Origin of the sequence: Streptomyces achromogenes (assembly GCF_030816715.1) — a bacterium.
GTDB classification, from domain to species: domain Bacteria; phylum Actinomycetota; class Actinomycetes; order Streptomycetales; family Streptomycetaceae; genus Streptomyces; species Streptomyces achromogenes_A.
Genome location: NZ_JAUSYH010000001.1, coordinates 4,006,750 through 4,234,203, shown reverse-complemented (window position 1 = coordinate 4,234,203; position 227,454 = coordinate 4,006,750). Strand labels below are relative to the sequence as shown.

Genomic DNA, 227,454 nt, shown 5'->3' with positions numbered 1-227,454 from the left:
TCGACCCCGCCGACCCCCGGCTGGCCGCCGCCACCGTCTACAGCAGCCTCGAGCCCTGCGCCCGCCGCTCCTCCCGTCCCGCGCCGTGCGCCCGGCTCATCCTGGACGCCGGCGTGCGCCGGGTCGTCACGGCGTGGCGCGAGCCGGACACCTTCGTGACGGCGGCGGACGGGACCGGCCTGCTGGCCGCCGCGGGCGTCGACGTCCTCGTGCTGCCGGAGTACGAGGAGCGGGCGAAGGCCCCAAACCGGCACCTGGTGTGAGGCCGCGGCCGGGGCCCGGGCCGGGGTCGTGGCGGGGGCGCGACAAAGCCTGGTGCTGGGCGTCCCCCGGATGACGTACACTGGAGTCACAACGACGCGGGGTGGAGCAGCTCGGTAGCTCGCTGGGCTCATAACCCAGAGGTCGCAGGTTCAAATCCTGTCCCCGCTACTGAAGGCCGAGGGCCGGAATCCGAAAGGGTTCCGGCCCTCGGTGCGTTCGCCCCCGGTGGCGCGCCCCACCCCTTCGTGACGCTTCGTGACCGTGTGGACGCCCTGTGCGCCGGGTCTGGGCCGCCGTGTCTACGCGTGTGACGGGTGAGGCACCCTGAACGAGGGTCAACTCGCCCGTTTTTCACCGCTGCTGGCCAGAAAGTCCAGGCCAGAAATGTTGTTGATCAAGCAGAACGGCTTGGAAACGCACCCCCGGGTCTATTAACGTTCGATAACACAGCGCGGCCGTCCCAGCCGGCACAAGAGCCGGCTCCGTGCGCACGCGCCGAATCCCGCAAGGGAACCGGGGAACCACCACCTTGGGGTGAATCACGCGGAAGCCTCCGTGAACTCGCAGAGTCCACGGCCGGTATACGCGCGTAGGAGACCTTCCGACTCCGAACCCGTCAGCTAACCCGGTAGGCGACGGAAGGAAAGGAGTGCGCCCGCGTGGCGTCCAACCCGCCTGCCCCCGAGGCCCCGTACGCGCCGGCCCAGCCCTCCACCGAGACCTTCGGCTACGGCGGTTACCGCACCGACGAGGGCCCCTGGGAGGAGTGGAATCCCACCGCGGAGTCCATTCGCCCGGTACGCGGCAAGCACCGCGTCGCCAAGCAGCGCGGCGGCGGATTCGCCCGCAGCTCCACCGTTCTCGGCGTCGGCGTCATCGCCGCCGTCAGCGCGGGCGGGATGGCCAGCGCCAACACCGGCAAGGCCCCGGTCTCCATCTCCATGCCGGACCTGCCGGGCGTGGGCTCGCTGATCTCCGAGGACGAGCCCGCCCCGGAAGCCGCGCCCGCCCTGGCGAGCTTCGGCTCCGAGGCCGCCGTCGACACCGACACCGACGCAGACCAGAGCGTCGCCGACGCCGGCGAGGCCCTGCGCAGCCGGATCATGGCCCAGGCCGAGTCGCAGAAGACCCAGGTCGAGGTCAAGGCCGCCGCCGCGGCTGCCAAGGCGAAGGCCGACGCCGTCGTCAAGGCGGAGAAGGAGGCGGAGGCCAAGGCCGCCGCCGCGAAGAAGAAGGCCGCCGAGGAAGCCGCCGCCAAGGTCGAGGCCGCGCGCCTGGCCGAGCTGGCCAAGCAGTACACGCTGCCGACCTCCTCGTACACCATCACCTCGACGTTCGGCCAGGCCGGCTCCCTGTGGTCCTCCGGCTACCACACCGGACTCGACTTCGCCGCGCCCACCGGCACGCTCATCAAGGCCGTCCACACCGGCACCATCACCGAGGCGGGCTGGGCCGGCGCCTACGGCTACCGCACCATCCTCACCCTGGACGACGGCACCGAAATCTGGTTCTGCCACCAGTCGTCGATCAGCGTCAGCGTCGGCCAGAAGGTCGCCACCGGTGACGTGATCGGCCGCGTGGGCGCCACCGGCAACGTCACAGGGGCGCACCTCCACCTCGAGGTCCACGCGAACGGCAGCGCCGACGGCATCGACCCGGCGGCCTGGCTGCGCAGCAAGGGCCTCAACCCCTGAGCCGTCCCTCGAGGAGGCCTGAGCCGTCCCTCGAGGAGCTCTGAGGACCATCGAGCAACGGCAGCCCTGACGGCCACCCCCGACGTCAGGGCTGCCGCTTGTTCACACGTTCTTCGTGTCCGCGCGGAATGGCGTGCCCGCCGCGCCCGTTGGTCGAAGCATGACTTCTCTGCGCACCCTCGGCTCCTCCGACCTCGAGGTCTTCCCGCTCGCCCTCGGCGGCAACGTCTTCGGCTGGACCGCGGACGAGGCCGCCTCCTTCGCGGTCCTCGACGCCTACACCGCCGCCGGCGGCAACTTCGTCGACACCGCCGACTCCTACTCCGCGTGGGTCGAGGGCAACAGCGGCGGCGAGTCCGAGACCGTCATCGGCAGGTGGCTGAAGGCCCGCGGCAACCGCGACGACGTCGTGATCGCCACCAAGGTCAGCCAGCACCCCGACTTCCCCGGTCTGTCCGCCGACAACATCAAGGCCGCCGCCGACGCCTCCCTGCGCCGCCTCGGCACCGACCACATCGACCTCTACTACACGCACTTCGACAAGACCGAGGTGCCCGTCGAGGAGATCGTCGGCGCGCTCGACGAGCTGGTGCAGGCGGGCAAGGTGCGGCACATCGCCGCCTCCAACATCTCGCCCGAACGCCTCCAGGAGTCCCTGGAGTTCTCCGACCGTGAAGGCCTCGCCCGGTACGTCGCCCTCCAGCCGCACTACAACCTGGTGTCCCGCGACACCTACGAGGGCGGCCTCCAGGACCTCGCCGCCCGCTTCGGCCTCGCCGCCGTCCCGTACTTCGCGCTGGCCTCCGGCTTCCTCACCGGCAAGTACCGGCCCGGCACGACGGTCGAGAGCGCCCGCGCCGGCGGCGCCGCCAAGCACCTCGACACGGCGCGGGGCCGCAGCGTCCTCGCCGCGCTGGACGAGATCGCCCGCGCCCACGACGCCCAGGTCGCCACGGTCGCCCTCGCGTGGCTCGCCGCGCAGCCGACGGTGGCCGCTCCGATCGCCTCCGCCCGCACGGTCGAGCAGCTCCCGGCCCTGCTGGCGGTGGCCGACCTGGAACTGACGGAGGCGGAGGTCACCCGCCTGACCCAGGCGTCGGCGTGACCTGACCGACGTGGCCGGGCCGGCGGCGTGACCTACCGACGTGGCCGGGCCGGCGGCCTGACCTGGCGACGCGTCCGGGCTTTCGCCCTGACCGTCTCGATGCGTCCGGGCCGTCGGCCTGACCGGCTCGACGCATGCGGCCTTGCGGCCCGCGTGGTGCGCCGCCCGGTTACTGGTGGGGGTCGGCCGAGGGGTGGGGGCCGGGCGGATATCCGTATCCGGGCAGGTGGCCGGGCTCGTACGCGTACGCGTACCCGTACCCGTACCCGGGCGTGTGGCCGTTCCTGTGGCCGTGTCCGGGGGCGTGCGGCCGGCCGCCGTATGTCGGGCTCGGGCCGTAGGCCGGGCTCAAGCCGTACGCCGGCCCCTGCCCGTATCCCTGGCCCGGGCCGTACGCCTGACCCTGGGGGCCGTACGTCTGGCCCTGGCCGTACCCGTACGCCCCGTACGCCGGCCAGGGGGGCGGGGGCATCCGGACCGGAGGGGCCGTCATGCGGGCCGCGTGGTCCAGGGCGGGGCGGGCGACGTCCTTCCGCCGCCACAGCTCGTTCAGCAACTCGCCTTCGCGGACCAGGAAATCGGCGCCGGCCCGCCCCTGCCGGCCGCGGTGGCGCAGGAAGGCGAGGGATGTCGCGTACGCCTCGTACTGCGCCACCACACGGGCCGCGGGCCTGCCGAGGTGACGCCCGGCGTGCACCCGGGCCAGCCGCCGGGCCCGCATCGAGCCGAGCGCGAACGGCTCGGCCGGGGTGATCCAGCCGGCGGCCGCGTAGGCGGGCAGTTCCTCGCGCACCGTGCGCAACTCGCGCTGGCGCGTCCACACCACCAGCCAGGTCAGCAGCCCGAACGCGGGCACCATGATCGCCGCGTACACCGCGAGGAACCCGAGCTCGCCGAACGACGAGGAGCCGTTCCACAGGGCGTGCATGCCCATCGCGAGGAGCAACCCGGACAGCGGAAGCAGCACGCGCCGCGTGTGCTGACGCTCCCCGGAGAGCGCGGCGACGCCGAAGCCGATGCCGGTCAGGACGGTGAACAGGGGGTGCGCGAACGGCGACATGACGACGCGCACGAAGAAGGTCGCGGCGGTGACGGAGGCGATGCCGCTGTCGCCCGTGAGCTGGTCGGTGCCGAAGGCGGTGCCGAGGTAGAGGATGTTCTCGGTGAAGGCGAAGCCGGTGGCGGTGATGCCGGCTATGACCACGCCGTCGACGATCCCGGTGAAGTCCCGCCTGCGGAAGAGGAAGACGAGCAGGACGGCCGCGGCCTTGGCGGACTCCTCGACGACCGGCGCTATGACGGTCGCGCCCAGGGTGTCCGCGCCGGACGGGTCCGCGGTCGCGGTGGCTATCCATCTGGTCGCGAAACTGTTGGCGATGATGGCTATGAGCGCCGCCGCGCACGCGCCCCAGGCGAAGGCGAAGAGCAGGTTGCGCCACGGGCCGGGTTCGACCCGGTCGAGCCACCCGAAGGCGGCGACGAGCAGCGGCACGGGCAGCACGGCGAGCCCCAGCCCCACGAGGAGACCCTCGGTGCCGGTCTGTTCGCGGACCAGGGCGAGGATGACCAGCCCGGACAGGGCGAGCAGGGTGATCAGTGCGCCGTACCGGACCCACCTGTGCTGCCACCAGTGAGCGTGCCGGAGCACACCGCCCTCGGGCCCGCCGCCGGGGTGCGGCGGCTGGGGCGGACTGGGCGGGAACGGGGAACTGATGGCCACGGCATCGACCCTAACGAGGGAGAGGACTGTGGTGGAGGGAATTGTTCGGTCAGTGATCCCCGGGCTGGACGCGATGCTGTACGCGCCGGAACAGCAGATCGTTCACCACGTGACCCTTGTCCAGCCCCTGGCCCTCGAAACGGGTCAGCGGCCGGAAGCCGGGCCGGGGCGCGAAGCCGCCGTCGGCCCGGGTGTTCTCGAATTCGGGGTGCGCGGTCAGCACCTCGAGCATCTGCTCCGCGTACGGCTCCCAGTCGGTCGCGCAGTGCACGAGCGCGCCCGGCTTCAGCCGTGTCGCGGCCAGGTCGAGGAACTCCGGCTGGATCAGCCGCCGCTTGTGGTGGCGCTTCTTGGGCCAGGGGTCGGGGAAGTAGACGCGCAGCCCGTCGAGCGAGTCCGCCGGCAGCATCTCGCGCAGCAGGATGATCGCGTCGCCGTTGGCGACCCGGACGTTGGTCAGCGCGTTGCGGTCGGCGAGGCTGAGCAGGTTGCCCTGACCGGGCGTGTGCACGTCCACCGCGAGGATGTCGGTGCCGGGGTCGGCCGCGGCCATCTGCGCGGTCGCCTCGCCCATGCCGAAACCGATCTCCAGTACGACGGGACGGCCTCCTGCGCCGAACAGTTCGGCGAGGTCCACCGGATGTCCGTCGATGTCCAGCCCCCACTTGGCCCACAGCCGCTGCAGCGCGTCCGCCTGCCCGGCCGTCACCCGGCTGCGCCGGGGCTGGAAGCTGCGGATCCGCCGCTCGAAGTGGGAACCGGCGGGATCGGCCCGCGGTCCGTCGGGGAACCGCGGCTCCCCCTTGGCGCGGGTATGCCGAACAGCGTCCCCCGGGTGGTGCTCACCACTCGGGGAGGACGGGGGGACATCGGGAACGCTCACGGAATCAGACACAGTGCGGTCGATTTTACGGGGCCCGCGCGAGCGCCCGGGGTCCCCGTGATCCACCCCGCTCCTCACGGGCGGCCCGCCGGTTTGCGGACCGGTCGCTCCTGACCGGGATCAGCCGCCCGCCGCGTTCCGCGCGAGGGGCGGCTCCCTCACGCGTCGGCCAGGGCGCCCAAGGCTCTGCGGGCCACCTCGCGGCCGATCGGCAGGGAGGCCGTCGCCGCAGGTGAGGGGGCGTTCAGGACGTGGACCGTCCGCGGGCCCTCCCGGATCAGGAAGTCGTCCACCAGACCGCCGTCCCGCAGGACCGCCTGCGCACGGACGCCGGCCGCCGTCGGCACCAGGTCGGTCTCCTCCACCGCCGGAAGCATTCTGCGCACGGCGTCCACGAAGGCGCCCTTCGAGACCGACCGCCGCAGCTCGCCGAGGCCGTACCGCCAGTGCCGGCGGCCCATCCGCCACACGCCGGGCCACGCCGCCGTCGCCGCCGCCTCCCGGGGATTCACGACGCCCCAGCCATATCCCTCCCGGGCCAGCGCCGGCACCGCGTTGGGCCCGACGTGCACACCCCCGTCGATGCCCCTGGTCAGATGCACGCCGAGGAAGGGGAAGGCCGGATCGGGCACGGGATAGACCAGCCCGCGCACCAGCTCCGGCCGCGCCAGCTCGTAGTACTCGCCCCGGAACGGGACGATCCGCACCTCCGGCTCGTCGCCGGCCAGCCGGGCGATCTCGTCGCAGTACAGCCCGGCGCAGTTCACCAGCACCCGCGCCCGTACGACGTCACCGCGGGCGGTGAGCACGGCCACCCCGCGCTCCGGCCGCCGGTCGATCCGCACCACGCGCGCGCCGTACCGGATCTCCGCCCCGGACGCCTCGCCCAGGTGCTGGGCGACGGCCGTGTAGTCGCAGACGCCGGTCGTCCCCACGTGTATGGCGGCGAGCCCCCGCACCTCTGGCTCGTACTCCGCGATCTGGGCGGCGCCCAGTTCCCGCACGGTGATGCCGTTCTCCCGGCCGCGCTGGACGAGCCCGTGCAACCGGGGCAGCTCGGACCGCTCGGTGGCGACGATCAGCTTGCCGGTGACGGCGTGGGCGATGCCGTACTCCGCGCAGAACTTCGTCATCTCGGCGGCGCCGCGCACCGCGTACCGCGCCTTCAGGGTGCCCGGCCGGTAGTAGATCCCGCTGTGGATGACCCCGCTGTTGCGGCCGGTCTGGTGGCGGGCCACCCCCGGCTCCTTCTCCAGCACGGTGACCCGCGTGCCCGGCGCGGCCCGCGTGATCGCATACGCCGTGGCCAGCCCCACGATGCCGCCGCCGACCACGAGCACGTCACAGTCGTAAGCGATCTTCGGCACGTGCACCACCTCCCGGCTTCGATAGTGCACTGCGCCACTGACAATCTCTTCAAACCCGACGCGGGCCGGCACTCCTCGGCAGATCGAGAACCGGCACGGCCGGCCCTACGCGCCCACGACCTTAAAGCATATGAAAGTAGATGGAAGTGGAGGGAAGTGGAGGGAAGTGGAGGGAAGTGATGGAATCAGGTGAAAGAGGAACTGAGGGGTGGTGGCTCAGGCGACGGCCAGGCGTGGCCGACCGGGACCCCCGCTCCGCGCGAAGCGCTCACGCGGGGGTCATGAGTAACGGCCGCGCCCTCTCCCGCAGCTCCACCACCCGCGGCTCGTCGCCGTAGGGCTCCAGCCGGTGCAGCAGGTCCTTGACGTATTCCGTGGTCCGGGCGGACGAGATCCGGCCGGCCACCTCCACCGCCCGCACGCCCTGCTCGCAGGCCGCGTCGAGATTGCCCGACTCCAGTTCGGCGACCGCCGAGACGACGAGCCGCAGTCCGTGCGAGCGCACGAACTCCTCCGTCGGCTGCGAGAGCGCCTGCTCGGTGAATCGGCGCACCTGGCGCGGTGCCTTCAGGTCGCGGTAGCACTCGGCGGCGTCGGCGGCGAACCGGTCGTAGGAATAGAAACCCAGCCAGGACGGATCGTGGTCGCCGTCGCGGGACCGCTCCAGCCAGCCCTCGGACGCCTTCAGCGCCGCGCCTGCGGCATGCGCGTCCCCCGCCCGTGCGTGTGCGCGCGCCTCCACCAGCCGGAAGAAGCTCATGGTGCGGGCCGTGGCCAGCCCCCGGTTGCGCTCCAGAGCCGCCTGCGCGAGGTCGACGCCCTCGTCGCCGAAACCGCGGTAGGTCGCCTGGAGGGACATGGAGGCCAGGACGTAACCCCCGAGGGGCACGTCGGCCGCAGCTCGGGCCAGCCGCAGCGCCTGGATGTAGTACCGCTGCGCGGCCTCCTGCTGGCCGGTGTCGAAGGCCATCCAGCCCGCCAGCCGGGTCAGTTCGGCGCTCGCGCCGAACAGCGCCCGGCCGACCTCGTCGGAGTACGAGCCCAGCAGCAGCGGCGCCGCCTCCACCCGCAGGCACTCCGGGACCATCGACGAACGCCAGTCGCCGCCGCCGTACTTGGAGTCCCAGCGTCTGGCGTCCTCGGCGGCCTCCCGCAGCTTCTGCACGTCGCTGTGGCCGACTTTGAGCGGTGCGCCGGACCCTTCCAACAGGTGTACGTCGCGGGCGACCGAACTGTCGGCCGGGGTTATCAGCCAGCGTGAGGCGGGCGTTGCGTACGCGCTTACTGCGAACGATCCGGCCAGCGACTGCCAGATGCCTCCCGAGCCGGCCCGGCGGCCCGCGAGATCGAGGCGGTAGAGGTCGGTGGCCGAGCGCACGGCCTGGCCGACGTCCCTGGGGAAGGCGAGGCCCACCTCGGGAGCGGGATCCGCGTCCGCCAGGCCGATCTCGTGGAGGGGCACCGGACGGCCGAGCTTCTGACCGATGGCGGCCGCGATGAGGTGGGGCGCGGCACCTTGCGGCACCATGCCCTTCGACACCCAGCGCGCCACGGACGTCTTGTCGTAGCGAAGAGTCAACCCGCGTTGAGCGCCGAGGTCGTTGACGCGTCGCGCGAGTCCTGCGTTGCTGATTCCCGCGAGGGCGAGAACGGCGCCGAGTTTTTCGTTCGGCCCGCGTTGCTCCCTGGACATTGCGCCACCCCTCGACACAGACGGCTGCCGCGCTGGCATAACCATGCGGCATTCGTAAACCCAGCGTAGTTCGCCGCATCCCAAGCGTTAAGGGGCATTCTTCCGGTTGGCGGGATTGTGGTCCGTACGGAAGTGCGGGGGCAGGTACGGACCGTCGCGGCGTGCTCCCGCCCGTGTGGCCGTGCGCCCGGCCGTGCGCTCTTCTCCGGCCATCGGGGGAGCGGTTCCATGGGTCGTGCGTGGGTCGGCCCGCTGTACTGGATCCAGTGGGCTGGGGGACACCGCCGCCTACATCCCCGCGGGTGGCGGAAGCGGCCCGGGAGGCGCCTTCCGTCTCCCGGGCCGGCGCGGCCTCGCAAGGGCACGCGCGTGCACGGAGCGTTGCGTGAGCCTGCGCGGAACGCCTTCAACGCCGGGCGCGGCCGTGGGATTTGGCCGAAAATCGACCCCGTGTTCCGTGCGGGACAACGCCTCTCACCACGGAAATCGAGGGCGCGCGGGGCGTTTTGGGGGAGCGTACCGGGGGCGCATTCACGTCGCAGACACCGGGGTGCACACCACCGCACCCGTCGGCGCCGACGTCTTCACACAGGCGCATTCCACCGATCGCGAGCGGCGTCGCCCCCGTCCGCGACGCGTTCTTCGTGGCAGCATGGTGAACCGTTCTTGCGGTGCACTCGGTTGTCCACAGCCTGTGGAGGCGTCGATGCGGTGGTTGGTGGGATGGAGCAGCACCGCCGCGGGCATGTCGGGCGGGTCCGTCGGCTACGACGGCCGGCGCGACGCCGACGCGGCGTACGGGGGTCAAGTCGGCTACGAGGGCGAGACGTTGCAGCCGGTCGGCTCCCATCTCCTGTGGGGTGACCCCGATCCGCTGTGGGCGGTCGGAGACTGGCGCCCCGACGAGGTGCGGGTGGTGTCGGCCGACGCGCAGAACCGGATCGCGGTGCTCGGCACGTGCGGTGCGACCGACGAGCAGTTGCGCGTCGGGCTGTCCGCCGCGCGCGGAGGGGCACTTCGGCATCTGACGGCCTGGCCGGGCAGCTACACGGCGATCGTGCGGGTCGGCCGGCGCCTCACCGTCTGCGGCGATCTGGCGGGCGTACGCCCGGTGTTCCACACCCCGTGGGAGGGCGGCACCGCGTACGCCACGGCCGCGCTGCCGCTGGCCGACCTCATCGAGGCCAACCTCGACTTCGGCCACCTGGCGGCCCTGCTCGCCGCTCCCGACGTGCCGGCGGCCCTGCACGACTCCACTCCGTACGACGGCGTGCGACGTGTGCCGCCGGGGCACGCGCTGATCCTGCGCGCCGGGGCGCGCGAGATCGTCGGGTATGAGCCGGTGGCCTCGCTCGCCGTGGCGGCACCGCCGGCCGACCCCGACAGCGCGGTCGACGCCGTGCGCGACGCGCTCGTCGAAGCGGTGCGCGCGCGTCTGTCCGCACCCCGGCACGTTCCCGACATCGACCCCGGTCCGGTGCCCGGCATGGGCCCCGCCGAACGGCGTGCCGCGCGCGGGATGCCGATGCCCGGCATCGGCGCCGATCTCTCCGGCGGACCGGCCTCCGGCACGCTGGCACTCCTCGCGGCGGGCCTGCCGGGCATGCCGGGCACGCTGCTCGGTCACGGCACCGGCGCGGGCGAGCGGCTGCTGGCCGTCACCTTCAACGACCTGGCCGTCGGCGGGGGCGAGGACGAACTGCAGCGGGCCGGCGCCCTCGCGGCAAGCCCACGCCTGCACCACGTCGTCGCGGCGGGCGCCGAGGAGACCCTGCCGTACGCCGACATGGACGGCCCTCTGACCGACGAACCCGGCCCGAGCCTGGTCACGGTCGCCCGGCACCGCGCACGGCTCGCGGCGGGCAGCGCGGACCACTTCACGGGCTACGGCGCCCGCCAGGTCCTGGACGCCCACCCGGCCCGCCTGGCCGACCTGTTGATGGACCGCAAACGCCGGCACCTCGTGCGGCCCGTGGCCGCGCTCACCAAGGCCGACGGCTCCGTGCTCGTCCCCGCGCGCGTGTACGGCGCGGCCCGCCGGCTGGCCCGTACGCCGTACCGCGCGGGCGTGGAGGGTCTCGCCGAACGGCTGCTGCACCGCAGATTCGGCTCCGACGACTCCGGAGGCGCGCTCGGAGCGTCCCTGGCGGCCCTGACGTGGGGCGGAGCAGGCCCCGCCGCACGCTGGCTGACAGGCGAGGCGCTCGCTGAAGTATCGGTTCGCCTGCAGAGTGCCGCGCACCGCACCGGCGTGGGACCCGGTCAGCGTCCGGGCGACTACCGCGCGCGTGCCGCCCTCACCCGGCACTCCATGGACCTGCGGGTGCTGGAACAGGCCGCGGAGATCCGCTCCCAGCGACTGCACGCGCCGTTCCTCGACAACCAGGTCGTGCGGGCATGCCGGGCGCTCCCCGAGACCCTGCGCGTGCAACCCGGGGCGCGCGCCGCGATCCTGCGCACCGTCCTCAAGGGCGCGGGCGGTCACCGACCTGCCGCCCGGCTGGGGCGCCCCGTCGCAGGCGTCCGCGTCCGCCGCCGCCCGGGCGGGCCTGCGCATGGCCATCGACCCGCTCCTCGGCCTCTTCGAGGCCCCCCTGCTCGCGGAAGCGGGGCTGATCGAGGCCCGGGTGGTCCGCAGGGCCCTGCGCGCGGCGGCGGCGGGCGAGCTCCTCCCCCTGGACGGCCTCGCCGACCTGATCTCCCTGGAGATCTGGCTCCGCCGCCTGCTCTCCCGCCGGGGCACCTGCTGGACCGGCACCCCGGCACGCGCGCGTGCGGTGCCCGCGGGCATCGCTCCCCAGAGACGCGCGGTCTCCTCCGGGGGGTGACGGGCCGGTCTCCTCCGGGCCGGTCTCCTCCGGGGCGGGCGGCCTCCCGGGGCGGGTGCTCTCCCTCGGGTAGGTGGAGGGCGGTCTCCTGCGATCAGGGACGGGCCGGTCTCCTCCGGAGGCGACGGGCGGTTCTGCCCGGGGGTCGACGATCGCCGTCGCCGGGCGTGGAGCCGCGCCGCGCGGGCCGCCGTGGCCCTCGCGTCGCGAAATCGCGTGCCCCATGCCTCGCCCCGGACGACAATGACCCGGTGCGGTACAGAATCCTGGGCGTCACCCAGACCGAGGACGACCAGGGAGTCGCCGTACCCCTGCCCGGGGCCCGCCTCCGCGCCCTTCTCACCGCCCTGGCCCTCCGTCCCGGCCGCCTCACCGCCCCGGAGACCCTCATCGACGAGGTCTGGCCGCAGGCGCCGCCCCAGGACGCGCCCGCCGCTCTCCAAGCCCTGATCGGCCGGCTGCGCCGCGCCGTAGGCAGGGACGCCGTGACCTCCGCGCCGGGCGGCTACCGGCTCGCCGCCACGGAGGACGACGTCGACCTCTTCGTTTTCGAGCGGCTGGTCGGCCGGGGCGTCGAAGCCCTGCGGCAGGGCGACGCCTCCGCCGCCGCCCGCTCCCTCGACGACGCCCTCGCCCTGTGGCGCGGCCGGGCGCTCGCCGACCTGCCCGACCGCACGCCCGCCGCCCGTCCGGAAGCCCTCCACCGGGAAGCGGCCCGCGCCCGCCTCGAGGCCGACCTGCTCCTCGGCCGCGCCCGCGAGGCGGTGCCCCGCCTGACGGAACTGACCGCCGCGCACCCTTACGACGAGCCGCTGCACGCGCTCCTCATCCGGGCCCTGCGCGACTCCGGCCGCGCCGCCGACGCCCTCGCCGCCTACGGGACCGCCCGCCGCACCCTCGCCGACGGCCTCGGCGCCGACCCCGGCCCCCATCTGCGCGCCCTGCACGCCGAACTCCTGAACCCGGACGACCGGGAGCCCGCCCACGGCGCGAAGCCGAGCGGTGATGCCGAGCCCGGTCGTGGTCCGGAGCCCGGTCGCGCTCCGGAGCCGAGCGGCGGTCCGGAGCCGAGCGGCGGTCCGGAGTGGAGCCATGACCTGCAACCGGCTCTCCACCCGGACCATCCCCATCTCGAGCAGCCCCGCCGCTCGGGGCACGCCCTCCGCGCGGAGTCGGCCTCCCGCCTGGGACCGGCGCCCTCCTTCCCGCCTCATGGCTCCCCCCTTCCCGAGCGTCCCGGGGGAGCCCTCGGAACCGGTCCGGGGCGAGGCCGGCCGCGCGCGCCCCACTCCGCGCTCCCATCCGGGGTTCCCGAACGCACCGGCAACCTCCGTCCGCGGCTTACCTCCTTCGTGGGCCGGGAACCCGAGATCGCCGCCATCCGTTCCGATCTGCACAGGGCCCGTCTCGTCACGCTCACCGGACCGGGCGGCTCCGGAAAGACCCGTCTCGCCGAAGAAGCCGCCGCCGGGCTTCCGCAGGCGTGGCTGGCCGAGCTGGCGCCGCTCGACCGGCCGGAGGCGGTGCCCGGCGCGGTGGTCAGCGCCCTCGGCCTGCGCGAGACCGTGTTGATGACCACCGAACTGGCACCCGCGCAGGACGACCCGGTCGCCCTGCTCGTCGAGTACTGCGCCCCGCGCAGCCATCTCCTGATCCTTGACAACTGCGAACATGTCATCGGCGCCGCCGCCGACCTCGCCGAGACCCTCCTCACCCGCTGCCCCGGGCTCACGATCCTCGCCACCAGCCGTGAACCCCTGGGAGTGCCTGGCGAGTCGGTCCGCCCGGTCGAGCCCCTCCTCCCCGACCACGCGCACCGCCTCTTCACCGAGCGCGCGGCCGCCGTCCGCCCGGACGCGGCGGCCGCCCTGCGGGACGAGGAGGCGATCGCGGAGATCTGCCGACGGCTGGACGGTCTGCCCCTCGCCATCGAACTGGCGGCCGCGCGCCTGCGGTTGCTCACCCCGCGACAGATCGCGGACCGCCTCGACGACCGCTTTCGGCTGCTCACCTCCGGCAGCCGCACGGTCCTGCCCCGCCAGCAGACCCTGAGGGCTGTCGTCGACTGGTCCTGGGACCTGCTCGACGAACCCGAGCGCACCCTGCTGCGCGAACTGTCCGTGTTCGCGGGCGGCTGGGATCTGGAGGCCGCCGAGGCCATATGCACCGGCCCGGTCGCGGAGCTCGTCGGAGCGCTCGTCGACAAGTCCCTGGTCGTGGCCGCCCCGCACGCCGTGCAGGCCGGCGACGGCATGCGCTACCGGATGCTGGAGACGATCCACGAGTACGCGCAGGAACGCGCCGCCGAGCAGCCGTGGTCCCGCGCGGCCACGGAGCGCCGGCACCGCGCGTGGGTGCGTGCGCTGGTCGAGCGCGCCGACCCGTTGCTCCGCTCCGCCGAACAGCTCTCCTGGATCGCCCGTCTGGAGACCGAGCTCGACAACATCCGCGTGGGCCTGCACCGTTCACTCACGGCGGGCGACGAGGAGGAGGCCACCGCCCTCTGCCTCGCCGCGGGCTGGTTCTGGTGGCTGCGCAACTACCGCCAGGAGGGCGCGGAGTGGACCGACCGCACCCTGCGCCTCGGCGCGGTCCTGGACTCCCTCCAGCCGCCACGGCCTGCGGCCTCCGCCGCCCCGCACCACACCGCCCCGGACGCCCCGCACCACACCGCCCCCGTCGGCCCGGCCCCGGCCCTCCCCGCCGACCTGACGGCCCGGATGGCCGCCGTCGACCCCATCGAGGTCTTCCTCGCCGCGCCGGCGCCGGCGCCCGTAGCCGCGCCCGAGGCGGTGCCGGACGTCGTGCCCGAGGCTGCGTCCGACGTCGTACCGGATGCCGCGCCGGACGGCGCGTCCGAGGCGGTGCCGGACGTCGCGCCGAGCGCCGTGCCCGAGCCACCGTCCGGCGGCGAGGCCGATGTCCACCCCCGGTCCGCGCAGCGGACGAACCTGCGGATGCTGCATCTGTTCCTGCTGTCCGAGTCCGAGCCGAGCGCCACCTCGAAGGACCCGCGCTATCCGGAGTACCTGGCTCGCCTGCGCGCCCGCTACGAGCCGGGCGGTCCGCAGGCGGCGCGGATGCCCGGCCTCATCTGGCCGGTCACCGCCTTCCAGATGCGGGACACGGTGGACGTCCGCGGAATCCTCGACCGGGCGGTCGAGAACTGCCGCCTGTACGGCGGCGACTGGGAACTCGGCTGCGCCCTGATGTTCCGCACGCACGTGGTCGTCGACTCCCCCGGCGGGCTGCACGGCGTCGACGACGACCTGGCGGAGCTGCGCGTGCTGAGCCTGCGCGTCGGCGACCGCTGGATGCGGGCCCAGGTGTGCGGCGCGGCCGCCGAGACGGAGATGGCGCGCAGCCGTTTCACGGAGGCGGAGCAGGAGTACCGCGAGGCGCTTCGGCTCGCCTACGAGGTCGGGGCGTACGCCGAGACGCCGTTCCTCATCGCCCGGCTCGCGGAGATCGCCTACCGGTCGGGGGACGTGGACGGCGCCCTGGCCACCCTGGACGAGGCGAGCAGCGCCGCCGACCGCTACGGGGTGCCGGACGTCCGTGCGTTCGTCCTGCTGCTGCGCGCCCACATCGCGCTGTCCGTCGACGACGACCCGGCCCGCGCGCGCGTCCTGTGCGACCAGGGCCGGGCGGCGGCCGGCGCGGGGACGCCGCCACCCCAGTTCGCGGCGGCGCTGAACATGCTCGACGCGGACCTCACGGCCGTCGAGGCCGGGCCGCGGCACGCCCTGCCGATGGTCGCCGACACGCTGCGACAGGCGATGGCCGACCAGTGCGCCGAGGCGGTCACGTCGTCGATCGTGGACGGCGCGGCGGACCTGCTGGCCCGGCTCGGCGATTTCCCGCGTGCGGCGCGGCTCCTCGCGGCCGGCGACCGGTTGCGAGGCCCTCACCCGCGGCCCACCCCGCAGATCACCCGCGCCGAACGCACCGAGGCCGCGATCCGGGAGGCCTTGGGCGCCGAGGGCCATGCGGCCGAGCGCGCCCGCGCGTCGCGCATGACGGCCGACGACGCGCTGCACGAGATCACCGCGGCCGTCCACGACCACCCGATCCCGTCCGCCGGCCTGCCCGACAGCTTGCCCGACAACCCACCCGTCAACCAGTCCGGCAGCTCGCCCGGCAACCCGGCGGACGCCGCGGACGCCCATGCGCCTACGAGCAGGTGAACCTGGAATCCGCCCAGTCCGCGAGGGCCACCGAGCCCAGCGCGTCGCGCGGCTCGACGACCAGTCGCACGATCGTCCGGCCGACGAGGTCCACATGGACGGGGACGGCCGGTTCGCCGCCCCTGACCACCCCGGACGACCAGAGCCGGGTCCCGTCGCCGTAGACGGAGAACGCGACCCCGCCGAGTCTGAGCGTCAGGTCGTCGAGGCCGACGAACGCGTCGTACGCGGTGCACGCGCGGTGGAGGTCGACGGTGACGGAGGAGCCGCCGTGCACGGTCACCCCGCCCGCGTACCGCCGGTCCGCGACGGACAGCGCGGACCGCCGCCACACCCAGTTGCTGCCGCGGAGCCGGATCTCGGGCCCGTCACCGTCGCCGACGACGTCGAAGGGCAGCTCGCCCAGCGGATAGACGACCGGGGCGGGCGGAGGAACGGGCGTGGGCGTCCGGGTGGGCGTCGGAGCGGGCGTGGGCGTCGGCTCCGGGGCGGTCGGCGGAGACGGGCTGGGCGTGGGTGCGGGGGCCGGGGAGAGCGGCGGCTCGGAGGCGGCCGTCGCTGTCGGGGCGGCGGCCGGCACGATCACCCGCGGTTCCGGCTCGGGCCGCCGCGCGGGCGTCGGTGCGGGCGGCGGCTGCTCGGGCTGCGCGACCGGCGCGGGGGCGGAGGCCGCAGGCCGTGCCGCGGGCTGCCGAACGGGGGCGTCGTGGCCGACGAGCGCGAGGGCCACCGCGGCGGCCGCCACCGCGACGACGCCGGCCGCGATACCCGCCTTCACGGGGGCGCCGAGCCCCTCCGCTGCCGACGCACCGCCCCCGGCGCCCGCCCCGCCCGAGGAACCGCCTGCGATGGCCGCACCCGCGGCGCCCGCCGCCCCCGCTCCGGCACCGCCGGCAAGGAGCGCGAGGGCCTTGGCGTAGCCGGCCGCGCCGAACCAGCCGATGACCGCGACCGGCACCACGGCGGGGATGCTGCCGGCCACTTCCTCGATCTGCAACGCCGCCAGCCTGCACCGGGAGCACTCCTCCAGGTGCTTGCGCAGCCCCCGTTCGGCGCGGGTGCGCAGCCGGCGACGGGCGTAACTGCCGAGCTGGTCGGCGTAGCCGGCGCACTCCTCGTCGCTGGTGAGCGTGGCGCTGACATGGGCCTGGAGATAGGCCTGCTTGAGGCCCTCGCGGGCGCGGCTGGCGAGCACCCGGGTGCCGTTGGCGTCGAGGCCGAAGAGCATGGCGACCTCGCTCGGCGACTCGTCCTCGACCTCGGTGTGCCACAGCACGGCCTGCCAGCGCTCGGGAAGGGAGCGGAAGGCCCGCATGGCCATGGACTGCTCGGCCTCGTGCATCGCGCGGACGTCGGCGCCCAGGTCGAGTGTGCCGTCGTCGGACACCTCCGAGGCACGAGCGGACCGTGCGGCGAACACCGCGAAGTCGTCGACGAGTTGTTCCCGCTTCGCGGACCGCGTCCAGCCGGCGGCCACCCGCCGCACGGAGGTGAGGAGGTAGGCACGGACGGCGTACTCGGGTCCGGAGCCGCCGCGCACCGCCTGGAGCATGCGGGCGAACACCTCGGCGGTGAGGTCGTCGGCGGTGTGCGCGTCCCGGCAGCAGGTACGGGCGTAGCGGCGCACGGCGTCGGCGTGGCGCCGGTAGAGCTCCTCGTAGGCCGTGTCGTCGCCCGAGCGCATCCGGGCGATCAGGCCGGCGTCGGCGGGCGGCAGATCCCGCGGCGGCGGCAGGACGCCCCCGTCGGCCCGCCACTCCCGCTGGGCCGGGACCGTGCCCTCGAACGCGTGACCGGGCGGGGACGCCGCGGGCCCGCCCGCCGGGCCGCTCGCGCGTCCGCCCTGGCTCGGCACCTGTTCGCCCCGACCGTCAACGCTCATCGCGGAAGACTCCCGCCGCCTGCCCCGCCCGTCCCGACCACCGGGTCAGAGTGCCATATTGGCTTTCGGTCAGGACCCCGTCGGACGGGCCGACCACTCGGCCGTGGGGATTCGTCCGCAGTCCGGTAACGGGCCTCGCCCCTCAAGGGGGAGGTACAACCTCCCTGCGGTGCAGGGAAGTTCAGGCCGACTGTCGTGGACCCTGGTCCGCCGGCCGTGGTGAACGGGGTGCGGGGGCCGCTCGGGACCCCCGCCCACCGTCACCCTCACGAGTCAGGAAGGCCGCGAGCGCAGACCCTCCAGCAGGATGTCCAGCAGCCGCGCCGAGGCCGCCGCCTGCTGCGCCGGATCCGGCAGCGAGGGCGCCGCCGTCGCGATCACCAGCAGCACGTCCGACACGGACACGTCGGCGCGCAGTTCGCCCGCCTCCCGCGCCCGCTCCACGAGCCGGCCCACGACCTCGAGCAGCGCCGTCGCCCCGTGGTCGCCGGCAGCAGCCGTCGCGCCGTCCTCCGGGACGAGCCGCAGCTCACCGGAGCCCGGCTGGGTCCGCTGCTGCGGCACCCGCGCCGACTCGACCGCCAGGCCCTCCACGTCGTCCTCCGCGACGCCGACCCGCAGCACCTGCGGCGGCAGCAGCCGCCCGGCGCCCGAGGCCACGGACGTCCGCAGGAAGCGCGACAGCGCCGACCACGGCTCGTCCTCCTGCCCGAGCGCCGAGCGCGCCTGGTCCGTCAGCCGGGCGGTCTCCTCCTCGGCTATCCGCCGGACCAGCACGTCCTTGCTGGGGAAGCGCCGGTACACCGTGCCGACGCCGACCCGCGCGCGGCGCGCCACGTCCTCCATCGGCGCGCCGTAGCCCAGCTCGCCGAACACCTCGCGTGCCGCCCGTAGTACGTGTTCCAGGTTGCGCTGTGCGTCCACGCGCAGCGGCGCTGTCCGCGCGCCCTCTCCGCGTCCGCCGCCCAGTGCCGTGCCGACCGCGCCACCGGGCGCGAGGGCCGACGTGGGCGTCGACGACCAATGCGAATTCTGCATGTGCATGAATAATCCCCCGGTAATGACGTCTCCCCCCGGAGACTTTCCCCGCCATCGAAAAGCCGGGGCGTGGAACACAGGGGACGGCCGCCCCGGGCCCGCCCGTCGCAGACCCGCAGAGCGCTTCCCCCTGACACCCCGTCGTCCCACGAACATAGTTGAGAGAGAGTCAATTCAGAAGGGGCACGTTCCGCACGGAGCGACCCCCGATCGGAGTACGGGCGGCATACGTCCCGATTGCGCCCCCTCCCGCACCCCGGTACACACCACCTGACCTGCACCTCTGTCCCGCAGCCCGGTGTTTCGGCCAACCCCTCGGCCACCCGACTCGCGGTCACACAAATTGTCGAGGCTGTGGACAAACGCAAGCGCCGGGTGCGTCATGGGATGGTGAAGGAACGTGCGCGCATTCTCGTTGTCGGCGGCGGCTACGTCGGGATGTACACGGCCCTGCGGCTCCAGCGGAGGCTGAAACAGGAACTGGGACGCGGCGAGGCCGAGATCACGGTCGTCACCCCCGACCCCTACATGACCTACCAACCCTTCCTCCCCGAGGCGGCCGCGGGGTCCATCTCCCCCCGGCACGTCGTCGTGCCGCTGCGCCGCGTCCTGCCCCACTGCCGGGTCGTGGTCGGCGAGGTCACCGCCGTCGACCACGCCAAACGCACCGCCACCCTCACCACCCTCGCCACCGAGGAGGAGGGCGCCGGCCCCCAGCAGCTGACGTACGACGAACTCGTCCTCGCGCCCGGCTCCGTCTCCCGCACCCTGCCCATCCCCGGGCTCGCCGACTACGCCATCGGCTTCAAGACCGTCGAAGAGGCGATCGGGCTGCGCAACCACGTGATCGAACAGATGGACATCGCCTCCTCCACCCGCGACCCCGCCATCCGCGACGCGGCCCTCACCTTCGTCTTCGTCGGCGGCGGCTACGCGGGCGTGGAGGCGCTCGGCGAGCTGGAGGACATGGCCCGCTACACCACGCGCTACTACCACAACGTCCAGCCCGACGACATGAAGTGGATCCTGGTCGAGGCCTCCGACCGCATCCTGCCCGAGGTCGGCGCCGACCTGGGCCGCTACACGGTCAGCGAACTGCGCCGTCGCAACATCGACGTCCGCCTGAACACCCGCCTGGACTCGTGTGCCGACCGTGTCGCCGTCCTCAGCGACGGCGCCCGCTTCCCCACCCGCACGGTCGTGTGGACCGCCGGCGTCAAACCCCACCCGCTCCTCGCCGCCACCGACCTCCCGCTGAGCGAACGAGGCCGGCTGAAATGCACCCCCGAGCTGACCGTCGACGGCGTCACGCACGCGTGGGCCGCCGGAGACGCCGCGGCCGTCCCCGACGTCACCGTCGACGAGCCCGGCCGGGAGACCGCGCCCAACGCCCAGCACGCCGTCCGCCAGGCCAAGGTCCTCGCCGACAACATCGTGCGCTCCCTGCGCGGCGAACCCCTGCAGACGTACTCCCACACATACGTCGGCTCGGTCGCCTCACTCGGGCTCCACAAGGGCGTCGCCCACGTCTACGGACGCAAGCTCAAGGGCTACCCGGCCTGGTTCATGCACCGCGCGTACCACCTCAGCCGCGTGCCCACCGTCAACCGCAAGATGCGCGTCCTCGCCGAGTGGACCCTCTCCGGACTCTTCAAACGGGAGATCGTCTCGCTCGGATCACTCGAACATCCTCGCGCGGAGTTCGAACTCGCTGCCGGTGGAAAGCCTTCTGACGAGTCTTCCGGCAACCCGAAAGGGTCGTCCTGACCGAAACAGGAACTCCACCGGCCGCCCCCACGTCTGACGAATGTCGGCCCGGACGGCGGCCACACTGCCAGACTGCTCCCTGCTCATAGCCCGACCTCGAGCGCCCGAGCCCATCCCGGGCCGCTCCCGAACCGTCCCGACCCCTCTTCCGCGTCCCCTCCGAGTCCCTTCACCGCCCCTTCCAGAGCCCCGGCGGGCCGGCGCATGCTCCCGCCGAACCCACCAGGCCGTCCCCACCAGCTCCACACCCCGGGTGCTGCAACAATGTGCGGCCCCCGGAGCAGGCCGGGCCCGGAGCCGGCCGACGACGACTACACGAGGCAAGGATTCGTGAACTTCACGCGCTGGAGCGCCCGGCTCCCCGGAACACAGCGCCGCGCCGCCGCGCGGGCCGAGCACCCGGTCACCACCACGGACCGGCGCAGCGAGGGCTCCGTGCCCGCGGCCCGCGCCGAACAACTCGCCGACGCGCCCCCCGTGCCCGCGGTCGACGAACTCCCGGTGCGTGAGGTCCTCGACCGCGTCCCCGCCCTCGTGGCCCTCGTCCACGGCCCCGGCCACCGCCTCGCCTACGTCAACGACGCCTACACGGCGGCCTTCGGCGCACGCCCCTGCGGCGAACCCGCCGCCGAGACCCTGCCCGAACTCCGCGACCTCGGCCTCCTGCCGCTGCTGGACCAGGCCCTGCGCAGCGGCAAGCCCCGCACCCTGAAATCGCGCAAGGCCCCCGACGGCCGCCACTACACCTTCACCTGCACCCCCGCCGCCGAGGACAACGGTGAAGGCGCGGTCCTGATCTTCGCCACCGACGTCACCGACCACGCGGAGGCCGCCGAACGCCTCAGGGCCAGCGAACGCCGCCAGCGCGAGACCGCCGTCACGCTCCAGCGCTCCCTCCTGCCCCAGGAGCTCGAAGAGCCCGACGACCTGCGCATCGCCGCCACCTACCAGCCCGGCGGCACCGAAGCCGCGGTCGGCGGCGACTGGTACGACGTCATCACCCTCGGCGGCGGCCGCACCGCCCTCGTCATCGGCGACGTCATGGGCCGCGGCGTCCGCGCCGCCGCCGTCATGGGCCAGCTCCGGACGGCCGTCCGGGCGTACGCCCGCCTCGACCTCCCCCCGCACGAGGTGCTCCAGCTCCTCGACGGCCTCGCCATGGAGATCGACGCCAACCAGATCGCCACCTGCGTGTACGCCATCCACGACCCCAACGAGGGCCGGCTGGTGTACGCCTCCGCCGGCCACCTGCCCATCCTCGTCCGCGACGACAACGGCACCGTCCTGCGCGCCGACGAGCCCACCGGCCCGCCCCTCGGCACCGGCGGCTGGATGCACGCCTCCGGCTCGATCCCGCTCGGCCCCGGCTCGACGGCCGTCCTCTACACCGACGGCCTGGTGGAGCGCCGCAACGAAGACCTGGACGAAGGCATCGCCGCCCTGGAGCGCGCCCTGGCCGGCGCCACCGGCACGCCCCAGGTCGTCTGCGACCGCCTCGTCCGCTCGGCCGGCGTCACCGCCGACCACGACGACGACGTCGCCGTCCTCGTCCTCCAGCATCCGGCCCGCACCGGCCCCGACAGCGAGCTGTTCCGCAACGCGGCCCTGGAACTCCTCGGCGGAGTCGAAGCGGCCCCACGCGCGCGTGCCTTCGCCTCGGGCGTCCTCACCAGCTGGCGCTTCCCCGCCGACCTGCACGACCTGGGCGTCCTCGCCGCCAGCGAACTGGTCGCCAACTCCCTCCAGCACGGCATCCCGCCCATGCGACTACGCCTGCGCCGCACCGACCGCCGCCTGATCATCGAGGTCACCGACGGCGACGACCACCTGCCGCGCCGCCGCCGCGCGGAACCGGGCGACGAGTCCGGCCGCGGCATCGCGATCGTCGCCACCATCGCCTCCCACTGGGGCAGCAGACGCACCCCGGGCTGCGGAAAAGCGGTCTGGTGCGAGTTCGTCCTGCCGAAACCGACGGAATGACCAGTCAGGGACGACGGGATGACAGGGAGCGGAAAACGACCGAACACGCATTCCCCCGCGCGCGGCACCTAGGCGGACACGCCCCCCGGTGCTACTAGCTCTGCATGGCAGACGCAACGGGCTTTCACCTCAAGGGAAGCGCCCCCGAGCGCTACGAACACTACGTCGCGCCCCTCATGGCGCCCTTCGTCACCGCACTCGTGGACGCCGCGGACCTCTTCCCCGGCGCCACCGTCCTCGACCTCGCCTGCGGAACCGGCTTCGCGGCCCGCGCCGCCGCCGCCCAGGCGGGACCCACCGGCCGGGTCGCCGGCGCGGACCTCAACGAGGCCATGCTCAAGATCGCCCAGGCGTGCCACCCGCGCCTCTACCCGGACATCGAGTTCACCGCCGCCCCCGCCGACGACCTGCCCTACCCCGACGCGACCTTCGACGCCGTCCTCTGCCAGCAGGGAGCCCAGTTCTTCCCCGACCTCGACGCCGCCCTGACGGAGACGGCCCGGGTCACCCGCCCCGGAGGCCGGTTCGCCGCCACGCTCTGGGCCCGACTGGACGACTCCCCGTACTTCATGGCGCAGTACCGGACGCTCGAGCAGTACGACGGCCCGGAAGCCGCGGCGGGCTTCCGGGCCGCCTTCCACGCCGCGGACCGCGTGACCGCCGCCCTCGACCGCGCCGGCTTCCGCTCCACGGCCCGCCGCGACCTCACCTTCGCCATCGACCTCCCCCCACTGGACGACTACATCGCCGGCCACCTCTCCTCGATCCCCTGGGGCCAGACGCTCGTCGACACCGCGGGCGACGAGGCCCTCACCCGGGCCGCCGAGACGATCCGCGCCCGGCTTCCCGCATCGACGACCACCTTCCCCTTCACGGCGACCCTCGTGACCGCGGTCCGCTGAGCGCACGGAAAAAGGAGAGGCGGCCGTCGTTCTCGTGACGACGGCCGCCTCTCCTGTGCGGTGCGCGCGACCCGCGCTAAGCGCGTCAGGCCTCCGCGGCCACGGGCCGCACGGCCGCCCCACCCCGGGCCACCACCCGCTTGCGCACCAGCCACGGCTGGTCCTGGACGGCGGTCAGCTGCCGCCCCAACCGCAGCGCGAGGTAGGTGATCCCCAGCGAGAACAGCAGGAACGTCACGATGTACGGCGCGTGCAGCGAAGCCCCCATCGGCCCGCCCACCGCCGGCCCCACGGCCAGCGCGAGCTGCTTCACCAGGGCGAACGCCGAGTTGTACTGCCCGGCCAGACCGGCCGGAGCCAGATCGGCCACCAGCGGCGCGATCGTCGGCGACAGCATCGCCTCACCCAGCCCGAACAGCGCGTACGTCGACACGAACGCGGCCGTCGCCATCTCCTGACTGCCGTGCCCGAGCCCCGCGTACCCCGCCACGACCCACGCCACGGCCCAGAGCAGCCCCACCGCCGCGATCACCCGCGAGCGCTTCTGCCGCTCCACGAACTTCAGCACGGCGAACTGCGCCACCACGATCATCGCCGTGTTGGCGGCCAGAGCGGTCCCGAGCGCCGACGTCGAGATGCCCGCGGCCTCCACCCCGTACGCGCTCAGCCCGGACTCGAACTGCCCGTAGCAGGCGAAGAACAGTACGAAGCCCAGCACACACAGCTGCACCATGGCCCGGTTGCCGAGCAGCTGCTTCCAGCTCCCCCGCGCGGACTGCGGCGCGTCTCCCACGCGCGGGGCGCGCGGCAGCCGCACCGTCGACATCACCGCGGCCAGCAGCAGGAACATCGCCGCCTCGATGCCGAACAGCAGAGTGAAGGAAGCGACCCGCGTCGTGTCGACGAGGTGCCCGCCGATCAGACCGCCCACGCCGAGCCCGAGGTTCTGCAGGAAGAACTGCGTCGCGAAGGCCCGCGAGCGCGTCTCCGCGGTCGAGCAGTCCACGATCATCGTCGCCAGCGCGGGCTGCATCACGGCCTGCCCGGCCCCGAGCGCGGCCGCGGCGGCCAGTACGGCGGCGGCGGTGCCGGCCAGCCCCAGGCTCAGCGCGCCCAGCGCGGCGGTGACCAGGGCGGCGAGGAGGACCGGCAGTGGACCGCGTCGCACGATCGCCCGGCCGGCGAACGGCAGCACGATCAGCGCGGCGACGGCGAAGACGGCGAGCACCAACCCCGCCGTCATGGCCCCCAGCCCCCGTACCTGCGCCACATAGACGTACAGGTAGGGGACGGTGAAACCGAGCCCGAACGCGCTGAGTGCGTTGCCCACGTGGATCCGGCGCATCGCTGCGCCCATCGCCCTGGTCACGTTCACCTCAATCAGGTAGGAGCCCTCAGCACTTAGGGCCGAAGACTTAGAAGCTAAAGTTCGAAGCTAAACTGTACACCTCGAAGGACTTCAAGCCGAACGCGCCTCGTGCGATACTTGTTCCCATGGGCGACAACCCCGGCACGGTCGGCACCGGCCTCGGCAGCGAGCCGACTCTCGAAGAGCAGATCGCCGCGTACCAGCGCGAGTTCCAGGATCTCGATCCGCAGGTCGAGAAGATCGTCTCGGCACTCTCCCGCCTCAACCGCCGGATGAACGTCGCGTACGGCCGCCAGACCGCCGACCTCGGCATCAGCAACGCCGAGTGGGAGGTCCTCAAGGCCCTCGTCCTCTCCGGCGTTCCTTATCGCCTGGGACCGAGCGACCTGGCCAAGCGGCTCGGCCTGACGCCGGCCGCGATGACCCACCGGATCGACCGCATGGTCACCGAGGGCCTGGTGACCCGTGAGCGGGACGAGACCAACCGGGTCCGGGTGATCGTGGAGCTGACGCCCGAGGGCCGGGAGAAGTGGTTGAGGGCCATGCGCATGGCGACCGTCTTCGAGGAGGATCTCCTCCAGGACCTCTCCGCGGCGGAACGCACCACTCTCGGTGAGGTCCTGACCAGGCTCCTTCGTCGCGTGGAGCACGCCCAGCCGGATGCCGGCGGCCGGCTCAGCGACCTCGACTGAACGGGCCGCGCCCGTTCGGCCTAAAAGATCTTGACAGGGGCGGTTGACAGCCCCACCCCGGATCCGTAGAGTTCTTCGGGTTGCCGCGGAGCCGTAACGGTTCTCCGGTAGCACCTCCGCCGCAGTAGCGGCACCACAAACCACAGCACGATCTCCCCCGGGGTTGAATTCGGCGTGCCCGAATTCAATTCGATGGAGGGCCGGCAGCTCGATTAGCAACTGCCGAACGGATCCGCTAAGGTTTGGGACGTCGGAACGGCCCAACAGCCGCGAAGACGACTCCCGCTGACCGGGAATCAGAACCGAAAGGGTCTGGTAGAGTCGGAACCGCCGGAAAGGAAAACCGCGAGATAAGCGGGGAGCCTGGAAAGCACCGAGGAAATCGGATCGGGAAACGGTCTGATAGAGTCGGAAACGCAAGACCGAAGGGAAACTGCCCGGAGGAAAGCCCGAGAGGGTGAGTACGAAGGAAGCGTCCGTTCCTTGAGAACTCAACAGCGTGCCAAAAATCAACGCCAGATATGTTGATACCCCGTCCCCGGCAGTGATAGCCGAGGATGAGGTTCCTTTGAAACAAACACAGCGAGGACGTTGTGAACGCCGAGCTTATTCCGCTCGACGTTCCGCTCTCGTGTGTGCGATCCCGATCACGGGAAAACATTCACGGAGAGTTTGATCCTGGCTCAGGACGAACGCTGGCGGCGTGCTTAACACATGCAAGTCGAACGATGAACCACTTCGGTGGGGATTAGTGGCGAACGGGTGAGTAACACGTGGGCAATCTGCCCTTCACTCTGGGACAAGCCCTGGAAACGGGGTCTAATACCGGATATCACTTCTGCAGGCATCTGTAGGGGTTGAAAGCTCCGGCGGTGAAGGATGAGCCCGCGGCCTATCAGCTTGTTGGTGAGGTAATGGCTCACCAAGGCGACGACGGGTAGCCGGCCTGAGAGGGCGACCGGCCACACTGGGACTGAGACACGGCCCAGACTCCTACGGGAGGCAGCAGTGGGGAATATTGCACAATGGGCGAAAGCCTGATGCAGCGACGCCGCGTGAGGGATGACGGCCTTCGGGTTGTAAACCTCTTTCAGCAGGGAAGAAGCGAAAGTGACGGTACCTGCAGAAGAAGCGCCGGCTAACTACGTGCCAGCAGCCGCGGTAATACGTAGGGCGCAAGCGTTGTCCGGAATTATTGGGCGTAAAGAGCTCGTAGGCGGTCTGTCGCGTCGGATGTGAAAGCCCGGGGCTTAACCCCGGGTCTGCATTCGATACGGGCAGACTAGAGTGTGGTAGGGGAGATCGGAATTCCTGGTGTAGCGGTGAAATGCGCAGATATCAGGAGGAACACCGGTGGCGAAGGCGGATCTCTGGGCCATTACTGACGCTGAGGAGCGAAAGCGTGGGGAGCGAACAGGATTAGATACCCTGGTAGTCCACGCCGTAAACGGTGGGAACTAGGTGTTGGCGACATTCCACGTCGTCGGTGCCGCAGCTAACGCATTAAGTTCCCCGCCTGGGGAGTACGGCCGCAAGGCTAAAACTCAAAGGAATTGACGGGGGCCCGCACAAGCAGCGGAGCATGTGGCTTAATTCGACGCAACGCGAAGAACCTTACCAAGGCTTGACATACACCGGAAACGGCCAGAGATGGTCGCCCCCTTGTGGTCGGTGTACAGGTGGTGCATGGCTGTCGTCAGCTCGTGTCGTGAGATGTTGGGTTAAGTCCCGCAACGAGCGCAACCCTTGTTCTGTGTTGCCAGCATGCCCTTCGGGGTGATGGGGACTCACAGGAGACTGCCGGGGTCAACTCGGAGGAAGGTGGGGACGACGTCAAGTCATCATGCCCCTTATGTCTTGGGCTGCACACGTGCTACAATGGCCGGTACAAAGAGCTGCGAAACCGTGAGGTGGAGCGAATCTCAAAAAGCCGGTCTCAGTTCGGATTGGGGTCTGCAACTCGACCCCATGAAGTCGGAGTTGCTAGTAATCGCAGATCAGCATTGCTGCGGTGAATACGTTCCCGGGCCTTGTACACACCGCCCGTCACGTCACGAAAGTCGGTAACACCCGAAGCCGGTGGCCCAACCCCTTGTGGGAGGGAGCTGTCGAAGGTGGGACTGGCGATTGGGACGAAGTCGTAACAAGGTAGCCGTACCGGAAGGTGCGGCTGGATCACCTCCTTTCTAAGGAGCACTTCTAGGCGACCGCAAGGTTGTCCAGAGGCCAGTTCATCGGCGAACGTCCGGTGCTGGTTGCTCATGGGTGGAACGTTGATTATTCGGCATTCTCAGTCATCTCGGGCTGCAAGTACTGCTCTTCGGAGCGTGGAAAGCTGATCACGAGTGGCGGGGGTGCCGGGCACGCTGTTGGGTGTCTGAGGGTGCGAGCGTTATGCGCTTGCCCTTCTGATGCCGGCCCCAGTGAACTCCAGCTCAGGTTGGGGGTGATGGGTGGCTGGTCGTTGTTTGAGAACTGCACAGTGGACGCGAGCATCTGTGGCCAAGTTTTTAAGGGCGCACGGTGGATGCCTTGGCACCAGGAACCGATGAAGGACGTGGGAGGCCACGATAGTCCCCGGGGAGCCGTCAACCAGGCTTTGATCCGGGGGTTTCCGAATGGGGAAACCCGGCAGTCGTCATGGGCTGTCACCCATACCTGAACACATAGGGTATGTGGAGGGAACGCGGGGAAGTGAAACATCTCAGTACCCGCAGGAAGAGAAAACAACCGTGATTCCGGGAGTAGTGGCGAGCGAAACCGGATGAGGCCAAACCGTATGCGTGTGAGACCCGGCAGGGGTTGCGCATTCGGGGTTGTGGGATCTCTCTTTCACAGTCTGCCGGCTGTGAGGCGAGTCAGAAACCGTTGATGTAGGCGAAGGACATGCGAAAGGTCCGGCGTAGAGGGTAAGACCCCCGTAGTCGAAACATCAACGGCTCGTTTGAGAGACACCCAAGTAGCACGGGGCCCGAGAAATCCCGTGTGAATCTGGCGGGACCACCCGCTAAGCCTAAATATTCCCTGGTGACCGATAGCGGATAGTACCGTGAGGGAATGGTGAAAAGTACCGCGGGAGCGGAGTGAAATAGTACCTGAAACCGTGTGCCTACAAGCCGTGGGAGCGTCGGGCAAGCACTTGTGCTTGCCTCGTGACTGCGTGCCTTTTGAAGAATGAGCCTGCGAGTTTGCGGTGTGTTGCGAGGTTAACCCGAGTGGGGTAGCCGTAGCGAAAGCGAGTCCGAACAGGGCGTTTCAGTAGCACGCTCAAGACCCGAAGCGGAGTGATCTAGCCATGGGCAGGTTGAAGCGGAGGTAAGACTTCGTGGAGGACCGAACCCACCAGGGTTGAAAACCTGGGGGATGACCTGTGGTTAGGGGTGAAAGGCCAATCAAACTCCGTGATAGCTGGTTCTCCCCGAAATGCATTTAGGTGCAGCGTCGTGTGTTTCTTGCCGGAGGTAGAGCACTGGATAGGCGATGGGCCCTACCGGGTTACTGACCTTAGCCAAACTCCGAATGCCGGTAAGTGAGAGCGCGGCAGTGAGACTGTGGGGGATAAGCTCCATGGTCGAGAGGGAAACAGCCCAGAGCATCGACTAAGGCCCCTAAGCGTACGCTAAGTGGGAAAGGATGTGGAGTCGCAGAGACAACCAGGAGGTTGGCTTAGAAGCAGCCACCCTTGAAAGAGTGCGTAATAGCTCACTGGTCTAGTGATTCCGCGCCGACAATGTAGCGGGGCTCAAGCGTACCGCCGAAGTCGTGTCATTGCGATATATACCCCCAACGGGGATCGTGATGGGTAGGGGAGCGTCGTGTGCCGGGTGAAGCAGCACCGGAAGGTAGTTGTGGACGGTTCACGAGTGAGAATGCAGGCATGAGTAGCGATTCACACGTGAGAAACGTGTGCGCCGATTGACTAAGGGTTCCTGGGTCAAGCTGATCTGCCCAGGGTAAGTCGGGACCTAAGGCGAGGCCGACAGGCGTAGTCGATGGATAACCGGTTGATATTCCGGTACCCGCTGTGAAGCGTCAAACATCGAACCAGGCGATGCTAAGTCCGTGAAGCCGTTCCGGACCCTTCGGGGAATGGAAAGTGGTGGAGCCGACGGACCAGACTTGTAGTAGGTGAGTGATGGGGTGACGCAGGAAGGTAGTCCATCCCGGGCGGTGGTTGTCCCGGGGTAAGGGTGTAGGCCGTGTGATAGGCAAATCCGTCACACATTAAGGCTGAGACCTGATGCCGAGCCGATTGTGGCGAAGTGGATGATCCTATGCTGTCGAGAAAAGCCTCTAGCGAGTTTCATGGCGGCCCGTACCCTAAACCGACTCAGGTGGTCAGGTAGAGAATACCGAGGCGTTCGGGTGAACTATGGTTAAGGAACTCGGCAAAATGCCCCCGTAACTTCGGGAGAAGGGGGGCCACGCTTGGTGAGAGGACTTGCTCCTCGAGCTGGGGGTGGCCGCAGAGACCAGCGAGAAGCGACTGTTTACTAAAAACACAGGTCCGTGCGAAGCCGTAAGGCGATGTATACGGACTGACGCCTGCCCGGTGCTGGAACGTTAAGGGGACCGGTTAGTCACTCTTCGGGGTGGCGAAGCTGAGAACTTAAGCGCCAGTAAACGGCGGTGGTAACTATAACCATCCTAAGGTAGCGAAATTCCTTGTCGGGTAAGTTCCGACCTGCACGAATGGCGTAACGACTTCTCGACTGTCTCAACCATAGGCCCGGTGAAATTGCACTACGAGTAAAGATGCTCGTTTCGCGCAGCAGGACGGAAAGACCCCGGGACCTTTACTACAGTTTGATATTGGTGTTCGGTTCGGCTTGTGTAGGATAGCTGGGAGACTGTGAAGCTTGGACGCCAGTTCGAGTGGAGTCGTCGTTGAAATACCAGTCTGGTCGTGCTGGATGTCTAACCTGGGTCCGTGATCCGGATCAGGGACAGTGTCTGATGGGTAGTTTAACTGGGGCGGTTGCCTCCTAAAGAGTAACGGAGGCGCCCAAAGGTTCCCTCAGCCTGGTTGGCAATCAGGTGTTGAGTGTAAGTGCACAAGGGAGCTTGACTGTGAGACCGACGGGTCGAGCAGGGACGAAAGTCGGGACTAGTGATCCGGCGGTGGCTTGTGGAAGCGCCGTCGCTCAACGGATAAAAGGTACCCCGGGGATAACAGGCTGATCTTCCCCAAGAGTCCATATCGACGGGATGGTTTGGCACCTCGATGTCGGCTCGTCGCATCCTGGGGCTGGAGTCGGTCCCAAGGGTTGGGCTGTTCGCCCATTAAAGCGGTACGCGAGCTGGGTTTAGAACGTCGTGAGACAGTTCGGTCCCTATCCGCTGCGCGCGCAGGAATATTGAGAAGGGCTGTCCCTAGTACGAGAGGACCGGGACGGACGAACCTCTGGTGTGCCAGTTGTTCTGCCAAGGGCATGGCTGGTTGGCTACGTTCGGGAGGGATAACCGCTGAAAGCATCTAAGCGGGAAGCCTGCTTCGAGATGAGTATTCCCACCCACTTGATGGGGTAAGGCTCCCAGTAGACGACTGGGTTGATAGGCCGGATGTGGAAGCCCAGTAATGGGTGAAGCTGACTGGTACTAATAGGCCGAGGGCTTGTCCTCAGTTGCTCGCGTCCACTGTGTTGGTTCTGAAACCACGAACAGCCCCATGCCATGGTCACGGTGTGGTGCGGCTGGACAGTTTCATAGTGTTTCGGTGGTCATAGCGTGAGGGAAACGCCCGGTTACATTCCGAACCCGGAAGCTAAGCCTTACAGCGCCGATGGTACTGCAGGGGGGACCCTGTGGGAGAGTAGGACACCGCCGAACAATCATTGCGAAAACCCCCGTGCCATTCGGCACGGGGGTTTTCTGCGTTAAAAACGCATTTCGGAGGCGGAGCTCAGGGGCTACTGTGCTTTGCATGTACACGTATGTGGTTCGGGTGGTACGCCCCGAGGAGTGGGCCTCGGTCAAAGCGCTGAGGTTGCTCGCGCTCGAGGATCCGGCGGCGCCGCTCGCTTTTCTGGAGACGTATGAGACGGCTGCGGCTCGGCCGGACTCCTTCTGGCAGGAGCGGGCCACCGGGGCGGCCGAAGGGTCCGTCGGAGCTCGGCAGTACATCGCCGAGGCGGAGGACGGGCAGTGGGCGGGCACGGTCACCGTGCTCGTGGAGGAGGCGGGCAGCGTGGACTGGGCCGGCGAGCCCGTCGAGCGACGACAGGGGCATGTCGTCGGCGTCTTCGTGCGGAAGGAGTGGCGGGGAAGCGGGATGACGCGGGCGCTTCTCGACGCCGCCGCGGGCTGGGCCTGGGAGCTGGGGCTGGAACGGGTGCGGCTCCTCGTGCACGAGCGGAACCTGCGGGCGCAGGGGGCGTACCGCAAGGCGGGGTTCGTGCCGACCGGGCGGACCGTGCTGTTGGGCGAGGGGCCCGAGGAGAACGAGTACGAGTACGCCCTCGAGCGTCCCGGGGCGTCAGACCGGTAGTTCGTGGTGCGGCCAGCGGGCCCTGCCCTGTTCGCGGGAGCGGAGCAGGGCCAGGGTGGGCAGGCCCCGGTCGGTTCCCGCGGCCAGGAGGTCGGGAAGCTGGGGGATCGGGGCCACGGCCGCCACATCGTCGAGGACGAGAGTCAGTGGTGGGTCGAGGCGACCGGAGGATGACCGTTCGGCCATGCGCCGGCCGCGCTCGACCACGCTGGAGACGAGGGCCGTCAGGAGTGGCATCGCGCCGGGGCTGCTCCTGGGGTCCTCGAGAGATTCACCGAGCACATAAAGAGTGCCCCCTTCGTCCACGAAGGAATCCAAGGCAAGGGCATCAGTTCGGTTGGGAGTGCACGCCTCGCGGATGTTGACCGTGGAGAGGGCGGAGAGGGCACGGGCCGTCAGTTCCTGGGCGATGTCCCGGCGTTCGGGGTGGGCGGTCAGGGCGGCCTCGAGCTCGCCGGCCGCACCCGGGGCTGCCTTGGGGTTGGTGCGCAGGGCGCGGACCGCTTCCTGGACGCCGGTGCCCTGGGACCAGCGGTGGACGTGGCGGACCGTACGTCCGTCGATGGCCGCGGCGTGGAGATAGCTGCGGAGCAGGGTCTCGGCGGTCTCGGCCACCGCCTGGTCCAGGCGGGCCGTGGGGCGCACGGGCGTGAGGAGCGCCGCGGCGCGGGAGGCCGCGGTCGGTCTGTCCTCGCAGCCGGCGATGGGGGACCAGTGGAGGCGGGCCGGGGTGTCGCAGCGGTGCGCCGGGTCGTAGAGGTGGACCGGGCCCAGCTTGGCGCGGCCGTCCTTGGTGTCCTGCCAGAGGGCGGGGTCGGACGTGAGGACGAGGGCCGGGCCCTCGGCGTCCCGGACGGCCTGGGCGGCGAGGGCGTACCGGGCCGCGGGGGGCGCGTAGTGGAGCGTCCCGCCGTCGGTGCGGGAGGCCTCCCATCCGTGGGAGGGCGCGAGGACGGCCTCGGGCCGCGGCGGCCCGGCCGGAGACGACGGGGAAGGCGACGGGGGCGGGGAGGACGGGGTTGCCGTCACGGGCTGCCGGTCCGTCGGCGGGACGGCCGGCGCGCCGGGGTGCGCGACGGGCTGGGTGTGCGGGGCCGGCTCGGTGCGGGCGCCCGGGCCCGTCGGCGTCGCCTCGGTCCTCGGGGTGGGCACCTCGTGGTGCGGGGGCTGCACGGCCGGCTCGGGGGACGTCCGGTTCGCCCTTCGGTGGGCGCGTACCGCCCGCCAGCGGGCCAACGTGCCCATCACGAACACCGTGAGCACGAGCAGGACCATCAGCTGGCCGATGAGCAGACCCCAGAAGAGGCCGTAGCCGGAGAACTGCGCGGCGTCCGCCTCGGGCCACGCGCCGGGGACGTCGTGGGGCGCGGCGACGAGGTGGCGCATGGCCAGGGGGGTGCGTGTGAAGGTGACCCCGGACGGCCAGGAACCGTGGGCGAGGAGGGCCGACAGTCCGGTGGCCGTCCAGACGAGGAGTGTCATGCCGAGCAGGAAGGCCAGTATGCCGACGAGCAGGCCGTCGGGGATGCCTCCCTGCCCGGGGCCCGGGCCGGAGCCGTGGCTGTCGTGGCGATGCCCGTCACCCGGTCTCATGACCACCCCGCCCGCTACGCCACGGTCGACTCGGACGAGCCGTCCAGGTCGGTGATGTGCTGTTCCATGAAGGCCGCCGCCCGGCGTTCCTGCTCCAGCTCGGCGGCGAGCAGAGCGTCGTCGTCTGCGATGCGGTCGGCGGAGGACTCCGTCATGGCGCGGTCAGTGAAGACCAGCGGGCGTTCCGTCTCGGTGACCAGGTGCTTGACGACCTGGACGTTGCCGTTGACGTCCCACACGGCGATGCCCGGGGTGAGGGTCGGGATGATCTCCACGGCCCAGCGGGGCAGGCCCAGCACCCGGCCGGTCGCTCTCGCCTCGTCCGTCTTCTGGGCGTAGATCGTCCTGGTGGAGGCCATCTTCAGGATGGCGGCGGCCTCCTTCGCCGCCGCTCCGTCCACCACGTCGGACAGGTGGTGGACGACGGCCACGAAGGACAGGCCGAGACGCCGGCCGAACTTCAGCAGCCGCTGGAAGAGCTGGGCCACGAACGGGCTGCTGATGATGTGCCAGGCCTCCTCGACCAGGAAGATGCGCTTCTTCCGGTCGGGGCGGATCCAGGTGTGCTCCAGCCAGACCCCGACGATCGCCATCAGGATCGGCATGGCGATCGAGTTGCGGTCGATGTGGGACAGGTCGAACACGATCAGCGGCGCGTCCAGGTCGATGCCGACCGTCGTCGGGCCGTCGAACATACCGCGCAGGTCGCCGTCGACCAGGCGGTCCAGGACCAGGGCGACGTCCAGGCCCCAGGCCCGCACGTCGTCTATGGCGACGTTCATCGCCTCCGCCGACTCCGGTTCGGGGTGGCGCAGTTGCTCGACGATGTCGGTGAGGACCGGCTGGCGATCGACGATCGTCTCGTTGACGTAGGCGTGGGCGACCTTGAGCGCGAAACCGGAACGCTCGTCGAGGCCGTGGCCCATCGCCACCTCGATGATCGTGCGCAGCAGCGCGAGCTGGCCCGTCGTGGTGATCGACGGGTCCAGGGGGTTGAGGCGGATCCCCATGTCCAGGGCGGCCATCGGGTCCAGACGGATGGGGGTTATTCCCAGCGCCTGCGCGATGAGGTTCCATTCGCCGACGCCGTCCTCGCCCTGGGCGTCCAGGACGACGACCTGGCGGTCGCGGAAGCGGAGCTGGCGCAGGACGTAGGTCTTCTCCAGGGCCGACTTGCCGTTGCCGGACTCGCCGAGGACGAGCCAGTGCGGAGCGGGCAGCTGCTGGCCGTACAGCTGGAAGGGGTCGTAGATGTAGCCCTTCCCGGAGTAGACCTCGCGGCCGATGATGACGCCGGAGTCGCCGAGGCCGGGGGCGGCCGTGGGGAGGTAGACCGCCTGGGCCTGGCCGGTGGAGGTGCGGACCGGAAGGCGGGTCGTCTCCACCTTGCCGAACAGGAAGGACGTGAAGGCGTCGGTGAGGACGGACATCGGGTCCCGCATGTGAAGCCCCTACCTTCGGATTCCGGTGGCGAACGGGAGGGTGTTCACGAACGCACGGTGGTGCTCCCGGTCGCACCACTCCAGCTTCAGGTACGACTTGCCGGCCGACGCCCTGATCGTCCGCTTGTCGCGGGCGAGGGCCTCGGGGTTGCGGGAGGAGACCGTGATGTAGCCGACCAGGTTCACGCCGGCCGCGCCGGACGCCAGGTCCTCGCCGCGCTGGTCGAGACGGGAGTGGGCGGCGACGTCGCGCGGGTCGACGGTCCGGTTCATCTTGGCGGCGCGGCTGGCCTCCGCGTCGTCGTTCGTCTTCTCCGTGAGCATGCGCTCGATGGCGACCTCGGTGGGTTCGAGGTCCATCGTGACGGCGACCGTGCGGATGACGTCCGGGGTGTGGACCAGCAGGGGAGCCAGGAAGTTGACGCCGACCGGGGTCATCGGCCACTCCTTCACCCAGGCCGTGGCGTGGCACCAGGGGGCGCGGGTGGACGATTCGCGGGTCTTGGCCTGGAGGTACGTCGGCTCCATGGCGTCCAGCTCGGCCGGCCAGGCGTTGCGCCTGGTCATGGCCTGGATGTGGTCGATGGGGTGGTCCGGGTCGTACATGGAGTGGACGAGGGAGGACAGCCGGCCCTGGCCCAGCGGCTGGCGGACGCGGATGTCCGCCTCCTGGAGGCGGGAACAGATGTCCGTGAGCTCGCGGGCCATGACGACGGCGAGGCCGGCGTCGCGGTCCAGCTTGCGGCCCGACCGGGGGTGGGCGGCGCGGGCCATCGCGTGTGCCTCGGCGGCCAGTTCGCGGGTGTAGTGCATACAGGCGACGAGGTAGGCGCGGTGCTGCTCGCTGCTGGTGGACACCATGGACTGGAGCTGGTCGTAGGAGCGTGCCAGCCAGTCGGGCGACCTCTCGTCCCCGCGGACGGCGACGTCCTTGGCGTGAGCGTCGGGGTCGGCGGGGAGGGTGCGGGCGAGTATCTGCAGCCGGGTGACGAAGCCGTCGCCGTTGGCCACGTGCTTGAGGAGGGTGCCGAAGCGGTCGACGAGGGCTTCCTGGTCCTCGCTGTCGCGCAGGCCGACGCCCGGGCCCTCGATCTCGATGGCGGCGGTCACCGTGCGCCGGTCCGCGTGCAGGAGGACGGCGATCTCGTCGGGGCCGAAGGGGGCGGCCAGCCAGTTGATGCGGCCGATGCCCGGCGGGGGGCCGACCTCGATCTCCTGGCCGTCCAGGCGGGTGCCGGCCTCCGAGGCCGTCGAGCGGTAGGTGGTGCCCCGGCGCAGGGTGCGCTTGTAGCTGCGGTTGATCTCGAACCACTTGTAGAACGTGCGGTGCTTGTACGGCACGTACACCGCGGCCAGCGCGAGCATGGGGAAGCCGCTCAGCAGGACGATGCGCAGGGCGAGGACGGGGACGAGGAGGCCGCACATCATGCCGAGGAACGCGCCGATGACGATGAGCGCGATCTCGCCGGACTCGCGGTTGCGGCCGACGATCGCGTTCGGCCGGGCGCGGCCGATCAGATATGTACGGCGGGGCGTGATCGCGTGGGACACGTGGGAATCAGTCGTCAACGCCCTTCACCTCCCGTGCGGTTGTTGCTGCTGTTTCGGGTGTTGCCGGCGTGCGGGGTGTTGACGGGGCTGCTCGCGCGGGGTGCGGGCGCGGCGGAGGGGACAGATCCGCCGCCCCCGTTCGAGGTGCGTGAGCTGTGCGCGGCGACCCCGCCGGACACCGGGTTGGCGGGGCGGCCGCCGGCGGATCCGGACGAGCCGCTGTTCTCCGCGCGGGTGCTGTGCGTCTTGATGCCCTGGGCGACCAGGTTCGCCGGGGAGCTGATGACGGCGGCGGCCTTGCCCTCGGCTCCCTGCATGATGCGGTTGTTGCGGCCGTTGGCGATCTCGTCGCCGAAGCCGGGGACGAAACGGTAGATCATCGCGCTGGCGAAGATGGCGAGCAGGATGATGGAGAGGCCGGAGACGACGGCGGAGAAGGAGTCCGGGCCGTCGGCGGAGGACAGCGCTCCGGCCAGGCCGAGCACTATCACGATGACCGGCTTGACGAGGATGACGGCGATCATGATGCCGGCCCAGCGGCGGACGTGGCTCCACAGGTTCTTGTCGACCAGTCCCGCGTAGACGACCGTGCCGAGCAGCGCGCCGACGTAGAGCAGGGCGGCCCGGATGACGAGCTCCAGCCACAGCACTCCGGCGGCGAGGATCGACACCAGGGACACGACGATCAGCATGATCGGGCCGCCGCCGATGTTCTCGCCCTTGGCGAGGGCCTGCGAGAAGGTGCCGAAGAACGTGTCGGTCTGGTTGCCGGTCGTCTTGGCGAGGACGTCCGTGATGCCGTCCGTGGCGGAGACGACGGTGTAGAGGACGAGGGGGGTGAAGGCGGAGGCCAGGACGGTCAGCCAGAGGAACCCGACGGCTTCGCCGATGGCGGTGGTCAGGGGCACTCCGCGTACCGCCCGCTTGGCGACGGCCAGCAGCCACAACAGGAGCGTCAGGACGGTCGAGGCGGCGAAGACGACGGCGTACTGCTTGAGGAACCGCTCGTTGGTGAAGTCGACGTTCGCCGTGTCCTTCACCGCGTCGCTGAGCTTGTCGACGGTCCAGGAGGCGGCGTCGGCGCAGCCCTTGGCGAGTGAGGAGAGGGGGTCGAGGGTGTCGGAGACGCCGGGGTTGGTGGTGGTGCCCGAGCCCGCGTTGCCCCTCTCGCAGTACTTCTTGGCCTCTCCGGGGATGAGGCTGCAGTCCAGGCTGGCGGATGGGGACGGCGTCGGCGAGGGGGTGGGGTCCGCGACGGCGCGGGTGGCCAGCAGCACGGCCGAGGTCTGGACGGCTGTCACGACTCCGGCGAGCCGGAGCAGACGGCGCGGCTTACCGGGCATACGTGAACCCTCCGTACTCCTCGATGGCCTTGCTGATCTCGTCGGACGTGGCGGCGGTGTCGTCGCCCGGGACCGGCGCGGGGCCGTCCTGTTGTGCGTCGTCGACGATCTTCCAGTCGCCGTCGGTCCACTGGAGGTCGAAGGTCCAGGTCTTCCACGACGAGGTGACCGGGTCGGTCGAGGTCGTCCCGGACATGCCGATGAGGCCCAGGTACCAGACAGCGACCTTGGCCTTGGCGGCGGAGTAGGACTGGGCGGTGGTGCCCACCGGCACCACGCGGGAGACGAAGGTGTCGCCCTTCGGCGCGTTGCCGTCGGCGTCGAGGCCCATCCTCGCGAGGAAGTCGGACGAATACGCCTGGTCCATGGCGGCCTGCAGTTTGGCCGCAGCGGCGGTGGTGTAGACGGTGTCGAGGAGGTCGTGCCGACTGTCCTTGTGGAACATGCCGGTCGAGCCCAGGGCGACCGCGAAGTTGGCGGCGGCCGACTCGGCTCCCTGCCGGGTGTGGGCGAATCCCGAGGGGATGCCGCCCGTCGTCGTCCGGACCGGCTTGGTGCCGGTGGGTGTCGTGCTGGTGGCGTTCGGCTTGTCGCCGCCGGTCGAAGCGGACGGCCCGGAAGAGGAATCGTCTCCTCCACGGTTCGCGAAGGCGATCGCCGCGATCAGCACGACGACGACGCCGACCACCGTCACCATGCTGCGCGAGGGGCCGCGGGCGGTTCTGCGGGCTCCGCCGTAGGGGTCGTCCTCGGGCAGCCGGAGGCGTGTTCCGCCGTAGCGATGGCCCTCGTCGGTGCGGGTGGGTTCGCCGTAGTCGTTTTCGTCGCCGGGAGTCATGCCGGGTACGCCCCCTCGTTGCCGTACCGGAACGCGTAGAAGTACGACGGTAGCCGTGCTGGTTCCCGCGCGGGCGCGGTGTGGTGACTCGACATCAGGGACATCAGGGAAACGCAACCTCAGCCGGTGGGCACGACAGGTGGGTGGGGACGGGGGGCCGGGCGTGCCCGGACGGGACTGGGGGTGGTGCGGTGGCCGCAGCTACACGGCCATGCCGTACACGATCGTGAACAGCGTCCCCAGGGAGCCGATGATGAAGACGCCTGTCAGCCCGGCGATGATGAGGCCCTTGCCCTGTTCCGCGCTGAAGGTGTCCCGCAGGGCCGTCGCGCCGATGCGCTGTTTGGCCGCACCCCAGATGGCGATGCCGAGGCAGAGGAGGATGGCGACCGCCATCACGACCTCGATCATCACCTTGGCCTCGTTGCCCAGGCTGCCGAAGGGCCCCCAGTCGGGAGCGATCCCGCCGATGATGGTGTTGATGTCGCCCTTGTCGGCCGCGAACAGCATGTAAGTCACCGCCCCTGGTGGGTAGTTCCGTCGCCCTCTGCCGGTGTGCAGAGGTCACGTCTCATTCTCGCCGACAAAGTCGCCTTCGTATGTCGACTTGGCGTCATTGACGGGCGGGATTCGTACGAATAGCTCGTATGGTCACTCTGTGTATCACGGCAGGTCACGCCGGGCAACGAGGCCGGAGCGGAACCTGTGGTGTGGTTCCGTCGTTAGCCCACTTCACGGCCCCGTGCGGTTTCTGACGGCCGGTCGGGTGAGCGTACGTTTCGATGTTCTCACGAGGAAGGGCGAACGGGCCGCGGCTGGGTGCCGCGGCCCGTTCGCCCTTTCGCCACGGGTGGCCCCCACGGCCCCCTGTGGCTGTTCGGTGTGACGGGAGGTCAGGTCATCCGGTGAAGGCGTCCGTCCCCTCGGGAGTGCCGAGGCCGGTGGGGCCGTCGTAGCCGGAGCGGGCGGTGCAGAGGTAGGAGGCGCTGGAGGAGCAGGTGCCGTTGCTGCCGCTGGTGACGTCGTTCAGGGCGGAGGTGCCGGCGGCCGCGTAGGGGTACGAGGCCGGGTAGTCGCTGCTGCCGGGGGTGCCGGCGAGGGCGTAGACGGCGGCGATGATGGGCGAGGAGGCGCTGGTGCCGCCGAAGGTGTACCAGCCGGCGGTGACGCCGTAGGAGTCGTAGACGGAGACGCCGGTCGCCGGGTCGGCCACGGCCGAGACGTCGGAGACGGTGCGCTTGGCGCAGCCGGTGTCGGTCTGCCAGGTCGGCTTGGCGTCGTAGGCGGAGCAGCCCGAGCCGGTGCCCTCGGTGGAACTGGTGTTCCAGACCTTCTCGGTCCAGCCGCGGGAGTTCGAGGACGTGGACAGGGCGGTGCCGCCGACGGACGTCACGTACTTGGAGGAGGCGGGGTACTCGGCCCCGTAGCCCTCGTCGCCCGCGCTGACCGTGATGGCGACGCCGGCGTGCTTGAAGTACGAGGTGTCGTAGGAGGTGTCCGAGGAGGACTCGGAGCCGCCGTAGCTGTTGGAGACGAATTTCGCGCCCAGCGTCACGGCCTCGTTCACGGCCTTGCCGAGGTTGGCCATGGACGCGGAGGCGGCCTCGACGAGCAGGATCTTGCAGTTCGGGCAGACGGCGCTGGCCATGTCGAGGTCGAGGGACTCCTCCTCGGCCCAGCCGCTGTCGGCGGAGGGCAGCGAGGTCGTCGAGCCGGTCTGGCTCACCTTCTTGAAGCAGCCGTTGGCCACCGTGCAGGCGGGGAGACCGTAGTAGGAGCGGTACTTGGCGAGGTCGGCGGCGGCGTTCGGGTCGTCGTACGCGTCGACGATCGCGATGGTCTCGCCGGAGCCGTTGCTCGATGCGGCGCCGGTCAGGCCGTAGGCGTCCTGGAGGTCGGACGGGCCGTAGCCGGTGGGGCCGGCGGCGGCCGCCTTCGGGGTGACGGCGGCGGCCTTGCCGGTGTCGGCGGCGCGTTCCTTCTGGAAGGCGGTGGTGCCGCCGGTGACGCGGAAGGAGTTGCAGGTCAGGTCACCCTTGTGCTTGGGGGTGGCACAAGGGGTGGCCGCCCAGGTGACCTTCGAGGAGGCCGTATGGGCGGCGGGGGTGGCGGGTGCCGCGTTCGCCTGGGCCGCGGTGCCGAGTCCGGCGAGCACGAGGGCGGCGGCACCGAGGATCGACGCACCGGTGCGGCGGCGCCGGCCGGATCTGGCGGAGGAGGCGGGGGAAGTCGTCGTACGCAACGGACAGCTCCTGATGACGGGGTGACAGGGGCGGTGCGGGTGGGGGGTGATGCGTGCCACCGGTACGTGGTCCCCGGCGGCGGGCGGCGGCCCACGACGACTGTTCCTTTGTTGAGTACGCGACAACAAGATGCCTGGTGGAATCCTGACCTCCGCAATACCGGAGGGGGTCGGGTGATTGCTGATCAATGGCGGGCGGATGGTGCGGCGATGGCCGCCACTTGACCTACGGGGGGTCGGGTGGGCCAAGTGGCCGCGGCGCGGCGGGACTTCACCTCGCCGGTGTCACCCCCGGCCCCAGGCCCCAGGCCCCCGGCCCCAGGCCCCAGGCCCCAGGCCCGCCGTACCGCCGGGCCGCTGGCCCGCGTAGGCGCGAAGTCGGGAAGCCGGGGAGCCGGGGAGCCGGGGAGTCGGGGGTGAGGCCGGGCGCGGGCGAGGGCTGGGGGCCGGCGGGTCTGTGGTGCCCGATGGGGGGCATACGTACTGGGGAGCGAAAGGGGAACGATTGTGCGAGCCGCGTGCGGGTAGCGTCGGAAGTGCTATCTGTCGCTTCTCTCACCTTCGTGGGACACAGTGGATCCGATGAACCGAAAAGCACTGCTCGGTGCGGTCGTGCTGCTGGCCGTCACCTCCGCCTCCGAGGCGGCCGCCGACGGGGGGCCCGGGCCCCTGGGGGTGACGGCCGTCGCCGTGTCGACGCCGCAGTCCGCGAAGGTCGGCGCGCTGTTCGCGACGGACGACGCGGACGCCGGCAGCCTGGCCGGCGAGCACGTGTGCACGGCGTCCGTGGTGCACAGCCCGCACCGCGATCTCGTCGTCACGGCGGCGCACTGTCTGATCGACGGCGGTGACCTGGCGTTCGTCCCCGGCTACCGGGACGGTGAGGCCCCCTACGGGGTCTGGAAGGTCGCGAGGGTCCTCCTGCCCGACGGCTGGGCGCAGGGGCAGGACGAGGACAGCGACGTGGCGTTCGCCGCGCTCGAGGAGCAGGACGGCGAGGGTGTCGAGGACGTGGTCGGCGGCAACCGGTTCGCCCCGGGGACGGCGACGGGGGCCACGCCCGTGACCGTCACGGGGTACCCCAACGCCGGTGAGGACCCGATCCGGTGCGTGAACAGGCCCACCGTCCACACCGCCACCCAGCAGCGCATAGCCTGCCCCGGCTTTTCCGGCGGCACCAGCGGGAGCCCGTGGGTGAACGGTTACGGGGAGGTCGTCGGCATACTGGGCGGCCACGAGCAGGGCGGATCCACGGACGACGTCTCGTACAGCGTGGTCCTGGGACCCGAGGCCGCGCAGCTGTACCGGCAGGCGGCCTCCGATTCCCAGGAGCCCTAGGCGATGGGGTGCACGAGCTGGGTGGTGAGCTCGTAGCGGGCGCCGACGACGGCCAGCTCGCCGGCGGAGATCTTCGCGGCGAGGTCGGGCTCGGCGGCTAGACGTGAGCGGACGGCCCTGATGTTGGCGTCGACGGTCGAGTCGACGCGGGCGTCGCCGTCCTTCGTGCGGTCGATGGCCGGGGATATCTGGTCCGCCAGGTACTGGATGTGGGCGGGCAGCCGCTCACCGGACCGGTCCGCCTGCACCGCGGCCTTCACCGCGCCGCACGACTGGTGCCCGAGCACCATGACCAGCGGTATCCCCAGTTCCAGCACTCCGTAGGCCACGCTGCCCAGAACGGCCTCGTCGAGGACCTCGCCCGCGCTGCGGACGGTCATCAGGTCGCCGAGGCCTTGGTCGAACACCAGCTCGGGCGGCACGCGCGAGTCGATGCAGCCGAGGACCACGGCGAAGGGATGCTGACCCGCCGTCAGGCTCGTCCGGACCGTGGGCGTCTCGTCCGGATGACGCTCGCAGTAGGTGCGCCAGCGCCGGTTGCCCGCGGCGAGTTCCCGCAGCGCCTGGTCGGCGGTGGCGGGCCGGGGCGCGGCACCGCGCGGGGAAGTGTGGCGCGAGGCGGTCGCGCGGGGGGCGGCGGAGGCGGGGGCCGCCGCGAGGGCGAGGCCGCCCAGGGTCGCCGTGCCGGCGAGGCCGCGCAGCAGCGCGCGACGGGCGGTGGCGGAGGCCGGGGGGTGCTGTACGGATCTGTGGGGGGCGTCTTCAGGATTCACGGGGTGGAACGTATGTCCGAGCCCGAACCCGGTCGCACAGGTTGCCGAATCATGGCTCCGCATGACGATCTGAGGATCGAACGTTGGGCGATGCTTGGCGTCGGCCCGGCCCGTCCTTTACCCGACCGGCTCGCCGGGGGTGGGAGCGGCCGCACGGAGACATGCGGCATGGCTCGCCTCCATGGCCAACTGGTCGATGTGGCAAGGTCGGTGCGGTGGACGTACTGAAGGCTCAGGACCCCGCGCGGATAGGCGCGCACACGCTTCTCGCGCGGCTCGGCGCAGGTGGCATGGGGCAGGTCTACCTCGGGCGCTCGCCCGGTGGACGGCTCGTGGCGATCAAGGTCATCCGGGACGAGATCGTCGACCATCCGGAAGCGCTGGCACGGTTCCGGCGCGAGGTGGAGACGGTGCGGGCGGTCCGCAGCGCGTACACGGCCAACCTCATCGACGCCTCGCTGGAAACGGCCCCGTACTGGCTGGCGACGGAGTATGTGCCGGGGCCGACGCTGAGCCGGGCGGTGGCGGCCAGGGGGCCGCTGCCGGTCGAGACGTGCCGGGGTCTGCTCGCGGCGCTGGCCGAGGGGCTCGCAGCCGTGCACGCGCAGCGGGTCACCCACCGGGACCTCAAGCCGCAGAACGTCATCCTGGCCGCTCAGGGTCCGCAGCTCATCGACTTCGGCATCGCACGGAGCGCGGCGCAGACGGCTCTCACCGAGGCGGGGTTCGCCCCGGGGACGCCGGGCTACACCGCTCCCGAGGTGCTGTTGCGCAACGAGGCGGGACCGGCTGCGGACGTCTTCGCGCTCGGTGCGACGCTCGCCTACGCGGCCACCGGCCGGCCTCCGTTCGGCTCGGGAGAGCCCGCCGGGGTGAGCTACCGCGCCGTCCACGAGCCCATGGATCTCGAGGGTGTGGAACCGGGTTTGGCCGCGCTCATCGGTTCGTGTGCGGCCAAGGAGCCTGCGGACCGGCCCGGCCTCGGGGAGCTGATCGCGTGGTGCGGCGTGCGGTCGGCGCTCGTGGAGGACGTGTTCTACGCGGGGCTCGCGGAACTGGCGGAGGCGGTCCCGTCCACCCCTGCCGCCTCGTTCCGGACTCCCGCCGCATCGCCCGGGCCGTCGGCAGCTCCGGCGTACCCGCCCCTCGGTCCGCACGACCTGCCGACAGCGCCGCCTGCGTACGGCTACGGGTACACCCCCACGCAGACGGTCCGTTCTGCTGCGGCCGGGCGTAGGAAGCCGTGGTTGATCGCGGGAGCGACGGGGCTGGCCGTCGGGTTGGGGGCGGTCGCGGCGTTCACCCTGCTTCCCGGCATGAAGGACGAAGGAGACAAGGGTGCGGACGGCGCGTCAGGCGCCGGAGCGACTTCGGCGGCGCCCACGACGGCCGGCGGCGACGAGTCGAAGCTCCAGCCGCCGGCCTACGTCGAGGAGACGAACCCCTCCCGCGACTTCTGGACGGCTGACCCGCAGTCACAGCACGGGGAGGGAACGTGCAATCTGCCCATGGAGGAGCGCAGCGAGCAGTTCCTGGGGTCGGTCGCCGAGGAGGGCTCCGACGCTCCCTACACCTCGGGTAAGGGGCGGATCGGGTTGCGGCTCAAGGCCGCCGCCACGACGCCCTACTACGTGGCGGTGGCCGTGAAGTCCCCCCACGCCATAGACGCGGACACCGGCAAGCCCTTCGAGGGGGGCCTGCAGGCCAACGTGGACCTCGGATACACGAGCAAGCCCGTCGCGCTGGGCACCGAATGGGTGTACCTGACCTACCCGGACGACTTCCGGCAGATCGTGCGGGGCAAGAAGGCGGGCGACGCGATTCCCGTCGCGAACGACCCCGGTGACTGGACCGTGCTCTTCCTCCATGTCCAGGCACCGCAGAAGTACGTCACCATTGACTGCCGCGGGTTCGTCTCGAAGTAGCGCACACGACACGGACAGGTTGGGAAAAGACCCGTAAACAGGGTTGTGGTGGGGGAGGGTTGAAGCGTGCGAAAAGTCTGGGTGGTGGGCGGAGCCGCGGTCGGGCTCGGGGTGAGCTTTGTGATGCTCCTCGTCGTCGGTGTGTACGTCGTCGCCGGGAACCTCGTCAACGGCGTCGGGGCCGGGAGCGTGGGGCTCGCCAAGGGAGCCGTGCCCTCGGCCTACCAGGCGCTCGTGCAGAAGTGGGGCAACCTCTGCCCCACCATCAACCCGGCGCTGCTGGCAGCCCAGCTGTACCAGGAGAGCGGGTGGGATCCGGACATCGTCAGCCATGCCGACGCCCGCGGCATCGCACAGTTCATCCCCAGCACCTGGGCCACGCACGGCGTCGACGGTGACGGTGACGGTGACCGCGACATCTGGGATCCGAATGACGCGATTCCATCGGCCGCCTCCTATGACTGCGACCTCGCGAAGTACGTCAGAAGCGTACCCGGAGACACCACGAACAACATGCTCGCCGCCTACAACGCGGGCCCCGACCGCGTCATCCGGGCGGGCGGCGTTCCCTCCATCCGTGAGACGCAGAACTACGTCAAGACGATCCGCACGCTCGAGAAGTCCTTCGCCGCTCCCGTTGCTCGGGTGGATCCCTCCAAGCAGGCCGCCGGGGCCATCTACTTCGCGCAGAAGAAGCTCGGCACGCCCTATCTGTGGGGTGGGAACGGCACCGCTGACCAGGGGGGACGGTTCGACTGCTCCGGGCTGACGAAGGCCGCCTACGAGAGCGTCGGGATCACCCTGCCCCGGGTCGCCAACGACCAGTACAACGCCGGGCCGCATCCGAAGCGGAGCGAGTTGCTGCCGGGGGACCTGGTGTTCTTCTCCACCGATCTCAACAATTCGCGGGCCATCCACCACGTCGGGATGTACGTGGGGGGCGGGTACATGATCGACGCGCCCTACACGGGGGCCGTCATCCGGTTCGACCCCATCGACACGGCCGAGTACTTCGGAGCCACCCGGGTCACCGAAGATGGCGCGAAAGCGCTCCCGACGACCGTCTGAGGCGGGCCGGAACCCCAGCTCTGAGCTGCGCGGATCTGTCTCTCTTCGATAACGTCTGAGTGATCATTCAGTGGAGAGTGGAACGTATCAACCGGGGCCGTGCGTTCCTGTTGAAGCGGGCGCATGCGAGGCGCGCCGAGCAGAACACGACGAAGGGGCCGCAGCACCATGGCTGGACTCGCCGAATCCGGGTCGAACCCCGACGTCGACCTGCTCTACGACATCAACGGGCTGGCCAAGGACGCCCCGCACTGGTTCGACCGCATCGTCGAATTCGTCGGTGAGTACGGGCTGTTGCTCGCCATGATCCTGCTGATCGTGTGGTGCTGGTGGGGAGTGCGCCGCCGGCCGGGCGGGGCCGAGGAGGCCGCCTCCTCCGTGGCCGCCCTGGTCTGGGCGCCGCTCGCCGCCGCCGTCGCCGTGCTGGTGAACGTGCCGATAAGAGGCTTCGTCGAGCGGCCGCGGCCCTTCCGCGATCACCAGGGTCTCGAGGTGCTCGTCTCCGGCAAGACCGACTACTCGTTCGTGAGCGACCACGCCACGCTCACCATGGCCATGGCCGTGGGACTGTTCGTCGCCAACCGGAAGTTCGGGCTCGTCGGCATAGGGGTCGCCCTGCTCGAGGGGTTCTGCCGGGTCTACATGGGCGTGCATTATCCGACCGACGTGATCGGCGGGTTCGCGCTCGGCACCGCCGTGGCGCTGCTGCTCTCGCCGGTCGCCTCCATGCTGCTCACCCCGGTGCTGAGGGCCGTCGACCGGTCGCCCCGGATGGGGTGGCTGGTGCGCAGCCGCTCGGCTCGGGCCGGGGACCGGGAGGGGTTCGCCCGCGGCGTCCGGCCCGAGGTCGCCGCCGAGGAACGGGACCTCGCCGCCTGACGTCGCCCCCCAGGGCGTCGAAGGGCGTCAGAGGGCCTGGGGGTAGGTGAAGAAGCCGTTGGGGTCGTAGTGCTGCTTCAGCCGGGTCAGGCGGGGGAGCGCGTCGCCGTAGTAGGCCTTGCGCCAGTTCGTCAGGGTCGGGTCCGCGTAGTTCTGGTAGGCCGCGCCCGAGGCGTACGGGACCATCGCGCGGTGGGCGGTGTTCAGCCAGGACTGCGCCGCCGTCCCCGCCGTGCCGGCCCGCCAGGACGCGATGTACTGGGCCAGCATGCGTGAGCGGCGGTGGACGAACGCGGTGGCCAGCGGCGAGACCCGGTTCACCGCGCCGCCCAGCGCCGTCAGCGCGATGCTGCCCGTGCCGCCCCGCACGGACGTGATCTGCTGGAGCAGGGTCTGGATGCCCGCCGCCGAGAGCGAGACGTCGAAGAAGTCCGAGCGGGCCGCGTAGGTCTCCCGGCCCAGCGCGCCCCGCGGGGAGCGGCCCGGCGTGGAGCCCGGCAGGTGGCACTGGGCGTCCGAGGTGAAGCTCGAGCAGCCGGCGTAGACCTCCATCGCCGCTTCGTAGGTGCGCCGGCGCAGGGACACGTTCGTCGCGGGGGCGCCCACCCGGTCCGTGAGGCGGTCGACGGCGTTCTCGAGCTGGCCGTACGTGCCGATGCAGAACGCGGCGACGGAGATCGTGGGGGTGCCGCCGGGGGCGTTCGCCACGTGCAGGGAGGACCAGATCTCGTCGGGCTGGGCCGGGCCCCACTCCTGCCACGCCTTCACCACCGCGGCCGCCTTCGACCAGGGCCAGGTGAGGTAGCCCGTCACCGCCTGGGGCGCGGGGTGGGTCTTGAACTCCAGCTCCGTGACGACGCCGAAGTTGCCGTTGCCGGCTCCGCGCAGGGCCCAGAAGAGGGCCGTGTTCCTCGTCGCGTCGGCGGTGAGCTGCTTGCCGTCCGCGGTGATGATCGTGGCGCGGGTGAGGCTGTCGCAGGTCAGGCCGTAGGCGCGGGAGACCACGCCGTGGCCGCCGCCCAGGACGAGGCCGGAGACGCCGACCGTGGGGCAGGAGCCCGCGGGGATCGTCATGCCCTTCGCCGCGAGCGCCCGGTAGACGTCGATCAGCTTGGAGCCCGCGCCGACCACGGCCGAGCCGCCGCTCGCCCGGACCCGGTTCAGCCTGGAGACGTCGATGATCAGCCGGCCGTCGCCGGAGGACCAGCCGCCGTAGGAGTGGCCGCCGTTGCGGATCGCGGCCTTGATCCGGTGGGCGCGGGCGTACGCCATGACCGTACGGATGTCGTCGGCGTGGGCGACGTAGGCCACCGCCGCGGGCTTGAGGCTGTCGAAGCGGGTGTTGTAGAGCTGACGGGCCGCCGCCCAGGAGGTTTCGCCGGGGCGGACCAGCGTTCCGTCCAGGCCGCGGGCCAGGGCGGTCCAGTTGGCGGGCGCGGAGACGCTGGTCGTGGTGAGGGGGGTCGTGCCGTCGGAACGGACGCCGGCGGTTTCGGCGCCGGAGGCGGCGCCGCTCACGCCGCCGCTCACGCCGCCGCTCACGCCGCCGCCGTTCGCCCTGCACGCGGTCACTGCCGCCGCGACCGCCGCCGTGCCGCCTGCGATGAACGTACGCCGTTCCATGTTCGTGCCTTCCCTCGGCCGCTGTCGGCTTCACGGAGCGAGACGGGGCCATGAGACCACAGGTTCCGACGGCCGCCGGCGGTGACGGAACGGTGACGTCCGTGGGGCCGGCGGCCCGCCCTGCGGGGCCTGCTGGAGGGATCGGGCGGGGCGGGATCGGCGGGGCCGGCGGGCCGGTCAGCCGTGGGCGTGGGTCTCCGCGTCCGATCTGGCCGTGCTTCTCGCTCTGCGGGCCGGGCCGCGCCAGCCGCAGGTGCAGCGGGCGAGACAGAAGCGGCCCTGTTCGACGGTCGAGGTGCGGTGTTCCCCGTCGATGCGGGGGGAGGGCGAGCCGTCCTGCTGCGTCACATGGACAACGTTACCCAGCTGTGGCGCTCCGGCTCGGCCCGGTCCCGCGTGACGGGGGCACCCAGTCGTCGTTAAGCGGAGCGACGGGGGGTCTGTGACGGACGTACCGGCTGGGGGTTGGCAGGCCATGGCGGAGCGAGGTCGGAGGAAGGCGGGCGCGGCGGTCCTGTCCGGGATCGTGGCCGGGATCTGCGTGTGCGCCGCGGGGTGTTCCGCCGACGGGGCCGCCGTCGAGGACGGGCGGGCGGCCGACCCCGTGCGGACGCTGCACCGGGCCGCGGACGTCCTCGTCGCGGCGGGCACGTCGAAGGCGCGGACCTCGATGGAGATGGCCACCGGCGGGACCCTGGTGACCATCCGAGGGCAGGGCGTCTACGACTACCGCAGGCAGCTCGGGCAGCTGAGGGTGCTGCTGCCGCAGGACCCCGCCGGGACCAGTGAGCACCGTCCGATCACCGAACTCCTCGCGCCGGGGGCCCTGTTCATGAAGAACCGGGGAGCCGGCGTGCCGGACGACAAGTGGGTGCGGGTGGAGACGGCGAGCCTGTCCGACGGGAACCTGGTGACCGGTGGGGCCACCGACCCGTTCGCCGCCGCCGAGGTGCTGCGCGGGACGCGCACGGCGACCTACGTGGGGCGGACCGAGGTGGCCGGGACCGCGGTGCGGCACTACCGGGGCACCGCCGACCTGACGGCGGCCGCCGAGGACGCGTCGGCGGCCGGACGGGACGCGTTGCGGGCGGCGGCGAAGGGGTTCGCCACGGCGCGGGTGCCGTTCGACGTCTACCTCGACGACGAGGGGCGGATCCGCAAGATCCGGCACCGGTTCAGCTTTGTGAACGGGCAGCGGAAGGAGGCCGTCGCCGTCGCCTCGACGACCCTGCTGTACGACTTCGGCGCGCCCGTCCAGGTGCGGCTGCCGGCCGCGGACGACATCTACGCCGGACGGATCGCGGAGTAGCGGGCTCCGCCCGGGCGGAGTGTTTTCGGCCACAGGGCGGTCGTAAGGACTAGCCCGTCCGTGCCATGCGCGCCGTGTGGACCGCTCCCTACTCTAGGAAGCCGGTGACGGCAGAGACGAGGTGATGCGCGTGGCTCCGGGCGGCGGTACGGCAGTTCAGGACCACGTGGCCCTCGCCGAGATCGAGCTGTGCGGAGAGCTGATCATCGCGGCCTCGGCCGCCGGGGAGGAGCGGCTCAGCATGGAGAGCATCGACCAGGTGCTGCGGGTGGGCGAGGAGCAGGCCGGGCGGGAAGGGGCCGCGGGCTCAGGTGCGCAGTAGGCGGGCGATCGCCTTCGTCGCCTCTTCCACCTTCTCGTCGATCTCGTCGCCGCCCTTGAGGGCCGCGTCGGCGACGCAGTGCCGCAGGTGTTCCTCCAGCAGTTGCAGGGCGAAGGACTGCAGGGCCTTGGTGGAGGCGGACACCTGGGTGAGTATGTCGATGCAGTAGGTGTCCTCGTCCACCATGCGCTGCAGACCGCGGATCTGGCCCTCGATACGGCGCAGGCGCTTGAGGTGTTCGGCCTTCTGCTCGTGGTAGCCGTGCACTGCTCCGGCCGGGTGCTCCGGGTGCTCCGGGGCGGCAGGGGTGTGCGGGTCGGGGGCCGAGAGGGCTTCCGCGTCGGCCTCGGTGGTCGTCATCGTCTCCTCCAGCGTTCCGGCTCCGGACATATACCCCTACCGGGTATATCGTACCGAACTTCGACGGGAGCCCGGGCGTCGGACCGGACAGTCCGGTCGCCCCCCTGCCGGCCGCTCCGGCCGATGGGCGACACTGGGGGGCGGCCCCATTAGCCGTGGCCGGATGATGCGCCTAGCATCAGCCTGACCGAAACCGATGCATCTTGAGGACCCCAACGTGCGCTTTCGTCTGACCCCCAGGGAGACGAGCTTCTACGACATGTTCGCCGCATCCGCGGACAACATCGTCACGGGCTCGAAACTCCTGATGGAACTGCTCGGGGCGGACCCCGCCGGCCGGGCCGAGATCGCAGAGCGCATGCGGGCCGCGGAACACGCAGGCGACGACGCGACGCACGCGATCTTCCACCAGCTGAACTCCTCGTTCATCACGCCGTTCGACCGCGAGGACATCTACAACCTCGCGTCCTCCCTCGACGACATCATGGACTTCATGGAGGAGGCCGTCGACCTGGTCGTCCTCTACAACGTCGAGGAACTGCCCAAGGGCGTCGAGCAGCAGATCGAGGTGCTGGCCCGGGCGGCCGAGCTGACGGCCGAGGCCATGCCGAACCTGCGGACCATGGAGAACCTCACCGAGTACTGGATCGAGGTCAACCGGCTCGAGAACCAGGCCGACCAGATCCACCGGAAGCTGCTCGCGCATCTCTTCAACGGCAAGTACGAGGCCATCGAGGTGCTCAAGCTGAAGCAGATCGTGGATGTGCTGGAGGAGGCCGCCGACGCCTTCGAGCACGTGGCCAACACGGTGGAGACCATCGCGGTCAAGGAGTCCTGAGCCCTTCATGGACACCTTTGCCCTGATCGTGACCATCGGCGTCGCGCTCGGATTCACCTACACCAACGGTTTTCACGACTCCGCGAACGCGATCGCCACGTCGGTCTCCACCCGGGCGCTGACGCCGCGCGCCGCGCTGGCCATGGCCGCGGTGATGAACCTCGCCGGCGCGTTCCTGGGGAGCGGCGTCGCGCACACCGTCAGCAAGGGGCTGATCGAGACCCCCGACGGTTCCAAGGGTATGGCGATCCTGTTCGCCGCGCTGGTCGGCGCGATCGTGTGGAACCTCGTCACCTGGTACTTCGGGCTGCCGTCGTCCTCGTCCCACGCGCTGTTCGGCGGGATGGTGGGCGCCGCGCTCGCGGGCGGGACGGAGGTCATCTGGTCCGGGGTGCTCGAGAAGGTCGTCATTCCGATGTTCCTCTCGCCGGTGGTGGGACTCGTCGCCGGATATCTGGTGATGACCGCCATCCTGTGGATGTTCCGGCGGGCCAATCCGCACAAGGCCAAGCGGGGTTTCCGCATAGCCCAGACGGTGTCGGCGGCCGGTATGGCGCTGGGGCACGGTCTGCAGGACGCGCAGAAGACGATGGGCATCGTGGTGATGGCGCTCGTCATCGGCGACGTCCAGAGCGCCGACGCTCCGATTCCGGTGTGGGTGAAGATCGCCTGCGCCGTGATGCTGTCGCTCGGCACGTACGCGGGCGGCTGGCGCATCATGCGCACGCTCGGGCGGAAGATCATCGAGCTGGACCCGCCGCAGGGCTTCGCGGCGGAGACGACCGGCGCGTCGATCATGTTCACCACGGCCTTCCTGTTCAAGGCGCCGATCTCCACCACACACGTGATCACCTCGGCGATCATGGGCGTGGGGGCCACGAAGCGGATCAACGCCGTGCGGTGGGGAGTCGCCAAGAACATCGTGCTGGGCTGGTTCATCACCATGCCCGCGGCCGCGATCGTCGCCGCGTGCGCCTTCTGGATCGTGGATCTGGCCTTCCTGTAGATCGTCCTGAGTTGAGGAAAGGGCCCGCCCCCGGGAGCAGGGGCGGGCCCTTTCGCGTGCCTCGCGGTGGCACCGCCATGCAGCACCGCGAGGGGTCCGGTCAGCCGAAGCGGCCTGAGATGTAGTCCTCGGTGGCCTGCACCGACGGGTTGGAGAAGATGCGCGCGGTGTCGTCCAGCTCGATCAGCTTGCCGGGCCGGCCGACCGCGGCCAGGTTGAAGAAGGCCGTGCGGTCCGAGACGCGCGCCGCCTGCTGCATGTTGTGCGTCACGATGACGATCGTGAAGCGTTCCTTCAGCTCGCCGATCAGGTCCTCGATGGCGAGCGTCGAGATGGGGTCGAGGGCCGAGCAGGGCTCGTCCATCAGCAGGACCTTCGGTTCCACCGCGATGGCGCGGGCGATGCACAGACGCTGCTGCTGGCCGCCCGAGAGCCCCGAGCCCGGCTTGTTGAGGCGGTCCTTGACCTCGTTCCAGAGGTTGGCGCCCTGGAGGGACTTCTCCACCACGTCCGCGAGCTCGGACTTCTTGTAGCTGCCGTTGAGGCGGAGTCCCGCGGCCACGTTGTCGAAGATCGACATGGTGGGGAAGGGGTTCGGGCGCTGGAAGACCATGCCGACCTCGCGGCGGACGGACACCGGGTCGACGCCCGCGCCGTAGAGGTCCTCGTCGTCCAGGAGCACCTTGCCCTCGACCCGGCCGCCCGAGGTCACCTCGTGCATACGGTTCAGGGTGCGCAGGAACGTGGACTTGCCGCAGCCGGAGGGGCCGATGAACGCCGTCACCGAGCGCGGCTCCACCGTCATCGAGATGTCGTCGATCGCCTTGTGGGATCCGTAGTACGCGGTCAGTCCGCTGACGTCGATTCGCTTGGCCATGTCTTCCACTTCACTTCCCGGTCGTATGGATCAGTCGCTGCATGGCCGCTTCAGCGACCCGGCCGCGCGGCGGCAGCCGCACGGAGTCAACGCGGGGCCTTCCAGCGGGCGAGGCCGCGGGCCACCAGGTTCAGGATCATCACGAAGGCGATCAGCGTGAGCGACGCCGCCCAGGCGCGGTCGTAGGCCGCCGTCGAACCCGCGCTCTGCGCGTACTGCTGGTAGATGTACAGCGGCAGCGACGCCTGCGCGCCCTCGAAGGGGTTGGCGTTGATGAACGGGTTGCCGAAGACCAGGAGCAGGACCGGGGCCGTCTCGCCCGCGATACGGGCGACCGCCAGCATCACGCCCGTGATGATGCCTCCGATGGACGTCGGGACGACCACCTTCAGGATCGTGCGCCACTTGGGGACGCCCAGGGCGAGCGAGGCCTCGCGCAGCTCGTTGGGGACGAGCTTCAGCATCTCCTCCGTCGAGCGCACGACCACCGGCATCATCAGGATCGCCAGGGCGAGGGAGCCCGCGAAGCCGAACGGCTGCAGGTCGAGCATCAGCATCAGGCTGAGGATGAACAGGCCCGCCACGATGGAGGGGATGCCGGTCATGACGTCGACGAAGAACGTGACCGCCTTCGCCAGGCCGCCCCGGCCGTACTCGACCAGGTAGATCGCCGTCAGGATGCCTACGGGCGCGCCGATCGCCGTGGCGAGCCCCACCTGCTCCAGGCTGCCGAGGATCGCGTGGTAGATGCCGCCGCCGGGCTCGCTGTCCGCGACCACGCCCATGGAGTGGGTCAGGAAGTAGACGTCCAGGACCTTCACGCCGCGCGTGATCGTCGTCCACAGGAGCGAGACCAGCGGGACCACGGCCAGCATGAACGCCACCCAGACCAGGCTCGTCGCGATCCTGTCCTTGGCCTGGCGGCGGCCCTCCACCTTCGCGGCGACGCCGTAGGTGCCGAGGACGAACAGGATGCCGGCGATCAGGCCCCACTGGACCTTGCTGTCCAGCCCGCCGGCGAGGCCGATGACGACCGCGAGGGCGAGGGAGCCGGCCGCGATGGCCCACGGGGACCACTTCGGCAGGCTCGCGCCGCGGAGCGTGCTGGGGCTCTGGTCGGCAACTGCGCTTGCGTGGCTCATGCGTTGGCCCCCGAGTACTCCTTGCGGCGGGCGATGATCATGCGCGCCGCGCCGTTGACCAGCAGGGTGATGACGAACAGGACCAGACCGGAGGCGATGAGCGCGTCACGGCCGAACTCCGTCGCCTCGTTGAACTTGCTGGCGATGTTCTGGGCGAAGGTGCCGCCGCCGGGGTTCAGCAGGCTGGCGTGGATGTCGAAGTCGGGGGAGAGGACCGTGGCCACGGCCATCGTCTCGCCGAGCGCGCGGCCGAGGCCGAGCATCGAGGCCGAGATGACGCCGGAGCGGCCGAAGGGGATCACCGCCATGCGGATGACCTCCCAGCGGGTGGCGCCCAGCGCCAGGGCCGCCTCCTCGTGCATCTGCGGGACCTGGCGGAAGACCTCGCGGCTGACGTTGGTGATCACCGGGAGGATCATCACGGCCAGCAGGATGCCCACCGTGAGCATCGAGCGCGGCGCGCCCCGGTCCCAGGAGAAGACGCCGGTCCAGCCCAGGTAGTCGTCCAGCCAGCCGAACAGGCCGTCCATGTGCGGCACCAGGACCAGGGCGCCCCAGAGGCCGTACACGATGGACGGGACGGCGGCGAGCAGGTCGATCACGTACGCGACGGGGCCGCTCATGCGGCGTGGGGCGTAGTGGGTGATGAAGAGGGCGATCGCGACGGCGATCGGGACCGCGATGACCATCGCGATGACCGACGAGACCACCGTGCCGAAGGCCAGGACCGCGATGCCGAACTTCGGCGGCACAAGGCTGGTGTTCCACTCGAAGGCCGTCAGGAAGTCGGCGTCGTCCTTGCTGATGGCGAGGCTCGCGCGATAGGCGAGGAAGACCGCGATCGCGGCCATGATCACCAGCAGGAAGATGCCCGAGCCGCGCGAGAGGGCGAGGAAGACCCGGTCGCCGGGCCGGGTGGCGCCGCGTGCCGCGCGCTTCTCCTCGGCCGTCACGGGGGGCGGGGCCGGGGAGGCCGCGGAGGGAGTCGACGGGCCTTGCGGAGTCGTGGGGCGTGGGGTGTCGTCGGTGTCCGACTTCTGCGTCTCTATGTCCATGGGGGTCTCCGGTCTGCGGAGCCGCCTGTGGGTGTGGGCGGCTCGGGTGGGGCCGGATCGCGGGCGGCGGCCCCTGGCGGCGGTGCACCGGACGGGTGCGGTCCGGACCGGGTCGTCCCCGGCGCCGGACCGCACCGCTCAGATCAGCTCAGGCCCTCGATGGTGGTGCGGACCTTGGCGATGATGGCGTCGGGGATCGGGGCGTAGTCGATGCCCGCGAGGACGCCCTGGCCGTCCTCGCCGGCGATGTAGCGCAGGAACGCCTTGGTGGCCGGCAGCGTGGCGGCCTTGTTGCCCTTGTCGCAGGCGATCTCGTACGTGACCAGGGTGAGCGGGTAGGCCCCGTCGGCCTTGGTGTTGTAGTCCAGCTTCAGCGACAGGTCACTGCCGGTGCCGACGATCTGGGCGGCGGCGACGGCCTTGGTGGCGCCGTCGGAGGAGGCCTTGACGGGGGCCGCGGCGCCGGTGTTGACGGCGACGGTGCCGAGACCGTCCTTGGCGTACGACAGCTCCATGTAGCCGATCGCGCCGTTGGTCTGCTTGACGCCCTGGGCGACACCGGAGGAGCCGGCCGCGGCCTGGCCGCCCTTGGCCTGCCAGGCCTTGCCGCCGCTGTAGGGCCAGTCGGCCTTGGCGGTGGCGATCAGGTACTTGGTGAAGTTGTCGGTGGTGCCGGACTCGTCCGAGCGGTGGTACGGCTGGATCTTCAGGTCGGGCAGCTTCGCGCCGGGGTTCAGCTTGGCGATCGCGGCGTCGTTCCAGTTGGTGATCTTGCCGTCGAAGATCTTGGCGATCGTCGCGGCGTCGAGGACGAGGTTGTCCACGCCGGAGACGTTGTAGGCGATGGCGATGGGGCCGGCCACCATCGGCAGGTTGATGCCCTGGCCGCCCTTGCAGACCGACTTGGAGGCGGCGACGTCCTCGGGCTTCAGCGCGGAGTCCGAGCCGGCGAAGGCGACCTGGCCCTGCGTGAAGGCGGTGACGCCCGCGCCGGAGCCGGAGCCCTTGTAGTTGACCTGGACGCCGGAACAGGCCTGCGTGAAGTTCTTGACCCAGGCGTCGATCGCGTTCTTCTGCGCGGAGGAGCCGTCGGCGAGCAGCTGGCCCTTGGCGTCGTCGCACTTGATCGCCCCGGCGGCGGCGGTGGCGGAGGACTTGCCGCCGCTGCCGGTGCCGGTGTCGTCCGAGCCGCACGCCGTGAGGGCCAGGGCGCCGGAGACGGCGAGAGCACCGAGGGAGAGAGCCCGCCGGTTCATGCGCTGAAGCTTCACTGAGGAAGGTCCTTCCAGGAGCCGCCGTCCTGAATCCGGCGGCGTGCGGTGGGTGCGAAGTCTGTTTGGTGTGGACGCGTCCCCTTGGTCGCGTGCCGCACCGGGTAAGGCTGAAATTAGGCAGATGAGGTGAAGGCGTTCACGGACGGGAGTGAACGGGGGGTGAACCCCTGGGGACGGTGCGGTGAGGTCACGGAAAGCTCACGCCGAGGACACGGAGCGGTACCGGCGCGGGGTGGGGCGGGGGGACGCCTGGGCCTCGGGCCCGGTTCGGCGTCCGCGCCCTTATGCCAGGTGCAGGACGTGCAGCAGGGCGTCCACGAGGGTGCGGTCCCTCGGCTGGGTGAGCCGCTCGCGGGCGGCGGGCGGCGGCAGCCAGAGGAGGCGGTCGACCTCGTCGTTCGGGGTGAAGACCCCGGAGACGGCCTCGGCCGCCCAGTAACGGACCTGCTTAGGGCGGCCGTTCGCCTCGTAGCCCACGGTCGGCAGCGGAGCGCCGGGGGCGGCCCGGTGCCCGGTCTCCTCCTCGACCTCGCGCAGGGCCCCCGCGAGCGGGTCCTCGTCGCGCTTCAGCTTGCCTTTCGGATGCGACCAATCGCCGTACTTGGGCCGGTGGACGAGACACACCTCCAGTCCGCCGTCCGTCGGGGAGCGACGCCACAGCACGCAGCCGGCCGCCTGGACGGGGGTGGGGTCGGAGGCGTCGTCGTGGTTCCTCGCTGTGCTCACCGGTGCTCACCGCCTGTCTTGTAGGGGCGTGTGGTCTGTCGGTCCGGTCGTCCGGTTGGTCCGGTTGGTCCGGTCGGTCCGGTGATCTGGTCGGTTCGGTCGGTCAGGTGGTCTCGGTCAGGTGGTCGGGACGGGTTGCTTCTGCCAGGTGCGCTGGAACGCGTACCGCGCGGCCTCCACCTCGTGCCGCTGGTCCGCGTGCAGCACGCCGAGCGCGTACGCCGTCGCGGGCGCGATCCGGGGTGTCCGGGCCGCCTGCGCCGCCGCGGCGGCCGCCTCCGAGGCGTCCCGGTGCCGGTCGAGGGCGGCGCCGGCGGTCAGCAGACGGACGTCGTCCGGTGGAGCGTCCGGGCCGTCCAGGATCTCGCACGCGTACCGGTGCAGACGCAGCAGGAGCCGGACGTGGTGCCAGGGCGCGTCCTGCGGGTGCGGCGCGGCGTCCGCGGAGAGGCCGTACATCAGGGCCTCCGCGTTGTAGGGGCTGCCCGCGGTGACGAGCGGCAGCGCGGCGACGGCGTCGGCGAGGCGTTCCTCGGCGGCTGCGGCGTAGGGGCGCAGATCGGTGGCGGACGCGGCCGGCGTGAGGGGGACCTCGCTGGCGAGGACGGCGGCCCGGTCCGCGACGGCGTGGAAGCGGGAGGAGCCGAGGGCCTGGAGCGCGGTCGAGTGGGCCCGGGTGCGGGCGAGGGTGAGCTGACGGTCCAGAAGGGCGCCGGCCTTCGCCGCACCGACGGTGAGGTTGCCGCGGTCGGCGGGCGCGGAGGCGGTCGACGGGGCCGCTGGGGCCGTGGGGGGCGTGGGGGGCGCGGTGGCGGTACGGGCGCCGGGGGCGCGCCGGGCGGTCCCGGCGCGGGTGGCGGTGGTGGGGGAGGCTGTCGTGGTGCGGGCGCCGGCGCCGGTCGGGGCGGCGGTGAGGGTCGCGCCCTGCGGGCCGCCCGCGCCCCCCGCGACAGGGGCGCCGTTCGCGGTACGGGCGTCGGTCGCGCCGACCGTGGGAGGAGGCGCGTCGGGCAGGGCAGGAGTGCCCGGTGTGGACGTGGACGCTGCGACGGGAGTGCCCGGCGTGGTGTCCGGGCTGCCGGTGACCGCGCCGCCGGAACCGGCCGCGTCCGCCGGCCGGTAGGGCGTCCGCACCGGTGCGGACGCGGGCGTCGGCACCCGTACCGCCGGCAGTGGCGGGGCCGCGCCGGACAGGCGGTTCAGGGCGAGCAGCAGGCGCTCGAGGCGGGCGCCGTAGGCGTGCTCCAGGGCCAACGTGGCGGACAGCCAGGACAGTTCGGACCGGAGCGCCTGCGACCACTCGGCGTCGAGGAGGGGGCGGAAGGTGCGCAGAGTGCCGCTGATGCGGCGGGCCGAGCGGCGCAGGGCGCGCGCCGCGTCGTCCCGTTCCTCCGCGCCGCTCGCCGAGGCGTGCGACGTGCCGTGCGACGCCGCGCTCCCCGCCTCGCGGTGCTGGCGCAGCGCCCGGAGGAACTCCGTGGCCTGGGCCCGCAGGTAGCCCTCGAGGGCGTCCCCCGTGGTGACGGGCCCGGCCGCGGAGGCCGTCAGGTCATGGTGTCGCTGTGCCACGCCGGCGCCTCCGGGCGTCTATGAGCATCTCCTGGACGTTGCGCAGGGGGCCGCCTTCCGCGTCGGTCGCGTGCCGGGTCCACTCGCCGTCGGGGCCGAGGTGCCAGGAGGCGGTGGCGTCGGACATGCCCGTCTCCAGGAACCGGTTCAGCGTCGCCCGGTGCGCCGGGTCGGTGACCCTGACCAGGGCCTCGATACGGCGGTCGAGGTTGCGGTGCATCATGTCGGCGCTGCCGATCCACACCTCGGGCTCCCCGCCGTTGCCGAAGCCGAAGACGCGGGAGTGCTCGAGGAAGCGGCCGAGGATGGACCGGACCCGGATGTTCTCCGACAGGCCCGGCACGCCCGGGCGCACCGCGCAGATGCCGCGCACCCAGACGTCGACCGGCACGCCCGCCTGCGACGCCCGGTAGAGGGAGTCGATGAGCGCTTCGTCCACGATGGAGTTGACCTTGATGCGGACGTGCGCGGGCCGTCCGGCGCGGTGGTGCTGGATCTCCTTGTCGACGCGGGAGATCAGTCCGTCGCGCAGCGACTTGGGGGCGACGAGCAGGCGTCGGTAGGTCTCGCGGCGGGAGTAGCCGGAGAGCCGGTTGAAGAGGTCGGAGAGGTCCGCGCCGACCTGCGGGTCGGCGGTGAGCAGGCCGAGGTCCTCGTAGAGGCGGGCCGTCTTCGGGTGGTAGTTGCCGGTGCCGACGTGGCAGTAGCGCCGCAGCGTTTCGCCTTCCTGGCGGACCACCAGCGACAGCTTGCAGTGGGTCTTCAGACCGACGAGGCCGTAGACGACGTGGCAGCCGGACTCTTCCAGCTTGCGCGCCCACTTGATGTTGGCGTGCTCGTCGAAGCGGGCCTTGATCTCGACCAGGACGAGGACCTGCTTGCCGGACTCGGCGGCCTCGATGAGCGCGTCCACTATCGGGGAGTCGCCCGAGGTGCGGTACAGGGTCTGCTTGATGGCGAGGACGTCCGGGTCCGCCGCCGCCTGCTCCAGGAAGGCCTGCACGGACGTCGAGAAGGAGTCGTACGGGTGGTGCAGCAGGACGTCCCGGCTGCGCAGGGCGGCGAAGATGTCCGGCGGGGACGCCGACTCGACCTCCGCGAGGTCGCGGTGGGTGCCGGCGATGAACTTCTTGTACTTCAGCTCGGACCGGTCGAGGCCGCTGATGCGGAAGAGACCGGTGAGGTCGAGCGGGCCCGGCAGCGGGTAGACCTCGGCCTCGCTGATCTTCAGTTCGCGCACCAGCAGGTCGAGGACCTCGCGGTCGATGGACTCCTCGACCTCCAGGCGGACCGGCGGCCCGAAGCGGCGTCGCATGAGCTCCTTCTCCAGGGCCTGGAGCAGGTTCTCGGCGTCGTCCTCCTCGACCTCGAGGTCCTCGTTGCGGGTGAGCCGGAAGGCGTGGTGCTCCAGCACCTCCATGCCCGGGAACAGCTCCTCCAGGTGGGCGCCGATGACGTCCTCGACGGGGACGTACCGGCCGGGGGAGCTCTCCAGGAAGCGGGACAGCAGGGGGGGCACCTTGACGCGCGCGAAGTGCTTGTGGCCGCTGACGGGGTTGCGCACGACGACCGCGAGGTTGAGCGAGAGACCCGAGATGTACGGGAAGGGGTGCGCGGGGTCGACGGCGAGGGGCGTGAGGACCGGGAAGATCTGGTGCCGGAACAGGGTGAAGAGGCGGGCTTGCTCCTTCTCCGTCAGCTCGTTCCAGCGGACCAGGTGGATGCCCTCCTCCGCGAGGGCGGGGGCGATGTCCTCGTGGTACGTCGCGGCGTGCCGGGCCATGAGCTCGCGCGAGCGGGCCCAGATCATCTCCAGCACTTCGCGGGGCTGGAGACCGGAGGCGGAGCGGGTGGCGACGCCGGTGGCGATGCGGCGCTTCAGCCCGGCCACCCGGACCATGAAGAACTCGTCCAGGTTGCTGGCGAAGATGGCCAGGAAGTTCGCCCGCTCGAGCAGGGGCGTGTCGGGGTCCTCGGCGAGTTCCAGGACCCGCTCGTTGAACGCGAGCCAGCTGCGTTCCCGGTCGAGGAAACGACCCTGCGGCAGTTGTGGGCCGTCGTACGGCGCCTCCTCGTAGGTGTCGAGGTCGGCGTCGATGTCGGGCTCCAGATCGGAGACGACGGCAGCCACGGTGTGCGGGCGGTGCGCGGCTATGGAGCCCACGGAGGGCTGCGCGTGCTGGACCTCGGCCTGGGTGTCTGACTGGCTCATGGACCCATTGTTCCGCGCGAACAGCGGGACAGGCGCGTCGGAACGTGCGGGCGGGGTCGCGGCGGAGCCTCCGTGGGGCTGATATCCCTCGGGAGGCGGCGAAGGCTCGGGCACGGCGGGCTTCATTCACCGAGCGTCGCAAGGTCGTCTTAACCGACGGTTACGGAGACATGGCGTGCGGGATATCGGGGGGCGGCCCGCGAGGGTCGGAGGTGTTCGAATGCCGTTCGAATGGGTGGATGGGTGGGTGGATGGGTGGGTGGGTGGTGAGCGTGTGTGCGTGCGAACGGGGCGGGGCGGGGTGCGCGGAGAATTCGTGCGGCGGATCGTGAACCGATCGGCGGGGCCGATCCGATGAGGTGATGTGAGCGAGAGCGAGACGAGAAGCGACGGGGAGCTGCTGCGGGCCATCGCGGCGGACCGGGACCGTCCTGCCTTCGAGGAGCTGTACCGGCGGTACGCGCCCTGGCTGACCGCGCGCATGCGCGGCCGCTGCGCCGACGCGGGGATAGTCGACGACGTCATCCAGGAGACGTTCCTCGCCGTGTGGCGCGGCACCGCCCGCCATCGCGAGGAGGGCTTCTCCGACGACGCCGCCGGCTGGCTGTGGCGCATCGCCGCACGCCGGCTGGTCGACGCGGTGCGCGGCGACGGGGCGCGCGGCAGGCTGCGCCAGGCCCTGTCCCGGCTGCGTCACCGGGACGAGGCATCGGCGGAGGAACGCGTGCTCGCGGGGGTGGAGCACGGGGACCTCGCCGGGGCCCTCACCCGCCTCTCGCCGGAGCTGAGGGCCGTCCTGCAGGCGACCGTCATCGACGGGCTCACCACCCGGGAGGCGGCCGTTCTGCTCGGCATCCCGCCCGGCACCGTCAAGACGCGGGCCCTGCGTGCCCGCAAGCACCTGCGGGAGGCGCTGGCATGAGGCGGTACGTCCGCGGAAGAGACCCGCGCGGCCGCGTGGGCGACGAACGGCCGAGGGAGGCACGGGCATGACGTGGCACGTGGCAGAAGAGGATCTGCGCGCCTACGCGCAGGGCGAGCTGTCGCCGCCGCTGCTGTGGTCGGCCGACGCCCATCTGACCGGATGCGCGCAGTGCCGTGCCCGGCTGGCGGAGGCCGCCGACCCGGTCGCGCTGGACGCCGGGTGGGCACGGCTGGACGCCGAGCTGGACGCGCCACAGCCCAGCCTGCTCGAGCGGATGCTGGTGCGGCTCGGGGTGGCCGACCACACCGCGCGGCTGCTCGCCGCGACCCCGGTGCTCCGCCGGTCCTGGCTGCTGTCGGTGCTGTTCCTGCTCGTCATGACGGTGCTGGCGGTGCGCCTCGCGGACCAGCCCGCGCTGTTCCTGGCACTGGCCCCGCTCCTCCCGCTCGCCGGGGTCGCGCTGTCGTACGGCCCGTCCCTGGACCCGACGTACGAGATGGCCGTCGTCTCCCCGACGCACGGCTTCCGGCTGCTCATGATCCGTACGGTCGCGGTGCTCACGGCGGGCCTTGCGTTCAACGGCCTGGCCACGCTCGCCCTGCCGGCATACGGGCTGCTGGCCCTGGCGTGGCTGCTGCCCGCGCTCGCCCTCACGGGGACCGGCCTCGCGCTGACCGCCCGGCTGGGGCCGGTCGTGGGGCCCTCCCTGGTCGGCGTCGCCTGGGTGACGGTGCTGGCGGTGGCCAGAGCCCAGCGGCACGCGCACGACACGCTCGCCCCGTTCACGGCGGAAGGCCAGTTCGCCGCGGCCGCGTTGGCCATCCTCGCCGCCCTGCTGCTCCACCGGACCCGCGACCGCTTCGACACCCGCCCCCTGGGCGGCTTCCCGGCCGGCGGCGTCGGATGACCCGGCCCCCCGTCCCGTCCAGCCCGCCCCCGACCGACCACCGGATCTCCAGGAGCCCCGCATGACCACCACGCCCACCCCGGGCCCCGCCTCCGGTTCCGCCCAGGGCTCCGCCTCCGTGACGGCCGTCGATCTGTCCCTGCGCTTCGGGGGGACCCGCGCCCTGGACGGCGTCTCGCTGCGGCTGGACCGTGGCGTCACCGGGCTGCTCGGGCCCAACGGGGCCGGGAAGACGACGCTGTTGCGGGTGCTGGCCACGGCCGTGCCGCCGGACGGCGGGCGGTTCACCGCCCTGGGCCATGATCCCGGCACCGCGTCCGGCCGCCTCGCCCTGCGCCGCACCCTCGGCTATCTGCCCCAGACCCCCGGCTTCCACCCGGACTTCACGGCCTTCGAGTTCGTCGACTACGTGGCGATCCTGAAGGAGCTGACCGACCGGGGCGCCCGGCTCCGCGAGGTGCGGCGCGTGCTGGACGCCGTCGATCTCTCCGACGTGCGCGGCAAGCGCCTCAAGCGGCTCTCCGGAGGCATGCGGCAGCGCGTCGCCCTGGCCGCCGCGCTCGTCGGCGAACCCGGCTTCCTCGTGCTCGACGAACCGACCGTCGGGCTCGACCCCGAACAGCGCATGCGCTTTCGCGAGCTGATCGCCCAGGCCGGCGAGGGCCGCACCGTCCTGCTGTCCACCCACCAGACCGAGGACGTGGCGATGCTCTGCCACCGGGTGATCGTCCTGGCCGGCGGGCGCGTCCGTTTCGAGGGCACCCCGGCCGAGCTGACCGCCCGTGCCGCCGGCCGGGTCTGGAGCGGCCCGCGCCGCGACCCGGCCGCCCTGGCCGGCTGGCGCACCGGCGCCGGCACGTTCCGCAACGTCGGCGAGCCGCCCGAGGGCGCCGACCTCGTCGAACCCACCCTGGAGGACGGCTACCTGCTCGTCCTCGACGGCGAGAGCGCGGAGGCGACGGCATGAGCGCGACGACCGCGACGCTCGCGAACCCCGCCCGCACGCTCGCCGAGCCGCCGCGCGAGGCCCGCCGCGCCCGAGCCGTCCTCGACCTCGCCCGCTTCGAGGCCCGCGAGCTCCTGTACCAGACCCCGATGCTGGTCTTCTTCGCCCTGTACGCCGGCTTCATCGTCCTGCGGCTGATGAGCAGGGACGGCATGGACTCCTACCCCGTCCTCAACACGGTCGACCGGCGCACCCAGATGACACCGCTGCTGTTCGCCGTCGCCCTGCTCGTCTGCGTCAACGCGGCGGCGCTGCGCTCGCGCAAGCACGGCACCGTGCAGCAGTTCGGCGTCCTGGCCATGGAACCGTGGCGGCGCGCCCTCGCGCATCTGCTGTCCGTGGTGCCGTACGCGGCGCTCACCGCGGTCGCCGTCGCGGTCGAGTTCGGCTGGGAGGCGCTGAAGCCCGGCGCCATCGGGCACGGTTCGTTCGGCGAGCTGGCCGTCGGCCCTCTGACCGTGCTGTTCGCCGGCGTCGTGGGAGTGCTGCTGGCCTGTCTGCTGCCCTCGTCGTTCGTCCCGCTGCTCTTCGTCATCCCCTTCTATGCCGTCGCGGTCCTCGCCTCGGCGGTCGCCGACGCGGGCAGCCGGGCAGGCTGGCTCTCGCCGGTCGTCTTCGGGGCCGACACGGGCGGGGACCCGGTGCCCTCCGATCTGCTCGGCCGCCCCGCCGGCTGGCACGCGCTGTACGTGACGGCGCTGTGCGTCGCGCTGGCCTGCGCCGCGCTGCTGGTGGCCGGCGGCCGCACCCGAGCCGTCAAGGCGGCGACGGCCCTCGCTCTGGCGGGTGTCGCGGCCGGCGCGATCGGCCAGTCCGCGCAGGACACGGCGGGCCTGGCGGCGGCGCGTACGACGGCGTCCGACTCCCCGCAGAAGGTCCAGTCGTGCGCGACCCACGACGGCTCGCGGTACTGCGCGTTCCCCGAGTGGAGCGGGGTGCGGTCCGAGTGGGCCGGGGTCGTCGGACGGGTCCGCTCGCTGGCGGGAGGCGACGCGGCGAACGCCTCCCTGACGGTCCGCCAGCGCATCGACGCCCGGAGCGGAGTGGAGGCCGACGCCGCCCTCACGCCCTCCACCGTCCCCGGCCGGGTGACGGTCGGCACCCGCTGGGGCGGCAACCGCGTCCCGGAGTTCGCCGTCGGCGTCGCCACCGTCCTGGTGGCCGGCACCGAGGCGGCGACGGAGGAGGAGATGTGCCGCGACGCCCGTCCGGTCACGATCATGTGGCTGGTTCTGGGCGCCGACCCGACGCCGTCGGACACCTTCCGGCACGTGCGTCTGAGCGACAGCACGGAGGGCTCGGGCTCGGTCCTGGCACCGACGAACGGACTGAGCATGACGGCGGCGCAGACGACGGTGGTCCGCGAACTCCTGGCCCGCCCGCATGCGGAGGTGGCCGCCCGGGTGAAAGCCCACTGGGCGGAACTGACGTCCACCGCGACGTCCCCGGCCGAGGCGGCGAAGCTGCTGGGCGTCGCGGCGCCGCAGGAGACGGAGGCGCAGTCGTGCACGCAATGACCGTCCGAGCCCTGGCCGCGCCGGTGTGGCGCAGCCTCCCCTGGCGGGCGCTGATCGCGGCAGGCGGGCTGAGCCTGCTGCTGGCGAGCACCGCACGGCTGCCGGACCGGGCGCCGGATCCCGAACTGGGCCGGCTGGTGCTGCGCCTCACGGCGCTCGCCGGCGCCCTCGGCCTCGCCTTCCTGCTGGACGACCCGGCCCGCCGCACGACCGCGGCTACCCCGGTGGGCCGGGCCTTCCGGGCCGCCCTGCGCATGGCTCTCGCCGCCCCCCTCGTGGCTCTCTGGTGGACGGCGGCCCTGCTCCTCGTGCCCGCCCCGAGCCGTCCGGAGCTGACCCCGGCCACCGTCGAGGCCGCGGCGACGGCCTGCGCGGCCCTCGCCCTGGCCACCCTCGCCGTCCGCTTCACGGAGACGGCGGAGGTGGGCAGGGGGGCGGCCGTCCGGTTGGGAGTGGCGGCGGGGGTGACGCTCCTGGTCCCCGACCGCTGGGGTCTGCTGGGCACACCGGCCGACCCCTGGTGGCAGGCGACGCAGCTCCGATGGGTGGCCGTGCTGGCACTGACACTGGCGCTGTGCGCGACGGGGACCCGGGAGCCGCTCCGGCGACGGTCCCGAAGACCCGCCCGGCGACCCACGCCGTCCGGCGACTGACGCCAGGACCGGGCCGGGGGCGAGGCCGGGGCGAGGCGGGGCCTACGTCTCGGTGCGGTACATCAGGTCGGTCTCATGGGTGAGGAAGCCCAGCCGTTCGTAGACCGACACCGCGGCCTTGTTGTCGGCGTCGACGTACAGCATCGCGGTGGGCAGCCCCTGGGCCGCGAGATGCCGCAGGCCGATCGTGGTGAGGGCCTTGCCGAGGCCGCCGCCCTGCGCGCCGGGGGCGACGCCGAGGACGTACACCTCGCCCAGCCGCTCCTGGCCGTGGACCTTCGTCCAGTGGAACCCGACGAGCGTGTCGCCGCGGAAGGCGAGGAAGAAGCCGGCCGGGTCGAACCAGGGCTCGGACCGCCGGTCGTCGAGGTCGCGCTGGGTGAGGGAGCCCTGCTCGGGATGGTGGGCGAAGGAGGCGGCGTTGACGGCGAGCCAGGCGGAGTCGTCCTGTCCGGGCACGAACGCACGGACCGTCACGCCGGCGGGCAGCACCGGGTCGGGCAGCTCCAGGTCGGTCAACGAGCGCCGCATCTGGCGCAGTTCGCGGAACAGCGTGAGTCCGAGCACCTGGGCGAGGTGGCGGGCCGCGGAGTGGCCGCCGTGGGCCCACACCCGGAGCCGCTTGCCGGAGGCGGCGAGCAGGGCGGAGCCGAGCGCGCGCCCGTGGCCGTGGCCGCGGTGCGAGGGGTGCACGACCAGTTCGGCGGCGGGGGCCTCGACGGGGTCGGTGTCCTCGAGCTGGGCGTAGCCGACGAGTTCGTCCCCGACGGTGAGGACGAGGTGGGAGACGCCCTCGCGGGATCCTCCGCGCAGCTGCAGCCGTCCTTGTTCGGACACCGCCTGCTGGCCGTCCGCCCGGGCGGCCTCGGCGAGCAGGGCGAGGACGGCCTCGGTCCGTCCGGGGGAGAGCGCGGAGTGGGTCTCGATGGATCGGGAGCCGGGAAGCCGTGCGGTGTCGTCGCTGGTCATGCGTCGAGGGTAAAGGGCGGTTGCCGCAAAACGGGGGCAAAGGACAGGGCAAGGGGAAACCAGGTTGTGACCACGAACCCCCTGTCGCGCTACGCGCGTTGACCTTAGGCTGCGCCGGGACGGGAGCCACCGCATTCCAGCCGATCCACAGGGGGGCGCATGCCAGCCACTTCCCAGCCGCAGCCGAGCGACAGACGCGGCCGCCGCCGTACGTACCGTCTTGTCGCGGCCTCCGCCGTTCTCGCCACCGCCGGCGCCCTCGCCGCCGCGCTTCCGGCGGACGCGCACGAGGCCAAGCACTCCAAGCCGCGGCCCAGCCGCTACCAGGACGTGCAGTTGCTGTCCTTCAACGACCTGCACGGCAACCTCGAGCCCCCGTCCGGTTCGTCCGGCCGTGTCACCGAGCTGCAGGCGGACGGCACGACGAAGACGATCGACGCGGGCGGTGTGGAGTACCTGGCCACGCATCTGCGCGAGGCCCGCAAGGGCAACGCGTACTCGGTCACCGCGGCCGGCGGCGACATGGTCGGCGCCTCCCCGCTGATCTCGGGCCTCTTCCACGACGAGCCCACGATCGAGGCGCTGAACAAGCTCGACCTGGACGTCACGTCCGTCGGCAACCACGAGTTCGACGAGGGCGCCAGGGAACTGGGCCGGCTGCAGAACGGCGGCTGTCACCCGACGGACGGCTGCTACAACGGCAAGAAGTTCCGGGGCGCCGACTTCCCGTACCTCGCGGCGAACGTCCTGAACGAGAAGTCCGGCAAGCCGATCCTGAAGCCGTACTGGGTGTGGAAGAAGAAGGACGTCAAGATCGGCTTCATCGGCGTGACGCTGGAGGACACCCCCGGCGTGGTGTCCGCCGAGGGCGTCAAGGGCCTGAAGTTCAAGGACGAGGTCGAGACGATCAACAAGTACGCCAAGGTGCTGCAGAAGCAGGGCGTGAAGTCGATCGTGGCGCTGATCCACGAGGGCGGTCTGCCGGCCTCGGGCGCCTACAACTACAACTGTGACTCGCCGGGCACCGGTGCCGGCATCTCCGGCCCGATCGTCGACATCGCGAAGAACGTCACGCCGGCGGTGGACGCGCTGGTGACGGGCCACACGCACGCGGCCTACGCCTGCACGATCCCGGACCCGTCGGGCAAGCCGCGCACGGTCACCTCGGCCGCGTCCTTCGGCCGTCTGTACACGGACACCACGCTGACGTACGACCGCTACACCGGCGACATCGCGCGCACGGCGGTCAAGTCGGCGAACCACGTGGTCACCCGGACCGTCGCCAAGGCGCCCGACATGACCGAGCTGATCAGCAGGTGGAACACGCTGGCGGCGCCGATCGGCAACCGCGCGATCGGTCACATCACCGCGGACGTCCCGAGCACGGGCACCGAGTCGCCGATGGGCGACCTGATCGCGGACGCCCAGCTCTGGTACGGCAAGAAGCTCGACGCGGACACGGACCTCGCCCTGATGAACCCGGGCGGCGTGCGGGCCGGCCTCACCTACGCGGCAAAGGGCGCGGAGGGCGACGGCGTGGTCACCTACGCCGAGGGCTTCACCGTGCAGCCGTTCTCCAACACCGTGAACCTGCAGAACTTCACCGGCGCCCAGCTGATCCAGGTGCTCAAGGAGCAGGTCAGCGGCACGAACGCGAGCGCGCCGAAGATCCTCCAGCCGTCCGCCAACCTGACGTACACGCTGGACCTGACGAAGGCCGGCGCGGACCGTGTCGTCACGGACTCCATCAAGCTGAACGGCGCGGCGATCGACCCGGCCGCCACCTACCGCGTCTCCACGAACAGCTTCCTCGCGGGCGGCGGCGACGGCTTCCCGACGCTGGGTCAGGGCACGAACGACCTGGTCGGCGCCGACGACCTGTCGGCCCTCGAGCAGTACATGCTCGCCAACTCCTCGGCGGCGGGCCCGCTCGCGCCGCCGGCGACGAACCGCATCACGATCGTGCAGTAGCACCCGGCTTTTCCCCGCACCCAGCTCGCCGTGACAAGAGGCGGCCGCGTCACCGACGCGGCCGCCTCTCGGCGTATGGGCTGGTTCGCCGGCCCCTCGGCAAGGGGTCAGGACGCGGTGGGCGTCCAGCCGGCGAGCCAGTCCGCGACCTCCTGGCCGGCGGCCTGGGCGTCGGACAGGTGCGGGCGTTCGCTGCTCGCGGCGCCGGCGCCCGCGCCCTTGTTCTGGTACTCCGCGAAGCGGTCGTCCTTCCAGTGGAAGCCGCTCATGTCGGTCCAGGGCGCGGTCCTGATCGCGGCGCTCAGGGTGCTGTTGCGAATGGTGGTCTGCGGGTCGAGGCTCGCGTCGCCGCCGGCGTGCCAGGGGCGGCCGAGGTAGAAGCTGCGGTCGGAGACGTCCCCGCCGATCGTGGTGTCGGCGATCAGGATGCCCTTGCGCCCGGCGACGGTGCTGGGCGCGGTGACGTAGCCGGCGGAGGTGCCGTTGAAGCGCTTCTTCAGCGTGATGACGGACTTGTCGATCACGGCGGTGGCGCGGCCGAAGATGAAGTCGACGTTGCCGACGACGTAGGAGTTCGTCATGTAGACGCGGCCGCAGCTTGTCCTTGGACGCGGTGTCCACGAGCAGGGTGTCCTGGTCGCCGGTGACGATGACGCCGTCCAGGAACACCTTGTCGGCGGCGGTGCGCAGGGCGACCGCCTGGCCGGCGATGTCCTGGTGGGCGCCCTCGTCGAAGTCGTTGGAGATGGTCAGGTTGCGGGCCTGGAAGTCGTCCGCCTCGACGGCGACGGTCGCGCTGCCGCCGGTGCCGTACGTGCCGCCGCCGGGCTTGGGGGTGCCCGACGCGTTGTTGTAGACGATCGTGGTGTCCTTGCGGCTGCCGCCGGTGCCCTGGATGGTGACATGCGGCTTGTTGCTCGGCACCTTCACCAGCTCGCGGTACGTGCCCGGCCTGACGGCGATCACCACGCGCGAGGGGTTGTTGGCCGGTACGGCGTTCACGGCGGCCTGCACGGTCGTGTACTGCCCGCTGCCGTCCTTGGCGACGGTGAGCGTCGTGGCGGCCGCGGCCGCCTTCGTCGTCGAGCCGGTCGAGCCCTTCGAGCCCTTCGCGGAGGCGGTCGACGCGACCGTGCCGATGGAACCGCGCGGGCCCGTGCCCGACTTGAGGAGCGCAGGGACGTCCGCGGTCTTGTCCAGCGTGTACGGGTAGTACGTCTTCGGGTTCCAGGCCGCGCCCGACCCGCCGCTCTCGTTCTTGCCGCTCGTGCCGGAGAACAGGTTGCCGCGCTGGACCAGGGTGGCCGTCGCGTCCCGGACCACGGGATTGGTCATGCCCTGGAAGTACGAGTTCTCCAGCACCATGTTCGTCTTGCCGCGGGAGTAGTTGCCGTACGACGACTTGATGTCCGTCCCCGCCACGTCCTCCAGGAAGTTGTTGTACAGGTGCGCGTGGGCGACGTTGTCCGTGGACGGGTTGCGCTGCTCGGTCTCGCGGACCCAGTTGTGGTGGATCGTGATGTCGGCGGTGACGTTGGCGGTCCAGCCGATGCCGAACGCCTTGTTCTCCTGGCTCAGTTTGTTCCAGGAGACGGTCAGGTAGGTCGTGTCCTTGCGGCTGTCGATGAGTCCGTCGGCCATGTGCCGGATGTCGTTGTGATCGATCCAGACGTGGTGGGCGCCGTCCATCTGGATGCCGTCGAAATCGTGTTCCTTGTCGTTCCAGACGCCCTGGTAGGCGTCCCGGATCGTCAGGTTCCGGATGATCACGTTGTGGACGCCCTGGCCGAGGAAGAAGCCGCCGCCGACGATCTGTCCGGAGGTCCCGGACCCGACGATCGTCTTGTCCGACTGGACCTTGATCTCCTTGCCGACCGGATTCATGGTGATCGTGGCTGCCACGACGATGACGTACGGCTCACTGGAGGTCGCGTACTTCTCCAGGTCGGCGAGGCTCTTCACGGTGACGGTCTTGCCGTTCCGGCCGCCGTAGGTGCCGTTCTGCCCCAGGGCGTTGACCGAGGCGAAGCCGTCGGCGGAGGCGGTCGCCCAGGCGGGGGCGGCGGTCGCGGCCGACGCCGTGTGCTGCGCGCCGCTGCCGAAGGCGCCCAGATCCGTGCCGTAGGCGAGGGCGCCGGCCGCGGTCAGGGTGAGGGGGACGCCCAGCGCGAGGGCCTTGCCGCGCCTGCGGTGCCGACGCCTGGGCGTGCCGCTGATATCGCTCATGTGCGGGATTCCGTTCCGTGGAGGGGACCACCCGTGGGGGGTTCGGGTCGTGGCATGGTCGCCGCCCGGAACGAAAAGGTTGCCGATGATCCCTAAGACGCCTGCGGCACGTCTCCCGGCGTCTCCGGCGGAGGGGTCGGCGCCCCCGGCAGCCGGACCGTCGCCACCGTGCCACCGCCGTCCGCCCGCTCCAACGTGACCTGGCCGCCCGCCTCTTCCACGGTGCGGGCGACGATCGACAGACCGAGGCCGGAGCCGGGGAGGGCCCGCGCGCCGGGGGAGCGCCAGAAGCGGTCGAAGACGTGCGGGAGTTCGTCCGCCGGGATGCCGGGGCCGTGATCGCGGACGGTCAGCGTCCCGTCGACGAGACGGACCTCGACCGTGCCGCCCTCGGGGCTGAACTTCACCGCGTTGTCCAGGATGTTGACCACCGCGCGCTCCAGCGCGGCCGGCTCCGCCCGGGCGTACCAGGACTCCAGCGACGCCGTGATGGTCAGCTCCGGACCGCGCAACCGGGCCCGGCGCAGCGCCGACTCCACGGTGTCCTCGAAGGACACCACCTGCACACGCTCACCGCGCTGCCCTTCCGAACGGGACAGCTCCTGGAGGTCGCCGATGAGTGCCGCCAGCTCGGTCATCTGCGCCTTCACGGAGGCGAGCAGCGCCTTCCGGTCCGCTTCGGGGATCGGACGGCCCGTCTCCTCGCTGCGGGTCAGGAGCTCGATGTTCGTACGGAGAGAGGTGAGGGGGGTGCGGAGCTCGTGCCCGGCGTCCGCGATCAACTGCTGCTGCAGCTCCCGGGAGTCGGCGAGGGAGGCGGTCATCGAGTTGAAGGACCGGGAGAGCCGGGCGATCTCGTCGTCGGTCTCGTCCTCGACGGGGATCCGGATGCTCAGGTCCTCCGTCCTGGCCACGTGTTCGACGGCCTCGGTGAGCTTGTCGACGGGTCGCAGCCCGGCCCGGGCCACCGCCAGACCGGCGGCCCCGGCGCCGACGACTCCGATGCCGGAGACGAGGAGGAGCAGGAGGGCGAGGTCGTTGAGGGTGGACTGGGTGTTCTTCAGAGGGAGCGCGATGAGGAGGGCGGCGTTGGAGGCGCTCTGCGTGGACGGGTCGGCGACCGTGAGTCCCGGCAGGGTGAGGACGCGTACGTCGTTGCCCTCCGAGTCGGTGCCGTTGCGGAACTTCCCGCGGGTGTCGCTTCCCTGCTTGATGAGGTTTCGGTCGGCCTCGGTCACCCTGACCGAGCCGACGGAGTACGGTGCCACGCAGGACTTTCCGTCCTCCGTGACCACCTGGTAGTAGGTGCTGCGCGGCGGCCCGTTGCCGGTGTCCAGCGATGTCTTCGTGGTGCAGTTGTTGACCGCGGCCTCGGCCTGGTCCTGAAGCCGTGGCATGCCCAGCGACTTCTCAAGATCGTGGTCGACCTGGTCGTACAGCTTCCCCTGCACGATGAACCAGCAGGTCACCGAGACCGCCGCCACCGCGAAGGCCACCGCGGCGGCGACCAGCATCGACAGCCGGGCCCGGATGGGCAGGGTCCGGAACCGCCGGACGATCCTGTTCACTCGGCGCCGCCCTGTCGCAGCACATAACCGACCCCTCGTACGGTGTGCACGAGGCGCGGCTCACCGCCCCCTTCCGTCTTGCGGCGCAGGTACATCACGTACACGTCCAGCGAGTTGGACGACGGCTCGAAGTCGAATCCCCAGACCGCCTTCAGGATCTGCTCGCGGGTGAGGACCTGGCGCGGGTGCGCCATGAACATCTCGAGGAGGGTGAACTCCGTGCGGGTCAGTTCGACCGGCCGCCCGCCCCGCGTCACCTCCCGCGTCGCGAGGTCCATGCGCAGGTCGGCGAAGGTGAGGGCGTCGTCCTCCTGCGCCGCGCCCGCGCCGGCCGCCGGCGCGTAGGAGCTGCGCCGCAGCAGGGCCCGGACCCGGGCGAAGAGCTCGTCGAGTTCGAAGGGCTTGACCAGGTAGTCGTCGGCGCCCGCGTCGAGCCCGGTGACGCGGTCGCCGACCGTGTCACGGGCCGTCAGCATCAGGATGGGGGTGGTGTCGCCCGCGCCCCGGATGCGGCGGGCCGCCGTCAGACCGTCCATACGCGGCATCTGGATGTCCAGGACCACCAGGTCGGGCCGGTAGACCGTCGCCTTCTCCAGCGCGTCCGCACCGTCCACGGCGACCTGCGTGTCGTAGCCCTCGAACGCGAGGCTGCGCTGAAGTGCTTCGCGTACCGCCGGCTCGTCGTCGACGATCAGGATGCGCTGGGTGTCACGGTCGCCTTCGGCGGGGCTCATGGGCGTGGATTCCTCGGGTGCGGTGGGACGACGGGAGGCGGGTCGTGCTGAACGTGGTGAGCGTCCTCAGCCTCGCACGGTTCCCTACGGGCGCGTACGGATCGTACGGAGTGGGCCGTACGGAGCGGCGGAGCGGGCGGAGCGGGCCGTACGGAGCGGCGGAGCGGGCTGGGCGGGTTCAGCCGCGCAGCGTCGCGAGCCGGTTCAGCGGGACCTTGCGCACGTGCGGCCGGCCGGCCGGGGCGCGCAGGCCGGTCAGCTGCGGGGCCACCTCCGGCGCGCGGGTCGACGCGGTCGGCGCGTGCAGCTCGTACGCCACGTCGAGGGCCAGGCCGAGGTCGGCCGCACCGCAACCGGTCACCGTGTGCGAAACCTGCTTGATCATGACGTACTCCCTGGCTCGGTCGGTGGGGGTGGTCAGCTGTCGGAGCCGCCGGCCCGCAGCGTGGCGAGGTCGGACTTGACGGTGTTGATCGGGATGGCGAATCCGAGGCCGACGCTGCCGGCGTCGGAGGAGGAGGAGTCGGCCGCGGCGGAGTACATCGCGGAGTTGATGCCGATGATGTCGCCCGCGGCGTCGATGAGCGCGCCGCCGGAGTTGCCGGGGTTGAGGGAGGCGTCCGTCTGGAGCGCCTTGTACGTCGTGGTGGACTCGCCGGTGTCGCCGTTGAACTGCCGGCCGCCGAACTGGAAGGGCCAGTTGCCCTCCCCGCCGCCCTGCTGTTGCTGCTGGCCCTGGCTCTCGTCGGTGGAGACGGTCACGTCCCGGTCCAGGGCGGAGACGATGCCGCTGGTGACGGTCCCGGTCAGGCCCTCGGGGGAGCCGATCGCCACGACCGTGTCCCCGACCTTGACGCCGTCGGAGTCGCCGAGAGTCGCCGCCTTGAGGCCGGAGGCGTTCTCCAGCTTGATGAGCGCGAGGTCCTTCTTGCTGTCCGTGCCGACGACCTTGGCGGTGTACGACTTGCCGTCGCTGGTCGTCACCTTGATCGAGTTCGCGCCGGAGATGACGTGGTTGTTGGTGACGACCTCGCCGCCGCTGGTGATGATCACGCCGGACCCGGTGGACGTCCCGTTGCTGAGCGTGGCGCTGACCTCGACGACGCTCGGGCTGACCGCTGCCGCGATGGTGGCCACGTCGCCCGTCTTGCTGGAGGGCACCACGCTGGTGGTGGTGGACGTGGCGACCACCTCGTCCTTGCCGGTCAGCTCCTGGATGCCGTAGGCGGTGCCGCCCCCGATGGCGGCCGCGACGATCGCCACGGCGGCGAGCAGCGCGAGCGGACCGCGGGTGCGCTTCTTCCGGGCGTGGGGGGCGGGCTCGGCGGCCGGGGGAGCGAACAGAGCGGTTCCGCCGCCGTGACCGCCGTGACCGCCGAATGCGTCGCCGCCCGGGGCCGCCGGGGCCTGCCATCCGGTGGCGGGGTCGACCGCCGGCTGCCGCGCGGTCTGCTGCTGCGGGATCGGCTGCCGCGCGGTCTGCTGCGGCTCGTGGGCGGCAGCGGGCCGGTAGGCGGGCGGGGGCGGCCACTCCGCGTTCACCGGGGAGGCAGCCGCCGGGGAGGGGGTCGCCGGCGACGGGGCTGCCGGCGAGGGGGCCGCCGGGGAGGAGGCGTGCTGCCGGGCGCCCTCGTACGGGGCCTGGTACGGGTTCTCGTACTCGCCGCTGCGGCGGATGCTCTCGGTCATGGAAGGAAGCTTGTCGCTCGACCATGAGAGCTCCCTGAGTGCTCCCTGAGAAGCCCGGCAGAACCTCGTATGCCCGATATGAAGCCTGACGCGGCGGCTGCGCGAGGTCTCTCAGACAGGTCTCATGAAGGCTGCGCGGGCACGGCCCAGGCGCTGTTCACGCAGGCTGTTCGCAGCCGCAGGACCTCCGCGCCACCAGGCGCGAGGGGAACACCTTCAGGCGCTCGCGCCGGGACCCCGCCACCCGCAGACCGTCGTCGAGGACGAGGTCGACGGCGGCCCGGGCCATCGCCGAGCGGTCCGACGCGATCGTCGTCATGGGCGGGTCGGCCAGGGCCGCTTCCTTGATGTCGTCGAAGCCGATGACCGCCAGCTCGCCGGGGACGTCGATGCGCAGCTCGCGCGCGGCGCGCAGCAGGCCGATCGCCTGGTCGTCGGTGGAGCAGAAGACGGCCGGCGGGCGGTCCGGGCCCGCCAGCAGCTCGAGGGAGACGCGGTAGGCGTCGTAGCGGTTGTAGGGGGCCTCGAAGAGCCGGCCCTCCGTGCTGATGCCGGCCTCGTCCATCGCGCGCCGCCAGCCCTCGACGTGGTCGGAGACCGGGTCGCCGACGGAGGGGGTCTCCGCGGTGCCGCCGACGCAGGCGACGTACTCGTGGCCGTGTTCCAGGAGGTGGCGGACGGCGAGCTGGGCACCGCCGAGGTCGTCGGTGACGACGGCGACGTCGTCGATGGCCTCGGGGCGTTCGTGCAGCAGCACCACGCGCGCGTCCCAGGCGTCGATCTCGGCGGCGGCCTGGTCGTTCAGCGCGTGGCTGACGAGGATGAGGCCGGAGACCCGCATCCCGAGGAACGCCCGCAGATAGTGGACCTCGCGCTCGGCGACGTAGTCGGTGTTGCCGACCAGCACCATTTTCCCGCGCTCGGAGGCGGCCTGCTCGACCGCGTGCGCCATCTCGCCGAAGAAGGGCTGACGGGCGTCCGGGATGATCAGGCCTATGAGGTCGGTGCGTCGGGACGCCATGGCCTGAGCGACCCGGTCGGGCCGGTACCCCAGCTCCTTGATGGCGGCGAGGACACGCTCGCGCGTGGCCGGGGCGACCGGCCGGGGTCCGTTGTTGATGACGTAACTGACGACGGCGGTCGAAGTCCCCGCCAGCCGCGCCACATCATCCCGAGTCACCTTTGCCACGCGCGGAGTCTACGCGGATGGACCGGCTCTGGGCAGGGCGTGAAGAACCTTCTGCTTGCGGAAGCAACGCCCTGTCCGAGCAGGTGCGGGGCCTACTGGCGGGTACTACGCCTCCGCCGGGACCTCGCTGGCGTCCAGGGCGGACGCGTTGTCCGCCTCGTCCGTCTTTGCCCGGTCCGACCGGTCCGTCTTCTCCTTGGACTCGTCCGTGGAGCGTTCCCCCTTCTCGGGGGTAACGAATCGATAACCGACGTTCCGGACGGTTCCGATCAGCGACTCGTGCTCCGGACCCAGCTTGGCCCGCAGCCGCCGTACGTGGACGTCGACCGTGCGGGTGCCGCCGAAGTAGTCGTAGCCCCAGACCTCCTGGAGCAGCTGTGCGCGCGTGAACACCCGGCCCGGGTGCTGGGCCAGGTACTTCAGGAGCTCGAACTCCTTGAAGGTGAGGTCCAGGACCCGCCCCTTCAGCTTCGCGCTGTAGGTCGCCTCGTCGACCGACAGGTCGCCGTTGCGGATCTCCATGGGGGAGTCGTCGTTGACGATCTGCTGGCGGCCCATGGCCAGCCGCAGCCGGGCCTCGACCTCGGCCGGTCCGGCGGTGTCCAGGAGCACGTCGTCGATGCCCCAGTCGGCGGTGACGGCGGCGAGGCCGCCCTCGGTCACGACGAGGACGAGCGGACAGCCGGGCCCGGTGGAACGCAGCAGCTGGCACAGGCTGCGGACCTGGGGCAGGTCGCGACGCCCGTCCACGAGGATGACGTCGGCGCCGGGGGTGTCGACGAGAGCGGGCCCTTCCGCCGGGGCCACGCGCACGTTGTGCAGCAGCAGGCCGAGGGCCGGCAGCACTTCCGTCGAGGGCTGGAGAGCGTTGGTCAGGAGCAGCAGAGAACTCATATGTCTGGTTCCTCCTCGGTCCCTGCGTGGGGCCCCTCCCACGCTCGGGGCGGTGGGGGAGTTCTTGCGGCACTGCGGTCGTCACGGCACTGCTCTGCGTTCCCGGGGCCCGTACACCGGTGGTCACCTGGCGTTTCCCGCTCGGTTCCCACTTCGTATACAGCGCGTCCGAAAGCACAAAAGGACCCGGGGGCTGCGCTGCCCGAGTCCTCTGTCCAGCAGAATAGCCCACATGAGCAGCGGTCCGGCAGGTCATGTGGCGCGTTCCACCGTTCGTCCGAATTGCGAGACGGGCACCGGCGCACCATTGCGGACGTTTCTCCCCACCGCCGACGGGGTTTCCATCGATTTCGTATACGAACCGGGTGCGGCCGTATACGACGCCGACGGGTCATCCGCCCGTCACCCGGTGTTCGTCGTCGCACACGGGTTCACCGGGGACGTGGACCGGCCGCACGTACGGCGGGTGGCGTCCGTCCTCGCCCGGTACGGCGCCGTCGTCACCTTCTCCTTCCGGGGGCACGGCCGCTCCGGCGGGCACTCCACCGTGGGCGACCGCGAGGTCCTCGACCTGGCCGCCGCGGTGGACCGGGCCCGCTCGCTCGGGCACGCGCGCGTGGTCACCGTCGGCTTCTCCATGGGGGGCTCGGTCGTCCTGCGGCACGCCGCGCTGCACCCGGGGACGGTCGACGCCGTGGTCTCGGTGAGCGCCCCCGCCCGCTGGTACTACCGCGGCACGGCCCCCATGCGCCGCCTGCACTGGATGGTCACCCGCCCCGAGGGCCGCCTCGTCGGCCGCTACGGCTTCCGCACCCGCATCCACCGCCGCGAATGGGACCCGGTCCCGCTGTCCCCGGTGCAGGCGGTCCCGAGGATCGCCCCCACACCGCTGCTGATCGTGCACGGAGACCGGGACGGCTACTTCCCGCTGGACCACCCCCGGATGCTGGCGGAGGCCGCCGCCGGGCACGGCGAACTCTGGCTGGAGCACGGCATGGGCCACGCCGAGCACGCGGCCGGCGACGGCCTGCTGACCCGCATCGGGGACTGGGCGGTCGCCCGGGCGGGCTAGCCTGACCGTGTACACAGCCGATCGATTGAGGAACCCATGCCCCAGGTCACGGTGCGCTACTGGGCCGCCGCGAAGGCCGCGGCCGGCATCGCCGAGGAGCCGCACGAAGCGGTCACGCTCGCCGAGGCGCTCGACGCCGTACGCGAGCGACACCCCGGCGAACTCGTGCGTGTCCTGCAGCGATGCTCGTTCCTCGTCGACGGTGACCCCGTGGGCACCCGCGAACATGAGACGGTACGGCTGGCCGACGGCGGCACGGTCGAGGTGCTCCCGCCGTTCGCAGGAGGGTGAGATGACCGACCAGCCGTACGACCATCAGGGTTACCCGGGCCACCAGAACTATCAGGGCCAAGAGGGTTACCAGGGCCAAGAGGGCTACCAGGGGCACGACGCTCACCTGAGCCACCTGGGCCACCAGGGGCAGGCGGACCACGATCCGTACGTCCAGCAGCCTCACCCGGCCCACCAGGACCAGCAGCCTCACCCGGCCCACCAGGCCCAGCAGGCGTGGCCGGGGCAGCAGCAGGGGTACGACGACCCGCAGGCGCACCTCCAGGACACCCAGCAGTGGCAGGGGCAGACCTGGGAGACGAGCGTCCAGCCGCCGGTCACCGCCGCCGACCCGGCCATGGCCGCCGACCCGGCCGCAACCGCCTACCTGCCGCCCCAGTCGGGCGGGTCTCCCGCGTACGGGAACCCGCAGGCCGCCTACGGAGACCCGGCGGCGGCCGCCGCGCCCCGTCCGCCGGAGCACCGCGCCCCGGCGGACGGGACGGACGGCCGACACGCTGCCGCCGCCCGGCCGGCGCCTCACGCGTCTCATGGATCCCACGCGTCTCAGGCGTCTCACGCGCCTGGCGCCGAGCCGCCGCCCGCCGCCGCGGTCTCCCAGCCCGCGGGTGGCACCGGCTCGGGCTACGGCCCCGCCACGGTGGCCGGCAACGCCCGGGTCACCGACGCCCAGCGGGCCCGTCTGGAAGGACGCTCGCCGATCATCGAGCCGGGCATGCAGCCCGCCGCGCTCACCGCCCTGCTCGGTCTGCTGCTCTCCGGCACGGCGGCGATCGGTTCGTACGCCCTGCTCGTCCCGCTCGTCGCCCTCCAGGCGGTGACGGCCGCGGGCTGGTTCCGGCTGAACGGCATGTGGCCGGCCCGGCAGGGCATCGCCCTCGCCTTCCTGGGCGCGCTGGTCGCGGACGCGGTGCTCCTCGCCGCCGGCCGGGAGCACGCGCCGGCCGCCATCCTCGGCACCCTGGGCGTCTGGGTCCTGCTCTGCCTCATCCTCCAGCTGCGCTCGCACGCCGATCCCGACGAGCGCATGTACGGGCTGATGGCGACCGTCACCTCCAGTGCGCTGGCCGTCCTCGCCGCCGGCCACCTGGGCGCCGACCCGGACGCGGTGTCGGTCGGCGCGGCCGCGGTGGCGGTGGCCGTCCTCGCCCGGGCGCTGCCGCTGCCCACCCCGGCCTCCGTCGTGGTCGCCCTGCTCGCCGCGGCGGGCGCGGGCATCGCGGTCGGCGGAATGACCGGTCTGGGCGCGAAGGGCGCGCTGCTCGGCGCGGGCGCGGCGGTCTGCGCGCTCATCGGCCACCGGGTCGCGAGCTACGACTATCCCTCCCGCTTCGTGCACTTCACGGCGGGCGTGGCCCTGCCGCTGGCCGCGGCGGCGCCCGCGGTGTACGTGCTGGGGCGGGCGCTGGCGTAAGGAGGGCGGCGTAAGGAGGTAAGAGCGGTAAGGGTCTGTCACAGGTGATCGACAATCCGGCGGCGGGCCTTTCCCCAAGGGTTACCTTGAACCGTTGTCAGTGAACTGTTCAGGCCGTCCGGTGGGGGAATATCCGTCATGCGCGCACTCCGCATACTTCTGGTCGTCGTCGTGGTCCTGGGCGGCCTGTTCGTGCTCGCGGACCGCCTCGCCGTGAACTTCGCCGAGGGCGAGGTGGCCGACAAGCTGAAGGCCAACGAGGGCCTCGCCGCCACCCCGGACGTGTCCATCAAGGGCTTCCCGTTCCTCACCCAGGTCGTCGGCGGCTCGCTGGACGACGTCGAGGTGGGCATCAAGGACTACCAGGCGGCGACCGGTACCAGCGGTCGGACCATCCGCATCGACGACCTCCAGGCGGACATGCAGGGCGTCGAGTTCTCCGGCGACTACAGCTCCGCGACCGCCGCCAGCGCCACCGGCACCGCCTCCATCACCTACGCCGAGCTGCTGAAGACGGCCAAGGCCGAGCCCACCGAGGTGGTGCGGGGAGTCACCGCCAACGTCGTCGGACTCTCGGACGGCGGCAACGGCAAGATCAAGGTCGCCGTCGAGGCCACCGTCCTCGGCACCAAGCTGCCGCAGCCCGTGTACGTCCTGAGCACGGTCACCGTCCAGGGCGACACCGTCCGCGTGCACGCCGACTCGCTGCCCAGCTTCGGCGGGGTCCGGGCCGCCGAGAACGAGGTGCGCTCGATCACCGACTTCCAGCAGAAGATCGACGACCTGCCCGGCGGCATCAAGCTCGACAAGGTCCAGGCGGGCAAGGACGGCGTCGAGATCTCGGTGAAGGGTTCGAACGTCAAGCTGGCGGGGTAGGGCTGGTTGGGCCCCGACGGACGACCGCCGGTCCACGAACCGTCGGCCCACGAACCGTCGGCCCATGGACAGTCGGCCCCCGAACCGCCGGTCCAGGGGCCGGCCGACGGACGACCGGCGACGGACGCGTGAGCCGTCGATGGACGGCAGACGTCCGACAGGCGAGACGTGATCATCCGTACGGCCCATGTGACGACGGATACAAGCGCCCGGAAGCCGTGCCCCCACGGCCCGGGCGCTTCTGTGTTCCCAGTATGCGGACGATCGCGTCTCACTATGCGGAGCGCTGATGACATGGCCGCCTGTCCGTCCCTACGATCGACGGCATGATGCAGCGACAGGCGGATCTCACGAAGCGGCGGGCAGTAGACCTGTGCCGCGTCGCCGCCATGCTCTGTCGCCCCTTCTGAGCGGAAGCGCCGCCGGCCCTCCGCGTCTCCCCCGCCCTCTTCCGAGGGCATCCGTGCGCCGGCCGCCGGCGAGTCCCGGTCGCGCACCCCTCATTTTCTTGCACACCCCCGCCGTAACTGCCCCGGAGGAGAACGAGCATGAGCCGCAGCGACGTACTGGTCGACGCCGACTGGGTCGAGGCCAACCTCGACAACCCCGACATCGCCATCGTCGAGGTCGACGAGGACACGTCCGCGTACGAGAAGAACCACATCAGGAACGCGATCCGGATCGACTGGACCCAGGACCTGCAGGACCCGGTCCGCCGTGACTTCGTCGACCAGGAGGGCTTCGAGAAGCTCCTGTCCGCGAAGGGCATCGCCAACGACACGCTGGTGATCCTCTACGGCGGCAACAACAACTGGTTCGCCTCGTACGCCTACTGGTACTTCAAGCTGTACGGCCACGAGAACGTCAAGCTCCTCGACGGCGGCCGCAAGAAGTGGGAGCTGGACGCCCGCGAGCTGGTCGAAGAGGTGCCCGAGCGCGCGACGACCGACTACAAGGCCAAGCCGCAGAACACGGCCATCCGCGCCTACCGCGACGACGTCGTGGCGGCCATCGGCGTCCAGAACCTGGTCGACGTCCGCTCGCCCGACGAGTTCAGCGGCAAGCTGCTCGCCCCCGCCCACCTGCCGCAGGAGCAGTCGCAGCGTCCGGGCCACGTCCCGTCCGCCCGCAACATCCCGTGGTCGAAGAACGCCAACGACGACGGCACCTTCAAGTCGGACGACGAGCTCAAGGAGCTCTACGCCGACGAGCAGGTCGACCTGGCCAAGGACACCATCGCGTACTGCCGCATCGGTGAGCGCTCGGCCCTGACCTGGTTCGTGCTGCACGAGCTGCTGGGCGTGGAGAACGTCAAGAACTACGACGGCTCCTGGACCGAGTACGGCTCCCTCGTCGGCGTCCCGATCGAGCTCGGCGCCAACAAGTAATCCCACCCGACCGACCTTCTGGTCAGACCCCTCTGGAGAAACACATGTGTGGAGCGAAGGCCGGCGGCCCGGACGCCTCGACGATCAAGCCCGGTGAGACCACGATCCAGGGTCAGGTGACCCGGGACGGCGAGCCGGTGGTCGGATACGTCCGTCTGCTGGACTCGACCGGCGAGTTCACCGCGGAGGTCCCGACCTCCGCCACCGGACAGTTCCGCTTCTACGCGGCCGAAGGCACCTGGACCGTCCGCGCCCTCGTGCCCGGCGGCACCGCCGACCGCACCGTGGTCGCCCAGCAGGGCGGTCTCGCCGAGGTCGCGATCGCGGTCTGAGCACGACGCGGGGGCCGTGTCCCACGGGTTGGACGCCCGGGACACGGCCCTTCGCCATGCCCCGGCCTACCCTGGACCTATGCTGGCCCGCCGACGGCACGTCTACTTCGCGATGATGGGCACCTGCATCGCGCTGTTCGTCCTGGCCTGGGCGGTCGTGCGCATCTGGTCGACGCCCGCGGCCGTCGCGATGTGCCTGGTGGCGATGGTCATTCCGCCGGTCGCGGCCATGGTCGCCAACCGGCGCGGCCCCGATGACCGCTGGTGGGACGACCCCTCGGGCGACCCCGAGTCCGACGAGTGGTGGGACGAACTCGACGGCAAGAAACGCCGCCCGTAGACGGAGCGCCCCGGACGGCCCGGCCCCCGGCACCCCCGGTACGCGCCCGCCTCGTGTCTCTCGGTCACTCGCCCTAGTACACGAGCGCCTGCGTGTCCTCGCCCAGCGCCTCCTGGACGAACACCTGCGCCCCCGCGATCCGGACGCCGTCGATGACGTCCTTCTCCGTGATGTCCCGGCGGGCGGCGCACTGGGTGCACAGCGTGAGACGGCCCCCGGCCAGCACGGATTCGAGGAGACCGGGCAGCGGCGCCGCGTGCGGGAGCTCGAACTCCGCGGCCCGGCCCGGCAGCGCGAACCAGGCGGACTCCCCGGTGAGCCACAGGGAGACCTCGACGCCGCTGGCCACGGCCACCGCGGCGACCGTGAACGCCTGAGAGCACCGCTCGGGCGCGTCGGCCCCTGCCGTCACCTTGATCACGAGCTTCTTCGCCATACCCGAATCGTAATCAGGTTCACTACAACCGCCGATGTTGACCACGGGTCTGCTGTGAAGCGTGTTGCCGAAAGCGCTTCACACAGATGAGGGGGATGTTGTGGAAGATCCGGAAAGGCCGGATGAGGCCGACTCGTCCCGCGGAAGCCCCGGAAACCGGCCCCGGGGCCGTACGACACTGATGATCGCCGGAGCGGCCCTCCTCGGGGTGGCCGCCGGGACCTGCACCGGGTACGTGATCCAGGCCGGCCGTGCGCCCACCGCCCTGCCGCCGCTCTCCCAGCCCGTCGTGGGACAGGCCGGCGGCGAGGCCGAACCCCTGTCGGCGGCCCAGGACCGTCGCGTCAAGACCGACGGCGACCTGCGCAGACTGCTGATCACACGGCCCAAGGGGGCGAAGGACAGCCGCTTCCCGGTGGGCCGCGACGGCTGGGCGGACCTGGCCTCGTACGCGGGGGAGTACAAGAGCCCGGCCGACGCGTTCGACAGCCTCGCCGGCAGTGAGTTCCGCCGTGCGGCCACGACGTCGTGGCGGATGGGCGAGAACGACAACGTCGAGATCAACCTCGTGCAGTTCCGTCAGGAGAACGATCCCTCGGCGGCCGAATGGGCCGATTCCGGCCGCTCCTGGGCCGAGAAGGAGGAGGACACCCGCGACTGGCCCATTCCGGGTACCGGCGACGGGACGGTGTACGTGCACGACGCACCCGCGCGGAAGCCGGGTTACCTCCCGCTGTACGCGGCCGAGGCGCTCGCCTGGCGGGGAGACGTCTACATGGAGATCCGCGTCAACGACAGCAAGCCGATATCCAAGGCGAAGATCATGGACCTGGCCGTCCGGCAGATGGGGAAGCTGTGAGCGAGAGTCCGCAGACCACCGAGGCCGCAACTCCCGAGGCCACCGCCGCCGAGACTCCCGAGGCCACCGCGGCCGGGACCGCCGTCGTCGGGGCGCCCGTCGCCCCCAGGGCGCGCCGGGCCGGCCGGATCGTCGCCGTGGCCGGGTCCGTGCTGCTGGCCTGCGCGCTCGTCGGCGGCGTCGGCTACACCGTCGTGACCGTCCAGAACGCCGACCGCGAGACCGGCAGCCCCACCTGGGAGTTCCCGCGCGTGCCCGCCGTTGCCGACGACAAGGCCGGCGGCAACGGGAAGAAGGAGGGCGCCGCAGGGTCGGGGCTGAGCGCGCTGCTGCTGCCGTACGGCACCGACGGCTACCAACCCGGTCCGGACCTGGCCGAGTTCGGTCCGGACGCCGAGTTCAGCGGCGCACAGGCCACCGCCCTGCGCAAGGAGTCGCTCAAGGATCTGCCGAACGCCTCCCGCCGGAAGCTGGAGAAGCTGATCGACAAGGAGCGCATCAAGGGCGTGGCGATGCGCAGTTACGCGGTCGACTGGTCTGACTACAACATCAAGGACACGATCACCCTGGACGTCACGTTGTCGAGGCAGGAGAACCCGACCGCCGTGCGCCGGTCGGCGACGGCCTTCAACGGCTTCGTCACCGCCATGGACGTCTTCCGCAAGGGCCCGAAGATCGAGGGCCACCCGGACGCGCGGTGCTTCCTGAGCCCCAAGGGCGAGAGCACGGACCTGGGCACGGCGCTCTGCACCGCCGCCGTGGGAGACGTGCTGGTCAGCGTCACATCGGCGGCGCCCGAGCCGATCGACGGCACATTCGTCGCCAAGTTCTTCGCCAAGCAACTCGACCGCATCGACGACCCGGGACAGGCCGTATGACCACCGAGCACCCCCGCCTGCAGCCGCCGCCGGCCCCGGAGCCGCAGCCGGAGTCAAGGCCGGAGGAGCCGGAGCCGACAGGAACCCCCGGGACCACCCCCGAAACCGTTTCCGACGCTGCTCCCGACCCCCTCCCGGACGCTGCCCCCGACCCGCAGGGCAAGGTCGCCGTCCCCAAGGACCGCCGGGTGCTGCGGGCCGTCCTGCGCTGGACCGCCGTCCTCACGGTCTTCGCCTCGCTCGGGGCGGGGACGGCGTACGGGATCGCGCGCATGGAGCGCACCGAACTGCCCGGGCTCGCCACCGCGTCGGACGGCCGCTGGGTCTACCCGGACATCGTCGAACCGCCGCTGCCCTCCGGCAGCCCGAGCCCGTTCGACAGCAGCAACCGGGGCTCCGCCCACTACGCGGACCTGCGGGCGCTGCTGCTTCCCGCGCCCGAGGGCTCGACGCAGGACAAGGCGCTGCACGGCGCCGACGGCTGGCTCGCCGCCAAGGACTTCCTGACGGTGTTCGAGGCGAAGGAGGACCGCACCACCCTCGGACAGCTGCTCACCGACAACGGCCTGCGGCACATCGCGGCCCGTGGCTGGACCACCCCGGACGGCACCCGCACCGGTGTCTACCTGCTGCAGTTCGACACGGGCGCGGTCGCCGAGAGCTTGTACACCGCGCTCACCACGTTCACCGGGCCCGTGCACGCGGCCCGCGGCGCGACCGAGACGGAGTTCGACGAGGGATACCCCATCGCCGCCGAGGTCCCGAACGTCAAGCGTCACGCCTACGACGAGGTGAAGCCGTACGGCGCGGAGCAGCTGCGGCAGGCCTACCTGCACGCCGGCGACGTCATCGCCCTGGTGCTGCAGTCCCGCAAGGGCGCCGCGGCGGCCGTTCCGTTCCAGCAGACCGTGACCCTGCAGAGCCAGCTGCTGAGCTGACGCCCGTGGAGGGCGTACCTCACAAGGAGGGCGGGGTCCCGGCCGCGTAAGCTGGGGCCCGGCCCTGTCGTACGTGTCGCGAGCCGTCCGTACCCGAAGCACGCTCATCCGAGGAGCACCCGTGGAGATCTTCTTCGAAGCCCTGCTGGTCCTGGTCTGCGTCGGCGTTCTCGCCTTCGCCGGTCTGACCGTGAAGAAGCTGTACCAGGGCCAGCGCTGAGACCGACCACCTCCAGGAACTGTCACTCATGATCGAGATTCCGTCCGACCTCCACAAGGACCTCGTCCCCCTCGCCTTCCTGCTCGGCAGCTGGGCGGGCGCGGGCGTGCACGACTTCCCGGGGTCGCAGAAGTGCAACTTCGGGCAGGAGGTCACCTTCGCCCACGACGGCCGTGACTTCCTGGAGTACCACTCCCACACGTGGGTCCTGGACAACGACGGCGACAAGGTCCGTCCCCTGGAGTCCGAGTCCGGCTTCTGGCGCATCGACGCCGACCGCAAGGTCGAGGTGACGATGGTCCGTGACGACGGCGTGGTCGAGATCTGGTACGGCGAGCTCGCCGACAAGAAGCCGCAGATCGACCTCGTCACCGACGCGGTGGCCCGCACCGCCGCCTCCGGCCCGTACACCGGCGGCAAGCGCCTGTACGGGTACGTCAAGAGCGACCTCATGTGGGTCGGCGAGAAGCAGACCCCCGAGGTCGAGCTGCGCCCCTACATGTCGGCCCACCTGAAGAAGGTCGTCACCCCGGAGGACGTCGAACGCTGGGCGAAGGCCCTCCCCGACGACATGCCGGACGACGGGATCGCCTTCTTCAAGTAGTCCCGGACGGACCTAGACTCTTCTGTGTGGTGAGCACTGAAAGCACTGACTGGAAGAGCGACCTGCGGCAGCGCGGATACCGCCTGACGCCGCAGCGCCAGCTTGTCCTGGAGGCCGTGGACACCCTGGAGCACGCGACCCCCGACGCCATCCTCGTGGAAGTGAGGAAGACGGCGTCGGGGGTCAACATTTCCACGGTGTACCGGACCCTGGAGCTCCTGGAGGAGCTGGGGCTGGTCAGCCACGCGCACCTGGGGCACGGGGCGCCGACGTACCACCTGGCCGAGCGGCACCACCACATCCACCTGGTGTGCCGGGACTGCGACAACGTCATCGAGGCGGATGTGCAGGTCGCCGCGGAGTTCACGGCCAAGCTGCGCCGGAGCTTCGGCTTCGAGACGGACATGAAGCACTTCGCGATCTTCGGCCGCTGCGAGGACTGCGCGCTCAAGGGTTCGACCGTCAAGGGTTCTACCGTCAAGGGTTCCCCCGCCGGGTCGTAGGCTTGGCGCCATGAAGAGCCCTCTGCTGTCCCTGCCCGGCGCCGTCCCCGCCGAGGGTGTGGACGAAGGTGTCGCCGGTCACTACGGCGACCTGTTCCGCGAGCAGCGCGCCCTCGCCGACGGCGCCGGTTTCGTCGACCTCTCGCACCGTGGAGTCGTCGCCGTCACCGGCGAGGACCGGCTGAGCTGGCTGCACCTCCTGCTCACCCAGCACGTCGCCGACCTGCCCGTCGGCCAGGCCGCAGAGGCGCTGATCCTCTCCGCGCACGGTCACATCGAGCACGCGCTGTACCTGGTCGACGACGGCATGACGGTCTGGGCGCACGTGGAGCCCGGCACCGAGGAGGCGTTGATCGCGTACCTGGAGTCGATGAAGTTCTTCTACCGGGTCGAGGTCGCCGACCGCACCGCGGACACCGCGGTCGTCCACCTGCCCGCGGGGTCGATCGCACCCGTCCCGCCGGGCGTCGTGGTCCGCGAGACCGCGCACGGCCGCGACCTCTTCCTGCCCCGCGCCGACCTGGAGTCGTACGCCGGACAGGCCGGTCCGCCCGCCGGGATCCTGGCCCACGAGGCGCTCCGCGTCGAGCAGCACCGCCCGCGCCTCGGCTTCGAGACCGACCACCGCACCATCCCGCACGAGCTCGGCTGGATCGGCACCGCCGTGCATCTGCAGAAGGGCTGCTACCGGGGCCAGGAGACGGTCGCCCGGGTACAGAACCTCGGCAAGCCGCCCCGCCGTCTGGTCTTCCTCCACCTCGACGGCAGCGAGGTCCACCTGCCCGCCGCGGGCACCGAACTCCGCGTCGCCGACGAGGCGCCCGACGGTCGCAAGATCGGCTTCATCACCACGTCCGCGCGCCACCACGAACTCGGCCCGGTCGCCCTCGCGTTGGTGAAGCGCAACGTCCCGGTGGACGCCCCGCTGCTGGCGGGCACGACGGCGGCGGCCCAGGAGGTCGTGGTCGAGCCGTAGGGAGCCCGCCGCCCGCGCCTCAGACCTCGATCAGCACCGTGAACGGGCCGTCGTTCGTCAGCGACACCCGCATCCGCGCGCCGAACCGGCCCGTCGCCACGGTCGCCCCGAGGGCGCGCAGCTGCGCCACCACCTCGTCGACGAGCGGTTCGGCGACGGGGCCCGGTGCGGCCGCGTTCCAGGTGGGCCGGCGGCCCTTGCGCGCGTCGCCGTACAGCGTGAACTGGCTGATCACCAGCAGCGGGGCGGCGATGTCGCTGCAGGACTTCTCGTCGTGCAGCATGCGCACCGACCAGAGCTTGCGGGCGAGCTGGGCCGCCTTCTCCTTCGTGTCCTCGTGGGTGACGCCGACCAGGACGCACAGCCCCTCGCCGCTGATCTCGCCGACCGTCTCGCCGTCCACGACGACGCTCGCGCCGTCCACCCTCTGCACCACCGCTCGCATGCCGACCATGATGCCGGGTCGCGGACGCGGACCGACGACTGGCCCATTTTTGATCCTTAAGCCCCTGTCTGGGGCCGTTCGGGGGGACTCGGTCACATAGTGGCCACTTGGGGTGGCACGATGCTTTCCACACGCCGGTCGAGAGACGGTTGAGGCACATGAGCACACCGAGTACCGAGCGGTCGGCGACACACCGGCCGCCCGCACAGCGCAGCGAGAGCCCGATGCTGCCCGTCGAACCCGCCGAGCAGGAGCTGGCCGGGCTGAGTCTGCCCGAGCTGCGCACCCTGCGCCGGGACGCCCAGCGCGACGAGGCGGACCTCAGTTACGTACGACGGCTGTTGCAGGGCCGGATCGACATTCTGCGTGCCGAGCTGGCCCGGCGTTCACCGACGGGTGCGGCCTCCGTGGTGGACCGGCTGCCGGAGATCCTCACGGACGGCCCGGCCCGGCACCGTTCCTCCGCACGTCACGTCACCCTGGGCACCCCGCACAGTGAGGAGGGCCGGCGGCTGGCCGCCGACATGCTGGCCGACGTCGAGCTGTCCGACCTCGACGCCCGCACGGACCTCGAGCTGCACGAGGCGATGGCCCGGCTGGTGCGCTACGAACAGCAGGTCTCCAGCCGCCGTCAGCACCTCCAGCGGACGGCCGACGAGTCCGGCGCGGAGATCACCCGGCGGTATCGGGAGGGGGAGGCGCAGGTGGAGGACCTGCTGGTGTGAGCCCGGCGGAAGCGCCATGCCGGCACGGGCGGCCGACCCCGGCGACCGACCCCGGCGATCGGCGGCTCCCGGCGGGAACCGGGGGCCGGTGGCCGGGGGACGGGTGCCGGGAGGCGACGGCTCGGGGACGGGTGACCGCCGGCCGGAGGCCCGGGGCCCGGGGCCCGATGGTCCGGGTGCCGGGGGACGGGTGCCCGGTAGTCGCGGCGGCGGGGTGGCCGGGTGGCGGGGCGGTGGAGAAAAATGCCCGCGGTGGCCGGCCGTGCCTGCCTACGGTGATGCCATGACCAGCCGAGCCAGCCTCCCCGTCGACACCCGTCTGATCACCGACTCCGAACTCCCCGACTGGATACGGGCCCTGGACACGGGCTTCCTGCGCCCACCGGTCCTCACCGAGCAGTTGTTGGCGGAACGCCGCGCGGCCATCTCGCAGTCCCGCACCTCGGGCGCCTTCGACGCCGGCCGCTGCGTCGCAACGTTCCGCTCGTTCCCGCAGGAGCTCACCGCCGTCGGCGGCGCCGCCGTCCCGGCCGACGCGATCTCCAACGTCACCGTCTCGCCCACGCACCGCCGCCGCGGTCTGCTCACCCGGCTGATGACCGACGACCTCACGGCCGCGAAGGAGCGCGGGGACGTCGTGGCCACGCTCATCGCGGCCGAGTACCGGATCTACGGCCGTTACGGCTTCGGCCCGGCCACCACGACGACCCAGTGGTCGATCGACGTGCCGCGCGCCGGTCTCGACCCGCGCCGGTCGGGTCAGCCGCAGGAGGGCCGGATCGACCTCGTCGACGGCGACGAGGTCCGCAAGACGGGCCCCGCGCTGCACGAGCGGCTGCGGCGCGCGCAGCCCGGCGCCGTCAGCAGGAGCGACAAGTGGTGGGACATCCAGACCGGGGTGGCGAACCCGACCGGCGACCCCTGGACCGAACCCTTCTACGCGGTGTACCGCTCGCCGGACGGCGAGGTGGACGGGATGGTCGCCTACCGGGCCGACGAGAAGTGGAGCGACGCCAAGCAGCCGCTGAACACGGCGTCGGTGCGGTGGCTGATCGCGGTGACCCCGGCCGCGGAGCGCGCCCTGTGGCATTACCTGTGCTCCATCGACTGGATCACCCGGGTGAAGTCGGGCTGGCGCTCCCCGGGCGACCTGCTGCCGCATTACCTGCCGGACCCGCGCGCGGCGACCATCACCACGCAGGCGGACTGGCTGTGGGTGCGGATCCTGGACGTCGTACGGGCCCTTCAGGCGCGTACCTACGACGCGGCGGGCTCGCTGGTGCTGGAGGTCGTCGACGGGGCCGGCCTGGCCGGCGGCCGTTTCCTGCTGGACGCGACCCCCGACGGCGCCTCCTGCGAGCCGACCACCCGCAGCGCCGACCTCACGCTCGACGTCGGCGAGCTGGCGACGCTGTGGCTGGGTGACGAGTCCGCGGTCCGGCTGGCGGCGCTCGGCCGGCTCCGGGAAGAACGAGCGGGCGCCGCCCGGGGGGCCGACGCCCTGCTGCGTACGTCCGGACGGCCGTGGTGCCCGGACGTGTTCTGACGGCTCCTCTCGTGAGCGGGCGGTGCGGTGTGGCAGCGGATCCATGGACCTGAACCCCTGGATCCGCCCATCCGTAGCTGTTCGGTCGTGCCTGTTCAGTTGTGGCTGTGCGGCGTTCTGAAGTTGTGGCTGAGCGGGTGCTGTTCAGTTGTGGCTGTACGTCGGCGCCGGCCGCGCGGGCTCCCGGCTCCCCTCCGGAAGGGGGCCCACCGGCCAACCGTCTAGAAGCTTGACCATGTCGTTGAAGTTGGCTGCCAACTTCACTGTACTTATGTCCGCTTGGAAGCGTCCTATAACCATCTCTCTTTGAACTGCCTAAAGATGGCGAGAAGTTGTACTGTGCGCACGTGGAGCGGGAACATGCCTCCGTCAAGGGGCGGAGGGAGGCGGGGCGGCCGTTGCCGTCACACCGTGAGGTGGCCGACGAGTTGCGCACCCGGATCAGAACCGGAGTGCTGCGGCCGGGTCAGCGCATGCCCACGCAGGCCAAGCTGGCGAAGGAGTTCGGCGTCGAGCGGGGCGCCGTACGGCAGGCCCTGCGCATTCTGCAGTCGGAACGGCTTCTGACCAACGTCTCCAAGGGCAGTCCGGCGACGGTCGCGGGGCGGCCGGGGGCGGCCGGTCTGCCGGTCGGGCCCGCCGCGGCGCCGCAGCCCTCGATGGTGGGCCTGCCGCCCCGTGTCACCGCGGCCTTCGCGGCGGAGCATGTCGAGGTCGACGCCCTCTGCCTGACCGCGGTGTCGCTGACGGCCGCGATGGGCGAACCGCTGCGGCAGATCCACGCGGGGGAGCTGAAACCGGCCAAGATCGACGTCCGGGTCCTGCTGCCGTCCCGGGACATCGACCTCGCCTTCCCCACGCCGGTGGACGGCTCGCCCGGCGGGCCGTTGCAGCGCCGCTGGCTCGCCCACCGCAACGCCCAGGGGCAGGTGCTGCGGCACAACCTGCTCACCTTGCGTTCCACGCACGGCATCGACGTGCACGTGACCTTTCGCGCGCTGCCGTTCACCCCGCCCGTCAAGCTGTATCTGCTCAACGGGGCGGAGGCGTTGTTCGCGTACTACACGGTCACCCGGGGCGAGCAGACGATCGACCAGGAGCACCTGGAGCTGTACGACGCCGAGGGCACCCGGTCGCTGCTGTTCGCCTTCGAGGAGGGCGCCGGCCCGCGGGACACGACCTTGGTGGAACAGTCCCGGAGGTGGTTCGACGCCCTGTGGGACACCATCAGCTCGGAGCTGGTGCTCACGAGCTGACGGCGGGTCCGGTGGCGAGGAGGGCGAGGATCACCGCGCCGAGGGAACTGATGGCAGGGCTCTTGGCCTTGACGCCGACGCTGAGCAGGAGCAGGCCGACGGCGCCGGTGCTGCCGTACTTCCACTGGATGGTCTGTTCGACGCCGACGACGAAGGCGGCGCAGAGGAGGACGAGGGCGGGCATGGGCGGTTCCCCCCTTCGGAGGCTGGGAGACGAAGTCCCGGATCGGGGCCGGGATCGAGGTCCGGGACCGAAGTCCGTGATCGTGGTCCGGGACCGAAGTCCGGGAGTGGGAGGCAAACCTTCCGCCAACTCACTCAAGTTGGCAACCAACTATGACTATGTTGTCCCCACTTGGTGGCAACTTCTAAACAACTTTCAAACAACTCCCGTCAGATGGATGGAAGTTGTAGCGTTTGGTCGTGACCCAGGAGAACGTGGCAGTGAACGGCAGCGGACGGCTCTCGCCGCAGGAGATCGCCGATGTCCTGCGCGAACGCATCCGCGCCGGGGAGCTCAAGGCCGGCGACCGGCTGCCCACGCAGGCCGAACTCGCCGACGAGTTCGGCGTGGAGCGCGGCGCCGTCCGCCAGGCCCTGCGGTCACTGCAGGACGACGGGTTGCTCACCGACGTGAGCAAGGGCAGCCCGCCCCGGATCGCCCAGCCGGCGGCGCCGGGCCGCGACGAGCCCCAGCCCACGATGGTCGGCCTGGCCCCCCGGATCACAGCCGCCTTCTCCGCGCCCCATGTGCGCATCGACGCCGCCTGCCTCACCGCCGAGAGCCTCATCCCGGCCCTGAGCGAACCGCTGCGGCTGATCCACGGGGGGCAGCTGAAGCCCGCCAGGATCGACGTGCGCATCCTGCTGCCGTCCCGGGACATCAGCCTCGCCTTCCCGGTGCCGGTCGACGGCCGCGGCGACGACGACCCGGTCCACCAACGCTGGCTGGCCATGCGCAACGCCCAGGGTCACGTGCTGCGCCACAACCTGCAGACCCTGCGCTCACACGGCATCGACGTCAACATCACCTTCCGCGCGCTGCCCTTCACCCCGCCGGTCAAGCTGTACCTCCTCAACGGCCGGGAGGCGCTGATGGCGTACTACATGGTCACCCGCCGCGAGGAGGCCACCGACAGCGGAACCCTGGACATGTACGACGTGCTGGGCACCGAGTCGCTGCTCTTCTCCTTCGAGAAGGCGGCCGGTCAGCGCGATGCCGCGTTCGTGGAGGAATCCCAGAAGTGGTTCGACGCCCTCTGGGAAACCATCACGACGGACCTGACACTCTCCTAGTGACCTCTGATACGCAGCAGACTCAACAGGTGACCCCCGACACCGACACCGAGACCGCTGACCTGCGGGAAGTGATCGGCCGTGCGCGCGTCGTCCTCTGGGACTTCGACGGGCCCATCTGCCGTCTCTTCGCCGGTCATTCGGCGGACGTGGTGGCCGACGGCCTGGTGGAGTGGCTCGAAGGGCGGGGCCTGCACCACCTGCTGACGGAGTCCGAGCGGGACTCGCTCGACCCGCACGTCGTGCTGCGCGCAGTGGACCGCCGGCACCCGGGCAGCGACCTGGTCACCGAGCTGGAGGAACGCCTCACCCAGGAAGAGCTGAGAGCCACGGCCACGGCGATGCCCACGCCCTACGCCGACCCGCTGATACGCACCCTGACCGCCCTCGGCCTGCGGCTGGCGATCACCACCAACAACTCCCCCCGGGTGGTCGCCACCTACCTCGCGTCCCGGGGGCTCGCCTCGTGCTTCACGCCTCACGTCTACGGTCGCACCCAGGAGCTGCGCCACCTCAAACCGCACCCGCACTGCCTGAACCTCGCCCTGCGCGCCATGGGCTCGGCGCCCGGCACAGCGCTGATGATCGGCGACACCCCCTCCGACTTCCTGGCCGCCCGCGAGGCGGGCGTCCCCTTCCTCGGCTACGCGCGTAACGAGCGCAAGGAGAAACTGCTCACGGGTGCGGGCGCGACCCTCGTGGTGCCGTCCCTGGAACCGGTACTGGACGCGGTCAGAACCTGAGCATCAGAGCCACGAGCACGACGGCCGTCCCGACGGCGAGCACGTCGTGCCGGGCTCGCACGCCCACGGCCAGGGTGAACAGCAGCAGCACCCCCGCCACCCCCAGTTTGGCCCGCACCGTGAACCCCGCGCAGAACGCGAGGAGTTCCCAGAGCGCCGATAACAGGAGCATGGCCTTCCACCTCCTTGCCAGTCTCGGAGAAGCTTGCCATTACCGGTCCAATTGGACTGGTTGCCTTGAAATGGATTTCCCCTGGCCGGCTGATCCTTAACCGGCCTGCCTTGCATGAGACTTGACCGAGGTCTGCCCCGGGTCTGACACAGGACTTGACCGATACTGGTTTGCCATTGGCCGGATGGCGGTACGGTCGCCGTGTGGACGCGCAGCAGAGCGGTGACGGCGGAGGCAGGGAGTTCCATCGGGTCGCCGAGGACCTGCGGGCCCGGATGACGGACGGCACCTATTCGCTGCGCTCCTTCCTGCCCTCCCAGCGGGACCTGGCCGAGGAGTACGGGGTCTCCCGCGACACCGTGCAGCGCGTGCTGCGGGAACTGGCCAACGAGGGCTGGATCGAGTCCCGCCAGGGCAGCGGCTCCCGGGTGATCAAGATTCAGCGGATTCACTCGTCGACGCCCAGAGCCACCCGGCTGCGCCACGGCGCGACGCTGGGTCCGCTGCTCAGCGAGGCGTTCGAACAGCCCGACGTCACCGTGGACGTCTACACGCTGACGTCCGAATCGCTGGACGCGCACATCAGGCTGCAGGCCGAGCGGATCCGCGGCGGCTCGATAGCCCCCAGGCGCATCGGCCTGCGCATGATCCTCCCCTCCCGGGACCTCGACCTGCCCTATCCACGGGTCAAGGACGACAGGAACGACGACCGTCTGCGCAACCGGCTGCACGACATCACCGACCGTCACACGGACTCGCTGCGCGGAGTGCTGAAGGACCTGAAGACGGAGAAGTACGTGTCCGCGGTCGACGTCCGGATCCGGCACGCGCCGCTGACGCCGGCCTTCAAGCTGTACCTGCTGAACGGCACGGAGGCCCTGCACGGCCCCTACGAGGTGATCCAGCGGCAGATCGAACTGGATTCCGGCGAAGAGATCACCGCCCTGGACGTGCTGGGCCTCGGCGCCACCCTCACCCACCATGTGAAGGACACGGACCCGAACTCGCCGGGCACGGTCTTCGTCGACACCTGGCAGGCATGGTTCGACTCCGTGTGGAACTTTCTCGCCGAATAGCCACGGTGGCTGCGCTAACATGCCTCAATCGCGCGAGCAATCGCTCCCGTCCATACGTATGAGACGGCGAACCAGCCAGTCTCGGACGGCCTGACGTGGATGAGTGGCGCACCACCCATTGGCTCACTTGCATCGCTTCGGTCGTGCGGCACCTTTACGTTTGCCCTAAACATGCCCAGCGCGAATCTCCGGAGCGGCCAGTGGTCGACCACCTTGTTCCCCCTCGTCAGCTCGGGGAACGAGCCGCTCAGGGAGCACTGCGGGCTTTCTTCAAGGCCGCCGTGTCGACCCGGGAGTCCAGCGGCCACCACAATCGCAACTACGTGCTGCCGCTGACGGATGACGTCGCCCCGCTCGTGGGCCGCGCCCCCGGCACCTCGGTGGTCGTGCGCACCCGGCGCTCCGACGCGCTGCCGGTGGTGATCAGGACCTGGCAGGACGAGGCGGCCATCCTGAAAGCCGTCCAGGGCGTCCTGCCGCACGCGCCGGAATGCCTGGTCAAAGCGCACGGCTACGCCCTTCACAGCTATGTGGAGGGCGTTCCGCTCTCCACCGTCTGCGGAAACGGTAAGCCTGTCGACACCCTGCTGCTCAGGGCGCTCGCCGGTCTCCTGGGACAGATGACCCAGGTGCGGCGGCAGGCCCTGCCGCCGCTGCCGGGTTCCTGGCCTGCCAACCACACTGACGGCCAGGGCTTCCTGAAGACCTTGGCCCACTGCGCCGACGAACAGATCCGCAAGCCCAACTGGGCCGAGTTCGGCGGTCTGTTCAAGGCGCTGGGCATCTCCGACGACGCCCTGCTCCGCTTCGCCGAGCGAGTGCCCGCGATGACCCGGCGGCCGTACAGCCTGCTCCACGCGGATCTGCACCGGGACAACGTGATCGTGTCGTACGACGGCGCACCGCCCCTGGTCTGCGTCGACTGGGAGCTGGCGACCTGGGGAGACCCGCTGCACGACCTCGCCACACATCTGGTGCGCATGCACTACCCGGATCACCAGTGGGAGGAGGTGATCGACGCGTGGGCGGAGGCCATCTGCCGTTTCCGGCCCGGCGCCGCCAAGGGTTACGGCAAGGATCTGCGCCACTATCTGGCCTTCGAGCGGGCCCAGTCGGTCTATCCGGACGTGATGCGTGCCGCGCGGTCGCTGCAGGAGTCGTGCACCGGCAAGAGCCTCGACGAGGCGACGGTGGAGGTGCGCCGGGCGCTGATCGCGGCGGAGGAGCCACTGCGACTGCGGAACGTCCCGGCGGAGGGCGAGATCGGACGTGCGCTGTTCCGGTGGCGGGTGTCGCGGCGCGACAGGGTGGTGAGCGACCAGGACTGGAGCAGGAAGGCCTTCGGCTGGACGCCGGATCCGCGCCTTCCCGAGAACCCCCGCTTCCCGGGGTCCGCTGTGCTGGAGGCACTGGCCGTGGAGGGAGCAGCTCCGGCGCACCGGGTCTTCAAGGGAACCGCGCACCTCAACTCGGTGGTCCTGGTGCAGGGCATGCGGACTCCTGTGGTCGTGCGGCGCAAACTGCCGGACGTCTCGCGCCGGGAGCCCAGATACCTGAGTGAGCATGTCGTCCTGCAGGCGATCCAGAAGTCGCGCGTCCGGGTGGCGGCGCCCGAGGTCCTTGCGCTGGGGACGAGCTACCCGGACGACCAGCTCAGCATCCACACCTACGAGGGCACCCATATCGACCGGCCCCCCGTCCACCCGGTGGACGGCCTGCGGCCGCACGAGGCGGACGCGCTGGTCGACCAGTTGTGCGAACTGGCCCGGGTGGACCATGTGTTGATCGACCCGCAGGCCGGGCACGTCGACTTCTGCGAGTGGCTGAAGGAACAGCTGGTCGGTCTGGTCCGGGACCTGCCGAAGAAGTCGCTGCAACTGGCCCGCACGCTGGGGCTGCCCGACGAGCAGCGCCTTCGGGAAATCCTTTTCCGCCACCGGGTGAGCCGTCGCGCGCCGGCGCTGCTGCACGGCGACCTCAACCCCTGGAACCTGGTGCGCCGCGACGACGCCTTGGCGCTGACGATCATCGACTGGGAGATGGCCCTGGTCGGCGATCCGCTCTACGACCTGGTCCGGCACATGCACCTGACCCCCACGAGACCGGAGATCAGGGAACGGATGTTCCTGCGGTGGCAACGGCAGCTGGCACCGGAGTACACCAGGGACTCGGAGAAGGACTGGACCGTATACCGCCGGATCGAGGTCATCCGTTCTGCGTACATCGATCTCGACCGTCTCGCGACAGGGTCGGGCCTGGACGCCCCCAACGTCCGCCGGGCCGTCAACTCCTACGCCGACACCCTCGCGACCGCCATCGCTTCCCTCGGCCTCTCTCTCCCGGCGGCCGCGAACCCCTATCTTGCCCGGGCCCTGGCCTAGGGCGACCATGGTCTGTTCGTGCGTCGAACACGGTTCGGGCCAGGGTCAGTTGACGCCCGGCGTCGCCGCGTCCCCGCGTCCCGGCCGGTGCTGCTGCGCGGCGCCGGAAAGGTGATCCCGGCGGACGGCTCGGCGCCGCCCCGTACGCTCCTCCCATGAGTGCGACCGGGCTGCGTGAGCGCAAGAGGCAGCGGATGTACAGGGCCGTGTCGGAGGTCGCCGTCCGGCTCTTTCTCGAGCGCGGCTTCGACGCGGTGTCCGTCGCCGAGGTGGCCGCCGCGGCCGAGATCTCCAAGCCGACCCTGTTCCGGTACTTCCCGACCAAGGAGGATCTGGTCCTGCACCAGATCGCCGATCACGAGGGGGAGGCGGCACGCGTCGTCGCCGGGGCGCGCGCCGAGGGGGTCGCGCCGCTCGTCGCCCTGCGCCGGCACTTCCTCGACGGGCTGGCCGCCGAGGACCCCGTCACCGGCCTCAACGACCACCCGCACGTGCGGGCCTTCTACGACCTCCTCTACGGCACCCCCTCCCTCGTCGCCCGGCTGCACGGCTATCTGGAGCGTTCGGAGGCGGCCCTCGCCGAGGCCCTCGCGGACGACCTGCCCACCGCCCTCGACGCCCGGCTGGCGGCCGGCCAGATCATCGCCGTCCGACGGATCCTCGCCGAGTACACCTGGCGCCGGGTCGCGGCGGGCGAGCGGCTGGAGGATGTGCGGGGGGACGCGGTGGCCGCGGCCGAGCGGGCCTTCGGCATGTTGGAAACGGGGCTGCCGCAACTCGCCCGTACCTCCCTTGCCGAATAGATAACGTGACCACATAAAAAATGTAACCGGGTAACGCTTTTCGGTATCCTCGCCGTATGACGGCACCCGACCTCGACACCGCCCTTCACGCCGAACGTGCCCACCACGACGCCTGCCGGGCCGCCTTCGCCGCCATGGTCGCGGGCGCCGACCTCCAGGTGGCCACCGGCGAGGACGTCTCCGCCTCCGGCGCCGACGCCGAAGTCCTCGGCTACCAGCTGCGCAGCCATGCCAAAGCCCTGCACGAACTGCCGGAAGGCCCGCTGTTCTTCGGTCGGCTCGACTTCGCGCACGGCACGGGCGGCGCGCACGAGGGCCTCGCCCACCACATCGGACGGCTCCGCGTCAGCGAGCACCCGGCCGCCCCGCCGCTCGTCGTCGACTGGCGCGCCCCCGTCTCCCGCGCCTTCTACCAGGCGAGCGTCCGCGACCCGCAGGGCGTGGCCGTACGGCGACGGTTCGGCTGGGCCCTGGGCAGCCGGGGCGACTCCGCCGACCTGACGGGCCTGGAGGACGAACGGCTGGACGGGGGCAGCGGGAACGCGAGCGGGGGCGGCGTGAACCCGAGCGCCGGCGTCGGCGGGCCGGGCGGCGGCATCGTCGCGCGCGAGATCGAACGCCCCCGGGTGGGCCCCATGCGGGACATCGCCGCGACCATCCAGCCCGAGCAGGACGACCTCGTGCGCGGGGACCTCGCCGTATCGGTGTGCGTGCAGGGCGCCCCCGGCACCGGCAAGACCGCGGTCGGCCTGCACCGGGCGGCCTATCTCCTCTACACCCACCCGCGCCGCATCCGGCGCGGCGGTCTGCTGATCCTGGGCCCCCACCGCGCCTTCCTCTCCTACATCGCCGAGGTGCTCCCCTCCCTCGGTGAGACCGGCGTCCGCCAGTCGACGCTCCAGGACGAGATCGCCGCCGGCCACCGGCTGACCGGCACCGACCCCGAGCGGACCGCCGCCGTCAAGCACGACCCGCGGATGGCCGAGGTGCTGCGGCGGGCCGTGTACGGACGGGTGGCGGCCGACCGCGCCGAGGACCTGCACATCCCGGAGGGCTCCGGTCACCGGCGCATCGCCGGCCGGGTGCTGACGGAGATCGTCGCCACCGTGCTGGCCGAGGAGCCGCCCTACGACACCGGCCGTGAGCGGGTACGGGCCCGGATCGTGCGCCGGATCCAGGAACAGGTGGAACGCCGCAGCGGGCCCCGTCCGGCCTCCTGGACGCGCCGGATCGAACGGGCCGCGCCGGTGAGCGCCTGCGTGGAGAGGGTGTGGCCGAAGGCGCGGCCGGCGGAGGTGCTGGCCCGGCTCCTCACCGACCCGCAGGAACTGGCCCGGGCCGCGGACGGCCTCCTGGACCCCGACGAACAGCGGGCCCTGCACTGGCCGCGCCCGCCCCGCACCCCGAAGTCGGCACGCTGGTCGGCCGCCGACCTCGTCCTCCTCGACGAGATCGCCGGCCTGCTGGACCATCCACGGGGATACGGTCATGTCGTCGTCGACGAGGCCCAGGACCTCTCGCCGATGGAGTGCCGGGCCGTCGCCCGCCGGGTCCGCTTCGGCTCGCTCACGGTCCTCGGCGACCTGGCCCAGGGCACCACGGACTGGGCGGCGTCCTCCTGGCAGGTCCAGCTGACCCACCTGGGCAAGCCGGACGCCACGATCGTGCCGCTGACCACGGGCTTCCGCGTCCCGGCCGCCGTGCTCGCCCTCGCGGACCGCCTCCTGGACCGCCTCGACGCCGAGGTGCCCCGGGCCCGCTCCCTGCGCCGGGACGGCGCACTGCGCGTGCGGCGGGCCGACGGCGACCTCCCGTCCGCGGTCGCCGCCGCCGTCCGCGACGCGCTCACCCACGAGGGCTCGGTCGGCGTCATCGCCGCGGACTCCCAGGCCGACGCGATCCGTGAGGCCCTCACCGCGTCCGGCGTCCCGGCCGCCGGCCCGCAGGACCCGCCCGCCCGGGTGACGGTGGTCCCCGCGACCCTCGTCAAGGGCCTGGAGTACGACCACGTCGTCGCCGTCGAACCGGCGGCCGTCGCGGAGTCGGAGCACCGCGGCCTGAACCGCCTCTACGTGGTCCTCACCCGCGCGGTCTCCCGCCTGGACGTGGTGCACGAACGGGCCCTGCCGTGGGAGGCGGAGGGCTGACGGGCCCTGCCGTGGGAGGGGCGGTGAGGCGGGCGGGGCGGGCCGTCAGGTGGCGGGCAGCCGCGGTGGGCTTCACGAGCAGAGCCGCCTCTCCGTCGGTCTGTCGATCCGTCAGGCCGTCACGGTTTGCCTCAGCCGCAGCAGCGTGGTGCGCATGCCAGCCCGGTTGGCCGCCGCACGGGCCTCGGGGCGGGTGCCGGTGAACAGGAGTCCGAGCAGCTCCGTGACGCGCGAACCGGCCCCGCTCCGCAGGTCCTGCCAGTACTCGGTGACGAGGGTCCCGTCACCCTCCGGCTCGAGCCGGTAGCCCCACAGGGCCACGGGCAGGCCGAAGGTGCTGACCCGGAACGCGAACTCGTGGGGCGCGTCGGCCACGGTGACCCGGCAGGTCGTGAACCACACGAGAAGGCCCTTGCGGTTGAACCCCACGAATCCGGTTCCTTCGCGTGCCGTCGTGCCGCGATGCCACACGTAGAAGCATTCCGGGCTCCATCTGCCCATGTTCCGCAGATGGGACAGCGCCGCGTACACCTCTGCGCGGGGAGCGTCGACGACGATGCTTTCCTGCAGTTCCCACAGGCGTGCCACAGGGTTACTCCCGATAGGTCTCTGGATGTGCGGTGCGGGGAAAGGGGTTCCGGTCCAAGACCGCGCGGCCTGTGGTGGCATGGACCGCGCGGCCTGTGGTGGCACTACCGTCCGAAACCCGAGCCCCGCGCGGATTCGGCCGGAGCCGGGCGTCACGCCGGCGGCCGGGCGAGTTTGGCGGCCACGGCGTCGAGAACCCAGTCCAGGCCGGTCGCGAACGTTGCCTCGGCGTCCATGTCCGTGCCGTCGTGCACGGCCTTGGCCAGCGCCGGGAAGCGGCCTGTGGCCAGCATTCTCGTGACATGCGGCCCGGAGGCGCGCTGCCAGTCGCGCTTGGACAGGCCCGTGGCACGCTCGGCCCGCAGGTTCGCGATCTCGCGCCTGATCGCGCCGGTGAAGTAGGCGCTGACGGTCTCCACCGCCCGCATGACGGTGTCGACGTCGGCGAGGCCGTCGAGGGCGGCCAGCGTGGCCTCGGTCACGGCGAGGCCGTTCGGGCCCAGGGCCGGGCGGCCGCCGAGCAGGTCGGCCAGCCATTCGTGACGGAGAGCGGCCCGCCTGGTGCGGTGAGCGAGGACGCGCAGTGTCTCCCGCCAGTCGCCGGGCTTCTCCTCGGGGAGGATCTCGGCCTGGACCTCGTCCACCATGAGGTCGAACAACTCCTCCTTGGTGGAGATGTATCCGTACAGCCGCATCGGGCCGGCGTTCAGCCGGGCGGCGACCTTGCGGAGGGACACCGCCTCCAGGCCGCCCGCGTCGGCCAGCGCGACGGCGGCGGCGACGATCCGCTCCCGGTCGAGCGGCACGGGTCGAGTCGGCGGCTCCGGCCGGTCCCACACAGTCATGGTCACACCGTACTCTTGCGATACATCGTCATGTGTCAATACAGTGTATCGGCATGAGACATCGCATCGCAGTGGTCGGCGGGGGTCCCGGCGGCCTCACCCTCGCCCGCGTCCTGCACCGCCATGGTCACCCGGTCACCGTCCTCGAACGCGACCCCGCCCCCGACGCCCGCCCCCCGGGCGGCACGCTGGACCTGCACGCAGGGCTGGGCCAGCTCGCATTGGACAAGGCGGGGCTGATGGCGGAGTTCCAGGAGCTGTCCCGTTCCGAGGGGCAGGCCATGCGCATCCTGGACACGACCGGGACCGTCCTGCGCGACTGGCGACCCCGTCCGGACGACCGGGCCAACCCCGAGATCGACCGCGGGCAACTCCGTGACCTGCTGCTCGGCCCGCTCGACGTCCAGTGGGGGCGGGGCGTGACGCAGGTGGTGCCAGGGACCGGGGACGGCGTACGGGTCCATTTCACGGACGGGCGACAGGAGACGTTCGACCTCGTGGTCGGCGCTGACGGCGCCTGGTCCCGAGTCCGCCCGGCGGTCTCGCCGGTGACGCCGCACTACACCGGCGTCACCACGGTCGAGACCTCCCTCGACGACGTCGACACCCGGCATCCCGACCTCGCCCGGCTGATCGGCGACGGTTCCGTGGCCGTGTACGGCGTGAACCGCTCCCTCGTCGCCCAGCGCAACAGCGGCGGCCACGTCAAGGTGTACGCCAAGTTCCGCGCGTCGCTGGACTGGCACACGAACCTGGACACGGCCGACGCCGTGGCCGTGCGCTCGAGCCTGCTGGCCCTGTTCGACGGCTGGGCCGCTCCCGTCCTCGACCTCCTCCACCGCGGCACCGTGTTCGTCCACCGCCCCCTTCACATCCTGCCCGTGTCCCACACCTGGACCCATGTCCCCGGGGTGACGCTGCTGGGCGACGCCGCCCACCTGATGCCGCCGTTGGGGGCGGGCGCGAACCTCGCGATGCTGGAAGGCGCCGAACTCGCGGAGTCCATCGCCGCCGGCCCCGAGGATCTGGACGACGCCGTCCGCGCCTTCGAGGAACGGATGTGGGAGCGGGCCGGAAGGTGGGCGAAGATCACGACGGCAGGCCTGGAGCGCCTCGTGAGCCCGGACCCCGCCGAAGCCCTCGCCTTCTTCGACCAGGTCCAGCCATCCTGACCGCCCAACGCGAGAGCGCTGTCCGTTCCCAGAAAAGCTGAGCGATCACGGTTCCCTGCCTGGCCGGGTCACCGTCTCCGCGGACAGCCGGGCAGCGAGTGGGTCGTCGTTGGCGCGGAGTGACACGGCGCACTTTTGCAAGCAGGTGCTTGCAATAGTTAGCGGGGGTGGTGCAAGGTGGAGGCATGGCATCGCTCAACGTCGGCAATCTCGGTGACTACCTGCGCGAGCAGCGGCGCAACGCGCAGCTGTCGCTCCGGCAGCTCGCCGACGCCGCCGGGGTGTCCAATCCGTATCTGAGCCAGATCGAGCGCGGGCTGCGCAAGCCGAGCGCGGAGGTGCTGCAGCAGGTCGCCAAGGCCCTGCGGATCTCCGCCGAGACGCTGTACGTGCGGGCCGGCATCCTCGACGCGGAGCGGGACCGGGACGAGGTCGAGACCCGGGCGGTCATCCTCGCCGATCCCACCCTGACCGAGGGCCAGAAGCAGGCGCTGCTCCAGATCTACGAGTCCTTCCGCAGGGAGAACGGGATCGGGAGCGACGACGGCCGCGCGGACGGAACGGGCCTCGGGGCCCACGGAGGCGACGTCGACCCGCAGCAGTCGGCCGGCTGACCGGACCAGGGGACCGGCCGCACCGCTGCGGAACCGCACGATCCTCAGCCGAGGACGACGTACTCGGGCGTACTCGGCGCGCACGACCCACAGACGAACACAGACGAATGTGAATCCGGGAGGACCCTCACCATGGCCATCACCGACGACCTGCGCAAGACCTTCAGCGACCCGACTCCGCTCTACTTCGCCGCGGGCACCGCCGACCTGGCTCTCCAGCAGGCGAAGAAGGTGCCGGGTCTGGTGGAGCAGCTGCGCACCGAGGCCCCGGCGCGTTTCGAGGCCGTCCGCAACACCGACCCGAAGTCCGTGCAGGAGAAGGCCAACGCCCGCGCCAAGGAGGCGACGGCCCGCGCCAAGGAGGCGACCGCCCGCGCCAAGGAGGCGCAGGAGTCCCTCCAGGCCAAGGTCACCGACTTCATCAGCACCCTCGACGGTGACATCAAGAAGATCGGCAGCACCCTCGACGCCGACCTGAAGAAGCTCGGCGAGTCCGCCCAGGACCTCGCCCTGCGCGGTGTCGGCGTCGCCGCCGAGTACGCCGTCAAGGCCCGTGAGACCTACGAGAAGGTCGCCGAGCACGGCGAGCAGGCCGTGAAGACCTGGCGTGGCGAGGCCGCCGAGGAGATCGAGGAGCTCGCCATCGCGGTCGAGCCGAACGCCGAGCCGAAGACGGCGCCGAAGCCCGAGCCGGTCCAGCTCCGGACCGACGAGCCGAAGACCGCTCCCGCCGAGGCCCGGTCCGAGACCGCCGCGGCGAAGAAGCCCGTCGCCCGGAAGGCCCCGGTGCGCAAGCCCGCCGCGAAGAAGACGACGCCTCCCGCCAAGTGAGACCGACGGCCGGGACGGACACGGCGGAAGACGACATACGGACACGGGCCGGGCACTGACGAGGTGCCCGGCCCGTTGTGCAGGTAGCGGAAGCGCGGTTGCGGGTACGGTGACCGCGTAGGACACGAGCAGGTCGAGTCCGGGACGAGACGCGTCGAATCAGGTGGTGGGCGTTGTGCTGATGGCAGGCTTCGCGGGGCTGATGTGGCTGCTCTACCTCGCCATGTTGGCTTTCGCCGTGGTGGCACTGGTGATGGCCGCGCTGTTCCGTGACGACGCGTACCGCGCCGCCGACAAGCAGAACAAGGGCTTCTGGCTGATCATCCTCGGCATCGCGGTCGCGGTGAACCTTCTGGTGCCGATGCTCTTCCTGCAGCTCGCGGGCCTCGTCGCCTCGATCGTCTTCTTCGTGGACGTCCGTCCGGCCCTCCGGCAGGTCTCGGGCGGCGGCTGGGGCCGCCGGCGCGGCGGAAGCAGCAGCGACGGCCCGTACGGCCCGTACAACGGCGGACGCTAGGGCGGTCCCGCGCCGGGCACCACGCACCACGCGCGGCAGCAGCCGCGGTAGTGGGCGCGCGGCGCGCAGGGTGCCGCGCGGCGGCGCGGCGTGTCCCGCGTCTTCCTACGGCACCCGGTCCAGCAGGACCACCGCGACGTCGTCCGTCAGCTCGCCCCCGTTGAGCTCGCGCACCTCGCTCACCGCGGCGCGCAGCAGCGCCTCCCCGCTGAGCCCCTCGGCGAGCTGGCGGCGGATCATCTCCACCATGCCGTCCTGGCCGAGCCGTTCCCTGCCCTCGCCGATCCGCCCCTCGATGAGGCCGTCGGTGTACAGCATCAGGCTCCACTCCGCGCCCAGCTCGACCTGCATCCGCGGCCAGCGGGCACCCGGCAGCAGGCCGAGCGCGGGGCCGTTGTTGTCGTACGGCAGCAGGCGCGCGGGCCGGTCCGGGCGGGCGATCAGCGGCGCCGGGTGGCCGGCCAGGCACAGGCCCGCCCGGCGGCCGTCGGGCGCGATGTCCACCGTGCACAGCGTCGCGAAGATCTCGTCGTCGTCGCGCTCGTGCTCCAGCACCTGCTGCAGCGTGTTCAGCAGCTGGTCCCCGCACAGGCCCGCCAGGGTCAGCGCCCGCCATGCGATGCGCAGCTCCACGCCGAGCGCGGCCTCGTCCGGGCCGTGCCCGCAGACGTCGCCGATCATGGCGTGCACGGTGCCGTCGGGTGTGCGGACGGTGTCGTAGAAGTCGCCGCCGAGCAGGGCGCGCGAGCGGCCGGGGCGGTAGCGGGCGGCGAACCGCAGCGGGGAGCCCTCCAGCAGCGGCGTGGGCAGCAGGCCGCGCTCCAGGCGGGCGTTCTCCTGCGCGCGCAGTTTGCCCTCGGCGAGCCGCCGCTCGGCCGTGTCGGAACGTTTCCGCTCCACCGCGTACCGGATCGCGCGGCTCAGCAGACGGCCGTCCAGCTCGTCCTTGAAGAGGTAGTCCTGTGCGCCCACGCGCACGGCCTCGGCGCCGCGCTCGGCGTCGCCGGAGGCGGTGAGCGCGAGCACGGCGTGCCGAGGAGCGAGCCGCAGCACGTGCCGCAGCACGGCGAGCTCGTCGTCACCGGCGGCCGCGGCCGTGCGGCCCGGCACGGGCAGCGCGATGTCGAGCAGGATGCAGTGCACGTCGTCGGTGAGCAGCCGCTCGGCCTCGGTGAGGTTGCGGGCGGTGCGGACCCGGATCGGCCTGCCGTCCGAGTCGGGCAGGTCGCGGAAGATCGGCGCGGCCGTGGGGTCGTCCTCGATCAGCAGCAGCGTGAGGGGAGTGTGCGCGGCGCCCGCCGTGGTCGCGGCCGCACCCGGAGCGGTGACGCCGGTCACGGCGACGCCGGGCGCGCTGACGCCTGCGGTGTTCACGCCAGGGTGGACGCCGTCCGCGGGCGCAACGTTGAGCGCTCCGTCACGCGTGTTCCGGTGCGCGCCGGCCTGCGGGTGCGGGTGTGCTCCGTCGCGCGCGGCGTGGTGCGCGCCGGAGGGGACGGTGTCGTTCGCCACCGTCGTCTCGTGGCGGCAGGCTTGCTCTTCCCCGCGACCGGCTTCTTCCTCGGAGGGGCCGCCGACTGCGGGCACGGCCTGCGCCTGACCACTTTCCACGGCCGGGATCGCTCTCTGCCGCGGTACGGGTACGGGCATCGTCTTGGATTCCTTCCCTCCCCCCGAGGGCATGGCGGGGGCGAGGGACCTCGACCCACCGACGGGGACCATAGCGGCAGAAGGCGTCGCAGCGGAATGGCGTACGGCACGCCGCTTGATCTCTGGCCCCTGTCATATGCCGCGATCCCTACCGCAGTTGGACAGGCCGGCCCCCGGGAGGGGATGACGAACGTCACGTCGCCCCCGGCTCGACACACCTGAGCGGCCACAGAAGTGCCCTGGGTCACACCAATGAGGTCGCGCGCGGTCGGACGGACGAGGCCACGCACGGCTCAGGCGGGCGAGGTCACGCGTCCGGCCGGACCACCCCGAGGATCGGCATCGTGCCCGCGCCCGCGAGCGTGACCGTGCGGCCCGGGCGCGGGGCGTGGATGATCGCGCCGTCGCCCACGTACATCGCGACGTGGCTGGCGTCGCCGAAGTAGATGATCAGGTCGCCGGGGCGCATGTCCTGGACGGCGACGTGCGGCAACTGCTTCCACTGCTCCTGCGAGGTGCGGGGTATCGGCCGTCCGGCGCTCTTCCAGGCCTCGGAGGTCAGGCCTGAGCAGTCGAAGCTCCTCGGTCCCTCGGCGCCCCACACGTACGGCTTGCCCATCTGCGCGGTGGCGAACCGCACGGCCGCCTTGCCCTGTACGGACGCCGCGCTGTCGATCTCCTTGAGGATGCCGGTGTCCAGCCAGGCGGTCTGCGCCTTCTGTGCGACCTGCGCCTCCAGTTGCTCGAGGCGCTCCTTCTCCTTCTTCTCCAGCCGGGACTCGAGCTTCTCCGCCGCGGCGATCTGCTTCTCGATCTTCTTCTGGGCCGCCGCCTTGGTCTTGCGGCCCGCCTCCAGCTTCTGCCACTGGGCGGAGGCGTCCTTGGAGTACTGCTCCAAGTCCTGCTGGACCTGCGTCAGCTGGCCGATCAGACCCTTGGTCGCGCGCTGGCCCTGGCGGACCCGGCCCGCGCCGTCGAGGAACTCCGACGGGTCGTCGCTCAGCACCAGCTGTGCCTCGTCGGGCAGGCCGCCCGTGCGGTACTGGGCGCGGGCGGCGGCGCCCGCGCGGTCCTTGAGGTCGTCCAGCTTCTTCTGGCCCGCGACGATCTTCTTGGCCAGCTCGACGATCTCCGCGGACTGCTTCTGCGCCGCCTCCTCGGCCGCGTTGTAGGCGTCGGTCGCCACCGCGGCGTCGTGGTACAGCGCTTCGAGCTGGGTGCGGACGGCCTCGAGGTCCTTGTTGGTGGCGGTCGAGGGAAGCGCGGGGGTCGACGAACCCGCCGACGGCGCAGGCGTCGGCGGGGGGTTCGGGCTGGCGAACGCCGCGCCGGGCGCCCCCAGCACGGAGACCGCGCAGACCACGGTCACAGCTGCGGCGAGCAGGCCGCGCTTCCCCGTTCCCATACCGCGTCCCCCATGTGTGATTAACCGTCAGTAACTTAGGCGCTCGGGGGATCGTGCCACGTCACGGCCGAAAACGACAGAGGTGATGACGGAACCGGCATCGGCAGTCCTTCCCCTCCCGCCCGCCCCGACATTCGCTCTCCCCGCCTGTGTGACGAACGACTCACGGAGATCGTTCCCGGGTGGTCGCCGGGTGGTCGCCGGGTGGTCGCCGGGTGGTCGCCGGGTGGTTCGCCCGGAGGCAAGGGCTGTCAGTCCCGCGGCGCCAACGCCGCCCAGCGCACCGTCACTTCGCCCTGTCGCCAGCGCGTCGGCCCGTCCGTCACCGGCCAGTCGGCCGTCAGGTCCCGTACCGCGCGCATCCACCGCTGCCGGGCGCCGTACGACGCGAACGGCGCGGCGGCCGCCCAGGCGCGGTCGAAGTCGCGCAGGAAGGCGTGCACGGGCTCGCCCGGGACGTTGCGGTGGATCAGGGCCTTGGGCAGCCGCTCCGCGAGATCCGAGGGCCGTTGCAGGGAGCCCAGCCGGGTCGCGAAGGTGACCGTGCGGGGGCCTTCCGGTCCCAGCGCCACCCACACGTGCCGGCGCCCGATCTCGTCACAGGTCCCCTCGACGAGCAGGCCGCCGCGGAACCCGGTCGCCGCCTCGGCCGGCGCGAGCCGCGCGCACAGCCGCCGCCAGACCGCGGCGACCTCGCCCTCGTCGTACTGGCGCAGCACGTTGGCGGCGCGCACCAGGTGCGGCCGCCGGGAGACCGGGATCTCGAACCCTCCGTGCCGGAAGGCCAGCCCCTCGCGCTCGTACGGCCGCGCGGCCGCCACTCGGGCCGGTTCGATCTCGACGCCCACGACACGCGCGCGTGGCGCGACTGAGCGCAGTCGCCCCAGCAGTTCGACGGCGGTCCAGGGCGCGGCCCCGTAACCGAGGTCGACGGCGACGGGATCGGCGGCCCGGCGCAGGTCGGGGCCGTGCGTCGCGGCGATCCAGCGGTCCATGCGGCGCAGCCGGTTGGGGTTCGTCGTGCCGCGCGTGACCGTGCCCACGGGGCGGTTCGGGGCGCGGGACGTCATGCGTATGAGGGTATGCGGTGCGGCCGTGCGGGATTCCCGCACGCAGAACGTCGTCGAACGGTTGAGCGATCTATGGTAATGGCTGGGCAAAAAACGCCGCGGTCGCGGAACACGCCGGAATGGGAATGTGCCCGTCCGGGTTGCAGCTCCGTGGAGGGCGCCCCACACCCTCCCTCAGGCATGCCCGCAGCGAGGAGGACCGCCACGTGAGCTACGTCAACAAGCTCGGGCGTCGCTCTCAGACCGCGCCGCAGCGGCTCAGGCTCCACCGCCGCCCCCGTCGCGTCGCGATGCTCTCCGTGCACACCTCCCCGCTCCACCAGCCCGGCACCGGCGACGCCGGCGGCATGAACGTCTACATCGTCGAGCTCGCGCAGCGCCTCGCCGCCATCAACATCGAGGTCGAGATCTTCACGCGCGCGACGACCGGCGGCCTGCCGCCCGTCGTCGAGCTGGCCCCCGGGGTCCTCGTCCGGCACGTCGACGCGGGCCCCTACGAAGGCCTCGCCAAGGAGGACCTGCCGGCCCAGCTGTGCGCCTTCACGCACGGTGTGATGCAGGCCTGGGCCGGCCACCGCCCCGGCTACTACGACCTCGTGCACTCGCACTACTGGCTCTCCGGCCATGTGGGCTGGCTGGCCGCCCAGCGCTGGGGCGCCCCGCTCGTGCACGCCATGCACACCATGGCGAAGGTCAAGAACGCCAACCTGGCCGACGGCGACACGCCCGAGCCCGCCGCCCGTGTCATCGGCGAGACCCAGATCGTCGTCGCCGCGGATCGCCTCATCGCCAACACGACGGAGGAGGCCGAGGAGCTCGTCCGCCACTACCACGCCGACCCCGGCAAGGTCGCCGTCGTGCATCCCGGCGTCAACCTCGACCGGTTCCGCCCCGCGGACGGCCGCGCCGCCGCCCGTGCCCGCCTCGGCCTGCCCCAGGACGCCCTGATACCCCTCTTCGCCGGCCGCATCCAGCCGCTGAAGGCTCCGGACGTCCTGCTGCGCGCCGTCGCCGTGCTGCTCGACGAGCGCCCCGAGCTCCGCTCCCGCATCGTCGTGCCGATCGTCGGCGGCCCCAGCGGCAGCGGCCTCGCCAAGCCGGAGGGGTTGCAGAAGCTGGCCGCGCGGCTCGGCGTCGCCGACGTCGTGCGGTTCCGGCCGCCGGTCGGCCAGGACCAGCTCGCGGACTGGTTCCGGGCGGCGTCGCTGCTGGTCGTCCCCTCCTACAGCGAGTCCTTCGGACTGGTCGCCATAGAGGCGCAGGCGGCCGGGACCCCCGTCCTCGCGGCCGCGGTCGGCGGCCTGCCGGTGGCCGTCCGCGACGGCGAGACGGGCTTCCTGGTGCGGGGCCACGACCCGGCCCGCTACGCGCGCGTGCTCGAGCGTTTCGCCGACGGCCCCGAACTCCCCGCCCGCATGGGCGCGGCCGCCGCCGCGCACGCCCAGTCCTTCGGCTGGGACACCGCCGCCGCCGCCACCGCGGACGTCTACGCGGCCGCGGCCCAGGCCCACCGCCGTGGCGTACGCTCCGAGCATGGGTGACGTGGAGAAGACGGCCGCGCAGGTCATCGAGGACTTCCTGAAGGACGCGGAGCTGGAGTGGGAGACCCCGTCGCCCGGGTCCTACGTGGTCCAACTCCCCGGCGCCCGCAAGCTCAAGACGACCGTCTCCCTCATCGTGGGCCGTCACTCCCTCTCCCTGAACGCCTTCGTCGTCCGCCACCCCGACGAGAACGAGTCCGGCGTCCACCGCTGGCTGCTGGAGCGCAACCTCAAGCTGTACGGGATGAGTTACGCCGTCGACCAGCTCGGCGACGTCTACGTCACCGCCCGGCTGCCCCTCGCCGCCGTCACCGCCGACGAGATCGACCGCCTCATGGGTCAGGTCCTCGAGGCGGCCGACGGAGCGTTCAACACGCTGCTGGAGCTCGGGTTCGCGAGCGCCATCCGCCGGGAGTACGAGTGGCGGGTCTCCCGGGGCGAGTCGACACGCAACCTGGACGCCTTCGCCCACCTGACCCGGCGCCCGACCGACCCGGAGGACGCGGCGACCGGCTGACCCCGACCACGCGGGCGGCTGAGCCGGGTGGCCGGCCCGGGTGGGATGAGCCGGGTGGGGGCGAGGCGACGCGGGGCCGCCGTCAGCGGGCGGAGGACTTCCGTCTCTCTCCGCCTCCGTACCGACCCGGCGTGACCCCCACCAACTTGCGGAAGTGCCGGGTGAGATGGGCCTGGTCGTAGAACCCGGCCGCCGCGGCGACCTCGCCCGGCGGCCGCCCGTCCAGCAGGAGCCGACGGGCCAGGTCCACGCGGCGGGCGGTGAGGTACTGGTGCGGGGCGATGCCGTACGCGCCGCTGAACGCCCGCACCAGATGCGCCGGATGCGCCCGCACCAGCCCCGCCGCCTCCTCCAGTGCCAGCCCCTCGACGACCCGCTCGTCGAGCAGTTCGCGCAGGCGGCGGGCCAGGGCGGGATCGCGGCGCGGCGGACCGGCACGCCGCCGGTCCCGCAGATGGACCCGCAGCCGCTCCCCGATCAGCGCCAGCCTGCTGTCGGCCTCCAGCTCGTCCCCGGGCCGCGCGAGCGTGGAGTGCAGCTGCCCCACCCGCCGCCGCAGCACGGGATCACGCAGGTCGGGCGCGTCCACGGCGGCCCCGATGAGGTGCTCGCCGAGCACGCCGCCGTCCAGGTACAGGACCCGCTTGCGGAAGCCGTCCGAGGTGACCGGCGACCCGTTGTGCGGCACGTGCGGCGGCAGCAACGAGACGGTGTCGTGCGGCGTCCCGTGCTCGTGCCGGTCCAGGTCGTAGCGGACGGCGCCGTCATCGACGATGAGCAGCGTCCAGGCCTCGTGGACGTGCATGGGGTAGGCGTATCCGGTGAAGTGGGCGTGGAAGACCTCCACGACGCCCCGTACGGCCGGACGCCAGGCGGAGACCTCCTGCCGGGCTGCCATGCAAAGAACGTACAAGACGGGGACGTCCGCCGATCGGCAGTCTCACCGCATGAACAGTGAACCCATCCGATTCGACACGAAGATCGCCGTCCTGCTGCGCGAGGACCTGGAGACCTGGCAGCGGCTGAACGTCACCGCGTTCCTGGTCAGCGGACTCGGCACAAAGCTCCCCGAGGTGATCGGGGAGCCTTACGAGGACGCGGACGGCGTCCCGTGCCTGCCGATGTTCCGGCAGCCGGTGCTGGTCTTCGAGGGCGCCGAGGAGACCCTGAAGACCGCGCACGCGCGCGTGCTCTCCCGGTCCCTCCCGCGCGCGGTGTTCACGAGCGACCTCTTCACCACCGGCAACGACCGCGACAACCGCGCCGCCGTGCGCGCCGTCCCCACCGGCGAGCTGGACCTGGTCGGGCTGGCCGTGTACGGCCCGAAGAACGCGGTGGACAAGGCCCTGAAGGGGGCGCGGATGCACTCCTGACGGCCGCGAGGGCGCTGCGACCCCACTCGTCAGACGGCGCCGACCTCGGGCTTCGCGGCGCCGACGGGGCTGTCGGTGACCGGGCTGTCGGTGACGGGGGAGGAGGTCCCCGTCGCGTGGCCTGCGTCGGCGGCGACGGACTCCTCGTCCGGCAGCCGCCGCATCAGCACGGCGTACCCGGCGCCCGCCGCCGTCCCGACGACCGCGCACAGCCCCCACAGCCACTCCGCGCCGAACCGGTCGATCACGACACCGGACATCACCGGGGCGATCAGGGACGCCACCGCCCACGACAGCGTGTACATGCCCTGGTAGCGCCCGCGGCCGTGGGTGGGGGAGAGCCGGACGACGATCCCCGTCTGCGTCGGGGCGTTGACGATCTCGGCCAGCGTCCACACGCAGACGGTGAGCGCGAAGACGCCGACCGACCCGGCGAAGGCGGTGAGCCCGAAGCCGTACCCCGCGAGGACCGAGGAGATCACCAGGAGCCGGCGCGGATCGCGGTGCTCGATGAACCGCGTCACGGGGATCTGCAGCACGACGATGAGCACGCCGTTCACGGCGATCGCCATGCCGTAGTCGGCCGGCGTGAACCCGGCCGCGCCCATCGCCACGGGCAGGCCGACGCCGCCCTGCTGGAAGACGAGCGCCACGAGGAACGACAACCCGACGACGCTCATGAACCGTCCGTCGCGCAGGACCGTCCCCAGCCCGACCGAGTCGCCGTCGCGGACGCCCTTGTCCGTCCGCACGGGCCGCGACTCGGGCAGCTTGAGGAAGACGACGACCGCGCAGACCAGCGTCATCCCCGCCTCGAGGAGGAAGCCGGCCCGGTAGCTGACCTCGGCGATGAACCCGGCGGCCATGGACGAGACGGCGAACCCGAGGTTGATGGCCCAGTAGTTCAGCGAGAACGCGCGGACCCGGTCCTCGGGCCGCACGATGTCGGCCATCATCGCCTGCACGGCCGGACGGGAGGCGTTGGAGGCCATCCCGACGAGGAAGGCGACCCCGGCGATGGCGACCGGATGCTCCACGAACCCGAGCAGCGCCACGGAGGCGGCGGTGCAGGTCTGCGCGACGAGCAGCGTGGGCCGCCGTCCGAGCCGGTCCGCCATGACCCCGCCGCCGAGCGACGAGACGACCCCGCCGAGCCCGTGCAGCGAGGCGACGAGCCCGGCGTAGGAGGCGGAGTAGCCGCGGTCGAGGGTCAGGTACAGCGCCATGAAGGTCGCGACGAACGCGCCGAGCCGGTTGACGAGGGTGCTGGTCCACAGCCACCAGAACTCGCGGGGCAGTCCGGAGAGCGTCTCTCGGACGGCACGGTTCAGGACGGCGACAGGCATGGCGGATCCCCCGGATGTAAGCGGCGCAGGCGGCACTCAGAACTTACGAGGGAAGCGGGGGTGAGGCCACTCGATTAACGGAAACCGTCAATCGTCGTCGTCCGCGGCGGCGGTGTGCCCCCGGTATGTCCGCTGTATGAGCGGATGTACGACCGACCGGAGCCGTCGATTACGCTCGGACGCATGGCCGACGCACCGTACAAGCTGATCCTCCTCCGCCACGGCGAGAGCGAGTGGAACGCGAAGAACCTGTTCACCGGCTGGGTGGACGTCAACCTCAACGAGAAGGGCGAGAAGGAGGCGGTCCGCGGTGGCGAACTCCTGAAGGACGCCGACCTCCTGCCCGACGTGGTCCACACGTCCCTCCAGAAGCGCGCGATCCGCACGGCGCAGCTGGCCCTCGAATCCGCCGACCGCCACTGGATCCCGGTCCACCGCTCCTGGCGCCTGAACGAGCGCCACTACGGCGCCCTCCAGGGCAAGGACAAGGCCCAGACCCTCGCGGAGTTCGGCGAGGAGCAGTTCATGCTGTGGCGCCGCTCCTACGACACCCCGCCCCCGGCCCTCGAGGACGGCACGGAGTTCTCCCAGTCGGACGACCCGCGCTACGCGTCGATCCCGCCGGAGCTGCGCCCCCGCACGGAGTGCCTGAAGGACGTCGTCGTCCGCATGCTCCCCTACTGGTACGACGGCATCGTCCCCGACCTCCTCGCCGGCCGCACGGTCCTGGTCGCCGCCCACGGCAACTCCCTGCGCGCCCTGGTCAAGCACCTCGACGGCGTCTCGGACGCCGACATCGCGGGCCTGAACATCCCGACGGGCATCCCCCTCTCCTACGAACTCGACGCCGCCTTCAAGCCCCTCAACCCCGGCGGCACCTACCTCGACCCCGAGGCAGCCGCAGCAGCGATCGAAGCAGTGAAGAACCAGGGCAAGAAGAAGTAACGAGACACCGGCAAGCCCCCGACCTGCGGTTTCCTGGCAGGTCGGGGGCTTTTTGGTGGGCCTGGGCCCTCTGTGGGACCTCAGCGCGGCGGGCCCGGCGGCGGCCGGAGTGCTTGACCGAGAGCCTTGGCGCAAGCCGAAGCCGCCACCCAGGTCGACCATGGCCCGGAACCGCTCGGGCATGCCGGCCCGGACGGCGAAGACCCGTCCCGGTGTCCAGGGAGCAACGCGCCTGTCATCGACGGGTCCGCGGGCTCGGCGGGTGGTGAGGGCGTCAACACCAAGACCAAACGGATCGCGCGCCAAATGCACGGACGAGCAGGTTTCACCCTGCTCCGGCACCGCATCCTCCTCGGACAGCAGCACTCTCCGTCACCACCGAATGTGAGACAGGGCCAGTCGCTGGACCCACTCGCACTCGGCGTGCACAGCATCGACGAACCCTGGGCGGTTTGCCGAGCCTGCGTTGCCTGAAGTGCTGTGGCCGTGACGGCGTCTGCGCCGCGGACGCCTCGGTTGACCGGCCAGGCCGTGAGCCGGGCTCTGCCGCGGCGGCGGATCGACGTCAGCTGTAGGAGAGCGAGGCAAGATCAAGTGCTTGGCGTCACTGGCTGTTCTATTGGTCCCCAAGGCAGGCTGCGCGCCATATCTCGGCGGTGAGGTCGAGCATGCCGTGGGCCTGTGCCTCGGCTGCCAGGGCGTAGAGGCGCGCGCGGGCCGTCGGGTCGGACTGTTTGACGCGGATCTGCGCCTTGAGCATCTCCAAGCGGATCCGGTCCCGGAAGTTGAGCCGAACCTTCTCGGTGGCGGCCTGTTCGCAGTGGCGGTCGGCCTCCTCGTACTCACCTCGCACGTAGGCGAGTTGGGCGTGCAGGAAGGCGCACTCCTGCTGGTGCTGCGCCGTGCCGACGAGTTCCAGGGCGGGGTGTGCCTCGTCCAGGTAGCGCTGCGCCTTGTCGGGGGCGGGCGGCAGTGCCTGCAGGGCCAGCGCCGCGGCGGCGTGGCGCAGGCGCATCCACAGGAGCAGGTCATCGCGGCTGGACAGTGCGGTCATCGCCCGTTCCAGGAAGGAGGCAGACAGCTCGTAGTTGCCCTTGCGGGTCGAGACTGTCGCGGCGGTCCATAGGGCCTGGGCCGCCAGCGCGCCGGTCTGCCCGCCGACTCGGGCGCAGGCCTCCTCGCTGAGGCGGAAGGCCTCGGCGAGGTCCCCGAGTTCGGCTGTCACCGAGGCGAGCAACAGGCGACATCGGAGCATGTCGTGGTTGTCGAGGGAGTCCTCGCTGCCGATTCGAAGCGCTTCGAGCGCGGTGATCCGGGCCGAGTCGGCCTCGCCCAGGTCGCGCTGGACGCGGGCGAGGTGCAGGCGCGAGTAGACACGCAGCACGGCGTGGCCGAGCTCGTCCGAGAGCGCCGCCAACTTGGTCAGCGTGGTGCGCGCCTCGGACCGCTCGCCGTCGGCCGTGAGGAGTCTGGCCAGGTGGGCATGGGCCTGCCACTGCAAGCCCACGTCCACGTGCTCGGCGCCGGAGAGCGCCGACTCCAGCATCCGCCGGGCGTGGCCCGACTCGTCGCCCACCACGAGCACCGCGGCGAGGACGTCCACCAGGCCTGAGGGATCCGTCGTCTCGAAGGCGCCGGCCGGGACGCCGAGGCGTTCCGCGAGGATGGCGACGGCGCGCTCAGTGGGGGGGCGTGCGCCCGATTCGAGGCGCGACAGGTAGGCGGAGGACATGCCGGGGCCGGTGAGGTCCGACTGGGTCTTTCCGCGCTGCTGCCGGAGTTGCTTCAGTCGGCGGCCGAATGAGGGTTGCGTCAGCATGTTTCGTCCCCAGGCTCGTGTCCGTGTCCCCCTCCCTGACTGGCAATGTTGTCAATCAGGTACTTGGCAAGTCAAACAGTGAGTGAATTCGCGGTGGGCGAGTGTTATCACGGCCATTCGATGGACGCCTGCTGCGCCGTGTTCCGCATGGGTTGGCCGCCCTGAGCGACGACGGCCGCGGGGGCGCCCAGGGTGAGTACGGCGAGGGCGGCCAGAAGTATACGGCTGATGCGTTTCATGGGGTTCTCCTTCTCTTCGCCGCCTTGGACCAGGGTCGGGCCGGGCGGCGGCGACGATCGGTCCGGGCGGTGGCCCGAAGCGTCTGATCAGGGGTTACCTCCTGAAGGTAGCGAGCTGCCTCGGGTTAGGCAATGGATTGACAAGATCTGGCAAGTGATCTTATGTTCTCGCCATCAGTACGGTTCCGCCGATCACTCGGTCGAGTGCGGACGTACGTCGCACCCTTCTCGGAATCGGGGGATCTGAGCATGCCGAGCAGTGCTGCCAACCATTCGACCGAAGCGACTCTGGTGAGTGCCTTCCTGGCGACCGCCGAGCGCCATCCGGAACGCGTCGCAGTCAAGTGCGGTACGGACAGGCTGACTTACGAGGAACTCGAAGCCGCGTCGACGGACCTCGCGGCACGGATCCAGGCGCGGACCGACCAGCCCGCCCGGCCGCTCGCGATCCTCCTGGAGCGCTCCTGCGACATGGTGGTGGCCGCCCTCGCGGCCCTGAAGACCGGCTCGTCCTACGTGCCGCTCGACCCGGGAGCCCCGGCAGCCCGCCTGGCCACCATCCTGGAGGACGCGGCGCCCGCGCTCGTCCTCACCACCGCCCGGCTGGCATCCGCGCTCCCCGCCGGGCAGGACGTCCTCGTCCTCGACGGCCCCCCGCAGGAGACGCCGGCCGCGCCCCTGCGGCCCATGACGATCACCCCGGACACCCGGGCGTACATCATCTTCACCTCGGGAACCACCGGCCGCCCCAAGGGCGTCGAGGTCACCCACGGCAACGTCGTGCGGCTGTTCTCCGAGACCGAGTCGCTCTTCGGCTTCGGGCCCGACGACGTCTGGTCGATGTTCCACTCCTTCGCCTTCGACTTCTCCGTCTGGGAAATCTGGGGCGCCGTCCTGTACGGCGGCACCGTCGTGATCGTCCCCGGGGACATCGCCAAGGACCCCGCCCGCTTCCGCGCCCTGCTGCGCGACGAGCGGGTCACCATGCTCAGCCAGACCCCCACCGCCTTCGGCCAGCTGATCGCCGAGGAGCGCGGCCACGAGGACCGGCTGTCCGTACGCTCCGTGGTCTTCGGCGGCGAGGCCCTCAGGTTCTCCGACCTCGCGCCCTGGATCGACAAGTACGGCGACGCCACGCCCGAACTCGTCAACATGTACGGCATCACCGAGATCACCGTGCACGCTACCCACCGCCGTGTGAAGGCCACCGACCTGGAGCAGGACCGCAGCCTCATCGGCCGCCCGCTGCCGGACCTCGGCATCGAGCTCCTGAACGAGGACCTCACCCCCGTCGCCGACGGGGAGACCGGCGAGATCGTCGTCACCGGACCCGGCGTCGCCCTCGGCTACCTCGGCCGCCCCGACCTGACCGCCGAGCGGTTCGTCACCCTCACCGCAGCGGACGGCTCGCCGCTGCGCGGCTACCGCTCCGGCGACCTCGCTCGCCAGCTGCCCGACGGCGACCTCGAATACCGCGGCCGCCGCGACGCCCAGGTCAAGATCCGCGGCTTCCGCATCGAGCTCGGCGACATCGAGACCGCGCTGGCCGCCCACCCGGACGTGCGCCAGGCGGCCGTCGCCGTCAAGGAGTTCGACGGGGAGCGCGAGCTGGCCGGATATGTCGTGCTCGCCGACGGCGCCGCCCTGGACGTGGCGCGGCTGCGCGACCACCTGCTCGCGCTGCTGCCCTCGTACATGGTGCCCGTCGCCTTCCGGGCGATGAGCGAGTTCCCGATGACGGTCAACGGCAAGCTGGACCGCGACAAACTGCCCGCGCCGGCCGCCACCGCCGCCGGCGCCGGGGCGGCGTCCGCCCGCTCGCTGCGCGAGGAACTGCTGTGCGAGCTGTTCGCGCAGGTCCTCGGCCGCACCTCGGTCACCCCCGACTACGACTTCTTCGCCCTCGGCGGCCACTCCCTCATGGCGATCCGCCTCGTCAACCGCATCCGCGCCGTCCTGGGCCTGGAGGTCGCCGTCAAGGACCTCTTCGACGCCCGCACCCCGGGCGCGCTCGCGGCCCGGGCGCACGCAGGACGCACCCGCCCGGCCGTACGGGCCCGCACCCGCGAGGGCGACGCCCCGCTCTCGTACGCCCAGCAGCGGCTCTGGTTCCTGCAGCAGGTCCACGAAGGCACGGCCGCCTACCACATCCCGCACGCCCTGCACCTCACCGGCAGCATCGACGTCGCCGCGCTGGAGGCGGCCGTGCGCGACGTGGTGGCCCGTCACGAGGTGCTGCGCACCGTCTATCCGCAGCGCGACGGCGTCGCCCACCAGCGCGTCCTCGCCGCCGCCGACGCGCGGCCGGAACTGAAGGTCGTCGAGACCACGCCCGAGCTGGTCGACGAGCAGGTGACGGCCGCCGCCCGCGCCCCCTTCGACCTGACCCGCGACCTGCCGCTGCGCGCCCGGCTGCTGCGCACCGGCGAAGAACAGTGGGTCCTGCTCCTCGTCCTGCACCACATCGCGGGCGACGGCTGGTCGCTCGAACCCCTGATCCGCGACCTGGCCCAGGCCTACACGGCGCGTCTGGCCGGGGCGGCCCCCGACTGGGAGCCGCTGCCCGTCCAGTACGCCGACTACGCGGCCTGGCAGCACGAGCTGCTCGCGGGCGAGGACGACCCGGACAGCCTCGTCTCGCGCCAGCTGGACTTCTGGACGAAGACGCTCGCGGAGCTGCCCGACGAGCTAGACCTGCCCGCCGACCGGCCGCGGCCCGCCGGCGGCGACTTCGCCGGCGACATGGTCGTCGGCGACCTCGACCAGGAGCTGCACACCGCGGTGGCGGCCCTGGCCCGGACCACCGGCACCACCGTCAACATGGTGCTCCAGGCCGCCGTCGCCGCCCTGCTCACCCGGCTCGGCGCGGGCACCGACATCCCGCTCGGCAACGCCGTGGCCGGCCGCACCGACGATGCGCTGACCCCGCTCGTGGGCTTCTTCGTCAACAGCCTGGTCCTGCGCGCCGACACCTCCGGCGACCCCAGCTTCGTCGAGCTGCTCGGGCGCCTGCGCGCGGTGAACCTGTCCGCGTTCGACCACGAGGACCTGCCGTTCGAGCGGCTCGTGGAGGCGCTCAACCCGGTGCGCTCGGCCGCCCGCCACCCGCTGTTCCAGGTGATGGTGGTCGCCCAGAACAGCATGCCGGACGACTTCGGCCTGCCCGGCGTCACCGGCACCGCCTACCCCGTCCTCAGCGGCACCGCCAAGTTCGACCTGTCCTTCAAGTTCGAGGAGCGGCGCGGCGCCGACGGCGAGGCCCTCGGCATCCGGTCCGCCCTGGAGTACAGCACCGCGCTGTTCGACCGCGACACCGCCGAGTCGATCGCCGGCCGCCTCGCCCGGCTGCTGCGCGCCGTCGCCACCGCCCCCGCCACCCGGCTCAGCCAGGTCGAGCTGCTGACCGAGGCGGAGCGGGCGTCGCTGGTGCGCTGGAACGACACCTCGACGCGGCCCGCCACCACCGAGCTGACCGCCGAACTGGTCGAACGCCAGGCGGACGCGACGCCGGACGCCGTCGCCCTCACCCAGTCCGGCGCCACCTGGACCTACCGCGCACTCGACGAGCGCGCCAACCAGTACGCCCACCGGCTGCGCGCCCTCGGCGTCGGCCCGGACAGCCGTGTCGCGCTGTGCCTGCGGCGCGGCCCCGAAGCCGTCGCGGCGATCCTCGGCGTGTGGAAGGCCGGCGGCGCCTACGTCCCCCTGGACGCCGAACACCCAGCGGAGCGGCGTGAGTTCATGCTCGCCGACTGCGGCGCCACCGTCCTGCTCACCGAGGCCGACCTCGGCGACGACCTCAGCCTGCCCGAGCGGGTACGGCTGCTGCGGGCGGACCGCGACGAGGAGCTCGCCGCCGCCCCCGTGCACCGCCCCGCCCCCGTCGCGGGCGCCGGCGACCTGGCGTACATCATCTACACCTCGGGCTCCACCGGCCGGCCCAAGAGCGTCCTGATCGAGCACCACGGTGTCGCCACCCGCCTCACCGACGTGATCGAGCGCTTCCGGCTCACCCCCGCCGACACGAGCCTGCAGATCACCGCCCTGGGCTTCGACCCCTCCGTCCGTGAGCTGTTCGCGCCGCTCGCGGTCGGCGCCACGGTGGCGCTGCTGCCCGTCGACGGCGCCCGCGACCCGCGCGTCGTCGTCGACGAACTGCGCGCCGTCCGCCCCACGGTGATCCTGTTCATCGTCCCGTCCCTGCTGGAAGCCGTGCTCTCCTACGACCTCCGGCCCGCCGACGTCGCCGCGCTGCGCCTGGTCGGCACCGGCGGCGAGGCGCTGCGCGCCCCGGAGGCGGGCACGCTCCTGAACGAGTGGGGCTGCGAGGTCGTCAACCAGTACGGCCCCACCGAGAACACGATGATGTCGTGCGTCCACCCGGTCACCGCGGCGGACCTCGACGGGCGCATCCCGGTCGGCGGCCCCCTTTCCCACACCCGCGTCCACGTCCTCGACGCGCACCTGAACCCGGTGCCCGTCGGCGTCGTCGGCGAGGTGTACCTGGCCGGCATCGGGGTCGGCCGCGGCTATCTGGGCCGCGCGGGTCTCACCGCCACCCGCTTCGTCGCCGACCCCTTCGGCGGGCCCGGCGAGCGCATGTACCGCAGCGGCGACCTCGCCCGCCGGCGCAAGGACGGCACGCTGGACTTCGTCAGCCGCGTCGACGGCCAGGTCAAGCTGCGCGGCTTCCGCATCGAGCTCGGCGAGATCGACGAGGTGCTGGCCGAACACCCGGCCGTCGCCCGGGCCGCGGTCGTGGTGCGCGAGGACCAGCCGGGCGACCGGCGCCTGGCCGCCTACGTCGTGCCCGTCGAAGGCGCCGAGGCGCCGACCCCGGACGAGCTGCGCGGCCAGGTCGCCGCCCGGCTGCCCGACTACATGGTCCCGGCCGCCTACGTCCTGCTCGACGCGCTGCCGCTGCGCGGCAACGGCAAGCTCAACCGCGACCTGCTGCCGCGCCCCGAGATCGGCGCCACCACCTCCGGCCGGGCCCCGCGCAGCCCGCGCGAAGAGGTCATGTGCCAGCTGTTCGCCGAGGTCCTCGGCCTGCCGCACGTCAGCATCGACGACGACTTCTTCCAGCTCGGCGGGCACTCGCTGCTGGCCGCTCGGCTCATCGCCCGGGTCCGCACCGCCCTCGGGCTCGAACTGTCGATGGTCTCCTTCTTCGAGGCGCCCACCGTCGCCGGCCTCGCCGAGCGGGCCGGCGTCGACAACGGCGCCGCCGCCCTGGAGACGGTCCTGCCGCTGCGCACCGGCGGCGACCTGGAGCCGCTGTTCTGCATCCACCCCGGCGGCGGCCTCGCCTGGAGCTACTCCAGCTTCCTCAAGTACGTACCGGAGAACATGCCCGTCTACGGCATCCAGGCCCGAGGCCTGCTGCACCCCGGCGACATGCCCGCGACCGTACGGGAGATGGCGGCCACGTACGTCCAGGAGGTCCGGCGCATCCAGCCCCAGGGGCCCTACCACTTCCTGGGCTGGTCCTTCGGCGGCGTCGTCGCCTTCGAGATGGCCACCCAGCTGCAGGCCGAGGGCGACGAGACGGCGCTGCTCACGATGCTCGACTGCTACCCGGGCGTGCCCGACCACTACCGCGTCAACGAGCAGAACATGGTCGCCGCCCTCCTCGACCCCGAGCGGCCCGGCGTGGTGCCGCAGGCCGGTTCCAAGGAGATCACCGACGTCCTGGAGGTGCTCAAGCAGGACACCGGTGCGCTGGCGAGCCTCACCGAGGACCAGCTCGTCGCGCTGCTGACGGCGATGTCCCACAACCGCCACATCGTCAAGGACCACGAGCCGGAGAAGTTCCTCGGGGACGTGCTCTTCTTCCTGGCCACCGAGGGCCGTAACGACGGCGCGCCCATGCCCGACGTCTGGGAGCAGTACGTCGCCGGCCGGGTCACCTGGCACTCCGTCAAGACCACCCACACCGCCATGAACCAGCCGGAGTCGCTGGCCCAGATGGGGCCGGTTCTCGCAGAGGCGCTGGCCGAGATCACCGCTGCCCGGCGCAGCGAGAAGCAGGGGAATGACCGATGACCAATCCGTTCGACGACGAGACCGGTCGCTTCCAGGTGATCGTCAACGCCCGGGGACAGCACTCGCTGTGGCCCGAGTTCGCCGAGGTGCCGGCCGGCTGGTCGGTGGTCCTGCCGACCGACAGCCGTGAGGCGTGCCTCGCCTACGTGGAGGCGAACTGGACCGACCTGCGTCCCGCCCCCGTCGAGGAGGGCGCACCGGTATGACCAGCGACTTCGCGGTCCTGAAGGACCGCTCCGTGCTCGCGCTGTTCGCCGCCAGGTCCACCTCCCTGCTCGGCAACGCGATCGCCCCGATCGCGCTCGCGTTCACCGTGCTGCACCTGCCCGGCGGTTCCCCGACGATGCTCGGCGTCGTCCTGGCCGCGCGGCTGCTCAGCCAGGTCACGTTCGTCCTGCTCGGCGGGGCGATCGCCGACCGGCTGCCGAAACTGCGCGTCATGGTCGGCGCCGACCTGGCCGCCGGCCTCACCCAGGGGCTCGCCGCCGTCCTGGTCATCACCGGACACGCCACCCCGTGGATGCTGGCCGGCTTCGCGGCCCTCGCCGGAGCGGCGACCGCGCTCTTCGAGCCCGCCTCGCGCTCCGCGATGCCGCTGCTCGTCTCGGGCGGCGACCTGCAGTCCGCCAACTCCCTGCTCAAGCTCTCGATGCGGGGCGGCGGCATCCTCGGCGCCGCCCTGGGCGGTGTGCTGGTCTCCACCATCGGGGCCGGGAACACCATGGTCGTGCCCGCCGCGACCTTCACGCTCTCCGCGCTGCTGCTGCTCGGCGTCAAGGTCGCCCACCAGCCGCCGCCGTCCGACGCGCCCACGCTGATCCGGCAGATCCGCGAGGGCTGGCAGGAGTTCACGGCCAAGCAGTGGGTCTGGGTGATGGTCTCCCAACTCGCCTACGTCAACGTCCTGCTCGCCGGCAGCTTCTACGTCCTCGGGCCGGTCATGGCCGACCGGTCGCTGGGCGGGGCCGGCGCCTGGAGCGTGGTGCTCATCGCGCAGGCCCTCGGCTTCATCGTGGGCAGCGTGGTGGCCATCAAGATCCGGCCGCGCCGCCCGGTGCGCGCGGCCGCCCTCCTCACCATGGGCTTCCCGCTGTCGGTGCTGCTCATGGCCGCCGAGGCACCGCTCGCCGCGATCGCCGTCGCCACCTTCCTGGCCGGCATCGTCATCGACGTCTACGAGGTCCTGCTCGACACGGCGCTGCAGAAGAACGTGCCGCCGCACGCCCTGTCGCGCGTCATGTCCTACGAGTCCCTGGGCTCCTTCGCCCTGGTGCCGCTGGGCATGGCGGGCGCCGGTCCGGTGGCAGACGCCGTGGGCGTGCAGACCGCGCTGTACGGAGCCGCCGCGCTGATCACGCTCGCGGGACCGGCCGTCCTGCTGCTGCGCTCGGTGCGCACCGTGACCGACGTACCCGAATCGGAGGCCGGGCACGAGGCCGGGGCCGAGGCCGCAGAGAAGAGCAAGGCATGACCGCATCCGCCCACGCCGCCCCGACCGCCCCCGCGAAGTTCCCGCGCTCCCTGCTGCGCAAGCCGTCGGACGACGCGGCCGCCCGCGTCTTCTGCTTCCCGTACTCGGGCGTCGGCGCCTCGATGTTCAACCGGTGGCCGCGGATGATCGGGGACGTCGAGATCTGCCCCGTGCAGCTGCCGGCACGCGAGAACCGCTTCCGCGAGGCCCACTACGGCACCTACCAGGACCTCGCGAAGAACCTCGCCGACGAGCTGCTGCCCTACCTCGACCGGCCGGCCGTGTTCTTCGGGCACTGCGCGGGCTCCCTGCCCGCCTTCGAGACCGCGCTGCGCCTCGCGGAGCTGGGCGGACCGGTGCCGCGCGAGGTCGTCGTCTCCGCGCAAGTGGCCCCGCAGGACTGCCCCAAGGACCGGTTCCTGGACATGACCGACGAGGCACTCGGCGCCGAGCTGTCGGAACTCGTCGTCGCCCGCGGCGGCGAGGCGCACCCCATGCTGATCGAACTGACCCTGCACGTGCTGCACCAGGACCTCGACGCCAACCGCGTCTACCACCGGCCGGAGCCGGTCCGGCTGCCCTTCGCCGTCACCGCCCTCACCTGGAGCGAGGACCCGGAGATCGAGCCCGCCGAGCTGACCGGCTGGCAGGAGTGGTCCGAGCAGGTCACCTTCACCGAACTGCCCGGCGCGCACTACGCGTTCCTGAACGCCCCGGCCGAACTGACCCGGCTGCTGCACTCGCTGGCCCTGCCCGGCGCCCCGCTGCCCGCCGTGGCCGTCTCCTCGCCCGCCGAAGGACACCACTGATGACCGACACCATCGACTCCCTGTTCGCCCGCCTCGCGGCCGAACACCCGCACCGCACCGCGGTCACCGGCGACGACGCCACGCTGACGTACGCCGAACTCGACGCCCGCGCGAACCGGCTGGCCCACCGTCTGCGCGCCGAGGGCGTACGCCCCGGCGAGGTCGTCGCCCTCGCCGCCGGCCGCGGCGCCGCGACCGCCGTCCACCTGCTCGCCGTCCTCAAGGCGGGCGCGGCCTACCTCGGCCTCGACCGCCGCCAGCCGGCCGCACGCCGCGACCTGATCCTGCGCGACGCCGCGGTCCGCGTGGTGCTCGCCGACAAGGGCGCCGCCGACGACCTCGGGGACGCGTACACCGTGCTCGTCCCCCTGGACGAGCCGTCGGAGGAGACGGAGCCCGGGACGGCCCCGCCGGCGCCCGTCGCCGGCGGTGACCGCGTCGCCTACGTCGCCTACACCTCCGGCTCCACCGGCACTCCGAAGGGCGTGTGCGTCCCGCACCGCGCGGTGCTGCGCCTGGTGCGCGGCGCGGACTTCCTGACCGCCACGCCCGACGACGTGTTCCTGCACTTCGCGCCGCTCGCCTTCGACGCCTCCACGCTGGAGATCTGGGGCGCCCTGCTGAACGGCGCCCGCCTCGCCGTCGCGCCCGACGGCGACCTCTCCCTGGAAGGACTGCTCTCCTTCGTACGGGAGGAGCGGGTCAGCGTCATGTGGCTGACCGCGGGCCTCTTCCACCAGGCCGTGGACCTCGGGCTGCGCGACCTGCCCGCGCTGCGCCATCTGCTGGCCGGCGGCGACACCCTCTCGGCCGCACACGTCGACCGGGCGCTCGCCGCGCTCCCGCACACGGTCGTCGCCAACGGCTACGGGCCCACCGAGAACACCACGTTCACCACCGTGCACGCCATGACCGAGCCGACCGGGGCGACGGCCGTCCCCGTCGGCCGGCCCGTCTCCGGCACCGGCGTCCTGCTCCTCGACGAGCGGCTGCGCCCCGTCGCCGACGGCGAGACCGGCGAGATCTACGCGACCGGCACCGGCCTCGCCCACGGCTACCTCGGCAACCCGGGCCTGACCGCCGCCCGCTTCGTCGCCGCCCCCACCGGCGCCCCCGGCGAGCGCATGTACCGCACCGGCGACCTGGCACGCCGCACCGCCGACGGCACCCTGGAGTTCCTCGGCCGCGCCGACGGCCAGGTCAAGGTACGCGGCTTCCGCATCGAGACCGGCGAGGTCGGGGCCGCGCTGACCGCCCTGCCTGCGGTCGCCCGCGCCGAGGTCGTCGCCCCGCGCGACGGCTCCGGCACCCGCCGGCTGATCGCCTACGTCGTCCCCGCCGACACCGCGGCCCGGCCCTCCGCGCTCGAGATGCGCACCCGGCTCGCCGAGACCCTGCCCGCCTACGCCGTCCCCTCCCTGGTGCGCGTGGTCGACGAGCTCCCGCTCACCCCGAACGGCAAGGTCGACCGCACCGCGCTGGAACAGCGCTCCGTCCAGGAGCGCCCCGAGGTCAACGCCTCCCACCGCGCGCCCGAAGGCGTCCTGGAGCAGGCCGTCACCGGCATGTGGTGCGACCACCTGGGACTGGAGGGCATCGGCGCCGACGACGACTTCTTCGAGCTCGGCGGGCACTCGCTGCTCGCGGTGGCGCTCATCGCCGAACTGCACCGCGAGTTCGGCGTGGAGATCTCCCCGATCTCCTTCTACCTCGACCCGACCCCGGCCGGACTGGCCCGGTCCCTGACGCAGGCGGGAGTGACCAGGTGAAGCTGACCGACGTCACGGCCGCCGACCGGGCCGCGGTCGACCTGTCCCGCGTCGACCTGTTCGACGCGGCCTACCACGCCGAGGGGGACCCCCACGCCGCCTGGGCCGTGATGCGCGAGCAGGCCCCGCTGCACCGCAGCGAACTGCCCGACACACGCGCCTTCTTCAACGTCACCCGCTACCACGACGCCTGCCGGGTCCTGGGCAGCCACCGCGAGTTCACCTCCGAGCGCGGCAGCCTGCTCAGCCAGCTCGGACACGACGACGCCGCCTCCGGCCGGATGCTCGTCGCCACCGACCCGCCCCGCCACAGCGAACTGCGCCGCCCCCTGAACAAGATGTTCACCGGCCGCGGCCTGGCCCGCAGCGAGGACCGCATCCGCGACGCCGTGCGCTCCCTGGTCGCCGGCGCCCTCGACGGGCCGGTCTGGGACCTGGCCCAGCAGGCCACCATGCTGCCGATGGCGATCGCCGGCGCCTTGATGGACCTGCCCGAGCCGGACTGGAAGGACCTGGTCCAGTGGACGGGCATGGCCGCCGCCCCGCAGGACCCGGTGTTCACCATCCGCAACCCGCACGCCACCCTCGCCATCGCGCACCACCAGCTCTTCGAGTACTTCGCCACGCAGTACGAGGCCCGCAAGGGCACCGACGGCGACGATGCCTTCCGGCTGCTGATGACCATGCGGGACGGCGAACTGACCCGCGAGGAGGTGGTCGTCAACTGCTACAGCCTGCTCCTGGGCGCCAACGCGACCACCCCGCACACCGTGGCCGGCACCGTCCTCGCCCTGATGGAGCGCCCCGACCAGCTCCGCGCCGTGCGCGAGAACCCCGGGCTGATCCCCTCGCTCGTCGAGGAGGGGCTGCGCTGGACCTCCCCGGCCAGCAGCTTCCTGCGCTATGCCGTGGACGATGTGGAGATCGCCGGGGGAGTGGTGCCCCGGGGCGAGGCCGTCGCCGTGTGGGTCGGCTCCGCCAACCGTGACGCCGACGTCTTCCCGGAGCCGTACCGCTTCGACGTCCGCCGCTCCGACAACCGTCACATCGCCTTCGGCTACGGCACCCACTACTGCCTGGGGGCGACCGTGGCACGCCTCACCCTGCGCCTGTTCTTCGAGGAAGTCCTCGACCGGTTCGAGGAGTTCGTGCCGGCCGGCGAACCGCAGCACCTTGTGTCCAACTTCGTCGCGGGCTTCACCAGCCTTCCGGTCCGCGCCGTACCGCGCCGCGTCGAAGCGGTGGCGGGCCGATGAACGAGAGGAACCCCCACACCATGGAGCAGTCCGCGACGGACCTGACCGCCGTACTGACCGGCATCGTCGGCGGGCAGCTCGGGGGCCAGGAGGTCGACCCCGACGACGACTTCTACGCCCTGGGCGGCGACTCGCTCATCGCCCTGCGCGTCGTCTCGGCCGTGCAGGAGCGGGGCATCGCGATGACCCTCAAGGACCTTCTCTTCCACCCGACCGTCCGCGAGCTGGCCGCCCACCTCGCGACACAGGCCCCCGCGCCCGCCGCCGCCCCGGCGCCAGCCGCGGAGCGGGAAGCGCTCCTCGACCCCAGCGACCGCATCCTCGTGCCGGTCGGCGTCGCGGCGGCTCTGCCCGCCTCCGCCCTCCAGGTCGGCATCATCTACCTGTGCGAGACCAGCGGTGACCCGGAGCTCTACCACTCCATCATCGGCTGGGAGACCGTCGCCGCCTTCGACGAGCGGCTGTTCCGCGAGGCCCTGGCCGAACTGTGCGACCGCCACGCCGCGCTGCGCACCTCCTTCGATCTCGGCACGTACTCCGAGTCGGTGCAGCTGCAGTGGGAGAAGGTCGAACCCCCGCTGACCGTCGAGCGGATCGGCGACGAAAACCCGGCCAAGGGCCACGACAGCATCCGCGACTGGAGCCGCGAGGGCCTGGCCCTGCCCATCGACTGGAGCCGGGCGCCCCTGTTCCGCTGCCACGTCGTGGCCCAGCCCGACTCCTTCCACGTCGCGATCGCCAGCCACCACGCGATCGTCGACGGCTGGAGCTACGGCCGGCTCATCGTCGACCTGCTGGAGCTGTACGCCGCCAAGCTGCGCGGCGAGAACGCCGAACTGCCGCGGCCGCCCGCCACCGGCGAGCACGACTTCATCGTCGCCGAGCGCGAGCTGCTCGCCTCCGGCGAGGCCGCCGACTTCTGGCACGGGCAGGCCGACAGCGAGCCGCTGCTGTTCTCCCACGGGCAGTTCCACGGCGCGGCCAACGCGGTCGCCGGCGTCGAGTTCACCGTGCCCGGTGTGGTGCTCGACGGCATGCGCGCCACCGCCCGCGACGCCGGCGTCTCGCTGAAGTCGCTGGCGCTCGCCGCCCACGCGCGTGCCCTGTCCGCCTGGACCGGCCGCGACGAGGTGGTCAGCGGTGTCGTCGTCAACACCCGCCCGGAGCGGCCGGGCGCCGACCTGATGGTCGGCCTCTACCTCAACACGGTGCCGCTGCGACTGACGGACCTCGGCGCGCCCCTGCCCGAGCTGGCCCGCAGGGCCCACGCGTCGGAGCGCGACGGAGCGCCCTACCGTGCCTTCCCGCTCGCGCAGATCGAGAGCCGCCTGGGCCGGCCGCCCTTCGACGTGACCTTCAACTTCATGAACTTCCACGTCTACGAGGACCTGGACGGCACCCAGGGCCTGCGGACCCGCGACTGGTGGGTGAAGGGCAAGCCGAGCTTCCCCTTCCGCGTCGACTTCGAGGTCGACGGCGCCGAGGTCGGCAGCCGCGTCTCGGTCGCCTACGACCCCGCGCTGCTCGACGAGGCCCGCGTGCGCGAGTACGCCCGCCACTTCGAGGCCGCCCTCACGGCCGCCGGAGGCACCGCATGAGCGAGCGGCGCCGCACCCTTGCGGTGCTCTACGACGACGGCGCGGCCTCCGCGGGCGAGATCGGGGTCGGCCTGGCCGACCTCGGGGACATCGTGTTCCTGCTCCCGCCCACCGGCCACGCCGAACGGCTGCGGCCCGTCCTGGAGAACTTCGGCACCGTCGTGCCGCTCACGGGCACCACGAAGGGCGACATCGCCCTGGCGCGGGACCTGGCGCCGGACGCGGTGGTGACCTACAGCGAGCGCATGGTCGGCAGGACGGCGGAGATCGCCGAGGCGCTGGGCCTGCCGTCCCACACCCCGGAGGTGGCCGCGACGGTCACCGACAAGATCCGCCAGCGCCAGGTGATGCGCGACGCCGGCGTCGACAAGGTCCGCTCCCACCCGCTGAGCTCACCCGACGAGTGGCCGCGGGTGTACGACGCCGTGGGCCTGCCCGCCATCGTCAAGCCGGTGCGCGGCGGCGGCAGTCGCGACACCTACGCCGTCACGACCACCGCCGAGATGGAAGAGCTGCTGCCGCGGCTGTTCCCCGAGGGCACGGAGGCCGCGTACACGGTCGAGGAGCTCCTACAGGGCGTGCCGAGCGCGCCGTACGGGGACTACGTGTCCGTGGAGAGCGTCTGCACGCCGCAGGGCGTGCGGCACCTGGCGGTGACCGGCAAGTTCCCGCTGCTCAAGCCGTTCCGCGAGCTGGGCAGCTACTGGCCCTCGCACCTGCCGGCCGACGTCCTGGCGGAGGTCACCGACCTCACCACCCGCGCCCTGGACGCCCTCGGAGTGCGCTACGGCATCACCCACACCGAGCTGAAGCTTACGGCCGACGGCCCGCGCGTCATCGAGGTCAACGGCCGGCTCTCGGGCCATCTCAACCTGATGAGCCGCCGGGTCTGCGGCGTCGACATGGTGCGCCTCGGCGGCCTCCTCGCCCTCGGGGACACCTCGCAGATCCCGGAGTTCGACTACGGCGGCCGCGTCCACTTCCTGTTCAACACCATGGCCCCGGTTGAGCCGTGCCGGCTGGAGGCGATCCACGGGGCCACGGACGTGCGCAAGGTCGAGGGCATCGACGGCATCCGCCCCTACGTCCGCCCGGGCACCGACCTGGCCGGCGGGGTGATGACCACGCCGCTGGACGTCATCTGGGGCTCCTGCGCCGACCACACGGCGATGCTCGACGCCCTGGAGGAGGCGCTGCCGAAGCTGACGTACGTCTTCACCCGACCTGACGGCACCGTGCGCGAGGCGACCGCCGCGGCGCTCACCGACGTGAGCGAGGCCGGCGCATGACGGCCGCGGTGGGCCCCAGGACCTGGCTGCGCAGGTTCCACACCACGCCCGACCCGGCGACCCGCCCGGTCCAGCTGGTGTGCCTGCCGCACGCGGGCGGCGCGGCGGGCTACTTCGTCCCCCTCTCCGCGGAACTGTGCGAGGTGGCCGACGTGCTGGCCGTCCAGTACCCCGGCCGCCAGGACCGCTGGCACGAACCCGCCGTCGACGACCTCCACGAGCTGGCCCGGCAGGTCGTCGCCGCGCTCGAACCGGCCCTGGACGACCGCCCGGTGGTGCTGTTCGGACACAGCATGGGTGCCCTGGTGGCGTACGAGGCGGCCCGCCTCCTGAACCCCGCGCGGCTGTACGTCTCCGGATGCCCCGCCCCCTCGCGTGGCGTCGAGAGCGAGCAGGAGATCACCGACGACCAGGGCATCCTCGACGACCTGCGGGCGCTCGACGGCACGGACGCCGAGCTGCTCTCCGACCCGGCGCTCCTGGAGCTGATCCTGCCCGCGCTGCGGGCGGACTACCGGGCCGTACGCACCTACAGTTGGCGGACGGGCCCCGAACCGTCCTGTCCGCTGACGGTGCTCACAGGCGACCGTGACCCCCGCACCCCGGCGGACGCGGTCATGGAATGGAAGCGGCACGGCACGAAGGACATCCGCTTCCACGCCTATGAGGGCGGCCACTTCTACCTCACCGAGCACACCCGACAGGTGGCGGAACTGATTGCCGCCGACCTCGCCTGAATCCCGAGATGTGATCGGCGAGGCACCCCCAGCTGGAATCTGTCGGGGGAGTGTCTGGCTGTCAACGGTGCGGGAAACGATCTTTGCCGGCTTGGGGAGCGATCTTCAACCGCCTCCGTACCACCTGGTCAGCGCTACTCGTGAACACCCGCGCGACACGAGGTCGCACTGAGCAAGCAGGGAGAGCAGATGAAGGAGAGATAGAACAATCTAGCGGTCCCAACGGCGTGGGCGGGGATCTGGACAACGGGCGTGGCGCGGATCTGCCCACGACGACTCCACCGGACTGCTCCTCACGCTCAAGAGGGAACTGACCAGCCATGGCCAAGGACGCCGCCGCATCTCAGGCGATGATCTCTAGGGGCGGGTGCTCGAGCACGCGGGGCTTGTACTCGACCAGCTGGATGCGGCCGTCGAAGGTGCGGTGCTCGATCATCTCGAGGGCGACGTCCGGATAGCCGTCGTAGATGCGTTCCTCGCCCGTGGCCCCGGTGATCACCGGGAACATCACGACCCGGAAGCGGTCGACGAGTCCGGCTCGTAGCAGGGACCGGCACAGGCTGAGGCTGCCGATCGTGCTGAGGAGTCCCGCGCCACTCGACTTCATGGCGCGGACCGCCTCGACGGCGTCGTCGCGGACGAGCGTGGAGTTGGCCCACCTCAGTGGCTCCTCGAGTGAGGAGGAGAACACCACTTTGGACGCTTGCGTGAGCTCGTCGACGGACGCCTCTTCTTCGGGCCTGAACTCGTCTTGGCCATCGGGGACCTTGCCTGCGGCGAAGCCCGACATCAGGCGGTAGGTGTTCGCTCCCATCAGGTAGGTGGCCTTGGGCTGCTCGCCGAGCCACGCGAGGTACTCCGGGCCCTCGAGGCCCCAGAACCCGGGCCAGCCCTCTCCCGACGCGTGGCCGTCGAGTGAGGTGATGAAGTCGACGAGAAGCTCCGACATGGCGGTGTCCTTTCCTGGGGTGTCATGAGCTTGGACCGGCCGGGAGCCACAAACTCACCGGCCACGCTGTGAAGTAGCGAGAAGACGTACGCAGCCATGGCCAACGAGCCGCGCGCCATGTCAGGCAAGACCCGCAGCCACGTCCGCGAGGGGGGTTCAGGGTTCAGTCAGTTGTCGGCTCGCTGGGACGCCTCCCAGGCCTGTCGTTGCCAGAACAGTACGAGGAAGAGGGCCAGAACGAGGTCGTCGGACAGCGTGCGGCTCCCGTCGTGCAGCCGCACGCGGATGGGACGACTGCCGAGCCGGTCGTAGAAGACCTCGAGCGGTCCGATGCCACGGACACGGCTCCCGCCTCGGTCGTGCCTCAGCTCATAAGGTCCGATGCTGAGCAGACGGGCACCGAACCTGCTGCATTCACAGCTCCATTGCCCGACGGTGCGTGGCAGGGCGGACCACCTGCGGTAGGTGATGTCGACGTCGCCCACGGCGCGCAGCGTCGCACCGAACCGCTGGTACTCGAGCGGCCATGGCCCCAAGGCGCGCGGGGTGCTGTCCAGCCACTCCCTCCGGCCGTAGGAGACCTCCACGTCGCCGATGGCGCGCAGCAGCCCTCTCCGGTACGTCAGCTCGATGTCCATGCTGTGCCTCGCCTGCTCGAGGCCGGCCGTCAGGCTCGGGCGGTGACGGAACGGGACGGGGTGGGGGTGGTGAGGGCGGTGAAGTAGGTGGACAGGGCCGTTCCTGTGGCGCTCAGGGGGAAGCGGGCCGCCAGGTAGCCGTCGGGGCGGACGACGAAGCCGGTGGGGCCGTCGGGACGGTAGAGGCGGGCGAACTCGTCGGCCGTGTCCCGGTAGGCGGGCACCGGCAGAGCGTCGGGAGCGGACGGCGCTGTGTCACCGTCGAGCACCGCCACGGTGACGGCGCCCGCGACGGCGGCGGTGTGCAGGCCGGCCTCGGCGATCGCCGCCAGGTCGGTCAGGCCCGCGCCGTACAGGAGGATCACGTGGCCCGGACGGTGTCGCAGCACGTCCAGCAGACGCCAGGGGTAGGCGGAGGCGGGGGCGGTCAGGCCTCGGCAGTCGGGGGCGCGGTCGCCGGGCTGGGGAGCGCCGGGCGGGCCGTGCGGGTCGGTGGCCAGGGGGCCGTCCCGGTAGTCGATCAGGAGCTGTGCCTCGCGCAGCAGAACGGTCCGGGGGTCGTCGGGGTCGGCCTCCATGCCGCGGGTGGCGTGCCGGACCGTCCGCCCGACGACCTCCTCGCCCACCGGCCGGCGCTCGGCGTCATACGTGGTCAGCAGCGCCGCACCGGCCTCCCCGTGGATGACGGACGCCAGTTTCCAGGCGAGGTTGCAGGCGTCCTGGATGCCGGTGTTCATACCCTGGGCGCCGGTGGGCGGATGGATGTGGGCGGCATCGCCGGCGACGAACACACGCCCCTCGCCGTAGCGGTCGACGATGCGGTGGCTGATGCGGAAGACGGACGACCAGCGCAGCCGGGAGAGCACCGCCGGCCGTGGCGCGAGGCGGTCGACGACGGCCTGGAGGTGATGCAGCTCCGGCGTGCGGCCGCCCTCCAGACCGTGCGACACACCATCATCCTCGGCAGCACCAGCACCAGCACCAGCACCAGCACCAGCACCAGCACCAGCACCAGCACCAGCCCCGGTCCCCGTACCGGTGCTGGGACCGTCGTCCGTCCGTCCGGGCGATCCGCCGCGTGCCCCCGTGGAGAGCTCCGGTGGGACCAGCATCGACATGCGGTACCGGCCGTGGCCCGGCAGCGGCACGCAGATCAGCGCGTCGTCCGTGGAACCGTCGGCGGCGTGGTGCAGGGAGCGGATGCCGTAGCCGTGTGGCATGTCCCAGTCGGCCTCGACATCGCCCAGCATGTACTCCTCGGCGAAGGCCGCCCCTTCGAACGCGAGGCCCAGCCCCTTGCGCACCGTGCTGTGCGCACCGTCGCAGCCGATGAGATAGCCCGCCCTCAGCTCTTCCTCGGCACCGGAGGCCGTGCGCAGGCGGGCGGTGACCCCGTCCTCGTCCTGGGTGAACGACAGCAGTTCCGTGCCGCGCTCGATGAGGGTGCCGAGCCCGGCCACGTACTCCTCCAGCAGACGTTCGGTCTCGTACTGCGGCAGGGCGGCGAACTCGTAGGGCACCTCGGGCGGCAGCACGAGGTCGATGCGGGCCTGCTCCCGTCCGTTGACGTAGATCAGCTGACCGCGCAGCACGGCGGCGGCCTCCAGCATCGTGCGGGCCAGGCCCATCCGGTCCCAGATCTCCAGCGTGCGCGGCTGGATGCCGACCGCCTTGGCGTACGGCAGCCGCTCCGGAAGGCGGTCGACGAGGCGGCAACGCACACCGTGCCGACGCAGCTCCGCCGCCGCGCTCAGCCCGACCGGGCCGGCGCCCACGACGAGCACGTCCGTCGTTCTTGCTGCCTCGGTCGTCGCGGTGCCCGCCACAGGTGCCTCCAGTGCAGTTCCCGACCCGAACAGAAACACCCCCGGCCCCCGCCCCCGCCCCCGTCCCCCGTCCTGTATTCCATGGTCGCCCCGCCGCCCGGGAACGGCGAGCGGGCGTCTCGTCACCACCGCGTCACAGATCGACGACCGGCCGAACCCCGTGAGCCGCTCCTTCCGTCTGTGCCGCTGAGCAGTACGGCGAGGGCGAGCGCCCTGGCCGACCGGAAACCTCGGGGGACGGCATGAACGGCATGAACGACGGCAACGGCATGAACCGCACGAACGGCATGGACGACGGCAACGGTCTGGACGGCGACCGGCGGTCGACCGGGACCGGCGCCGCAAGCGCGCGCGGGTTCCGGCGTGGGGCCAGGGTCGGGGGCGGGGTCAGGAAGGCCGTGGCCGCCGCCGTCGTCGTCGTCTCGGCGGCTCTCGTCGTGACGGCGTGCCAGCCGACCGAGTCGCCGTCGAAGCCCGCGCCGTCGACGCCGGCGCCGGCGGGTTCCGCGCCCGCGGCCTCCCCGTCCACGAGTTCAACCACCGCCGCCGCGACGCCCGCCACGTCGAGCCCCACCGCCGCCGCGACCCCCACCGCCTCGGCGCCCGGCGCCCCTGCCACCCCGACCCCCTCGGCCTCCGTCGCGCCCACGGCGTCCGCGTCCGTGCCCGCCGTCGCGGCCTGCGCCGCGAAGAGCCTGAAGGTCTCCGCGTGGCAGGCCGCCGAGCGGCCGGTCGGGACGGGGACCGGGGCCGCGATCGTCGAGTTCGTCAACGTCTCCGGGAAGGCGTGCGTGCTCAAGGGGCATCCGTCCGTCGCGGGGGCCGGCAACGGCTCCCCCGAGCACAACTCCCCGCTCGCCGTCACGACCACCGGGTCCGCCTCGCCGGTCACGGTGGCCCCGGGAGGCAGGGCGTGGACGAAGCTGACCTTCGTGCAGGTGCACGGCGAGGCCGACGGATACTGCAAGTCCGGCGCGGTCCCGTCCGTGTACCCGACCGTCGTGGTCGGCCTGCCGGGCTCCGGATCGCACCAGGTGGCCCTGGACGACGGTCAGTTCGCCGAGTGCGACAACACGGTGACCGTGACCGCCGTCTCCGCGGTCAAGCCCTGACGACCACGTCCGCCCCGGCTCACACCTCGAGCGGCACCGGATGGATCTCGTCCGCCATGTGACCGGTGCGCTCGTGGATGCGGAGCACGGCCTCCGCCGAGGGCGCCTCGGAGAGGCAGTACACGGTTCCGGACTCCGGGTCCGCCCAGGCGCGCTCGAAGTGCACGCTCTCCTCGCCCTCGATGGCGAGGTCCGCCCGGTGGGCCTCGAGGAGCTGGTCGGCCGTGATGCCGTGCATGCCGTGGTGGACGTCCATGAAGCGGGTCATGACTGCCCGCCCCCTTCCGATCTCGCGCCGGTGGGTCTCTTCGCCCCCGCGTCTCCATGCTGCGCCTGCCCGCTCACCGGGGCGACCCGGGCGGGCGGGACCGCGGGCAGCGGGAGGTACAAGCGACAGGCGCGAGCACGGACGAGGGCTCCGGCGCCGGACGATCGGCGCCGGAGCCCTCGTCCGGCAGTACGTCGCTCGGTCGTCCTCAGCCGCACTGGCAGGGGCTGCCCGCCTGGCAGCCGCAGCCGCACCCGGAACCGCAGCCGCACGCGCCGATCAGCATGAGGTTCCTGATCTCCACGGGCTGCTCGGTCGGGTGTTCCTGGGTGGGGTCGGACGTCGGAGCGCTGGGGGACTCGGCCATGGGTTCCTCCCGGAGGCGTAGGGCCTGTGCCCATTGCATGCCCGTTCCCCTGGGCGCATCAACGGCGCACAGTGGCTTGCGCACGCCCTGGGCCGGACCCGGCACGCCTCGGCCCACGCTCCACCCCGGCCCGCGCCCCGCCTCGCACCACTCCCCGCCCCGCCCCGAGCTATGCCTCGGTCCCGGCGCCCGCGCCCCCCGCCGGCTGGATCTCCGGCTGCAGGTCCTGCTGGAGTTCGTCCGCGTGCTCGCCCGTCACCAGGAACACCACGCGTTTCGCGACGGCCACGGCGTGGTCGGCGAACCGCTCGTAGTAGCGGCCGAGCAGGGTCACGTCGACCGCGGTCTCGATGCCGTGCTTCCACTTGTCGTCCAACAGGTGCTGGAAGAGCGTGCGGTGCAGCAGGTCCATCTCGTCGTCGTCCTGCTCCAGCTGGAGCGCCAGGTCGACGTCCTTGGTGATGATGACCTCGGCCGCCTTCGCCATCAGGCGCTGCGCGAGCTGGCCCATCTCCAGGATCGTGGCGTGCAGGTCGTGCGGGACCGCGCGGTTGGGGAAGCGCAGCCGGGCCAGCTTCGCCACGTGCTGGGCGAGGTCGCCGGACCGCTCCAGGTCGGCCGACATCCGCAGGGACGTGACGACGATCCGCAGGTCCGTCGCCACCGGCTGCTGCCGCGCCAACAGCGCGATGGCCCGCGCCTCCAGGTCGTGCTGCAGCTCGTCGACCCGCTGGTCGGCCTCGATCACGCTCTCGGCCAGTTTCAGATCGGAGTCGAGGATGGCGGTCGTGGCGCGTCCGATCGCCGACCCGACCAGCCGGGCCATCTCCACCAGGCTGTCGCCGATCGAGTCCAGTTCCTCGTGGTACGCGTCCCGCATCAGAGTTCCCTCTCGTACGTCGTTCTCGGGGTTCGGGGCAGGGGCAGGGGCAGGGGCAGGGCTCGGGCTCGGGTTCGGATTCGCCGGGGTCCGCTCCCTTAGAAGTCCGGGTCCTTCTCGGGCTCCGGGCCCCACGGTGCCACGGTCCGCCCCGTACGCGTCGATTTCCGTCACCCCGAATGAACCACCACTGGCTCCAAGGTGAACTCTGGGCGACGAGTGTTCGAGGTCGCACCTCCACAGCTGTGGCCAGGACGGACGGCGTGCCTAACCTGAGGGCATGAACGTGAACGCGGCGGTCGCCGCAGCGGCAGCGATCGCCGGTGTGCTCACCGGTGTCATCGCCATGCTGGCGTTCCGCTGGAGCGAGCGCGAACAGAAGCGCCCCACGCGCACCTCGCTGCACACGGACCCCATGCTTCCGCCCGGCGTGGACACCGTCCTGTCCGTCCTGCGCTCTTCCGCCGTCGTCCTCGACGAGGCCGACGCCGTCGTCAAGGCCAGCTCCGCCGCCTACGCCCTCGGGCTGGTACGCGGCGGCCGGCTCAGCGTGGAGCCCATGATGAAGATGGCCCGGGACACCCGGCGCGACGGAGAGATACGCCAGGTCGAGCTGGACCTCCCCCGGCGCGGGACCGGGCGCGGCGAGGCCCTCGCCGTGTCCGCCCGGGTGGCCCCGCTGGGCTCCCGGCTGGTCCTGCTCCTGGTCGAGGACCTCACCGAGGCCCGTCGCATCGAGGCGGTCCGGCGGGACTTCGTGGCGAACGTCAGCCATGAGCTGAAGACGCCGGTCGGCGCGCTCTCCCTGCTGTCCGAGGCCGTCATGGACGCCTCGGAGGACCCGGAGGCGGTGGAACGCTTCGCCGGCCGTATGCAGATCGAGGCCACCCGGCTGACCAGCCTGGTCCAGGAGCTGATCGACCTGTCCAGGGTGCAGAACGACGACCCGCTCGAGGACGCCGAACCGGTCGGCGTGGCCGAACTCGTGGCCGAGGCCGTCGACCGCTGCCGGCACCAGGCCGGCGCCAAGCAGATCACCATGGCCTCGAACGTGGGTGCGCCCGACGGGCCCGACCCGTTCGGCGGACCCCATGAGGACGACGCCGCCGGACTGCGCGTCTGGGGGAACCGCGGCCAGCTGGCCGCCGCCCTCGGCAACCTCGTCGAGAACGCCGTCAACTACTCGCCCGCCCGCACCCGCGTCGGCATAGCCGCCCGCCGGGTGAACGCGCCGGGCGGCGATCAGATCGAGATCGCCGTGACCGACCAGGGCATCGGCATCTCCGACAAGGACAAGGAGCGCATCTTCGAGCGCTTCTACCGCGTCGACCCGGCCCGCTCCCGTGCCACGGGCGGCACGGGCCTCGGGCTGGCGATCGTCAAGCACGTGGCCGCCTCGCACGGCGGGGAGGTCACGGTGTGGAGCGCCGAGAACCAGGGCTCCACCTTCACCCTGCGACTGCCGGAGGCGGGCGCGGCCCGTGACCGCGCGGATCACTACCCGGACCCGGACGAGGTCGACGAAGTCGACGACCTCGACGAGGTCGCCACCCCCTCTTCCCATCCCTCGCCCCGGGCCCCGTCCCGCGCCTCATCCCCCGATTCGACCGCGTACCAGACGCTTTCCGCCCCGGAGGTCCTTCCGTGACCCGAGTGCTCGTCGTCGAGGACGAGGAGTCCTTCTCCGACGCCCTTTCCTACATGCTCCGCAAGGAGGGCTTCGAGGTCGCCGTCGCGACCACCGGGCCCGACGGACTCGACGAGTTCGAGCGCAACGGCGCCGACCTCGTGCTCCTCGACCTGATGCTGCCGGGGCTGCCCGGCACGGAGGTCTGCCGCCAGCTGCGCGGCCGCTCCAACGTCCCCGTGATCATGGTGACCGCCAAGGACAGCGAGATCGACAAGGTCGTCGGCCTGGAGATAGGGGCCGACGACTACGTCACCAAGCCCTTCTCCTCGCGCGAGCTGGTCGCCCGCATCCGGGCCGTCCTGCGCCGGCGCGGCGAACCCGAGGAGGTGACCCCGGCGGCCCTGGAGGCCGGGCCGGTCCGGATGGACGTCGACCGGCATGTGGTGACGGTCTCCGGTTCCAAGGTCGACCTCCCGCTCAAGGAGTTCGACCTGCTGGAGATGCTGCTGCGCAACGCCGGGCGCGTCCTGACCCGCATGCAGCTCATCGACCGGGTCTGGGGCGCCGACTACGTGGGCGACACCAAGACCCTCGACGTCCACGTCAAGCGCCTGCGCGCCAAGATCGAGCCGGACCCGGGCGCGCCGCGCTACCTGGTGACGGTGCGCGGCCTGGGCTACAAGTTCGAACCCTAGGCCGTGCGCGGCGGCCCGGCGGCGGCCGTGTGAAGCGAGGAGGGCGGCACCCGGTGCGGGTGCCGCCCTCCTCGCGTGTCCGGGGTGCGGACGGGGCTCAGTTGCCCGCTGCCGCGCTGTTCGAGGCGCTCGCGGAGGCCGAGCCGGACGGGGAGGGGGAGCCGGACTCCGTGCCGCCGTCCGCGCTCGCCGACTCCGAGGCCGCCGCGCTCTTGGAGGGGGACGGCGAGGCGGTCGGGATCTTGCTCGGCCCCCAGTCGGAGAAGTAGCCCTCGGCCGGCACGACGAAGGCGGCCAGCTTGACCGCGCCGGTCTTGCTGAAGGTGAAGGTGATGTTCTGCGCGTCGCCGTTCTTGACGGCCTCACGGCTGTCCGGCAGGACGGCGGAGGCGTTGCCGGCGCCGCCGATGACGAGCGAGCCGTGGGCCGGGACCGTCAGCTCGCCCTTGCCCTTGGCGGGCTTGAGCTCGGCGGACTTGCCGGTGCCGTCGACGGTGATGGAGTCGAGCGTCTGCGGTTCGTCGTCGGCGTTGAAGACGGTCGCCGAGACCACGGCCGGCCCGGTGGACTCCAGGTCGGGCTGGGTGATCACGACGACGTTCTGCAGCTTGATCTCGCCGACCTGGGCGGCGGCGTTGTCCGGCTTGATCTCCAGGGTCTGGGCGTCGTTTCCGGCGCCGCAGGCGGCGAGCGAGGCGATCGAGAACGCGATGGCGGAAGCGGCGAGGGCGCCGCGTCGAAGGCTGCTGCTCACGGCGGCGGCAACTCCTTGAACGCACGGACGGCTCTCTTGTCGACGAGGCCGCCCTAAAAGGATCAGTCAGGGACCTCAGGTTATCGAGCCGTTCCCGCGCCGCCGCACCCGACCCGCCTCTTCGGCGATCCCGGGCCGAGTCGGACGCCCGGGGTTGTCGTCTCTCCCGCCCCGAGTGGGCCCCGTCACTTTCGTCACTCGCACCCCAGGTGTCAGAAGCAACCCGTCAGCCACTTTGGCTTCATCCGTCGTCCGCCTGCTCGTCCGTCATTCGCATAAGCGCCACCGACACGCACTCGCGGATTTTCCGTGAAGGAATGCGAGGCCGTCCGGGGAATTGATCACGGCCCCGGCCGAACGGCCGATGATCAATTCCGGAAACGAACGGTAACCGGCCAGCCGCACCGAACGGAGTAGCGGAAGTCGCACACGCGCAAGCGGACATATGGGGACGTTCGGCCGTTCGGGCGGCCCTCCGGATGCGTGTAACGTACGCGTTTCGCCCCCCTCGGAGAGTGGCTCCGACCTGCGAATACCCGCTTCCCGTGACCCTCCGCAGCACGTTCCTGTTGCAGTTGTCAAGCCCCGAGATATGCCCTGACCTGCGAAAACGCCATTCAGGAACCGCAGTTTCCGTGTTACCCTGGATAGCCACGGAAGGGGTACCTGTCACATGACGTTCAAGGTTGGCGACACCGTGGTCTATCCCCATCACGGGGCCGCGCTGATCGAGGCTATCGAAACTCGCCAGATCAAAGGCGTGGACAAGACCTACTTGGTCCTGAAGGTCGCCCAGGGTGACCTGACGGTACGTGTGCCAGCGGACAATGCGGAGTTCGTCGGCGTGCGTGATGTGGTCGGTCAGGACGGGCTGGACCGGGTCTTCGAGGTGCTGCGCGCGCCGTACGCCGAGGAGCCCACGAACTGGTCGCGTCGTTACAAGGCAAATCTGGAGAAGCTCGCCTCCGGCGATGTCATCAAGGTCGCGGAAGTCGTGCGTGACCTGTGGCGTCGTGAGCGCGAGCGCGGACTCTCCGCAGGTGAGAAGCGCATGCTCGCCAAGGCTCGCCAGATCCTGGTGAGCGAGCTCGCGCTCGCGGAGAACACCAACGAGGACAAGGCGGAAGCCCTCCTCGACGAGGTTCTCGCGTCCTGACGCCGGACCTCGACCGGCCTCAGCACACGGAAGAACACTGAACTGCCGCGGTGCCCGATGACGTATTTCCCGTCGCCGGGCGCTGCGGCATGTCCGCGCCCGGACACCGCCGTGCGCGCTGCTCGCTCCGCGTGCCTCCCCCGATGCGCACCGGCCGACGGGTCGACCGATCCGTACCGCCCCACGAGGGTGATGATCCCCCGATACTTGATGTGCCGGGCCCGGGCTGCCGCCTGACCGGCACGTCACGGAAGGGTCCGGTCAAGGCGTCGCGCCCGGCACTTCCAGGGCCATACCCACGCCGGGCCGGAACACAAACCTGACAGGAACCGATGTCTGACGATTCGCGTCCCTCCCCCGCGCCCACCCGTACGGCGGCGGTGATTCCGGCCGCCGGACGGGGTGTCCGCCTCGGTCCGGGCGCCCCCAAAGCGCTCCGCACGCTGAGCGGCACGCCCATGCTGATCCACGCGGTGCGCGCACTCGCCGCGTCCCGCGCGGTCTCCCTCGTCGTCGTCGTGGCCCCACCGGACGGCGCCGCGGAGGTGAAGTCCCTGCTCGACGCGCACGCGCTGCCCGACCGCACCGACTTCCTGGTCGTCCCCGGCGGCGAGTCCCGCCAGGAGTCCGTGAAGCTGGGCCTCGACGCGCTGCCGCCCGGCCACGACATCGTGCTGGTCCACGACGCCGCCCGGCCCCTCGTCCCCGTCGACACGGTGGACGCCGTCATCGAGGCGGTACGCGACGGCGCCCCGGCGGTCGTCCCGGCGCTGCCGCTCGCCGACACCGTCAAGGAGGTCCGGCCGGCCGAGACCGCCGGCGACCCCGAACCGGTCGTCGCCACTCCCGAGCGCGCCCGGCTGCGGGCCGTACAGACCCCGCAGGGCTTCGACCGCGCCACGCTGGTCCGCGCCCACGAAACGGTCACGGAGAACGTCACCGACGACGCGAGCATGGTCGAGCAGCTCGGCCTGACGGTCGTCGTCGTCCCCGGCCATGAGGAGGCCTTCAAGGTCACCCGCCCCCTCGACCTGGTCCTCGCCGAGGCGGTCCTGGCCCGCAGGAGGCTCAACGATGGCTTCTGAGACGCCCTTCGGCGGCGTGCCGCTGCCCCAGGTCGGCATCGGCACCGACATCCACGCCTTCGAGGACGGCCGCGAACTGTGGTGCGCCGGCCTGAAATGGGAGGGCGAGGGCACCGGACTGGCCGGACACTCCGACGCCGACGTCGTCGCGCACGCCGCCTGCAACGCACTCTTCTCCGCCGCCGGACTCGGCGACCTGGGGCAGCACTTCGGCACCGGACGCCCCGAGTGGTCCGGCGCGTCCGGCGTCACCCTGCTCACCGAGGCCGCCCGGATCGTCCGCGAGGCCGGTTTCCTCATCGGCAACGTCGCCGTACAGGTCGTCGGACCCCGCCCCAAGATCGGCAAGCGCCGGGACGAGGCCCAGAAGCTGCTGTCGGAGGCGGCGGGCGCCCCGGTGTCCGTGTCCGGAGCGACGACGGACGGGCTGGGCTTCCCGGGCCGCGGCGAGGGCCTGATGGCGGTGGCGACCGCCCTGGTCGTGCGACAGGCGTGAGCCCGCCGGGGCGAGGACCGCAGCGAGACCCCGGGGTGAAGCGCCGGGACGACGGCTCGCCCCGGCACTCGCGACCGTCCGCCCCGGTCCCCGCGACCGGAAAGCGGACCGTCGGGCGGAGGTGTCGGACATCGCCCCGCGCCCACTACCCTGGAGTGGTGACTATTCGCCTGTACGACACCAGCGCCCGGCAGATCCGTGACTTCGCCCCGCTCACACCGGGTTGTGTCTCGATCTACCTCTGCGGCGCCACCGTGCAGGCCGCCCCGCACATCGGGCACATCCGCTCGGGCCTGAACTTCGACATCATGCGCCGCTGGTTCACCCACCGCGGCTACGACGTCACGTTCATCCGCAACGTCACCGACATCGACGACAAGATCATCGCCAAGTCGCACGACCAGGGCCGCCCCTGGTGGTCGATCGGCTACGAGAACGAGCGCGCGTTCAACGACGGCTACCAGGCGCTCGGTTGCCTGCCGCCCACCTACGAACCCCGCGCCACCGGGCACGTCCCCGAGATGATCGAGATGATGCGCGGCCTCATCGAGCGCGGCCACGCCTACGAGTCCGAGGGCAACGTCTACTTCGACGTGCGCTCCTTCCCGGAGTACCTCCAGCTGTCCAACCAGGAGCTGGACAACCTGCTCCAGCCCTCGGCGGACGGCGAGACCGGCAAGCGCGACCAGCGCGACTTCGCCCTGTGGAAGTCCGTCAAGCCGGGGGAGCCGAGCTGGGAGACGCCCTGGGGCCGCGGACGTCCCGGCTGGCACCTCGAGTGCTCGGCGATGGCGCACAAATACCTGGGCACCGTCTTCGACATCCACGGCGGCGGACTCGACCTGATCTTCCCGCACCACGAGAACGAGATCGCCCAGGCCAAGGCCTTCGGCGACGAGTTCGCGCGCTACTGGGTGCACAACGCCTGGGTCACCATGGCCGGCGAGAAGATGTCGAAGTCGCTGGGCAACAGCGTCCTCGTCTCCGAGATGGTCAAGCAGTGGCGGCCCATCGTGCTGCGCTACTACCTCGGCACACCCCACTACCGCTCGATGATCGAGTACAGCGAGGAGGCCCTGCGCGAGGCCGAGTCGGCGTTCGCGCGGATCGAGGGCTTCGTGCAGCGCGTCGTCGAGAAGGCCGGGGGAGTGGTCGAACCGGCCGCCGAGGTGCCGCCCGCCTTCGCCGACGCGATGGACGACGACCTCGGCGTCCCGCAGGCGCTGGCCATCGTGCACACCACGGTCCGGCAGGGGAACTCGGCCCTCGCCGCCGACGACAAGGAAGCCGCGGTGGCCCGCCTCGCCGAGGTCCGCGCCATGCTCGGCGTCCTCGGCCTGGACCCGCTGGACGCCCGCTGGGTCGGCGAGGAGAACCGGGGCGAGGACCTGCACGGCGTGGTCGACAGCCTCGTACGACTCGTCCTCGACCAGCGCGAGTCGGCCCGCGCCCGCAAGGACTGGGGAACCGCGGACGCCATCCGCGACCAGCTCGCCCAGTCCGGCCTGTCCGTCGAGGACGGCCCGCAGGGTCCGCGCTGGACACTGGGTCCCCGCTAGGGCCGCGACGGGGCCCTGCGGGGAGTCCCGTCCTTGATCGACTGTGCCGCCCGGCCATCCGGGCGGCACACTGCATAAGACACACGTACGAAGCTCACGGAGACGAGAGACACATGGCAGCCAACAACCGCCGCATGTCCGGCAAGAAGGGCGCGCAGGTCGGCAGTGGCGGCCAGCGACGCAAGGGCCTCGAGGGCAGGGGTCCGACCCCGCCCGCCGAGATGCGCAAGAAGCACAAGGCGAACCGCATCGCGAACGCCAAGGCGAAGCAGACCGCACGCCGGCCCGCACCGCGCGGCCGCGGCGGCAAGGGCACGTCCGAGATGGTCGTCGGCCGCAACCCGGTCGTCGAGGCACTCCGCGAGGGCGTCCCCGCGACGATGCTCTACGTCCAGCAGTTCATCGACAACGACGAGCGGGTGCGCGAAGCGCTCCAACTCGCCGGCGAGCGCGGCGGCATCCACCTCATGGAGGCCCCGCGCCCCGAGCTGGACCGCATGACGAACGGCCTCAACCACCAGGGCCTGGTCCTCCAGGTCCCGCCGTACGAGTACGCGCACCCCGAGGACCTGGCGTCCGCCGCCTACGACAACGGCGAGGACCCGCTGATCGTCGCTCTCGACGGCGTCACCGACCCGCGCAACCTGGGCGCCGTCGTCCGCTCGGTCTCCGCCTTCGGCGGCCACGGCGTCGTCGTCCCCGAGCGCCGCGCGGCCGGAATGACCGCCGGCGCCTGGAAGACCTCCGCCGGCACGGCCGCCCGCACCCCGGTCGCCCGCGCCACCAACCTCACCCGGGCCCTGGAGGCCTACAAGAAGGCCGGCATCGCGGTGGTCGGCCTGGCTGCCGACGGCGAGCACGAGGTCGGCACCCTGAAGGCGCTGGACGGCCCGGTCGTCATCGTCGTCGGCAGCGAGGGCAAGGGGCTGTCCCGACTGGTCGGCGAGACCTGCGACTTCCGCGTCCGCATCCCGATGCCGGGCGGCGCCGAATCGCTCAACGCCGGTGTGGCGGCGGGCATCGTGCTGTACGAGGCGGCTCGCCGCAGGAGCTGACACGGCTCGGGTGGACTCGACGACACGCTCGGCGGCAAGCCGGGTGACGTGCCTGGCGGCAGCCGGGTGACGTGCCCGGCGACATGCTCAAAGACGCGGGAACGCACGTCCGCGAGTTCACCCGAACGGGTTAATCCCGGCGCGTAGTGCAACCTTGACGGAGTCCGGACAGATCCGGCGGGTCAAAGCAGTGTCCTAACCACACGTCACTCGGTTAGATGAGTGTGGACACCAGAACACCCCGCACACCCACGGGGGACCGCTCGTCGGGATTCGACGACGCTCCCGCGCTGAGCATGGTGAAGGTGCCGAGCGACCCGGCGCAGATCATCGTCAGCCACGCGAGCTTCCGCGTGCAGCTGGCCGCGTCGACGCGGCGTAACCAATCCCCGCGGATCGCCCGGCACGTGAGCGCCATCGATGACACCGCGCGCATGGCCGCCGTCGGGGCGGTGGGCCGAGCGGGCGCCGCCTCCGCGGGCCGCCGTCGGGCCGTCGTCTGGAGCGGCAAGTCCGCCCCCGACGACACCGGCGCCCACCGACTGCTCCAGGCCGTGCGGGCAGGCAGCATCGGCCACGGCGAACCGCCCGCCGCCGACGCCGGAGCCACCCAGGTCATCCCCCGCGTCGGCGCCGGCGACCGCGGATACGGCAGCGGATACAACGCCGGATACGACCGCGCACACGACGGCGACCTCGCCGCGCAGACCCTCGAGACCCCCGTCGTCGGCGCCCAGCGCCGGCCCGCCGCCGGCGAACAGCGCATCCTGCCGCACATGCGCACCGTGGGCAGCGCCTACGACGAACCCGCCTACGACGACGCCCAGTTCGAGGACTTCGGCCCGACCGGCACCGGCCCCGACCCGGACCGGGCACCCGCCGCCCCCCGCTCCCGGCGGCACGGCGACGACCCCGCCCGCCACGCCTACTTCCCGGGCCGCCGGATGAACCTCGGCGTGGTCCTGCTCCCGCTGCGCATCTTCCTCGGCTTCATCTCCATCTACGCCGGCATGGGCAAGCTCTGCGACCCCGTCTACTTCGACGGCGGCAAGCGCGGCTCCATGGTGAAGTGGCTGAACACCCTGCACCCCTGGGAAGTCGCCGAACCCCTGCGGCAGTTCGCCCTCCACCACCCCGTCGGTTCCGGCCTCGTCATCGCCTTCCTCCAGGTCGTCGTGGGCGTCCTCACCGTCCTCGGCTGCTGGCAGCGCGTCGCCGCGGTCGTCGGCGCCGGACTCTCCGCCGCGCTCATCGTCACCGTCAGCTGGAAGACCACCCCGGTCTACGACACGCCCCACATCATCTACCTCGCCGCCTGGTCGCCGCTGATCATCGCGGGCGCCCCCGTCTACTCCATCGACGGCCGCCTCGCCGCCGGCGCCTGGCGCCGTCTCGGCCCCCGTTCCGACCTGTGGGAGCTGCGCCGCTACGTCCTGCGCCGCGGCGCCCTCGTCACCGCGATCGTCGTCGGCCTGACCCTGCTGACCGGCTCCCTGCTCGGCGGCGCCGTCCGCGACGCCGACCGCGTGGTCGTCCCCGGCCCCGGCGAGCCCCCGCGCAACGAACTGCCCGGCTCGCCCCTCCCCGAGAAGCCCGGCACGCACAAAGCCTCCCGCAAGCCGGCCGCCTCCGCCTCCCCCACCCAGGACGCCACCTCGGCCGCCCCGACCGCCGGCGCCGACAGCGAACCCCCCGAGTCCCGCGACACCGGCACCGCCGGCGCCGGAGCGCCCAGCCAGACCCAGGGCACCGCCGGCCAGGCCCCGCCCGAGCACTCCGCCCCGCGGGAGCAGGCCCCCAGCACCAGCTCCGGCCCCAGCTCGGGCGGTGCCACCAGCAGCTCCGGCGGCTCGGACGGCGGCTCGAACAGCGGGGGCGGCTCCACCTCCTCCGGTCAGCCCGGCCTCGTCGGCGGCCTCCTCGGGTAGACCGACCGGCCCGGCTGCGAGCGGGGAGGGTCCGACCGCGCCCACACGGTGGAGCCGCGGACAGGACCCGCCCCGCCCCGCCCCGTCCCGCCCCGGAGAACACCAAGGGTGCCGCGCGCTCACAGCGCACGGCACCCTTGTCGGTGCCTGGTGCCTGGTGCCTGGTGCCCGGGGCCCGGCGACCGGGGGTCGGTGGCCGGCGAAACGGTCGGTCGGCCCACCGGGTGGGCCCGCAGCCGAGCACCGAACACCGACCACCCGGACCGGCAGGGCGGCCCTCAGCGCCCTTCGGCGGGCCGCCGCCGTCCGCTCAGCCACCCTCCATGCCTGCCGGCGCCCCTCAGCGCCCCAGCGTCGCCAGCTCCTTCGCCGCCTCCGTCAGATCCTTCGCGGTGTCGATGGCCCGCCAGTACGCCCCTTGCGGAATGGGGAAACCCGCCAGCCGCCGCTCACGCGCCAGATGCGGGAACGTCGTACGCTCATGGTCGCCGCGCTCCGGCAGCAGACCCGCGAACGCCGGCGAGAAGACGTACACACCAGCGTTGATCTCGTACGTCGTCGGCGGCGCCTCGATGAAGTCCGTGATGTGACCGAAGCCGTCCGTCTGCACCGCACCCCACGGAATGCGGGGGCGCGCCAGGGCCAGAGTCGCTATCGCGTCGCGCTCGGCGTGGAAGTCGGCCATCTCGCGCAGCGAGAAACGGGTCCAGATGTCACCGTTCGTGGCGTACCAGGGCCGGTCGGGACGGGGGAGACGCGCGGCCGCGTACTTCAGGCCACCGCCACGGCCCAGCGGCTCCGTCTCCACGACCGTGGTGACGTCCACGGGCAGATCGGCCGTCTTCAGCCAGTCCTGCAGCACCTCGGCGAGATGCCCGCAGGAGACGACCACGTCCGTCACGCCCTCCTCGGCGAGCCAGACGAGCTGATGGCCGATGATCGGCGTCCCCGTACCGGGGATCTCGACCATCGGCTTGGGCCGGTCATCGGTGTAGGGACGCAGCCGCGACCCCTGGCCACCGGCCAGGATGACGGCTTGCGTGGGACGGGACGCGGCATGCGGATCGGTCATGACCGCACTGTACGTGCCGCCCTTGCGCAGGCAGGCGTGCGGCTCCCCCGGCGGAAGGGGAGCCGCACGGTCCGGAACGGGCCCGAAGCCCGGCGGTTCCTCAGCCGCGGGCCGCCAGAACGCCCGAGGCGAAGGCCGTGTCGCACACCGGGCGGGAGTACGACTGCGCCCGTGACGGGCCGTACATACGGACCGCGGCGCGGCCCAGCGCGCGGGCGATGGACGAACAGTGCCGCGCCAACGACGGCTTGCCGTTCACGGCGGCCTGGAGATGGGTCAGGGCGACGCCCGGGTCCTTCTCCTGGAGCTCGGACAGCAACTGGTCGCGCAGCACGTCCTGCGGGGCCTTGGCGGCCTTCCGCGAGGACTGGTGCACGGCGGAGACGTCGGAGGCGGTGAGCACCGAATCCGAGGGGTTCCCCGACCAGTTGACCCGGGTGACCGCGAGGGTCCCGGAGAGCACCATGACGACGGGCAGGACGAGAGCGAGCGAGCGGCCGATCCGGCGGGCTGGGCCGCCCCGGCCGCTGCGCGTGCGCTGGGTGGTGGAGTGGTTCGCGGAGTGCTTCACGCGTGAGAGGGTAGCGTGCAGTAATGATCCCGCGACAATGAGTCACCCGTACGGGGGATGGAGCTGTGCTCCTTTTCGGGTAGGACGTTGACGGCCGCATGCCGAAATGTCCGCTGTGCCGGGGATTTTGTGCGCACAGAAAAAAGGCCCCGCAGCAGGCTGCGAGGCCTTTTTCACCGACCAGAGTGAATCGCCGGAGTTTAATCAGGCGTCATTCACCGTCACCGATCAGTCCGGTCCGTCCGATCAGTCCGGTCCGCCGGTCAGTCCGACAGGCGGGCGCCCGTCGACGTCGAGAACACGTGGGTCTCGCCCGCACGCGGAACGACGTGCAGCGTGCTGCCCTTCTCCGGGACGGCACGGCCGCCGACGCGCACCACGAGGTCCTTCGTCTCGTCGCCGACCTGGGCGCTGCCGTAGACGAAGGCGTCCGAGCCGAGCTCCTCGACCACGTTCACCGTGACCGCGAGACCCTTCTCCACGCCGGTGGCCACGTCGAAGTGCTCCGGGCGGACACCCACCGTGACCGTCTTGTCGGTGGCGGCCGCGAGCGCGTCACGCTGCACCGGCACCACCGAGTTGCCGAACTTCACACCACCGTCGGTGATCGGCACCTCGACGAGGTTCATCGCCGGCGAACCGATGAAGCCGGCCACGAACAGGTTCGCGGGCTTGTCGTACATGTTGCGCGGGGTGTCGACCTGCTGCAGCAGACCGTCCTTCAGCACCGCCACCCGGTCACCCATCGTGAGCGCCTCGACCTGGTCGTGGGTGACGTACACGGTGGTGATGCCGAGACGGCGCTGCAGCGACGCGATCTGCGTACGCGTCGACACACGGAGCTTGGCGTCCAGGTTCGACAGCGGCTCGTCCATGAGGAACACCTGCGGCTCACGCACGATGGCGCGGCCCATCGCCACACGCTGGCGCTGACCACCGGAGAGGGCCTTCGGCTTGCGGTCCAGGTACTCGGTCAGGTCGAGGATCTTCGCCGCCTCCTCGACCTTCTGCCGGATCTCCGCCTTGTTCACGCCGGCGATCTTGAGGGCGAAGCCCATGTTGTCGGCGACCGACATGTGCGGGTACAGCGCGTAGTTCTGGAACACCATGGCGATGTCCCGGTCCTTCGGCGGCAGGTGGGTGACGTCACGGTCGCCGATGCGGATCGCACCGCCGTTGACGTCCTCGAGCCCCGCGAGCATGCGGAGCGAGGTGGACTTACCGCAGCCGGACGGGCCGACCAGGACGAGGAACTCGCCGTCCGCGATGTCGATCTCGAGCGCGTCGACGGCGGGCTTCGTGGAGCCCGGGTAAATCCGGGTCGCCTTGTCGAACGTAACAGTGGCCATGGCTCTGAGGCCCCCTTCTACCGGCAGGAACGTGCCGGACGATCCGTTGTAGGAAGGTGGTTGGTGTAGTCCACATGAGCGAACTGGGTCAGGACGCTACCCCGCGTTCGCCGGATCTGTCAGTACCCGACGGCATGTGAACTTCGCGGAAATTCTCGAATGAGGCAGAGCACCGCACTTCTGACCTGGATTCCTGCTTCACCGCCCACCGCCGACCACACACAGCCCCGTGAGCTGCGCCTGACCGGTCTTACACTCCCGGTCATGGACCGCCCCGCACCCGGCACACGTCCACCGCCGCACCGAGACGTCCAGCCGCTCGCCCACCGCATGACAGGCGGAACAACGACGGGTCGACGGGAAGAAGCGGTCCACGACCACCCGCTCCCGCCCGTACCCCTCGCACTTGTACCGCAGCTGCCGCAACAACTCACCCCAACTCGCGTCGAGGATCGCCTCGTTCAGCCTCGACTTCCGCCGCCGCCCCTTGCCGCGCCGCACCCGCGACAGCGACGCGACGGACAGGTCCTCCACCACGAGCACTTGGTTCTCGCGCACGAGGCGGGTGGTCAGCTGATCCAACATGTCCCTGCGCACATCCGAGATCAGCGCATACAAGCGGCCGACCTTCTGCCGGCCCTTCACCCGGCCCGCACGGTCGCGCGACAAAAGGGGCGGCCGCGGGACGTGGCGACGCATGTCCCACCGGCACGCCCCCTGACGATCCGATCTTCGGAACAGCACGTCAGACCGATCAGCGAACGCGCGCACGGATGGTTACGCACAGTTCTCGAACGGGTTGGAGACGAGAAGTTCGTGGCCTTCAGAAACGGGGGCTGTGTACAGTGGAGCCGCCTTCGCGTGCGGTGTCGTCACGCGCAGTGCCTCCTTAGCTCAGTCCGGCCCAGAGCGGCTCACTTGTAATGAGCAGGTCGTCGGTTCGAATCCGACAGGGGGCTCAAGGGAAAGCCCAGGTCAGGATGTTTCTGGCCTGGGCTTACTTTTTGCGTCTCTCGCCTGTCCGGCGTTGCTGTCAGCCGCGCAGGAGGCGGGCGGTTTCCAGCCTGCTCGGGTCCGGGGGGCGGCCGTCCTCGATCTCCCAGAGGCAGTGCTGGAGGACGCGGGCGAGGGTCCAGGCGCGGGCTCGTTCGCGGTCGAGGCCGAGGGTGGCGGTCAGTGCGTCGAAGCGCCAGTGCACGTCCGCCGGGTCGTAGTGGTTGGCGATCGCCGGCAGGAGTTCGAAGCCGGGGTCGCCGGCGAGGGGTTTCGGGTCGATGGCGAGCCAGGGGGCGCGGTCGGCGGCGAGGACGTTCTCGTAGTGCAGGTCCCAGTGCAGGAGCCGGTCGCCGGGTTCGGTGACGACCTCGCGCAGGGCGGCCGCACAGTCGGCGAGCAGGCGGCGGTCGGTCGGGTCGGGGACGTGTGCCAGGGCGCGGGGGGTCTGGTCCAGCATGGCGTGGGCGATGTCGTCGAGGCGGCGCATGTCCTCCGGTGCGGGGAGGGCCGTCAGGCGGGTGAGCAGGCCGGCGATGACGTGGACGGCCTCGTGGACGTCGTCCAGGTGGGACAGCATGCGGGTCGGGTCGAGGCGTTCGAGGAGCATGCTGCCCGTGGGGTCGTCGTGCCGGAGGAGGCGTACGGCGTGGTCGCCGTCCCAGAGGCGCAGGGCGACGGGTTCGCCGGCGCTCTCGTCGTCGAGGAGTTGGAGTTTGAGGACGGCTTCGGTGTCGTCGGCGGTGGTGACGGGCAGAACGAGGGCGCTCACGCCGTGCATGGAGGGGCCGTCGACCCGTAGTTCCCAGCGGTCGAGGAAGTGCTGGGCGAGGTCCGGGAGGCCGGTGATGAACGCGTGGCCCGCGGGGCCGTTGTACTTCACCTGTTCTGCGGCGAGTGGGGCCGGAACGTCGATCACCTCGGGGACGATACTGGGCCGGGTGAGACGGCTCAGGGGGTTTTCCGGGGTCGGGCAGGCGGTGTGGGCGTATGTCCGCGGTGCGCCCGGTACGTATGTGTGGCTGGCGGTCCTTTTCGTGACCACGGTGGCGCTGCACCGTATGTCCCCGGAGTTCGAGCAGGAGTTTCTGCGGCAGAGGTCGACGAACATCCATGAGCTGTCGCGGCATCCGGTGCGGGTGCTGGTGGCGAGTGCGATGTGGATCGACGGCGGGTACTGGGTGCCGTACGCGGTGCTGTACACGGTGTTCCACGCCCGGGCGGAGCGGTGGCTGGGGACGGCGCGGTGGTTGGCGGTGTGTGCGGCGGCGCATGTGCTGGCGACGTTGGTCAGTGAGGGTGCGCTGGCGGTGGCGATCCAGGAGGGGCTCGCTCCTCGGTCGTCGGTGGAGACGCTGGACGTGGGGGTGAGTTATGCGCTGTCGGGTGTGGTGGCGGTGCTGTTCTACGGCATGCGTTCGCCGTGGCGGTACGCGTATCTCGTGGTCGTCCTGGTCTTCTACGGTCTTCCGCTGGTGGAGGCGCCGACGTTCACGGATTTCGGGCATTTCGTGTCCGTGCTGATCGGGTTGGGGTGTTTTCCGCTGGTCAGGGGGCGTGGGAGTGTGCGGGATCCGAAGGGGACGGGGGCTGTGTCGCGGGAGTAGGGCCCGGCCGTGAGCGGTTCGGTGCGTGCGGTCGGCGTCTTGGACGAGGAGGGTGCCGATGCCGCCGGCGGCTGCGGTGACGAGGGCGACGGAGTGGGGGCCGAGGTCGGCGAACTGGGCGACTCCGAGGGCGGTGCGGCCGGTGCCGATCATGGCGACGGCCTGGGCGGCGGTCAGGAAGGCCGGGATCTCGTGGAGGCGTTCGGCGTCGGTGACGGTGAGTTCGGCGTAGCCGCCGGGGGCGAAGCCGATGTGGGCGACGACGCGTCGGCCGAGCCAGGTGCCGGGGGTTTCCTCGCCGAGGGCGTCGACGACGCCGGCGACTTCGCGGCCGGGGATGGTGGGCAGGGCGGCGGGGAGGGGTGCGGGTCCCTGGATGCCTTGGCGCAGGGCGGTGTCGAGGAGGTGGACGCCGGCGGCCTCGACGGCGATGCGGACCTGGCCGGGTCCGGGTACGGGGTCGTCCACCTCCTCGTGGCGGAGGTTCTCGGCGGGGCCGAAGGCGTGGAGGCGGATGGCGTGCATGGGGTCCTCCGGTGGGCGGCGTGGGTGCTGTGGGTGGGCTGCTCCAGCGTTCAACCTCAAGTTCGGTCGAGGTCAAGGGGTGACGGCGATTGTCAGTGGCGGGGTGCAGCATGGGGGTATGGCGAGGACAAGTACAGGTGTGGGCGGGGGCGCGCGCTCGGGGGCGGCCCCGGGCGGGCCCGGCGGCAGGGGGGCCGGTGGCAGGGGGGCCGGCGTGGTGAAGGGCGCGCGGCGGCCGGAGGTGCGGTTGCCGGTGCTCGAGCCGTTCGCGGGCGGGGAGCTGGAGCCCGACGGGGACTACGACGGCGTGGAGTTCCGTGAGCTGGATCTGGCGGAGCAGGACGGCGGGGGCGCGCGGTTCATGGACTGCGCGGTGACGGGGTGTGCGCTGGACGGGACGCGGCTGCGCAAGGCCCGGGTCCTGGACTCCGTTCTCACCGGGCTGCGGGGTGTCGGCACGGATCTGGCGGAGGCGACGCTGCGTGACGTCGAGGTGCTCGACGCCCGTCTGGGCGGTGTGCAGCTGTACGGCGCGGTGCTGGAGCGGGTGGTGGTGCGCGGCGGCAAGATCGACTATCTGAATCTGCGTCAGGCGCGGTTGCGGGACGTCGTCTTCGAGGGGTGTGTTCTGGTCGAGCCGGATTTCGGGGGTGCGCGTCTGGAGCGTGTCGAGTTCGTCGACTGTGCCCTGAGGTCCGTCGACTTCACGGCGGCGACGCTGAGCGACGTGGATCTGCGGGGGGCGGTGGAGCTGGGCATCGCGGGGGGTGTGGGCCGGTTGTCCGGTGCGGTGATCAGCGCGGCCCAGCTGCTGGATCTGGCTCCGGTGCTGGCGGGTGAGCTGGGGATCAGGGTGGAGGGCTGAGCCGGGTCATTTCACGCGGGGGAAGCGTGCCTGGAGCGTCCAGACGGCCGGGTTCTCGCCGAGGTCGTCGTGCAGGTCGATGAGGTCGGCGAGCAGGTCGTGCAGGAAGTCGCGGGCCTCGCGGCGGAGTTCGGTGTGCGAGAAGGTCAGCGGGGGTTCCTCGGCCGGCATCCAGTCGGCCTCGACGTCCACCCAGCCGAAGCGGCGTTCGAAGAGCATGCGGTCGGTGGACTCGGTGAAGTCGAGTTCGGCGTACTGGGGGCGGGAGGCGCGGGAGCCGGCCGGGTCCTGGTCGATCTGCTCGACGATGTCGCACAGTGCCCATGCGAAGTCCAGTACCGGCACCCATCCCCAGGCTGTGGACAGCTCGCGGTCCGCCTTGGTGTCGGCGAGGTAGACGTCCCCGCAGAACAGGTCGTGGCGCAGGGCGCGGACGTCCGCGCGCCGGTAGTCCGTCTGCGGCGGGTCCGGGAAGCGGTTGGAGAGGGCGTAGCCGATGTCGAGCACGTAGGCGATGGTGTCACGGCCCCGTGCGGGTGCCGGACGTCCCCATAGGATCACTGGCATGTCCAGATCCGTGCGGTGTGTCCCGTTGGTGGCCGGGTTACTGGCCTGGAGCCTCGCCCTGACGGCCTGCGAGGGGGGTGCGGGGGGCGGCTCGGACGGCGCCTCCGGGGTGGGCGACCCGTACTTCCCGAAGGCGGGCAACGGCGGCTACGACGTCTCCCACTACGGCCTGACGCTCGCCTACGACCCGGGCGGCGGGCGGCTGAGCGGTTCTGCCGTCGTCACGGCCCGCGCGACTCGGGATCTTTCCGCCTTCCGGCTGGATTTCTCGGGCCTGGAGGTGGCGGGGGTGACCGTCGAGGGCGCGGCGGCCGAGTTCCGGCGGGACGGTCAGGAGCTGACCGTCCGCCCGTCGGACCCGCTGTCCGAGGGCGAGACCTTCGAGGTGGCGGTCCGCTACTCCGGCAGTCCGCTCACGATCACCGACCCGGACGGTTCGAAGGAGGGCTGGCTGCGCACCGAGGACGGGGTTCTGGCCCTCGGTGAGCCGGTCGGCTCGATGGCCTGGTTCCCGGGCAATCATCATCCGTCGGACAAGGCGTCCTACGACATCGCCGTCACCGTCCCGAAGGGGCTGACGGCCGTCTCCAACGGGGAGTTGCGCGGCCGGAAGGCGGCGGGCGGCGGCCGTACGACGTTCTTCTGGCGGATCGCCGAGCCGATGGCGAGCTATCTGGCGACGGTCGCCGTCGGCGACTTCACGGTCACCGAGTCCACGACGCGCGACGGTCTGCCGGTGTATGTCGCGGTCGACCCGACGCAGGCGGCGGCGAGCCGTGCGGTGCTTGCCCGGCTGCCCGAGGTCATGGAGTGGGCGCGGAACAACTTCGGCCCGTACCCCTTCTCGTCGGCCGGGGCGATCGTCGACCGCCCGGGGGACGCCGGGTACGCCCTGGAGACGCAGAGCCGTCCGGTCTACCCGGGCGCCCCCGACCTGCCGACCCTGGTGCACGAGACCGCACACCAGTGGTTCGGTGACTCCGTGACGCCGAAGAGCTGGCAGGACATGTGGCTCAACGAGGGCTTCGCGACGTACGCGGAGTGGCTGTGGGCGGAGGACGAGGGCGGTGCCACGGCGGAGCGGACGTTCACCGGGCTCTACGACCACGGTGTCGAGGAGTACGCGAATCTGTGGGACTTCCCGCCCGCGAAGCCGACGAGCGCTGCCCATGTCTCCGACGAGCCGGTCTATCTGCGCGGCGCGATGGTGCTGCACCGCATCCGGCAGACCGTGGGCGACGACGCCTTCTACGACATCGTGCGGGGTTGGGCCGCCGCCCACCGGCACGGGAACGCCGACACGGACGCCTTCACGGCGTACGTCGAGAAGGCGGCGCCGGACGCGGACTTCGACGACGTCTGGGCGGACTGGCTGTACGGGGAGGGCAAGCCGGAGCTCCCCTGATTCCCCTGTGCTCCCAGGACGTCTGCTGACCGGTGGGGGAGGGCGGTTCGTCGTCCGGTCCGGTCCGTGTGCGGGCCTGCCGTTCCGGTCAGGCCGTGCGGGGCGTCGCGTCGTGTTCGTCGAGCAGCCGGGCGAGGTCGGACGGTCATACCGGCTCGGCGGACGCGTGCAGTTCCCGCCGGGGCCACCAGCGCCAGCCGAGGATGCCGTCGGCGGCGTGGGCGGCGGCCAGGTCGGGGCCGGTGGGCTCGCGGTGCGGGCCCGGAGTGACGTAGATGTGCTCGTGCTGGCGGATGACGATGTCGGAGCGGGCGAAGTCGTGTTCCCAGGTGCACAGGAGGGGCCCGGGTTCCAGGTCGCTCCAGCCGGTCTTCTCGCGCAGCTCGCGCAGGGCGGCCTCGCGGGGCGTCTCGCCTTCCTCGAGTCCGCCGCCGGGCAGTGCCCAGTGCGGGCCGACGTCGGGGTTGACGTACCGGAAGAGCAGGACGGAGCCGCCGGGGTCGACGACGGCGACGCGTGCGGCGCGGCGCAGCCGGGGCAGCGGCTTGCGCAGCACGGAGCAGGGGCGCCCGTGTTGCAGGTCCGGACGGTGGCCGATCACCCCGTATCCGAGGGCGGTCCAGAACGCGAGGCCTTTGGGGTTGGCGTCGAGCACGGCGAGCCGGAGGCCGGTGCGGCCGTCCGCGCGGAACCGCTCCTCGATCTGCTCGGCGATCCGGCGTCCGTGCCCCTGCCCGTGCTCGGCGGCGTCGACCATCAGCAGTCCGATCCACGGGTCCGGGGCGGCGGGGTCGGGGTGCCGGGCCAGGGTGATGGCCACCCGACCAGCCTTTCCCCGCTGCGGGCCGGCAGCACCTCCGCCCCTTCGGTCGCCGCCTGTTCCGCGAGGGCCGCCGCCACCTGCTCCGGCCGGATGTCGTGCGGATCCGGGAAGTCGCCGCTGAGTGCCTGGAATTCGCGGTTGGAGGCGTAGAGGGCGGTCAGTTCGGTGAGAAGGGGGCCCGGGATGTCGTGGCCGGCGGCGAGGGGGAGGGCAGTCAGGATCATGGGCCGCAGGGTAGGGCCTGCCGGCGGGTCAGACCCGGACCATTTCTGAGCCCCCCGGGCCGGTCAGACACCGACCGTTTCTCAGATCTCGGCCGGTCAGACCCTGACCGTTTCTCAGATTCCGACCGGTCAGACCCCGACCGATTCTGCTCCGATCTGTCCGCGCGAGAGCAGCATCCGCTCGAGGAGGTTGCGTGTGGCGCGTTCGACGCGCGGGTCGTGGTGGTCCTTGTCCTGAAGGGCGAGGGGCCAGTAGAAGGTGCCGGCGGCGAAGACGAGGGTGCCGCCCTCGTGTTCGGTGAGTCCGGTGTTCTGGATGCGCCGCTTGGGGGCGCTGCCCTTGACCGGCTTGACCCGGTAGGGGGACTCCGAGAGGAGGGTGCGGGTGGCGCCCTTGGGGGACGGCATTTTGCTGTCGTAGCCGTCGGCCTCGACGGCCACGAGGTGGGGTATCTCCTCGCCGTCCTTGAGCCCGGTGCCCTCCCAGAACCAGTGGTCCGGCCTGCGGACGACCAGGGGTGCGGGTTTGGCCAGGATGCCGTTGTACTGGACGCCGAGGACGCCTTGTTCGGCGCGGCCGGTCTTCTTGCCGTGCTTGTCCTGCAGGTCACGCCAGCGCTCGGTGGGGCCGTTCGCGTCGGGGGACGGGTCCGGGGCGGTCTTGTAGCAGGCGACGGTGCGGGCGGGTGTGCCGTCGGCCGCGCCGGTGAGCCGGATGTGGAAGTAGACGTTGTTGGCCGCGAGGAAGGCGAGGTGGGTGCCGACGTCCACCGCCTTGTCCAGAACGTCCCGCATGGGCTTCGACCAGTACTCGTCGTGCCCGGGGAAGATCATCGCCGTGTAGCGCTCGGGGTCGATCCTGCCCTCGTGCAGGTCGGTGCTCGTCGCGTATGTCACGTCGTGGCCCTCGGCCTCCACCCAGCGCGTGAACGTGATGTCCAGCTCGGCCCAGCGGGGCAGACCGTGGTCGGAGTAGGGGCGGTCGAACGACACCTGGAACGCGCGGTGGTTGCTGTCGGCGACCGCTCCGGGGCGGGGGTAGCCGCGGTAGAGGTTCTTGCCGGTGCGGCCGTCCAGGGGCCATTGGTTGTAGGCCTGGTAGGTGGTGAAGGGGAGGACCACCAGGAGGTCCGACGCGCGGTTCTGCTCGCGGACGACGAACGGGGTGCAGCTGCGGTGGCCGTCCTCGGCCTCGAAGACGGCCACGTAGACGCCCGATATCCAGGTGCTGGGGACTTGGTGCGTCCAGGACGGGCGCCAGTCGCACACGATGGCGCCGGTCTCGGGGTGCGGGGCGGGGACGGGCTGCCGGGAGCCGGTGAGCTCCGGTCCGGTGGCCATCAGGCGGCCGCCCTCGCCGTCGTAGTGGCCGAGCCGGTAGAGGGAGATGCGGAAGGGCTGCGGGTCGCGGACGGACACGTGGAAGGAGATGGGTTCCCCGGGGGCGACGGAGGTCGTCGACGCGTAGCCGTGGATCTGTCCCAGATGGTCCTTGGTGCTGAGGCGGGCGTCCGCGGGGACTTCCCAGTCGGCCGTTCCGTCGTGGGTGTTCTCGTTCACGACCGGGTTGGCGCCCGTGGCGGTGGCCTTGCGGACGGTCGGCGGGGCCGCGGACGGGGGCTCCGCGGGGGTCTCGCGGTAGGCGTAGGCCGCTCCGATCCCGGCGGCGGCGACCGCCCCCACCCCGAACGTACCCATGGCCCTGCGACGACTGACGACGGACATGTGGAACAGGCCCCCCTGGCACCGGCACACGGTCCGCGCACGCGTTGTTCACTCGTCGCACAGCCGTGTGGACTGTCAAACCTTCTGGCTGCACCGCGACCTGTGTCGTCGCACTGCAGGTTCGGGTCGTGACGGTCGAGCGACTGGTCAAGCCGCTGGTCACACGAAGACCGCCCACCCTCCTGATAGAGGGCGGACGGTCCGGTGAGGTTGCCTGGGACGCCTCGGTTGTTCGAACGTCCGGTGACGTCCGGGTGGATCAGACGCTGACGCCGAAGTCCTGGGCGATGCCCACGAGGCCCGACGCGTAACCCTGGCCGACCGCGCGGAACTTCCACTCCGCGCCGTTGCGGTAGAGCTCGCCGAAGACCATGGCCGTCTCGGTGGCCGCGTCCTCCGAGAGGTCGTAGCGGGCGATCTCGGCGCCGCCGGCCTGGTTGACGATGCGGATGTAGGCGTTGCGGACCTGGCCGAAGTTCTGCGAGCGGTTCTCCGCGTCGTAGATCGAGACCGGGAAGACGATCTTGTCGATGTCGGCGGGGAGACCCGCCAGGTTCACGTTGATCGCCTCGTCGTCGCCCGCGCCCTCGCCGGTGCGGTTGTCGCCGGTGTGGACGATGGTCTGGTCCGGCGTCTGCTTGTTGTTGAAGAAGACGAAGTGACCGTCGGAGTAGACCTTGCCCTGGAGGTTGACCGCGATCGCGGAGGCGTCGAGGTCGAAGTCCGTGCCGGTGGTGGTGCGGACGTCCCAGCCGAGGCCCACGGTGACGGCGGTCAGGCCCGGAGCCTCCTTGGTGAGCGAGACGTTGCCACCCTTGGACAGGCTTACAGCCATGGTTGGGAGTCCTTCCCTCGTTGCGTACGGCGTCGTACGGGCTTCGTACGGGCACGAAGCTACAGCTATCCCTATGAACGCAGCGAAGGGTGCTCAAGGTTCCCCGCCACTCCGCGTTTCTTTGCTTTCTTTACCTAGGGATATTCGCGTGACTCGGGCCGGGCCGGAGCGGGAACATGGGGGGCATGTCTGGTCCCTATGTCGTCCGCGGCTCGGTCTCGCTCCCCGAGGCCGAGCTCATGTGGCGTTTCTCGCGGTCTTCGGGGCCGGGCGGGCAGCACGTCAACACCAGCGACTCACAGGTGGAGCTCCGCTTCGACCTCGGCCGCACCGAGGCGTTCCCCGAGGTGTGGAAGGCGCGGGCGCTCGAGCGGCTGGCCGGGCGGCTCGTCGACGGCGTCGTCACCGTCCGCGCCTCCGAGCACCGCTCCCAGTGGCGCAACCGCGAGACCGCCGCCGTACGCCTCGCCGCCCTGCTCGCCGAGGCCACGGCCCCGCCGCCCAAGCCGCGCCGGCCGACCCGGATCCCGCGCGGCATCAACGAGCGGCGGCTGCGGGAGAAGAAGCAGCGGTCCGACACGAAGCGGGGCAGGACCGGCCGCGACTGGTCCTGACCGGGGCGGACCCGGTCCGCCGGTTCGGCGTGCCGGTCCTGCGGGCTGCCCGGCGGCTCCCTTCGTCCCGCTGTTCTGTCACATGTCGCGTGGCCCGTCCGTCTTTCCCGGGACGAGAGCGATCGACGGCCGAGCCGGGACGAGGGACGAAGGATGCAACCGATGACGACGACGGGTGACGACGATTTCCTGGCCCGGTCCTTCGAGGCGCACCGCGCCCGTCTGCGCGCCGTGGCCCACCGCATGCTCGGCTCCGCCGCCGAGGCCGACGACGCCGTGCAGGAGGCCTGGTTGCGGCTCAGCCGGAGTCACGGCCGCAGCGGGGGAGAGGAGATCGGCAATCTCGGGGGCTGGCTGACGACGGTCGTCGGCCGGGTCTGCCTGGACATGCTGCGCTCGCGCCGCTCCCGCGCCGAGGAGCCGCTGGAGAACTGGTCTCCCGCGCCGTCCTGTTCGGTGCCCGACCCGGCGCAGGACGCGCTGCTCGCGGACTCCGTGGGCGCCGCCCTTCTCGTCGTCCTGGACGCCCTGACCCCCGCCGAGCGGCTGGCGTTCGTGCTGCACGACCTGTTCGGGGTGCCCTTCGACGAGGTCGCGGCGATCGTGGACCGGACCCCGGAGGCTGCCCGGCAGCTCGCCAGCAGGGCTCGCCGCCGGGTGCGCGGAGCGCAGGAACCCGAGGTCGACCCGGCCCGGCAGCGCAAGATGGTGGACGCTTTTCTGGCCGCCGCGAGGGAGGGCGACTTCGAGGGGCTGCTCGCGGTTCTCGACCCGGACGTCGTGTCCCGTTCCGAGGCCGGAGTGACGGCCGGCGCCGCGGCGGTCGCGGCGGGTGCGTCCGCTTTCCACCGCGTCGCCCTCGAGGCCCGGCCCGACCTCGCGATCCGGTCCGCCCTGGTGGACGGCGCGACGTCGGTGGCGGTGCTGGCCGGCGACCGCGTGGAACGGGTGGTGCGCTTCACGTTCGTGGGGGGCGGACGGATCGCCCTGATCGACGTCGTGAGCGAGCCCGCCCGCCTCGCCGGGCTGCAGGTGACCCTCCTGTAGGCCGAGGCCGAGGCCGGTTCGGCGAGGCGGGACGGGAGGGAGCGGGAGCGGCCGGGGGGAGGCGACGGGCGGGAGTCGACGAGGAGGGGCGGGGCGGGGAGGCGGCGCTGCGGGCTCGGCGTCGCCTCAGGGCTGGTCCAGGCGCAGGACGCCGACCGTCTCGCCCTCGCTCTTCTCGCCGTTCTTGCGGAACCCCAGCCGCAGATAGAAGTCCTCCGGCCCGTTCTCGCCCTCGTGCCAGGTCACGTACATCTCCCGGGCGCCGCGGCGGCGCAGTTCCGCGGCGACCGACTGCACGGCGAACCGGCCGTAGCCGCGGCCCTGTTCGCCGGCGGCGATGTTCAGCCGCCACAGGCCGGAGCGGAGCAGGGGGACCTCGCCGGTCCCGTCGGTCCAGTCGATGTCGAGGAAGGCCATCAGGAAGCCGACGGGACGGTCGCCGTCCATGACCAGGCGGGGCCAGGCGACGCCCGGCGGGTGCACGTAGGCCTCGGCGAGGGACTTCATGACCGGGGAGACCGCGAACTCCTGGTCGGGGCGGACGCGAACGCCGGTCGCGGCCCCGAAGTTGGCGGGCGTGATCTCAACGAGGCGCAGTCCGGAATCCGTCGAGGCGGCCCCGCCGGACCCGCCGGTCCTGTCGGCGCCGTCGGCCCCCTCGGTACGGACGGTTCTGTCGGGCCGGTCTGTCGCGCGGGTCATGCGGGCACCCTAGGCGCACCGGTCGCGGGGCGGCCACGGTATTTCGGCGACGCCCCGGCGCACGTCCTGCGCCTTTCAGCCCAACTGGCGGTAGCGGCCCCGGAAGTAGACCAGCGGACCGCCGTCCGCGCTCGGGGCAGTGGCGGTCAGGACGCGGCCGATCACGAGGGTGTGGTCGCCCGCCGGGACACGCCGCTCGGTGCGGCATTCCAGGGTGGCCAGCGCGCCGCCGACCAGGGGCGCGCCGGTGGCCTCGCCGCGCGTGTACGGGATGTCGTCGAAGAGGAGGCGGTCGCTGATGCGGCCCTTCATGGCGAAGCGGCCGGCGATGTGCCGCTGGCTCTCGGAGAGGACCGACACCGCCCACCGGGGCTGTTCGTCGAGGAGGTCGTCCATCCGGGAGCCGTTGCGCAGGCTGACCATGACCAGCGGCGGGTCCAGGGAGACGGACACGAAGGCGGTGGCGGTCATGCCGACGTCCTCGCCGTCCGGCGCCCGGGGGTCGTCCGGGTCCAGGGAGGGCTCCCGGGCGGTCACCAGGACCACGCCGTCGGCGAGCCGGGACATGGCGGCGCGGAACTCGTCGTTGCTCACCCCCTCAGCATGCCCGGAGGGGGTCTTCGGCACGGTGTCGATCATGTCTGTGGGCACGCTCGGAACGCTAGTGGGCGGGCGATGGGCGGCGCATCGGACCTCCGCCCGAGTAGGGTCGTAGGACCGGGGACCCATCACCGCGTTCCGTGCGCCGGCGGCTGCTGTCCGTGTTCAGGAAACGCACAGGAAAAACGCGGAAACTCCACTCAAATGTTCACGTTCATCTGTGACTTGAGTCACAAGACGCACTAATTGTTGACCCTGTGTACCGAGTGAGCAGCGCGCTGTGATTCAGTGGCGGAGGCGTCACAACAAGACACACACCGACAACGAAGCACCAGAAACGACGTTGCGCCGAAGACAACCCTTGATTCGCTGCGAAGTCTCGGGGGGAGGGCGAAACACATGGAGACCGAGTCGGAGCCGTACGTCCGTCTTGCGTCCCTGCGACAGCTGCACCAGGTCATGGCCGACATGAACACGGCCCGCAGCCTGGCCGACACACTGCAGACCGTCGCCGACGGCGTGGTCACGGCACTCGGGTACGAGCTGGCGTGCGTCAACCTCGTGCGCGCCGACGGCGATCTCGTGGTCGCCGCCTTCTCCGGCAACCCGGCGGCCGAGGCCCTCATCACGGGCCGGGTCGGCTCGCGCGAGTCCTGGGAGCGCCGCCTCGGCATGGGGGAGACCTGGGGCGACCTGATCTTCATACCGCACACCGAGGGCTGGGTCCTCGACGACGACGACGTCCCGCAGTGGTACACCGACGGGCCCGCGCCCCGCTTCGAGGACGAGTGGCACCCCTCGGACCGGCTCTTCGCCCCCATGTACACGCCCGCCGCCCCCGGCAGCGGCGACGCATGCGGCGAGCTGATAGGCGTCCTGTCCGTGGACCGGCCGCGCAACGGACGCCGTCCCGGCGCGTGGGGGCGCGAAGCGCTCCAGATGTACGCCTTCCAGGCCGCCATCGCCATCAGCAACGCGCGTCTACGTGCGAACATGCAGCGGGCGCTGGTCCGGCTCGAACGCGAGCAGCAGGCCCTGCGCGCCAGTGAGGAATCCTTCCGGCAGGCCTTCGAGTACGCCCCCTCCGGCATGGCGATAGCCGAGATGGGCGGCGACCAGCACGGGCGCATACTCCGCACCAACGACGCGCTGTGCCGCCTGCTGGGCCGGCCCGCCTCCGCGATGCGCCGCTACTCGTTCTCCGACCTCGTCCACCCCGAGGACATAGGCACCCTGCTCCGCACCTCCGCGGAAGGCGGCCGCGCCGAGCTGCGCCTGGGCCGCCGGGACGGCACCTACCTCTGGGTCAGCCTCCGCAACTCCGTCGTCGCCGACGCCGCCGACGGGCCCCGTTTCCTCCTCACCCACGTCGAGGACATAGAGGAGCGCAAGCGCCGCGAGCTGCAGCTCGCCCACCGCGCCTCGCACGACTCCCTCACCGGCCTGCCGAACTCGGCCGAACTGCGCTCGCGGCTGTCCGCCCGGCTCTGTCAGCGGCCCCTGTCGACCCATCCCGCCGCCGTCGACGCCATGGACACGGCCTACGGCCACGCCGCCTTCGACGCCAACGGCCACGGCTTCGACTACCGGCCCGGCGGCGCCGAGTCCTTCGACGGCTACGACCACCATGTGCACACCGCCGCCCCCGAGGACGGACGCGACGACGGGGCCAAGGGGCTCGCGGTCCTCTTCTGCGACCTCGACGGCTTCAAGTCGATCAACGACCGGTTCGGGCACAACGCGGGCGACGCGGTCCTCATCGAGGTCGCCCGCCGGCTCTCCCGCCAGGTCCGCGACGGCGACACGGTCGCCCGGCTCGGTGGCGACGAGTTCGTGATCCTCGCCGACGGCCTCGGCCGCGCCGACGCCGCCGACCTCGCCGTACGCCTGCGCAACGAGATCATCCAGCCGATCCGCGCCGAGGGGCGGGCCGTGCGGGTGGGCGCCAGCTTCGGCATCGGCTGGGCGCATTGCGGGATGACAGCGGACGAAGTGCTGAAGTCCGCGGACGAGCGCATGTACGTAGAGAAACGATCTCGTCCCAAACAGCACAGGCGTGCGGGATGATCACCAGGTCAGCGGTCCTGCCGCCGCGCTGATGCGATCCGAGTCACCCGTTCGGGCGGTGGGGACCGGGTAGGCTCGCAGTTCTCACACGTATGGATACGCGTACGCGTGTCGCATCGGCCCCGCACTGTTGAGGAGTACGAAGGGATGACGCCCGGCAATAACGGCGCGAGCACGCCCGAGGACGACGACCCGTTCGGCTACCTCTACGCCGACGGCCAGGCCAACGGCGCGCAGCCGCCCTCCGGCGGTGGTTACGGCTACCCGAACTCGGTCAGCAGGGTGCGTGCGGTCGGCGAGCGCCAGTACGGACAGCAGCCGCAGCAGCAGACCGCGCAGTACGGACAGCCGCCCGCGGTTCCGCAGCAGGGGGCGTACGGTCAGCCGAACGCGCACTACGCCGCGCCCGAGAACTTCGCCGCCGGCGGCGGCCCCTCGACCGGCAGGCAGCCCGTGCAGGGCGGCGGCGGCCGTGGCCGCGGGCCCAACACCAAGGGTCTGCTGATCGGCGCGGTCGCGGTGGTCGCCGCGGTCGTGATCGGCATCGCGGTGGCCATGGCCAACGGCGACAAGGGCACCGACGACGACAAGGCGGGCGGCGGCGCCTCCGCCCCGGCCTCCGCCTCCGCGAGCCCGTCGCCCAGCACGTCGAACACCGGCGACGCGAACGAGGTCGAGCTGCCGGCGGTCGACGCTAAGGCGCTCAGCCTGACGGGCGGCACGACCACGGCGTCCGACGTGAAGGGCGCGAAGGCCGGCGACGGGATCTACGTCACGAACTTCAACACCGTCGGCGCGGCGATCACCTGGAACGTCAGCGGCATCCCCAAGGACGGCAAGTACACGCTGGTCGTGAACTACGGCGTGCCCGGCAAGGACGCCAAGGCCGCCCTCACGATCAACGGCACGGCGCAGACCCGCCCGCTCAACCTGGGGAACTTCGCCCACGCCCCGGAGGGCGACTACGCGAAGGGGTGGACCAACACCTGGTCGAACATCACCCTCAACAAGGGCACCAACACCATCAAGATCTCCTGTGAGCAGGGCAATTCCTGCGACGCCAACTTCGACCAGCTCTCGCTCGAGGCGGGTTGGCGCAGCTAGCGGAAGAGCAGGCGGTCTGTCCCGCGGGATCCCGCGAGGGCGCGGTCAGGCCACTCTTCCCTCGTCGGTGACCGACACCCGCGGTGAGGATCACCTGTTCCGGCCTCCCCGAGGGCAGTGTCGATGGCTGGATCCCGAGCCTGTGCGGCGTCCGGGGGCCCTATGGTGGGCCCGATCATGCCAAAGGGACGGTGGCCGGCCCAGTCCTCGGGCCGGCCACCGTCGTCGTGCGGGCGGATGTTTCAGGCCAGGTCGGGAGCCACCACCCAGGCGCCCTTGCGCATCACGCCCCTGACCTCGAAGGCGTCGTCCAGCAGGACCAGGTCGGCGTCCTTGCCGGGCTCCAGGGAGCCGACGCGGTCGGCCAGGCCCAGCAGGCGGGCCGGGTTGGCGGACAGGGCGGCGACGACGTCCTCGACGGGGAGCCGGTCGATCGTCACCGCCCGCTGGAAGGCGCGGTCCTGGGTGAGGGTGGAGCCGGCGATGGAGCCGCCCTCCACGAGACGGGCCACGCCCTCGCTGACCTCGACCTCCAGCGGGCCGAGCAGATAGCGGCCGTCGCCGATGCCGGCGGCGTCCATCGCGTCCGTGATGAACGCGACCCGGCCCGGGCCCGCGTGACGGAACGCCAGCGCGAGTGCGGCCGGGTGCAGATGGGTACCGTCGTTGACCAGCTCGACCGTCACCCGCTCGTCCTCCAGGAGGGCGGCGACGGGGCCGGGGGCGCGGTGCCCGAGGGGCGGCATCGCGTTGAAGAGGTGGGTGGCGACGGTGGCTCCGGCCTCGATGGCCTGAACGGTCTGCTCGTAGGTGGCGTCGGTGTGGCCGACGGCCGCGATCACGCCGTGCTCGGCCAGCAGCCGTACGGAGTCCAGACCGCCCGGCAGTTCGGTCGCCAGGGTGACCATCCTGGCCTGGCCGCGCGCCGCGTCGACCAGCTTGCGCACCTCGGCCGGGTCGGGGTCGCGCAGCAGCGCCTCGGAGTGCGCGCCCTTGCGGCAGGGCGAGATGAACGGGCCCTCGAAGTGGATGCCGGCGAGGTCGCCCTGTTCGGCCAGTTCGCTCAGCAGGCCGGCCTGGCGGACCAGGACGTCCATGTCGTCGGTGACGGTGGAGGCGACGAGGGTGGTGGTGCCGTGCGCCCGGTGGGTGCGGACGGCTGTCAGGACGTCCTGCGCCGAGCCGGCGAAGGAGGCTCCGCCGCCGCCGTGGTTGTGCAGGTCGACGAAGCCGGGGACCAGCCAGTGGCCGGACACGTCGATCACGTCGATCATGTCGGCGGCGCCGTGCGGGGCCCGGTGCGGGGGCTCGGCCGTGATTGCCGTGATCTTCGTGCCGGTGACGGTGATACGGCCGTCGGGGATCGTGCCCGTCGGCAGCACCACCTTGGCGCCGGTCAGTACCTGCGGGTGCGATGTGGCGGTCTGCGCAGTTCCCCGCGTCCCTGGGGGGGTGGCCATCAGGGTGTTACCTCCATGCCGTCGGTCGTGTCGAGGAGATCCCGGGCCAGCAGGCCCGCGCCGAGGCATCCGGCGCTGTCGCCCAGGGCCGCCGGGACGATCTCCGGCAGCTTCTGGAAGGTCACCCGCCGCCGGACGGCGTCCCGCAGCGGTGTGAACAAGGCTTCCCCCGCCTCGGCCAGGCCGCCACCGATGACGAGCGTGCGCGGGTCCAGCAGGGTGAGGGCGGTGACCAGGCCGTCGGCGAGGGCGTCCACGGCGCCCTGCCAGACGCGGACGGCTTCCGGGTCGCCGGACGCGAAGGCCTTCGCGCAGTCCGCTGCGTCCGCCGCCGGGTCCCCGACGGCCGCCGCCCACGCCTCGCCGACCGCCGCCGCGGAGGCGAACCGTTCCAGGCAGCCGCGCTGCCCGCACGGGCAGGGGGCGCCGCCCGGCCGGACGACGATGTGGCCGATCTCGCCGGCGAAGCCGTGCGCGCCCGCTTCCACGCGGCCGTCGACGCCGATCGCGCCCGCGATGCCGGTGCCCAGTGCCACGAACAGGAAGCGGTCGGCGCCCCGGGCGGCGCCGATCCGGCCCTCGGCGAGACCGCCGGTGCGCACGTCGTGGCCGAGGGCGACCGGGGCGCCGAGGCGTTGTGCGAGCAGGGCGCGCAGCGGGACGTCCCGCCAGCCCAGGTTGGCCGAGTAGACGGCGACGCCGCCGACCTCGTCGACGATGCCCGGCACGGCGACGGCGGCCGCGGCGGCGGGCTCGCCGTACTGCCGGGCGCCGTGCTCGCGCAGGTCGGCGGCGAACTCGAGGACGCCGCCGACCACGGCGTCGGGTCCGCGCTCGCGGCCGGTGGCCCGGCGGGCCCGGTGCAGCACTGCGCCGTCCGCGCCGATCAGGGCGGCCTTCATCCCGGTGCCGCCCACGTCGAGGGCGATGACATGTCTCACGGGGACAGTGTGGACCGAGTACCCGCGAGAGGTCTAGTCCACTTCTGGTTGTGGGGGTACCGTGCCGGACCCGGGGGCCGGAGAGGTCTGGACCACCTGGGTGGTGTAGACCTTGATCCGGATATCGGTCCATTGGTATGAGCAATCAGTTGGGAGCAGTGCGGTGCAGCGGCGGGCACGGAAGTCAGCAACGATCACGGCAACCGTGGCGGGGGTGACCGCGCTCGGCCTGGCCGCGGTCCTCACCGGCTGCGGACTGGCCTCGGGTTCCGACGACGTCACCCTCAGACTCGTCGCCGCCGACTACGGCGACAGCGGCGCCAACAGCTCGAAGAAGTACTGGGACCGGCTCGTCGCCGCGTACGAGAAGGACCACCCGGGCGTCACCGTCGACGTCAGCGTGTACTCCTGGAACGACGTGGACGCGAAGGTCAAGGCGATGGTCGACGCGGGCGACGCCCCCGACATGGCCCAGATCGGCGCCTACGCCGACTACGCGGCGGACGACCTGCTGTACAAGGCGGGCGAAGTGCTCTCCATCCCCGTCGAGGCCGACTTCGTGCCCCAGCTCGCCCGGGCGGGACAGGTGCGCGGCCTGCAGTACGGCATGCCGTTCGCCTCCTCCACCCGGCTGCTGTTCTACAACAAGACCCTCTTCGCCCGGGCCGGCATCAGCGCGCCCACCACCTGGGCCGAGCTCGCGAAGGACGCGCGGGCGCTCAAGAAGGACGGCGTGAAGTACCCCTACGCGCTGCCCCTCGGCCCCGAGGAGGCGCAGGCCGAGACCCTGCAGTGGCTGCTCAGCGGCCGGGGCGGCTACACCCAGACGGTCAGCAGCTACAGCTTCGACTCCGCCGAGAACGTCGAGACCCTCGACTGGCTGAAGACCGACCTGGTCGGCAAGGGCCTGACCGGGCCGGTCGCGCCGGGCAGGCTGAACCGGGCCACCGCGTTCGCGGCCTTCGCCGCCGGCGACGTGGGCATGCTCAACGGGCATCCTTCGCTGATGAAGACGGCCGCCGCCAAGGGCGTCGAGTTCGGCATGGTGCCGATGCCCGGCCGCGACGGCCCCAGCAAGACCTCCCTGGGCGTCGCCGACTGGATGACCGCCTTCAAGCGGGGCGGGCACGGCGACGAGATCGGCGACTTCCTCGACTTCGTCTACAGCGAGAAGAACGTGCTGGACTTCTCCCACGAGTACGACCTGCTGCCGGTCACCACCTCCGCGTCCCTGGTCATGGGCACGGCCAAGGAGGACGCCGACCTCAAGCCGTTCCTCGCGGAGCTGCCGCTGTCGGAGAGCTACCCCGTCGGGCGGACCTCGTGGGCCAAGGTCAGCGCGCAGATCAAGAAGCGGATCGGCCAGGCCGTGACCGCGAACGGCAGCCCCGCCGACGTGCTCGGCGACCTGCAGACGACCGCGACGACGCTGGAGAGCGCCGCCGGCGAATGAGCCGGATGTCAGCGGCGGGCGTTACCGTGCGGGTCATGGAGGCGGGCATGGAAGCGAGCGGCGAGGCGGGCAGCGAGCCGGGCACGGAAGCGGGCGGTGAGGCCGGGACGGAAGCGGGCCGGGAACGGCGGGCGGACGCGGACGGGCCGGGCGCGCGGGAGCGCGCCATCCTCGCCCTCGAGCGGCGCGGGTTCCCCGGCCCCGGCGCGAAGGAACGGGCCATACGCGAGGAACTGGACCTGTCGCCGGTGCGCTACTACCAGCTCCTCAACGCCCTCCTCGACGACGCCCGCGCACTGGCCCACGACCCGGTCACGGTGAACAGGCTGCGCAGAGTACGAGAAGCGAGACGGACGGAACGTTAGCGGCGGCGCTCGCTGGTTATCGTCCCTGTATGGGCACCCCTCAGACGCACTCCACGGCACCCGGTCCGCTTCCCGTTCCGGTCACCCCGGCGGGCCGCGCGGCGCTCGACGCGATCGTCGGCCGCCCGTCGGCCGCCCTCGTCGCCCTCGACTTCGACGGCACCCTCGCCCCGATCGTCGAGAACCCGCAGGACGCGCGGGCGCACCCCGACGCCGTCCCCGCGCTCGCCGCGCTCGCCCCGAAGGTCGCCGGCGTGGCCGTCGTCACCGGGCGGCCCGCCGAGGTCGCCGTACGGCACGGCGGCTTCGCCGGGGTAGCGGGGCTGGGCCGGCTCACCGTGCTCGGCCACTACGGCGCCGAGCGCTGGGACGCCCGCACCGGCGCCCTCAGCGCCCCCGAACCGCACCCCGGCGTGGCCGCCGTCCGGGACGGGCTCCCGCGGGTCCTCGCGGCCGCCGGGGACCGGCCCGGCGTCTGGATCGAGGAGAAGGGCGGCCGGGCCGTCGCCGTGCACACCCGCCGCGCCGACGACCCCCAGGCCGCCTTCGACGCCCTGCGCGGCCCCCTCACCGACCTCGCGACCCGGCACGGCCTGATCGTCGAACCCGGCCGCATGGTCCTGGAGCTGCGCCCGCCGGGCATGGACAAGGGCGTGGCCCTGCTGGACCACGTCCGCGAGACCGGCGCCCGGTCCGTGCTCTACGCCGGCGACGACCTCGGCGACCTCCCCGCCTTCGCCGCCGTCGAGAAACTGCGCGCCGACGGCGTCCCCGGCCTGCTGGTGTGCAGCGGCAGCACGGAGGTCGGCGAACTGGCCGAGCGCGCGGACCTCGTCGTCGACGGGCCCGCCGGGGTCGTACGGCTGCTGCGGCAGCTGGCGGCACGGCTCGGCTGAGCCGCGTACGGCGCGGCGGGCGAGCCCGGGCATGCCGTCGACGGCCCGCCCCGGTTCGCGCCGGCCCGCCCGGCGCGTGCCGCGGCCGGCCGCTCAGCCCGGCTGCGTCGCGCGCAGGGCGTTCAGCTGGTCCAGGAACCAGCGGGCCGGCGGCAGCGCGGTCGCCGCGGCGGACAGCCGCTTCGTGCGCTCGGCCCGCTCCCCCGGCGCCATGGACAGCGCCTCGTGCAGGGCGCGGGCGGTCTCCAGGACGTCGTACGGGTTCACCGTGATCGCGTCCTCGCGCAGCTCCCAGTACGCGCCCGCCTCCCGGGACAGGACCAGCGCGCAGCCCTCGTCGGAGACGACCGGGACCTCCTTGGCGACCAGGTTCATGCCGTCGCGGATCGGGTTGACCAGCGCGACGTCCGCGAGGCGGTAGGCGGCCAGGGAGCGGGCGAAGTCGTCCTTGAGGTTCAGCAGCACCGGGGTCCAGCCGGGCGTGCCGTAACCGGCGTTGATCTCGTCCGTCACCCGCTGCACTTCGGCCATGTAGTCCCGGTAGACGGCGAGGTCCTGGCGGGAGGGGTAGGCGAAGGCCACGTGGACGACCCGTTCGCGCCATTGCGGGTGGTCGTCGAGCAGCTGCCGGTAGGCCAGAAGGCCGCGCACGATGTTCTTGGACAGCTCGGTGCGGTCGACGCGGACGATCGCCTTGCGCCCCTCGCCGATCTCCTCGCGCAGCGCCACGATGCGCTCCTCGACGTCCGGGCGGTGCGAGCGCTCGCGCAGGAAGTCGGCGTCCGCGCCGAGCCCGTGCACACCGACCTCGGTGCCGGCCAGGCCCCCGACGGACTGCTCGCAGCAGGCGGTGAAGGCGTCCGCCCAGCGCCGGGTGAGGAAGCCCAGCCGGTCCGCGCCGAGCATGCCCCGCAGCAGCTGTTCGCGGATGTCGTCGGGCAGCAGCGCGAAGTAGTCCGGGGGCGCCCACGGCGTGTGCGAGAAGTGCCCGATGCGCAGGTCGGGGCGCAGTTCGCGGAGCATGCCGGGGACGAGACACAGGTGGTAGTCCTGGACCAGCACCGCCGCGCCGTCCGCCGCATCCTCGGCGAGCGCCTCGGCGAAGGCCCGGTTGTAGGTCTCGTACGCCGCCCACTGGCGGCGGAACCCCGCGTCGAAGACGGGCTCCAGCGGGGTCTGGTACAGCAGGTGGTGGACGAACCAGAGCACCGAGTTGGCGATGCCGTTGTACGCGTCGGCGTGCACGTCGGCCGGGACGGGCAGCATGCGCACGCCCTCCTCGCCGACACCGCGCCGGACCGCCTCGCGGTCGCCGTCGGAGAGCGCCGAGCACACCCAGAGCGCGCCCGCGTCGGGGCCGATGGCCGACAGACCGGAGACCAGTCCGCCACCGCCGCGTTTCGTGTGCAGCGAGCCGTCCTCGCGCACCTCGTAGGAGACCGGACCGCGGTTGGACGCGACCAGCACCTCGGCACCCCGGGCGGCAGACGTGTCGTGCGTGGAAGCCATAAGCCTCAACCTAGCCCGCTCTGTAAACCCTCAAACGTACGGTCGCGCTGTGTGGAGGGGCCGTATCCGGCCGTGTCCTCACTGCCGGCGCCCTGTCGCGGGGGACGGGCACGCGGTCAGGCCACCTTGCGGCGGGCGTACTCCGCGATGTCCGTCATCGGCGGCCGTTCCTCCGTGTCGACGGAGTAGGTGTGCGGCTCGAAACCGTCCGGGCCGCGCTCGAACTGGGTGAGGGCGGGGCGGACGAGGTGGCCGCGGGCCAGCCGCAGCTGGGCGGTGCGGTAGATCGCCGCCGCCATCCGGCCCAGGGCCTGGCCGTCCTGGTGGCGGTGCTTGCGCACGCCGACGTCGACCTGGGCGAGGGCGTCGAGGCCCACCAGATGCAGGGCGTCGACCAGCATGCCCAGCTCCACGCCGTAGCCCACCGGGAAGGGCAGCTGCTCCAGCAGGCTCCGGCGGGCCGCGTACTCGCCGCCGAGCGGCTGCACGAACCCGGCGAGCTGCGGCCAGTGCATGTTGAGCAGGGGGCGGGCCATCAGCTCGGTGACGCGTCCGCCCTGACCGGCCGCGCCGCCCAGCGGACGGTCGTACATGGCCTTGACCAGGTCCACGTCCGGATCGGTGAGCAGCGGGCCGACGATCCCCGAGACGAAGTCGGAGGAGAACTCCCGCAGGTCGGCATCGATGAAGCAGACCACGTCCCCGCGGGTGACCAGCAGCGAGCGCCACAGCACCTCGCCCTTGCCGGGCGCGGCCGGGATGCGGGGGAGTATCTCGTCGCGGTGGACGACGCGCGCGCCCGCCGCCGCGGCCACCTCGGAGGTGCGGTCGGTCGATCCGGAGTCGACGACGACGATCTCGTCGACGAGCGGGACCTGCCGCATGAGGTCGTGGCGGATCACGGCGACGATCTCACCGACCGTCTCCTCCTCGTTGAGCGCGGGCAGCACGACGCTCACCGACTGGCCCGTGCGCTGTTTGGCGGCGAGAATCCGGTGCAGTGGGCGGTCCGTCAGGGACCAGGAACGGGTGCTCAGCCAGCGCTCGACTTCTTCCAGCACGTCGGCGGCTCCTCTGCGCTCTCTCGGCGAGACGGTCCTGCGTGATCCATCTCGCGGTTCGGACGACTATCTCAACTGTCCTGGCCTTCGGTTACAGTCTTGGACAACGCCGGTGACCATCGCATGTCAGGGTCGTCGACGCCCACAGATCAACAACCGAATACCGCTCATCCAGAGGGGCAGAGGGACACGGCCCGATGAAGCCCCGGCAACCCTCCAGTCGGTTCTCGTAGATCAGTGTTGATCGTTCAGCGAGGCTCCCGGCTCGGGAAGGTGCCAAATCCGTCTCACGGCGAAGTGCGTCGTGAGGAAGATGAGGAGAAAGGGCCTCGCCTCACATGGCTGCGCAGACTGTTGCAAGCACCACGGACTCTACGACCTCCGCTGTCGACCTCGGTCCGGCCACCGCGTTGAGCTGCCGCGAGTGCGGCCACCGCGTCCCCCTCGGTCCGGTCTTCGCGTGCGAGAAGTGTTTCGGCCCGCTCGAGATCGCGTACGACTTCTCCTCCTACGACACGGAGGAGCTGCGGAGGCGTATCGAGGCGGGACCCGCGAACATCTGGCGCTACGCGCCGCTGCTGCCCGTCCCGGCGGACGTGGCCGGCAAGCCGAACATCAACCCCGGCTGGACCAAGCTCGTGCAGGCCGACAACCTCGCCCGCGAGCTGGGCGTCGACGCCGGCAAGCTCTTCGTCAAGGACGACTCCGGCAACCCGACCCACTCCTTCAAGGACCGGGTCGTCGCCCAGGCCATCGAGGCCGCCCGCGCGTTCGGCTTCACCACGCTCTCCTGCTCCTCCACCGGCAACCTGGCCGGCGCCGTGGGCGCCGCCGCGGCCCGCGCCGGCTTCCGCTCGTGCGTGTTCATCCCGCACGACCTGGAGCAGGGCAAGGTCGTCATGGCCGCGATCTACGGCGGCGAGCTCGTCGGCATCGAGGGCAACTACGACGACGTCAACCGCTTCTGCTCCGAGCTCATCGGCGACCCGGCGGGCGAGGGCTGGGGCTTCGTCAACGTCAACCTGCGGCCCTACTACGCCGAGGGCTCGAAGACGCTGGCGTACGAGATCTGCGAGCAGCTCGGCTGGCGGCTGCCCGACCAGCTGGTGGTGCCCATCGCGTCCGGCTCCCAGCTCACGAAGATCGACAAGGGTCTGCAGGAGCTGATCAAGCTCGGGCTGGTCGAGGACAGGCCGTACAAGATCTTCGGTGCGCAGGCGGAGGGGTGCTCCCCGGTGTCCGTCGCCTACAAGGCCGGGCACGACGTGGTCCGTCCCCAGAAGCCGAACACCATCGCCAAGTCGCTGGCCATCGGCAACCCGGCGGACGGCCCGTACGTCCTCGACATCGCGCGGCGGACCGGCGGCGCGGTGGAGGACGTGAACGACGAGCAGGTCGTCGACGCGATCAAGCTGCTGGCGCGCACCGAGGGCATCTTCGCGGAGACGGCCGGCGGCGTGACCGTGGGCGTGACGAAGAAGTTGATCGAGAACGGTCTGCTGGACCCGACGAAGACCACCGTCGTCCTGAACACCGGTGACGGACTGAAGACCCTGGACGCGGTGGCCGGCACCGGACTCACCGCGACCATCCGCCCCAACCTGGACTCTTTCCGAGAGGCTGGCCTCGCATCATGAGCGTCACTGTTCGCATCCCGACCATCCTGCGCACCTACACCGGCGGTCAGGCCGAGGTCTCGGCCGAGGGCGCGACCCTCGGCGAGGTCATCTCCGACCTGGAGAAGAACCACACCGGCATCGCCGCGCGCGTCCTGGACGACCAGGGCAAGCTGCGCCGGTTCGTCAACGTGTACGTGAACGACGACGACGTCCGCTTCGAGCAGGGTCTCGAGACGGCGACTCCGCCCGGCGCCGGGATCTCGATCATTCCCGCCGTCGCCGGTGGCTGACCGCTGGTCAGTACCCGCCGGTAGTAACCGTCGGTAATAGTGATTACCGAGAGTTCATGAAATTGCCCTCTCCGCGATAGAAGCGGAGGGGGCAATTCAGTGTGGTTGAGCGCGATACAGTTGGGGAACCGGGTCCTGATCACCGGCTCCGGAGCCTTTTCTTTTCGCCCGCGCCCGACAAGAAGCAGCCAAAGTGCGTGCTGCTTTTGTGGCTTTTGTGGCTTTTGCAGGGCCCGACTTGCCCTGAATTCAGGCGAATTCTCGCCACATTCCGGATCCCTTGCGTCCAGAATTCTCGTCCGAGTGACCTGTTGCAGAGGGCAGTTGGACAGCTACATTCGGCCTCGGTCGACGCGTTCCGGCGCACGCCCCCAACCAATGGGGGGTGAGGTCTGACCCGGATCCGCGAAGTGCGGGTCTGTGCAAGGGCCAGTAATAGGGGAGTTAGGCATGGCTCAGGGCACCGTCAAGTGGTTCAACGCGGAGAAGGGGTACGGCTTCATCGCGGTCGACGGTGGTGCGGATGTTTTCGTCCACTACAGCGCGATTCAGATGGACGGCTACCGCACCCTGGAGGAGGGTCAGCGAGTCGATTTCGAGATCTCGGCTGGCCAGAAGGGGCCGCAGGCGGACATGGTCCGGCTCGCGACCGGCTGAAGCACGCGCCGACTGACAGCGTCGTTCTTCTGTTTCATCTTCGAAGGGCTCGCGCCTCCCGGGGCGCGAGCCCTTCGGCATGCCCGGGGACTGGGCGGCCCCCCGGGGTGGCCTCCCCGACCTCCGAACACCGACCCCGCCCCCCGATCCCGGCCGGCGGGCGCGCGGCGGGACCGGACGCCCCCTGTTCACCTGCGGATCGTCCCGAGGCGCTTGCACTCGGCAGGGGCGAGTGCTAATCATTGGCGTTAGCACTCTGAAGGTGAGAGTGACAACGAAGGACCGGGTCGGTGAGGCCCGCAGGCCAGGTGGGGCAAGGAACCACCCGGCCGGCGAGCCGTCCGTCGCGGGCGCGGGCGCGGTCCGAAGGAATCACCCCCAGTCCTGGAGGGACCACTTCACATGGCCAAGATCATCGCGTTCGACGAGGAGGCGCGGCGCGGCCTCGAGCGCGGCATGAACCAGCTCGCGGACGCCGTCAAGGTGACGCTCGGCCCCAAGGGCCGCAACGTCGTCCTCGAGAAGAAGTGGGGCGCCCCCACGATCACCAACGATGGTGTCTCCATCGCCAAGGAGATCGAGCTCGAGGACCCGTACGAGAAGATCGGCGCCGAGCTGGTCAAGGAAGTCGCGAAGAAGACGGACGACGTCGCCGGTGACGGCACGACCACCGCGACCGTCCTCGCCCAGGCCCTCGTCAAGGAAGGCCTGCGCAACGTAGCCGCCGGCGCCAACCCGATGGCTCTCAAGCGCGGCATCGAGAAGGCCGTCGAGGCCGTCTCCGGCGCCCTGCTCGAGCAGGCGAAGGATGTCGAGACCAAGGAGCAGATCGCCTCCACGGCCTCCATCTCCGCCGCCGACACCCAGATCGGCGAGCTCATCGCCGAGGCGATGGACAAGGTCGGCAAGGAAGGCGTCATCACGGTCGAGGAGTCGCAGACCTTCGGTCTGGAGCTCGAGCTCACCGAGGGCATGCGCTTCGACAAGGGTTACATCTCGGCGTACTTCGCCACCGACATGGAGCGTATGGAGGCCGTCCTCGACGACCCGTACATCCTGATCGCGAACTCCAAGATCGCCAACGTCAAGGACCTGCTCCCGCTCCTCGAGAAGGTCATGCAGGGCGGCAAGCCGCTGCTGATCATCGCCGAGGACGTCGAGGGCGAGGCCCTGTCGACCCTGGTCGTCAACAAGATCCGCGGCACCTTCAAGTCCGTCGCGGTCAAGGCCCCGGGCTTCGGCGACCGCCGCAAGGCGATGCTGAACGACATCGCCATCCTCACCGGCGGCGAGGTCATCTCCGAGGAGGTCGGTCTCAAGCTCGAGAACACGACCCTCGACCTGCTCGGCAAGGCCCGCAAGGTCGTCATCACCAAGGACGAGACGACCATCGTCGACGGTGCCGGCGACTCGGACCAGGTCGCGGGCCGGGTCAACCAGATCCGCGCCGAGATCGAGAACAGCGACTCGGACTACGACCGCGAGAAGCTGCAGGAGCGCCTGGCGAAGCTCGCCGGCGGTGTCGCGGTCATCAAGGCCGGCGCCGCCACCGAGGTGGAGCTCAAGGAGCGCAAGCACCGCATCGAGGACGCCGTCCGCAACGCGAAGGCCGCCGTCGAGGAGGGCATCGTCGCCGGTGGTGGCGTGGCGCTCATCCAGGCCTCCGCCGTCTTCGAGAAGCTGGAGCTCGAGGGTGACGAGGCGACCGGCGCCAACGCCGTGCGCATCGCGCTCGAGGCCCCGCTCAAGCAGATCGCCGTCAACGGTGGTCTCGAGGGTGGCGTCGTCGTGGAGAAGGTCCGCAACCTCCAGGTCGGCCACGGCCTGAACGCCGCGACCGGCGAGTACGTCGACATGATCGCCGAGGGCATCATCGACCCGGCGAAGGTGACGCGCTCCGCCCTGCAGAACGCCGCCTCCATCGCCGCGCTGTTCCTCACCACCGAGGCCGTCATCGCCGACAAGCCGGAGAAGGCCGCCGCGCCCGCCGGCGGCGGCATGCCGGGCGGTGACATGGACTTCTGATCGACCGGTTCCGGTTGATCGACTGTCCTTCGATCCGAGGGCGGTACCCCCAGCTACGGCTGGGGGTACCGCCCTCGGGCGTTTCAGCGGGCGTACCTCTTGAGGGGCTCGGTGTCGAGGGTGACGCTCACGGGCGGTGGAAGCTCGAGGGTCGCGCCCGACGTCGCCCACCAGCCGTCGTCACGCGCGGTACGGGTGAACCACGTTCGGGTGATCCAGCGGAATTCGCCCGAGGCCGTCTCCAGCCGTTCCCGGCCCCGCCTCAGATGCCCGGCCTGCTGGATGCGGTTGAGGGCGGTTCGGAGCGCGCACTGTCCGTACGGGAGCTGCTTGGCCAGCGTCCTCACGGAGATGCCGGTGCCGTCGGGGAGCCGGTCGACGTACGCGGCGATGGCCGCCCAATCCAAGCAAAGAGGGCTCGGAGCTGGACGCTTGAGCTTCGGGGCGGGTGCGGATCAGCCCACCTCGAGGTTCTCCACGAACGCGGACCACGCCTCCGCCCGGAACGCGAGCTTCGGGCCTAGGGGGATTCTGGAGTCCTGGACGGGGATGAGGCGGGGTGGCCGGGGGCGACCTCCTGCGGATCGGGGAGGTCATGGAGCACGTGGGCGGGCGGGTGCAGCTGGGGCCGGTGGGTGGCGGACGGGAGTGGGACCGTCTGCCGGAGGACGTGGAAGAGGCGGCGCCGGGCGATGTGCTGCGCGAGCGGGTGCGCCGGCTGAACCGTGACGCGCTGCGCCACGGCGGGGACCTCGAGCACATCGCCCGGATCACCGGCCGGTCCGCGGAGTGGGTGGTGGAGCGCGGGACCGTTCCCTGAGAGGAGCGTGTCCGGGATCACGTGGGGATGCGGGAGGCGGCCGGAATGCGGTCGGGGGTGGCGGGGTTGTGGATGGGAGCACTCGATGCGTGTGCACATACCAGCCGGTTCAACGTCGTCCCGAGGAGTCCCCCACGTGAGCATCACCCCGCCTGCCGCGTCGCGCGCCGCCGAGATCCTGTCCCGGCCGGTGTCCATCAACGGGCTGACCGTCCCGAACCGCATCGTCATGGCCCCCATGACGCGCATGTTCTCCCCGGACGGCGTCCCCGGCGAGGACGTCGTGTCGTACTACGGTCGGCGCGCCGCCGCCGGTGTCGGCCTCATCGTCACCGAGGGCACCTACGTCGGGCACGACTCCGCCGGGCAGAGCGACCGGGTACCCCGGTTCCACGGGACGGAGCAGCTCGCGGGCTGGGCGAAGGTCGCCGAAGCCGTGCACGCGGGCGGCGGGAAGATCGTGCCGCAGCTGTGGCACATCGGGATGGTGCGCAAGCAGGGTGAGCCGCCGTACGCGGACGCGCCCGCCGTCGGGCCCTCCGGCATCCGGCTGGACGGCACCGAGGGCACCGGCAAGGCGATGACCCAGCGCGACCTGGACGACGTCATCGGCGCGTTCGCCGAGGCCGCGGCCGCCGCCGAGCGCATCGGATTCGACGGCGTCGAGCTGCACGGCGCCCACGGCTACCTCCTCGACCAGTTCCTGTGGGCCGGCACCAACCGCCGGACCGACGCCTACGGCGGCGACCTGGTGGCCCGCACGAAGTTCGCCGCCGAGATCGTGGCCGCCGTCCGCGCGACCGTCTCCGCCGAGTTCCCGGTCGTCTTCCGCTACTCGCAGTGGAAGTCGGACGCCTACGACGCCCGTCTCGCCGAGACCCCGGAGGAGCTGGAGGCCCTCCTCGCCCCGCTCGCCGCCGCCGGCGTCGACGCCTTCCACGCCTCCACCCGCCGCTACTGGCTCCCCGAGTTCGACGGCTCCGACCTCAACCTCGCGGGCTGGACGAAGAAGCTCACCGGCAAGCCCGCCATCACGGTCGGCTCGGTCGGCCTCGACGGCGACTTCCTCCGGGGCTTCGCGGGCGAGGGCGCGCCGGTCAAGGGGATCGACGACCTCCTGGACCGTCTGGAGCGCGACGAGTTCGACATGGTGGCCGTCGGCCGTGCGCTGCTCCAGGACCCGGAGTGGGCGGCCAAGGTGCTCGGCGGCCGTCTCGACGAGCTGAAGCCCTACGACGCCGCCGCGCTGCGCACCCTGAGCTGAGCGCCGACGAGCGTCGACGCTCCCCGGCTGTGCCGTCCGGGGGGACGGGGTCGCTCAGAGGTTGCCGAGCGGCTCGATGTCGACCTTCACCGGGGTGCCCCAGATCCGCAGGACCTCGTAGTCGGTGAACTCGTGCACGAGGCGGTAGGCCATCGCGGGACGGGACCCCCGGCGCAGGGCGGCGATGTACAGCTCCGCCTCGCGCCGGTCCCGCCGCGGTGTTCCGCAGAGCTGCCACTCCTGGCCGTTCCACAGCTCCGCCAGCCAGCGCTGCTGGGGCTGAGGGCGGTCGGCGCGGGTGCCGTACCGCGAAGGGGCGGGGGCGGTGGGGGGCGTCTGCGGCGGCGGGCCGTTGAACTCGGCGCGCCGAGCCGCCCGGCGGCGCGTCTCGCACAGCAGGCACAGGTCGGCGGCGGCCTTGTCGACCGGGCCGTGCGGGTGTTCGGCGCAGCGGGTGGTCGGGGCCGCGCCGACCACGCTGTCGTCCAGCAGCTCCAGCGCACGCCGCAGATCGGCCTTGACCTCGTGCAGCCGGGCGTCCGGGGTGTCGGTGGTGAGGGCGTCCCCGTGTTCGCCGAGCACACGGAGGGCACGGCCGAGCGCGGTGAGCTGGGCGTGGTTCATGGCCCCAAGGGTAGGGCTCGCGCCGGACGACGGCCTTCGCCGGTCGGAGCCCTCGCCGGCCGGAGCCCGCGGCGGACTCGGGGCGTGGGCGGGGCCGGCGGCTCGCCCCGCCGCCCCGACTCGGACCTGTCGGCGGCCGTGCCGGGCGGGGTGCCCGTGGCAGTCGCGGCGGCCGTCCCGGGCGGGGTGGTCGTGCCGGGTGGGGTCGCCGGGTCGGTCGTGTCGGTCACGGGGCCGGGGTGGCTGTGCCGGGTGGGGCGGTCGTGGTGGTCACGGGTGCCGCGTCGGTCGAGATGGTCGTCCTGTCGCTCGGGTTGGCCGGGCCGGGCTCGGCCGTGGCCGTGGTCGTGGGGGAGAGGGCCGCGGCCGCCGCTCGGACGCCGCCGAAGAGGTAGGTGGCGGCGAAGCCGACCGCGTATCCCGTCAGCAGACCGCCCGCGTAGACCGCCGCCGTGGCGCCCGGCCCCCGGTCGCCCGCCAGCAGCGGGAACAGGGCCCAGCCGGACGGGCCGATCGCCGTCGCCCCGACCCGGTCGCCGAGCATCGCGAACAACCCGATGAAGGCGCCGCCGGCCGCGCCGCCCGCGCAGGCGGTGAGGAAGGGGCGGCCCAGCGGCAGCGACACCCCGTAGATCAGCGGTTCGCCGACGCCCAGCAGCCCGGCGGGGAGCGCCGACCTGATCGTCGCCCGCAGCACCGCGTGGTCACGCAACCGGACGTACACCGCCGCCGCCGCGCCGACCTGGCCCGCGCCCGCCATCGCCAGCACCGGCAGCAGGACCGTGTACCCCTGCTGCTCGATGAGCGTGGTGTGGACGGGGATCAGGGCCTGGTGGAGGCCCAGCATCACCAGCGGCAGGAAGAGCCCGCCGAGCAGCAGGCCGGCGAGGGCGCCCGTCGTCGTCAGCAGCCAGTTCGCCGCCGTGCCGATGGCCGCCGAGACCGCGCCGGCCGCGTACATCAGCCCGTACAGGGTGCCGAGGCCGGCCACCAGGACCGTCAGGGCGGGGGTGAGGAGGACGTCCAGCGTCTCCGGGACCCGGCCCCGGCACAGCCTCTCCACGTACGTCGCCAGCAGCGCGGCCGCCAGCGCGCCGAGGACGCCGCCCTGGCCGGGAGCGAGCGTCACCCCGAACGCCGTCACCTTCGCGACCCCCGGATACACGACGATCGCCGCGACCGCGCCGCCCAGGACCGGTGTGCCGCCGAACTCCTTCGCCGTGTTGTGGCCCACGAACACGGCGATCAGCGCCATGAAGCCGGAGGCGACGGCGGTCAGCGCCGGCGTGAGCCCCGGGAGCAGGCCCGCGTTGAGGAGCAGGCCGTTGACGCCGGCCAGGATCCCGCAGCCGACGAGGGCCGGGACGAGGGGGACGAAGACGGCGGCGAGGCGGCGCAGGGCGCTCTTCAGCGGGGTCGCGTCGCGCTCGCGCTGCCGCGCCTTCAGCCCGGCGCCGCGCGCCGCCAGCCGGTGTGCGGCCGTCAGCTTCTCGAAGTCGGCCGTCACCCGCGTCACCACGCCCGGCCCGAGGACCACCTGGAAGGCGCCGTCGGCCACCACGACCCCGAGCACCCCGGGCACCGCCCGCAGCGCCTCCTCGTCCGCCCGGGACGGATCGGCGAGATCCAGTCGCAGCCGGGTCATGCAGTGGGTGACGGAGACGACGTTCGCGGGGCCGCCCACGAGGGGCAGGATCGCGGCGGCTGTGGAGGAGGAGTCGATGCGCACCCCCCGAGCGTGCGGGTCAGTCGCCCGCCGCGGTGAGAGCGGCGCGCAGATGTCCCCCGGACTCCTCCAGAAGGCGGGCGGCGGCCGGCCCGTCCACCCCCGCCAGCACCACCAGGATCGCGGCCTTCACCTCGCCGTCCGCCGCCGCGAGCGCCGCCTCGATCTCGTCGTCCGCCGCGCCCGTCGCCAGGGCGACGATCCGCCGCGACCGGGCGCGCAGCTTGTCGTTGGTGGCGCGGACGTCCACCATCAGGTTCCCGTACGTCTTGCCCAGCCGGATCATCGTGATCGTCGAGACCATGTTCAGCACCAGTTTCTGCGCGGTGCCCGCCTTCAGCCGGGTCGAGCCGGTGAGCAGCTCGGGGCCCACCACCACCTCGATCGCGTGCTCGGCGGCGGTGGCCAGCTCGCTGCCCGCGTTGCAGGCCAGAGCGACGGTCAGGGCGCCCCGGGCGCGGGCGTGCCGCACCGCGCCGACGGCGTACGGGGTGCGGCCCGAGGCGGAGACGCCGATCACGGTGTCGTCGGGGGTGAGGGAGAGCGCCGCGAGATCAGCCTCGGCGAGCTCGGGGGAGTCCTCGGCGCCCTCGACCGGGACGGTCATGGCCTGCGGCCCGCCCGCGATCACCCCGACGACCCGGCCGGGGGCGGTGCCGAAGGTGGGCGGGCACTCGGAGGCGTCGAGCACGCCGAGCCGTCCGGCGGTGCCCGCGCCCGCGTAGACCAGCCGCCCGCCGCGCGCCATCCGCGTCGCCGTCGCGTCGACGACGGCGGCGATGCGCGGGAGCTGTGTGGCCACGGCGGCGGCGACACCGGCGTCCTCCGCGTTCATCAGCCGGGCGATGTCGAGGGTGGGGAGGCGGTCGATCTCGGCGAGGTCGGGGCGGAAGGCCTCGGTGGTGAGGGTGTCGAGCGCGGTGCGCAGATCCTGGGAGCCGGCACTGGAGGTCATGGCGATTCCGGTTCTCTCGTCGGCAGGGGCCCCGCAACATCTACCGGTGGCGGTGCGCCGACGCCTCGCACGACGCGGCCGGAGCCCGTTGCGCAGCTCTCCGGCGAGGCCGGCGTGAGGCCGGGGCCGGCCTCGCCGCCGCATGGAACGTATTGTCTGTCCGGGAGCGGGCCGGGAGCGGGCCGGGAGTGCGCACAATGGGGGCATGGACCCCACGAGCCCCCTGGAACAGACCTTGCACACGGCGCGTGCCCTGGTGCTCGCCGACCTGGCCTCGGGCGAGGTCGCGGCGGCGGACGTCGTGTCGATGGTCGAGGACTCGGTCGTGCAGCGCCGCTGGTGGGTCGAGCAGTGGCCGGACGGCGCGGCGTTCGTGGCCGGTCTGGTCGCCCAGGACGTGCAGGACGCGCTGCTGGAGCGGTACGGGCGGTGGCCGCTGTGTCCGGTCTGCGGCTCCGGCGACCCGCACGCCCTCGACGTCGAGCCCGAACTGGGTCCCGACCCGCACTGGGTGTGCCACAAGGCGGGCGTGAAGGTCGCCTCGGTGGGCTCGCTGGGGTCGGCCATGGGAGGCGGGCCGTCCTCGTGAGGCGCTCATGACCGTCTACATCGACCCGCCGGACTGGCCGGGGCACGGCCGGATGTGGTCGCACCTGGTCAGCGACGTCTCCTATGCCGAACTGCAGGCGTTCGCCGACCGGTTGGGCGTCCCGCGGAGGGCCTTCGAGCGTGACCACTACGACATCCCGTCCCCCCCGCTACGACGAGGTGGTGGCGGCCGGCGCGGTCGAGGTGAGCAGCCGTGAGGTGGTGCGGCTGCTGACGGAGTCCGGCCTGCGCCGGCGCAAGGGCGGCCGCGACGGGGACCGGGACGGCGGCCCCGGGGACGGCGTCGTCAGCTGCTGAAGACCGGTTCCATGGTGTGCCACCAGGCCGCGAGGCTCGTGTGGTCGGGGCCGCTGATCTGGACCAGCGCGGGACGGTCGTAGTACGAGCAGAGGAAGACGTACTGCCCGGTGGACGACAGGAAGCAGACGACGTCCCCCGCGGAGTCGCCGGTGTTGTTCTCGCGCCAGGTGCCGTAGGCGTTGGTCCGCGCCTCGCAGTCGCCGGGCTGCAGCCGGGCGGCGTAGGACTGGAAGACGGCGTCGCGGGCGGACTTGGTCCCGTACATGATGACGCTCGCCTTGCCGGAGCCGGAGACGCCGTACTGGTCGACCGTGGTCACCGTGCAGTACAGGGCGGCGTCCGCGCCCCGCCACTCGGTGTGCGCGCAGCTGTCGCGCGACCACTGGTCGGTGTTGAGCGTGTCGCGCAGGGCGCGCTCGTCCGCGGTCAGCCCGTCGCTCACGTCGTCGTCGGTGGTGCCTCCGCCGTCGGACGTCCCGCCGGAGCCGGAGGTGCCGGAGGTGCCGGAGGTGCCGCCGGCCGTGGTCCCGCCGGCCGTTGTTCCGTCGGTCGTTCCCTCGGCGGCGCCGTCCGTCGTCGTCCCGTCCGTGCCGCCGTCGCCCGAAGTGGAGCCCGAGCCGGAGTCGCCGCCGGAAACGGAACCGGAAACCGAACCGGAACCGGAGCTCGAGCCGCCGGTTCCACCGCCCCCGCCCCCGTGGGACGTCTGGTAGAGCCCCACGACGGCGAGCACCGAGCTGACGACGACCCCGATGATGGCCCACCGCACGCTCTGCCGGGCCAGCCGGTGGGGGGCGGGGGGATCCGGTGGCGTGGACGGGCCGGTCGTACTCATGGCGTTCCCCCGTTTTCCCCCGGCGTGCGCGACCGCGCGCGGCGCGGCCGTGTCGGAATTATCCGAAGCGGAGGGCGTGCGCCGGGAGGCAAAGCGACGAAGATCGGCCCCGGCTACGCCAGCTGCGGTCGGCCGCGCAGCTCATACGCGTACTCCCCCTCGCCTTCGCCGACCCGGACGAAGCCGGCCCGTTCGAGCACGGCCCGCGAGGGGGCGTTGGCGTGTTCGACGACCGCGAACAGGCGTCGGACGTCGTCCCGTGCCAGCGCCCATCCGGCGAGCGCGCGCAGCGCCTCGGTCGCGTAACCCCGGCCGCGGGCGGCCTCGACCAGGTCGTATCCGATCTCCGTGCGGCCGTCGTCGTCGGGAGCGGCGTGGAAGCCCATGCTGCCGACGGCCAGGCCGTCCGACCGCCGTACGAGGACGTACAGGCCGAACTCCGGGCGGTGCACGCCGGCCGCGTACGCCGTGGTCAGCATTCCGGCGGCGTCCCGGGTGCCCTCGAACGGGGAGCCGCCGAGCCAGTCGAAGCCCCCGCCGCCGCCCGCCCGCAGTCCCGCGGCGACCGTGGGGGAGACGCCCACGAGGGTGAGCCGACCTGCGGGGATGCGCGGGGCGGCGGGCAGGTGCGCGGCGGCGGTCATGAGGCCAGCAGCTCCAGCTCGCCCCGCAGGTTGTAGCGGGCCGTCTCCTCCCAGTGTTCGCTCCCGTACGGCGTCCTGAACAGCCGGGGCAGGGCGAGGAGTTGACGCAGGACGTCCGAACGGCCGGCCCGGAAGGCGTCGTTCGGCACGAAGGAGTACTCCTCGCGGACCGCGGCGGTGTAGGCGGCGTAGGCGGACGGCGGCGAGGCGAGGACCGCGAGGTCGGCGTCGCACAGCACCCGGCCGTCGGGGTCGTCGTCGGCCGGGTCGTGGGTGACCGTGAGCCGGACGAGCCGTGCGACCTCGGCCGTCTTCTCCGCGGGCGCGCGGGCCTCGGCGAGGGCGCGCTCGGCGAGACGGGCGGAGCGCTCCTCGTTCTCGGAGCGGTCGGGGAGGTAGACGGCGTCGTGGAACCAGGCGGCCAGCCGGACGACGTCCGGGTCGGAGGCGTGCGCCTGGAGGACGTCGACGCGGTCGAGGACGTCGGTGAGGTGGGTCAGCGTGTGGTAACGGCGCTGCGGCTCCTGCCAGCGGGCGAGGAGGGCGTCTGCGTAGGGCGCGGGGTCGGGGCCGCCGCCGGGGCCCCGGACCCCTTCCAGGGCGTGGCTGAAACGGGTGCGCAGCGCGTCGAGATCGGCCATGGCCTCATTGTCCCGCCGACCCGCGTATTCTTAAATTGGACTAGACCTATACCGGGTGACGGGAGCGGGACGAGGCGCCGCGACCGCCGCAGACGAACGCCGATGAACGCCGATGAACGCCGATCGAACGCCGACGAATGGGGACCCATGAGCAAGCGTGCAGTTCTGGAGGTGATCGCTCTCGACGCCGAGGACGCGGTCGCCGCCCAGGCCGGAGGCGCGGACCGCCTCGAGCTGGTCACCGAGATGGCCGCCGACGGGCTCACTCCGCCGGTCGCGGTGTTCGCCGCCGTCCGGGCCGCCGTCGACCTCTCCCTGCGCGTCATGCTGCGGCTGTCCGACGGCTTCGCGGCCGGGGACGTCGACCGCCTCGTGCGGGCCGCCGCCGATCTGCGGGCGGCGGGCGCGCGGGAGTTCGTGCTCGGCTTCCTCGACCAGGAGGGCGCGGTGGACCTGGCCGCGGTGGAGCGGATCGTCGCCGGGCTGGACGGCTGCCGCTGGACCTTCCACCGCGCCCTCGACCACGCCGCCGACCGCGACGCCCTGCGCAAGCAGCTGGACGGCCTGCCCGGACTGGACGCCTACCTCACCGCGGGCTCCCCGGCCGGGGTCGACGCGGGCCTGCCCACCCTGCTCGCCGAGGCCGCCCGGCACGGTGACCAGGGCTACGAGCAGCGCCTCCTCGTCGGCGGCGGCCTGCGCCTCGACCACCTCCCGCGGCTGCGGGACGCCGGGATCGACGCGTTCCACATCGGCGGCGCGGCCCGCCCGCACGGCTGGTCCGGCCCGGTGTCGGCACACGCCGTGCGCGAGTGGCGCCGAGCGGTGGACGCCGAACGCCCCGAGCCGGCGGCGCAGGCCGAGCCGGCGGCGCAGGCCGGCGGACCGGCCGGGCGCGTCGACTGAGCCGACGGCCCGCCCGGGTCAGCCGCCCGTGACTCGGCCGCCCGTGACTCGGCCGCCCCGTCGGCTCCGGGGGCGGCTGAGGAGGGGGCGCGGTCGGTCAGGTGAGTTGGCGGGGGAGGGGGGCCGTGTGGGTGACGAGGAGGCCGGAGACCGCTCGGGTCAGGGCCACGTACAGGCGGCGCAGGCCCGTCCGTTCGTCGGGCTCCCCGTCGACCACGGCCTGCGGTTCGTCCAGGACGACGTAGTCGTACTCCAGACCCTTGGCCAGCGACGCCGGGACCAGGGTGAGGCGGGTCTCGGCCGTCGTCTCCTCGCCCGGGGCCAGCCAGGGGACGCCTGCCGCCGCCAGCGCCTCGGCCAGCGCCGGGATCCGGGCGTCGGCCGCGATCAGCCCCGTCGAGCCCTCGTTGCGCAGCAGCTCCTCGCAGGCCGCGACGACGTCCGCCGTGTCCGCGACCTCCCGGACGTCGAAGAAGCCGGGGTTCTCACGGACCGACGCGACCGGCGTGAGGCCCGGCGCGATGTGCGGCAGCAGCCGGGAGGCGTAGACGATCACGTCCGTGGGGACGCGGAAACCGGCCGTCAGCTCCTCTACCACCGCGTCCGCCTTGCCGAGGTGCCCGAGGGCCTCCTCCCAGCTGCGGGTCGCCCACGGGGTGGTGCCCTGCGCCAGATCGCCCAGCACGGTCGCCGAACCCGTCGTGCAGCGACGGCCGACCGCCCGGTACTGCATGGGCGACAGGTCCTGCGCCTCGTCGAGGACCACATGGCCGAGCGAGTGCGTGCGCTCCACCAGGTCCCTCGCCTCGTCGATCAGCACCGCGTCCGCCGCCGACCACCTGGCGGCCTTCACGGACCGCGCAGGCTTCACCGCCAGGATCGTCTTCTGCTCCTGCTCGCTCAGCACGCCCTCCGCGTGCTCGGCGAGGAACTCCGCGTCCGTCAGCAGCCGCAGCACCAGCTTCGCCGGGTCGACGACCGGCCAGACCTCCTTCACCGCCGCCTTCACCGCGCTGTTGCGGGCCACGGCGTCCTGCACCCGGTCGTCCGGGGCCTCGCCCGAGCGTTCCATCTGCACCAGCACTGCGTGCGCGATGCGCTGCGGCAGGGCCTCGCGGGCGGCCCCGTACCGGATGTCCCGGCCGAGCAACTCCCGCACCATCTCCTCGAGTTCGTACGCCGCAACCCGCCAGCGCCGCGACCCGCGCACCACGACGACCGGCTCGGACGGCATCCGCACCTGCGCGTAGACGGCCCGCCGCAGCACCCGCGCCATCCTCGCGTCGCCCTTGACGAGCGCCGCCGCCGCGTCGTCCTCGCCCCGCACCTCCACATGGGCCACCAGGTCGTCCACCGTGCCCTGGCGGACCGTCAGCTCGCCCAGCGCCGGCAGCACCTGCTCGATGTAATGGAGGAAGGACTTGTTGGGCCCGATGACCAGCGTGCCGGTGCGCGCGAGCCGCTCACGGTGGGCGTACAGCAGATACGCCACCCGGTGCAGGCCGACCGCCGTCTTTCCGGTCCCCGGACCGCCCTGCACGCACACCGTGCCGCCCAGCCCGCTGCGCACGATCTCGTCCTGCTCGGGCTGGATGGTGGCGACGATGTCCCGCATCGGGCCCACCCGCGGCCGCTCGATCTCCTGCTGGAGCAGCTTGCTGGTGGCGGCGGCCACCGACGGATCCTGCGGGTCGGACAGATGCTCGTCCTCGTACGCCGTGATGTCCCCGCGGGTGTAGCCGAAGCGGCGGCGCAGCCCGACGTCCATCGGGTCCTTCTTCGACGCCCGGTAGAACGGCTGCGACACCGGCGCACGCCAGTCGATGACCATGGGGTCGCCATCGCCGTCGTGCACATGGCGACGCCCGATGTAGAACTTCTCCCCCTCCGCGCCCTCCGCCCGGTCCGCGCCGGGAGCGTGCAGGTAGTCGAGCCGCCCGAAGAACAGCGGGGTCTCGCTGAGATCGGCCAGCGCCTTGATCCGTTCCCCGATCTGCCGCTCCAGGATCTGGGCGTTGACCCAGTTCGCGGTGACGTCGCTGATGTCGAGGGACTCGACGTCCTCCCGCATCGCGCGCAGGGCGGCACGGGAGGACGCGAGATGGCCGCGTTCGCGGGCGAGGGGATCGTCGTCGACGGACGTGCGGGACGAGGGCGGCGTGGACAAGGGGGTGCCTCCGGGCCGGCTGGGGGTGGGCTACGGCGATTGCCGTCCGGTTTCCGTCCGGACGGCGGCGCTCCGAGGGGAGGCGGGCAAGAGCGGAGATTCTAGGTGAGCGGCCGACGGCGCGCCAACGCAATTACCCGCTACCCCTGAGGGCGCGCCTCCTTCCCGTAGGGGACACCCCCGCCCACAGGGGTACCCAGGGAGTACGCCGAATGGGGACCTGGGACCGATGCCCCCTTTATGCCGTGGCGCGCACCATGGAGACATGAGTGCAGCGACCCTCACCCCAGCCCCCGGTCGCCCGTCCGGCGCGACCCCCCTGTCCGACCTTCACCCCCACCGCCACCGCCTCGGCGACGCCCTGCGCGCCGTCAAGGTCTTCGTCGGCGCCGCCTTCGACGTGCTCGTCCTCGGCGAGTACCGCGAGGAGGCGGGCGTCCGCCGCAGGTGAGGGCCTGCGGGACCGGCTCACGCCTCGGGCAGCAGGATGTCCTTGTCGTCGAAGATCCGCAGCATGACCAGCAACAGACGCCCCCGGGACACCACGGCGCTCAGCCCTCCGCCAGCAACTCGTCCGCGTCCATGATCCGGTAGGCGTACCCCTGCTCCGCCAGGAACCGCTGGCGGTGCGCCGCGAAGTCCTGGTCGATGGTGTCCCGCGCCACCACCGAGTAGAAGTGCGCCTGATGCCCGTCCGCCTTGGGGCGCAGCACCCGGCCGAGACGCTGCGCCTCCTCCTGCCGCGACCCGAAGGTGCCCGACACCTGGATGGCCACCGTCGCCTCCGGCAGGTCGATCGAGAAGTTCGCGACCTTCGACACCACCAGCACGCTGATCTCGCCCTCCCGGAAGGCGTCGAAGAGCTTCTCACGCTGCGCGTTGGAGGTCTCGCCCTTGATGACCGGCGCGTTCAGATGCTCGCCGAGTTCGTCGAGCTGGTCGATGTACTGCCCGATGACGAGGATCTGCTGCCCGGCGAACCGCCGCACCAGCGCCTCCGTCACCTTCCGCTTCGTCGCCGTCGTCGCGCAGAAGCGGTACTTCTCCTCCGCCTCGGCGGTCGCGTACGCGAGACGCTCCGAGTCGGTGAGGTTGACCCGGACCTCCACGCAGTCGGCGGGCGCGATGTAGCCCTGCGCCTCGATCTCCTTCCACGGCGCGTCGAACCGCTTCGGCCCGATGAGCGAGAACACGTCCGACTCACGGCCGTCCTCGCGGACCAGCGTCGCCGTCAGACCGAGCCGCCGCCGCGCCTGCAGGTCGGCGGTGAACTTGAAGACCGGCGCCGGCAGCAGATGCACCTCGTCGTAGACGATCAGGCCCCAGTCCCGGGAGTCGAACAGCTCCAGATGCGGGTAGACGCCCTTCCGCCGGGTCGTCAGCACCTGGTAGGTGGCGATGGTGACCGGGCGGATCTCCTTCCGCGTCCCGCTGTACTCGCCGATCTCGTCCTCGGTCAGCGAGGTCCGCTTCACCAGCTCGTGCTTCCACTGGCGCGCCGACACGGTGTTCGTGACGAGGATCAGCGTCGTGGCCTTCGCCTGCGCCATCGCCCCCGCCCCGACCAGCGTCTTCCCGGCGCCGCAGGGCAGCACCACGACCCCGCTGCCGCCGTGCCAGAAGTTCTCCACCGCCTGCTTCTGGTACGGGCGCAGCGCCCACCCGTCCTCGGCGAGCTCGATGGGATGCGCCTCGCCGTCGACGTACCCCGCGAGGTCCTCGGCCGGCCAGCCCAGCTTCAGCAGCGTCTGCTTGATCTGCCCCCGCTCTGAGGGGTGCACGACGACGGTGTCCGGATCGAGCCGGGCCCCGACCAGCGGCGCGACCCGCTTCGAGCGCAGGATCTCCTCCAGCACCGGCCGGTCGGTGGTGGTCAGCACCAGGCCGTGCGCCGGATGCTTGCTCAGCGTCAGCCGCCCGTAGCGGTCCATCGTCTCCGCGACGTCCACGAGCAGCGCGTGCGGCACGGGATAGCGGCTGTACTGCACGAGCGCGTCCACGACCTGCTCGGCGTCGTGCCCCGCCGCCCGCGCGTTCCACAGGCCCAGCGGGGTCACCCGGTAGGTGTGGATGTGCTCCGGCGCCCGCTCCAGCTCGGCGAACGGCGCGATGGCGCGACGGCACGCGTCGGCCTGCTCGTGATCGACCTCCAGGAGCAGAGTCTTGTCCGACTGGACGATCAGCGGTCCGTTCACGTACGCCATCCCTTCCGCACCGGCCAAACCTCCAGTGTGCCGTACGACGTGCCGCGACGACGTGCCGCGACGGCGGTCCGCCGCCCCGCGCGGACGTCGGGGCCGGGGGCGCCGGGCCGGTCCCGGGGAACCGGGCAACCCTGGACACCCTCCGTGGGTCTGATCGGGGGAGCAGCGCGATGGGCGCGACGCGGTGAGGAGCATCACGGTATGTCGGTCCTGTCGTTCCGCAGGGGAGCGGTCGGCGTCGGAGCCGCGGCGGTGCTGGCCGCCACCGGCACCTGGGTGATGTGGCCCGCGGGGGTCGACGCGGGGCTGTGGGCCGAGGTGCGGCCGGTGATCGAGGCCCGGGTCGCGGCGGACTCGAGCGGGGGCGGCTACGGGGAGGCCGTGCCCGCGTGGAAGGCGCGCTGGTTCTGCCTTGCGGAGGCCCTCGAACTGGAGGAGCACGCGGGCGAGGTACGGGCCGGCGTCAACACGCTGTGCGTCGAGTACGGGGTGCTCGACCAGAGCCTCGTGGAGTGCGGTGCCGGGCAGCACCCGCAGGTCGTACGGCTCCAGCGGGACGCCGCGGCCGACGGCGGCTACCGGGTCGTCTCCCGGGAGGAGCCGCCGGACGGCGAGGGGTACGGCCGGTGGACGAGGGCCCACTTCGGCGTCCTCGTCCGGTCCTCCCTCCACGAGCCGATGCCGTCCGCCGCCCTGGAGTCCGCTGCCCGCGCCCACTTCGGCCTGCCGGCGGACGCCTCCGTCGGGTACTGCTGAGCCGTACCGCCGAGCCGTACCGCCGGGCCTCCTGTGCGGCGAGGAACCTCAGTCGTCCGCCAGTTCCGCCACCCCGGTGATCCGGTGCAGCGGGTATGTGCGGACCTCGTCCGCCGTGTGGTCGTACGCCGTCACGAAGCCGCCCTCCACCCGCACCGGGGCGATGACGCGCTGACTGGCGGAGCCCTCCGCGTTGACGTAACCGATCCACAGCGCCCCACCGGTGAGGACGGCGGCCTGCACGGTGGCCAGGGTCTCGGCGGAACTGGTGCGCGGCAGCTCGCCCGGGGCGAGCGGAGCGGCGTCCTCCGCCGCCCTGCGCGGCGCGGTCGCGGCGGCGTCGCCCGCCCGGACCGCGCGGATCGCCGCGGTGAGCAGCGTGCCGTCGGGAACCGGCGGCCCGTCCGGCACCGGCTCGGGGGCCGTCCGGGGCGGCGTGCGGTGCGCGAGCGCGCGGGTGATCAGGACGTCCCCCTCGGCGGACTCGGCGGCGGGCGCGAAGCCCATCGCCCGCAGGCCGTCCAGGAGCGTCGCCGGGTCGGCCTGCGCCGCGAGCACCGTGGGAGCCAGACGGCGCAGCCGCAGACCGGCGGCGCGCTTGTCGGCGAGGATCTCGTTCAGGATCGTCTCGTCGTCGCAGCGGACGTACGCCGAGGCCGCGCCCACCCGCAGATGACCGTGCCGGCGCGCCACGTCGTCGATCAGATAGGTCAGCGGCTGCGGCACCGGCGTACGGGAGTGCTCGGCGAGGAAGGCGTGCAGGTCGGAGGCGCTGCGCCCGGCGTCCAGGGCGCGCCGTACGGAACCGGGCGTGAACCGGTAGACGGTCGCGCCGCCCTTGGACTCGACGTCCGCGAGGACGCTCAGCACGTCGGCCAGCGGCCGCCGCAGCGGGCCCGGCGCGACCGCGGTCAGGTCCGCCTGGAGCAGGACGTGGTCCAGCGGCTCCGGCAGCAGCGGGGCGAGCAGCCGCGCGGCGGCCGCCGCGGCCGCGGCCTGCTCGGGCGGCGAGAGAGGGGCCACGACGACGCCGGCGGGCCGGTGATGGGCGGGCAGCTTGTCGCCCGGGCCGGCCGGAGCGGCGTCCACCGCGACCCGCGCGGTCCGGACGGCGGCCGGCGCGCCGAGCAGCACCCGGCCGTGCGCCGACAGCGCGCCCCGGCCGGTCACGCCGAGCCGCTCGGCCTCCGCCAGGGTCCAGCGCGCGAGCCGGGAGCGGAGGTCCTCGTCACCCTGCGCGGCGGCCTGCGCGGCCCCGGAGAACCCCGTCGTGGTGTGCGGGCCCGGTGTCCCGGACGCCGTCTGCGGGCCGTGCGACCCCGCCGTGCCAGGGGCTGCACCCTGTGCGCCGCGCAGCGGACGCTCCCAGCGCAGCCGGGCCAGCACCGCCTCCGCGTCCGGCGCGCCGCCCTCGGACAGCCCGGCCAGCAGCGTCAGCACCCGATGGCGCACCTCGGGCGCGGCGGACCGGTCGAGCCCCGGACCCAGCGCCGACAGCGCCCGCTCCTTGATGTCCCGGCCGCCCACCACCCCCGAGGTCCGGGTCGCCGCCAGCCACGCCTCGGCGAGCCGCGCCCACCGCTCGGCCGGCGGCCGCTCCACCCACTCGTCGTACTCGGGGGTCGCCGCGTACCGTTCGTCGGCCTCGCCGTCCGAGGCGAGCAGCCCCGCCGCGTACGCCAGCTCGACCCAGAACGCGGCCACCGGCTCGGCCACGTCCAGCGCGACGGCCGTCCGCTTGAGGTCGCGGACGCTGATCCCGCCGGCCCGCAGCACCCCGGGACCGCCCTCGTCCCAGTCCTTCAGCAGCTCCTCGACGGTCGCCAGCGCCGTGTACGCCTGACCGGCCGCCGTCGCGTCCACCACCTGCGGCGCGTGCACCGCGAGCGGCTCCACGGCCGGCGGCACCGGCTCGGGGGCCCGGTGCGCGCGGCCCTTGCGCAGATGCAGGGCGACCTCACGCGGCAGCACGACGGTCCCGGGCGCCGTCGGCAGCAGCAGCGCGCGGTCGAGCAGCCAGCGCAGCCGCGCCGCGGGATCGGCCGTGACCTGACCGTACGGCGGCCCCCACACCAGCCGCTCCAGCACCTCGAGGGACTCGGCGGGCGCCCCCGCCAGCAGCGCGGCCATCTTCCGGCGATGGGTGAACAGCGCGGTGAGCGCGCCCACCGCCGAGACCGAGTCGTGCGTCGACGGCAGCCCCAGCGTCGCCACGATCTCCTGGACCCGGCCCGGCGACATGCCCGCCGTCGCCTCCCGCACACTCGGCCCGAGCCCCGTCGGCGACGGGTGCTGCGGGGACGGCGCCAGCAGTTCACGGGCGGTGCGCACCAACCGGAGACGGTCGTCCGCGCCCCACACCAGCGCCTGCTCGCGCAAGGCGGCCAACGCCGCCGGGAGGGCCGCGAGCACGGCCGGATCGCCGGCGTCCCCCGCCATCAGGCCGAACAGCTCCTCGCGGGTCGCCGGATCGCCGGCCACGGCCAGCGCCTCCGCCGTCTGCAGCACGAACCGGTCGAGCCGCTCCAGCGCGCGGACGACGGAGGCACGGGTGCCGGCGCGGGTGGCGAGCTGCGTGAGGTCGGTGGGGACCGGAGTGATCAGGTCGGGGCGGGCGCGCAGCAGCGCGGCCAGGGAAGCGTCGTCCCGGGCGCGGAGCGCTTCCGCGAGGGACCGGGGGGCCGACTGGTCCTCGGTGCTCATTCTGCCCACGGTAGCGGTTGACGCTCTCGGGAGCCGCCGTCCCCGGACCCGCGGGCCCCGATGCACTAGCGTCTTCGGCGTGGGGATCGAGAGCGACCAAGTCGTCTACGAGTATCTGAGCCGCGTCGGCGACGTCGCGCAGCAGCGGCAGTTGTCGTCGGCCACCCGGATGCGGCTCGTCTCCGAGCTGCGCAACGAGATCGAACGGCGCCGGGCCAAGGCGCCCGTCGACTCGCCCGCCGCCGTCCGGCGCATCATCGACCGCCTCGGCAGCCCCGACGACCTCGTGGCGGCCGCGGCCGAGGGCGGTGGCGCGCCGCCGACGCCGACGCCCTCCGTGCCCGTCCAGCGGGACCGCGAGGTCCAGGAGAAACAGCACGAAGAGCAGCGGCAGAAACAGCGGCGGCAGCAGAAACAGCCGGAACCGGCGGGAGACGCGGAGAAGGCGAACCAGACCCGGCAGCCGGAGCGTCCGAAGGGGATCCGGCGGATCGTGCCGCGCCCCCGCACCGGCGCCGCGCCGCCCCCCGGCGTCCCCTCCGACGCGGCGTCCCCGCCGCACCGTGCGCCCGCCCACGAACTGGGCGACGGCAAAGCCGCCCCCGACTGGTGGCTGCACGAGCCGACCCCGTTCGGCCCCGGCGAGGACATTCCCGGGTTCGTCGGCGGAGTCGAGATCCCCGACCTGCTCAAGCCGCCGCCGCGCCGAAAGCCCGGAGACGACGCGGACGACGCGGACGACGCGGACGACGAGGGCGGCGAGGGCGACGGAGGGTCCGCGGCCGTCGCGAAGAGCACCGGACGGGACGACGACACCGCCGCCGCCCCCGCCCGCCGCCGTCGGCTGCGCCTGCCCCGGTCCGCCGGCGCACCGGCCCGCCGCTGGACCAACCCCCTCCTCCTGATCGCGGCCGGCGCTCTGGTCGTGGGCGCGGCGCTCGGGAACTGGTTCGTGCTGGTCGCGGGGTGGCTCATCGCCTACGCCTCACGCCGGCTGACGGAGCGTGAGACGAAGGCGGCGGTCTTCTGGCTGCCCGGCCTCGCGCTCACCGCCGGCCTCGTCTGGCTCTGGGGCCGCTCCGAGGGCCGCTGGGGCGCCCCCGTCGCCGAAGGCCACATGAGCGACGCGATCGCCGGCACATGGCCCTGGGTCGTCCGGGGCGCGGCCGTCGCCTCGGCTCTGTTCCTGGCCTGGCGCTCGCAGCGACAGCGGTAGGCCGGGCCCGCGCCACCGCCGGGCGGGTCGAGGCGGCCGCTCGGGCCCACCGGCACAATGGCCTCCATGACCGCCTCCATGACCGTCCCTCCCGCCCTCACCGTCGGCTTCGACCTCGACATGACCCTGATCGACTCCCGGCCCGGCATCCGGGCCTGCTGGGCGGAACTGTCGGCGAGAACGGGCACGTACGTCGACGCCGACCTGGTGGTGACGCGACTGGGGCCGCCGCTGGAGGAGGAGATCGGGAACTGGTTCCCTGCGCGGGAGATACCCGCCGTGGCCGCGCTCTACCGTGAGCTCTACCCGGCGTTCGCGGTCGGCGGCAGCCTCGAGATGCCCGGCGCCCGCGAGGCCGTCGCGGCGGTCCAGGCGGCGGGCGGGCGGGCGATCGTCGTCACCGCGAAGTGGGAGCCGAACGCCCGGCTGCACATGGACCACCTGGACCTGCGGCCCGACGCGGTGATCGGCGACCTGTGGGCCGAGCAGAAGGCCCTGGCGCTGCGCGAGCACGGGGCGAGCGTCTACGTCGGCGACCACATCGGGGACGTCCGCGGAGCGCGCGCCGCAGGAGCCCTGTCCGTCACCGTGCCCACCGGCCCGATCGGCGCGCAGGAGCTGCGGACGGCCGGCGCGGACGTCGTGCTCGCCGACCTCACCGAGTTCCCCGCCTGGCTGGCCGGCCACCTCGGGAACGCGGGCTCCTAACCGGCCGCGCCCCGCGCCCGACGACGGCCCGCGGCGACGGACCGCAGAACGCCCGCGCCCGCGATCAGGAATCCGACGCCCATGAGCATGCTCAGCCCGAACATGTACGTCGGAAAGGGCGTCGAGCCGAGGAACAGGGGGGCGACCGTGACCAGTGTGGCCACGGCGCCGACGAAGAAGACGACGGCCCCGGCACGGATCAGTCGGTCACCGGGGGCGGCGGAATTCGTTTGGGTTTCGTCACGCACCCGACCAGGGTAGTTCCCCGCCCGCCGAGACGGCCGGGGACTCCCTCGGCGGGACGGCCGGGGACTCCCTCGGCGGGACGGCCCGCGACCCGGCTAGCGCACTTCCAGCGAGGTCTTCACGAGGTGGCAGGCGTACCTGTCGCCGTCCACCCACGAAACCGGCGTGTCACCGACCGATTTCCGCGTCTTCCACGCGCCGTAGACGGTTATCGAGTAGGGGTACCTGGGCGAGTCGCATTGCGCCTTGACGCGATAGGACCCGAACCCCCTGCTGCAACTGCCGTACCCCCTGTTGCCGTCGGCGATGGAGGTGCTGCAGCCGTCCACGGCCGCCTGGGCGGTACCGCCGACAGCGGTCAGCGCGCCTCCTGCCACAGCGGCGACCACGAAGACCCGCAGAGCTGTTGCGTACATCCTCGTTCCGTGCAATGAAGCCTCCGTGAATCGAGTGGGCCGTAACCGGTACGGCGACCACGAGCCGATCGGTGCCGCGTGAAGGGATTTCCGCGGCAACTCGCCGTCAGACTAACCAAGTTGATCGGACAGTGAACGGGAGTGTCCGACGGGCTCGCCGCGGTGCGGCCCATTCGGGGCCCGGCGGCCGGGAGCCCGGCCGCCGAGTGGTCGCGCTGGCGTCCGCGTACGACTTTCGGCCGGCGCCGGTAAGCGGTGGCCCGGCATCGTTTTAAGGCGTGCTGGGTTGGAGAGACCCCCGGTAAGCTTGCACGACTGCTATTTCAACGCGTCCGGGCCAGTCCAGGACAGATCGAGGGAGCGTGTGCTTTGCCGACTGGCAAGGTCAAATGGTTCAACAGCGAGAAGGGCTTCGGCTTTCTCTCCCGCGATGACGGCGGTGACGTCTTCGTGCATTCCTCGGTCCTCCCCGCCGGTGTCGAGGCACTGAAGCCGGGCCAGCGTGTGGAGTTCGGCGTCGTCGCAGGTCAGCGCGGCGACCAGGCGCTCTCCGTCGTCATCCTAGACCCGACCCCCTCGGTCGCCGCGGCGCAGCGCAAGAAGCCCGACGAACTGGCCTCCATCGTCCAGGATTTGACCACCCTTCTCGAGAACATCACCCCGATGCTCGAAAAGGGCCGCTACCCGGAGAAGACCTCCGGCAAGAAGATCGCCGGCCTGCTGCGCGCCGTCGCCGACCAGTTGGACGTCTGATCCGGCAACCGCCGGTCCCTCAGGGGAAATCGAGCGCACCCGGGCCGAGGGGCGGAAGCAGTCCCTCGGCCGCCGCGCGGGTCAGCAGTGCGCGTACCGCCGCGTAGCCGTCCTCGCCCAGTTCGGCCGTGAACTCGTTGACGTACAGACCGATGTGCTGGTCGGCGACGGACGGATCCATCTCCTGGGCGTGTTCCATGACGTACGGCCGGGAGGCCTCGGGGTCGTCCCAGGCGGCGCGCACGGACGCGCGGATCGAGCCGGCGAGCCGGTCGAGGGTCTCCGCGCCCAGGGACCGCCTGGCGATGATCGCGCCCAGCGGGATCGGCAGGCCGGTCGTGGCCTCCCAGTGCTCGCCCATGTCCGCGAGCTTGTGCAGCCCGTAGTCCCGGTAGGTGAAGCGGGCCTCGTGGATCACCAGGCCCGCGTCGACCTTCCCGTCGCGCACGGCCGGCATGATCTCGTGGAACGGCATGACGACGATCTCGCCGACGCCCCCCGGGACGTGCTCCGCCGCCCACAGCCGGAACAGCAGGTACGCCGTCGACCGTTCGCTCGGCACGGCGACCGTGCGGCCGCTGAGCCTTTCACCGCCGGAGGGTCGCACGGCGTCCCCCGCGCCCGCCCCCGTTCCTGTGCCGGCCTCCTCGCGGGTCAGCACCAGCGGCCCGCAGCCCCGGCCCAGCGCGCCCCCGCACGGCAGCAGCGCGTAGGTGTCGAGGACGTACGGCAGCACCGCGTACGACACCTTCAGCACGTCCGGCTCGCCGCGCTCCGCCATGCCGTTGGTGACGTCGATGTCCGCGAACGTCACGTCGAGCGCGGGCGCGTCCGGGACCCGGCCGTGGGCCAGGGCGTCGAAGACGAAGGTGTCGTTCGGGCAGGGGGAGTACGCGATCCGCAGGGGCCGTTCACTGGTCGTCATACCGGTTCCAACTCTCGAGGACGGGTGCCAGCTTCCCGAACGCCGTCGTCAGCGCGGTCAGCGCGTCGCCGATGCGCCAGGCGGCCCGGTCACGGGGGCCGACGGGGTTGGACACCGCGCGGATCTCCATGACGGCGACGCCGTGCGCGTCGGCCGCCTCGGCGACCCCGAAGCCCTCCATCGCCTCGGCCAGGGCACGGGGGTGGCGTGCGTGCAGGGCCGCGGCCCGGGAGGCGGTGCCGGTGACCGTGGAGACGGTCAGGACCGTGCCCACGCCGGCCCCGGTGGCGTCCGCGGCCGCCCGGACGAGGGACGGCGGCGGGACGTGGGTGACCCGGCCGAAGCCCAGCTCGGTGACCGGCAGGAAGCCGTCCGCGGACTCCGCGCCCAGGTCGGCGGCGGTGATCCGGTCCGCGACGACGAGGGAGGCGACGGGCGCCTCGGGCAGGAAGCCGCCCGCGATGCCGGCCGAGACGACCAGGCTGTACGGGGCGTCCTCGTACCGTGCGGCGGTCAGCGCGGCGGAGACGGACGCGGCGGCGAGCGCGGGACCCACCCCGGCGGCGAGCAGGTCACAGGTCCCGCTCGGGCCCCGCAGGCGGTGCAGGGTGACGCCGGGCAGGCGCAGCTCCCGGCCGGGTTCGGGGAACGCCCGGACCACCGCGTCCCGCTCGGCGGGGACCGCGGTGGCCACGAGGACGCGTGCGGGGGGCGTGACTAGTCGTCCTTCTTGAGCTTGAAGGACCACAGGCCGGTCGCCGCCTGGCTCTGCTTCTTGCCGTCGCCCGCCTTGATGGTGACGAGCGTGGAGTCGCCCTGGGCGCCGTACTGGGCGTTGAAGAACACGCTGCCCGGGATCGTGCGGTACGTCTTGTCGCTGTCCTCGGTGAGCGGCTGACCGTTCATCAGGATCGTCCAGCGCTTGTCGGCCACGTCGGGGTCGACGCCGAAGCGGACGGTCTCGTCCGGGTCGACGCTGATGGACTTGATGTCCTTGTCCGCGAGGCACTCGGTGATCTCGGCCGGCTTGAGGGCGTCGCCCTCGCCGCCGCAGGTGGCCTCGGTGGCGACCGAGTCACGGCCGACGGTGATCGTGGACATCGGGGTCGGCTTGTCGCAGGCCGACAGGACGAGCAGTCCGGCACAAACGGCGCCGGCGGCGGCGACGACACGGCGGCGTCGCACAGCGCCAGGTACATCAGCGGCTCCGCCGCGGGTCATCGTGGTCATGGCGGAAGGCTATCGGGCGCGTCCGGCCGTCCCTTTACGTGGGGTGCGGCGTGGCCGTGTGTCACGCCGCGCGGTTACGCCACGCGGGGCTTCGCGCCGCCGCCGTGCCGCGCCGAGGACAGCAGGCCGCGGACGGTCGTCGTCCAGCCCAGCGCGAGGACCACGGCGGCCACCGACAGGCCCAGCGCGCCGTTCAGCGGCATGACGATGCCGACCGCGCCGCCGAACACCCAGCACACCTGGAGCATCGTCTCGGAGCGGGCGAAGGCCGAGGTGCGGACCAGTTCCGGAACGTCCCGCTGGATCAGCGCGTCCAGGGACAGCTTGGCGAGGGCCTGGGAGAAGCCGGCGACCGCCGCCAGGCAGGCCACCAGGAACGCGCCGAAGAACGCGGCCGCCGTGACCGTCGCGCCGAGCACGACGGCGACGACGGTCACGATGATCACCTCTGGTGCTCTGGACCGCAGCCACGCCCCGACGGCCGTGCCGAGCGCGTTGCCCAGGCCGGCCGAGACGGCCACCATGCCCAGCGACACGGCCGCGCTCTGTCCGGTGAGCGGGTGCTCGCGCAGCAGGAACGCCAGGAAGAAGGTCAGGAACCCGGACAGCCAGCGCAGGGCCGCGTTGGCGCCGAGGGCGTGCGTGACGGCGATGCCGACCGTCCGCAGACCGGGCCGCTTCTGCTGCTGCCGGTGCGGGCCGTGCAGGTGCTGCTCGTCGGCGGCGAGCAGGGCCACGTCCTCGCCCTTGGCGGAGTCGACCTTGCGGGGGAGCGAGAAGGACAGGAACGTCCCCGCCACGAAGATCAAGAAGGCGCCGTAGAGCGGGTAGCGCGGGCCGAGCGCCTGCAGCCCCGCTCCGACGGGCGCGGCGACGCCGGTGGCGAGGAGGCCGCCCAGGGTGACCCGAGAGTTGGCTTTGACCAGGGAGAACCCGGGGGGCAGCAGTCGGGGCACGACGGCGCTGCGGACGACCCCGTACGCCTTGGAGGAGACCAGCACGCCGAGCGCGGCCGGGTACATCTCGATGCTGCCGGTGGCGACGGCGCCGGACAGGACGAGCGCGAGGAGCGCCCGGGCCAGCATCGCCCCGGCCATGGCGGCGCGCCGCCCGTGCGGGAGCCGGTCGAGCAGCGGGCCGATCACCGGGGCGAGGACGGTGAAGGGGGCCATGGTGATGGCGAGGTAGAGGGCGACGCGGCCGCGTGCCTCGTCGGTGGGCACGGAGAAGAACACGGTGGAGGCGAGCGCGACGGTGATCATGACGTCGCCGGCGCCGTTCACCCCGTGCAGTTCGATCAGCTTGCCGAGGCCGGACTCGCCGGCGCCGTGCGCGTGGGTCGCCTTCCTGATCCCGCGCGCGGTGCCGGTGAACGGGAAGTGCAGGGCACGGCCGATCGCGCGGACGGACCCGCTCTTCCGGCCCGAACCGCTCACTGCGCTCCTCCCCTTGGTCCCCCTCGTCGCACCGATCCCGGTGGCGCCCTGGGGTGTTCTCGCGGCTGCCACCCCGTCATAGTGCCCCGAGAAAGCCGCGCATAGTGCGGTTACCGCGCGTATGGCCGTGTGACGGTCGGCGCGAGGGGGCCGTCCGGGAGGCCGCCCGGCCCCGTCGGCCCGCCCCGGAGATCACCTCCGGCAACGCTCCAGGAGGGCCTTCGGAGGGATTCCGGAGGGATTTCGGAGGGATTCCGGAAATCTTCTGGAGCGTCGCCGGAGTGCTTCCGGAGGCTTCGGGGAACGCTCGGGGAGGGCGTCGGAAGGCCTTCGAGGGCTTCCGGTGGATGGGAAACGTCCCGTCGGTGTAGGCCGAGCGTCCGCGAGAAGGTAGCGTGCGTAGCGCGCCGTGGCGATTGTTCTCGGCCGCGCGCCTCCCGGCCATCCCGCAGAATGGATGACAGCAGGCGCGCCCGAGCGCGATCGGGCGCGGACGTCGACGCGGCGCTCCCCCAGTGCCTCAGGCCTGGGAGGTACCCCCAGCCGCTCCGTCCGCACCCGCCGCCTTGAGGGGCGCACCGAGAGACGGCGTAGGAGAGAAGCGATACCTGTGAGCGCAGCGACCACGCGAAGCCGCACCCCCGACCGCCTGTGCGCCGAGGCCGTCGACCTCGCCCGCGCCGCAGCCGAGGAGGCGGCCGCCCCCGGCGTGGTCGGTGAGCACGCGGGCCTCGTCTCGGAGGGCGACCGTGTGGTCACCCACTACTTCGAGTGCAAGGAGCTGGGCTACCGGGGCTGGCGCTGGGCGGCGACGGTGGCGCGGGCGTCCCGCGCCAAGATCGTCACCCTGGACGAGGTGGTGCTCCTCCCCGGTCCCGACGCGGTCCTGGCGCCCGAGTGGGTGCCGTGGAGCGAGCGGCTGCGCCCCGGCGACATGGGGCCGGGCGACCTGCTGCCCACGGACGCGGAGGATCTGCGGCTGGAGCCGGGCTACAGCGGGGAGGACGAGCCGCTGCCGAACTCGCCCGTCTCCGAGGAGATGGTGCAGCTGGCCGAGGCGGAGGACGCGGACGTGACGCCGGCCGCGCCGGCGAAGCTGCCCACGATCCCGGTCCGGGGCACGATCGCCGCGGTGGCCGAGGAGCTGGGCCTGCGCCGGGCCCGGGTGCTGTCCCGCTACGGTCTGCACACCGCCGCCGACCGCTGGGAGGACGGCTTCGGCCCCAAGACGCCGATGGCCCAGGCGGCCCCCGCGTCCTGTGTGAGCTGCGGTTTCCTCGCCCGTATCGGCGGCTCGCTGGGGCAGGCCTTCGGTGTCTGCGCCAACGAGTTCTCCCCGGCCGACGGCCGGGTGGTCTCCCTGGCGTACGGCTGCGGCGGCCACTCGGAGGCGGCGGTGATGCCCACGCCGCCCCGGCCCGCCCCGCCGGTGGTCGACGAGACCCGGGTCGATCCGTTCCCGCTGCGCCCGGCCGCCGACTCGGGCTCGGTCCCGACCACGGCCGACGAGGACGCGGCGGAGCTCGGCCACTCGTAGCCCCTCGTCCTCCTCCGCCGGCCGGGCCCGGCCGGAGCGGGGGACGCGGTCGCTTCCGCGGGCGGTACCTTCGTCCTCACGCCGAGGAGAAGAGTGAACGTGAGCAAGTTCGTGCGGCCGGCGCCCGAGGGCGCGGATCCGTTCGGCACGGCACGCCTGCGCCGTGGAGTGCTGGACGCCTGGGCCACCAGTCCCGCCCGTTTCCGGGAGGACGCCAACTCCGAGGAGGATCTCGTCCTCGGCGGGTACCGGGACCGGCTCGTCGTCGAGCTGGCGCAGAACGCCGCCGACGCCGCGGCCCGGGGCGGGGTGCCGGGGCGGCTGCGCCTCACCCTGCGGGACGGGGTTCTCGTCGCGGCCAACACCGGAGCGCCCCTGGACGCCGCCGGCGTGGAGTCCCTCGCCACGCTGCGGGCGTCCGCCAAGCGGGAGGAGCGGCAGTCCGCCGTGGCCGTCGGGCGGTTCGGCGTCGGCTTCGCCGCCGTCCTCGCGGTCACCGACGAGCCGGCCGTGGTGGGCCGGCACGGCGGTGTCCGCTGGGACCTGGCCGAGGCGCGGTCGCTGGCCTCCGAGACCGCCCGGCACAGTCCGGGCCTCGGTGACGAGGTGCGGCGGCGTGACGGACACGTACCCCTGCTGCGACTGCCCTTCGCCGCCCAGGGCACGGCCCCCGACCCGTACGACACGGCCGTCATCCTCCCGCTGCGCGACGCCGCCGCGGCCGATCTCGCCGAGAGGCTGCTCACCGCGGTCGACGACGCCCTCCTGCTCGCCCTGCCGGGGCTGGCGGAGGTCGTCATCGAGATCGGGGACGGCGAAGCGCGCACCCTGCGCCGTTCCGCCGACGGCGACCTCACCGTCGTCACCGACAGTGAGCGGGGCGTCACTCGATGGCGGACCGCCGCCGCGCACGGCCCGCTCCACCCCGAACTGCTCGCCGACCGTCCGGTGGAGGAGCGGCTGCGGCCCCACTGGTCGGTCACCTGGGCGGTGCCCGTCGACGACGAGGGCGCGCCCGTCGCGCCCCGCACCACGCCGGTCGTCCACGCGCCCACCCCCAGCGACGAGCCGCTGGGGCTGCCCGCCCTGCTCATCGCGTCCTTCCCGCTCGACACCACCCGCCGTCACGCGGCGCCCGGTCCGCTGACCGACCATCTGGTGCGGCGCGCGGCGGAGGCGTACGCCGAACTCCTCGCCGGCTGGCGGCCGGTGGGCCCGGGGATCATCGGCCTCGTGCCCGGTCCGCTGGGCAAGGGGGCGCTGGACGGGGCGTTGCGCCAGGCGGTGCTGGAGCTGCTGCCGCGCACGGCCTTCCTGCCGCCGGCCGTCGCGCCCGCGCCGGAGGAGGGCGCGGACGTGGGCGCGGACGAGGACGCGGTGGGGCTGCCCGAGGCTCTGCGCCCCCGGGACGCCGAGGTCGTCGAGGGCGCGGGCGCGGACACCGTGCGGGTGCTGGCGGAGGTGCTGCCGACGCTGCTGCCCGCCGGTCTGGAGCGGCGCGTCGAGCTGCGCACGCTCGGCGTCGCCCGGCTCCCGCTCGCGGACGTCATCGACCGGCTGGCCGGCCTGGACCGGGAGCCGGGCTGGTGGCACCGGCTGTACGACAGCCTCGCCGGGGTCGACCCGGACCGGCTCACCGGGCTGCCCGTGCCGCTCGCCGGGGGCGCCCATGCTTCCCAGTCCGCCGGCTTCGGCGCGGGTGGGGGACGGCGGACCGCCATCGGCCCGCGCCAGGTGCTGCTGCCCACCCCGGGCTCGGCCGGCCTCGACGCGGACGTCCTCGGCCGGCTCGGTCTCAAGGTCGCCCACGAGGACGCCGCGCACCCGCTGCTGGAGAAGCTGGGCGCGCTGCCCGCCACCCCGCGGGCCGTCCTGACCACCCCGCAGGTGCGGGCGGCCGTCGCCGCGTCCCTGGACGACGACGGCGGAGCCTGGGACGACCAGGGCGCCCCGGACGCGGAGGAGCTCGCCGACGCGGTCCTCGCACTCGTGCGGGACGCGGGTCTGGAGCCCGGCGACGAGCCGTGGCTCGGCGCGCTCGCCCTGCCCGACGAGGACGGTGAACTGTCGCCCGCCGGTGAGCTCGTGCTGCCCGGCAGCGCGTTCGCCTCCGTCATCCGGGAAGGTGAAGTCGCTTTCGTGGACGCCGAGTTGGCGGAGAAGTGGGGGGAGCAGCCGCTCGCGGCCTGTGGTGTCCTCGCCGACTTCGCGCTGGTCCGCGCCACCGACGTGGTCCTCGATCCGGACGAACTGGAGCCCCGCGACGGGGACTTCGCCGAGCCGGACGACGCGGGGCTGCTGGACGCCGTGGACGTGTGGTGCGAGGACGTCCTCGACCGCTTCCCCGACAGTCCGGTGCCGCCGGTCGCCACCGAGCTGGTCGCCGTGCGCGACCTCGACCTCGTCGACGAGGACCGCTGGCCGCAGGCGCTCGCCCTGCTCGCCCGGCCGCCGCTGCGGGACGCCCTGGTGCAGCCGCTCCGCGTCCTGCTGCCCGACGGCACCCATGAGACGGTACGGCCGTACACGGCCTGGTGGCTGCGCGGGAACCCGGTGCTCGACGGCCGCCGCCCGGCCGGACTCCTGGCCTTCGGCGGCGACCCGCTGCTGCGCGGCCTGTACGACGAGGCCGACGCCACGGGCTTCGACGACGAGCAGGTGCTGCGGGCCCTCGGGGTGCGCACCTCGGTGGCCGCGCTCCTCGACGAGCCCGGCGGCGCCGCCGAGCTCCTGGACCGTCTCGCCGATCCGGAGCGTTCCGTCACCTCCGCGCAACTGCACGGCCTGTACGGGGCGTTGGCGGAGCTGGATCCGGAGCAGGTCACCCTGCCGGACGAGCTGAGGGCCGTCGTGGACGGCCGGGTCGAGGTGGTGGACGCGGCCGACGCCGTGGTCGTCGACTCACCCGATCTGCTGCCCTTCACGGAGGGTGTCCCGCTGCTGCCCGTGCGGCCGTCGCGGGCCGCCGAACTGGCGGAGCTGTTCCAGGTGCGGCGGCTGAGCGAGTCCGTGACCGGTGAGGTCGACTCCGAGGGCGCCGAGCACGACGTCCCGGAGCCGGTGCGCGTACTGCTCGGCCCGCGCACGCCCGCCACCTACGTCGAGCACGAGGAACTGGTCGTCGACGGCGTCGAGATCGACTGGCGGCTGACGGACGGCGGCGTCCTGCACGCCGCCACCCTGGAGGGAGTCGCCGCCGGCCTCGCCTGGGCGGCCGGGCAGTGGCCCCGCCGGTTCGAGGTCGCGGCCCTGCTGGAGGACCCGACCCGCACTCAGGAACTGGCCCGCGACCGCTGGTTCGACTGACGCCCGCACGGACACGACGGCGAGCGCCCCCGCGGACACCCGCGGGGGCGCTCACTTTTTCTTCGTGATTTCTCCATCGAACGTGCAACCGTCGGACGGGGGTACGAGTCTTCTCGGGTGAGCGATGTTTCTCATCAGGCTCGCCCGACCATTTCGGGCTCACCGGAGGCACCCGCCCGCAGAGCCCCTTGATCCCCTTGGGACATACATGCGCATACGCGCCACCGTGGTCGCCGTCACCGGCGCCGTGGCCCTCTCCGCCTTCGTCGTGCCGGCCGCGCAGGCCGTCGGCAGCGGCGCGCACCACCCCCTCGACACCCTGAAGGCGCTGCACGCCGCCGCCTCCGGCCGGAGCACCTTCACCGGTGCGACCGGCGAAACGGGCACCCCCTACGCCCTGGACGCCAAGTTCACCGGCGTCAGCGTCAACAACGGCAAGCCGATCGTGGCGGGAACGTCCGGCAGGGTCAGCGTCCCCGTCACCTTCAAGGTGACGCACGGCGCGGGCGTCGACGTCACCGCGGGCGACACCGAGCTCGACGTGATCCTCTACCGCGGCTCGTACAGCAACCCGGCCAACATCCTCCTCGGTGACTACTACCCGAGCTGCTCCCACACCTCGGCCACGGTCGCCACCTGCCAGGGCAGCATCGACATCCTCCCGGGCGAGGAGCTGGAGAACGCCGACGCCACCGGCTGGAAGGCGGCCGGCTACATCGTCGACTGGAACGACGTCGACCCCTTCGCGGACGACATCGACTACAGCAAGGTCGGCTTCACCGAGAGCGCGTCGCTGACCACCGCCAAGCTCCAGCGCCTCTCCAAGCTGACCGTCAACGCCGCGCCGGAGCCGGTGAAGAAGGGCAAGACCCTCACCGTCACCGGCAAGCTGTCCCGCGCCAACTGGGACAACGGCGCCTACGCGGGCTACTCCACCCAGCCCGTGAAGCTGCAGTTCCGCAAGAAGAACAGCAGCACCTACACCACCGTGAAGACCATCAAGACCAGCTCCACCGGCAGCCTGAAGACCACGGTCAAGGCGTCCGTGGACGGCTACTACCGCTACGTCTTCGCGGGCACCTCGACGACCCCGGCGGCCACCGCCGCGGGTGACTTCGTCGACGTGAAGTGACACCGGGCGCGTGACGGCGGCCGGTCCCGGATCCCCGGGGCCGGCCGCCCCTCCGCGCGCTCCGTCCCTCACGCTCGCCCGCCTCTCTTTCCTCCCTCACAGTCCATCGGCCTTCTGGAGAACATCCATGCGCGTACGCGCCCTCGTGGTCGCCGCCTCCGGCGCCCTCGCCCTGTCCGCCCTCGCCGTCCCGGCGGCGCAGGCCGCTCCGGCCGGTCCCGCCGTCACCTTCTCCCAGGTGAAGGTCAACGGCGGCAAGAACATCGTCGTCGGCCCGACCACGAAGGTCACGGTCGCGGCCAGCTACACCGTCACCAAGCCGGCCGGCCTGAACGCGAACTCCTTCATCACCTTCCCCGTCCTCTACCGGGGTGGCACCCTCACCATCAACACCCCTGACAAGGACGTCTGGGGCGGCGACGAGCCCGGCACCTGCACGGCGTCCTCCGCGACCGTCCTGAAGTGCACGGCCAAGATCCAGTTCCGTCCCCTGGGGAACACCGACTACGGCGACCTGACCAACGCCCTCGCGGGCGCGTGGAAGCTTGGCGCCGCCGCCGTCAACGACAGCGGACTCACCACGGGCAGCAACCTCGGCAGCGCGAAGCTTCAGCGCGCGGCCACCCTCACCACCGACGCCGCGCCGGAGCCGGTGAAGAAGGGCAAGACCCTCACCGTCACCGGCAAGCTGGCCCGCGCGAACTGGGACACCGGCAAGTGGGCCGGCTACTCCGCCCAGGCCGTGAAGCTGCAGTTCCGCAAGAAGGGCAGCAGCACCTACACCACGCTGAAGACCGTCAAGACCAGCTCCACCGGCACCCTGAAGACCACGGTCAAGGCGTCCGTGGACGGCTACTACCGCTACGTCTTCGCGGGCACCTCGACGACCCCGGCGGTGGCCGCCGCGGGCGACTTCGTCGACGTGAAGTAAGCAGCGTCAGGCAGGCGACGTCAGACAGGCAGACGGCGTCACGAGCGGCCGGCCCGGGGGTTCCGGGCCGGCCGCTCGCGTCATGCGGCCGCCCGGCGGTCGATCCATGTCCAGCACCCCTCGAGGGCCGCCGACGCGGCCACCGCCACCCCCACCGCGATCCACGGCATCGTCGGCCCGACCAGCTTCAGCGCGAAGAAGTCCTGCAGCCAGGGGACGACCAGCACCACCAGGAACGCCGAGCCCATCGAGGCCACCAGCAGCACCCGCCACCAGGTGTACGGCCGGGCGATGATCGCCAGCACCCACATCGAGACCAGGAACAGGGTGAGCGTCGCCGCGCTCGTCTCGGCCTCCAAGGAGCCCGCTCCCGTGTAGTGGTGACGAGCCATCAGATACGTGACGAAGGTCGCGGCCCCGGCGATCACGCCGCCCGGGACCGAGTACCGCATCACCCGCCGTACGAAGTGCGGGCGGGCCCGCTCACGGTTGGGGGCGAGCGCGAGGAAGAAGGCCGGGATGCCGATGGTGAGCGTGGACAACAGGGTCAGGTGCCGTGGCAGGAACGGGTACTCGACCTGCCAGCACACCACCAGCAGGGCAAGCAGCACCGAGTAGACCGTCTTCACCAGGAACAGCGTCGCCACCCGGGTGATGTTGCCGATGACCCGGCGGCCCTCCGCCACCACCGACGGCAGGGTCGCGAAGCTGTTGTCCAGCAGCACGATCTGCGCGACCGCGCGGGTGGCCTCGGATCCCGACCCCATCGCCACGCCGATGTCCGCGTCCTTCAGCGCGAGCACGTCGTTGACGCCGTCCCCGGTCATCGCGACGGTGTGCCCGCGGGACTGCAGCGCGCCGACCATGTCCCGTTTCTGCTGCGGGGTGACCCGGCCGAACACCGTTCCCTCGTCCAGGGCCCGCGCCATGCCGGGCGGGTCGGGCGGCAGCCGCCGGGCGTCCACCGCGCCGCCGTCCAGTCCGAGCTTCGCCGCCACCGCGCCCACCGACACCGCGTTGTCACCGGAGACGACCTTGGCGTGGACGTCCTGCTCGGCGAAGTAGCGCAGCGTGTCGGCGGCGTCCGGCCGCAGCCGCTGCTCGAGCACGACCAGGGCGGCGGCCCGGGCCCCGCGTGCCGGCTCGGGATCGTCGAGGTCGCGGGCGGCCCGGACCAGCAGCAGCACGCGCATCCCCTGCTCGTTCAGCCGCTCGGTCTCGGCGAGGGCCGGATCGCTGTCGGCCAGCAGCACGTCGGGCGCCCCCAGCAGCCAGGTGCTGCTCTCCCCGTCGCCCTCGTTGAAGCTGGCGCCGCTGTACTTGCGCGCGGAGGAAAAGGGCAGGGACTCGGTGCAGCGCCACTCCTCGGCGTCCGGGTAGGCGTCGATGATCGCCTTCAGTGAGGCGTTCGGCCGCGGGTCGGACTCCCCGAGGGCCCCGAGGACCCGCCGTACGTACGCCTCGTCACCGCCGTCGAGGGTGCGCAGCTCGGTGACGTCCATGCCGCCCTCGGTGAGGGTGCCGGTCTTGTCCAGGCAGACGGTGTCGACGCGGGCGAGGCCCTCGATGGCCGGGAGCTCCTGCACCAGGCACTGTTTGCGGCCGAGCCGGATGACGCCGATCGCGAAGGCGACCGAGGTGAGCAGCACGAGCCCTTCGGGGACCATCGGGACGATGCCGCCGACGGTACGGGCGACGGACTCCTTGAGGTCGTTGTTCTTGACCACCAGCTGGGTGACGACCAGGCCGATCGCGGCCGGCACCATCATCCACGTCACGTACTTGAGGATCGTGGAGATGCCGGTGCGCAGTTCGGAGTGGACGAGCGTGAAGCGGGACGCCTCCTCGGCGAGCTGGGCGGCGTAGGCCTCCCGGCCGACCTTGGTGGCCCGGAACGCGCCGACGCCGGCCACCACGAAGCTGCCCGACATGACCGTGTCGCCGGGCCGCTTGACGACGGGGTCGGCCTCGCCGGTGAGAAGCGACTCGTCGATCTCCAGGCCGTCCGCCTCGACGCACACCCCGTCCACGGCGGCCTTGTCCCCCGGGCCGATCTCGATGACGTCGTCCAGCACGAGCTCGGAGGTGGAGACCGCGACGGCCGTCGCGCCACGGCGGACGGTGGGACGTGACTCGCCGACCACGGCGAGCGAGTCCAGGGTCTGCTTGGCCCGCCACTCCTGGATGATGCCGATGCCGGTGTTGGCGAGGATCACGAATCCGAACAGGCCGTCCTGGATGGGCGCGACGGCGAGCATGACCAGCCACAGGACGCCGATGATCGCGTTGAACCGGGTGAAGACGTTCGCCCGGACGATCTCGCCGACCGAGCGGCTGCTGCGGACCGGCACGTCGTTGACCTGACCGCGGGCGACGCGGTCCGCGACCTCCGCGGCGGTCAGGCCGGTGGCCGTCGGCACGGAGGCGGGGGCGTCGGTGGCGTCGGTGTGGGCCATGGAACCGACGGTACGTGCGGATTTCGGGGTTCACCCCCCGAGGAAGCCGAAGATCCGACCTGGGGAGGACAGGGCCGGTGCTGGGCCGGTGCCGTGGTTGCAGCGGTTACCCCGATCCGTCACCCACCTGTCCCCGACCCGTCCCCGAATCGTCCCCGACAGGAGAGCGCGCGCCTGCCCCTGAGAGGAGGCGCGCCCGGCGTCACACGGCGGAGGTGTCCCCCTGCTTCGCCGCCGCGTCCCGTTTGATCGCCGCGTCCCGCTTGCGGACGTACCAGATGCCGATGAGCCCCAGGCCGGCGCCGGCCAGGCAGGTCCACACCCACCACAGGCGGTCGTGGTCCTCGAACCATCCGTAGAAGGGGAGCTGGACGAGGAAGAGGACGAACCAGAGGATCGTGCCGCCGGTGATGGTGGCGACCACGGGGCCCTCCAGGGGCTCCGGCGCCTCGTGCTTGGGGGTCCACTTCGCCATGGGGACAGCTTACGAGCCCCTCACATCTACGCGCGGAGATGGCCGACCCGGACCTCATATGTTCATACTGAAACCGTTTACCCCTGACCGCTTCTCTTCGTAGGAAACGCCGAAACGATGCCCACGCCGGCCCCCGCCAAGGTCCCCGCCCCTGAACAGCCGGGAGCCACGTCCGTCCACGGCGCCCTCGACCGCCACTTCCGGATCTCCGAGCGGGGCAGCACGCTGTCCCGGGAGATCCGGGGCGGCTTCGCCACCTTCTTCGCGATGGCGTACATCATCGTGCTGAATCCGATCATCCTCAGCAGCGCCAAGGACATGTACGGGCACCAGCTCGACAACGGTCAGCTGGTCACCGCCACCTGTGTGACGGCCGCCTTCACCACGCTCCTCATGGGCGTGATCGGCAACGTGCCCATCGCGCTGGCCGCGGGCCTCGGCGTGAACTCGGTGGTCGCGCTCCAGCTCGCGCCCCGGATGTCCTGGCCGGACGCCATGGGCATGGTCGTGCTCGCCGGGTTCGTGGTCATGCTCCTGGTCGCCACCGGGCTGCGCGAGCGCGTCATGAACGCGGTGCCCTTCGGTCTGCGCAAGGCCATCAGCATCGGCATCGGCCTGTTCATCATGCTGATCGGCCTCGTCGACTCCGGCTTCGTCAGCCGGATCCCGGACGCCGCCCACACCACCGTCCCGCTCCAGCTCGGCGCCGACGGTCACCTGAACGGCTGGCCGGTCCTCGTCTTCATCCTGGGCGCGCTGCTCACGCTGGCCCTGATCACCCGCAAGGTGCCCGGCGCGATCCTCATCTCGATCGTCGCGATGACCGTCCTCGCGCTGATCGTCAACGCGGTCGCGACCGTCCCCTCCTGGGGCCTCACCACCCCCGAGTGGCCCGGCAACCCCGTCGCCACCCCCGACTTCGGGCTGATCGGCGAGGTCAGCCTGTTCGGCGGGTTCCGCGAGGTCGGCGTCCTGACCGGCGTTCTCTTCGTCTTCACGGTCCTGCTGTCGTGCTTCTTCGACGCGATGGGCACGATCATGGGCGTCAGCGACGAGGCCAAGCTGACCAATGCCCAGGGCGAGATGCCCGGCATCAACAAGGTTCTTTTCGTCGACGGCCTCGCGGTCGCCGCCGGCGGCGCCAGTTCCTCCTCCGCCACCACCGCTTTCGTGGAGTCCACGGCCGGCGTCGGCGAGGGCGCCCGCACCGGCTTCGCGAACCTGGTCACCGGCGGACTCTTCGCCGTCGCGCTGTTCCTCACGCCCGTCGCCACGATGGTGCCGTCCCAGGCCGCCACGCCGGCGCTGCTCGCGGTGGGCTATCTGATCCTGGCCGGGTCGGTCAAGGAGATCGACTGGGCCGACCACACGATCGCGATCCCGGCCTTCATCACCATGGTGATGATGCCGTTCACCTACTCGATCACCAACGGCATCGGCATGGGCTTCATCGCCTTCGTCGTGCTGCGGCTGGCGGCCGGGCGCGGCCGGGAGGTCCCGGCGCCGATGTACGTGGTGTCCGCCGTGTTCGTCTTCTACTACCTGATGCCGGCACTCGGCCTCACCTGAGCCGCGGAGGCGGCGCAGGGCCGCACCTGAGCCCCCGGCCGCACCTGAGCCCCGACCCACCCGAGCCCCCGACCTCACCTGAGCCGCCGAAGCCGCGGGACGGCGGAGTCGGCGGGGTCGGCGGCCGGGCTCAGGTGCGCCCGTAGAACTCGTCGGTCTCGTCGACCGCGGTCTGGAACCGCTGGTCGAAGTCATCGCGAATGAGCGTCCGGACGACATAGTCCTGGACGCTCATTCCCCTTTTCGCGGCATGCTGCCGGAGCCGCTCGAGCAGCTCCCCGTCTATCCGCAGGCTGAGCACACTGGTCCCCATGAGACGAGGGTCGCGGGCATGTACCGCACCTCGGCCTCTTTCCGCTGCCTACTCACTCCTTCGAGTGACGCCGGGGTACTCCGTGGCCAGGGTCACGGGAATCCCCCCGCGCGCCAGCTTGTTTAGCCAGGGTAATGAGTTACGCTAAAGAGATGCCTGACCTCACCCATGGCGACGACGTAGCCGCCGTGAACTCCCTGCGATCGGCCGTGATGCGGCTGTCCCGCCGACTCAAGCACCAGCGGGTCGACGAGTCGCTGAGCCCCACCGAGATGTCGGTGCTCGGCACCCTCTCCCTCTGCGGCAGCGCCACACCCGGCGAGCTCGCCCGCAAGGAGCACGTGCAGCCGCCCTCGATGACCCGCATCGTGGCGCTGCTGGAGGCCAAGGGCCTGGTCCGGCTGGAGCCGCATCCCGAGGACCGCCGCCAGAAGGTCGTCACCAAGACCGAGCAGGCCGAAGCCATGCTCGCGGAGAGCCGCGCCAAGCGGAACGCCTTCCTGGCCACCCTGGTCGACGGCCTCGACGAGGACGAGTGGGCGAAACTGCGCGCCGCCGCCCCCGTACTGGAGAAGCTCGCCCACCTGTAACCCCATGCCGAGGAGGCGACCCTTTTGAGTTCGGGACCCGGAGCAGACTCCGCCCCCGCGCCGACCGCCCACGAGACCCTTGCCGGGAAAACCGCCAAGTCACCCACGTCGCCCGCGTCGTCCATGTTCAGCTCCCTGAGGGTCAGGAACTACCGCCTGTTCTTCCTGGGCCAGGTCGTCTCCAACATCGGCACCTGGATGCAGCGCATCGCCCAGGACTGGCTGGTGCTCAGCCTCACCGGCTCCGCCACCGCCGTCGGCGTCACGACGGCCCTGCAGTTCCTGCCCATGCTGCTCTTCGGGCTCTACGGCGGTGTCCTCGTCGACCGGCTGCCCAAGCGCCGCACGCTGCTGTTCACCCAGTCCGCGATGGCCCTCACCGGCATCGCGCTCGCCGTCCTCAGCCTCTCCGGCCACGTCCAGGTCTGGCACGTCTACGTCGCCGCCTTCGCCGTCGGCCTCGCGACGGTCCTGGACAACCCCGCACGGCAGACCTTCGTCTCCGAGATGGTCGGCCCCGACCAGCTCCAGAACGCGGTCAGCCTCAACTCCGCGAACTTCCAGTCGGCCCGGCTGATCGGCCCCGCCGTGGCCGGCGTGATGATCACCGGCGTCGGCACCGGGTGGGCGTTCCTCTTCAACGGCCTGTCCTTCGTCGCCCCCCTCGCCGGCCTGCTGCTGATGCGCTCGCGCGAGCTGCACGCCGTCGAACGCGCCCCGCGCGGCAAGGGCCAGCTGCGGGAAGGCCTGCGGTACGTCGCCGGCCGCCCCGACCTGATCTGGACGATCGTCCTGGTCGGGTTCGTCAGCACCTTCGGGTTCAACTTCCCCGTGTACCTCTCGGCCTTCGCCGACGACGTCTTCCACGCGGGCGCGGGCTCCTACAGCCTGTTCAACACGCTGATGGCGGTCGGCTCCCTCGCGGGCGCCCTGCTCGCGGCCCGGCGCGGCACGGCCCGGATGCGGGTGCTGGTCGCCGGAGCGGTGGCCTTCGGCACCATGGAGATCGTGGCCTCCGCGGCCCCCTCCCTGTGGCTGTTCGCCCTGCTCATGGCCCCGATCGGGATGTTCGGCATGACGGTCAACGTCACCGCCAACAGCAGCGTCCAGCTGGGCACCGACCCCGCCATGCGGGGCCGCGTGATGGCCCTCTACATGATGGTGTTCATGGGCGGCGCCCCGGTCGGCGCGCCGATCGCCGGCTGGATCACCGACGCGTACGGCGTCCGGGCGGGCATGGCGGCCGGCGGAGCCGTCTCGGCCGCCGCCGCCGTCACCGTCGGCCTGGTCCTGGCCCGGATGGGCGACCTGCGCCTGTCGGTCGGCTGGCACCACGGCCACCCGAGCGTGCGCTTCGTCCCCCGCGCGGACCGGGAGCTCGCCACGGTCACGTGACACGGCGGCCCGTCACCCGGGGGGCTGCCCGGCGGCACGTCACCCGGGGCCGTGGCCCGGCGGCACGTCACCCGGGGCCGTGGCCCGGCGGCACGTCACTCGGAGGGCACGGCGGGGGTCGCACCCTCCGGGCGGCCGGTCTCACGCCATTCGGCAGACGTGGCCGGCGGTCCCACCCTGCGGGCCAGCACCTGCCCGGGCCACTGATGGTCCCCGACCGTGTACGCCTGCGTAGGGGTGAAGCCGTGGGCCTCGTAATAGGCGACGAGCCTGCGGTCGTCGCCCGCGTAGCAGTCCACCCGCAGCAGGCCGACGCCCGCCCGCCGGGTCGCCTCGGCGGCGTGCTCGAGCAGTGCGCTGCCCACGCCGTGCCCCTTGAAGCGCCGGTCCGAGGTCAGCCAGTGGATGTACCGCTCGGGTTCCCCGGGCGGCGGGAGGTGCGCGAGGTACGCGCCGGGCGCGTCGGTGAGCGTGAGGGCGGCGGCCGGCTCGCCGTCGGCCTCGGCGACGAACGCCCAGCCCTCCTCCAGGTACCGGACGACGGACTCGACCGTCTTCGGGTTCTCCGACAGAGGCTTCGTCCCCCACTGGCCGGGCCGGCCCTGGGCGACCAGCCACGCCACGCTGCTGTCGAGCATGGCGAGCATCGCGGGGACGTCGTCGGGTCCGCCTTCTCTGATCGTGATCCGCATGCCGTCCATATTGCCGGGCGCGGGGTCGGGTCCGCCGGGAAAATCGGGGGCATGAGACTCTTCGCCGCCGTGCTGCCCCCGGACGACATCGCCGACGAACTCGCCGCCGAGGCCGCCCGGTTGCGCACGCTGCCCGGTGCGGACGGGCTGCGCTGGACGGACCGCGCCGGCTGGCACTTCACCCTCGCCTTCTACGGAGAGGTCGACGACGCCGTCGTACCGGAGCTGTCGGCCCGGCTGCGGCGGGCCGCGCACCGTGGTGCGCCCTTCCCGCTGGCCGTGCGCGGCGGCGGCGCGTTCGGGCACGGGCGGGCGCTGTGGGCGGGCGCGGCCGGGGACGTGCCCGCGCTGCGGCTGCTGGCCGACCGGGCGGAGGCGGCGGGACGGAAGGCGGGCGTGGACATGGGCGGGCACCGCCGCTACACGGCGCACCTGACCCTGGCCCGCAGCCGGGACGCGGTGGACGTCCGGGCGTACGTCGAGGCGCTGGACGCCTTCGCGAGCCGGACCTGGACGGTGGGGGAGCTGGTGCTGGTCCGCAGCAATCTGCCGAAGTCCGGCGTCCCCGGGGAGCAGCCCCGCTACGAACCGGCCGGGCGCTGGCCGCTCGGCGGGCCCGGTTAGGCTCGACGCGTGGACCCGAAGACCCGGAACCGGATCATGGCCGGTGTGCTCGTGCTGTTGTTCGTCGTGGTGGCGGTGGCGGCGGCCGTCGGGAAGTGACCTGAGCGATCTCGGGCAGACCGCCCGACAGCCTGCCGCCGGACTGCCCGCCAGCCTGCCGCCGGACTGCCCGACGGCAGCCGCCACCGCCGTGCGGTTCCGCGCCCGCCCGGTGGGGGCGCGGGGCCGCCCGCTACCAGGCGAAGGCCTCCGGAGACGGTCCCGGGCCGGGGAAGATCTCGTCGAGGCCGGACAGCAGTTCCTCGCCCAGCTCCAGTTCGACCGCGCGCAGCGCCGAGTCGAGCTGCTGCGCGGTGCGTGGGCCGACGATCGGGCCCGTCACGCCGGGCCGGGTGAGCAGCCAGGCCAGCGCGGCCTCGCCGGGCTCCACGCCGTGCTTGTCGAGCAGGTCCTCGTAGGCCTGGATCTGCGCGCGTGTCCCGGCGTCGGCGAGGGCGTCGGCGGCCCGCCCGGAGGCGCGGCGACCGCCCTCCGCCTGCTTCTTGATGACCCCGCCCAGCAGTCCGCCGTGCAGCGGCGACCAGGGGATGACCCCGAGACCGTACTCCTGCGCGGCCGGGATCACCTCCATCTCGGCGCGCCGCTCGGCCAGGTTGTAGAGGCACTGCTCGCTGACGAGGCCGATCGTGCCGCCGCGCCGGCCGGCGGTCTCGTTGGCCTGGGCGATCTTGTAGCCGGGGAAGTTGGACGATCCGGCGTACAGGATCTTGCCCTGCTGCACCAGCACGTCGATCGCCTGCCAGATCTCCTCGAAGGGAGTGCTCCGGTCGACGTGGTGGAACTGGTAGAGGTCGATGTGGTCGGTCTGCAGCCGCTTGAGGCTGGCGTCGACGGCCCGCCGGATGTTCAGCGCGGAGAGCTTGTCGTGGTTGGGCCAGGCGTCGCCGTCGGCGGCCATGTTCGCGTACACCTTGGTGGCGAGGACGACCTTGTCGCGCCGGTCGCCGCCCTTCGCGAACCAGTTGCCGATGATCGATTCCGTACGGCCCTTGTTCTCGCCCCAGCCGTACACGTTCGCCGTGTCGAAGAAGTTGATGCCCGCCCCGAGCGCCGCGTCCATGATGGCGTGGCTGTCGGCTTCGTCGGTCTGCGGGCCGAAGTTCATGGTGCCGAGGACGAGGCGGCTGACCTTGAGTCCGGTACGTCCGAGCTGCGTGTACTTCATGGAAATCAAGCCAACGTCTTGGAGTGCGCTCGATGCAAGGGGGACCGGCCGGGGGACGTGTCAGTCGCGGGGGAACTCGTCGGTCTTGAGGGTGAGGCCGAGGGGGGTGGTGGTCAGGTCGACGTGGGTTCCGTAGGCGACGCGCGGCTCACTGCGGTGGTCGCCGTCCTTGGGGTCGGCGTCGACGGTGCACCTGCCTTGCTGACCGGAAAAGCCGACCCGGACATCGGAGAGGATCCGCGGGGGCGGCTCCCTCAGCCCGCGTACTCCCCGCCCAGTTCCCACCCCTGGTGCATCGTCTCCGCGAAGGCCTCCGCCAGACGGTGTTCGCCGCTCGCGTTCGGGTGGGTGCCGTCGTAGGTGTCGGTGTCGATGTCCCAGGCCGGCGGGATCGAGGCCAGCAGGATCGGGGAGTTGCGTTCGTCCAGGTCGGCGGCCGTCTTCGCCAGGAGTTCGTTGAAGAGGTCGACCTGGGCGGCGAAGGGCTCGTCGTTGGCGGCGCGCACGTTGGGGATGACCGGCAGCCACACCATGGCGATCCGGGGGTTCGCGGCGCGGGCCTCGGCGGCGAAGACGCGCGCGTTCGCCGCGGTCTGCTCGGCGTTCGTGTAGAAGCCCAGGTCGATCAGGCCGAGCGAGACGAGCAGGACGTCCGCCCGCGTCGTGCGCACCGCCTCGCGGATCAGCGGGGCCATCTGCTGCCAGCCCTCGCCCCAGCCCGCCAGATGACCCCGGGGGAAGTCGGGGTCGGCGTAGGCGTACGACGTGGGCGCGTCCGTCGCCTTGTCGTAGAGCGTCTCGCGGGGGCCGACCAGGGTGAACGGGCCGCCGTACGCAGCGCACAGATGCCGCCACATGCGGTAGCGCCACGTGTGGTCGCCCGTGCTGCCGATCGTCATCGAGTCGCCTACGGGCATGAACCTGAGCATCCGCTCATGATGCTGGATCACGGCGGTGAGCGGGGGCGCGGAGCCCGGCCCGGAGGTGTGAGGCCTGCCACGGAGCCTCGAACGCCGGTGCGGGATGGCACGCTTGTGGGCATGCGCCGATCTTTCGCCGTCCGGGCCGGAGCCCTGCTCACCGGAGTCCTTCTCTCGGGTGCCCTCACCGTGCTCGCCGCGTCCACCGCGCCCGCCGCGTTCGCGGCCGACGGCGACAAGGGCTTCACCGTCGAGGACCCGCGCATCACCGAGTCCAGCGGGCTCGCCGCCTCACGTCAGCACCCCGGGATCTACTGGACGCACAACGACAGCGACGACGGCCCCTACCTCTACGCCGTCGACAGCGCGACCGGGAAGACCGTCGCCCGGATCACCCTGAGCGGCGTCGGCACGCCCCGTGACGTCGAGGCGATCTCCATCGGCCCGGGCAACGAGATCTGGGTCGGCGACATCGGCGACAACCTCGGCGGCACCTGGAAGTACGTGTGGATCTACCGGCTGCCCGAGCCGAAGAAGCTGGTCGACCGGACGGTCAAGGCCACGCAGTACGTCGTGAAGTACTCCGACGGTCCCCGCGACGCCGAGTCGCTGCTCGTGCACCCGAGGACCGGGCGGGCCTACATCATCGACAAGAAGGAGGACGGCGGGCACCTCTACGAGGGGCCGACGAAGCTCTCCACCTCCCGGGCCAACATCTTCAAGCCGATCGCCCCCGTCGACCTGTGGGCCACCGACGCCGCCTTCTCCCCGGACGGCGACCGGCTCGCCGTCCGCGGCTACTTCGGCGGCATCTCCTACGCCTGGAACGGCGGGAAGATCAAGCGCGAGGGGCGGCTCGACGTGCCGCTGCAACGGCAGGGGGAGTCCGTGAGCTACTCCGCGGACGGGTCCGAGCTGATGTACGGGAGCGAGGGCGCCGGGAGTTCGGTGGTGGCGGAGGACGCGCCGGCGGGGGCCTCGTCGAGCTCCGAGTCGCCTTCCGGGGGCGGGGCTTCGAGCGCCTCCGGCGACGGCGACGGCTCCTCGGCCACCGGCGGCGTCAAGGTCGGCGCGCTCGCCGTCGCCGCGCTCTGCGCCGTCTTCCTCGGCTTCCGCCGGCTGCGCCGCCGGCGCTGAGGGCGCGCCGGTCCCGAGGGCGCGGGGAAGGCACGGGGAGGGCGGCGGGGCAGTTCGGTGCGAACGGGGCCCGCCGTAGTTCTTGACGTGGTCATGGTGTGTCAGTTTCCTGGGGGGTGCGCGGTGGATGGGAGCGCTCCCATCCGTTCCGGGCCCGCGCCTCCCGAGAGGAAGCAGCGAGATGTTCCGCAACAGCTTGCGAAGGGTGCTGTGCGGCGTTGCCGCCGCGCTTTTGATACCGCTGGGCGCCGGTTCCGCCGGGGCGATCGATTCCGGCGTTCCCGGCGTTCCCGGCGTGTCCGGTGCGGCCGGGGTCCGTGGGGCCGACGCCGGGGCCGGTCACTGGCACACCAGTGGCCGCCAGATCCTCGACGCCGCCGGGCAGCCGGTCCGGATCGCCGGGATCAACTGGTTCGGCTTCGAGACCGGCAACTACGTCGTGCACGGCCTCTGGTCCCGTGACTACAAGAGCATGATCGACCAGATGAAGTCGCTGGGCTACAACACGATCCGCCTCCCGTTCAGCGACGACATCTTCAAGAGCTCGACCGTTCCCAACAGCATCGACTTCAGCAGCGGCAAGAACGCCGACCTCCAGGGCCTCAACTCGCTCCAGGTCATGGACAAGCTCGTCTCGTACGCCGGGCAGGACGGCCTGAAGGTCATCCTCGACCGGCACCGGCCGGACTCGGGCGGACAGTCGGCGCTCTGGTACACGGCGGCCGTCCCCGAGTCCACGTGGATCGCCAACCTCAAGTCCCTCGCGTCCCGTTACAAGGGCCAGGACGCGGTCGTCGGCATCGACCTGCACAACGAGCCGCACGATCCGGCCTGTTGGGGATGCGGGAACACGGCGACGGACTGGCGGCTGGCCGCGCAGCGGGCCGGCAACGCGGTCCTGTCGGTCAACCCCGACCTGCTGATCTTCGTCGAGGGCGTGCAGACCTTCAACGGCGTCTCCGGCTGGTGGGGCGGCAACCTGATGGGCGTCGGCCAGTACCCGGTGCAGCTCGACGTGGCGAACCGGGTCGTGTACTCGGCCCACGACTACGCGACGAGCGTCGCCCAGCAGAGCTGGTTCAGCGATCCGGCGTTCCCGGCGAACATGCCCGGGATCTGGGACAAGTACTGGGGCTACATCTTCAAGCAGAACATCGCACCCGTGTGGGTGGGCGAGTTCGGCACCACCCTCCAGGCCACGGTGGACCAGAAGTGGCTGGCCGCACTGGTGAGTTACCTGCGCCCGACGTCGACGTCCGGCGCGGACTCCTTCCACTGGACGTTCTGGTCGTGGAACCCCAACTCCGGTGACACGGGCGGCATCCTGAAGGACGACTGGCAGTCCGTGGACACCGTGAAGGACGGATACCTGACGAGCGTCAAGGCGCCCGGCTTCCCCGGCACGGGAGGCGGCGGCGGTGGCGGGGGAGGCGGCGGAGGCACGGCCGCGTGCAGCGCCGCCTACACCGTCAGCAGCGACTGGGGCGGCGGCTTCAACGCCGAGGTGAAGGTCACCAACACCGGGACCGCGGCCCTGTCGTCCTGGAAGGTCACCTGGACCTGGAGCGGCGCGCAGCGGGTGACGAGCATGTGGAACGCCTCGTACACGCAGAGCGGTGGCACGGTGACCGCGTCCAACGCCGCGCACAACGGCACGGTGGCGGCGGGCGGTTCGACGAGCTTCGGCTTCGGCGGAGCGCCGGGAGGCGGAGGTGCGCCGAGTGTGACCTGCACGGCGGCGTGAGAGCGGGGCGCCCGGTGAGGTGTTCGCCGGGCGCCCCCGCCCCTCGTTCCGGCGCCCTTGACCGCCGTTCCGGTTGCTCCCGACCGGTGGCGCGGCGCCGGCGCGACGAGCTGTGTGCCGGTGTTGTCCCGGCTTTCGGCGGTCGATGAGGGGCCTGTGAAGCAAACGAGTTCAAAATTGTCGGGCGAAACGCTTCTTGTGGCCGGGCTTCTTCGGAAAGATCCAGCCGGGACCGTGAACCTTCCGGTCCTGCTGAACTCCCCATGGCGTGAAGGAACTTCATGAGAAGAAGCACAGCCGTACTGTGCGGTGCGACCGTCGTGCTGGCCGGGAGCCTCACGGCCGTCCCGGCCGAGGCCACGACGTCGCAGTCCGCGCAGGCCGCCGCCCAGACCGCCGCCCAGGCGGCGAGGGTGACCTGGAAGAAGTGCGCCACGGACGACGCCCCGACCCTCCAGTGCGCGTCGGTGAAGGTGCCGCTCGACTACGCCAAGCCGCAGGGCCGGAAGATAACCCTGGCCCTGTCCCGTGTCCCGCACACCGCGCGCAAGTACCAGGGCCCGCTGCTGGTCAACCCCGGCGGTCCCGGAGGCAGCGGTCTGTCCCTCGCCCCGTTCGTCGCGTCCTCGCTGCCGAAGGCCGTCGCGTCCCAGTACGACGTCATCGGCTTCGACCCGCGGGGCGTGGGCAAGAGCCAGCCCGCCCTGGACTGCAAGCCGGGCTACTTCAACCCGGTCCGCCCGGACTCCGTGCCGCGCACCGCCGCGATCGAGAAGGCCAACCTCTCGCGCGCGAGGGCCTTCGCCAAGGCCTGCGGAACGAAGTACGCGTCCGTCCTGCCGTACATCAACACGGTCAACGCCGTGAAGGACATGGACGCGATCCGCAAGGCGCTCGGCGCCCAGAAGATCAACTACTTCGGCTACTCGTACGGCACGTACCTGGGCCAGGTCTACGCCAAGCTGTACCCGACCCGGGTGCGCCGCCTGGTGCTGGACTCGATCGTCGACCCCGGCGGGGTCTGGTACGACGCCAACATCTCGCAGGACTACGCCTTCGACGCCCGCCAGAAGGCGCTGATGGCGTGGATCGCCAAGTACGACGGCACGTACAAGCTCGGCACGGACCCGGCCAAGATCGAGGCCAAGTGGTACGCGATGCGCGCGGCGCTCGCCAAGCACCCGGCCGGCGGCAAGGTGGGCGCCTCCGAACTGGAGGACACCTTCATCCCCGGCGGGTACTACAACGGCTACTGGCCCACCCTCGCCACGGCGTTCGCCGCCTACGTGAACGGCCACAACGCCACCCCGCTCGTCTCGGCGTACGACAGCATCGCGGCGATCGACGCCTCCGGCGACAACGGCTACAGCGTCTACACCGCCGTGCAGTGCCGTGACGTCTCCTGGCCGCGCGACTGGAACCAGTGGCGCAAGGACAACTGGGCCGTGTACAAGAAGGCCCCGTTCATGGCCTGGAACAACGCCTGGTACAACGCGCCCTGCGCCTACTGGCCCACGAAGTCGATGAAGCCGGTGAGCGTCGCCAACAGCAAGCTCCCGCCGGTGCTGCTGTTCCAGGCGACGAACGACGCGGCCACCCCCTACCAGGGCGGCGTCGCGGTCCACCGCCTGCTCAAGCACTCCAGCCTGGTGGTGGAGCAGGGCGGCGGCAACCACGGCATCTCGCTGAGCGGCAACGCCTGCCTGGACAAGTACCTGGCCAAGTACCTCACCGACGGCACCGTGCCGCGCGGCACCGGGGTGGCGGACGCGGTCTGCAAGAAGACGGCCGACCCCGTGCCGCCGGCTGCCGCGTCGGCCGCCGCGCGGTCCGCCCTGGCCGCCGGACAGCCGGGCACGGCGGCGACCCCCGCCGACACCCTGCACCGGCTGATCGGCGTTCGCGGCTGAGCGATCTGCCGCCGAACTGAAACGTGAAGGGCGCCCGGTGACCTCACCGGGCGCCCTTCCTCCGTGTGCGGAGTCGTTACAGCTTTTCGATCACGTAGTCGACGCACTGCGTCAGGGCCTCGACGTCCGCCGGGTCGATCGCCGGGAACATCGCGACGCGCAGCTGGTTGCGGCCGAGCTTGCGGTAGGGCTCGGTGTCGACGATGCCGTTGGCGCGCAGCACCTTGGCGATCGCGGCGGCGTCGATCTCGTCCGCGAAGTCGATCGTGCCGATGACCTGGGAGCGCTTGGCCGGGTCGGTGACGAACGGGGTGGCGTGCTTCGACTCCTCGGCCCAGCCGTAGAGGCGGCTCGAGGAGTCCTTGGTGCGGGCCGTGGACCAGGCGAGGCCGCCCTGGCCGTTGATCCACTCCAGCTGCTGGTCGAGCAGGAAGAGGGTCGCCAGCGCCGGGGTGTTGTACGTCTGGTTCTTGCGGGAGTTGTCGATCGCCGTCGGCAGGCTGAAGAACTCCGGGATGTGGCGGCCGGACGCGTGGATCCGCTCGGCGCGCTCGATGGCGGCCGGGGAGAACACGCCGATCCACAGGCCGCCGTCGGAGGCGAAGGACTTCTGCGGGGCGAAGTAGTAGACGTCCGTCTCGGCGATGTCGACCGGCAGGCCGCCGGCGCCGGAGGTGGCGTCCACCAGGACCAGGGAGCCCTCGTCGGCGCCCTGGACGCGCCGCAGCGGTGCGGCGACACCGGTGGACGTCTCGTTGTGCGTGAACGCGTACACGTCGACGCCCGCCTCGGCGGCCGGCTCGGGGTGCGTGCCCGGGTCGGAGGAGATCACGGTGGGGTCGGCCAGCCAGGGGGCGAGCTTCGCGGCCTTCGCGAACTTCGAGCTGAACTCGCCGAACGTCAGGTGCTGCGACTTGTTCTCGATCAGGCCGTGGGTCGCGACGTCCCAGAACGCGGTCGAGCCGCCGTTGCCCAGGATCACCTCGTACCCGTCCGGGAGCTGGAACAGCTCGGAGATGCCCGCGCGCACCTGGCCGACCAGGTTCTTCACCGGGGCCTGGCGGTGGGAGGTGCCGAGGAGGGACGTGCCGGTGGCGGCCAGGGCGTCCAGCGCCTCCACCCGCACCTTGGAGGGGCCCGCGCCGAAACGACCGTCGGCGGGCTTGATGTCAGCAGGAATCTGGATCTCAGCCACGGAAGGGAGGTTAGCCGGTGCGGGAAACCTGGGCGAAACCTCGTCCGTCGGATGAGACGGCGTTTCCGGCGCGCCGTTTTGGTTTCCTGGACGCATGACGGATCTCCAGGAACTCCAGGACCTCGAGGGTGAGCTGCGGCGGGTCGTCCGGGGGGACGTGGATTTCGGGGTGACGGCCCGGGCGCTGGTCACCATGGACGCGTCCAACTACCGGCGTGTCCCGCTCGGCGTCGTCGCGCCGCGGGACGCCGACGACGTGGCGGCCGTCCTGGAGGT

Annotated in this window: 195 protein-coding genes, 2 tRNA genes, 3 rRNA genes, 9 pseudogenes and 2 riboswitches (2 of these 211 cut by a window edge); of the genes and pseudogenes, 114 read left to right on the top strand and 95 right to left on the bottom strand. The window is 71.8% G+C overall.

All coding sequences use genetic code 11. From position 1 onward, the window contains the following. The 4 genes from QF032_RS18870 to QF032_RS18855 form a co-directional block, all read left to right on the top strand. Positions 1–263 carry the 3' end of a dihydrofolate reductase family protein gene (locus tag QF032_RS18870; protein ID WP_307044184.1) on the top strand. 865 nt of this gene lie to the left of the window's left edge, so 263 of the gene's 1,128 nt are visible here — the last part of the coding sequence; the start codon falls outside the window, past its left edge; it ends in the stop codon at positions 261–263. A 95-nt stretch (positions 264–358) separates the two neighbouring features. Further along, positions 359–432 (top strand) — tRNA-Met (locus QF032_RS18865). 315 nt (positions 433–747) lie between these two features. After that, a riboswitch (cyclic di-AMP (ydaO/yuaA leader) is annotated at positions 748–914 on the top strand. Between the two features lie 9 nt (positions 915–923). Continuing rightward, positions 924–1,958 carry a M23 family metallopeptidase gene (locus QF032_RS18860; RefSeq protein WP_307056686.1) on the top strand — a complete coding sequence of 345 codons (1,035 nt, stop codon included), beginning with the start codon at positions 924–926 and terminating at the stop codon, positions 1,956–1,958. A 160-nt stretch (positions 1,959–2,118) separates the two neighbouring features. Continuing rightward, the gene (locus tag QF032_RS18855; protein WP_307056684.1) at positions 2,119–3,063 is read left to right on the top strand and encodes an aldo/keto reductase; all 945 of its coding nucleotides are present in this window, start codon (positions 2,119–2,121) and stop codon (positions 3,061–3,063) included. Positions 3,064–3,232: 169 nt separating this feature from the next. Here QF032_RS18855 and QF032_RS18850 read toward each other — a convergent pair whose 3' ends face one another. From QF032_RS18850 to QF032_RS18835, 4 genes are all read right to left on the bottom strand, one after another. Continuing rightward, positions 3,233–4,777 carry a PrsW family intramembrane metalloprotease gene (locus tag QF032_RS18850; RefSeq protein WP_373430481.1) on the bottom strand — a complete coding sequence of 515 codons (1,545 nt, stop codon included), beginning with the start codon at positions 4,775–4,777 and terminating at the stop codon, positions 3,233–3,235. Between the two features lie 55 nt (positions 4,778–4,832). Then, positions 4,833–5,678, bottom strand: a complete 846-nt coding sequence (gene trmB, locus QF032_RS18845) for a tRNA (guanosine(46)-N7)-methyltransferase TrmB (RefSeq protein WP_307044178.1) — start codon at positions 5,676–5,678, stop codon at positions 4,833–4,835. Positions 5,679–5,824: 146 nt separating this feature from the next. Next, positions 5,825–7,042: an L-2-hydroxyglutarate oxidase gene (gene lhgO, locus QF032_RS18840; RefSeq protein ID WP_307050171.1), complete on the bottom strand. Its 1,218-nt coding sequence runs from the start codon at positions 7,040–7,042 to the stop codon at positions 5,825–5,827. Between the two features lie 259 nt (positions 7,043–7,301). Further along, entirely contained in the window at positions 7,302–8,726 is a 1,425-nt protein-coding gene (locus QF032_RS18835; protein ID WP_107443239.1) for an MFS transporter, read from the bottom strand. Positions 8,727–9,432: 706 nt separating this feature from the next. On the opposite strand from QF032_RS18835, the pseudogene QF032_RS18830 reads away from it, so the two are divergent. Together QF032_RS18830 and QF032_RS40635 are read left to right on the top strand one after the other, a co-directional pair. After that, positions 9,433–11,554: pseudogene (locus QF032_RS18830) on the top strand (asparagine synthase-related protein). Between the two features lie 251 nt (positions 11,555–11,805). Beyond that, positions 11,806–15,636 (top strand): annotated as a pseudogene (locus QF032_RS40635) (AfsR/SARP family transcriptional regulator); the annotation flags it as partial. Between the two features lie 91 nt (positions 15,637–15,727). Here QF032_RS40635 and QF032_RS18820 read toward each other — a convergent pair. After that, a complete protein-coding gene (locus tag QF032_RS18820) occupies positions 15,728–17,623 on the bottom strand; it encodes a sigma-70 family RNA polymerase sigma factor (RefSeq protein ID WP_307056681.1) in 1,896 nt (631 codons plus the stop codon). Positions 17,624–17,896: 273 nt separating this feature from the next. Continuing rightward, on the bottom strand, positions 17,897–18,667 hold the full coding sequence (locus tag QF032_RS18815; RefSeq protein WP_306950894.1) for a TetR/AcrR family transcriptional regulator: 771 nt from the start codon (positions 18,665–18,667) through the stop codon (positions 17,897–17,899). 381 nt (positions 18,668–19,048) lie between these two features. Between QF032_RS18815 and QF032_RS18810 the strand changes: the two genes are divergently transcribed. The 3 genes from QF032_RS18810 (at position 19,049) to QF032_RS18800 (ending at position 23,310) form a co-directional block, all read left to right on the top strand. After that, entirely contained in the window at positions 19,049–20,428 is a 1,380-nt protein-coding gene (locus tag QF032_RS18810) for an NAD(P)/FAD-dependent oxidoreductase (protein ID WP_307044170.1), read from the top strand. Between the two features lie 330 nt (positions 20,429–20,758). Then, on the top strand, positions 20,759–22,408 hold the full coding sequence (locus tag QF032_RS18805) for an ATP-binding SpoIIE family protein phosphatase (protein WP_307056678.1): 1,650 nt from the start codon (positions 20,759–20,761) through the stop codon (positions 22,406–22,408). A gap of 104 nt (positions 22,409–22,512) precedes the next feature. Further along, positions 22,513–23,310 (top strand): class I SAM-dependent methyltransferase, encoded by a 798-nt coding sequence (locus tag QF032_RS18800; RefSeq protein WP_307044166.1) that lies wholly within the window; start codon positions 22,513–22,515, stop codon positions 23,308–23,310. A gap of 85 nt (positions 23,311–23,395) precedes the next feature. On the opposite strand, the gene QF032_RS18795 is transcribed toward QF032_RS18800, so the two are convergent. Further along, complete coding sequence (locus QF032_RS18795) at positions 23,396–24,667, bottom strand: MFS transporter (protein WP_307060301.1); 1,272 nt, start codon at positions 24,665–24,667, stop codon at positions 23,396–23,398. 137 nt (positions 24,668–24,804) lie between these two features. Here QF032_RS18795 and QF032_RS18790 point away from each other — a divergent pair, with 137 nt between their 5' ends. The 5 genes from QF032_RS18790 to QF032_RS18770 all read left to right on the top strand — a co-directional run bounded on the left by QF032_RS18790 (position 24,805) and on the right by QF032_RS18770 (position 31,858). Then, complete coding sequence (locus tag QF032_RS18790; RefSeq protein ID WP_307044164.1) at positions 24,805–25,371, top strand: MarR family winged helix-turn-helix transcriptional regulator; 567 nt, start codon at positions 24,805–24,807, stop codon at positions 25,369–25,371. A gap of 660 nt (positions 25,372–26,031) precedes the next feature. Continuing rightward, positions 26,032–27,557: ribosomal RNA gene (locus QF032_RS18785) — 16S ribosomal RNA — on the top strand. A gap of 314 nt (positions 27,558–27,871) precedes the next feature. Beyond that, positions 27,872–30,993 (top strand): 23S ribosomal RNA (locus QF032_RS18780). A gap of 90 nt (positions 30,994–31,083) precedes the next feature. Beyond that, a 5S ribosomal RNA gene (gene rrf / locus QF032_RS18775) occupies positions 31,084–31,200 on the top strand. The 16S, 23S and 5S rRNA genes sit together here, the layout of an rRNA operon. Positions 31,201–31,294: 94 nt before the next feature. Continuing rightward, a complete protein-coding gene (locus QF032_RS18770) occupies positions 31,295–31,858 on the top strand; it encodes a GNAT family N-acetyltransferase (protein ID WP_307056676.1) in 564 nt (187 codons plus the stop codon). Here QF032_RS18770 and QF032_RS18765 read toward each other — a convergent pair. The 7 genes from QF032_RS18765 to QF032_RS18735 form a co-directional block, all read right to left on the bottom strand. Next, the gene (locus tag QF032_RS18765; protein ID WP_307056674.1) at positions 31,847–33,451 is read right to left on the bottom strand and encodes a type IV secretory system conjugative DNA transfer family protein; all 1,605 of its coding nucleotides are present in this window, start codon (positions 33,449–33,451) and stop codon (positions 31,847–31,849) included. The two genes, QF032_RS18770 and QF032_RS18765, sit on opposite strands and share 12 nt — an antisense overlap. Before the next feature lie 14 nt (positions 33,452–33,465). Then, the gene (locus QF032_RS18760; protein ID WP_307044159.1) at positions 33,466–34,893 is read right to left on the bottom strand and encodes an ATP-binding protein; all 1,428 of its coding nucleotides are present in this window, start codon (positions 34,891–34,893) and stop codon (positions 33,466–33,468) included. 9 nt (positions 34,894–34,902) lie between these two features. After that, a complete protein-coding gene (locus QF032_RS18755; protein WP_307044157.1) occupies positions 34,903–36,462 on the bottom strand; it encodes an SCO6880 family protein in 1,560 nt (519 codons plus the stop codon). Beyond that, positions 36,459–37,787 (bottom strand): hypothetical protein, encoded by a 1,329-nt coding sequence (locus QF032_RS18750; RefSeq protein ID WP_307056672.1) that lies wholly within the window; start codon positions 37,785–37,787, stop codon positions 36,459–36,461. The genes QF032_RS18755 and QF032_RS18750 overlap by 4 nt, the downstream gene beginning before the upstream one ends. Next, a complete protein-coding gene (locus tag QF032_RS18745) occupies positions 37,777–38,625 on the bottom strand; it encodes a hypothetical protein (RefSeq protein ID WP_307056670.1) in 849 nt (282 codons plus the stop codon). Before QF032_RS18745 ends, QF032_RS18750 begins: the two co-directional genes overlap by 11 nt. Positions 38,626–38,826: 201 nt before the next feature. Beyond that, the gene (locus tag QF032_RS18740; protein WP_003991275.1) at positions 38,827–39,135 is read right to left on the bottom strand and encodes a hypothetical protein; all 309 of its coding nucleotides are present in this window, start codon (positions 39,133–39,135) and stop codon (positions 38,827–38,829) included. 388 nt (positions 39,136–39,523) lie between these two features. Continuing rightward, a complete protein-coding gene (locus QF032_RS18735; protein WP_307056668.1) occupies positions 39,524–40,867 on the bottom strand; it encodes a S53 family peptidase in 1,344 nt (447 codons plus the stop codon). Positions 40,868–41,449: 582 nt separating this feature from the next. Between QF032_RS18735 and QF032_RS18730 the strand changes: the two genes are divergently transcribed. Next, on the top strand, positions 41,450–42,205 hold the full coding sequence (locus tag QF032_RS18730) for a trypsin-like serine peptidase (RefSeq protein WP_307056666.1): 756 nt from the start codon (positions 41,450–41,452) through the stop codon (positions 42,203–42,205). Here QF032_RS18730 and QF032_RS18725 read toward each other — a convergent pair. Beyond that, positions 42,202–42,978: a carbonic anhydrase gene (locus QF032_RS18725; RefSeq protein WP_307056664.1), complete on the bottom strand. Its 777-nt coding sequence runs from the start codon at positions 42,976–42,978 to the stop codon at positions 42,202–42,204. The genes QF032_RS18730 and QF032_RS18725 overlap by 4 nt on opposite strands. 215 nt (positions 42,979–43,193) lie before the next feature. On the opposite strand from QF032_RS18725, the gene QF032_RS18720 reads away from it, so the two are divergent. The 3 genes from QF032_RS18720 to QF032_RS18710 all read left to right on the top strand — a co-directional run bounded on the left by QF032_RS18720 (position 43,194) and on the right by QF032_RS18710 (position 46,850). After that, positions 43,194–44,903 (top strand): serine/threonine-protein kinase, encoded by a 1,710-nt coding sequence (locus QF032_RS18720; protein ID WP_307056662.1) that lies wholly within the window; start codon positions 43,194–43,196, stop codon positions 44,901–44,903. 123 nt (positions 44,904–45,026) lie between these two features. Next, positions 45,027–45,971, top strand: a complete 945-nt coding sequence (locus QF032_RS18715) for a C40 family peptidase (protein ID WP_373430480.1) — start codon at positions 45,027–45,029, stop codon at positions 45,969–45,971. A gap of 168 nt (positions 45,972–46,139) precedes the next feature. Further along, positions 46,140–46,850 carry a phosphatase PAP2 family protein gene (locus QF032_RS18710; RefSeq protein WP_306950910.1) on the top strand — a complete coding sequence of 237 codons (711 nt, stop codon included), beginning with the start codon at positions 46,140–46,142 and terminating at the stop codon, positions 46,848–46,850. 27 nt (positions 46,851–46,877) lie between these two features. On the opposite strand, the gene QF032_RS18705 is transcribed toward QF032_RS18710, so the two are convergent. Both QF032_RS18705 and QF032_RS18700 read right to left on the bottom strand, forming a co-directional pair. Continuing rightward, entirely contained in the window at positions 46,878–48,473 is a 1,596-nt protein-coding gene (locus QF032_RS18705; protein ID WP_307056660.1) for an FAD-binding oxidoreductase, read from the bottom strand. 177 nt (positions 48,474–48,650) lie between these two features. Beyond that, entirely contained in the window at positions 48,651–48,821 is a 171-nt protein-coding gene (locus tag QF032_RS18700) for a hypothetical protein (RefSeq protein WP_307044139.1), read from the bottom strand. Positions 48,822–48,948: 127 nt separating this feature from the next. Between QF032_RS18700 and QF032_RS18695 the strand changes: the two genes are divergently transcribed. Together QF032_RS18695 and QF032_RS18690 are read left to right on the top strand one after the other, a co-directional pair. Beyond that, positions 48,949–49,782, top strand: a complete 834-nt coding sequence (locus QF032_RS18695) for a hypothetical protein (protein WP_307056658.1) — start codon at positions 48,949–48,951, stop codon at positions 49,780–49,782. 124 nt (positions 49,783–49,906) lie between these two features. Next, on the top strand, positions 49,907–50,104 hold the full coding sequence (locus QF032_RS18690; protein ID WP_107443260.1) for a hypothetical protein: 198 nt from the start codon (positions 49,907–49,909) through the stop codon (positions 50,102–50,104). Here QF032_RS18690 and QF032_RS18685 read toward each other — a convergent pair. Then, positions 50,090–50,464, bottom strand: coding sequence for a metal-sensitive transcriptional regulator (locus QF032_RS18685; RefSeq protein ID WP_307056656.1), 375 nt, complete (start codon positions 50,462–50,464; stop codon positions 50,090–50,092). The two genes, QF032_RS18690 and QF032_RS18685, sit on opposite strands and share 15 nt — an antisense overlap. A gap of 217 nt (positions 50,465–50,681) precedes the next feature. Here QF032_RS18685 and QF032_RS18680 point away from each other — a divergent pair, with 217 nt between their 5' ends. Both QF032_RS18680 and QF032_RS18675 read left to right on the top strand, forming a co-directional pair. Next, positions 50,682–51,302, top strand: a complete 621-nt coding sequence (locus tag QF032_RS18680; protein WP_057579445.1) for a DUF47 domain-containing protein — start codon at positions 50,682–50,684, stop codon at positions 51,300–51,302. Between the two features lie 7 nt (positions 51,303–51,309). Further along, entirely contained in the window at positions 51,310–52,308 is a 999-nt protein-coding gene (locus tag QF032_RS18675) for an inorganic phosphate transporter (RefSeq protein ID WP_306950915.1), read from the top strand. Positions 52,309–52,408: 100 nt separating this feature from the next. Here QF032_RS18675 and pstB read toward each other — a convergent pair whose 3' ends face one another. The 7 genes from pstB to QF032_RS18640 all read right to left on the bottom strand — a co-directional run bounded on the left by pstB (position 52,409) and on the right by QF032_RS18640 (position 61,163). Further along, positions 52,409–53,185 carry a phosphate ABC transporter ATP-binding protein PstB gene (gene pstB / locus QF032_RS18670; RefSeq protein ID WP_307044133.1) on the bottom strand — a complete coding sequence of 259 codons (777 nt, stop codon included), beginning with the start codon at positions 53,183–53,185 and terminating at the stop codon, positions 52,409–52,411. Positions 53,186–53,271: 86 nt separating this feature from the next. After that, entirely contained in the window at positions 53,272–54,327 is a 1,056-nt protein-coding gene (pstA, locus tag QF032_RS18665) for a phosphate ABC transporter permease PstA (protein ID WP_307044131.1), read from the bottom strand. Next, positions 54,324–55,382, bottom strand: a complete 1,059-nt coding sequence (gene pstC, locus QF032_RS18660; RefSeq protein WP_307044128.1) for a phosphate ABC transporter permease subunit PstC — start codon at positions 55,380–55,382, stop codon at positions 54,324–54,326. Before pstC ends, pstA begins: the two co-directional genes overlap by 4 nt. A gap of 143 nt (positions 55,383–55,525) precedes the next feature. After that, on the bottom strand, positions 55,526–56,653 hold the full coding sequence (pstS, locus tag QF032_RS18655) for a phosphate ABC transporter substrate-binding protein PstS (protein ID WP_307056654.1): 1,128 nt from the start codon (positions 56,651–56,653) through the stop codon (positions 55,526–55,528). A gap of 285 nt (positions 56,654–56,938) precedes the next feature. Beyond that, the gene (locus tag QF032_RS18650; RefSeq protein ID WP_307056653.1) at positions 56,939–57,382 is read right to left on the bottom strand and encodes an NUDIX hydrolase; all 444 of its coding nucleotides are present in this window, start codon (positions 57,380–57,382) and stop codon (positions 56,939–56,941) included. Positions 57,383–57,499: 117 nt separating this feature from the next. Then, positions 57,500–58,951 carry a CHAD domain-containing protein gene (locus QF032_RS18645; protein WP_307056652.1) on the bottom strand — a complete coding sequence of 484 codons (1,452 nt, stop codon included), beginning with the start codon at positions 58,949–58,951 and terminating at the stop codon, positions 57,500–57,502. Continuing rightward, entirely contained in the window at positions 58,932–61,163 is a 2,232-nt protein-coding gene (locus QF032_RS18640; protein WP_307044122.1) for an RNA degradosome polyphosphate kinase, read from the bottom strand. The genes QF032_RS18645 and QF032_RS18640 overlap by 20 nt, the downstream gene beginning before the upstream one ends. Positions 61,164–61,527: 364 nt before the next feature. On the opposite strand from QF032_RS18640, the gene QF032_RS18635 reads away from it, so the two are divergent. The 5 genes from QF032_RS18635 to QF032_RS18615 all read left to right on the top strand — a co-directional run bounded on the left by QF032_RS18635 (position 61,528) and on the right by QF032_RS18615 (position 66,171). After that, positions 61,528–62,085 (top strand): RNA polymerase sigma factor, encoded by a 558-nt coding sequence (locus tag QF032_RS18635; RefSeq protein ID WP_307056651.1) that lies wholly within the window; start codon positions 61,528–61,530, stop codon positions 62,083–62,085. A gap of 67 nt (positions 62,086–62,152) precedes the next feature. Next, the gene (locus QF032_RS18630; protein WP_307056649.1) at positions 62,153–62,995 is read left to right on the top strand and encodes a zf-HC2 domain-containing protein; all 843 of its coding nucleotides are present in this window, start codon (positions 62,153–62,155) and stop codon (positions 62,993–62,995) included. 61 nt (positions 62,996–63,056) lie between these two features. Continuing rightward, complete coding sequence (locus tag QF032_RS18625; protein WP_307056647.1) at positions 63,057–63,962, top strand: ABC transporter ATP-binding protein; 906 nt, start codon at positions 63,057–63,059, stop codon at positions 63,960–63,962. Further along, positions 63,959–65,518 (top strand): ABC transporter permease, encoded by a 1,560-nt coding sequence (locus QF032_RS18620; protein ID WP_307044115.1) that lies wholly within the window; start codon positions 63,959–63,961, stop codon positions 65,516–65,518. Before QF032_RS18625 ends, QF032_RS18620 begins: the two co-directional genes overlap by 4 nt. Further along, entirely contained in the window at positions 65,515–66,171 is a 657-nt protein-coding gene (locus QF032_RS18615) for an ABC transporter (protein WP_307060299.1), read from the top strand. The genes QF032_RS18620 and QF032_RS18615 overlap by 4 nt, the downstream gene beginning before the upstream one ends. A 42-nt stretch (positions 66,172–66,213) precedes the next feature. On the opposite strand, the gene mshD is transcribed toward QF032_RS18615, so the two are convergent. After that, positions 66,214–67,140 carry a mycothiol synthase gene (gene mshD, locus QF032_RS18610; protein WP_307056646.1) on the bottom strand — a complete coding sequence of 309 codons (927 nt, stop codon included), beginning with the start codon at positions 67,138–67,140 and terminating at the stop codon, positions 66,214–66,216. 159 nt (positions 67,141–67,299) lie between these two features. On the opposite strand from mshD, the gene QF032_RS18605 reads away from it, so the two are divergent. Continuing rightward, entirely contained in the window at positions 67,300–69,111 is a 1,812-nt protein-coding gene (locus QF032_RS18605; protein WP_307044111.1) for a bifunctional metallophosphatase/5'-nucleotidase, read from the top strand. A gap of 107 nt (positions 69,112–69,218) precedes the next feature. Here QF032_RS18605 and QF032_RS18600 read toward each other — a convergent pair. From QF032_RS18600 to QF032_RS18570, 7 genes and pseudogenes are all read right to left on the bottom strand, one after another. Further along, positions 69,219–71,337, bottom strand: a pseudogene (locus tag QF032_RS18600) (pectinesterase family protein). Between the two features lie 92 nt (positions 71,338–71,429). Then, a complete protein-coding gene (locus tag QF032_RS18595) occupies positions 71,430–72,905 on the bottom strand; it encodes a HAMP domain-containing sensor histidine kinase (protein WP_307056644.1) in 1,476 nt (491 codons plus the stop codon). After that, the gene (locus QF032_RS18590) at positions 72,902–73,639 is read right to left on the bottom strand and encodes a response regulator transcription factor (protein ID WP_307044105.1); all 738 of its coding nucleotides are present in this window, start codon (positions 73,637–73,639) and stop codon (positions 72,902–72,904) included. The genes QF032_RS18595 and QF032_RS18590 overlap by 4 nt, the downstream gene beginning before the upstream one ends. Before the next feature lie 178 nt (positions 73,640–73,817). Further along, positions 73,818–74,024 carry a hypothetical protein gene (locus QF032_RS18585; protein WP_306950951.1) on the bottom strand — a complete coding sequence of 69 codons (207 nt, stop codon included), beginning with the start codon at positions 74,022–74,024 and terminating at the stop codon, positions 73,818–73,820. Between the two features lie 32 nt (positions 74,025–74,056). Beyond that, positions 74,057–75,328: a S1C family serine protease gene (locus QF032_RS18580; protein ID WP_307056642.1), complete on the bottom strand. Its 1,272-nt coding sequence runs from the start codon at positions 75,326–75,328 to the stop codon at positions 74,057–74,059. Positions 75,329–75,485: 157 nt separating this feature from the next. Further along, positions 75,486–76,517: a LacI family DNA-binding transcriptional regulator gene (locus tag QF032_RS18575; protein ID WP_306950956.1), complete on the bottom strand. Its 1,032-nt coding sequence runs from the start codon at positions 76,515–76,517 to the stop codon at positions 75,486–75,488. Between the two features lie 105 nt (positions 76,518–76,622). Continuing rightward, the gene (locus tag QF032_RS18570; RefSeq protein ID WP_307044102.1) at positions 76,623–77,411 is read right to left on the bottom strand and encodes a winged helix-turn-helix transcriptional regulator; all 789 of its coding nucleotides are present in this window, start codon (positions 77,409–77,411) and stop codon (positions 76,623–76,625) included. Between the two features lie 232 nt (positions 77,412–77,643). On the opposite strand from QF032_RS18570, the gene QF032_RS18565 reads away from it, so the two are divergent. The 8 genes from QF032_RS18565 (at position 77,644) to QF032_RS18535 (ending at position 83,124) form a co-directional block, all read left to right on the top strand. Next, positions 77,644–78,483: an alpha/beta hydrolase gene (locus QF032_RS18565; protein WP_306950960.1), complete on the top strand. Its 840-nt coding sequence runs from the start codon at positions 77,644–77,646 to the stop codon at positions 78,481–78,483. 36 nt (positions 78,484–78,519) lie between these two features. Beyond that, a complete protein-coding gene (locus QF032_RS18560; protein WP_306950962.1) occupies positions 78,520–78,774 on the top strand; it encodes a MoaD/ThiS family protein in 255 nt (84 codons plus the stop codon). Between the two features lies 1 nt (position 78,775). After that, entirely contained in the window at positions 78,776–80,188 is a 1,413-nt protein-coding gene (locus tag QF032_RS18555) for a hypothetical protein (protein ID WP_307056640.1), read from the top strand. 138 nt (positions 80,189–80,326) lie between these two features. Further along, positions 80,327–81,064, top strand: coding sequence for an LmeA family phospholipid-binding protein (locus tag QF032_RS18550; RefSeq protein WP_307044099.1), 738 nt, complete (start codon positions 80,327–80,329; stop codon positions 81,062–81,064). Positions 81,065–81,390: 326 nt separating this feature from the next. Next, positions 81,391–81,474, top strand: coding sequence for an Ms5788A family Cys-rich leader peptide (locus QF032_RS40630; RefSeq protein WP_350818853.1), 84 nt, complete (start codon positions 81,391–81,393; stop codon positions 81,472–81,474). Positions 81,475–81,612: 138 nt separating this feature from the next. After that, the gene (locus QF032_RS18545; protein ID WP_307044097.1) at positions 81,613–82,452 is read left to right on the top strand and encodes a sulfurtransferase; all 840 of its coding nucleotides are present in this window, start codon (positions 81,613–81,615) and stop codon (positions 82,450–82,452) included. A gap of 44 nt (positions 82,453–82,496) precedes the next feature. Beyond that, the gene (locus QF032_RS18540) at positions 82,497–82,784 is read left to right on the top strand and encodes a DUF1416 domain-containing protein (protein WP_007382995.1); all 288 of its coding nucleotides are present in this window, start codon (positions 82,497–82,499) and stop codon (positions 82,782–82,784) included. 79 nt (positions 82,785–82,863) lie between these two features. Then, entirely contained in the window at positions 82,864–83,124 is a 261-nt protein-coding gene (locus tag QF032_RS18535) for a DUF3099 domain-containing protein (protein ID WP_306950969.1), read from the top strand. Positions 83,125–83,197: 73 nt separating this feature from the next. Here the strand turns inward: QF032_RS18535 and QF032_RS18530 are convergent, their stop codons facing one another. Beyond that, on the bottom strand, positions 83,198–83,560 hold the full coding sequence (locus tag QF032_RS18530) for a DsrE family protein (protein WP_307056638.1): 363 nt from the start codon (positions 83,558–83,560) through the stop codon (positions 83,198–83,200). A gap of 181 nt (positions 83,561–83,741) precedes the next feature. Between QF032_RS18530 and QF032_RS18525 the strand changes: the two genes are divergently transcribed. The 6 genes from QF032_RS18525 to ygfZ all read left to right on the top strand — a co-directional run bounded on the left by QF032_RS18525 (position 83,742) and on the right by ygfZ (position 88,538). Beyond that, positions 83,742–84,419, top strand: a complete 678-nt coding sequence (locus tag QF032_RS18525) for a hypothetical protein (RefSeq protein WP_307044093.1) — start codon at positions 83,742–83,744, stop codon at positions 84,417–84,419. Continuing rightward, positions 84,416–85,297, top strand: a complete 882-nt coding sequence (locus QF032_RS18520; RefSeq protein WP_307056636.1) for a hypothetical protein — start codon at positions 84,416–84,418, stop codon at positions 85,295–85,297. The genes QF032_RS18525 and QF032_RS18520 overlap by 4 nt, the downstream gene beginning before the upstream one ends. Continuing rightward, positions 85,294–86,235 (top strand): hypothetical protein, encoded by a 942-nt coding sequence (locus QF032_RS18515; RefSeq protein ID WP_307044089.1) that lies wholly within the window; start codon positions 85,294–85,296, stop codon positions 86,233–86,235. Before QF032_RS18520 ends, QF032_RS18515 begins: the two co-directional genes overlap by 4 nt. Before the next feature lie 248 nt (positions 86,236–86,483). Beyond that, complete coding sequence (locus tag QF032_RS18510) at positions 86,484–87,059, top strand: FABP family protein (RefSeq protein WP_306950973.1); 576 nt, start codon at positions 86,484–86,486, stop codon at positions 87,057–87,059. 26 nt (positions 87,060–87,085) lie between these two features. Beyond that, positions 87,086–87,562, top strand: a complete 477-nt coding sequence (locus QF032_RS18505) for a Fur family transcriptional regulator (RefSeq protein WP_306950975.1) — start codon at positions 87,086–87,088, stop codon at positions 87,560–87,562. 10 nt (positions 87,563–87,572) lie between these two features. Further along, a complete protein-coding gene (gene ygfZ / locus QF032_RS18500) occupies positions 87,573–88,538 on the top strand; it encodes a CAF17-like 4Fe-4S cluster assembly/insertion protein YgfZ (RefSeq protein ID WP_307056634.1) in 966 nt (321 codons plus the stop codon). Between the two features lie 19 nt (positions 88,539–88,557). Here ygfZ and dtd read toward each other — a convergent pair whose 3' ends face one another. Continuing rightward, positions 88,558–88,983, bottom strand: a complete 426-nt coding sequence (gene dtd, locus QF032_RS18495; RefSeq protein ID WP_306950979.1) for a D-aminoacyl-tRNA deacylase — start codon at positions 88,981–88,983, stop codon at positions 88,558–88,560. Between the two features lie 158 nt (positions 88,984–89,141). Here dtd and QF032_RS18490 point away from each other — a divergent pair, with 158 nt between their 5' ends. The 3 genes from QF032_RS18490 (at position 89,142) to QF032_RS18480 (ending at position 92,510) form a co-directional block, all read left to right on the top strand. Then, positions 89,142–89,708, top strand: coding sequence for an RsiG family protein (locus QF032_RS18490; RefSeq protein ID WP_307044086.1), 567 nt, complete (start codon positions 89,142–89,144; stop codon positions 89,706–89,708). 283 nt (positions 89,709–89,991) lie between these two features. Then, positions 89,992–91,254: a GNAT family N-acetyltransferase gene (locus QF032_RS18485; RefSeq protein WP_307056632.1), complete on the top strand. Its 1,263-nt coding sequence runs from the start codon at positions 89,992–89,994 to the stop codon at positions 91,252–91,254. A 347-nt stretch (positions 91,255–91,601) separates the two neighbouring features. Further along, positions 91,602–92,510 carry a winged helix-turn-helix domain-containing protein gene (locus QF032_RS18480; protein WP_307056630.1) on the top strand — a complete coding sequence of 303 codons (909 nt, stop codon included), beginning with the start codon at positions 91,602–91,604 and terminating at the stop codon, positions 92,508–92,510. Here the strand turns inward: QF032_RS18480 and QF032_RS18475 are convergent. Then, positions 92,500–92,694, bottom strand: a complete 195-nt coding sequence (locus QF032_RS18475; protein ID WP_057579244.1) for a hypothetical protein — start codon at positions 92,692–92,694, stop codon at positions 92,500–92,502. The two genes, QF032_RS18480 and QF032_RS18475, sit on opposite strands and share 11 nt — an antisense overlap. Positions 92,695–92,927: 233 nt before the next feature. Between QF032_RS18475 and QF032_RS18470 the strand changes: the two genes are divergently transcribed. Both QF032_RS18470 and QF032_RS18465 read left to right on the top strand, forming a co-directional pair. Continuing rightward, positions 92,928–93,806 (top strand): winged helix-turn-helix domain-containing protein, encoded by an 879-nt coding sequence (locus QF032_RS18470; RefSeq protein WP_307056629.1) that lies wholly within the window; start codon positions 92,928–92,930, stop codon positions 93,804–93,806. A 29-nt stretch (positions 93,807–93,835) separates the two neighbouring features. Next, on the top strand, positions 93,836–94,549 hold the full coding sequence (locus QF032_RS18465; RefSeq protein ID WP_307044078.1) for an HAD family hydrolase: 714 nt from the start codon (positions 93,836–93,838) through the stop codon (positions 94,547–94,549). Here QF032_RS18465 and QF032_RS18460 read toward each other — a convergent pair. Beyond that, positions 94,539–94,721 (bottom strand): hypothetical protein, encoded by a 183-nt coding sequence (locus tag QF032_RS18460; RefSeq protein ID WP_306950992.1) that lies wholly within the window; start codon positions 94,719–94,721, stop codon positions 94,539–94,541. The genes QF032_RS18465 and QF032_RS18460 overlap by 11 nt on opposite strands. Before the next feature lie 203 nt (positions 94,722–94,924). On the opposite strand from QF032_RS18460, the gene QF032_RS18455 reads away from it, so the two are divergent. The 4 genes from QF032_RS18455 to QF032_RS18440 all read left to right on the top strand — a co-directional run bounded on the left by QF032_RS18455 (position 94,925) and on the right by QF032_RS18440 (position 101,128). Next, positions 94,925–95,797, top strand: a complete 873-nt coding sequence (locus QF032_RS18455) for a winged helix-turn-helix domain-containing protein (RefSeq protein WP_307044076.1) — start codon at positions 94,925–94,927, stop codon at positions 95,795–95,797. A gap of 281 nt (positions 95,798–96,078) precedes the next feature. Beyond that, positions 96,079–98,178 (top strand): aminoglycoside phosphotransferase family protein, encoded by a 2,100-nt coding sequence (locus QF032_RS18450; RefSeq protein WP_307056626.1) that lies wholly within the window; start codon positions 96,079–96,081, stop codon positions 98,176–98,178. Between the two features lie 155 nt (positions 98,179–98,333). Beyond that, a complete protein-coding gene (locus QF032_RS18445; protein WP_307056625.1) occupies positions 98,334–98,981 on the top strand; it encodes a TetR/AcrR family transcriptional regulator in 648 nt (215 codons plus the stop codon). A 56-nt stretch (positions 98,982–99,037) separates the two neighbouring features. After that, positions 99,038–101,128: a HelD family protein gene (locus QF032_RS18440; protein WP_307044071.1), complete on the top strand. Its 2,091-nt coding sequence runs from the start codon at positions 99,038–99,040 to the stop codon at positions 101,126–101,128. Positions 101,129–101,239: 111 nt separating this feature from the next. Here the strand turns inward: QF032_RS18440 and QF032_RS18435 are convergent, their stop codons facing one another. Beyond that, on the bottom strand, positions 101,240–101,716 hold the full coding sequence (locus QF032_RS18435) for an SRPBCC family protein (RefSeq protein ID WP_307044069.1): 477 nt from the start codon (positions 101,714–101,716) through the stop codon (positions 101,240–101,242). 152 nt (positions 101,717–101,868) lie between these two features. Continuing rightward, positions 101,869–102,561: a TetR/AcrR family transcriptional regulator gene (locus QF032_RS18430; protein WP_307044067.1), complete on the bottom strand. Its 693-nt coding sequence runs from the start codon at positions 102,559–102,561 to the stop codon at positions 101,869–101,871. Between the two features lie 53 nt (positions 102,562–102,614). On the opposite strand from QF032_RS18430, the gene QF032_RS18425 reads away from it, so the two are divergent. The 4 genes from QF032_RS18425 (at position 102,615) to QF032_RS18410 (ending at position 105,695) form a co-directional block, all read left to right on the top strand. Further along, positions 102,615–103,733, top strand: a complete 1,119-nt coding sequence (locus tag QF032_RS18425) for an FAD-dependent oxidoreductase (RefSeq protein ID WP_307044065.1) — start codon at positions 102,615–102,617, stop codon at positions 103,731–103,733. 185 nt (positions 103,734–103,918) lie between these two features. Next, complete coding sequence (locus QF032_RS18420; RefSeq protein ID WP_307044063.1) at positions 103,919–104,347, top strand: helix-turn-helix domain-containing protein; 429 nt, start codon at positions 103,919–103,921, stop codon at positions 104,345–104,347. Between the two features lie 132 nt (positions 104,348–104,479). Continuing rightward, on the top strand, positions 104,480–105,178 hold the full coding sequence (locus tag QF032_RS18415; RefSeq protein WP_306951021.1) for a hypothetical protein: 699 nt from the start codon (positions 104,480–104,482) through the stop codon (positions 105,176–105,178). Positions 105,179–105,359: 181 nt separating this feature from the next. Next, the gene (locus QF032_RS18410) at positions 105,360–105,695 is read left to right on the top strand and encodes a DUF2516 family protein (RefSeq protein WP_373430479.1); all 336 of its coding nucleotides are present in this window, start codon (positions 105,360–105,362) and stop codon (positions 105,693–105,695) included. Between the two features lie 105 nt (positions 105,696–105,800). On the opposite strand, the gene QF032_RS18405 is transcribed toward QF032_RS18410, so the two are convergent. From QF032_RS18405 to QF032_RS18395, 3 genes are all read right to left on the bottom strand, one after another. Further along, positions 105,801–107,345 (bottom strand): PP2C family protein-serine/threonine phosphatase, encoded by a 1,545-nt coding sequence (locus QF032_RS18405; protein WP_307044061.1) that lies wholly within the window; start codon positions 107,343–107,345, stop codon positions 105,801–105,803. A 307-nt stretch (positions 107,346–107,652) separates the two neighbouring features. Continuing rightward, positions 107,653–108,750: a C40 family peptidase gene (locus QF032_RS18400; protein ID WP_307044059.1), complete on the bottom strand. Its 1,098-nt coding sequence runs from the start codon at positions 108,748–108,750 to the stop codon at positions 107,653–107,655. 251 nt (positions 108,751–109,001) lie between these two features. After that, entirely contained in the window at positions 109,002–109,820 is an 819-nt protein-coding gene (locus tag QF032_RS18395) for a class I SAM-dependent methyltransferase (RefSeq protein ID WP_307044057.1), read from the bottom strand. Positions 109,821–110,026: 206 nt separating this feature from the next. On the opposite strand from QF032_RS18395, the gene mshA reads away from it, so the two are divergent. Both mshA and QF032_RS18385 read left to right on the top strand, forming a co-directional pair. Further along, positions 110,027–111,361, top strand: coding sequence for a D-inositol-3-phosphate glycosyltransferase (gene mshA, locus QF032_RS18390; RefSeq protein ID WP_306951030.1), 1,335 nt, complete (start codon positions 110,027–110,029; stop codon positions 111,359–111,361). Continuing rightward, positions 111,354–111,878 (top strand): YbjN domain-containing protein, encoded by a 525-nt coding sequence (locus tag QF032_RS18385; RefSeq protein ID WP_307056623.1) that lies wholly within the window; start codon positions 111,354–111,356, stop codon positions 111,876–111,878. The genes mshA and QF032_RS18385 overlap by 8 nt, the downstream gene beginning before the upstream one ends. An 82-nt stretch (positions 111,879–111,960) precedes the next feature. On the opposite strand, the gene QF032_RS18380 is transcribed toward QF032_RS18385, so the two are convergent. Then, positions 111,961–112,776 carry a helix-turn-helix transcriptional regulator gene (locus QF032_RS18380; RefSeq protein WP_307044054.1) on the bottom strand — a complete coding sequence of 272 codons (816 nt, stop codon included), beginning with the start codon at positions 112,774–112,776 and terminating at the stop codon, positions 111,961–111,963. 49 nt (positions 112,777–112,825) lie between these two features. Here QF032_RS18380 and QF032_RS18375 point away from each other — a divergent pair, with 49 nt between their 5' ends. Beyond that, positions 112,826–113,251 (top strand): DUF2000 domain-containing protein, encoded by a 426-nt coding sequence (locus QF032_RS18375; RefSeq protein ID WP_307056621.1) that lies wholly within the window; start codon positions 112,826–112,828, stop codon positions 113,249–113,251. A 29-nt stretch (positions 113,252–113,280) separates the two neighbouring features. Here QF032_RS18375 and QF032_RS18370 read toward each other — a convergent pair whose 3' ends face one another. Next, on the bottom strand, positions 113,281–114,597 hold the full coding sequence (locus QF032_RS18370) for an MDR family MFS transporter (protein ID WP_307056619.1): 1,317 nt from the start codon (positions 114,595–114,597) through the stop codon (positions 113,281–113,283). Positions 114,598–114,780: 183 nt separating this feature from the next. On the opposite strand from QF032_RS18370, the gene QF032_RS18365 reads away from it, so the two are divergent. Next, positions 114,781–115,542: a phosphoglyceromutase gene (locus QF032_RS18365; RefSeq protein WP_107443310.1), complete on the top strand. Its 762-nt coding sequence runs from the start codon at positions 114,781–114,783 to the stop codon at positions 115,540–115,542. Between the two features lie 123 nt (positions 115,543–115,665). On the opposite strand, the pseudogene QF032_RS18360 reads toward QF032_RS18365, so the two are convergent. The 3 genes and pseudogenes from QF032_RS18360 to QF032_RS18350 all read right to left on the bottom strand — a co-directional run. Further along, positions 115,666–115,797, bottom strand: a pseudogene (locus tag QF032_RS18360) (site-specific integrase); the annotation flags it as partial. A gap of 361 nt (positions 115,798–116,158) precedes the next feature. Continuing rightward, positions 116,159–117,361: a helix-turn-helix domain-containing protein gene (locus QF032_RS18355; RefSeq protein ID WP_307044048.1), complete on the bottom strand. Its 1,203-nt coding sequence runs from the start codon at positions 117,359–117,361 to the stop codon at positions 116,159–116,161. A 107-nt stretch (positions 117,362–117,468) separates the two neighbouring features. Continuing rightward, on the bottom strand, positions 117,469–117,600 hold the full coding sequence (locus tag QF032_RS18350; protein ID WP_307056617.1) for a hypothetical protein: 132 nt from the start codon (positions 117,598–117,600) through the stop codon (positions 117,469–117,471). A gap of 249 nt (positions 117,601–117,849) precedes the next feature. On the opposite strand from QF032_RS18350, the gene QF032_RS18345 reads away from it, so the two are divergent. The 9 genes from QF032_RS18345 to QF032_RS18305 are packed head-to-tail and all read left to right on the top strand — an operon-like array spanning position 117,850 to position 132,574. Beyond that, the gene (locus QF032_RS18345; protein ID WP_307056616.1) at positions 117,850–123,645 is read left to right on the top strand and encodes an amino acid adenylation domain-containing protein; all 5,796 of its coding nucleotides are present in this window, start codon (positions 117,850–117,852) and stop codon (positions 123,643–123,645) included. Continuing rightward, positions 123,642–123,851, top strand: coding sequence for an MbtH family protein (locus QF032_RS18340; RefSeq protein WP_073898706.1), 210 nt, complete (start codon positions 123,642–123,644; stop codon positions 123,849–123,851). Before QF032_RS18345 ends, QF032_RS18340 begins: the two co-directional genes overlap by 4 nt. Beyond that, positions 123,848–125,116, top strand: coding sequence for an MFS transporter (locus QF032_RS18335; protein WP_307044042.1), 1,269 nt, complete (start codon positions 123,848–123,850; stop codon positions 125,114–125,116). The genes QF032_RS18340 and QF032_RS18335 overlap by 4 nt, the downstream gene beginning before the upstream one ends. Then, positions 125,113–125,925 carry a thioesterase II family protein gene (locus tag QF032_RS18330; protein ID WP_307044040.1) on the top strand — a complete coding sequence of 271 codons (813 nt, stop codon included), beginning with the start codon at positions 125,113–125,115 and terminating at the stop codon, positions 125,923–125,925. The genes QF032_RS18335 and QF032_RS18330 overlap by 4 nt, the downstream gene beginning before the upstream one ends. Further along, positions 125,925–127,694: a non-ribosomal peptide synthetase gene (locus QF032_RS18325; RefSeq protein ID WP_307056614.1), complete on the top strand. Its 1,770-nt coding sequence runs from the start codon at positions 125,925–125,927 to the stop codon at positions 127,692–127,694. The genes QF032_RS18330 and QF032_RS18325 overlap by 1 nt, the downstream gene beginning before the upstream one ends. After that, on the top strand, positions 127,691–128,950 hold the full coding sequence (locus QF032_RS18320) for a cytochrome P450 (protein WP_307044034.1): 1,260 nt from the start codon (positions 127,691–127,693) through the stop codon (positions 128,948–128,950). The genes QF032_RS18325 and QF032_RS18320 overlap by 4 nt, the downstream gene beginning before the upstream one ends. Further along, positions 128,947–130,548 (top strand): condensation domain-containing protein, encoded by a 1,602-nt coding sequence (locus tag QF032_RS18315; RefSeq protein WP_307056611.1) that lies wholly within the window; start codon positions 128,947–128,949, stop codon positions 130,546–130,548. Before QF032_RS18320 ends, QF032_RS18315 begins: the two co-directional genes overlap by 4 nt. Continuing rightward, positions 130,545–131,837, top strand: a complete 1,293-nt coding sequence (locus QF032_RS18310; RefSeq protein WP_307056609.1) for an ATP-grasp domain-containing protein — start codon at positions 130,545–130,547, stop codon at positions 131,835–131,837. Before QF032_RS18315 ends, QF032_RS18310 begins: the two co-directional genes overlap by 4 nt. Beyond that, complete coding sequence (locus tag QF032_RS18305) at positions 131,834–132,574, top strand: thioesterase II family protein (protein ID WP_307056608.1); 741 nt, start codon at positions 131,834–131,836, stop codon at positions 132,572–132,574. Before QF032_RS18310 ends, QF032_RS18305 begins: the two co-directional genes overlap by 4 nt. 343 nt (positions 132,575–132,917) lie before the next feature. On the opposite strand, the gene QF032_RS18300 is transcribed toward QF032_RS18305, so the two are convergent. The 3 genes from QF032_RS18300 to QF032_RS18290 all read right to left on the bottom strand — a co-directional run bounded on the left by QF032_RS18300 (position 132,918) and on the right by QF032_RS18290 (position 135,987). Continuing rightward, positions 132,918–133,523, bottom strand: coding sequence for a dihydrofolate reductase family protein (locus tag QF032_RS18300; RefSeq protein WP_307044026.1), 606 nt, complete (start codon positions 133,521–133,523; stop codon positions 132,918–132,920). Positions 133,524–133,690: 167 nt separating this feature from the next. After that, entirely contained in the window at positions 133,691–134,161 is a 471-nt protein-coding gene (locus tag QF032_RS18295; protein WP_306951059.1) for a hypothetical protein, read from the bottom strand. Between the two features lie 29 nt (positions 134,162–134,190). Beyond that, positions 134,191–135,987: an FAD-dependent monooxygenase gene (locus QF032_RS18290; protein WP_307056606.1), complete on the bottom strand. Its 1,797-nt coding sequence runs from the start codon at positions 135,985–135,987 to the stop codon at positions 134,191–134,193. A gap of 242 nt (positions 135,988–136,229) precedes the next feature. Between QF032_RS18290 and QF032_RS18285 the strand changes: the two genes are divergently transcribed. Next, positions 136,230–137,099, top strand: a complete 870-nt coding sequence (locus tag QF032_RS18285) for a DUF4232 domain-containing protein (RefSeq protein WP_307056604.1) — start codon at positions 136,230–136,232, stop codon at positions 137,097–137,099. Between the two features lie 19 nt (positions 137,100–137,118). Here the strand turns inward: QF032_RS18285 and QF032_RS18280 are convergent, their stop codons facing one another. From QF032_RS18280 to phoU, 3 genes are all read right to left on the bottom strand, one after another. Next, positions 137,119–137,367: an SCO4226 family nickel-binding protein gene (locus tag QF032_RS18280; RefSeq protein ID WP_107443319.1), complete on the bottom strand. Its 249-nt coding sequence runs from the start codon at positions 137,365–137,367 to the stop codon at positions 137,119–137,121. A 208-nt stretch (positions 137,368–137,575) separates the two neighbouring features. Then, a complete protein-coding gene (locus QF032_RS18275) occupies positions 137,576–137,734 on the bottom strand; it encodes a hypothetical protein (RefSeq protein ID WP_306951066.1) in 159 nt (52 codons plus the stop codon). Positions 137,735–137,903: 169 nt separating this feature from the next. Then, entirely contained in the window at positions 137,904–138,614 is a 711-nt protein-coding gene (phoU, locus tag QF032_RS18270) for a phosphate signaling complex protein PhoU (protein WP_307044019.1), read from the bottom strand. 280 nt (positions 138,615–138,894) lie between these two features. On the opposite strand from phoU, the gene QF032_RS18265 reads away from it, so the two are divergent. Beyond that, positions 138,895–140,262, top strand: coding sequence for a sensor histidine kinase (locus QF032_RS18265; protein ID WP_307044017.1), 1,368 nt, complete (start codon positions 138,895–138,897; stop codon positions 140,260–140,262). Continuing rightward, complete coding sequence (locus tag QF032_RS18260) at positions 140,259–140,939, top strand: response regulator transcription factor (protein WP_015659563.1); 681 nt, start codon at positions 140,259–140,261, stop codon at positions 140,937–140,939. The genes QF032_RS18265 and QF032_RS18260 overlap by 4 nt, the downstream gene beginning before the upstream one ends. Before the next feature lie 97 nt (positions 140,940–141,036). Here QF032_RS18260 and QF032_RS18255 read toward each other — a convergent pair whose 3' ends face one another. Next, positions 141,037–141,693 (bottom strand): DUF461 domain-containing protein, encoded by a 657-nt coding sequence (locus tag QF032_RS18255; RefSeq protein WP_307044016.1) that lies wholly within the window; start codon positions 141,691–141,693, stop codon positions 141,037–141,039. Positions 141,694–142,366: 673 nt separating this feature from the next. Between QF032_RS18255 and QF032_RS18250 the strand changes: the two genes are divergently transcribed. The 6 genes from QF032_RS18250 (at position 142,367) to QF032_RS18225 (ending at position 148,972) form a co-directional block, all read left to right on the top strand. Continuing rightward, on the top strand, positions 142,367–142,849 hold the full coding sequence (locus QF032_RS18250; protein ID WP_003953493.1) for a CarD family transcriptional regulator: 483 nt from the start codon (positions 142,367–142,369) through the stop codon (positions 142,847–142,849). Positions 142,850–143,181: 332 nt separating this feature from the next. Beyond that, positions 143,182–143,934: a 2-C-methyl-D-erythritol 4-phosphate cytidylyltransferase gene (gene ispD / locus QF032_RS18245; protein WP_307044013.1), complete on the top strand. Its 753-nt coding sequence runs from the start codon at positions 143,182–143,184 to the stop codon at positions 143,932–143,934. Continuing rightward, positions 143,924–144,430 (top strand): 2-C-methyl-D-erythritol 2,4-cyclodiphosphate synthase, encoded by a 507-nt coding sequence (ispF, locus tag QF032_RS18240; protein WP_307044011.1) that lies wholly within the window; start codon positions 143,924–143,926, stop codon positions 144,428–144,430. The genes ispD and ispF overlap by 11 nt, the downstream gene beginning before the upstream one ends. A gap of 158 nt (positions 144,431–144,588) precedes the next feature. After that, positions 144,589–145,989, top strand: a complete 1,401-nt coding sequence (cysS, locus tag QF032_RS18235; RefSeq protein ID WP_307056603.1) for a cysteine--tRNA ligase — start codon at positions 144,589–144,591, stop codon at positions 145,987–145,989. A gap of 113 nt (positions 145,990–146,102) precedes the next feature. Continuing rightward, entirely contained in the window at positions 146,103–147,044 is a 942-nt protein-coding gene (rlmB, locus tag QF032_RS18230) for a 23S rRNA (guanosine(2251)-2'-O)-methyltransferase RlmB (RefSeq protein WP_307044008.1), read from the top strand. A gap of 218 nt (positions 147,045–147,262) precedes the next feature. Continuing rightward, positions 147,263–148,972, top strand: coding sequence for a DoxX family membrane protein (locus tag QF032_RS18225; protein ID WP_307056601.1), 1,710 nt, complete (start codon positions 147,263–147,265; stop codon positions 148,970–148,972). 340 nt (positions 148,973–149,312) lie between these two features. Here QF032_RS18225 and QF032_RS18220 read toward each other — a convergent pair whose 3' ends face one another. From QF032_RS18220 to QF032_RS18205, 4 genes are all read right to left on the bottom strand, one after another. Beyond that, a complete protein-coding gene (locus QF032_RS18220; protein ID WP_307044006.1) occupies positions 149,313–150,044 on the bottom strand; it encodes a nucleotidyltransferase family protein in 732 nt (243 codons plus the stop codon). A 100-nt stretch (positions 150,045–150,144) separates the two neighbouring features. Then, a complete protein-coding gene (locus QF032_RS18215; RefSeq protein ID WP_307044004.1) occupies positions 150,145–150,615 on the bottom strand; it encodes a hypothetical protein in 471 nt (156 codons plus the stop codon). 263 nt (positions 150,616–150,878) lie between these two features. Continuing rightward, on the bottom strand, positions 150,879–151,964 hold the full coding sequence (locus tag QF032_RS18210) for an ABC transporter ATP-binding protein (protein ID WP_307044001.1): 1,086 nt from the start codon (positions 151,962–151,964) through the stop codon (positions 150,879–150,881). 198 nt (positions 151,965–152,162) lie between these two features. Continuing rightward, positions 152,163–152,663 carry an RNA-guided endonuclease TnpB family protein gene (locus QF032_RS18205; RefSeq protein WP_307056599.1) on the bottom strand — a complete coding sequence of 167 codons (501 nt, stop codon included), beginning with the start codon at positions 152,661–152,663 and terminating at the stop codon, positions 152,163–152,165. Between the two features lie 184 nt (positions 152,664–152,847). Here QF032_RS18205 and QF032_RS18200 point away from each other — a divergent pair. After that, positions 152,848–152,923 (top strand) — tRNA-Thr (locus QF032_RS18200). 74 nt (positions 152,924–152,997) lie between these two features. Here the strand turns inward: QF032_RS18200 and QF032_RS18195 are convergent. After that, positions 152,998–153,888 (bottom strand): aminoglycoside phosphotransferase family protein, encoded by an 891-nt coding sequence (locus QF032_RS18195; protein ID WP_373430478.1) that lies wholly within the window; start codon positions 153,886–153,888, stop codon positions 152,998–153,000. 1 nt (position 153,889) lies between these two features. Here QF032_RS18195 and QF032_RS18190 point away from each other — a divergent pair, with 1 nt between their 5' ends. Next, positions 153,890–154,564 (top strand): rhomboid-like protein, encoded by a 675-nt coding sequence (locus QF032_RS18190; RefSeq protein ID WP_373430477.1) that lies wholly within the window; start codon positions 153,890–153,892, stop codon positions 154,562–154,564. Here QF032_RS18190 and QF032_RS18185 read toward each other — a convergent pair. Next, positions 154,565–155,089: pseudogene (locus QF032_RS18185) on the bottom strand (alcohol dehydrogenase catalytic domain-containing protein); the annotation flags it as partial. Between the two features lie 118 nt (positions 155,090–155,207). On the opposite strand from QF032_RS18185, the gene QF032_RS18180 reads away from it, so the two are divergent. Continuing rightward, entirely contained in the window at positions 155,208–155,954 is a 747-nt protein-coding gene (locus tag QF032_RS18180; protein ID WP_307043993.1) for a pentapeptide repeat-containing protein, read from the top strand. A gap of 6 nt (positions 155,955–155,960) precedes the next feature. Here the strand turns inward: QF032_RS18180 and QF032_RS18175 are convergent, their stop codons facing one another. Then, a complete protein-coding gene (locus QF032_RS18175) occupies positions 155,961–156,461 on the bottom strand; it encodes a hypothetical protein (protein WP_306956042.1) in 501 nt (166 codons plus the stop codon). 58 nt (positions 156,462–156,519) lie between these two features. Here QF032_RS18175 and QF032_RS18170 point away from each other — a divergent pair, with 58 nt between their 5' ends. Continuing rightward, the gene (locus tag QF032_RS18170) at positions 156,520–157,926 is read left to right on the top strand and encodes a M1 family metallopeptidase (protein WP_307056593.1); all 1,407 of its coding nucleotides are present in this window, start codon (positions 156,520–156,522) and stop codon (positions 157,924–157,926) included. Positions 157,927–158,071: 145 nt separating this feature from the next. Here QF032_RS18170 and QF032_RS18165 read toward each other — a convergent pair. The 3 genes and pseudogenes from QF032_RS18165 to QF032_RS18155 all read right to left on the bottom strand — a co-directional run bounded on the left by QF032_RS18165 (position 158,072) and on the right by QF032_RS18155 (position 161,533). Beyond that, positions 158,072–158,973 (bottom strand): annotated as a pseudogene (locus QF032_RS18165) (GNAT family N-acetyltransferase). A gap of 129 nt (positions 158,974–159,102) precedes the next feature. Beyond that, on the bottom strand, positions 159,103–160,698 hold the full coding sequence (locus tag QF032_RS18160) for a N,N-dimethylformamidase beta subunit family domain-containing protein (protein ID WP_306951102.1): 1,596 nt from the start codon (positions 160,696–160,698) through the stop codon (positions 159,103–159,105). Between the two features lie 259 nt (positions 160,699–160,957). Further along, positions 160,958–161,533, bottom strand: a complete 576-nt coding sequence (locus QF032_RS18155) for a TerD family protein (RefSeq protein WP_057579155.1) — start codon at positions 161,531–161,533, stop codon at positions 160,958–160,960. Positions 161,534–161,709: 176 nt separating this feature from the next. On the opposite strand from QF032_RS18155, the gene arfB reads away from it, so the two are divergent. Both arfB and QF032_RS18145 read left to right on the top strand, forming a co-directional pair. Further along, a complete protein-coding gene (gene arfB / locus QF032_RS18150) occupies positions 161,710–162,147 on the top strand; it encodes an alternative ribosome rescue aminoacyl-tRNA hydrolase ArfB (protein ID WP_306951104.1) in 438 nt (145 codons plus the stop codon). A gap of 162 nt (positions 162,148–162,309) precedes the next feature. Beyond that, positions 162,310–163,194 carry a sigma-70 family RNA polymerase sigma factor gene (locus QF032_RS18145; RefSeq protein WP_307043987.1) on the top strand — a complete coding sequence of 295 codons (885 nt, stop codon included), beginning with the start codon at positions 162,310–162,312 and terminating at the stop codon, positions 163,192–163,194. A 126-nt stretch (positions 163,195–163,320) separates the two neighbouring features. Here the strand turns inward: QF032_RS18145 and QF032_RS18140 are convergent, their stop codons facing one another. Continuing rightward, the gene (locus QF032_RS18140; RefSeq protein WP_307056591.1) at positions 163,321–163,896 is read right to left on the bottom strand and encodes a GNAT family N-acetyltransferase; all 576 of its coding nucleotides are present in this window, start codon (positions 163,894–163,896) and stop codon (positions 163,321–163,323) included. Positions 163,897–163,971: 75 nt separating this feature from the next. Then, positions 163,972–164,535 (bottom strand): flavin reductase family protein, encoded by a 564-nt coding sequence (locus tag QF032_RS18135; protein WP_306956043.1) that lies wholly within the window; start codon positions 164,533–164,535, stop codon positions 163,972–163,974. Positions 164,536–164,895: 360 nt separating this feature from the next. Between QF032_RS18135 and cdgB the strand changes: the two genes are divergently transcribed. Next, positions 164,896–166,563 carry a diguanylate cyclase CdgB gene (cdgB, locus tag QF032_RS18130; RefSeq protein WP_306951109.1) on the top strand — a complete coding sequence of 556 codons (1,668 nt, stop codon included), beginning with the start codon at positions 164,896–164,898 and terminating at the stop codon, positions 166,561–166,563. 147 nt (positions 166,564–166,710) lie between these two features. Further along, positions 166,711–167,667, top strand: coding sequence for a CBM35 domain-containing protein (locus QF032_RS18125; RefSeq protein ID WP_307056590.1), 957 nt, complete (start codon positions 166,711–166,713; stop codon positions 167,665–167,667). Between the two features lie 242 nt (positions 167,668–167,909). Here the strand turns inward: QF032_RS18125 and nagA are convergent, their stop codons facing one another. Together nagA and QF032_RS18115 are read right to left on the bottom strand one after the other, a co-directional pair. Then, the gene (gene nagA / locus QF032_RS18120; RefSeq protein WP_307056588.1) at positions 167,910–169,127 is read right to left on the bottom strand and encodes an N-acetylglucosamine-6-phosphate deacetylase; all 1,218 of its coding nucleotides are present in this window, start codon (positions 169,125–169,127) and stop codon (positions 167,910–167,912) included. Continuing rightward, positions 169,127–170,068 carry an ROK family protein gene (locus QF032_RS18115; RefSeq protein WP_307056586.1) on the bottom strand — a complete coding sequence of 314 codons (942 nt, stop codon included), beginning with the start codon at positions 170,066–170,068 and terminating at the stop codon, positions 169,127–169,129. The genes nagA and QF032_RS18115 overlap by 1 nt, the downstream gene beginning before the upstream one ends. A gap of 163 nt (positions 170,069–170,231) precedes the next feature. Between QF032_RS18115 and QF032_RS18110 the strand changes: the two genes are divergently transcribed. From QF032_RS18110 to otsB, 3 genes are read left to right on the top strand one after another with little or no spacing between them, the layout of a single operon-like run. Continuing rightward, positions 170,232–171,521 (top strand): extracellular solute-binding protein, encoded by a 1,290-nt coding sequence (locus QF032_RS18110; protein ID WP_444875850.1) that lies wholly within the window; start codon positions 170,232–170,234, stop codon positions 171,519–171,521. 47 nt (positions 171,522–171,568) lie between these two features. Beyond that, positions 171,569–171,886: a DUF3263 domain-containing protein gene (locus QF032_RS18105; protein ID WP_373430476.1), complete on the top strand. Its 318-nt coding sequence runs from the start codon at positions 171,569–171,571 to the stop codon at positions 171,884–171,886. A 29-nt stretch (positions 171,887–171,915) separates the two neighbouring features. Further along, entirely contained in the window at positions 171,916–172,782 is an 867-nt protein-coding gene (gene otsB / locus QF032_RS18100) for a trehalose-phosphatase (RefSeq protein WP_307043974.1), read from the top strand. A 93-nt stretch (positions 172,783–172,875) separates the two neighbouring features. Here the strand turns inward: otsB and QF032_RS18095 are convergent, their stop codons facing one another. Both QF032_RS18095 and QF032_RS18090 read right to left on the bottom strand, forming a co-directional pair. Further along, positions 172,876–174,291, bottom strand: coding sequence for an alpha,alpha-trehalose-phosphate synthase (UDP-forming) (locus QF032_RS18095; protein ID WP_307056583.1), 1,416 nt, complete (start codon positions 174,289–174,291; stop codon positions 172,876–172,878). Between the two features lie 116 nt (positions 174,292–174,407). Then, positions 174,408–175,352 carry a glucosyl-3-phosphoglycerate synthase gene (locus QF032_RS18090; RefSeq protein WP_307043970.1) on the bottom strand — a complete coding sequence of 315 codons (945 nt, stop codon included), beginning with the start codon at positions 175,350–175,352 and terminating at the stop codon, positions 174,408–174,410. Between the two features lie 164 nt (positions 175,353–175,516). Continuing rightward, a riboswitch (SAM riboswitch) is annotated at positions 175,517–175,672 on the top strand. An 18-nt stretch (positions 175,673–175,690) separates the two neighbouring features. Here QF032_RS18090 and thrC point away from each other — a divergent pair. The 4 genes from thrC to groL all read left to right on the top strand — a co-directional run bounded on the left by thrC (position 175,691) and on the right by groL (position 179,943). Further along, positions 175,691–176,989 (top strand): threonine synthase, encoded by a 1,299-nt coding sequence (thrC, locus tag QF032_RS18085; protein WP_307056581.1) that lies wholly within the window; start codon positions 175,691–175,693, stop codon positions 176,987–176,989. After that, positions 176,986–177,261 carry a MoaD/ThiS family protein gene (locus QF032_RS18080; protein WP_307043966.1) on the top strand — a complete coding sequence of 92 codons (276 nt, stop codon included), beginning with the start codon at positions 176,986–176,988 and terminating at the stop codon, positions 177,259–177,261. The genes thrC and QF032_RS18080 overlap by 4 nt, the downstream gene beginning before the upstream one ends. A gap of 450 nt (positions 177,262–177,711) precedes the next feature. Next, positions 177,712–177,918 (top strand): cold-shock protein, encoded by a 207-nt coding sequence (locus QF032_RS18075; RefSeq protein ID WP_062645468.1) that lies wholly within the window; start codon positions 177,712–177,714, stop codon positions 177,916–177,918. A gap of 402 nt (positions 177,919–178,320) precedes the next feature. Beyond that, positions 178,321–179,943 (top strand): chaperonin GroEL, encoded by a 1,623-nt coding sequence (gene groL, locus QF032_RS18070; RefSeq protein ID WP_107443349.1) that lies wholly within the window; start codon positions 178,321–178,323, stop codon positions 179,941–179,943. 164 nt (positions 179,944–180,107) lie between these two features. Here the strand turns inward: groL and QF032_RS18065 are convergent. Continuing rightward, positions 180,108–180,341 (bottom strand): annotated as a pseudogene (locus tag QF032_RS18065) (hypothetical protein); the annotation flags it as partial. Positions 180,342–180,398: 57 nt separating this feature from the next. Next, the gene (locus QF032_RS18060; protein ID WP_307050165.1) at positions 180,399–180,473 is read right to left on the bottom strand and encodes a hypothetical protein; all 75 of its coding nucleotides are present in this window, start codon (positions 180,471–180,473) and stop codon (positions 180,399–180,401) included. Between the two features lie 29 nt (positions 180,474–180,502). Between QF032_RS18060 and QF032_RS18055 the strand changes: the two genes are divergently transcribed. Both QF032_RS18055 and QF032_RS18050 read left to right on the top strand, forming a co-directional pair. Further along, positions 180,503–180,763, top strand: a complete 261-nt coding sequence (locus QF032_RS18055) for a hypothetical protein (RefSeq protein WP_307056579.1) — start codon at positions 180,503–180,505, stop codon at positions 180,761–180,763. 136 nt (positions 180,764–180,899) lie between these two features. Further along, the gene (locus tag QF032_RS18050) at positions 180,900–182,027 is read left to right on the top strand and encodes an NADH:flavin oxidoreductase (RefSeq protein WP_306951138.1); all 1,128 of its coding nucleotides are present in this window, start codon (positions 180,900–180,902) and stop codon (positions 182,025–182,027) included. Positions 182,028–182,081: 54 nt separating this feature from the next. On the opposite strand, the gene QF032_RS18045 is transcribed toward QF032_RS18050, so the two are convergent. From QF032_RS18045 to murQ, 3 genes are all read right to left on the bottom strand, one after another. After that, positions 182,082–182,651: a hypothetical protein gene (locus tag QF032_RS18045; RefSeq protein WP_306951140.1), complete on the bottom strand. Its 570-nt coding sequence runs from the start codon at positions 182,649–182,651 to the stop codon at positions 182,082–182,084. Between the two features lie 226 nt (positions 182,652–182,877). After that, positions 182,878–184,380: a PTS transporter subunit EIIC gene (locus QF032_RS18040; protein ID WP_307056577.1), complete on the bottom strand. Its 1,503-nt coding sequence runs from the start codon at positions 184,378–184,380 to the stop codon at positions 182,878–182,880. Between the two features lie 16 nt (positions 184,381–184,396). After that, the gene (gene murQ, locus QF032_RS18035; protein ID WP_307056575.1) at positions 184,397–185,332 is read right to left on the bottom strand and encodes an N-acetylmuramic acid 6-phosphate etherase; all 936 of its coding nucleotides are present in this window, start codon (positions 185,330–185,332) and stop codon (positions 184,397–184,399) included. A gap of 205 nt (positions 185,333–185,537) precedes the next feature. On the opposite strand from murQ, the gene QF032_RS18030 reads away from it, so the two are divergent. Together QF032_RS18030 and QF032_RS18025 are read left to right on the top strand one after the other, a co-directional pair. Beyond that, a complete protein-coding gene (locus QF032_RS18030; RefSeq protein ID WP_306951146.1) occupies positions 185,538–185,921 on the top strand; it encodes a hypothetical protein in 384 nt (127 codons plus the stop codon). Between the two features lie 7 nt (positions 185,922–185,928). Then, positions 185,929–186,238 (top strand): annotated as a pseudogene (locus tag QF032_RS18025) (DUF4031 domain-containing protein). Here the strand turns inward: QF032_RS18025 and QF032_RS18020 are convergent. The 3 genes and pseudogenes from QF032_RS18020 to QF032_RS18010 form a co-directional block, all read right to left on the bottom strand. Further along, on the bottom strand, positions 186,228–187,076 hold the full coding sequence (locus tag QF032_RS18020) for a hypothetical protein (RefSeq protein WP_307056574.1): 849 nt from the start codon (positions 187,074–187,076) through the stop codon (positions 186,228–186,230). The pseudogene QF032_RS18025 and the gene QF032_RS18020 sit on opposite strands and share 11 nt — an antisense overlap. A gap of 113 nt (positions 187,077–187,189) precedes the next feature. Beyond that, positions 187,190–187,684: pseudogene (locus QF032_RS18015) on the bottom strand (GNAT family N-acetyltransferase); the annotation flags it as partial. A 32-nt stretch (positions 187,685–187,716) separates the two neighbouring features. After that, positions 187,717–188,361 carry an HD domain-containing protein gene (locus QF032_RS18010; protein WP_307056572.1) on the bottom strand — a complete coding sequence of 215 codons (645 nt, stop codon included), beginning with the start codon at positions 188,359–188,361 and terminating at the stop codon, positions 187,717–187,719. Between the two features lie 147 nt (positions 188,362–188,508). Here QF032_RS18010 and QF032_RS18005 point away from each other — a divergent pair, with 147 nt between their 5' ends. Further along, positions 188,509–189,267: a copper homeostasis protein CutC gene (locus QF032_RS18005; RefSeq protein WP_307056571.1), complete on the top strand. Its 759-nt coding sequence runs from the start codon at positions 188,509–188,511 to the stop codon at positions 189,265–189,267. Positions 189,268–189,364: 97 nt separating this feature from the next. Here QF032_RS18005 and QF032_RS18000 read toward each other — a convergent pair whose 3' ends face one another. Then, a complete protein-coding gene (locus tag QF032_RS18000; RefSeq protein ID WP_307050163.1) occupies positions 189,365–191,338 on the bottom strand; it encodes a HelD family protein in 1,974 nt (657 codons plus the stop codon). 361 nt (positions 191,339–191,699) lie between these two features. Here QF032_RS18000 and QF032_RS17995 point away from each other — a divergent pair, with 361 nt between their 5' ends. Next, positions 191,700–191,885 carry a hypothetical protein gene (locus QF032_RS17995; protein ID WP_307043947.1) on the top strand — a complete coding sequence of 62 codons (186 nt, stop codon included), beginning with the start codon at positions 191,700–191,702 and terminating at the stop codon, positions 191,883–191,885. 100 nt (positions 191,886–191,985) lie between these two features. Here QF032_RS17995 and QF032_RS17990 read toward each other — a convergent pair whose 3' ends face one another. Beyond that, entirely contained in the window at positions 191,986–193,629 is a 1,644-nt protein-coding gene (locus QF032_RS17990) for a DNA repair helicase XPB (protein WP_373430354.1), read from the bottom strand. Positions 193,630–193,839: 210 nt separating this feature from the next. On the opposite strand from QF032_RS17990, the gene QF032_RS17985 reads away from it, so the two are divergent. Then, complete coding sequence (locus QF032_RS17985) at positions 193,840–194,394, top strand: hypothetical protein (RefSeq protein WP_307056569.1); 555 nt, start codon at positions 193,840–193,842, stop codon at positions 194,392–194,394. Positions 194,395–194,442: 48 nt separating this feature from the next. Here the strand turns inward: QF032_RS17985 and QF032_RS17980 are convergent, their stop codons facing one another. Then, positions 194,443–197,097 (bottom strand): helicase-associated domain-containing protein, encoded by a 2,655-nt coding sequence (locus QF032_RS17980; RefSeq protein WP_307056567.1) that lies wholly within the window; start codon positions 197,095–197,097, stop codon positions 194,443–194,445. Positions 197,098–197,176: 79 nt separating this feature from the next. Between QF032_RS17980 and QF032_RS17975 the strand changes: the two genes are divergently transcribed. Further along, on the top strand, positions 197,177–198,313 hold the full coding sequence (locus QF032_RS17975; RefSeq protein ID WP_307043941.1) for a hypothetical protein: 1,137 nt from the start codon (positions 197,177–197,179) through the stop codon (positions 198,311–198,313). A 66-nt stretch (positions 198,314–198,379) separates the two neighbouring features. Beyond that, the gene (locus QF032_RS17970; RefSeq protein WP_306951167.1) at positions 198,380–199,021 is read left to right on the top strand and encodes an HAD family hydrolase; all 642 of its coding nucleotides are present in this window, start codon (positions 198,380–198,382) and stop codon (positions 199,019–199,021) included. Here the strand turns inward: QF032_RS17970 and QF032_RS17965 are convergent. Beyond that, entirely contained in the window at positions 199,018–199,269 is a 252-nt protein-coding gene (locus QF032_RS17965) for a hypothetical protein (RefSeq protein WP_307043939.1), read from the bottom strand. The two genes, QF032_RS17970 and QF032_RS17965, sit on opposite strands and share 4 nt — an antisense overlap. A gap of 93 nt (positions 199,270–199,362) precedes the next feature. Then, entirely contained in the window at positions 199,363–199,683 is a 321-nt protein-coding gene (locus QF032_RS17960; RefSeq protein ID WP_306951170.1) for a hypothetical protein, read from the bottom strand. A 369-nt stretch (positions 199,684–200,052) separates the two neighbouring features. Between QF032_RS17960 and QF032_RS17955 the strand changes: the two genes are divergently transcribed. Continuing rightward, positions 200,053–200,436: a cold-shock protein gene (locus QF032_RS17955; RefSeq protein WP_057579095.1), complete on the top strand. Its 384-nt coding sequence runs from the start codon at positions 200,053–200,055 to the stop codon at positions 200,434–200,436. A 19-nt stretch (positions 200,437–200,455) separates the two neighbouring features. Here QF032_RS17955 and QF032_RS17950 read toward each other — a convergent pair whose 3' ends face one another. The 4 genes from QF032_RS17950 to QF032_RS17935 all read right to left on the bottom strand — a co-directional run bounded on the left by QF032_RS17950 (position 200,456) and on the right by QF032_RS17935 (position 204,099). Further along, positions 200,456–201,361: a 1,4-dihydroxy-6-naphthoate synthase gene (locus tag QF032_RS17950; protein WP_307056565.1), complete on the bottom strand. Its 906-nt coding sequence runs from the start codon at positions 201,359–201,361 to the stop codon at positions 200,456–200,458. Next, entirely contained in the window at positions 201,348–202,055 is a 708-nt protein-coding gene (locus tag QF032_RS17945; protein WP_306951176.1) for a futalosine hydrolase, read from the bottom strand. Before QF032_RS17945 ends, QF032_RS17950 begins: the two co-directional genes overlap by 14 nt. A 23-nt stretch (positions 202,056–202,078) precedes the next feature. Further along, positions 202,079–202,591, bottom strand: a complete 513-nt coding sequence (locus QF032_RS17940; RefSeq protein ID WP_306951179.1) for a DUF2771 domain-containing protein — start codon at positions 202,589–202,591, stop codon at positions 202,079–202,081. 74 nt (positions 202,592–202,665) lie between these two features. Next, a complete protein-coding gene (locus QF032_RS17935) occupies positions 202,666–204,099 on the bottom strand; it encodes an MFS transporter (protein WP_307056563.1) in 1,434 nt (477 codons plus the stop codon). Between the two features lie 538 nt (positions 204,100–204,637). On the opposite strand from QF032_RS17935, the gene QF032_RS17930 reads away from it, so the two are divergent. The 4 genes from QF032_RS17930 to QF032_RS17915 all read left to right on the top strand — a co-directional run bounded on the left by QF032_RS17930 (position 204,638) and on the right by QF032_RS17915 (position 210,933). Then, complete coding sequence (locus QF032_RS17930) at positions 204,638–205,564, top strand: DUF3027 domain-containing protein (protein ID WP_306951183.1); 927 nt, start codon at positions 204,638–204,640, stop codon at positions 205,562–205,564. A gap of 99 nt (positions 205,565–205,663) precedes the next feature. Then, entirely contained in the window at positions 205,664–208,870 is a 3,207-nt protein-coding gene (locus QF032_RS17925; RefSeq protein WP_307056561.1) for a sacsin N-terminal ATP-binding-like domain-containing protein, read from the top strand. Positions 208,871–209,078: 208 nt separating this feature from the next. Then, positions 209,079–210,002, top strand: a complete 924-nt coding sequence (locus tag QF032_RS17920) for a hypothetical protein (protein WP_307056559.1) — start codon at positions 209,079–209,081, stop codon at positions 210,000–210,002. Between the two features lie 127 nt (positions 210,003–210,129). Continuing rightward, complete coding sequence (locus QF032_RS17915) at positions 210,130–210,933, top strand: hypothetical protein (protein ID WP_307056557.1); 804 nt, start codon at positions 210,130–210,132, stop codon at positions 210,931–210,933. Positions 210,934–211,013: 80 nt separating this feature from the next. Here QF032_RS17915 and QF032_RS17910 read toward each other — a convergent pair whose 3' ends face one another. Together QF032_RS17910 and QF032_RS17905 are read right to left on the bottom strand one after the other, a co-directional pair. Further along, on the bottom strand, positions 211,014–213,389 hold the full coding sequence (locus QF032_RS17910; protein ID WP_307043926.1) for an HAD-IC family P-type ATPase: 2,376 nt from the start codon (positions 213,387–213,389) through the stop codon (positions 211,014–211,016). Positions 213,390–213,591: 202 nt separating this feature from the next. Continuing rightward, the gene (locus QF032_RS17905; RefSeq protein WP_306951193.1) at positions 213,592–213,864 is read right to left on the bottom strand and encodes a DUF2530 domain-containing protein; all 273 of its coding nucleotides are present in this window, start codon (positions 213,862–213,864) and stop codon (positions 213,592–213,594) included. 117 nt (positions 213,865–213,981) lie between these two features. On the opposite strand from QF032_RS17905, the gene QF032_RS17900 reads away from it, so the two are divergent. Next, positions 213,982–215,433 (top strand): NCS2 family permease, encoded by a 1,452-nt coding sequence (locus QF032_RS17900; protein WP_307043924.1) that lies wholly within the window; start codon positions 213,982–213,984, stop codon positions 215,431–215,433. A 130-nt stretch (positions 215,434–215,563) separates the two neighbouring features. Here QF032_RS17900 and QF032_RS17895 read toward each other — a convergent pair whose 3' ends face one another. Further along, positions 215,564–215,746, bottom strand: a complete 183-nt coding sequence (locus QF032_RS17895; RefSeq protein ID WP_307043921.1) for a ribbon-helix-helix protein, CopG family — start codon at positions 215,744–215,746, stop codon at positions 215,564–215,566. A gap of 152 nt (positions 215,747–215,898) precedes the next feature. Between QF032_RS17895 and QF032_RS17890 the strand changes: the two genes are divergently transcribed. Together QF032_RS17890 and QF032_RS17885 are read left to right on the top strand one after the other, a co-directional pair. Then, on the top strand, positions 215,899–216,336 hold the full coding sequence (locus QF032_RS17890; protein WP_306951199.1) for a MarR family winged helix-turn-helix transcriptional regulator: 438 nt from the start codon (positions 215,899–215,901) through the stop codon (positions 216,334–216,336). A 123-nt stretch (positions 216,337–216,459) separates the two neighbouring features. Further along, positions 216,460–217,731: an MFS transporter gene (locus tag QF032_RS17885; protein WP_306951201.1), complete on the top strand. Its 1,272-nt coding sequence runs from the start codon at positions 216,460–216,462 to the stop codon at positions 217,729–217,731. A gap of 95 nt (positions 217,732–217,826) precedes the next feature. On the opposite strand, the gene QF032_RS17880 is transcribed toward QF032_RS17885, so the two are convergent. Then, on the bottom strand, positions 217,827–218,423 hold the full coding sequence (locus QF032_RS17880) for a GNAT family N-acetyltransferase (protein WP_307056555.1): 597 nt from the start codon (positions 218,421–218,423) through the stop codon (positions 217,827–217,829). Between the two features lie 51 nt (positions 218,424–218,474). Between QF032_RS17880 and thpR the strand changes: the two genes are divergently transcribed. Further along, entirely contained in the window at positions 218,475–219,047 is a 573-nt protein-coding gene (gene thpR, locus QF032_RS17875) for an RNA 2',3'-cyclic phosphodiesterase (RefSeq protein ID WP_307043915.1), read from the top strand. Positions 219,048–219,279: 232 nt separating this feature from the next. On the opposite strand, the gene QF032_RS17870 is transcribed toward thpR, so the two are convergent. Genes QF032_RS17870 through QF032_RS17860 form a run of 3 tightly spaced genes read right to left on the bottom strand, consistent with a single transcriptional unit; the run spans position 219,280 to position 221,201 of the window. Then, positions 219,280–220,272, bottom strand: a complete 993-nt coding sequence (locus QF032_RS17870) for an aldo/keto reductase (RefSeq protein WP_307043913.1) — start codon at positions 220,270–220,272, stop codon at positions 219,280–219,282. A gap of 60 nt (positions 220,273–220,332) precedes the next feature. Next, positions 220,333–220,557: a hypothetical protein gene (locus QF032_RS17865; protein ID WP_307056553.1), complete on the bottom strand. Its 225-nt coding sequence runs from the start codon at positions 220,555–220,557 to the stop codon at positions 220,333–220,335. Further along, the gene (locus QF032_RS17860) at positions 220,527–221,201 is read right to left on the bottom strand and encodes an SGNH/GDSL hydrolase family protein (protein WP_307043908.1); all 675 of its coding nucleotides are present in this window, start codon (positions 221,199–221,201) and stop codon (positions 220,527–220,529) included. Before QF032_RS17860 ends, QF032_RS17865 begins: the two co-directional genes overlap by 31 nt. A 111-nt stretch (positions 221,202–221,312) precedes the next feature. Here QF032_RS17860 and QF032_RS17855 point away from each other — a divergent pair, with 111 nt between their 5' ends. The 3 genes from QF032_RS17855 to QF032_RS17845 all read left to right on the top strand — a co-directional run bounded on the left by QF032_RS17855 (position 221,313) and on the right by QF032_RS17845 (position 225,983). Then, complete coding sequence (locus tag QF032_RS17855) at positions 221,313–222,329, top strand: WD40 repeat domain-containing protein (RefSeq protein ID WP_307056551.1); 1,017 nt, start codon at positions 221,313–221,315, stop codon at positions 222,327–222,329. Positions 222,330–222,510: 181 nt separating this feature from the next. Next, positions 222,511–224,073 carry a cellulase family glycosylhydrolase gene (locus tag QF032_RS17850; RefSeq protein WP_307056549.1) on the top strand — a complete coding sequence of 521 codons (1,563 nt, stop codon included), beginning with the start codon at positions 222,511–222,513 and terminating at the stop codon, positions 224,071–224,073. 281 nt (positions 224,074–224,354) lie between these two features. Continuing rightward, complete coding sequence (locus QF032_RS17845) at positions 224,355–225,983, top strand: alpha/beta hydrolase (protein ID WP_307056547.1); 1,629 nt, start codon at positions 224,355–224,357, stop codon at positions 225,981–225,983. A gap of 76 nt (positions 225,984–226,059) precedes the next feature. On the opposite strand, the gene serC is transcribed toward QF032_RS17845, so the two are convergent. Continuing rightward, entirely contained in the window at positions 226,060–227,178 is a 1,119-nt protein-coding gene (gene serC / locus QF032_RS17840) for a phosphoserine transaminase (RefSeq protein WP_307043902.1), read from the bottom strand. A 94-nt stretch (positions 227,179–227,272) separates the two neighbouring features. Between serC and QF032_RS17835 the strand changes: the two genes are divergently transcribed. Then, on the top strand, positions 227,273–227,454 hold the start of the coding sequence (locus QF032_RS17835; RefSeq protein WP_307056546.1) for an FAD-binding and (Fe-S)-binding domain-containing protein. Its footprint extends 2,830 nt past the window's final position; only the first 182 of its 3,012 coding nucleotides appear in the window; the start codon lies at positions 227,273–227,275; its stop codon lies off the right edge, out of view.

Excerpts from the sequence above, each read along its gene's own strand:
- QF032_RS18560 (WP_306950962.1), top strand. The coding sequence starts at position 78,520 with ATGCCCCAGGTCACGGTGCGCTACTGGGCCGCCGCGAAGGCCGCGGCC.
- rlmB (WP_307044008.1), top strand. The coding sequence starts at position 146,103 with ATGGCAGCCAACAACCGCCGCATGTCCGGCAAGAAGGGCGCGCAGGTC.
- QF032_RS18415 (WP_306951021.1), top strand. The coding sequence starts at position 104,480 with ATGGCCATCACCGACGACCTGCGCAAGACCTTCAGCGACCCGACTCCG.
- QF032_RS18490 (WP_307044086.1), top strand. The coding sequence starts at position 89,142 with ATGAGCACACCGAGTACCGAGCGGTCGGCGACACACCGGCCGCCCGCA.
- QF032_RS18405 (WP_307044061.1), bottom strand. The coding sequence starts at position 107,345 with ATGCCCGTACCCGTACCGCGGCAGAGAGCGATCCCGGCCGTGGAAAGT.
- QF032_RS18075 (WP_062645468.1), top strand. The coding sequence starts at position 177,712 with ATGGCTCAGGGCACCGTCAAGTGGTTCAACGCGGAGAAGGGGTACGGC.
- QF032_RS18630 (WP_307056649.1), top strand. The coding sequence starts at position 62,153 with ATGACGTGGCACGTGGCAGAAGAGGATCTGCGCGCCTACGCGCAGGGC.
- QF032_RS18345 (WP_307056616.1), top strand. The coding sequence starts at position 117,850 with ATGCCGAGCAGTGCTGCCAACCATTCGACCGAAGCGACTCTGGTGAGT.
- QF032_RS17980 (WP_307056567.1), bottom strand. The coding sequence starts at position 197,097 with ATGAGCACCGAGGACCAGTCGGCCCCCCGGTCCCTCGCGGAAGCGCTC.
- QF032_RS17940 (WP_306951179.1), bottom strand. The coding sequence starts at position 202,591 with ATGACCACGATGACCCGCGGCGGAGCCGCTGATGTACCTGGCGCTGTG.
- QF032_RS18305 (WP_307056608.1), top strand. The coding sequence starts at position 131,834 with ATGACGGCCGCGGTGGGCCCCAGGACCTGGCTGCGCAGGTTCCACACC.
- QF032_RS18350 (WP_307056617.1), bottom strand. The coding sequence starts at position 117,600 with ATGAAACGCATCAGCCGTATACTTCTGGCCGCCCTCGCCGTACTCACC.
- QF032_RS18125 (WP_307056590.1), top strand. The coding sequence starts at position 166,711 with ATGACGCCCGGCAATAACGGCGCGAGCACGCCCGAGGACGACGACCCG.
- QF032_RS18330 (WP_307044040.1), top strand. The coding sequence starts at position 125,113 with ATGACCGCATCCGCCCACGCCGCCCCGACCGCCCCCGCGAAGTTCCCG.
- QF032_RS18420 (WP_307044063.1), top strand. The coding sequence starts at position 103,919 with ATGGCATCGCTCAACGTCGGCAATCTCGGTGACTACCTGCGCGAGCAG.
- QF032_RS18770 (WP_307056676.1), top strand. The coding sequence starts at position 31,295 with ATGTACACGTATGTGGTTCGGGTGGTACGCCCCGAGGAGTGGGCCTCG.
- QF032_RS17890 (WP_306951199.1), top strand. The coding sequence starts at position 215,899 with ATGCCTGACCTCACCCATGGCGACGACGTAGCCGCCGTGAACTCCCTG.
- QF032_RS18540 (WP_007382995.1), top strand. The coding sequence starts at position 82,497 with ATGTGTGGAGCGAAGGCCGGCGGCCCGGACGCCTCGACGATCAAGCCC.
- QF032_RS18525 (WP_307044093.1), top strand. The coding sequence starts at position 83,742 with ATGATCGCCGGAGCGGCCCTCCTCGGGGTGGCCGCCGGGACCTGCACC.
- QF032_RS18220 (WP_307044006.1), bottom strand. The coding sequence starts at position 150,044 with ATGACCGATCCGCATGCCGCGTCCCGTCCCACGCAAGCCGTCATCCTG.
- QF032_RS18515 (WP_307044089.1), top strand. The coding sequence starts at position 85,294 with ATGACCACCGAGCACCCCCGCCTGCAGCCGCCGCCGGCCCCGGAGCCG.
- QF032_RS18835 (WP_107443239.1), bottom strand. The coding sequence starts at position 8,726 with ATGTCCAGGGAGCAACGCGGGCCGAACGAAAAACTCGGCGCCGTTCTC.
- QF032_RS18740 (WP_003991275.1), bottom strand. The coding sequence starts at position 39,135 with ATGCTGTTCGCGGCCGACAAGGGCGACATCAACACCATCATCGGCGGG.
- QF032_RS17915 (WP_307056557.1), top strand. The coding sequence starts at position 210,130 with ATGCGCGTACGCGCCCTCGTGGTCGCCGCCTCCGGCGCCCTCGCCCTG.
- otsB (WP_307043974.1), top strand. The coding sequence starts at position 171,916 with ATGGGCACCCCTCAGACGCACTCCACGGCACCCGGTCCGCTTCCCGTT.
- QF032_RS18020 (WP_307056574.1), bottom strand. The coding sequence starts at position 187,076 with ATGAGTACGACCGGCCCGTCCACGCCACCGGATCCCCCCGCCCCCCAC.
- QF032_RS18155 (WP_057579155.1), bottom strand. The coding sequence starts at position 161,533 with ATGGCTGTAAGCCTGTCCAAGGGTGGCAACGTCTCGCTCACCAAGGAG.
- QF032_RS17900 (WP_307043924.1), top strand. The coding sequence starts at position 213,982 with ATGCCCACGCCGGCCCCCGCCAAGGTCCCCGCCCCTGAACAGCCGGGA.
- thpR (WP_307043915.1), top strand. The coding sequence starts at position 218,475 with ATGAGACTCTTCGCCGCCGTGCTGCCCCCGGACGACATCGCCGACGAA.
- thrC (WP_307056581.1), top strand. The coding sequence starts at position 175,691 with ATGGCTGCGCAGACTGTTGCAAGCACCACGGACTCTACGACCTCCGCT.
- QF032_RS18545 (WP_307044097.1), top strand. The coding sequence starts at position 81,613 with ATGAGCCGCAGCGACGTACTGGTCGACGCCGACTGGGTCGAGGCCAAC.
- QF032_RS18265 (WP_307044017.1), top strand. The coding sequence starts at position 138,895 with ATGAACGTGAACGCGGCGGTCGCCGCAGCGGCAGCGATCGCCGGTGTG.
- QF032_RS18425 (WP_307044065.1), top strand. The coding sequence starts at position 102,615 with ATGAGACATCGCATCGCAGTGGTCGGCGGGGGTCCCGGCGGCCTCACC.
- QF032_RS18565 (WP_306950960.1), top strand. The coding sequence starts at position 77,644 with ATGAGCAGCGGTCCGGCAGGTCATGTGGCGCGTTCCACCGTTCGTCCG.
- QF032_RS18210 (WP_307044001.1), bottom strand. The coding sequence starts at position 151,964 with ATGGCCACTGTTACGTTCGACAAGGCGACCCGGATTTACCCGGGCTCC.
- QF032_RS18695 (WP_307056658.1), top strand. The coding sequence starts at position 48,949 with ATGGCGGAGCGAGGTCGGAGGAAGGCGGGCGCGGCGGTCCTGTCCGGG.
- QF032_RS18400 (WP_307044059.1), bottom strand. The coding sequence starts at position 108,750 with ATGGGAACGGGGAAGCGCGGCCTGCTCGCCGCAGCTGTGACCGTGGTC.
- QF032_RS17885 (WP_306951201.1), top strand. The coding sequence starts at position 216,460 with ATGTTCAGCTCCCTGAGGGTCAGGAACTACCGCCTGTTCTTCCTGGGC.
- QF032_RS18605 (WP_307044111.1), top strand. The coding sequence starts at position 67,300 with ATGCCAGCCACTTCCCAGCCGCAGCCGAGCGACAGACGCGGCCGCCGC.
- QF032_RS17855 (WP_307056551.1), top strand. The coding sequence starts at position 221,313 with ATGCGCCGATCTTTCGCCGTCCGGGCCGGAGCCCTGCTCACCGGAGTC.
- QF032_RS18335 (WP_307044042.1), top strand. The coding sequence starts at position 123,848 with ATGACCAGCGACTTCGCGGTCCTGAAGGACCGCTCCGTGCTCGCGCTG.
- QF032_RS18285 (WP_307056604.1), top strand. The coding sequence starts at position 136,230 with ATGAACGGCATGAACGACGGCAACGGCATGAACCGCACGAACGGCATG.
- QF032_RS18295 (WP_306951059.1), bottom strand. The coding sequence starts at position 134,161 with ATGGACATCGAGCTGACGTACCGGAGAGGGCTGCTGCGCGCCATCGGC.
- QF032_RS17850 (WP_307056549.1), top strand. The coding sequence starts at position 222,511 with ATGTTCCGCAACAGCTTGCGAAGGGTGCTGTGCGGCGTTGCCGCCGCG.
- QF032_RS40630 (WP_350818853.1), top strand. The coding sequence starts at position 81,391 with ATGATGCAGCGACAGGCGGATCTCACGAAGCGGCGGGCAGTAGACCTG.
- cdgB (WP_306951109.1), top strand. The coding sequence starts at position 164,896 with ATGGAGACCGAGTCGGAGCCGTACGTCCGTCTTGCGTCCCTGCGACAG.
- QF032_RS18160 (WP_306951102.1), bottom strand. The coding sequence starts at position 160,698 with ATGTCCGTCGTCAGTCGTCGCAGGGCCATGGGTACGTTCGGGGTGGGG.
- QF032_RS18550 (WP_307044099.1), top strand. The coding sequence starts at position 80,327 with ATGCGCGCACTCCGCATACTTCTGGTCGTCGTCGTGGTCCTGGGCGGC.
- QF032_RS18685 (WP_307056656.1), bottom strand. The coding sequence starts at position 50,464 with ATGACGACCACCGAGGCCGACGCGGAAGCCCTCTCGGCCCCCGACCCG.
- QF032_RS18530 (WP_307056638.1), bottom strand. The coding sequence starts at position 83,560 with ATGGCGAAGAAGCTCGTGATCAAGGTGACGGCAGGGGCCGACGCGCCC.
- QF032_RS18625 (WP_307056647.1), top strand. The coding sequence starts at position 63,057 with ATGACCACCACGCCCACCCCGGGCCCCGCCTCCGGTTCCGCCCAGGGC.
- dtd (WP_306950979.1), bottom strand. The coding sequence starts at position 88,983 with ATGCGAGCGGTGGTGCAGAGGGTGGACGGCGCGAGCGTCGTCGTGGAC.
- QF032_RS18440 (WP_307044071.1), top strand. The coding sequence starts at position 99,038 with ATGACGGCACCCGACCTCGACACCGCCCTTCACGCCGAACGTGCCCAC.
- QF032_RS18535 (WP_306950969.1), top strand. The coding sequence starts at position 82,864 with ATGCTGGCCCGCCGACGGCACGTCTACTTCGCGATGATGGGCACCTGC.
- QF032_RS18355 (WP_307044048.1), bottom strand. The coding sequence starts at position 117,361 with ATGCTGACGCAACCCTCATTCGGCCGCCGACTGAAGCAACTCCGGCAG.
- QF032_RS18475 (WP_057579244.1), bottom strand. The coding sequence starts at position 92,694 with ATGCCCGCCCTCGTCCTCCTCTGCGCCGCCTTCGTCGTCGGCGTCGAA.
- QF032_RS18800 (WP_307044166.1), top strand. The coding sequence starts at position 22,513 with ATGGCAGACGCAACGGGCTTTCACCTCAAGGGAAGCGCCCCCGAGCGC.
- QF032_RS18690 (WP_107443260.1), top strand. The coding sequence starts at position 49,907 with ATGCGCGTGGCTCCGGGCGGCGGTACGGCAGTTCAGGACCACGTGGCC.
- phoU (WP_307044019.1), bottom strand. The coding sequence starts at position 138,614 with ATGCGGGACGCGTACCACGAGGAACTGGACTCGATCGGCGACAGCCTG.
- QF032_RS18765 (WP_307056674.1), bottom strand. The coding sequence starts at position 33,451 with ATGAGACCGGGTGACGGGCATCGCCACGACAGCCACGGCTCCGGCCCG.
- QF032_RS17960 (WP_306951170.1), bottom strand. The coding sequence starts at position 199,683 with ATGTACGCAACAGCTCTGCGGGTCTTCGTGGTCGCCGCTGTGGCAGGA.
- pstB (WP_307044133.1), bottom strand. The coding sequence starts at position 53,185 with ATGGCCAAGCGAATCGACGTCAGCGGACTGACCGCGTACTACGGATCC.
- QF032_RS18580 (WP_307056642.1), bottom strand. The coding sequence starts at position 75,328 with ATGACCGAGAGCATCCGCCGCAGCGGCGAGTACGAGAACCCGTACCAG.
- QF032_RS18030 (WP_306951146.1), top strand. The coding sequence starts at position 185,538 with ATGGACCCCACGAGCCCCCTGGAACAGACCTTGCACACGGCGCGTGCC.
- QF032_RS18510 (WP_306950973.1), top strand. The coding sequence starts at position 86,484 with ATGATCGAGATTCCGTCCGACCTCCACAAGGACCTCGTCCCCCTCGCC.
- arfB (WP_306951104.1), top strand. The coding sequence starts at position 161,710 with ATGGGGGGCATGTCTGGTCCCTATGTCGTCCGCGGCTCGGTCTCGCTC.
- QF032_RS18815 (WP_306950894.1), bottom strand. The coding sequence starts at position 18,667 with ATGCACATGCAGAATTCGCATTGGTCGTCGACGCCCACGTCGGCCCTC.
- QF032_RS18705 (WP_307056660.1), bottom strand. The coding sequence starts at position 48,473 with ATGGAACGGCGTACGTTCATCGCAGGCGGCACGGCGGCGGTCGCGGCG.
- QF032_RS18005 (WP_307056571.1), top strand. The coding sequence starts at position 188,509 with ATGAGCAAGCGTGCAGTTCTGGAGGTGATCGCTCTCGACGCCGAGGAC.
- QF032_RS17845 (WP_307056547.1), top strand. The coding sequence starts at position 224,355 with ATGAGAAGAAGCACAGCCGTACTGTGCGGTGCGACCGTCGTGCTGGCC.
- QF032_RS18340 (WP_073898706.1), top strand. The coding sequence starts at position 123,642 with ATGACCAATCCGTTCGACGACGAGACCGGTCGCTTCCAGGTGATCGTC.
- QF032_RS18485 (WP_307056632.1), top strand. The coding sequence starts at position 89,992 with ATGACCAGCCGAGCCAGCCTCCCCGTCGACACCCGTCTGATCACCGAC.
- QF032_RS17870 (WP_307043913.1), bottom strand. The coding sequence starts at position 220,272 with ATGAAGTACACGCAGCTCGGACGTACCGGACTCAAGGTCAGCCGCCTC.
- QF032_RS18205 (WP_307056599.1), bottom strand. The coding sequence starts at position 152,663 with ATGCGTCGCCACGTCCCGCGGCCGCCCCTTTTGTCGCGCGACCGTGCG.
- QF032_RS18430 (WP_307044067.1), bottom strand. The coding sequence starts at position 102,561 with ATGACTGTGTGGGACCGGCCGGAGCCGCCGACTCGACCCGTGCCGCTC.
- QF032_RS17920 (WP_307056559.1), top strand. The coding sequence starts at position 209,079 with ATGCGCATACGCGCCACCGTGGTCGCCGTCACCGGCGCCGTGGCCCTC.
- QF032_RS17905 (WP_306951193.1), bottom strand. The coding sequence starts at position 213,864 with ATGGCGAAGTGGACCCCCAAGCACGAGGCGCCGGAGCCCCTGGAGGGC.
- QF032_RS18375 (WP_307056621.1), top strand. The coding sequence starts at position 112,826 with ATGAACAGTGAACCCATCCGATTCGACACGAAGATCGCCGTCCTGCTG.
- QF032_RS18105 (WP_373430476.1), top strand. The coding sequence starts at position 171,569 with ATGGAAGCGAGCGGCGAGGCGGGCAGCGAGCCGGGCACGGAAGCGGGC.
- QF032_RS17910 (WP_307043926.1), bottom strand. The coding sequence starts at position 213,389 with ATGGCCCACACCGACGCCACCGACGCCCCCGCCTCCGTGCCGACGGCC.
- nagA (WP_307056588.1), bottom strand. The coding sequence starts at position 169,127 with ATGGCCACCCCCCCAGGGACGCGGGGAACTGCGCAGACCGCCACATCG.
- QF032_RS18180 (WP_307043993.1), top strand. The coding sequence starts at position 155,208 with ATGGCGAGGACAAGTACAGGTGTGGGCGGGGGCGCGCGCTCGGGGGCG.
- QF032_RS18010 (WP_307056572.1), bottom strand. The coding sequence starts at position 188,361 with ATGGCCGATCTCGACGCGCTGCGCACCCGTTTCAGCCACGCCCTGGAA.
- QF032_RS17985 (WP_307056569.1), top strand. The coding sequence starts at position 193,840 with ATGTCGGTCCTGTCGTTCCGCAGGGGAGCGGTCGGCGTCGGAGCCGCG.
- QF032_RS18795 (WP_307060301.1), bottom strand. The coding sequence starts at position 24,667 with ATGGGCGCAGCGATGCGCCGGATCCACGTGGGCAACGCACTCAGCGCG.
- QF032_RS18280 (WP_107443319.1), bottom strand. The coding sequence starts at position 137,367 with ATGACCCGCTTCATGGACGTCCACCACGGCATGCACGGCATCACGGCC.
- QF032_RS18000 (WP_307050163.1), bottom strand. The coding sequence starts at position 191,338 with ATGCGGGAGGACGTCGAGTCCCTCGACATCAGCGACGTCACCGCGAAC.
- QF032_RS18710 (WP_306950910.1), top strand. The coding sequence starts at position 46,140 with ATGGCTGGACTCGCCGAATCCGGGTCGAACCCCGACGTCGACCTGCTC.
- QF032_RS18745 (WP_307056670.1), bottom strand. The coding sequence starts at position 38,625 with ATGACTCCCGGCGACGAAAACGACTACGGCGAACCCACCCGCACCGAC.
- QF032_RS18410 (WP_373430479.1), top strand. The coding sequence starts at position 105,360 with ATGGCAGGCTTCGCGGGGCTGATGTGGCTGCTCTACCTCGCCATGTTG.
- QF032_RS18365 (WP_107443310.1), top strand. The coding sequence starts at position 114,781 with ATGGCCGACGCACCGTACAAGCTGATCCTCCTCCGCCACGGCGAGAGC.
- QF032_RS18380 (WP_307044054.1), bottom strand. The coding sequence starts at position 112,776 with ATGGCAGCCCGGCAGGAGGTCTCCGCCTGGCGTCCGGCCGTACGGGGC.
- QF032_RS18620 (WP_307044115.1), top strand. The coding sequence starts at position 63,959 with ATGAGCGCGACGACCGCGACGCTCGCGAACCCCGCCCGCACGCTCGCC.
- QF032_RS17860 (WP_307043908.1), bottom strand. The coding sequence starts at position 221,201 with ATGCTCAGGTTCATGCCCGTAGGCGACTCGATGACGATCGGCAGCACG.
- QF032_RS18760 (WP_307044159.1), bottom strand. The coding sequence starts at position 34,893 with ATGCGGGACCCGATGTCCGTCCTCACCGACGCCTTCACGTCCTTCCTG.
- groL (WP_107443349.1), top strand. The coding sequence starts at position 178,321 with ATGGCCAAGATCATCGCGTTCGACGAGGAGGCGCGGCGCGGCCTCGAG.
- QF032_RS17970 (WP_306951167.1), top strand. The coding sequence starts at position 198,380 with ATGACCGCCTCCATGACCGTCCCTCCCGCCCTCACCGTCGGCTTCGAC.
- QF032_RS18790 (WP_307044164.1), top strand. The coding sequence starts at position 24,805 with ATGGGCGACAACCCCGGCACGGTCGGCACCGGCCTCGGCAGCGAGCCG.
- QF032_RS18715 (WP_373430480.1), top strand. The coding sequence starts at position 45,027 with ATGCTCCTCGTCGTCGGTGTGTACGTCGTCGCCGGGAACCTCGTCAAC.
- QF032_RS18820 (WP_307056681.1), bottom strand. The coding sequence starts at position 17,623 with ATGAGCGTTGACGGTCGGGGCGAACAGGTGCCGAGCCAGGGCGGACGC.
- QF032_RS17995 (WP_307043947.1), top strand. The coding sequence starts at position 191,700 with ATGAGTGCAGCGACCCTCACCCCAGCCCCCGGTCGCCCGTCCGGCGCG.
- pstA (WP_307044131.1), bottom strand. The coding sequence starts at position 54,327 with ATGAGCCACGCAAGCGCAGTTGCCGACCAGAGCCCCAGCACGCTCCGC.
- QF032_RS18315 (WP_307056611.1), top strand. The coding sequence starts at position 128,947 with ATGAACGAGAGGAACCCCCACACCATGGAGCAGTCCGCGACGGACCTG.
- pstC (WP_307044128.1), bottom strand. The coding sequence starts at position 55,382 with ATGGACATAGAGACGCAGAAGTCGGACACCGACGACACCCCACGCCCC.
- QF032_RS17880 (WP_307056555.1), bottom strand. The coding sequence starts at position 218,423 with ATGCGGATCACGATCAGAGAAGGCGGACCCGACGACGTCCCCGCGATG.
- QF032_RS18385 (WP_307056623.1), top strand. The coding sequence starts at position 111,354 with ATGGGTGACGTGGAGAAGACGGCCGCGCAGGTCATCGAGGACTTCCTG.
- ispF (WP_307044011.1), top strand. The coding sequence starts at position 143,924 with ATGGCTTCTGAGACGCCCTTCGGCGGCGTGCCGCTGCCCCAGGTCGGC.
- QF032_RS18170 (WP_307056593.1), top strand. The coding sequence starts at position 156,520 with ATGTCCAGATCCGTGCGGTGTGTCCCGTTGGTGGCCGGGTTACTGGCC.
- QF032_RS18135 (WP_306956043.1), bottom strand. The coding sequence starts at position 164,535 with ATGATCGACACCGTGCCGAAGACCCCCTCCGGGCATGCTGAGGGGGTG.
- QF032_RS17950 (WP_307056565.1), bottom strand. The coding sequence starts at position 201,361 with ATGACGACCAGTGAACGGCCCCTGCGGATCGCGTACTCCCCCTGCCCG.
- QF032_RS18080 (WP_307043966.1), top strand. The coding sequence starts at position 176,986 with ATGAGCGTCACTGTTCGCATCCCGACCATCCTGCGCACCTACACCGGC.
- ispD (WP_307044013.1), top strand. The coding sequence starts at position 143,182 with ATGTCTGACGATTCGCGTCCCTCCCCCGCGCCCACCCGTACGGCGGCG.
- QF032_RS18395 (WP_307044057.1), bottom strand. The coding sequence starts at position 109,820 with ATGACGTCCCGCGCCCCGAACCGCCCCGTGGGCACGGTCACGCGCGGC.
- QF032_RS18730 (WP_307056666.1), top strand. The coding sequence starts at position 41,450 with ATGAACCGAAAAGCACTGCTCGGTGCGGTCGTGCTGCTGGCCGTCACC.
- QF032_RS18675 (WP_306950915.1), top strand. The coding sequence starts at position 51,310 with ATGGACACCTTTGCCCTGATCGTGACCATCGGCGTCGCGCTCGGATTC.
- QF032_RS18590 (WP_307044105.1), bottom strand. The coding sequence starts at position 73,639 with ATGAGCCCCGCCGAAGGCGACCGTGACACCCAGCGCATCCTGATCGTC.
- QF032_RS18445 (WP_307056625.1), top strand. The coding sequence starts at position 98,334 with ATGAGTGCGACCGGGCTGCGTGAGCGCAAGAGGCAGCGGATGTACAGG.
- QF032_RS18145 (WP_307043987.1), top strand. The coding sequence starts at position 162,310 with ATGACGACGACGGGTGACGACGATTTCCTGGCCCGGTCCTTCGAGGCG.
- murQ (WP_307056575.1), bottom strand. The coding sequence starts at position 185,332 with ATGACCTCCAGTGCCGGCTCCCAGGATCTGCGCACCGCGCTCGACACC.
- QF032_RS18585 (WP_306950951.1), bottom strand. The coding sequence starts at position 74,024 with ATGATCAAGCAGGTTTCGCACACGGTGACCGGTTGCGGTGCGGCCGAC.
- QF032_RS18570 (WP_307044102.1), bottom strand. The coding sequence starts at position 77,411 with ATGAGTTCTCTGCTGCTCCTGACCAACGCTCTCCAGCCCTCGACGGAA.
- QF032_RS18045 (WP_306951140.1), bottom strand. The coding sequence starts at position 182,651 with ATGAACCACGCCCAGCTCACCGCGCTCGGCCGTGCCCTCCGTGTGCTC.
- mshD (WP_307056646.1), bottom strand. The coding sequence starts at position 67,140 with ATGACCAGCGACGACACCGCACGGCTTCCCGGCTCCCGATCCATCGAG.
- QF032_RS17895 (WP_307043921.1), bottom strand. The coding sequence starts at position 215,746 with ATGGGGACCAGTGTGCTCAGCCTGCGGATAGACGGGGAGCTGCTCGAG.
- QF032_RS18640 (WP_307044122.1), bottom strand. The coding sequence starts at position 61,163 with ATGAGCCAGTCAGACACCCAGGCCGAGGTCCAGCACGCGCAGCCCTCC.
- QF032_RS18250 (WP_003953493.1), top strand. The coding sequence starts at position 142,367 with ATGACGTTCAAGGTTGGCGACACCGTGGTCTATCCCCATCACGGGGCC.
- QF032_RS18855 (WP_307056684.1), top strand. The coding sequence starts at position 2,119 with ATGACTTCTCTGCGCACCCTCGGCTCCTCCGACCTCGAGGTCTTCCCG.
- QF032_RS18225 (WP_307056601.1), top strand. The coding sequence starts at position 147,263 with ATGAGTGTGGACACCAGAACACCCCGCACACCCACGGGGGACCGCTCG.
- QF032_RS18095 (WP_307056583.1), bottom strand. The coding sequence starts at position 174,291 with ATGGCTTCCACGCACGACACGTCTGCCGCCCGGGGTGCCGAGGTGCTG.
- QF032_RS18300 (WP_307044026.1), bottom strand. The coding sequence starts at position 133,523 with ATGTCGGAGCTTCTCGTCGACTTCATCACCTCACTCGACGGCCACGCG.
- QF032_RS18750 (WP_307056672.1), bottom strand. The coding sequence starts at position 37,787 with ATGCCCGGTAAGCCGCGCCGTCTGCTCCGGCTCGCCGGAGTCGTGACA.
- QF032_RS18615 (WP_307060299.1), top strand. The coding sequence starts at position 65,515 with ATGACCGTCCGAGCCCTGGCCGCGCCGGTGTGGCGCAGCCTCCCCTGG.
- QF032_RS18310 (WP_307056609.1), top strand. The coding sequence starts at position 130,545 with ATGAGCGAGCGGCGCCGCACCCTTGCGGTGCTCTACGACGACGGCGCG.
- QF032_RS18325 (WP_307056614.1), top strand. The coding sequence starts at position 125,925 with ATGACCGACACCATCGACTCCCTGTTCGCCCGCCTCGCGGCCGAACAC.
- QF032_RS18140 (WP_307056591.1), bottom strand. The coding sequence starts at position 163,896 with ATGACCCGCGCGACAGACCGGCCCGACAGAACCGTCCGTACCGAGGGG.
- QF032_RS18555 (WP_307056640.1), top strand. The coding sequence starts at position 78,776 with ATGACCGACCAGCCGTACGACCATCAGGGTTACCCGGGCCACCAGAAC.
- QF032_RS18370 (WP_307056619.1), bottom strand. The coding sequence starts at position 114,597 with ATGCCTGTCGCCGTCCTGAACCGTGCCGTCCGAGAGACGCTCTCCGGA.
- QF032_RS18275 (WP_306951066.1), bottom strand. The coding sequence starts at position 137,734 with ATGGCCGAGTCCCCCAGCGCTCCGACGTCCGACCCCACCCAGGAACAC.
- QF032_RS18810 (WP_307044170.1), top strand. The coding sequence starts at position 19,049 with ATGGTGAAGGAACGTGCGCGCATTCTCGTTGTCGGCGGCGGCTACGTC.
- ygfZ (WP_307056634.1), top strand. The coding sequence starts at position 87,573 with ATGAAGAGCCCTCTGCTGTCCCTGCCCGGCGCCGTCCCCGCCGAGGGT.
- QF032_RS18460 (WP_306950992.1), bottom strand. The coding sequence starts at position 94,721 with ATGCTCCTGTTATCGGCGCTCTGGGAACTCCTCGCGTTCTGCGCGGGG.